The 168,952-nt window shown below is 34.7% G+C and carries 145 protein-coding genes, 1 tRNA gene and 4 pseudogenes (1 of these 150 running past the window's edge); 50 read left to right on the top strand and 100 right to left on the bottom strand.

The features are described from left to right. The 34 genes and pseudogenes from IPN31_16475 to IPN31_16310 form a co-directional block, all read right to left on the bottom strand. Positions 1-263 (bottom strand): annotated as a pseudogene (locus tag IPN31_16475) (sugar transferase). 1,204 nt (positions 264-1,467) lie between these two features. Next, on the bottom strand, positions 1,468-1,659 hold the full coding sequence (locus IPN31_16470) for a hypothetical protein (protein MBK8683468.1): 192 nt from the start codon (positions 1,657-1,659) through the stop codon (positions 1,468-1,470). 237 nt (positions 1,660-1,896) lie between these two features. Then, positions 1,897-2,034: a hypothetical protein gene (locus tag IPN31_16465; protein MBK8683467.1), complete on the bottom strand. Its 138-nt coding sequence runs from the start codon at positions 2,032-2,034 to the stop codon at positions 1,897-1,899. A gap of 5 nt (positions 2,035-2,039) precedes the next feature. After that, entirely contained in the window at positions 2,040-2,285 is a 246-nt protein-coding gene (locus IPN31_16460; protein ID MBK8683466.1) for a hypothetical protein, read from the bottom strand. A gap of 260 nt (positions 2,286-2,545) precedes the next feature. Next, positions 2,546-3,190 carry a hypothetical protein gene (locus IPN31_16455; GenBank protein MBK8683465.1) on the bottom strand — a complete coding sequence of 215 codons (645 nt, stop codon included), beginning with the start codon at positions 3,188-3,190 and terminating at the stop codon, positions 2,546-2,548. Continuing rightward, positions 3,180-3,896: a glycosyltransferase family 4 protein gene (locus tag IPN31_16450; protein ID MBK8683464.1), complete on the bottom strand. Its 717-nt coding sequence runs from the start codon at positions 3,894-3,896 to the stop codon at positions 3,180-3,182. The genes IPN31_16455 and IPN31_16450 overlap by 11 nt, the downstream gene beginning before the upstream one ends. Before the next feature lie 83 nt (positions 3,897-3,979). Continuing rightward, positions 3,980-4,309 carry a hypothetical protein gene (locus IPN31_16445; GenBank protein ID MBK8683463.1) on the bottom strand — a complete coding sequence of 110 codons (330 nt, stop codon included), beginning with the start codon at positions 4,307-4,309 and terminating at the stop codon, positions 3,980-3,982. Between the two features lie 5 nt (positions 4,310-4,314). Then, a pseudogene (locus IPN31_16440) lies at positions 4,315-4,599 on the bottom strand (glycosyltransferase). A gap of 79 nt (positions 4,600-4,678) precedes the next feature. Continuing rightward, the gene (locus IPN31_16435) at positions 4,679-5,380 is read right to left on the bottom strand and encodes a hypothetical protein (GenBank protein ID MBK8683462.1); all 702 of its coding nucleotides are present in this window, start codon (positions 5,378-5,380) and stop codon (positions 4,679-4,681) included. Positions 5,381-5,393: 13 nt separating this feature from the next. Then, positions 5,394-6,512, bottom strand: coding sequence for a hypothetical protein (locus IPN31_16430; GenBank protein MBK8683461.1), 1,119 nt, complete (start codon positions 6,510-6,512; stop codon positions 5,394-5,396). An 864-nt stretch (positions 6,513-7,376) separates the two neighbouring features. Beyond that, on the bottom strand, positions 7,377-8,396 hold the full coding sequence (locus IPN31_16425) for a hypothetical protein (protein ID MBK8683460.1): 1,020 nt from the start codon (positions 8,394-8,396) through the stop codon (positions 7,377-7,379). Between the two features lie 410 nt (positions 8,397-8,806). Next, the gene (locus IPN31_16420) at positions 8,807-9,400 is read right to left on the bottom strand and encodes a hypothetical protein (GenBank protein ID MBK8683459.1); all 594 of its coding nucleotides are present in this window, start codon (positions 9,398-9,400) and stop codon (positions 8,807-8,809) included. Between the two features lie 117 nt (positions 9,401-9,517). After that, complete coding sequence (locus IPN31_16415; GenBank protein MBK8683458.1) at positions 9,518-10,291, bottom strand: glycosyltransferase; 774 nt, start codon at positions 10,289-10,291, stop codon at positions 9,518-9,520. Between the two features lie 533 nt (positions 10,292-10,824). Next, positions 10,825-11,187, bottom strand: a complete 363-nt coding sequence (locus IPN31_16410) for an acyltransferase (protein ID MBK8683457.1) — start codon at positions 11,185-11,187, stop codon at positions 10,825-10,827. A 255-nt stretch (positions 11,188-11,442) separates the two neighbouring features. Beyond that, positions 11,443-12,666 carry a glycosyltransferase gene (locus tag IPN31_16405; GenBank protein MBK8683456.1) on the bottom strand — a complete coding sequence of 408 codons (1,224 nt, stop codon included), beginning with the start codon at positions 12,664-12,666 and terminating at the stop codon, positions 11,443-11,445. 223 nt (positions 12,667-12,889) lie between these two features. Continuing rightward, positions 12,890-13,240, bottom strand: a complete 351-nt coding sequence (locus IPN31_16400; GenBank protein ID MBK8683455.1) for a hypothetical protein — start codon at positions 13,238-13,240, stop codon at positions 12,890-12,892. Between the two features lie 1,049 nt (positions 13,241-14,289). Next, positions 14,290-14,859 carry a glycosyltransferase gene (locus IPN31_16395; protein ID MBK8683454.1) on the bottom strand — a complete coding sequence of 190 codons (570 nt, stop codon included), beginning with the start codon at positions 14,857-14,859 and terminating at the stop codon, positions 14,290-14,292. 31 nt (positions 14,860-14,890) lie between these two features. Continuing rightward, a complete protein-coding gene (locus IPN31_16390) occupies positions 14,891-15,520 on the bottom strand; it encodes a class I SAM-dependent methyltransferase (protein ID MBK8683453.1) in 630 nt (209 codons plus the stop codon). Between the two features lie 99 nt (positions 15,521-15,619). Beyond that, the gene (locus tag IPN31_16385; protein ID MBK8683452.1) at positions 15,620-16,321 is read right to left on the bottom strand and encodes a sulfotransferase; all 702 of its coding nucleotides are present in this window, start codon (positions 16,319-16,321) and stop codon (positions 15,620-15,622) included. After that, on the bottom strand, positions 16,287-16,463 hold the full coding sequence (locus tag IPN31_16380) for a sulfotransferase (protein ID MBK8683451.1): 177 nt from the start codon (positions 16,461-16,463) through the stop codon (positions 16,287-16,289). The genes IPN31_16385 and IPN31_16380 overlap by 35 nt, the downstream gene beginning before the upstream one ends. Next, positions 16,456-17,541, bottom strand: coding sequence for a DegT/DnrJ/EryC1/StrS family aminotransferase (locus IPN31_16375; protein MBK8683450.1), 1,086 nt, complete (start codon positions 17,539-17,541; stop codon positions 16,456-16,458). Before IPN31_16375 ends, IPN31_16380 begins: the two co-directional genes overlap by 8 nt. 12 nt (positions 17,542-17,553) lie before the next feature. Next, positions 17,554-19,349: pseudogene (locus IPN31_16370) on the bottom strand (ABC transporter ATP-binding protein). After that, complete coding sequence (gene gmd / locus IPN31_16365) at positions 19,330-20,445, bottom strand: GDP-mannose 4,6-dehydratase (GenBank protein MBK8683449.1); 1,116 nt, start codon at positions 20,443-20,445, stop codon at positions 19,330-19,332. The pseudogene IPN31_16370 and the gene gmd overlap by 20 nt, the downstream one beginning before the upstream one ends. A 51-nt stretch (positions 20,446-20,496) precedes the next feature. Next, positions 20,497-21,450, bottom strand: a complete 954-nt coding sequence (locus tag IPN31_16360) for a GDP-L-fucose synthase (protein ID MBK8683448.1) — start codon at positions 21,448-21,450, stop codon at positions 20,497-20,499. Beyond that, positions 21,440-22,492 carry an NAD-dependent epimerase gene (locus tag IPN31_16355; protein MBK8683447.1) on the bottom strand — a complete coding sequence of 351 codons (1,053 nt, stop codon included), beginning with the start codon at positions 22,490-22,492 and terminating at the stop codon, positions 21,440-21,442. The genes IPN31_16360 and IPN31_16355 overlap by 11 nt, the downstream gene beginning before the upstream one ends. Before the next feature lie 240 nt (positions 22,493-22,732). Then, positions 22,733-23,092 carry a four helix bundle protein gene (locus IPN31_16350; GenBank protein ID MBK8683446.1) on the bottom strand — a complete coding sequence of 120 codons (360 nt, stop codon included), beginning with the start codon at positions 23,090-23,092 and terminating at the stop codon, positions 22,733-22,735. Positions 23,093-23,230: 138 nt separating this feature from the next. Next, on the bottom strand, positions 23,231-24,274 hold the full coding sequence (locus IPN31_16345) for a Gfo/Idh/MocA family oxidoreductase (protein ID MBK8683445.1): 1,044 nt from the start codon (positions 24,272-24,274) through the stop codon (positions 23,231-23,233). 118 nt (positions 24,275-24,392) lie between these two features. Then, the gene (locus IPN31_16340) at positions 24,393-24,746 is read right to left on the bottom strand and encodes a four helix bundle protein (protein MBK8683444.1); all 354 of its coding nucleotides are present in this window, start codon (positions 24,744-24,746) and stop codon (positions 24,393-24,395) included. A gap of 166 nt (positions 24,747-24,912) precedes the next feature. Continuing rightward, positions 24,913-26,184, bottom strand: a complete 1,272-nt coding sequence (gene tviB / locus IPN31_16335; protein ID MBK8683443.1) for a Vi polysaccharide biosynthesis UDP-N-acetylglucosamine C-6 dehydrogenase TviB — start codon at positions 26,182-26,184, stop codon at positions 24,913-24,915. Between the two features lie 278 nt (positions 26,185-26,462). Next, complete coding sequence (locus tag IPN31_16330; GenBank protein MBK8683442.1) at positions 26,463-26,822, bottom strand: four helix bundle protein; 360 nt, start codon at positions 26,820-26,822, stop codon at positions 26,463-26,465. A 144-nt stretch (positions 26,823-26,966) separates the two neighbouring features. Further along, complete coding sequence (locus IPN31_16325) at positions 26,967-27,509, bottom strand: ArsR family transcriptional regulator (protein MBK8683441.1); 543 nt, start codon at positions 27,507-27,509, stop codon at positions 26,967-26,969. Positions 27,510-29,014: 1,505 nt separating this feature from the next. Then, positions 29,015-29,497 carry an HAD hydrolase family protein gene (locus IPN31_16320; protein MBK8683440.1) on the bottom strand — a complete coding sequence of 161 codons (483 nt, stop codon included), beginning with the start codon at positions 29,495-29,497 and terminating at the stop codon, positions 29,015-29,017. Then, the gene (kdsA, locus tag IPN31_16315; GenBank protein MBK8683439.1) at positions 29,490-30,326 is read right to left on the bottom strand and encodes a 3-deoxy-8-phosphooctulonate synthase; all 837 of its coding nucleotides are present in this window, start codon (positions 30,324-30,326) and stop codon (positions 29,490-29,492) included. Before kdsA ends, IPN31_16320 begins: the two co-directional genes overlap by 8 nt. After that, positions 30,323-30,742, bottom strand: a complete 420-nt coding sequence (locus tag IPN31_16310; GenBank protein ID MBK8683438.1) for a RidA family protein — start codon at positions 30,740-30,742, stop codon at positions 30,323-30,325. The genes kdsA and IPN31_16310 overlap by 4 nt, the downstream gene beginning before the upstream one ends. Before the next feature lie 170 nt (positions 30,743-30,912). Here IPN31_16310 and IPN31_16305 point away from each other — a divergent pair, with 170 nt between their 5' ends. After that, positions 30,913-31,809, top strand: coding sequence for a mechanosensitive ion channel (locus IPN31_16305; protein MBK8683437.1), 897 nt, complete (start codon positions 30,913-30,915; stop codon positions 31,807-31,809). A 342-nt stretch (positions 31,810-32,151) separates the two neighbouring features. Here the strand turns inward: IPN31_16305 and IPN31_16300 are convergent, their stop codons facing one another. The 6 genes from IPN31_16300 to IPN31_16275 form a co-directional block, all read right to left on the bottom strand. Beyond that, entirely contained in the window at positions 32,152-33,216 is a 1,065-nt protein-coding gene (locus IPN31_16300) for a peptidoglycan DD-metalloendopeptidase family protein (protein ID MBK8683436.1), read from the bottom strand. Between the two features lie 17 nt (positions 33,217-33,233). Continuing rightward, a complete protein-coding gene (locus IPN31_16295) occupies positions 33,234-34,676 on the bottom strand; it encodes an aldehyde dehydrogenase (protein MBK8683435.1) in 1,443 nt (480 codons plus the stop codon). A gap of 69 nt (positions 34,677-34,745) precedes the next feature. Further along, positions 34,746-37,064, bottom strand: coding sequence for a gliding motility-associated C-terminal domain-containing protein (locus IPN31_16290; GenBank protein ID MBK8683434.1), 2,319 nt, complete (start codon positions 37,062-37,064; stop codon positions 34,746-34,748). Then, on the bottom strand, positions 37,049-37,831 hold the full coding sequence (locus IPN31_16285; protein MBK8683433.1) for a hypothetical protein: 783 nt from the start codon (positions 37,829-37,831) through the stop codon (positions 37,049-37,051). Before IPN31_16285 ends, IPN31_16290 begins: the two co-directional genes overlap by 16 nt. 32 nt (positions 37,832-37,863) lie before the next feature. After that, complete coding sequence (locus tag IPN31_16280; protein MBK8683432.1) at positions 37,864-38,160, bottom strand: hypothetical protein; 297 nt, start codon at positions 38,158-38,160, stop codon at positions 37,864-37,866. Positions 38,161-38,195: 35 nt separating this feature from the next. Further along, positions 38,196-38,555, bottom strand: a complete 360-nt coding sequence (locus IPN31_16275; GenBank protein ID MBK8683431.1) for an RNA pseudouridine synthase — start codon at positions 38,553-38,555, stop codon at positions 38,196-38,198. A gap of 179 nt (positions 38,556-38,734) precedes the next feature. Here IPN31_16275 and IPN31_16270 point away from each other — a divergent pair, with 179 nt between their 5' ends. The 3 genes from IPN31_16270 (at position 38,735) to IPN31_16260 (ending at position 40,660) form a co-directional block, all read left to right on the top strand. Beyond that, positions 38,735-39,076: a hypothetical protein gene (locus IPN31_16270; GenBank protein ID MBK8683430.1), complete on the top strand. Its 342-nt coding sequence runs from the start codon at positions 38,735-38,737 to the stop codon at positions 39,074-39,076. Positions 39,077-39,200: 124 nt separating this feature from the next. Then, positions 39,201-39,443: a T9SS type A sorting domain-containing protein gene (locus IPN31_16265; GenBank protein MBK8683429.1), complete on the top strand. Its 243-nt coding sequence runs from the start codon at positions 39,201-39,203 to the stop codon at positions 39,441-39,443. A 311-nt stretch (positions 39,444-39,754) separates the two neighbouring features. After that, positions 39,755-40,660 carry a YihY/virulence factor BrkB family protein gene (locus IPN31_16260; protein ID MBK8683428.1) on the top strand — a complete coding sequence of 302 codons (906 nt, stop codon included), beginning with the start codon at positions 39,755-39,757 and terminating at the stop codon, positions 40,658-40,660. Positions 40,661-40,681: 21 nt separating this feature from the next. On the opposite strand, the gene IPN31_16255 is transcribed toward IPN31_16260, so the two are convergent. From IPN31_16255 to IPN31_16230, 6 genes are all read right to left on the bottom strand, one after another. Beyond that, positions 40,682-40,891 (bottom strand): GIY-YIG nuclease family protein, encoded by a 210-nt coding sequence (locus IPN31_16255; protein MBK8683427.1) that lies wholly within the window; start codon positions 40,889-40,891, stop codon positions 40,682-40,684. A gap of 73 nt (positions 40,892-40,964) precedes the next feature. Then, the gene (locus IPN31_16250; protein MBK8683426.1) at positions 40,965-41,270 is read right to left on the bottom strand and encodes a GIY-YIG nuclease family protein; all 306 of its coding nucleotides are present in this window, start codon (positions 41,268-41,270) and stop codon (positions 40,965-40,967) included. A gap of 73 nt (positions 41,271-41,343) precedes the next feature. Next, a complete protein-coding gene (locus tag IPN31_16245) occupies positions 41,344-41,649 on the bottom strand; it encodes a GIY-YIG nuclease family protein (protein ID MBK8683425.1) in 306 nt (101 codons plus the stop codon). A 73-nt stretch (positions 41,650-41,722) separates the two neighbouring features. Next, positions 41,723-42,028 (bottom strand): GIY-YIG nuclease family protein, encoded by a 306-nt coding sequence (locus IPN31_16240; protein ID MBK8683424.1) that lies wholly within the window; start codon positions 42,026-42,028, stop codon positions 41,723-41,725. A 49-nt stretch (positions 42,029-42,077) separates the two neighbouring features. Continuing rightward, positions 42,078-42,299 carry a GIY-YIG nuclease family protein gene (locus IPN31_16235; GenBank protein ID MBK8683423.1) on the bottom strand — a complete coding sequence of 74 codons (222 nt, stop codon included), beginning with the start codon at positions 42,297-42,299 and terminating at the stop codon, positions 42,078-42,080. Positions 42,300-42,417: 118 nt separating this feature from the next. After that, positions 42,418-42,491: transfer RNA gene (locus tag IPN31_16230), tRNA-Asn, on the bottom strand. 77 nt (positions 42,492-42,568) lie between these two features. On the opposite strand from IPN31_16230, the pseudogene IPN31_16225 reads away from it, so the two are divergent. After that, positions 42,569-43,486, top strand: a pseudogene (locus IPN31_16225) (sugar kinase). Here IPN31_16225 and IPN31_16220 read toward each other — a convergent pair. The 9 genes from IPN31_16220 to IPN31_16180 all read right to left on the bottom strand — a co-directional run bounded on the left by IPN31_16220 (position 43,479) and on the right by IPN31_16180 (position 57,883). Further along, entirely contained in the window at positions 43,479-43,715 is a 237-nt protein-coding gene (locus IPN31_16220) for a cytochrome b5 (protein MBK8683422.1), read from the bottom strand. The pseudogene IPN31_16225 and the gene IPN31_16220 sit on opposite strands and share 8 nt — an antisense overlap. Positions 43,716-43,765: 50 nt before the next feature. Then, complete coding sequence (locus tag IPN31_16215; protein MBK8683421.1) at positions 43,766-44,071, bottom strand: DUF4286 family protein; 306 nt, start codon at positions 44,069-44,071, stop codon at positions 43,766-43,768. A gap of 29 nt (positions 44,072-44,100) precedes the next feature. Then, complete coding sequence (locus tag IPN31_16210; protein MBK8683420.1) at positions 44,101-45,960, bottom strand: tetratricopeptide repeat protein; 1,860 nt, start codon at positions 45,958-45,960, stop codon at positions 44,101-44,103. Between the two features lie 78 nt (positions 45,961-46,038). Continuing rightward, positions 46,039-46,725 (bottom strand): TonB family protein, encoded by a 687-nt coding sequence (locus IPN31_16205; protein ID MBK8683419.1) that lies wholly within the window; start codon positions 46,723-46,725, stop codon positions 46,039-46,041. 144 nt (positions 46,726-46,869) lie between these two features. Further along, positions 46,870-47,244, bottom strand: coding sequence for a VanZ family protein (gene vanZ, locus IPN31_16200; GenBank protein MBK8683418.1), 375 nt, complete (start codon positions 47,242-47,244; stop codon positions 46,870-46,872). A 10-nt stretch (positions 47,245-47,254) separates the two neighbouring features. After that, positions 47,255-47,635, bottom strand: a complete 381-nt coding sequence (gene gcvH, locus IPN31_16195; GenBank protein ID MBK8683417.1) for a glycine cleavage system protein GcvH — start codon at positions 47,633-47,635, stop codon at positions 47,255-47,257. Between the two features lie 52 nt (positions 47,636-47,687). Then, the gene (sprA, locus tag IPN31_16190; GenBank protein MBK8683416.1) at positions 47,688-54,992 is read right to left on the bottom strand and encodes a cell surface protein SprA; all 7,305 of its coding nucleotides are present in this window, start codon (positions 54,990-54,992) and stop codon (positions 47,688-47,690) included. Between the two features lie 12 nt (positions 54,993-55,004). Next, entirely contained in the window at positions 55,005-55,604 is a 600-nt protein-coding gene (gene ruvA / locus IPN31_16185; protein MBK8683415.1) for a Holliday junction branch migration protein RuvA, read from the bottom strand. Continuing rightward, positions 55,601-57,883 carry an NADP-dependent malic enzyme gene (locus IPN31_16180; GenBank protein MBK8683414.1) on the bottom strand — a complete coding sequence of 761 codons (2,283 nt, stop codon included), beginning with the start codon at positions 57,881-57,883 and terminating at the stop codon, positions 55,601-55,603. The genes ruvA and IPN31_16180 overlap by 4 nt, the downstream gene beginning before the upstream one ends. A gap of 563 nt (positions 57,884-58,446) precedes the next feature. On the opposite strand from IPN31_16180, the gene IPN31_16175 reads away from it, so the two are divergent. The 3 genes from IPN31_16175 to IPN31_16165 all read left to right on the top strand — a co-directional run bounded on the left by IPN31_16175 (position 58,447) and on the right by IPN31_16165 (position 60,535). Then, positions 58,447-59,331, top strand: a complete 885-nt coding sequence (locus tag IPN31_16175) for a mechanosensitive ion channel (GenBank protein ID MBK8683413.1) — start codon at positions 58,447-58,449, stop codon at positions 59,329-59,331. Positions 59,332-59,342: 11 nt separating this feature from the next. Then, the gene (locus tag IPN31_16170) at positions 59,343-59,609 is read left to right on the top strand and encodes a hypothetical protein (protein ID MBK8683412.1); all 267 of its coding nucleotides are present in this window, start codon (positions 59,343-59,345) and stop codon (positions 59,607-59,609) included. Between the two features lie 107 nt (positions 59,610-59,716). Next, positions 59,717-60,535, top strand: a complete 819-nt coding sequence (locus IPN31_16165; GenBank protein MBK8683411.1) for a mechanosensitive ion channel — start codon at positions 59,717-59,719, stop codon at positions 60,533-60,535. A gap of 150 nt (positions 60,536-60,685) precedes the next feature. Here IPN31_16165 and IPN31_16160 read toward each other — a convergent pair whose 3' ends face one another. The 11 genes from IPN31_16160 to IPN31_16110 form a co-directional block, all read right to left on the bottom strand. Then, complete coding sequence (locus IPN31_16160; GenBank protein MBK8683410.1) at positions 60,686-62,152, bottom strand: TPM domain-containing protein; 1,467 nt, start codon at positions 62,150-62,152, stop codon at positions 60,686-60,688. A 461-nt stretch (positions 62,153-62,613) separates the two neighbouring features. Further along, positions 62,614-65,739: a PKD domain-containing protein gene (locus IPN31_16155; protein ID MBK8683409.1), complete on the bottom strand. Its 3,126-nt coding sequence runs from the start codon at positions 65,737-65,739 to the stop codon at positions 62,614-62,616. Positions 65,740-65,742: 3 nt separating this feature from the next. Beyond that, positions 65,743-66,138, bottom strand: coding sequence for a hypothetical protein (locus tag IPN31_16150; protein ID MBK8683408.1), 396 nt, complete (start codon positions 66,136-66,138; stop codon positions 65,743-65,745). A gap of 185 nt (positions 66,139-66,323) precedes the next feature. Next, positions 66,324-66,719, bottom strand: a complete 396-nt coding sequence (locus IPN31_16145) for a lipocalin family protein (GenBank protein MBK8683407.1) — start codon at positions 66,717-66,719, stop codon at positions 66,324-66,326. 166 nt (positions 66,720-66,885) lie between these two features. After that, positions 66,886-67,539, bottom strand: coding sequence for a hypothetical protein (locus IPN31_16140; GenBank protein ID MBK8683406.1), 654 nt, complete (start codon positions 67,537-67,539; stop codon positions 66,886-66,888). Positions 67,540-67,545: 6 nt separating this feature from the next. Next, the gene (locus tag IPN31_16135; protein MBK8683405.1) at positions 67,546-70,443 is read right to left on the bottom strand and encodes a T9SS type A sorting domain-containing protein; all 2,898 of its coding nucleotides are present in this window, start codon (positions 70,441-70,443) and stop codon (positions 67,546-67,548) included. A 322-nt stretch (positions 70,444-70,765) separates the two neighbouring features. Continuing rightward, positions 70,766-72,334, bottom strand: coding sequence for a M28 family peptidase (locus IPN31_16130; GenBank protein ID MBK8683404.1), 1,569 nt, complete (start codon positions 72,332-72,334; stop codon positions 70,766-70,768). Between the two features lie 9 nt (positions 72,335-72,343). Continuing rightward, on the bottom strand, positions 72,344-72,790 hold the full coding sequence (gene rpiB, locus IPN31_16125) for a ribose 5-phosphate isomerase B (protein ID MBK8683403.1): 447 nt from the start codon (positions 72,788-72,790) through the stop codon (positions 72,344-72,346). A 78-nt stretch (positions 72,791-72,868) separates the two neighbouring features. Then, on the bottom strand, positions 72,869-73,687 hold the full coding sequence (gene tatC, locus IPN31_16120; GenBank protein MBK8683402.1) for a twin-arginine translocase subunit TatC: 819 nt from the start codon (positions 73,685-73,687) through the stop codon (positions 72,869-72,871). A gap of 18 nt (positions 73,688-73,705) precedes the next feature. After that, positions 73,706-74,716 (bottom strand): OmpA family protein, encoded by a 1,011-nt coding sequence (locus IPN31_16115; GenBank protein ID MBK8683401.1) that lies wholly within the window; start codon positions 74,714-74,716, stop codon positions 73,706-73,708. 55 nt (positions 74,717-74,771) lie between these two features. Beyond that, positions 74,772-76,313 (bottom strand): DUF853 family protein, encoded by a 1,542-nt coding sequence (locus IPN31_16110; protein MBK8683400.1) that lies wholly within the window; start codon positions 76,311-76,313, stop codon positions 74,772-74,774. A gap of 60 nt (positions 76,314-76,373) precedes the next feature. Here IPN31_16110 and radA point away from each other — a divergent pair, with 60 nt between their 5' ends. Beyond that, positions 76,374-77,747, top strand: a complete 1,374-nt coding sequence (gene radA, locus IPN31_16105) for a DNA repair protein RadA (GenBank protein MBK8683399.1) — start codon at positions 76,374-76,376, stop codon at positions 77,745-77,747. Positions 77,748-78,044: 297 nt separating this feature from the next. Here radA and IPN31_16100 read toward each other — a convergent pair whose 3' ends face one another. Continuing rightward, a complete protein-coding gene (locus tag IPN31_16100; GenBank protein ID MBK8683398.1) occupies positions 78,045-80,696 on the bottom strand; it encodes a M1 family metallopeptidase in 2,652 nt (883 codons plus the stop codon). Positions 80,697-80,801: 105 nt separating this feature from the next. Here IPN31_16100 and IPN31_16095 point away from each other — a divergent pair, with 105 nt between their 5' ends. Continuing rightward, positions 80,802-81,290 (top strand): acetyl-CoA carboxylase biotin carboxyl carrier protein subunit, encoded by a 489-nt coding sequence (locus tag IPN31_16095; protein ID MBK8683397.1) that lies wholly within the window; start codon positions 80,802-80,804, stop codon positions 81,288-81,290. A 159-nt stretch (positions 81,291-81,449) separates the two neighbouring features. Here the strand turns inward: IPN31_16095 and IPN31_16090 are convergent, their stop codons facing one another. Continuing rightward, on the bottom strand, positions 81,450-82,406 hold the full coding sequence (locus IPN31_16090) for a KpsF/GutQ family sugar-phosphate isomerase (protein ID MBK8683396.1): 957 nt from the start codon (positions 82,404-82,406) through the stop codon (positions 81,450-81,452). A 775-nt stretch (positions 82,407-83,181) separates the two neighbouring features. Between IPN31_16090 and IPN31_16085 the strand changes: the two genes are divergently transcribed. The 9 genes from IPN31_16085 to murI all read left to right on the top strand — a co-directional run bounded on the left by IPN31_16085 (position 83,182) and on the right by murI (position 96,733). After that, positions 83,182-84,900 carry a hypothetical protein gene (locus tag IPN31_16085; protein MBK8683395.1) on the top strand — a complete coding sequence of 573 codons (1,719 nt, stop codon included), beginning with the start codon at positions 83,182-83,184 and terminating at the stop codon, positions 84,898-84,900. 7 nt (positions 84,901-84,907) lie between these two features. Beyond that, positions 84,908-85,528 carry a hypothetical protein gene (locus IPN31_16080; GenBank protein ID MBK8683394.1) on the top strand — a complete coding sequence of 207 codons (621 nt, stop codon included), beginning with the start codon at positions 84,908-84,910 and terminating at the stop codon, positions 85,526-85,528. 230 nt (positions 85,529-85,758) lie between these two features. After that, entirely contained in the window at positions 85,759-90,312 is a 4,554-nt protein-coding gene (locus IPN31_16075) for a T9SS type A sorting domain-containing protein (protein MBK8683393.1), read from the top strand. Between the two features lie 138 nt (positions 90,313-90,450). Beyond that, a complete protein-coding gene (locus tag IPN31_16070) occupies positions 90,451-91,317 on the top strand; it encodes an outer membrane beta-barrel protein (GenBank protein MBK8683392.1) in 867 nt (288 codons plus the stop codon). Between the two features lie 28 nt (positions 91,318-91,345). Continuing rightward, positions 91,346-92,092, top strand: coding sequence for an isoprenyl transferase (locus IPN31_16065; GenBank protein MBK8683391.1), 747 nt, complete (start codon positions 91,346-91,348; stop codon positions 92,090-92,092). Then, positions 92,089-94,752 carry a BamA/TamA family outer membrane protein gene (locus IPN31_16060; protein ID MBK8683390.1) on the top strand — a complete coding sequence of 888 codons (2,664 nt, stop codon included), beginning with the start codon at positions 92,089-92,091 and terminating at the stop codon, positions 94,750-94,752. The genes IPN31_16065 and IPN31_16060 overlap by 4 nt, the downstream gene beginning before the upstream one ends. A 10-nt stretch (positions 94,753-94,762) precedes the next feature. Next, a complete protein-coding gene (locus IPN31_16055) occupies positions 94,763-95,293 on the top strand; it encodes an OmpH family outer membrane protein (protein MBK8683389.1) in 531 nt (176 codons plus the stop codon). 21 nt (positions 95,294-95,314) lie between these two features. Next, a complete protein-coding gene (locus IPN31_16050) occupies positions 95,315-95,824 on the top strand; it encodes an OmpH family outer membrane protein (protein ID MBK8683388.1) in 510 nt (169 codons plus the stop codon). 78 nt (positions 95,825-95,902) lie between these two features. Further along, on the top strand, positions 95,903-96,733 hold the full coding sequence (gene murI, locus IPN31_16045) for a glutamate racemase (GenBank protein ID MBK8683387.1): 831 nt from the start codon (positions 95,903-95,905) through the stop codon (positions 96,731-96,733). Here the strand turns inward: murI and IPN31_16040 are convergent. Then, positions 96,730-97,728, bottom strand: coding sequence for a glycosyltransferase (locus IPN31_16040; protein ID MBK8683386.1), 999 nt, complete (start codon positions 97,726-97,728; stop codon positions 96,730-96,732). The genes murI and IPN31_16040 overlap by 4 nt on opposite strands. A 154-nt stretch (positions 97,729-97,882) precedes the next feature. Between IPN31_16040 and IPN31_16035 the strand changes: the two genes are divergently transcribed. The 3 genes from IPN31_16035 (at position 97,883) to IPN31_16025 (ending at position 99,759) form a co-directional block, all read left to right on the top strand. After that, positions 97,883-98,104 (top strand): hypothetical protein, encoded by a 222-nt coding sequence (locus IPN31_16035; protein ID MBK8683385.1) that lies wholly within the window; start codon positions 97,883-97,885, stop codon positions 98,102-98,104. A gap of 15 nt (positions 98,105-98,119) precedes the next feature. After that, entirely contained in the window at positions 98,120-98,635 is a 516-nt protein-coding gene (locus IPN31_16030; GenBank protein ID MBK8683384.1) for a ferritin, read from the top strand. A gap of 113 nt (positions 98,636-98,748) precedes the next feature. Beyond that, complete coding sequence (locus IPN31_16025; GenBank protein ID MBK8683383.1) at positions 98,749-99,759, top strand: hypothetical protein; 1,011 nt, start codon at positions 98,749-98,751, stop codon at positions 99,757-99,759. Between the two features lie 2 nt (positions 99,760-99,761). Here the strand turns inward: IPN31_16025 and IPN31_16020 are convergent, their stop codons facing one another. Both IPN31_16020 and uvrA read right to left on the bottom strand, forming a co-directional pair. Further along, on the bottom strand, positions 99,762-100,289 hold the full coding sequence (locus IPN31_16020; GenBank protein ID MBK8683382.1) for an SRPBCC family protein: 528 nt from the start codon (positions 100,287-100,289) through the stop codon (positions 99,762-99,764). 6 nt (positions 100,290-100,295) lie between these two features. Next, positions 100,296-103,085: an excinuclease ABC subunit UvrA gene (gene uvrA / locus IPN31_16015; GenBank protein ID MBK8683381.1), complete on the bottom strand. Its 2,790-nt coding sequence runs from the start codon at positions 103,083-103,085 to the stop codon at positions 100,296-100,298. Between the two features lie 281 nt (positions 103,086-103,366). Between uvrA and IPN31_16010 the strand changes: the two genes are divergently transcribed. The 4 genes from IPN31_16010 to mqnC all read left to right on the top strand — a co-directional run bounded on the left by IPN31_16010 (position 103,367) and on the right by mqnC (position 106,011). Beyond that, entirely contained in the window at positions 103,367-103,945 is a 579-nt protein-coding gene (locus IPN31_16010) for a sigma-70 family RNA polymerase sigma factor (protein ID MBK8683380.1), read from the top strand. A gap of 86 nt (positions 103,946-104,031) precedes the next feature. Next, positions 104,032-104,271: a hypothetical protein gene (locus tag IPN31_16005; protein ID MBK8683379.1), complete on the top strand. Its 240-nt coding sequence runs from the start codon at positions 104,032-104,034 to the stop codon at positions 104,269-104,271. Positions 104,272-104,328: 57 nt separating this feature from the next. Beyond that, a complete protein-coding gene (locus IPN31_16000) occupies positions 104,329-104,772 on the top strand; it encodes a nucleoside deaminase (GenBank protein ID MBK8683378.1) in 444 nt (147 codons plus the stop codon). A gap of 114 nt (positions 104,773-104,886) precedes the next feature. Continuing rightward, positions 104,887-106,011, top strand: a complete 1,125-nt coding sequence (gene mqnC, locus IPN31_15995) for a dehypoxanthine futalosine cyclase (GenBank protein MBK8683377.1) — start codon at positions 104,887-104,889, stop codon at positions 106,009-106,011. Between the two features lie 74 nt (positions 106,012-106,085). Here the strand turns inward: mqnC and IPN31_15990 are convergent, their stop codons facing one another. From IPN31_15990 to IPN31_15975, 4 genes are all read right to left on the bottom strand, one after another. Next, positions 106,086-106,469: a hypothetical protein gene (locus IPN31_15990; GenBank protein MBK8683376.1), complete on the bottom strand. Its 384-nt coding sequence runs from the start codon at positions 106,467-106,469 to the stop codon at positions 106,086-106,088. Between the two features lie 147 nt (positions 106,470-106,616). Next, entirely contained in the window at positions 106,617-108,626 is a 2,010-nt protein-coding gene (locus IPN31_15985) for a dehydrogenase E1 component subunit alpha/beta (protein MBK8683375.1), read from the bottom strand. Positions 108,627-108,743: 117 nt separating this feature from the next. Then, on the bottom strand, positions 108,744-109,640 hold the full coding sequence (locus IPN31_15980; GenBank protein ID MBK8683374.1) for a class I SAM-dependent methyltransferase: 897 nt from the start codon (positions 109,638-109,640) through the stop codon (positions 108,744-108,746). A gap of 24 nt (positions 109,641-109,664) precedes the next feature. After that, positions 109,665-111,047, bottom strand: a complete 1,383-nt coding sequence (locus IPN31_15975; protein MBK8683373.1) for an iron-sulfur cluster-binding protein — start codon at positions 111,045-111,047, stop codon at positions 109,665-109,667. A gap of 351 nt (positions 111,048-111,398) precedes the next feature. Here IPN31_15975 and IPN31_15970 point away from each other — a divergent pair, with 351 nt between their 5' ends. The 4 genes from IPN31_15970 to IPN31_15955 all read left to right on the top strand — a co-directional run bounded on the left by IPN31_15970 (position 111,399) and on the right by IPN31_15955 (position 115,672). Further along, positions 111,399-112,580, top strand: a complete 1,182-nt coding sequence (locus IPN31_15970; protein ID MBK8683372.1) for a citrate transporter — start codon at positions 111,399-111,401, stop codon at positions 112,578-112,580. A gap of 122 nt (positions 112,581-112,702) precedes the next feature. Beyond that, complete coding sequence (locus IPN31_15965) at positions 112,703-113,956, top strand: citrate transporter (GenBank protein ID MBK8683371.1); 1,254 nt, start codon at positions 112,703-112,705, stop codon at positions 113,954-113,956. Between the two features lie 86 nt (positions 113,957-114,042). Then, positions 114,043-114,642 (top strand): sigma-70 family RNA polymerase sigma factor, encoded by a 600-nt coding sequence (locus IPN31_15960; protein MBK8683370.1) that lies wholly within the window; start codon positions 114,043-114,045, stop codon positions 114,640-114,642. Then, entirely contained in the window at positions 114,632-115,672 is a 1,041-nt protein-coding gene (locus tag IPN31_15955) for a TonB family protein (GenBank protein ID MBK8683369.1), read from the top strand. The genes IPN31_15960 and IPN31_15955 overlap by 11 nt, the downstream gene beginning before the upstream one ends. Here IPN31_15955 and IPN31_15950 read toward each other — a convergent pair whose 3' ends face one another. Both IPN31_15950 and IPN31_15945 read right to left on the bottom strand, forming a co-directional pair. Further along, positions 115,673-115,930: a hypothetical protein gene (locus tag IPN31_15950; GenBank protein ID MBK8683368.1), complete on the bottom strand. Its 258-nt coding sequence runs from the start codon at positions 115,928-115,930 to the stop codon at positions 115,673-115,675. Between the two features lie 2 nt (positions 115,931-115,932). Then, a complete protein-coding gene (locus IPN31_15945; GenBank protein ID MBK8683367.1) occupies positions 115,933-116,445 on the bottom strand; it encodes a sigma-70 family RNA polymerase sigma factor in 513 nt (170 codons plus the stop codon). A gap of 141 nt (positions 116,446-116,586) precedes the next feature. On the opposite strand from IPN31_15945, the gene IPN31_15940 reads away from it, so the two are divergent. Together IPN31_15940 and IPN31_15935 are read left to right on the top strand one after the other, a co-directional pair. Then, positions 116,587-117,828, top strand: a complete 1,242-nt coding sequence (locus IPN31_15940; protein MBK8683366.1) for an O-antigen ligase family protein — start codon at positions 116,587-116,589, stop codon at positions 117,826-117,828. Between the two features lie 3 nt (positions 117,829-117,831). Further along, a complete protein-coding gene (locus IPN31_15935; GenBank protein MBK8683365.1) occupies positions 117,832-118,590 on the top strand; it encodes a glycosyltransferase family 2 protein in 759 nt (252 codons plus the stop codon). 64 nt (positions 118,591-118,654) lie between these two features. Here IPN31_15935 and nadB read toward each other — a convergent pair whose 3' ends face one another. Then, positions 118,655-120,253: an L-aspartate oxidase gene (gene nadB, locus IPN31_15930; protein ID MBK8683364.1), complete on the bottom strand. Its 1,599-nt coding sequence runs from the start codon at positions 120,251-120,253 to the stop codon at positions 118,655-118,657. Positions 120,254-120,330: 77 nt separating this feature from the next. Here nadB and IPN31_15925 point away from each other — a divergent pair, with 77 nt between their 5' ends. After that, on the top strand, positions 120,331-120,603 hold the full coding sequence (locus IPN31_15925) for an acylphosphatase (GenBank protein ID MBK8683363.1): 273 nt from the start codon (positions 120,331-120,333) through the stop codon (positions 120,601-120,603). Here IPN31_15925 and IPN31_15920 read toward each other — a convergent pair. Together IPN31_15920 and IPN31_15915 are read right to left on the bottom strand one after the other, a co-directional pair. Then, on the bottom strand, positions 120,600-121,178 hold the full coding sequence (locus IPN31_15920) for a DUF3109 family protein (protein ID MBK8683362.1): 579 nt from the start codon (positions 121,176-121,178) through the stop codon (positions 120,600-120,602). The two genes, IPN31_15925 and IPN31_15920, sit on opposite strands and share 4 nt — an antisense overlap. A 16-nt stretch (positions 121,179-121,194) precedes the next feature. Further along, on the bottom strand, positions 121,195-121,887 hold the full coding sequence (locus tag IPN31_15915; protein ID MBK8683361.1) for an SAM-dependent methyltransferase: 693 nt from the start codon (positions 121,885-121,887) through the stop codon (positions 121,195-121,197). Positions 121,888-121,923: 36 nt separating this feature from the next. Between IPN31_15915 and IPN31_15910 the strand changes: the two genes are divergently transcribed. After that, positions 121,924-122,517, top strand: a complete 594-nt coding sequence (locus IPN31_15910; protein ID MBK8683360.1) for a DNA-3-methyladenine glycosylase — start codon at positions 121,924-121,926, stop codon at positions 122,515-122,517. Between the two features lie 147 nt (positions 122,518-122,664). Further along, positions 122,665-123,459, top strand: coding sequence for a DnaJ domain-containing protein (locus IPN31_15905; protein MBK8683359.1), 795 nt, complete (start codon positions 122,665-122,667; stop codon positions 123,457-123,459). Positions 123,460-123,505: 46 nt separating this feature from the next. Here the strand turns inward: IPN31_15905 and IPN31_15900 are convergent, their stop codons facing one another. From IPN31_15900 to IPN31_15880, 5 genes are all read right to left on the bottom strand, one after another. Further along, complete coding sequence (locus tag IPN31_15900; protein ID MBK8683358.1) at positions 123,506-124,375, bottom strand: sigma-70 family RNA polymerase sigma factor; 870 nt, start codon at positions 124,373-124,375, stop codon at positions 123,506-123,508. Between the two features lie 272 nt (positions 124,376-124,647). After that, complete coding sequence (locus IPN31_15895; protein ID MBK8683357.1) at positions 124,648-124,863, bottom strand: cation transporter; 216 nt, start codon at positions 124,861-124,863, stop codon at positions 124,648-124,650. 11 nt (positions 124,864-124,874) lie between these two features. After that, a complete protein-coding gene (locus IPN31_15890; GenBank protein MBK8683356.1) occupies positions 124,875-125,225 on the bottom strand; it encodes a heavy-metal-associated domain-containing protein in 351 nt (116 codons plus the stop codon). Positions 125,226-125,253: 28 nt separating this feature from the next. Further along, a complete protein-coding gene (locus IPN31_15885) occupies positions 125,254-127,467 on the bottom strand; it encodes a TonB-dependent receptor (GenBank protein MBK8683355.1) in 2,214 nt (737 codons plus the stop codon). A gap of 72 nt (positions 127,468-127,539) precedes the next feature. Continuing rightward, positions 127,540-127,947: a hypothetical protein gene (locus tag IPN31_15880; protein ID MBK8683354.1), complete on the bottom strand. Its 408-nt coding sequence runs from the start codon at positions 127,945-127,947 to the stop codon at positions 127,540-127,542. 108 nt (positions 127,948-128,055) lie between these two features. On the opposite strand from IPN31_15880, the gene IPN31_15875 reads away from it, so the two are divergent. From IPN31_15875 to IPN31_15855, 5 genes are all read left to right on the top strand, one after another. Then, positions 128,056-128,844 (top strand): hypothetical protein, encoded by a 789-nt coding sequence (locus IPN31_15875; GenBank protein MBK8683353.1) that lies wholly within the window; start codon positions 128,056-128,058, stop codon positions 128,842-128,844. Further along, entirely contained in the window at positions 128,844-129,872 is a 1,029-nt protein-coding gene (locus tag IPN31_15870; GenBank protein MBK8683352.1) for a cytochrome-c peroxidase, read from the top strand. Before IPN31_15875 ends, IPN31_15870 begins: the two co-directional genes overlap by 1 nt. Positions 129,873-129,951: 79 nt before the next feature. After that, positions 129,952-131,043 (top strand): c-type cytochrome, encoded by a 1,092-nt coding sequence (locus tag IPN31_15865; GenBank protein ID MBK8683351.1) that lies wholly within the window; start codon positions 129,952-129,954, stop codon positions 131,041-131,043. 51 nt (positions 131,044-131,094) lie between these two features. Next, positions 131,095-131,421, top strand: a complete 327-nt coding sequence (locus tag IPN31_15860; GenBank protein ID MBK8683350.1) for a hypothetical protein — start codon at positions 131,095-131,097, stop codon at positions 131,419-131,421. Between the two features lie 17 nt (positions 131,422-131,438). Beyond that, on the top strand, positions 131,439-132,182 hold the full coding sequence (locus IPN31_15855; protein MBK8683349.1) for a peptidylprolyl isomerase: 744 nt from the start codon (positions 131,439-131,441) through the stop codon (positions 132,180-132,182). Between the two features lie 47 nt (positions 132,183-132,229). Here IPN31_15855 and IPN31_15850 read toward each other — a convergent pair whose 3' ends face one another. The 7 genes from IPN31_15850 to IPN31_15820 form a co-directional block, all read right to left on the bottom strand. Beyond that, the gene (locus tag IPN31_15850) at positions 132,230-133,120 is read right to left on the bottom strand and encodes a hypothetical protein (GenBank protein MBK8683348.1); all 891 of its coding nucleotides are present in this window, start codon (positions 133,118-133,120) and stop codon (positions 132,230-132,232) included. Between the two features lie 63 nt (positions 133,121-133,183). After that, positions 133,184-135,175 (bottom strand): TraB/GumN family protein, encoded by a 1,992-nt coding sequence (locus IPN31_15845; protein MBK8683347.1) that lies wholly within the window; start codon positions 135,173-135,175, stop codon positions 133,184-133,186. Between the two features lie 83 nt (positions 135,176-135,258). Further along, positions 135,259-136,209, bottom strand: coding sequence for a DUF3137 domain-containing protein (locus IPN31_15840; GenBank protein MBK8683346.1), 951 nt, complete (start codon positions 136,207-136,209; stop codon positions 135,259-135,261). Between the two features lie 53 nt (positions 136,210-136,262). Next, positions 136,263-136,901, bottom strand: coding sequence for a lipoprotein signal peptidase (locus IPN31_15835; GenBank protein MBK8683345.1), 639 nt, complete (start codon positions 136,899-136,901; stop codon positions 136,263-136,265). A gap of 10 nt (positions 136,902-136,911) precedes the next feature. Continuing rightward, a complete protein-coding gene (locus tag IPN31_15830) occupies positions 136,912-138,078 on the bottom strand; it encodes a TraR/DksA C4-type zinc finger protein (protein ID MBK8683344.1) in 1,167 nt (388 codons plus the stop codon). A 5-nt stretch (positions 138,079-138,083) separates the two neighbouring features. Next, positions 138,084-141,410, bottom strand: coding sequence for an isoleucine--tRNA ligase (locus IPN31_15825; protein MBK8683343.1), 3,327 nt, complete (start codon positions 141,408-141,410; stop codon positions 138,084-138,086). A 5-nt stretch (positions 141,411-141,415) separates the two neighbouring features. After that, positions 141,416-143,836, bottom strand: a complete 2,421-nt coding sequence (locus IPN31_15820) for an MMPL family transporter (GenBank protein MBK8683342.1) — start codon at positions 143,834-143,836, stop codon at positions 141,416-141,418. Positions 143,837-144,051: 215 nt separating this feature from the next. Here IPN31_15820 and IPN31_15815 point away from each other — a divergent pair, with 215 nt between their 5' ends. Then, entirely contained in the window at positions 144,052-146,409 is a 2,358-nt protein-coding gene (locus tag IPN31_15815) for a hypothetical protein (protein ID MBK8683341.1), read from the top strand. Between the two features lie 14 nt (positions 146,410-146,423). After that, entirely contained in the window at positions 146,424-147,143 is a 720-nt protein-coding gene (gene recO, locus IPN31_15810; protein MBK8683340.1) for a DNA repair protein RecO, read from the top strand. A gap of 165 nt (positions 147,144-147,308) precedes the next feature. Here the strand turns inward: recO and IPN31_15805 are convergent, their stop codons facing one another. Together IPN31_15805 and IPN31_15800 are read right to left on the bottom strand one after the other, a co-directional pair. Next, on the bottom strand, positions 147,309-149,195 hold the full coding sequence (locus IPN31_15805) for a glycosyltransferase family 39 protein (protein ID MBK8683339.1): 1,887 nt from the start codon (positions 149,193-149,195) through the stop codon (positions 147,309-147,311). A gap of 18 nt (positions 149,196-149,213) precedes the next feature. Beyond that, on the bottom strand, positions 149,214-149,945 hold the full coding sequence (locus IPN31_15800; GenBank protein MBK8683338.1) for an oxidoreductase: 732 nt from the start codon (positions 149,943-149,945) through the stop codon (positions 149,214-149,216). Between the two features lie 107 nt (positions 149,946-150,052). Between IPN31_15800 and mfd the strand changes: the two genes are divergently transcribed. The 3 genes from mfd (at position 150,053) to IPN31_15785 (ending at position 155,299) form a co-directional block, all read left to right on the top strand. Continuing rightward, positions 150,053-153,433, top strand: a complete 3,381-nt coding sequence (gene mfd, locus IPN31_15795) for a transcription-repair coupling factor (protein MBK8683337.1) — start codon at positions 150,053-150,055, stop codon at positions 153,431-153,433. A 498-nt stretch (positions 153,434-153,931) separates the two neighbouring features. After that, positions 153,932-154,591 carry a hypothetical protein gene (locus IPN31_15790; GenBank protein ID MBK8683336.1) on the top strand — a complete coding sequence of 220 codons (660 nt, stop codon included), beginning with the start codon at positions 153,932-153,934 and terminating at the stop codon, positions 154,589-154,591. 12 nt (positions 154,592-154,603) lie between these two features. Beyond that, positions 154,604-155,299 carry a hypothetical protein gene (locus IPN31_15785; GenBank protein MBK8683335.1) on the top strand — a complete coding sequence of 232 codons (696 nt, stop codon included), beginning with the start codon at positions 154,604-154,606 and terminating at the stop codon, positions 155,297-155,299. Positions 155,300-155,539: 240 nt separating this feature from the next. Here the strand turns inward: IPN31_15785 and IPN31_15780 are convergent, their stop codons facing one another. Beyond that, on the bottom strand, positions 155,540-155,962 hold the full coding sequence (locus IPN31_15780; protein MBK8683334.1) for a CBS domain-containing protein: 423 nt from the start codon (positions 155,960-155,962) through the stop codon (positions 155,540-155,542). Positions 155,963-156,198: 236 nt separating this feature from the next. On the opposite strand from IPN31_15780, the gene IPN31_15775 reads away from it, so the two are divergent. Next, a complete protein-coding gene (locus tag IPN31_15775) occupies positions 156,199-158,586 on the top strand; it encodes a T9SS type A sorting domain-containing protein (protein MBK8683333.1) in 2,388 nt (795 codons plus the stop codon). 439 nt (positions 158,587-159,025) lie between these two features. Here IPN31_15775 and IPN31_15770 read toward each other — a convergent pair whose 3' ends face one another. The 5 genes from IPN31_15770 to IPN31_15750 form a co-directional block, all read right to left on the bottom strand. Beyond that, a complete protein-coding gene (locus IPN31_15770) occupies positions 159,026-160,213 on the bottom strand; it encodes a DUF1624 domain-containing protein (protein ID MBK8683332.1) in 1,188 nt (395 codons plus the stop codon). Between the two features lie 255 nt (positions 160,214-160,468). After that, a complete protein-coding gene (locus tag IPN31_15765) occupies positions 160,469-160,894 on the bottom strand; it encodes a hotdog fold thioesterase (protein ID MBK8683331.1) in 426 nt (141 codons plus the stop codon). Positions 160,895-160,938: 44 nt separating this feature from the next. Further along, positions 160,939-162,741, bottom strand: coding sequence for a gliding motility-associated C-terminal domain-containing protein (locus tag IPN31_15760; GenBank protein MBK8683330.1), 1,803 nt, complete (start codon positions 162,739-162,741; stop codon positions 160,939-160,941). A gap of 11 nt (positions 162,742-162,752) precedes the next feature. After that, complete coding sequence (locus tag IPN31_15755) at positions 162,753-164,039, bottom strand: insulinase family protein (GenBank protein ID MBK8683329.1); 1,287 nt, start codon at positions 164,037-164,039, stop codon at positions 162,753-162,755. Positions 164,040-164,045: 6 nt separating this feature from the next. Then, positions 164,046-165,290: an insulinase family protein gene (locus IPN31_15750; GenBank protein ID MBK8683328.1), complete on the bottom strand. Its 1,245-nt coding sequence runs from the start codon at positions 165,288-165,290 to the stop codon at positions 164,046-164,048. 206 nt (positions 165,291-165,496) lie between these two features. Between IPN31_15750 and IPN31_15745 the strand changes: the two genes are divergently transcribed. From IPN31_15745 to IPN31_15730, 4 genes are all read left to right on the top strand, one after another. Further along, on the top strand, positions 165,497-166,108 hold the full coding sequence (locus IPN31_15745) for a superoxide dismutase (GenBank protein MBK8683327.1): 612 nt from the start codon (positions 165,497-165,499) through the stop codon (positions 166,106-166,108). 682 nt (positions 166,109-166,790) lie between these two features. Beyond that, the gene (locus tag IPN31_15740; GenBank protein ID MBK8683326.1) at positions 166,791-167,402 is read left to right on the top strand and encodes a TetR/AcrR family transcriptional regulator; all 612 of its coding nucleotides are present in this window, start codon (positions 166,791-166,793) and stop codon (positions 167,400-167,402) included. Beyond that, complete coding sequence (locus IPN31_15735; protein ID MBK8683325.1) at positions 167,399-168,733, top strand: TolC family protein; 1,335 nt, start codon at positions 167,399-167,401, stop codon at positions 168,731-168,733. The genes IPN31_15740 and IPN31_15735 overlap by 4 nt, the downstream gene beginning before the upstream one ends. Positions 168,734-168,743: 10 nt before the next feature. Continuing rightward, on the top strand, positions 168,744-168,952 hold the 5' portion of the coding sequence (locus IPN31_15730) for an efflux RND transporter periplasmic adaptor subunit (protein ID MBK8683324.1). It continues 913 nt past the right edge of the window; the window shows 209 of its 1,122 coding nt (coding positions 1-209); its start codon is at positions 168,744-168,746; the stop codon falls past the right edge of the window.

The following is a 168,952-nucleotide window of genomic DNA, read 5'->3' as shown; positions in this document are numbered from 1 at the left end:
ATTCCAACTAAGCCTGTTTCTGCCATTCTTGTGCCCAACCAGTAATGCCCGGTCTTACAAAGATGTCGTCTGCGTTGTTCATCGGAATACAATAGAATGTATTTATATAACGGTGGTCGTGGACCAATTAAACTCATATCACCAGTTAATACATTCCACAACTGCGGCAATTCATCAATAGATGTTTTGCGAATAAATTTAAATCACAGTAAGTCGTTTATTATCGGGTAATAAATCTCATTGGAATCTCTGTTGTCATTCATAAATTTGAATTTTACAATACAAATTTTCTTTTCCCTATAACCGGGACGATCCTGACGAAGAATACGCTTTTATTTATTTGTGAAGTAGAGAATTATAGAAATAATTAAAAGCAAAGGCGAAAGCAAAAGCAAAAAGAAATACTGCTGCTAAAATCAATTGCATATTTAATGGAAGTGTTTGATACATTATGATTTATACTGAGAGATATAGTAGATGGCTTTTCATTTTTAAACCGTTTTCTTTTTGCCTTGATGCAAAGAAACAAAAATCAAAGACTGTATAAAAACCTGCCTACCGGACGGGCAGGCAAACGCCAAAATTTATAAGGTCATTTCGCTTGGATCAGAATTTCTGGATACCATAACATTTTCCCAAAGAACTGGATGATTCATCGGCCACACAGGATTTCTTTAGAATTCAAGCAAGGGGGTGTGTAAGCCTTTGTATTAAGCAATACAGAAATAAAGCAGCGCAACGCAACTGTATTTGACGCAAAAATTCATGTTGTGTAAGGGGTCAAAAGTACTGTACAGCCTTAATTCTTTGGTTCTTTCTTCTTTCAGGAACAAAGAAAAGATCACACAAATTTTAACATTTGTTGACATTGAATTCAAAAATGTATTTTTCAATTATTATAGATTTCTCCGATTAGTGATCTACAGGTTCTGCTGAAACAAGATTCTACATCCGGCCAACGCTTTACAATTTGTTGTAATAATGACTTTAATGCGGCTATTTCATCCTGTTTCCGATTTTTGAATCTATATGACACAAAAAATTTACTCAGTGCGGACTGGTATTCGCGGGTTTATTCCATCTGACATCTGCCGCTATTTGTCGCATGAAAATCTGCTCAATCAATATTTCTATTATCAGTTGGTTCAAAGACGTCTTGCGCACCTAAAGGTGATTTTATTATTTCTTTTAATGCCAGTTTGTATTCCATTGCCGTTTGTATTTTCGTTTTCTCTTTGCATTGCAGGTGTGGTTTTATCCATTGCCTGAATTCCATTTTCCCATAATAAGCTGTTCAAATGAGGGGATGGGGAAATTGTTGTGTGCAGGTGGACGGTTTAGGTAAATACAGTAGCACTTTGACCATATATACTTTTCAAATGCATCTAATCTGACTTAATAATTTCAGGATAGGTTTTTAAATCTTCAACATCCTGAAATGCAAATGCTTAGGTATAACTTTCAATGTTACTTTAGCCTTTTGTATTTATTCAAGTGTAGAATTGTTTTTAATGCGGCAAGAATATCTGCGTCTTTGTTTTTAATTTTAGATGAAACACTTAAATTTAAATGTTCTCTGCCGTGAAATTGTGGAGCCATTAATCCTGTTGCAATGCCTTGCTGCCATAATTCCGATGCACCTGAATATGCATCAAGCATTGTTTTGTTAGTTTTTTATAAGTCACCGGTAACAATTCACAAAGCATATTCCGAAAAAGTTGTTCTGCCATTTTTTCAAATGCAATATTGCGGGACTAATACATAAGGTGTAAATACTGCTGACTTATTATTCTTTGTCTTTTATGGAGATAATGTTGCATTGAGTAATGGCAAATCTTTCTTGTCTCCAAAGTATCATGAGCATCAAAGCGGGAAGGGTTGATAATCCTGTTGTATCTAGTTTTCTCTTGCTTCTTTAGAATCTAAACGCACATTACCGTAATCATCTACAGAAAATAAAATGAGTTTTTTGTTGGTTTTCCAACCGAGGAGATTTTTAAGATTGTTCTGAAGATTTGTTTTAACTGTGCTCAAAATTTTTAAAGTGTTTGCTCTGATAAATACAACTCTACAATTTTATCTGCATTAGGCCTTCTAAAATCCTGAGCAGCTTTTAATGCATTTGCTGAATACAGAGATTGCAATTCAGAGTCTTTCGATAATTGCACTATGAATTCTGCTGCCTGATTTAATTCATTGCTGTCAAAACTTTTTCCATTATTAAAATGCAAACTGTAATCGTGTAATTCAGAATCTTTGCTGTAATAAATAATGCAGGGATACAATAACTCATCAGGTTATAAGTTTTGCTCGGCACACTTCCTTTCGAAGTGGTTTCATCTAAGATTACTACACCAAGATCAGCAGCCGAAAGTGAATAAGGAAACATAGCATCGGTTTGAAATGGAAGGAATACGCAATTGTGTAAATCCTTTTCTTCTACCAATTTTTGCAAGTGAGGAACACGAGAGCCACGACCAATAATTTGGAAAAGAATTTCATTATTGTCCTTTAATATTTCAAAAGCTGTACCATTACTTCCACTTTATGCGTAAAGCCCGATATTACCTGAATACTGCACAATAAATTTATCTTGCAATTTATGTTCTATAATAAATGGATTTGTATTTTTTTCTACTTTCGAATTTGTTTGAAAGATGGACCAAATAGGTGTAATTAAAATTTTACTTCTATCAATATAAACCGATAATAAATCAGCCATTCTATTTCCAATTGTAAAAAGCCGGTAGGCTTTTTTAAAAACTATTCTGTTGCATTTTGCCCATAGACTATAGAACCAATGCGACTCTTTCATTCCGGTAATTTTAAATACATCCGGATACACATCCCAAATCAACATACTAAAACGATGGGGCAAAAATAATTTTAGCAAATAACCCATTGGTGGCAGCGAAATAAAAAACACTTCATGCTTTCTGAATCTTGTAATGAGCAACCAATAAATTTGTATTGCACCCATTACGTAACCATACAATTTTTTTGAAGCAGGACGCTCCTTCCATTTAATAATGTTATGTACTTTAATTACAGAATTTAATTCCTCTCCCTGTACATGGATACTTCCTGTTATGAGATCAACCTTTTCAAACTTTTCTGCAAATGCATTGCATAAACCAATGGTAAGATAATTTACAGCTTGATTAACAACAACAATTTTTCTAGTTACCATGTATTGCTGCTTTGCAAATATCAAGATATTGCTCTGCCCGTTGCTTTGCTGTACCAAAATAATTTAAGCGGCGAATACCTTTTTCAATCAAAGTATTTTGCAATTCATCATTATCCACTAACAAAGTAATTGCATCAATAACACTTTGCGGATTCATCGGATCAAAATACAATGCAGCATCATCACACACTGTATGTGCAAAGCCAAGATCACTTGTAAGTATTGGTTTTTTCATTGCCATTGCTTCTGCATAAGAAGCAGAAAAACATTCCAATAATGTCGGTAAAAACATTGCATCGCATTCTGCATATAAAGAAGGACCGTCAGCAGGAAGCACAGTACCAACATTTATTATAAAGTCATGATATGCCTTAGGAAAATGCATTTCAAAATCAGATGGTGCCAATGTAACAACAAAACGAATTCGATTTAATAATGCCGGTGGCATTGCATCAATGATCTTATTAATAATTGACAAGTTCTTATGCTTGTACCATGCACTTAAAGTAAGCAAGCGAAACTCACCCTTTTTTTTTGCAGGTAGTTTTTGTAATCCATTTCTTGGAACAACATATAAGGAGCTATAAGTATTGGAAACTACCCTCACTTTTTTATCAGGCCATTTTTTAGTTAGTCTGCTTTGTATATCCTCCGTTTGTACAACAAGTACATCTGCATCTCTTTTAAAAAATAATTTATAAGCCATCCTTTTTAAATCTCCATTTCAGTTTTTCAGATGCGCTTATTATTTTAAAAAATGGAGAATCAAAATATATGTAATGAGGTAAATTATATCCAATGATATGTGGATTCTTTTGATTTCCAATATGCAGGACCACTTGTTGTAATTATCACATCAGGATTTATTTTCTGCTCTAACGCATTCAAATACTTTTGTGCTTTTCGAAAAGTGGTTATACTGCTTGCCGGTCTATAACCAATATTATAAAAATGAAAATTTTCACCGAAGGATTTATTTTCAATTATTTCACTTAACATTACTCCTAACACAATATGATAATCATTCTCTGTAAAATTTTTAAATTCTTCTATCAATGATTTGGCAACCTGTACGCCACCGCCTTTAAAAGTTGTTGCTGTATTAATTAGAATAATCAACTACTTCAAGTTAAAATAAAATCAAGATATTGTTGTGCAATTTTATCAGTGCTGAACTGCTTCATTTTTTCACGGTCTGCAAGGCCAAACTGCTTTCTTAAATCAGCATCCTCCATTAGCAATCGCAATTTCTCGATATATAATTTCTCATTGCCAAGTGGTATAAGAAAACCATTCACATTGTCATCAATCAAATCTGCCGGACCTGTAATACAATCATAACTAATACATGCACAACCCGCAGCCATTGCTTCTGCAAGCGCATTTGGAAACCCCTCAGAGTATGAAGTAAATGCAAAATTGAAGCCTTAAGATTTAACTCCTTAATATCCCTTCTATATCCTAAAATACTTATTGAACTATTTAGATTTAACTCTTTGATTTTTTTTTCAACTCTTCACATTTCGGACCATCACCAATAAAGTGTAATTGCCAGTCCCTTTTAACTACATTGTCTATTGCATCATAATAATCAACTAATAAATTTTGATTTTTCATTCCTCCAATTGATCCGACATTAATAATTATATTATTCCTTTCAGTTTTAATTGCCGTATTCACAGTATCAATAGGATTATTAATTACAACCAAATTAGATCCTCGATAAGAAGCAGCTAATAATTCTTTTGATTTAGCTGTTTGTAATATAACTGTATCTGCCCACTTATAAAAAATTGGATTCACAATCCCACGATATCCTTCTAAACTCGATAAAGGTGAGGCACGATTTGAAACATGCACCTTCGATTTTAGAAATAAGGAAGCTAATATTATGAGTGCATTGTATCGTTCATGAAATCCTATAATATGATCGGGCTTAATTCTTTTTAAGTTTCTCCTTAAATAAATCAAAACCATTAATGCATTAATAATTTTGATGTTACTGAATCTTATTTTTTTAGGCTGTACTATCTGAATTGCATTGTTGATGTCGTACATTATCGGTTGACGGCTAAATAAGAGAATGCCTATTTCCACACCATGAATAAGTTGAAGTTGATTTGTTATAATAGATATCACTCGTTGTAATCCACCTGCTTTCATAGAATCTGCAACAAATACGACTTTCATTTATTTTCGTAATCTAACTATAGTCCTTAATAATAAATCTTGTTTTCCCCCTTTCATCAGCTATATTTTCAACTAATGCATAAGTGATATTCACTTTACCATTCGTTAATTTAATTAGTTGGTCTATAATTAATTCAACAACATGAACTGCATCCTCCTTGTTGTTTTTTGGAACTAATGAAATCTTAATTGACATATCCTTACTTTGAATAAACTGGAACTGCTTTACAATCAAATAATAAGGATCAAATACTGTTGTAAGAAATTCACCATTTAATACCCCATATCCGGGTACTTCCAAATAATCACTTATTCTTCCTTTAACAGGAGAAATCAAGGGAAGAACACAACCGCAGGTACAACTTGAATTTTCCCATTTAGCTCTATCTCCCACCCTATACTTTATAAGTGGAAATATTTCATTTTGAAGATCTGTCAAAAGAATATCGCCATATTCATAATTGGAGCATACTCTTTGAGTTTCTGAATTAATAATATCAATATGGCGGTAATCTATATTTACATGTAGATTATTTTCACCAGGACAATTAGCGGCAACAAAATGAATTTCACTACAAGCATATTGATCCAATATGTTTGATGTAAACGCTTCGCTAAATAAAGTTTTTTGCAAAGTTGAAATTGGAGCTGCCGTTCCCCAAACCAATTTAACAGAGGGTAATTTCAATTTATGTTTTAATACAAAATTTGTAAACTGTTCTAAGCCTCCTACATATCCTTGTAGAATCTCTATAGAATACTTTTTAGAATCGTTATAAAATGCCCACAACTTTTCTTCTGTTATAAAAGAGGCATCTAACTTCACCCTTTTAGTCGGCCACCATATAACATTATTTATGGTTCGATATTTAAAGGTCTTATTTGAATTAGGGATTCTCCATATCATACCCATATTAACTCCCGGGTTTAACTCCCAATGCTTCAGCATTCGCCATTTTAAAATCTCTTCCGGAAAGTGCCTATCTCTATATACCACCAAAGGCTCCCCTGTAGATCCGCCTGTGGTTGATTTAAGTAATCTTGTTCTTGGAAGCAAAGTCACAATGATTTGCTCAGAATTATTTCGAATATGTTCTTTTTCAATAATTGGTACTTTATTCCAATCATCCATATTCTTCAAGTCTGAAGGATGAAATCCGGATTCATCATAAAAGCTTTTATAAAATGAGCTATTGGAATATGCATGTTGAATAATTTTTTTCTTTTATTCCAATTGAGAAACATAATTTCATCTAAACTTAATTTCTAATTTGTTAATGCCTCTGTATATAGCACATATTGCTGAGAGCGCAAATGTTTTTGTTTGTACCAAAAAATATTTTGTTTAAACATTCTATACTCCTATAGTAGTAATTACTTAATAAAAGGATAAAACCTAATTCCCAAAAACTCTATTGTTTTTCTATCGTAACTGTAGAAGGCACCAAAAAATAATAAAAAATAAAATTTTTAACATCAATATTGATTATAACTTTAATATTACCATAGAGTAAATTAAAACTATTCATTCCCTATATGTTTCAATAATTTTTTTATATCAATAGGACAAATCTTTTTAGCTGGTACTCCCCCATAAAGCATGTTAGATTCCAGACAATTATCATTTACTGCAGCATTTGCTGCAAATGCAATATTATCAGCTACTGTTATTCCTCCATAAATTTTTACACCCGGAGCTATATAAACATTATTTCCAATTGTGGAGCCGCTAAACCACGGAAGAACTGCAAACGACCGGCAAATAAGAATTATAAATGGAAAGAATAAAGAGAACGTAAATTGAAATAATACTCTGTTTTTCTTAAGGCTTTTTGAAATTGATAAATATAATCGGGAATAAAAAAATCTTTCAAGATATAATTGAGGCTTCTTTTTTTTCTTTTCAAAGCAATTCTATCCATCTTCAAATAATACTTTAAGTCTGTTCGATTTCTAATCATAATACTAAAATCGTTTAATATTTTCAAAAAAAAAATCATGGAGCAGACATATTTGTAATTAAATTTTCAATCATCCATCCATAAGGATTAAACTTCCCTTCATGCCATTTCAAATCATTTGTCCAGTAACCGGGACAAGCATCGTATCCCGCTTTTGAGAAACCATAACTAATTTCAACTAGTAAAGGTTTAACATTATCAAAAACAAAATCCATTGCTATGCATTGACTTTTTATTTTATTATTAATTTCAAAAGCTAATTTTATCAATGCATCATCAAACAATTCCTTTGCATATAAAATATCTCCGGCACCTGAGGCTCTGAAATCATTTTTCCTCACTAATCGCTTTATCGCAAATGCTTTATTTCCAATTACTACAACTCTTATATCATGATCATTGCCGGGAATAAATTCCTGGAAATAGATATATCCAATCTCCTTACCACTAACTTTAACATAATCAAGTGGTTTTACTAAACGCACCACACCTTTCAATACATCTTTTAAATTTGTTTTTCCTTTTCTATATTTTCTGAATCTTTCCTTTAAATAATCCATTGCCTGGTATTGCGAGAAGCCACTACCAAAAGCTTTATTTACTAATCTAATAGCAGAAGATTTATCTTTTGCCAATTTAACATTAGAAGATCCTGCACCGGATCTCAATTTAAATACTTTAGGAAATGTTGTTTTTGCTATCCAATCCAATGCACCATTTTTTGTATAAAATACAAATGTCTCCGGTGATTTTATTCCCAATTTTTCAAATAAATATTTTTGCCCCAACTTATCATCAAAATGCCAGTTGGTATTAAAATCAGGGAACACTTTTATTCCTGAATGTTCCAATGCAAACAACAATTGTTTTGCAAAAAGGATATCCTTTGGACCGGCATGATTATGATGCCACATCAATCCATCACAATCATTAATTTCCTCCACAATATTATTGCTATAACAATCTACAATCTTATAAGATTTATTATTTAATACACAGTATTCAATCCATCGAGTATGAAAACCGTTTGGACTATTATGTATTGCTATCATCATTAATTTCTAATTATTGTTTCTCCTAGCTCATCACTGCTCATAAATCTGACATCTGGCCAGCGCTTATTTATTTCAAGTAAAAGATTACTTAACTTATGAAAAGACATGTTGCTATTTTCCACAGACATATTACTTGCATAATTAATGCGATGAGTACAAATAATCGCTGGTTTCTTCCAAAGAAAAGCAGTCGAAATTTGTTTAAGTGTAAAATTCACCCAATCCTTATTTTGATTTAAATATGGTTCGAATAAAACATTCCTTACTAAATAAACTTGGCCAAAATTATTTCTTTGACCTAAAAGTGTCTTGCTATTCGTAAACTATTCTTTGTGATACTAGGCGATAAATGCGCATATTGTGTTTGAATAAAATCTACATCAAGAGATTTTAAAAACAGTTCTAATTCCTTAGGTAAAATATAATTGGCAGCAAACAAAAGACCTAGGTTTCATTTTCCAAAAATCCTGGAACATTTTAATTCCATCCTCAAGTGTAATTTTAATATTTTCAAGCTGGTCAAATGATTCAGCGTAATAAGCAGCCAAATAATTATTTTGAAATCTGGAAGAAGTAATAGTCTTTAAACCATAAAAACCATTATTGAAAGCAAACCGTGTATCGTGTAAATTATTTTTAAGATCTTTCATCCAAAGAGATATATTTAAATGTTCCCGAGCATGAAATTGAGGTTTTAAAATTTTTTTTTCAATAGCATAATCCCATATATGACGTAAATCCTCATTGTAATAATAAGTATAGGAATCAAATAAATTTCTATGAAAGAATTTTTCAAAATTGTTATTTTCAATAGCTTCGTAATTAGGATTACCCATTACCATATTACATGTGAAAATAGGAACCTCTCCTCTATTACTTTTATTACGAATCAAAACTTCTACAAGTCTCTCAAGATCTACTTTTTTCTCTAAACTATCGAGTGTATCATAAAAGCGATTTATCAACTCTAATCCCATACTGAAGCAACTTTTGATATGTTTCATAATTCGGCATCCTCATACTTCCCCAGTCATCACTCTCGAAAACAATAATCTTTTTGATCAGTCTTCCAGCCAAAAGAATTAATTATATGATCCGTAATAAGTTTCTTATGCTTGATTTCATAAATTTTGAAAGAAACTGGATAATTTATCACTATGAAGACTATAATTAAAACTATCTTGCGCTGTAGAAAAGGCATTTATTCCAAGCAGTTCTGATTGCTTTGGGTTATCCATAATCTTACGTATATGATTTGCGACTTCATTTGAAGAATAGCTATCCTCGATTATCAAAACATTATGGTTATTCTTTAAATAGATTGAAGAATCACCTACATCTGTTGCAATAATTGGAATAGCAAAATTCATACACTCCCCGAGCTTTGTTGAAAAATTATACTTATTTCGAAAATTATCCGGTTTATTTATTATTACCATTGAACACTTTCTATAATACTCAAAAAGATCTATCTGATTTAAATGAGAGTGAAATTTTACTTTCTCTCTTACCCCATAGTGTTCGATAATCCTTTGTATATTTTCCTTAACTTTTGGCAGTGTAGTGTAATTAGAAAGAATTAATCTCAAATTCGGATGTGTTGTAGTTGTCACTATAGAAAAGGCTTCAAAAACTATAAGTATCCCATCTTTTTCTTCTGTTAATGTTCCTGCGTGGAAAATAAAAGGTGATTCAAAACGATCATAAATTTGCACATTCTTTAAACATTCATCATCAATTAAAATTGGTATTTTGACAAATTGAGCATTTCGGGTTTTGAACTCTTTAACAATATTTACTAGATTTTCTGAAATAACAATAAACCCACTGATTAATGGGAAAATAAGTTGAAAAAGAATTTTTCTATGAATTTTGTTAGTGAATCTGGTTTGCATCCGACTCGCTATTACACTGTGAGGAAGTTCATTTAATTCAAGTACAATTTTTTTTCCTAACAGTCGAGAAATGAATAAAAAGTATTAATTGAGGCCATTTATACCCACATGAAAATAGTTTATCATAATTTTTCCTTTCTTTAAATAAAATATAATATAATTTAATACGCATTACCGGACTCAATAAATCTCGTATAAAATATATATTGTCAAATAAATAATTTTTTCTCCAATAAATAACTCTTTGATTAATTAAATCTTCTTTCATAATGGTATCTGCCTTTCCTTTTTCAGGAGCTGTTATAAATTGATGCCCTAATTGAGTGAGTCCTTTGGCATACAACCTTAATCTATTCGTCATTGCCATACCCCCCATGAGGATAGGCTCCTTTATAAACACAAAAAATCCTAACCTTTGATTCCATTACCTTTTATTACTTCAGATTTAAATTGACTTCTATATGAAGATAATTCCATATACTCTAACTAATTATACGATAATCTGTTTTTTTACTTTCATAAAAAATAATTCATCATGCATTATCGAAATGTGTTATTTTTTTAATTACTCTACATGGATTACCAGCAGCAATAACATTAGATGGAATATTTTTAGTAACAACACTGCCCGCCCCTATAACCGAGTTGCGTCCAATTCTCACCCCTTTTAAAACTATTACATTCACACCAATCCAAACATTTTCTTCAATGTAAATCGGCCGGGGGGGACTACTTCTTACATCATTAAAATGCCAATCACCATCCGTAATTAGTGTATTTGCACCACACTTTACATTTGATTCTATGATTATTTCGGAAAAACATCCAATGACAGTTCCACTAAAACCACAATTACTTCCAATTATCAGTTTAGCATTGTTATGAGTTGAAATCATACATCTTCTGTTAATTCCAATCAAATTAGATTTATAATAGGATCTAAATGTGCAATTGTTGCCTAATTTAACTTTTGATTGACTGGAACAAACTAAATCTGGAAGTCCATAAAAAAGAACACCTTTCCCAATTTGAATTTCTAAAAACCACGTTTTTATATAGGTTAATTTGGAAGATATTAAACAAACTAAATATAAATCTAAGCCCCTGAGAAATAATACTGCTCTATGTAAAATCTTGCGAAACAAAATATATTATTCCTGAGCTTTTAATATGTCATTATATATTTCCAATTGTATATCAGCTAAATAATCCACTCTATGACGTTCTAAGGATTTTTTACGAGCTGTCGCACCAAGTTTAATTGCCCATTCATAATTATTAATATATTTTACAATAGCACCGGCAATTGCAAATTGGTCTCCGTCCGGGACCATTATACCAGTTACATCTTCTTCAATATAACTAGACACACCTCCTACATTCGTAGATATACACGGGATGCCCATTAATAATGCCTCAGATAAATTGTTAGGACTATTCTCTATCCTTGAGGTCATAACGTATATATCTGTGTTCATCAAACAATTTATTAATTCATTCACTCCTAACTTACCTTTCAATTCTATACATCTATGAATCTCTTTGTACTTACTTTTATAACTAAAATATTTTAATAATTTAGATTCAGAATCTATACCTATAATCTGCCAGCGGATTTTAATTGATAGATCTTTCAACAACATTAGAGTTTTAAAAATAATATCTAACCCTTTAATAACTGATTCACCCAATACAGTAGTTATAACCCATTCTCCTAAGTGTGCTTTTTTAGGTTGCCATATATTCAAATAAAATTCCTTTTTCAAAATATTATTTTGATGAAATAATGTAGCATCCATATTTAATGAATTTATCACTAAATCACTCCAATTCGACTTTGAAATAATATATTTTGCGTTTCGTATTGTATTCATTTCAAGCATCGATAAGTATTTATACCTTCTTATTTTGACAGCCAAATCTTTTGAATATTTCCAATTATTATAAAGCAAACTTTTAGCAACGACCGCACTTACAAAACCTTGAATTGTTAATACTACAGGTATTTTGGTTACATTAAAAACAAACCCAAATGTATTCTCAGTCCCATGAATATGAATGATATCCGGATTAATATCTTTTATCAAATCACTATACTTTTTTTCAAGAGAACTTATATTTTGTTTTATATTGAGACCAAAATAGTTATTAAATAGTAGTCTTATCCTATCATTTTTAAGAGTCAAAGGATAATACATTGTTCTTCCTTTTTTAATAACATTAATACGTTTAGGAAAGTGAAATGCTACATGTAATTCCACTCTATCTTGAAGTGCCGTATCTAACGCACTTAACCAACCTCCACTAAATACTTTTATACCCAATTCACTTGCTGCCAATGATGGTGTATTTATAAACCATAGGACTTTAATCATGTAATGTTAATTTGCTTTTCTCTTACTACAGAATAATAATAAACAATCCCTGCCAATGCAAAAAAAGTAAAACTAAATCCGGGGAATAAAGTAAACTGTCCGAAAAAGGCCCCAAAAAAGCCCACGGAAATAATGGATACAGAAAATACATTCAAGTATTTCCCCATCAACCTTTCAGGAGTATATAAATATCTACTTATCTGGAATCTACTTGACAATAGTATTATAAAAATATATTGAAAAAAATAATCAATCCAATAATAAACCCATTAACCCTAACAAGTTCTAATAGCAAATTATGAGAGCCATAATCAGCAAAGTGCTCAACTTGCGTATAATATAATAACCTAATAGTGCCTACTTCAATAGGTGGCAAAATATTAAAATCATTAAATATTTGGGCGCTTGCGGATGACCATAAAGGAATTCTATCGGAAAATACCTTGCCTATAATTCGTTGGCTTAAACTACCAGTTGTATTGCTTGAGTCAACATTAAATATAGCCAAACCGTTATTTGTAAAGTTGCTAAGTAAAAAAATAAGCCCTGTAAATCCAACTAAAAAGAAAAACATGATTTTAATCAACCTGCCTTTAATATTTACACTATTGTTGCCGTAACTATTAATTTATAATAAGGTTGCCAAAGCAACACTAAGTAATATTGTAAAAGAAGCGATAGTAATATTGATGATAAAAACAAATACTACTATTAAACTCAACAACAGTATAAATCTTAAATGCAAAGACTTCTTTCGATTAATGAAGTAATCCACAAATATGCTTATTACCACAGGATACACAAAAAAACAATACGAAATGTAGTATCAAGTGATTTAATGTTGTTTAAAATGAATGCAACTATCAGCGCAATTAAAACATATTTTAGAATTTCCTTATTCATACCTTTTGAGATAATAACCCCATAATAAAAGGGTAACAAACCAAGTGTGTAATTTAATGGAGTTAATGATTCAATGAAATTATATCTCAGAAATACAGTTTTATATAAATATAAATAAATTGCACTTAAACCAATAAACAATGAGATTTTGTATGCAATACTTAATTTAAGCCGGACCAAATGATGTTGATTTAACAAAATAGTTACAATGCATAGCACCAATATAAAATAAGATATGGTACTGCCACCAACTGAATGAATAATTAAGGCTGGTAAGAATCTCGCATCCATACTTAATACCATATAGGCTACATATGGTATAACCAAAAATTAAAATATTCTCCTAGAAATATATAACCAAATAAACAAGGAATGGAAAGTAGAAAATTAAAAATTAATACTGGCATTTACATAAATTCAAATTCATCAAAATAGCCTTTTACGATAATATCCAGGATATCGGTACAATGAAAAAAAAAAAAGTATAATGATTTAAAAATATTAGATGAAAAATATTTACGGCATAAAGCTCGTTCATAGCCTGCAATTCGTTCTTTCACTAAGGACCTATAATTTGGCGGGGTAAATTTTAAGATATATTTCCAAACTAAATACATACCAAATATCTGTTTAGATTTTCGTCCTTTTGTTGAGTTATGCTAAATTTTATTTCTCCGCTTTACACCCATCGCTTCGTTTATGTAAAACCATCTCCTTTGGTTAATAAGAATAATTCCAATGGTATATCTCCAACAAATTATTCTCGAAGGCAGGCGGCAAGCCGTACAGTTCACTTCTCCTAAAAGAACACTTAGTAGAAATAAAATGATGATTAAATTCATCAATAAATCCAAATTCCTGTTTATCAAATATTGTTTGAAATGGATATACTTCTTCAACTCCATCATAAAGCAATCCTACATCATGTGCTACTATTGAATATCTTTTATTATTTTCTAATAAATCTACTTGCTTTTGCAATTTGTACGGATCTATCCAATAGTCATCTCCGTCTAATAAGGCAATATATTTTCCTTTACAATTATTTAATATATCAATAAAGTTAATGAGATGATTCCCTTTAACCCTCCTTTGATAGTATTCATCACCAATATTTCGCTCAAGTACTTTTATTAAATGAGGATATTTTAATTCATACTGCTTTATTATTTCAAAAGTACCATCATCTGAAAAATCATCACCAATTACAATTTCGTAAGATCCATTCAATATTTGCATTAAAATTCCATCTAATGCTTGCTTTATATATAATACATTATTATAGACCATTAGCCTAATGCTGACGACTGGATTATCAATCTTAAGCATGACTAATTATATAAAGCAACTGACCTTCAAAAAATGTATCCTTGACCTCACCACTATTGTAATCAATATAAATTACTTGGCTCACTTTAAGTCCAACTTTATTACACATGGCATCTATCTCCAATGGTGCATGTATATAAACATTAGTGCTATCATTTCCAATATTAAGAGTAAACCAGCCGCTGTTAAGGTCATTCAATATATCTCTTGATAGATTATGCATTACATTTACATAACCATAATTTGAAATATTATATCTATTATTTACATCAATAACCAAACTTCCATGCTTTGAAAGGACTTTCTTGAATTTCAAGAAAGTCCTTTCTCTTTCATCAATATCATTTAAATGACCTAACACATTCCATAAGCATGTTATTAAGTCATATTTTTTAGTAATTTGAATTTCACAAATCGAAGACTTAATTAGGTTTAAACTTATATTAATATCTGAAGTTAAATTTCTACAACTATGTAAAATCTCACTATTGTCTACCAATGTTATTTTTTTACATGCTATCTTTTTAGCGATTGAAATTGCTCTTATACCGTCTCCGGAGCCTACATCCAAATAGTCTAAAACTTGCTTATTTCTAAATTTATTCACAATTATTTCATCCACAGCATTAATATATAAACTTCTTTTTTCGCAATATCTTGATAGTTAGATGAAATTGCATTATAATATTCTTTTGAAGTCTTCATTAGTAACCATACTTTTTTAAAACACACCCGCTATTCTATTAAAATTACGTTGATCATCTTCTGTTAATATTCTTTTATACTTTGAAATATTATTAATATCTGGTGCTTCTAATAATTTATATTTCCAGGCTTTGAATTCAGATGGTTCTATATCTTCGAATTTCTTATTAAGATAATAACCTTCTGATAAAATTGAGTAATCCAACTCTAAATAATCAAATATTTTACTTAGAATATACTTTGTATCAGAAACTAGCATTTCATACTTTATCACTAATTTATTTTCATTACTAATTTTTGACAAGTAATTTTCAATAAATGTAATATTGTTTCTCCATCGTTCAGAAATTTCCTCTATTTGATATGGCAGTTTCGGGAAATATTTTGAATGGGAATTTTTATCCTTTAATTCAAGATATGAACACGCTACATCTCTACCATCAAGTATAATATGGATATACTTAGCTTTAGGAAAATAGAAAAATACTTTATCGAGTTTTTCCTTCCATAACTTATTTTTATCTCCCCAATAAGTGATATTTTTTTTATTATTAACTATTGCAAAAAAATAATACACATGAGCAATTAAACTCGAGTAGCTTTCAGGATTCTCTTTAAATAAATAATTTTGTAAACTGATTTCATCTATATCCCACGTCTCAAATTTGCGACTAATTGTTAAATCAATTAAAAGTCTGATAAATAAGATATATCCCAATTAGAGTATTTTTCTTCAAGCCAAAGAAAAATGTGATTCCGGGAGGTATAGATATCAAAGGATGTGAATGTAGCATTAACCTAAGAAGCGATGTGCCTGACCTCGGATTTCCTATGATAAAAATGGGTGTATCATTAACCATAATTAATTGCTCGGTTTATTATTCTAAAAATCATATCTTGCTCTTCAAAGGTTAATGAATCATATAATGGTAAACACAGAATCCTACTACTTATAGAATCTGAAAACTTCGTTACAACCTTGTTAACATATAGCAGACCAGATAAAGAAGGAAAGAAATACCTTCTTGGAAAAATCTCGTTTCTCTCTAATGCTTTCTTAATAGCAATCAAAACAGATTCTGATTCAAAAATCACAGCATAATATGCATAATTATAATCTGCCCCGGCCTGCAGTAATGGTCTTCTTATGTTTTTTAAATTTTTTATAAGACTGTCATAGTGCAGGGATAGTTCATATCTTTTTACCAATAAATCCTCTATATCATCAAGAACACACAATCCCATCGCAGCATGAAACTCAGAATTCTTACCATTTATACCAACGCCATTAAATTTTTCAGGTCCATCATGTCCGAAGTTGCGCATATAAGCCATACGTTTCAATAAATCAGGATTAGATGTAAATACTGCACCACCTTCAATTGAATGCATCAGTTTAGTTGCATGAAAACTAGTTGTACTTATATCTCCGTAATGAAACACGCTTTTACCTTTATATAATGTTCCAAAGCAATGTGCTGCATCATAAATTACTTTAAGTTTATGCTTATCAGCAATTATTTGAATTGCATCAATATCACATGGGTTACCGAAACAATGTGTAGCTAAAATAGCACTTGTATTTTCAGTAATCGCCGCTTCAATTTTTGATGGATCAATATTTAAAGTATGTTCATCAATATCAACAAAAACAGGTTTGCATCCCTCCCAAACAATACTGCTTGTTGTTGCCACATAGGAAAAAGGTGTAGTAATTACTTCCTCCTTTAAGCCTAAAGCTTTAATGGCAATTTGGAGTGCTAAAGTTCCATTACCGACAAAAAGTAGATGCCTTATATTTAAATAACTTTTGAGTTGCAATTCAAACTTATTAACCAATGGGCCATTATTTGTTAGCCATTGACGTTGCCAAACTCCATCAAGATATTTATCATATACTTCTCTTTTTGGCAAGTAAGGTTTAGTAACCGGTATCATGTATTCATTGTTTTAAATTTCCTGCAGCTCAACCATTCTCTTAAATTTAGGCTCATCAATAATGAGTTGATTAAATGCATTCACATTTAATATTTCTCCTTTATCCATTAAAACGATCCTATCTGCTTTTTTTACTGTAGATAATCTATGTGCCACAATAAGAATTGTGTATTGACCTTTTAATAAGTTAATACTATTCTGTACATCCTTTTCAGTTTCACTGTCTAATGCAGAAGTAGCTTCATCCAGAATTAATATTTCAATATCCTTATATAACTCTCTGGCAATGGATATGCGTTGACGTTGTCCTCCGCTTAAATTAATTCCATTATTTCCAAGCAAACTTTGTTCTTTAAGAGGTAGGGCATTTACAAATTCATAAATTGATGCTTGTTCTATCGCCTTATTAAATCGTTTCAGACTTTCTTCCGTTTTCTCATCCCAGAAAGTAATATTATTAAATAAAGTATCATTAAAAATTACCGCTTCCTGAGTAATATATCCCAATTTCTTTTGGAAGTGAGATAAATTCAAATCTTTTATTTCTATTCCATCAATAGAATAATCTCCTTTATCTGGAGGAGCAAGCCTGCAATTAAACTTATAAGTGTTGTTTTCCACTTCCACTTTCACCAACAAATGCAACAGTTTCCTTTTTATGAATTTTCAGATTAATATTTTTAAGAATAGCTACGTTCCCATAAGAAAAACATACATTTTTTAATGATATTGCTGTTTTAAATTTTGTTATTGAGATATCTCCATCAACAACTTTAGATTTCCGTAATTCTTCCTGAAATTGGATAATATTTTCCAATGAACCGGACAAAAATGAATGAATTCCAAGATGTTTGCATAAGCATTAGGGATGTAAGTGCTCTATAAAAAAATAATAAGCTGATAATAATTGGCCCTAGTGGAGAATGTAAAACAGATGTTTGTAATATTATAACAAATGCAATAATCATTATTAATAAGGGCTCCCGTATTGATTCAAGAGCTGTACCATATAATCCAATTTTACGATTAATTGATTCAATTTTTATTACACTTCTTTGCAACATATTGCTATATGCTTTCAGTAATCCTGTTGCTTTAAGATATTTATAGTTTGATATAAGTTGAATTACTAGTCCCTGAAACCCATGCATATTTGATGTAAGCTGAGTAGAAACTTTTTTGCTAAGTTTATAAAAGAAATTAAAAATAAAATTTGTCAATATTCCACCTACAGTTACGAGTAATGCAAATCTTGCATCCACAAAAAAAGCTAATGCCATATATACACCTACCATTATTATCTGCTCAAGTGTTTTCATAAAAAATACACTTGCTCGCATTACACGATCTGCTTCTCCTGTCATCGTATTCTGAATTCGCCCCGCATCAGATAGTACAAAATACTTATAGGAAATACTATTAAAATCATTTAATAATGTAAGTCGTACCTTTTTTATGAAAAATTGTCGTATTAAAACACTATAATAACCACTTATGAATTTTGCTACTCCTTTTAAAATGAAGAATGAGCAAAGAAATAAGAGCACTGTATTCAGATTTAATGGTAAACCCGTTGCTTTAATTCCATTTGTAATAAAGCTCATATTACCTAAACTCTGAGAACTCATTGTTTCATCGCCGCTTACAATTTGCAACAAGGGGACAAACATTACTAGGCCAAAACCATCGAGTATGCTTACAAGCAAACTAAGACCGATAGCAATAAAAATCCTATATCCAATTCTACGATAGAAAAATAAGAAAAAAGCAAAATATTTTTCGAGTATATTACGTAATACAGCTTTCATTTTTTTCAAATATAAAATCGGCAATTACCATTTCCTTACACAGCATTTTCAAATCATACTTCGGCACCCAGCCCAATTTTGTTTTTGCTTTTGTGGCATCACCAATTAATAATTCCACTTCAGTAGGTCGGAAATAACGTGGGTCAATTTTAATTAATTGCTTCCCTAATTTTTTGCGTAAGTGGTTTGTATTTTCTTCTCCGATAAGTGCAATTGTTTTTTCTGTTTGTATGCTTTCTAAAATACCTTTTTCATCAACACCTTCACCTTCAAATTTCAATTGCATACCTGCTTCGGCAAATGCCATACGGATAAACTCACGTACAGATGTAGTTACTCCTGTTGCAATAACATAATCATCAGGAACATCTTGTTGTAATATCCGCCACATGGCATCCACATAATCTTTTGCATGCCCCCAGTCACGTTGTGCATCTATATTTCCCATATACAAACAATCCTGTTTGCCATACGCAATTGCAGCTACTGCTCTTGTAATTTTTCGGGTAACAAATGTTTCCCCTCGCAATGGGCTTTCATGATTAAATAAAATCCCATTGCATGCAAACATATTATATGCTTCACGATAATTTACTGTTATCCAATACGCATACATTTTAGCAACTGCATAGGGAGAGCGTGGATAGAAAGGTGTAGTTTCTGTTTGCGGTGTTTGCTGTACTAATCCATATAATTCGGAAGTGGAAGCCTGATACATTTTTGTCTTTTTTTCCATGCCTAATAAACGTACTGCTTCCAATAAACGGAGTGTACCGATACCATCTGCATTGGCTGTGTATTCCGGTGTATCAAAACTTACCTGCACATGGCTCATTGCTGCAAGATTATAAATTTCATCGGGTTGTGTTTCCTGAATAATGCGGGTGAGATTCATGGAGTCCGTCATGTCGCCATAATGCAATTGAAATTTTAAATCACGTTCATGCGGATCCTGATAGAGATGATCAATGCGTTGTGTATTAATTAATGATGCCCTTCTTTTTATACCATGCACGATATAATTCTTAGATAATAATAATTCAGCAAGGTAAGCACCATCCTGTCCGGTAACACCTGTAATAAGTGCAGTTTTCATGATAGTGGAAATTTAAAAGTGCAATGCATGAAGACAATAAATTTTTGCATATTATATTTTTACTTCTTTCAAATGATTGTGGTTTTCAAGAAACCAATTATAGGTTTGTTGCAATCCATTTTCTAAATGTATTTCGGCAGACCAACCCGCATTTTTTAATTTATTTACTGCTAATAATTTCCGGGGAGTGCCATCGGGTTTTGTATCATCCCAAATAATTTCTCCGGTATGTCCTGTAATTTTTTGAATGAGAAGCGCCAAAGCTTTAATGGTTAAATCTGTTCCGGTTCCGGCATTATATAAATGATCGGGCAACTTATTTTCCAATGCAAAAATTACCGCAGAAGCAAGATCATCCACATGCATGAATTCACGCATAGGTGTGCCTGTTCCCCAAAGCGTAACAGGAGTATTGCCATTTACTTTTGCATCATGAAATTTGCGCAACATAGCAGGAAGTACATGCGAAGTTTGTAAATCGAAATTATCGTAAGGTCCATATAAATTTGTCGGCATTAAACTCACAAAATATTTATCATATTGTTTGCGAATTGCTTCACATGTTTTTACACCGGAAATTTTTGCAATAGCATACCATTCATTGGTCGGTTCCAATGGACCGGTAAGGAGACTATCTTCAGTAATAGGTTGTGCTGCATGTTTGGGATAGATACAACTGCTGCCGAGAAAAATAAAAGAGGAAACATTATTTTGAAAAGCAGCATCCAACAAATTATTTTGAATCTGCATATTCTCCATCAGGAATTGATAAGGATAATTATTGTTTGCTAAAATTCCACCCACTCTTGCAGCAGCATCAATTACAATTTCGGGTTTTTCATTTTCAAAAAATGTATTTACCTCAGATTGATTTCGCAAATCCAATTCTTTACTTGTTCTGCCAATAAGATTTGTATAGCTTTTACTTTGCAATGCCCGCCACACCGCCGAACCAACCATACCCTTATGTCCGGCGATATATATTTTATTTGTTTTAGATACCATAGTATGTATTATACCAATCAATAAAATTTTTCACACCATCTTCCACACTTGTTGCCGGTTTATAATTTACATGTTGTATTAATTCATTTACATCTGCATTTGTTTCGGGCACATCACCAAGTTGCATTGGCAATAGATTTTGAATTGCTTTTTTATCTAATGCTTTTTCTACTGCTTCAATATATGTATTGAGTTTTACGGGAGTAGAATTACCGATATTAAAAATGCGGTAAGGTGCAGAAGAGGATGATGGATCAGGAGTATTGCTATCCCAATTTTCATTTGCAATTGCAGGTTTAAAAATGCAGCGTTTTACACTTTCTACAATATCGGCAACGTAAGTAAAATCACGCACCATATTGCCGTAATTAAATACGTTGATCGGTTTATCATTGAGGATGGCATCTGTAAATAAAAAGAGCGCCATATCAGGTCGTCCCCAGGGGCCATATACTGTAAAAAAACGCAAGCCTGTTGTGGGCAATTGAAATAAATGACTGTAAGAATGCGCCATCATTTCATTTGCTTTTTTAGTTGCTGCATATAATGTCATCGGATGATCGGCAGCCATATGTTCTGATAAAGGCATAGCAGTATTTAAACCATACACACTGGATGTACTTGCGTAAACTAAATGCTGAATATTATTATGTCGGCAACATTCGAGGAGATGCATGAAGCCGGTAACATTACTTGAAATATAGGCATCGGGATTTTCAAGAGAATACCGCACACCTGCCTGCGCAGCAAGATTGCAAACGTGCGTAAATTTTTCTTCGGCAAATAATTTTTCTAAGGCTGCTTTATCTTCTAATTGTAATTGAATAAATCTATAATTGTTATAGGTAGTGCTTTGAATAATTTTTCCGTACGTAATTTCTTCTTGTTGAATACCACATTCTTTTAATCGTCCGTATTTTAAATTGATATCGTAGTATGCATTGATAGAATCTAATCCGACAACTTCATAATTTTCTTTGATTAATAATTGTGCAAGATGGAAACCGATGAATCCTGCGGAGCCGGTGAGGAGGATTTTTATTTTAGGCATGGGAGTTTGAAGGTGAGGCATTAATAAATGGTTGGCGCAGGGCTGAGGGCGAAGGGTGAATGGCGGAGAGCAAAGGGCGCAGGGCTGAGGGCGAAGGGTGAATGGCGGAGAGCAAAGGGCGCAGGGCGGAGGGGAAAGGGCGCAGGGCTGAGGGCGCAGGGTGAATGGCGCAGGTGAAAGGGCGCAGGGTTTTGATAGAGGTCGTAATGAAATTTATAGTCATTTGATTATTCAGGTTAATAAGGATTTTCGAAAGTTTGTTATTTGCTTGCTTAAAATCAGAAGTCGTGAATAGAGAATTGCTCTTTCTTCTTTGGTTATAATATTTCTTAATTCGAATATGAAAAGTATATTGGCACATTCGAATATTGAGCGTCTTGCGAAATTTAAAAACAATGCAAAATCTTTTTTAGAAAATGAACCTGAACCTTCCGCAATGTTATTGCTAATGCTTAAAGCAGCACCTCGTAATTGTTCGGCAAATCTGTAATACTTTATCTTCTCTGCAATTTCTGCTTTATCAAATAATATATTTGAAATCAAAATTGATTCTTTCCAGATTTCTAAATTCTCAAATCTAAAATCGCTCATTATTTATTATTGGAGGAAAATGTTTTTTTAATAATGGTTAGCGGTAGGGGGTTGGGGGTGGCGGGTGGCAAAAAAAAAAATTAACCATTGACTTAGAACATTGACAAAAAACAACTGGTGATTCATTTTCATACAAAACTATACCCTGCGCCCAAAGCCCTCTGCCCTCACCCCTGCGCCATAAATCCTCTCAATAATATCCACCACTTTTAATCCTTCTAATGCATTTGTAGTTATTCTTCCTTTATTCTGAATTACATGCACTACGTTTTCAATTACAAAATTATGATTGGCTGCAGATCCTTTATACGCACCATAATCATTACCGGGATTTGTGGGTTCTAAGATGGGCATTTCATAATCTTTAATATGGCAATACTCTACTTCATTCATGTATTGTCCGCCAATTTTTATACTGCCATTTTCTGCGATGATGGTTAAGCTGGATTCGAGGTTTTTATTCCATACGGAAGTAGAATAATTAATACATCCCATACCACCTTTTATAAAATCAAAACTGATGAAACCACTGTCTTCAAAATCTGTGAGTTCAGCATGATTATGATCTGCAAATTTTGCTTGAATATTTTTTATATCACCAAACAACCAATACATAATATCTATAAAATGTGAGAACTGTGTAAACAATGTTCCGCCATCCAAATCTTTTGTTCCGTGCCAGTTGCCTTTTTTATAATAACGGTCATCACGATTCCAATAACAGTTTACCTGAACCATATAAATTTTTCCAAGGATGCCATTGCTCACTATATCTTTTATCCAACGTGATGGAGGAGAATATCTGTTCTGCATTACAGCAAACACATAGCGATTCATCTCTAATGCTTTATGCATCACTTCTTCTGCTTCGTGTTTTGTGAGGGCCATTGGTTTCTCGATGACAATATGTTTTCCTGCTTCGAGACACTGCAAAGCCATTTGTGCATGTAGTCCATTGGGGGTGGCAATATTTATTACATCAATGGGAATTCCGGATTGCAACATCGCATCTAAAGAATTAAAAAAGGGAACATCAAATTCATCTAAACTTAAAGCAGATTTATCTTTTATATCAGCGATAGCAACGAGCTCAGCATTGTCTTGTCGGACGATCATTTCAGCATGTCGTTTACCGATGTGGCCGAGGCCGATGAGGGCGAAGGTGGTAGGGGGATTATTCATAGTAGGTTTATTTGAAGAAGCGATGGCGATGGCTGATGGCGATGGCTAAAATGCGATGGCGATGGCTGATGGCGATGGCTAAAATGCGATGGCGATGGCTGATGGCGAGTAATTCATTTTAGTGGCGCAATTTCATTATCAAATGTGTTATCTGTTTTTCTAGTGGAATTAAAACTTGTGAGATAGCATTAAATGCTTCATCACTTATAAATTTTCTTCTTTGTGCAATTACCAAATGACTTTCTGTTTCATAAGCTGAGCCGAGAGCTATTTCTAAAAATCTTGCAAAATCTTTTTCTGAAATTCTTGATGCACCCTCAGCAATATTTGCGGAAATAGAAACAACAGATCTTTGTAATTGATTAGTGAGCCCAAACTTTTGATCACTCGGAAACTTATCTGTGATACTATAAATTATATCGGCCAATTCAATTGCATTTTTCCAAATTTCATACTCACGAAAATTACGCATTACAAGTATTCAAATAATTCTCAGCTTTCAATATTTCTTTTTCAATTTATTATTAGTTACCCAAAATTTCCACTTACTAAGCCATCGCCTTCGCTTTCGCCATCGCCATCGCCATCAGCCATCGCTTTAGCTTTTCCCTTCGCCTTCGCCATCAGCCTTCGCCCTCTCAAAGTCTCCCATCCACCACTTCCTTCTCCAAAACCCCTTTAATATCAAACACCACCACTTCGCCATTTTTAATTTTTGAAAAATCAATCTTCTTAAAATCATCATGCGCAACAGCCAACACAATTACATCATACTTATCGCCATTTAACTGGGATAAAATATCAATGCCGTATTCGTGTTGCACTTCTTCTTTCGCTGCCCAGGGATCATACACATCTACCGATAAACCAAAACTATCCAGCTCATGATAAATATCAATCACTCTTGTATTTCGTATGTCAGGACAATTTTCTTTGAATGTTATTCCGAGTATTAATGCCTTGGATCCTTTTATCTGAATATCTTTTCTGATCATCAGCTTCACCACTTCATTTGCTACATATCCGCCCATGCTGTCGTTTAATCTGCGACCTGCTAAAATTATTTCGGGATGATAGCCGACACTGGATGCTTTTTGTGCAAGATAATAGGGGTCAACACCAATGCAATGTCCGCCGACAAGTCCGGGTTTGAATTTTAAGAAATTCCATTTTGTTCCTGCTGCTTCCAGAACATCATGAGTATCTATGCCCATGCGGTTGAAAATTTTCGCCAACTCATTGACGAATGCAATATTGATATCACGCTGTGAATTTTCAATCACCTTTGCTGCTTCCGCCACTTTAATACTCGGTGCTTTATGTGTGCCGGCGATGATGATAGAGGCATATATATTGTCAACGACATCTGCAATTTCGGGAGTGGATCCGCTGGTTACTTTTTTAATTTTTGTAACGGTATGTTCTTTATCACCGGGATTAATTCTTTCGGGTGAATAGCCGCAATAAAAATCTGTATTGAATTTTAATCCGGATTCTTTTTCTAACACGGGCACACATTCTTCCTCAGTACATCCGGGATAGACTGTTGATTCATACACGACGATATCTCCTTTCTTCAACAACTTGCCAATCATTCTGCTGGCACTTAATACAGGTGTGAGGTCGGGATTATTATTTTTATCAATAGGTGTTGGAACGGTTACAACAAAAAAGTTGCATTCACCAACAGGACTTAAATCGTTAGTGAGGGTAAGATGTGTTGATGCACTTAAATGTTCCTTGGTAATTTCCATCGTGCGGTCATTCCCTTCATTGAGTTCTTCAATACGCTTGCGATTAATATCGTAGCCGATGGTTTTATATTTTTTTCCAAACTCAACAGCAAGCGGCAGACCTACGTAGCCGAGTCCGATGATGGCGATTGTGGTTTTATCGTTTATGGTGGGCATTTTTTTTAATTGATGATTATTAAAATGGGGAGAAATAATTTAATGGCTATTGGCCGTTGGCTTTTGGCTTTTTGGCTGTTAGCCGTTAGCAATTGGCGGTTGGCTTTTTAGCTGTTGGCTGTTAGCTATTGGCTATTCATTTATTCCACTCTGAATATTCTTGAAAATTTCTCAAATTAAATTTGCTATTCAATACTTCAAACTGAGTAATCAAAATTATAATTTACAATCAACCGACCACCTTACAGAGCCAACGGCTAACGGCCAATAGCTATTAATCAATGTTTGCTTGTTAATTTAGAGTGTAACGCATTTAATTGTTTCTGGATAATATTTAATGCTGTAATTAACTCATTATATTTTTCTTCAGTTAAGTAATTTCTCATTCGTAATATTTCTAACAATGTTTCTACTTCAAATGAAGATCCGATACTCATCTCTATAAATCTATTAAAATCTTTTTCAGAGGTTCTGGATGTTCCTTCTGCAATATTGCTTGCAATAGAAATAGAAGCACGAGTGATTTGTGAAATGATTGCATATTTTTCAGATTCAGGAAATGAATGTATTTCATTATATATTGAATTCACAAATTGAATACTATTTTTCCAGACAGAGTAGTCTCTAAAATTCCTCAAAATAAACTTGTCTTTTTATACTTCACAAAGCCAACCGCCAAAAGCCAATCGCCAACCGCCAACAGCCAATAGCCATTTTAAACAGCTTCGCCTCCTCAGTCCCATTACAAGGTCTAAGAAAGCTGGGGGTAATTAAGAAAAAAACTACATCACTGAATCGTCAGACCATATTAAGAGTGTCTGCGATTTGTTGAGTGATGGTTTTGTTTTATTGTACTGATCTAAATTCATCACCTCAGTTTTTACTTTGCGATGGATTACGGATTCAGTTTTGCCGACAAGATAATTGAGCATAGTGATGTCTACATTACCCACTATTAACAGGTCTATAGTGCCACTGTCTTTTCCTTGCGCATAATCGCCGACAATAAAGGCATAGCGCACATCTCCTAACCGGCGGACAAGCTGCTCTACAAGTTTATCGAGTCCTAAATATTTTCTTACCAGGCTTTTTAATTCCGGGAAGAGGGGATGTTTATCGTTGGCGGCGTATTGAATTGTCTTGCCTTCATTATGTGAAATCAATAAACCGGCTTCCGACATTTTATTGAGTTCTAATCTTACGGAGTTGGTACTTTCATTCATCTCTTTCGCCAATGACCGCAAATGGGCTGAGGAATCGCTATTGATAAAAAACTTCAACAGTAATTTGATACGAGTTTTGGATGTGATGAGTGCCTCGAGCATGAATGAGTAACAAAGTTACTCGACTGTTTTTTGACTTGGGTATTATCTGCTAACTATTTTTTCAATTATGGGCCAACAAAATTTATATTATAGTATATGAAATTAATTGAGATGTTAGATTGAAGCGTTGCAGGGCAATGGTTATTTATATTTAAACAGAAGAAACTGCGGATGTTTGTCAGGTTACAAATTGAAAAAAATATTAATTGGGATAATGGATATTTAGAAAAGAAATAGAGGAAGGAAATAAATTAGTTACTCGGTGAGAAGTTAATCCCGCAGATGGCGCAGATTTTCGCAGAGGGGGAAAAAAGCAATGGCGAAGGCAAATGGCGATGGCTTTTTTTGAATAACTATGAAAATCATCAATGAATCAGTGATGAGTAATGAGTAATGAGTTTTTTTGTCAATGGTCAATAGTCATGGTCAATAGTAAATGGTAAATGCTAAATGCTAAATGGTAAATGGTAAATGGTAAATTAAAAATCAGTGATGAGTAATCAATAATGAGTATGCTCTTTCTTTCTCGCAGGGTTTCACAGCAACCGCACAAGGCCACGGTGAGAACCCTGCGGTAACATCAAACCTATGCCTCCTCTGCGAATCTATGTGGTTATATGATTTTTTTATCCCGCAGATGGCGCAGATTTTCGCAGAGGGGAAATTAGAGTTTCGGGTTTGATGGTGAGAAATAATCCCGCAGATAGCGCAGATTTTCGCAGAGGAATAATTTAATGGTAAATGGTGAATGGTGAATTAAAAATCAGTGATGAGTAATCAATAATGAGTATGCTCTTTCCAAGGACTATTGATTTTCAATTTTAATCCAAATAAGCTTTCGCCTTCGCCTTTTTTCATTTGTGCATTTTCACATTCGCACATTCGCACATTCGCACATTCGCTCGGGGACGCCAACCTTGGAGAAATATCACATCTGCGTTAATCAGTGAAATCAACGGGAGAAAAGTTAATCCCGCAGATAGCGCAGATTTTCGCAGAGGAATAATTTAATGGTAAATGGTGAATGGTGAATGGTGAATTATAAATGGTAAATGGTAAATGGTAAATGCTAAATGGTAAGTCAGTGATGAGTAATCAATAATGAGTATGCTCTTTCCAAGGATTATTGATTTTCAATTTTAATCCAAATAAGCTTTCGCCTTCGCCTTTTTTCATTTGTGCATTTTCACATTCGCACATTCGCACATTCGCTCGGGGACGCCAACCTTGGAGAAATATCACATCTGCGTTAATCAGTGAAATCAACGGGAGAAAAGTTAATCCCGCAGATAGCGCAGATTTTCGCAGAGGAATAATTTAATGGTGAATGGTGAATGGTGAATGGTGAATTATAAATGGTAAATGGTAAATGGTAAATGCTAAATGGTAAATCAGTGATGAGTAATCAATAATGAGTATGCTCTTTCCAAGGACTATTGATTTTCAATTTTAATCCAAATAAGCTTTCGCCTTCGCCATTAGCCTTCGCTTTTTTCATTTACACATTAAATCGCATTAAGTATCAAATCTGCAAACTCACGCACAGCGCCCTCACCGCCACTTCGTTTTAGTCGGAGAATTCCGGGGAGGTTATGTATGGCATCTACTGCATTGGCTGGGCAGGCGGGAAATCCCACTACTTTTAACAGATTCATACAATTGATATCGTCGCCGATGTAGGCAACCTGACTGAGAGAGATGTTTTCTGTTTTACAAATTTCTTTTGCCACTTTTAATTTATCTGCAAAGCCAACACCCATGTGGATGTAGTCTGGTTGAAATCTTTTGGCTCGCATTTCCACCAGCTTTAGATTTTCGGAAGTAATTATTCCTGTTTTTATTCCTGCTTCTTTCAGCAACACGAAGGCCATTCCATCATGTACATGAAAGCGTTTGAACTGATCGCCGGATTCGGTGAAATACAGTCCACCATCAGTCATGACACCATCCACATCGGATAAAAATAATTTGATGTCAATGCTATTCATCCTTGGCAGCCTCCATAATTCTTTTCAGTTGAGAAAGTAATTTTTCCATTTCGTTTAGCGGAATCATATTAGGTCCGTCGCTCAATGCTTTTTCAGGATTCGGGTGGGTTTCAATAAAAAATCCATCTACTCCTGCTGCTGCTGCTGCCTTTGCAAGATAGGGAGCGAATTCTCTTCTTCCACTGCTGGAACCACCTGCGCCACCGGGCATTTGCACCGAATGGGTAACATCAAAAATAATGGGGGCATATTGCCGCATAACAGGAAGAGAGCGCATATCAACTACTAAATTATGATAGCCAAAAGAAGAACCCCTTTCGGTGAGCATCACATTTAAGTTTCCGGCAGTGCGCACTTTTTCGGCAGCATATTGCATATCCTCCGGCGCCATAAACTGACCTTTTTTAATATTTACTGCTTTACCCGTTTCACCGGCAGCCAACAATAAATCTGTTTGGCGACAAAGAAAAGCGGGAATCTGTAATACATCCACTACTGTTGCAACTATCGCCGCCTGATCTGGTAAATGAATATCTGTTAATACGGGTACGCCAACAGTATCTTTAATTTTTTGCAACACTTCTAAACCTTTTGCAATACCATCACCTCTGAAAGAATTTGCAGAAGTGCGGTTTGCTTTATCGAAAGAAGCTTTAAAAACATATTGAAATCCGGTGCTTGCTGCAATTTCTTTCATCGCCTTGGCAACAGTTAAACAAAGCATTTCATTTTCAATTACACAAGGGCCGGCAATGAGTAATGGATTACCACTACCTACAATAAAATTCTGTGCAATTGATACCTGGTGTTGAGACGTTTTAAATATCATTCAATGATGGCTATACATTTTAATTCGATGGCGATGGGAGTTGGTAAAGTTGAAATTCCTACAGTGGTACGACAAGGTTGATTGTCTTTAAAATACTCTGCATAAATCCGATTATAAGTATCGAAATCTCGCTGCATATTGGTAAGAAAAACGGTTACATCAATTAATTTATCCCATGAAGAACCGGAGGCTTCCAATACTGCTTTCACATTTTGGAAAACGCTATGACATTGTGCTTCAAAATCGAAGCTTATAAAATTTCCATTCTTATCTAATTTCAAACCGGGAATATTTCCCGATTGCGCTTCTCTGGGCCCGATGCCGCTTAGAAAAAGCAAATTACCCACTTTGCGAGCATGCGGATACAGGCCTACCGGTGCAGGTGCTTTATCAGTTCGGATTGGATCGTTATTCATAATTGTAAAGGTAGCAATTGATGAGGGAGTGCAGAGTAAGAAAAGATTTTAAAAATATATTTGTCGAAAAAATAAAGTCTGACTTACATTATTTCTATTCTGCTCGATATATTAAATACATTTTATTTAAATTACATCCCATCTGCAATTAAAATACTTAAATCATTTCTATGTTATTACAAATACCGGAAAATTTTGAAGAACAGGTTTCAAAATTTCAATTATGGACGGATAATATTCTTAACCTGTTGCCCAACCTTGCACTTGCACTTGCCTTTTTAGTTTTCATAATAGCTATATCCAGATATGTGCGCCGACTTACACAACGGATGATGCAAAAGCAATCAGAAAATCCAGCAATATCAAGAATAATGGGTGGCGTTGTTGCTACTACTTTTATAATAATAGGAATATTTGTTTCACTCGGGATTTTAGGCCTTGATAAAACTGTAACCTCTCTACTTGCGGGTGCCGGTATTTTAGGTTTGGCATTAGGACTTGCATTACAGGATACATTAACGAGTGCTATTTCTGGAATTATTATGACTACCCGAAAAGCATATCGCATTGGAGATTATGTAGAAACAAATGGCTTTAATGGATTTATAGATGAAATAAATTTACGCAATACAACAATCACTCAAACCAATGGAATACAAGCAAAGATTCCAAATAAAATGGTGTTGAATAATCCATTAGAAAACTATACGCTTTCCGGTGAAAGAAGAATTGAAATAAGTGTAGGGGTTGATTATAATTCTGATTTAATTCAAGTAGAACAAGTGGTGCGCAATGCAATTCTTAATAATGTAATTTTCAATCATTCAAGAGAAGTAGAATTTTACTGGACGGATTTTGCAGATAATACAATTCGGTTTATTGTGCGATTATGGATACCTAAATTCAGACAGGCAGATTATTATCAGACACAGCATGAAACCTTAGTTGCAATTTGGGCAGCATGTAAAAAGAATAATATTTTATTGCCAAATCCTGTACGTGTATTACGCTTTGAAGATGAAACAAAGCTTACAATTACAAAACCTACGATAAATGATTTGCGATAGAATTAACGGATACGATTAGATTGACAGTTGACAGTTGACAGTTGACAATTGACAGTTGACAGTTGACAGTTGACAATTGACAGTTGACAGTTGACAATGAAAAAAAAATCATCATAGTGATTAACTCTGATCTCATAATTAATTTATTTTTTCTCATCATGATTGGAACAAGGCATTTGAATGTACCAATGCATAAACGTTTTACCTTTTCCCCTCCCTTAAAAGGGGAGGGAAATAAATGATTTTTCTTCTTTACAAGAACAATATCTATCTAAATAAATCTGCTTTTGATAGAACAACTTGTCAAAACAATTGACAATTGACAAAGAAAAAAAAACTCAATTAACGAATCCGAAGGCGCATTCCGGGCTTAATAATTTTGGTGGATGATATGCTATTCATTTTACAAATCTTACTTACGGAAGTTCCATTTTTCACTGCAATTTTAGAAAGTGTATCTCCTTTTCGCACGGTATAATAGGCTGTGGAAGATTTTTCATTAATTACTTTAAAAGAAGATTTATCTAACACCAAATCTGTTGTCCGCAATTGCTTTGCATCAAAGTCAACAAGATAAGCGGGATCAAAAGCAGCACCTCTATATCGGATTTCGAAATGTAAATGCGGCCCTGTAGAACGACCTGTGTTGCCACCTAAACCGAGTATATCACCCGACTCTAATTGTTGTCCGGGCTCTACTTTTATTTTTGATAAATGGGCGTAATAGGTTTCCAATCCATTCTCATGTTGAAGAACAACAAGATTACCATAACCGCCGGTGTATTGTGCTTTGGTAACAAGACCATCTATCACAGCCACTACAGCATCACCAGTTTCCAAATCGAGATCAATTCCTGAATGCACACGGCCACGTCGCCATCCAAATTTTGAATTTGTTTTACCCAAGACGGGCATTGTAAAACAACTCACATCATCCATGGTAACATCCACCAATAATTTGCCTTCTAATTTCAAAGGATCAAATTTGTCGGCGTATGAACTTCCCAGATCAAATAATTCTTTTGAAATAATTGCATCACCCCCTGCATCAAAACCAATTCCGCTAACGGAGTCTGCATTTAATTCTTCCCCACCAATATCACTGATACCTGCTAATTCATCATCGGTAAAAATGTAGGTATTGCGTGTTTGCGCATAGCATACATTATCGTCTTCGGTAATGCGTAATTCTGCCCTTGTTTTCAACTTATTATGCCGAGTAGCTGTAATAGCATCATCCGGATAAAAGTCTTCAATAAAAACAGGCTGTTCGGCAATATGCGGGTCTGTATAAGATTTAGTAAATAATGATTGATTAACCATCTGGCATGATGACAACAGCAGAATTGTTGCTGAAAAAATAATGGATGATCTGTAGTTTTTTTGAATGATTGTTTTTACCTGCACCAGTAATTTTTTTAAGATTATAGTTGAATGGTTATATTTTTTTGTTCTGTAAAAAATCTCAATGCTTCCCAGCCTCCTTCTCTTCCTACGCCGCTTTGTTTCATGCCTCCGAATGGTGTTCTCAAATCCCTTTCCAGCCAGCAATTAATCCAAACAATACCACTTTCAATTGCATCCGCCATGCGGTGTGCTCTTGTCAGATCCTGTGTCCAAATCACCGATGCTAAGCCATACACACTATTGTTGGCAAGCATCAATGCTTCTTCATCTGTGTTAAAAGGGGTTATTGTTACCACCGGGCCGAATATTTCTTCCTGATTTGTGCGGCAATGTATATCTAATCCTTCAATGATGGTGGGTTGTATGAACATCCCATTTGCACATCGTCCACTTAACTTTACCACTTCGCCGCCACACAATATTTTTCCTCCTTCTTCCCGAGCCAGGCGAAGATAGGAAAGTATTTTTTTAAAATGCAGATCACTTACAATCGCACCGACCTTAGTGTCTGGCTCAAGTGGATCACCAATCACTAACTGAAGTGAACGGGCAACAAAGTCTTTTTTAAATTTTTCGTAAATACTTTGTTCAATATAAATACGTGAGCCGCATAAACAGATTTGTCCTTGATTTTGAAAAGCACTTCGTACTGTTGTTTCCAACATCTTCTCATAATTGCAGTCAGCGAAAATCAATACCGGATTTTTACCACCTAATTCCAATGATAATTTTTTAAACATGGGTGCAGCGATAGAAGCTATTTCTTTACCCGCTCTTGTACTTCCAGTAAATGATATTGCTTTCACATCCGGATGTTTTACTAATGCTGCGCCCGCATCAGGACCGGTACCGTGAATAATATTAAACACTCCGGGAGGCATACCTGCTTCCATACAAATTTCAGAAAGTAAATAAGCGGTGAGTGGAGTAACCTCTGATGGTTTTGCTACCACACAATTTCCCGCAGCTAAGGCAGGAGCTACTTTCCAGGAGAACAGATACAATGGCAAATTCCAGGGCGAAATACAAGCAACAACTCCAATAGGATTTTTAATAGTATAGTTGATATTTTGACCTTTATTAATGTGTGCTTCACTTGCGAAATGACGAATTGCGGTGGCAAAGAATTCGAAATTAGAACTGGCTCTGGGAATTTCTACTTCATAAGCTAATAGATAAGGTTTACCATTATCATTGCTCTCTGCAAGTGCAAGTATATCTTTTTTCTCTTCAATTAATTCTGCAATGCGATATAATATTTTTGATCGCTTAGTAATTGATAAATGCGACCATGCGGGGAATGCATTTTTTGCAGCTTGAACAGCATCATTTACATCATCGCTATTTGATTCCGGAATTTGTGCAATTACTTCGTCAGTAGCCGGATTAAAATCAGGCATATACTTTCCATTTTGTGGCGCTACAAATTTTCCCCCGATATAATTTTGAATGATTTGCAAATCTCTGGATTCGATAAGTTGAAGTGTTGCGAAGTTAAAAAAACAAGGAAGAAAATTTCAGATTAAAAATTACCTGAGTATTGTGCTATTTCCTTTCACCACTTTAGAGCCACCAAAAGTGAATCTCACTTCTATAATAAATGCATATACACCGGCTTGTGCAGCAGAGCCATTGATGGTTCCATCCCAACCCATATTTACAGCATCTGGAGAAAGATTTGTTGCTTGATAAACTAAACTACCCCAACGATCATACACTGAAAAACTTTCAATTTCTGCAATATCAGATCCGTAGGCAAATAGGTAATCATTTAGACCATCATTATTAGGAGTAAATGCATTTGGTACAAATACGGACAAGTCATCAAACAACAATACTGTTACATTAATAATATCCGTTGCAACACAACCATATTCATCATAAGAAGTAACAGTATATTCAGTGGTAATATAGGGTTGTGCTGCCGGGTTTTGGCAACCGGTGCAACTCAATCCATAAGGAGGTTTCCATTCAAAAATAACTCCTCCCTCCGCATTCAATTGGATAATATTATTTTCTATAATGGTAATATCATCGCCTGCAAATACAGAATTTTTCACCACTTGAATTATGTCTGTTATATCGTTGACACAGCCATTTGCATCAGTATAGAAATAGTGAATTACATAAGTGCCTTGTTCAGAAATATCTTCGGGATTAAAATAATTGCCCGAAACTCCACTGCCTGAAAATACACCGCCTGTTGGAGTCCCCAATAATAAAACAGGCTCTCCTTCAATACAAATAATATCATCAAAACTTAATGTCAATACCGGATCAGGATAAACGGTAATTAAGAAAGTATCCTGCTCTGTACATCCGGGTGAATTATAAAAAACAGAATACGGTCCACCGGGAGTGGATGCAAGTAAATTGATTGTGCCACTAGTTGCATTAATACTTATGCCTGTACTAGCAACAAAATTTCCTCCGGGATTCATGATGTAAGGAGTTATATTTCCATAATTACAATATGCGGCACTGTCGTAATAAAAGTAGGCATCAATAAATTGATCTATAGTAATGGTATGTGAGGAGGAACTGCTGCAAAATCCTGAAGGTGTTGTATAAGTAACCGTGTAAGTTCCAGGAGTTGAGCCTCCTAATGTCAATGCGCCTGTTGTGCTATTGATGGACAAACCCGAAGGTGAAATACTAAATGCACCACCGGAAGTTGTAATGCTTGAAGGCATAGCTGAACCAACGGCGCAATAAATATAATCCAGATATGCAAAAGTGGAATCATCATTTGCATTAATAGAAATTGTAATAGTGGAACTGTTTTGACAAGGGCCATCGGGAGTGGTGTAGGTAATATTATAAAAAGCACCTACAGTTCCTGTTGTCAAATCAATAGCACCTGTGGATGAATTCACTGATAAGGTAGCAGGTGAAACAGAAAAATCACCCCCGGAAGTAGTAATAAAAGTTGGATTCACAGTACCGCCTGCACAAAAAGAAGTAGCGCCATAACCGAAAGTAGCTACATCCAACGGATCAATAAGAACTGTTACTGTTTCTGAATTACTGCATGAACCGCCGTCGGTGGTATAGGTAATAAAGTACGTGGTTCCTGAAGTGCCTAATGATAAATCAATTTCTCCTGTAACCGCATCAATATCAAGAGTTGCAGGTGTTGAAGTAAATGTGCCTCCATCTAAAGCGATACTCACAGGTATTGCAGTTCCGTAAGGACAATAAGAATCATCGTCATACTCAAATGTTGCATCATCAAATGGTCTTATCGAAAAAGAAAAAGTGGATGTTGATTGACAAAGCCCGGAAGTGGTGTATGAAACCGTATAAGTTGTACCAATAATAGCCGTACTCAAACCTACGCTACCAGTACTAGAATTAATGGTTGCACTACCGGTTGGAGAAATACTGAATGTTCCGCCTATAGTAGTTATCAATGTTGGCAGTACAGAACCAAAAGCACAAACAACTGTGTCCGCATAAGCAATTGTTGCATCAGGATAAGCAACAATGTTTATTGATTCCCCATGTGTAAAAGAACAGGGGTCGGCAGGGGTTGTATATGCTATATAATAAGAACCTGAAGCAGCATCTTCAATATCCAATTCTCCTGTTGCTGAATTAATAGGAATAGTTGTTGGCTCAATAGTAAATATACCACCGGGAGTTTCTATAAAAGATGGAGATATAGAACCATCAGGGCAGAAATCCGTAGTCGAAAAAGAAAAATCTGCATTGTTCTCCATTACATTCACCACCATTGTATCTAATAAATTTAATCCACCACAAACATTAATAGAGGCGACATAGGAGGTAGTTATTATTGGATTCACTGTAATATTATCACCTGTGCCAATTAGAGTTCCTGCCAAGGTTGTCCATGTAACTTCCGGATCATATATGGTATCAATTGGTAAATATCTGCTGGATTCATCCGTAGCTTCCCAAACTGAAGAGTTTCTGCCCGGAAAACATAGGCAAAAGTTCCAGCAAGATTATGGAGACCTTGAGTGGCTGTTCCATCTGCCCAAGCACAATACTCTTTATTGGTAATATGATTATCAATTATGTTAGAAGTTTCGTTTAACACAATTTGAAATTTTCCATAGGTTGTAGTACAAGAATACATGGGAACATTATTCCAGCTAACAACTAATTTTCGATTAGGAGCAGCTCCAATTGTATGATATTTAATATATGGGCCACCGGCAATACCCGGATGCCAATCCTGCCAGGGACCCATGATACAGTTTTTTGGAACTGATCCTCCGGTGCTAGGAATAGAAGCAGAGGTATATGTTGTAGCCAGAGCACCCGCACCACCAAAACTTACCCATCCATTTGAGCCAATATAAAAATGCGTATATGAATTACCCATAAAACAAAATGTAAAGCCTATACTATAAGGGCCGCCGTAAGAATCGTCAGATAAGCCAACATTAGTACCGGTATAATCTTCAGGTGCATAATCCAAATATTCTAATAGATAATCTTCTGTTCCCACTGTTTTTGCAGAAACTACATACAAATTAGCAGGTGTGCCTGAACATATTAATGTATCCTCACTTATCACAATTGATTGCGCACCTAAGCGAGAAAAAATTAGCGAAATGATAATTGGTAAGAAAACTCTCTTCAACTTTAGATATTATATTAATCGAAGTTACAATTTTAAAATAATTCGTCAATAATATGCTCTTGATTTATTTCTCGCCAAATATCATTATCGGGTAATCCCGCTGTAAATATTAATAATTGATTTGAAACCGGATGATGAATAGAATAAGACAAAGCATGTAATGCAATAGAGGATTCATTGGAAATTTTATTTCCTCCATATAAAGAATCATTTACTACCGGATTTTTTATTTCTGAAAACTGACATCGTATCTGATGATATCTTCCTGTTTCTAATTTAATAATTACAACAGAGGTGTTTTCATTTTCGTGAATTACTTCATAATGCAAAATGGATTCTTTCGAATTTTTTGTTTGCGGATTTACTACAATACTTTTTTCTGCAAATTATCTTTCAATAACCAATGTTTTAATATGTCTTCTTTTTTATTTAATATTCCTTCTACAATTGCAATATATTTTTTAGTGATTTTTCTATTTAGAATTTGTGTATTCACATTTTGCAAAGCAGTGTAAGTTTTAGCAAAAATTACCACTCCACTTGCTGCTCTGTCCAAGCGATGAACCGGACGTAAATAATAATTTTTTCTCCTGGGAAATTTCTCTTGTAAGTATTGCAAGCATAGTTGTTCAATACTTGGATAATTATGATTTTGTATTTCAGTACTCAATCCTGGTGGTTTATTGCAAACCAATAAATAGTAATCTTCAAACAGAATTATCATAATTATTTACACGATTATCTCTTAAAAGTAATGTGAATATTTTTTTTATATGATTATTAAGCATATCTTGCTTTCAATTCCTTCAATGTCGGAGGAAGTAAAATAAAATAATTATGAAGACAACATTAAAATTAATGACACTCGCCCTGGGGTTATTCTTTTACACAAATTCACAAGGGATGACTATTTGCTTTACTGATGCCAGTGGATTCACTTATCAAGTAACAGCTACTTATATGAGTCCAAAGTATTATGAAATTTCCGGAGAAATTGACCTAGGTACTGGTACTAATTGGCCTGTTTCCGGTTATTTTGATATGCACGCAGGAGTATTCTATATGCTTTGGTCTAATCCATTTCCTGATGGTTGTACTGTTAATGTAGATGAACTTGAATTTAATGCTACTACTGGATATTCCGGATACATGGAATGGTATTACCAACAAAACTGTGGAGGTGAAATTTTTCAGGTCCTTTTTATTATCCCGTTACTTATGCTACCGGACATTGTGGTGCTTTAAGATTGGCATCAGGTGCTGATGAAAATACAATTGCAAATATTGGTTTCACTCCAAAAGCATTTGATTTAAATAGTTTAGTATTAACTGAGACTCGCAGCTTAGAAGAATTATTAAGCGAAACCAATTGGTAGTTAATCCAATGGGTGATGGCTTTGTTTTCTCAAGTGAATTAATGTCAGAAGGTAATTCAGAAATCACTATTTACAATCATGCAGGTCAGCAAGTTGCTTCTTTAAACAGCAATAGCGGAACAAACATGATGATATGGAATGGTAAAACTGCTAGAGGCGAAAATGCTATGAGCGGAATGTACATTGCTGTGATGCGCAATGGTGAAGAAACAATTACTACTAAGTTGATTAAATAACTTTAAAACGTTTTTGAAAAAAGCAGGATGAAAATCCTGCTTTTTTTATTTATATGATAGAGTAGTAAAATGAATTTATAAAAAGTAAACGTTCTAATTATTTTAAATAAGTATCAATAAATTCGATGTTAGATTTTACAGGGAAAAAACAAAATCACTCTACAATTGTTTTAGCTCAAAAATTCCTCAATGCATATAATTTAAAAAAGCAAAATTTGAATTGTAAAAATTCAATAATTAAAAAACGGAATTTAATAATTAGATATAGTATAAAATCAAGAAGACAATAACATGAATATTTACAAAAAAATATGAAATCAAAAATTAAAAACTTTGCACTATTGTCCAAAACTGCTTTTAAAAACTGGTGGGCAAAAGAACCATTTAAAGAAAGTGCGGTGATTGCATATTACTCTATATTTTCTTTACCCGGATTGCTTGTGGTAATAATTACAGTTGCAGGATATTTTTTCGGCAATGAAGCCGTGAGTGAACATCTTAATTCCCAAATAAAATCCACGATGGGTGATGAAACGTCACAACAAATTCAGCAAATAATTTCGACAGCAAGTGAAACTAAAAAATCTGTTATTGCCAGTATTCTTGGTATTATCACAATTTTAGTTGGTGCCACAGGTGTATTTGCTCAATTCCAGAAAATATTAAATACAATTTGGGAAGTAAAAGCAGATAAATCCAAATCTGGAATTCTAACAATGTTGCGTGTGCGTTTATTTTCGTTTGGACTTATTCTTTCTATTGCATTTATACTTATTGCATCATTGGTTATTTCGGCAGTACTTGCTTCACTAGGGAAATGGGTTACAGGCAATTTTCCGGATTCATTAATTATACTTATACAAATTCTTAATATTATTATATCCATAGGCATTCTTACATTTTTATTTGCATTGATGTTTAAATTTTTTCCGGATGCAAAAATTCAATGGAATCAAGTATGGTTGGGATCTCTTGTTACTGCAATTCTATTTGAGCTGGGGAAATATGGATTATCACTCTATTTTGGCAAAGCAGATCCCGGTGGTGGATATGGTCCGGCTGGTTCAATAATTCTTATTCTTCTTTGGGTTTCTTATTCATCAATGATTGTATTTTATGGTGCTGAATTTACACATGCAGATGCAGAAAGGCGAGTTGGATTTATACAACCAAATAAATATGCTGTGAAAGTAAAGGGCGATAGGGCTAAGAAATAATAAACTATTTGCCTGCAATATCTAAAATATTCTTCGGGCTTGCAATCTGCAATCACATTGAAAGGTTTTAATGAGTGCCCATGGCTGATCTCGTTTTGTGTATTCAACATTATCAATAGAATTATGCTGCATTAATCGCTTTTCTATATCATCCGTTTGGCCAATATAATAACCGCCAGTTTTTTCTGATTGTAATATGTAAACGTATTCTGCCATAAAAAAACCACCCATTGTTTTGATGGATGGTTTTGCTCCCCGACCTGGACTTGAACCACCCCGATAATTATCGGGGTTTGATTAACAGTCAAATGCAGGGATACTTTATTTTCAGCTTCTCAAATATCTCTGAATGCTTTAGTATGTCTTCAATATATTTTCTGTTCTTCATGTTTTTTATATGGCGCTCAATTCTTCGGGCTTGCAATCTGCAAGCACATTGAAAGGTTTTAATGAGTGCCCATGGCTGATCTCGTTTTGTGTATTCAACATTATCAATAGAATTATGCTGCATTAATCGCTTTTCTATATCATCCGTTTGGCCAATATAATAACCGCCAGTTTTTTTTGATTGTAATATGTAAACGTATTCTGCCATAAAAAAACCACCCATTGTTTTGATGGATGGTTTTGCTCCCCGACCTGGACTTGAACCACCCCGATAATTATCGGGGTTTGATTAACAGTCAAATGCAGGGATACTTTATTTTCAGCTTCTCAAATATCTCTGAATGCTTTATTATGTCTTGAATATATTTTCTGTTCTTCATGTTTTTTATATGGCGCTCAATTGTTCGGGCTTGCAATCTGCAATCACATTGAAAGGTTTTAATGAGTGCCCATGGCTGATCTCGTTTTGTGTATTCAACATTATCAATAGAATTATGCTGCATTAATCGCTTTTCTATATCATCCGTTTGGCCAATATAATAACCGCCAGTTTTTTCTGATTGTAATATGTAAACGTATTCTGCCATAAAAAAACCACCCATTGTTTTGATGGATGGTTTTGCTCCCCGACCTGGACTTGAACCACCCCGATAATTATCGGGGTTTGATTAACAGTCAAATGCAGGGATACTTTATTTTCAGCTTCTCAAATATCTCTGAATGCTTTAGTATGTCTTCAATATATTTTCTGTTCTTCATGTTTTTTATATGGCGCTCAATTCTTCGGGCTTGCAATCTGCAAGCACATTGAAAGGTTTTAATGAGTGCCCATGGCTGATCTCGTTTTGTGTATTCAACATTATCAATAGAATTATGCTGCATTAATCGCTTTTCTATATCATCCGTTTGGCCAATATAATAACCGCCAGTTTTTTCTGATTGTAATATGTAAACGTATTCTGCCATAAAAAAACCACCCATTGTTTTGATGGATGGTTTTGCTCCCCGACCTGGACTTGAACCACCCCGATTATTTTTGGGGTTTACAAATGCAGGGATACTTTATTTTCAGCTTCTCAAATATCTCTGAATGCTTTATTATGTCTTGAATATATTTTCTGTTCTTCATGTTTTTTATATGGCGCTCAATTGTTCGGGCTTGCAATCTGCAATCACATTGAAAGGTTTTAATGAGTGCCCATGGCTGATCTCGTTTTGTGTATTCAACATTATCAATAGAATTATGCTGCATTAATCGCTTTTCTATATCATCCGTTTGGCCAATATAATAACCGCCAGTTTTTCTGATTGTAATATGTAAACGTATTCTGCCATAAAAAAACCACCCATTGTTTTGATGGATGGTTTTGCTCCCCGACCTGGACTTGAACCAGGGACCCTTTGATTAACAGTCAAATGCTCTAACCAACTGAGCTATCGAGGAATGATTACTTAAAAATTGGATTGCAAAGGTACTTGGAGCGGTTATAATTTCCAATATTTGCACAAAATTTTATTATAATGAGTTTATTAGTAGCTGGAACAGTAGCATTTGATGCAATAGAAACCCCATTCGGGAAGACTGACAAAGTGGTTGGTGGATCAGGTTTATATATCAGCCTGTCAAGTTCTTTTTTCCATGAACCTGTAAATCTGGTATCTATAGTTGGAGATGATTTCCCTGAGATTATGTTTAAAAATTTGCGTAAGCGAGGAGTGAATACTGAAGGAGTAGAAATTAAAGCCGGAAAAAATCATTTTTCTGGTCAGGCAAATATCATATGGATATGAATTCCAGAGATACACTTGCTACAGATCTGAATGTGTTGACGGAATTTAATCCCAAATTATCTAAAGCATATAGTAATAGTGATTTTGTAATGCTTGGAAATATTGACCCGGCTATTCAAATAAGTATTATCAAGCAATTGAAAAAACCAACCCAAATTAATTGCAATGGATACCATGAATTTTTGGATGGAAAACACTCAAAAGGATTTGAAGAAAGCAATAAAGCTTGCCGACATGCTTATAATAAATGATGAAGAAGCTCGTGCTCTTTCCGGTGAATATTCAATTGCAAAAGCCGCTCGTAAAATATTAAAAATGGGTCCACGATTTTTAGTAATCAAAAAAGGAGAACATGGAGCTTTATTATTTTCTGGAAATGAAATATTCTTTGCACCTGCCTTGCCAATGGAAGATGTATTTGATCCCACCGGTGCCGGTGATGTTTTTGCCGGAGGATTTATGGGATACTTAGCTAAAACAAAAAATCTCTCATTCACCAATATGAAACGTGCAATTATTTATGGTTCTGCGATGGCATCTTTTTGTGTAGAAAAATTTGGTCCACAAAGACTGTTGGAAATACAGCAACGACAAATTCAAAAGCGTGTGGGAGAATTTGTGGATTTGGTAAAATTCAGAATTAAGTAATTAATTTACCTACCACTTTTAATCGTTTAAATACAATTTCCGTATGCGGTGCATCAGGTAATTCATCTGTAAGGTCATGACCCGCAAAATGATCATAATGTTTTCCGCTTCGCCACAAAGTACTATCGGTTACATCGTAAATTATTCCCTTATATGCAATCCACACTTCTTCCTTTTCAAATCCATTGCGGAGTGCCAATTGGAATTTTGAGTATTCTTTTAGTTGCATTTATAAATTGATAAATAAATTGAAAAGAGGAAATAGTTGATTTAAATAAATCAGGAAATCACTTCCATTAAAGTGCGGAAAGCAAAAACATCATCTCCGAATTTTTCTATGTGTTTGCGTTGTAATTCAGGTGCGAATTTTTGTTTATAAGAAAGAAAATCATCAAGGTTTGCTAAATCATATTGCACAACGAAAGTGATTCCTTCCAAATCTCCATCATCTAATAATCTATTAAGTTTATATCCCGTAAAAGATCCAGTTGCAATTACATCAGGAATATGCTCGGTGCGCATCCATTGCAGCCATTCATCAGCACGATCAATCGCCACTTTTAACGTTACGTTATAGATATACATAGATAAGTTTTTCACAGCAAATTTACTCACTAATTAAGCTTATCCCCTCGCAATATTCTGAATCGTTTGCGGGCTTCATTCACAAATAAAGAATCTTTGTATTGAATAATTAATTCTTCATAACAAGCCATTGCTTTTGCGGTATCCTTATAATAATTTTGATATAAATCGCCTAGATAAAATAATGCATCATCGGATAATAAATCGAATGCATAATTACTGCGGATATATTCCAGATATTGCACTGCCGAATCCATTTCCCTGTTCTTAATTGCAATTTGATATTTCATAAAATATACATCATCCGTTAATTTATGATCGGGATAAGATTTTAATAATGTATCCAGAGTGGATATGCAATCTGATATTTTATTTTGGAATAAATACAAATCAGCAGCAGCAAATAATTTCATTGGTTCCAATATAGAATCCAATCCTAAATTGTCGGTAATAAACACAGAAAGTTTTAATGCATCATTCGCTACTAATTCTGAAGTAGAAGCTTTCAACACATCTAACTGTCCTTGAGCAAGATTGAAATCACCACGGTAATAAGCGAGTTTAGCATTTTTAAATCTTGCCATTTCACCGATGGGTTCATCCTTCATTGCTTTATCAACTTGAGAGTACAATAACGTTGCTTCCCAAATATCACCACTAATCAAATAGAGATCGCCAAGCGTGATTTTAAATTCAGACTTTTGCGCCACATTTAATGCTGCCCAACTCAACACATTTTCTAATAAAGCAATAGCGCCACTGACGTCATAATTATAAAATGCTTCTAGGGTTGCCAATGATTGGGTAACTAAAGCCGCACGATAATCATAGCGATTATATTCATTCAAAAAGTTTTGATAATTAGTTTTTAAATCATCAATATCTGCCTGCGTATAATAATTTGTTTCTTTAATTTTTGCCCAACGACAATCTAAAATACCATTGCGAGCCAAAAAATAATAAGGTGATTGTGCGCCTAATTGAACTATATAATTATAACATTGAATTGCTGCATCATATTCTTTTTCATTGGTTGCAGTAAGTGCAAGTTCATATACTCTACTGCCATTTTCCTTTAATCTTTTGTCGAGTGCCTTCATTTGAATAAAAGCACTTTCAAAATCTTTTATCTGGACAAAATCCCAGACTAATAATTCAATTAAAACAGGTGCATCTTTTTGTTGAATGCGATTATATAACTTTTCCTGAAACAGCATGTGATCAGATTCCTCATCTAATATTCTTTGCAGTGATGTTGTAACATTATTCAAATTATTTATATCCTCCATTGCATAATCAATATAAAAATCCATTGCCCGTGAAATATCACCACTGCGATAATAAAGTATTGCAAGTTCATTATTAAAACTGTAATCCTTTACATTCTTTTTGCCAACCGAATACACATCAATTGCTCTTTGCAAATCGTTTATTGACATAAATGCATTTGCCAATTGAATAACCTGTGCTCTTTCATTACCAATTTTTGAGATGGCGAGATTATAATTTTTATCACGGTCGGTTATATTATTTTGTTTTTCATAACTATAACCCAAATCAACATAATAAGTAAGATTTTCAGGACTCTTTTTAATTTGCTTATTAATAATTTTTTCAATCTCTTTATAATCTTCAAGTATCAGCAAACAATTATAGTAGATCTTATAATATGCATTGGAAGTTGGATTGTCGTTGTAAATAACTTTATATAAATCAGCAGCTTTATCATACTCTCCATTTTTCATATACTCCTGACCCAATTTTATTTGTTCAGAAATATTTTGTGCTTGGACAGTTTGAAAAACAATACAGGTAATTAATAGAAAAACAATTTTTCGCAACATAAGTAAATCAGATAACGATGAATTGTACAAAGTGTTTCGGCTCATAATAAATTGCGATAAACTTAAAAAAAAATGAGCCCACAGATGTTGCAGGCTCATAATAATAATATTGAAATGATTTTATTACTGTAATTTAAAATAAACAGGAAGAGTGTACCAAACTTTTACATTCTTTCCACGCTGTTTTCCAGGTTTCCATTTTGGCATATCTTTCACAACACGCATCGCTTCTTCATCACATCCTCCACCGATACCACGTGCAAGTTGTACTTGTGAAACTGACCCGTCTTCATTTACAACGAACTTGATATACACTTTACCTTCTATACCATTATCTTTTGCAACTGCAGGATATTTGATATTTTTTGCAAGGAATTCATATAGTGCTTTATCACCTCCGGGAAAAGTGGGCATTTCTTCAACCACTACAAATATCTCCGGTTCTTTTGGTTCTTCTTTTTTCATAACGGGTTCATCCACCGGAACATATTGTGTTTCAATTACTGTTTCCACATCCATCTCCTGATTGAAAAGCTCAGGAGTTTTTTCCACTTCAATATCATCTTCCACTTCTATAACTTCTGGCGGTGGAGGTGGAGGTGGTGGTGGTGGTTTATACTGGCTTGTCTGTGGAATTTCTTCAATATCTTCCTCACTAAAATTATCTGTTACCAAACTGGAAACAGCCTCTTCTTTTGGATGATAATTGAAGGCTAGTAAAACGATACCTAATGCCACAGCCAAACCAACTTGCATAAAAGTATTTCGATGTTTGTAAACATCTGCTTTGTCGTATTTTTTTACGAACACGGATTTGTCTTCTTCTGTACCGGCATATTCTTTTAGCAAATCTTCAGGTTTATTTCTTGAAAAAATAAACATGAAAAAAGCAATAGGAATTACCAGCAATGCTAAAACAACCCAAATTGTTAAAGTTCCCATAATGTGTTGGTTTTATGACCGTTTAAAAATAACTAATATTCCAATTACGCCAAGTACGCAACCAATAAAGTTTGCCACGAGATCGTAAAGATCAAAGGACCTGCTCTCGAGAAACGCCCCTTGTACTATCTCGATGCACAAACCATATAAAATGCATAAGCCCACTCCATAAATTATTGCATTAAAACGCAAAGGCACTTGTGGGTATTGCTGCTTAATGGCAATTATGGAAGTAAAGCTGAGTACAAAATAAAAAATGGTATGTACTATTTTATCAATTTCCCAAATAGTAATGCTTGGTAAGTCTTTACCCGGAATTACTGAAAGCAATAATATAAGTGAAGCCCAGCTAAGGGCTACCCATTTCCAATTAATCTTTTTTGACATTTATTAATTATCAGGCAGAAACCATATCTTGATATGCTCCTGCATCCATTAAAGAATCTAATTCAGATGGATTTGTGAGCTCAATTTTCACCATCCAACCTTTGCCGTAAGGATCCAGATTAACTGCCTCGGGATTAGTATCCAACTCTTTATTCAATTCAATTATTTTACCTGAAACAGGCATTAGTAAATCAGAAACCGTTTTCACTGCTTCAACAGTACCAAATACAGATTCAATATCTAATGTATCGCCGGCCGTGCCTATATCCACATAGACTATATCACCTAATTCACGTTGTGCAAAATCGGTTATTCCAATAGTGCCGACATTACCTGATATACTTACCCATTCATGGTCTTTTGTATATTTTAAATTTTCCGGAAAATTCATATCAATATTTTTGCGGCTAAAATAAAGGATTTCAGTGAATGCAGGATAATGATTATTCTGCCAGACTAAATCTTATTTTGATACCAGCATCTGTTGTTGTAATAGGAAATGCCGTTGATATTTTAGGAATGGTTTGTTGTCTGTTAAAATACAACTGCACATTAAACCTATCATTAATCACATAATCCAGAGTTGGAGATATTGTTATTGCAGTGATACCGCCCGTTGGCTCATTTAGATCCTGATCAAGACGGAAATTTGTAGTGATATCATCTCTATAGGAAACATCTAATTTAAACGTGAGATCATTTTCCAATGTGGGGTTTTTCCCTCCAAATTTTATAGGTAAAGTAAATCCTGAAAATCTATATCCAATTCCTAAAGTAACTTCCTGCGATCGAATTTCCGTTAGGCGATAATCCACAAAACTCATACTTAATGTCCGTGTCTTTTTGAAGCTGAATTTGGTGGTAAGGCTATTTACCCATGATGCATCAATGCCAATTAATGGCGATAACTGCTCGCTCAATACCAAACTCGGAATATTGTAGAGTGTAATGAAGTTACCGGAAAGTGTATCTATATTATTTGCATAGATATAATAATTGCCATCAAAATTCAGGTTAGTAGCGTAGCTGCCAACAGCTAATGTAGAAGTATATGCACTGGTAATAGTGAATGAAGTAAATGTGCGTTTAATTGCTGGAATTTTTGCAAGACCGGTATAGGTAATACGCCAGTTGGGTTTTGGAGTTTGTTCAAACACATTCAGCTTTACTGTGGATGGATCGTCGCCACGATATGCAGCTATAAATGCAGGAATTAAAACATCCTGAGAATAAGGTCCATATCCTTCGGCGTACTCGCCGTTAGTTGTGCTGTCCAATGGATTATAAAAGATGCCATCAGAATATAAATTTTGTTCCTGATAACGCTGTGTAATTACTGTTCTGTTATCTTCAAATTGCTGGAATGTTTTTGTAACATCCGTTGTATTTAGTTTATCGAAGATGGTACCCATAATACTATAACTCATCAATAAATTACCAGATCCCAATGGGTTTAAATGTTCAAAATAAGGATCATCAATTGTGTTAGTATTTTTATAATACTCTGAAGTACTTTCTGAATAAGTTTTGGTGAGATTCATATCAATACGCAGGTCAGGAAGCGGCTCAATATTCGCACGAATGTCCAGACTTTGCGAAAAGCTTTGCAAGTACAAACTGTTTAAAGAAGTAGCCGTACTTATCCAACCGGAGGAAGATGCATATTCCAGATCTTTATCATTAAATTGTTGACCAAAAACAAATCCGAGCCCCGGCGCATTAGCGTCTAAATTCATCCCGAACAATTGAGGTTTTGGAAAATAACCCGGTAAGGTGGTTCCATAGTTTTCAGAATAATTTATGGTTATCCGTTTTAAACTTATTAATAATCGTGTTAGAATTTCTCCTCCCAGCCCAACACTTGCTGCACTTTTTTCCGGATTGGTTTTATCTTCTCCTTCCACCATTTCATCGTCTTCGGGTATCTCTTCTGTTTTTTTATTTCGCTCTTTTGATTTGGTAACAATTGTTGCAGAATTATATTTTTTCAAAAATTTCGATTTGTTATATAGATTCCTGAAATTCAATTCTCCATTTATTGTTTTCGATTGTGAATTGCTAATAGTATTACCTAATGTATCGGCAATTCCTAATGAACCTGCCACCCATGCATAAGTTGCATTATAGGATGATCGCAGAGTAATCCAATTTAATGCGGGTATTTTATTTATAGGCACATTATAACTGATATTCAAATTTTGACGATAGGTAATTGTACGCCCAAAGGATTCTATATTTCTCCAAAGCGTATCCTTTTTTTCGGGTGTATTTATTTTGCCATAAGGTTCATCAATTCTGCTGTTATTAGAAGCGGAAAAATCAATTTTTAAATTACGGGCAGGTTCAAATTTTATCCCATAGAATCTATCCCAGTTAAAGTATTTATTGTAGGTAGGATCTATCATTCCATCACCATAAATATCACGCATCAAGGTTTCACCAAATTGCCTGTTCATTTCCGTTCGGAAGCTATATCCGGTTGGTATCAGATTAAAATTAAAATCACGCACTAAAGCCAGATTCGCTTTATCTTTTGCAATTGCTTTTTCAAATGGTGTATAAAAATTTCCTTTCGTACTATATGTATATCCTAAAGCCGCTTTATATCTTTTTATTTTATCATATTCCAGAATCGGATTACTTACATAATCTTCACTGTATGCAATTGTGAGATCCAGATTTTCTACATCCCATGGTTGTGGAGTTACTCTGCCACGATCACGCTGAATTCGAATATTGGTAAGATTAATAGATTTTATAGATGCATATTCAACTGCCTGCCTTCGATAAATAGATGCTGAATCCTGACCGTAGATTTCAGTTATATCATCCACCTTGTCGTCTAAGGTTACATCAAATGCATAAGGGTCATATTCCGGATTACTAAATGATTGAGAAATACTGATATAAAAAGGCAATTGCAATCCAAGTTTGGGATTAAAGAATTTGCCTAATTGTAAACTTAAACTTGCAGCGTATTGATAGAAATCATCTTTATATCTATCATTAATTTGTTGTTCTAATTGACCAAATCCGATAGTATGCATATTGCCCGATACAGTCAGATTTCCAAGGTCGGCAAGTTTTGCATCCATGCGGGCAAGTGCAGCAAAACCACCATCTTCAATAATATTTGTTAATCGAAATTCATTCACCCAGACTTCAGCACAAAAAGCCTGACCACTACCATCCAATGTTTTAGGATTTCGTACACCAATCATCACCTCTTCTACAAAACCTAAATCCGGATTTCCAATAATGGTATAAGTAGGCTGGCCTTCTCCTCCCACACTAAATGGCACCAATGGAGTTGACTCCAATTTATCTCTGAGTTTCTTCACTTCTACTAATGAGTCCAGCGGGAAGTCAATTAAAGTTGCCCAAATTGCTTCTCTCACAAATTCATCATCCGTTGTTCCAACAGGTAAAGGAAACTTGGTGACAATAAGTGGAACTTCAAACTCATAATAATTATTTGTGAAATCCGATCCTAACCGAATAAATACAGTAAGATCTCCATCTTGTAAATTGGTGTATGCAGGATCTGCATCAAATAAGGGTTCTCCGTGAATATTTAAAATTAAGCGACCATATCTTCTTAAATCCAGATCCAAAGATTTATAAATAGCCCTTGCATCTCCATCATTAAGCGGGCAAATCTCCATACTCAACGCTTGTTCATTTTGTTGGTAGGTAGAAACAGAGCCTCCACTTCCAATAGTTTGTTCACGGCTAATACCCGGTGGCAATACATAAGGAACAGGTTGCTTGCCCGAGTTTTCTTCGATACTTACACTGGATACATTAAAAGTGGTTTCACCTGCATTATCGTTAGGGATATATTCACCCGGACTCTGTAATGAAAAATTATAACTTCTCCATTGATTACGCACTAACTCCAGTTTAGCAAAACGGAACACAATAGGCTCGTCAAATCCGGTTAAATACATACGCATGAAACGAACGGAACGGAAGTCGCTGATAGTTCCAATCTTGGCATCATACTCACTAATAGGCACTTTAAACTGATACCATTTTATACTATCTACTGTACCATTTTCGAACTGATGTGCAGCCAATACCACATCGGTGATATATGGGTTTGAGAGTTCCATATTAGGCTGCATTTTTATTCTATATTGATAGTATGATTCTGTCTCACTTAAGGAAAAATCTTGATTTAAGTCTTCGGTTTCGGGTAGGTTAGTAGCCGCTGTAGGATAGGCTTCATCAGAATTTTCTGTAGTAGGTGAGTTGCCTTGAGGATTATTGTATTTTTTGTAGCGATCTAACACACTTAATTGTTGATTGTCATAATCGGTACCTCTGAAAAAATGATAATTATCGGATGAAGGATCGCCCGAAGCTGTGGCATAAGCAGTTCCTGTAACGATAGCCTGCAGATCATTTAAATATTGCGCATAAAATGAGGCCTCTTGAGGATCATCCATTCCATCAAAACCTTTATCCTGATTTTCTCTGGTGGCAGGGTCATTGTCAAAAGCCTGATTAATAGGGATTGTTCTTGGCATCAAACCCCAGATGGTTTCATCTAAAGTAAGGGTAGTTCCATCCTTAGGCAATCCATTTTCAAAGAACATTCGTGAGTCTTTCAATACATCTTCCGAAACATTACCAAGGTTGATATATAAATCACCCGGTGAAGTTACCGGAGTGCCAAACGGACCCAAATTATCATACGGATCCATTACCCAAAATTCAATATACTCAATATTGGCAGCTTCAAAATCTGTAGTTTGCAAACTTCGCATGATACCGCCCCAGCGGGATTCAGGATCATTTAATTCGTTATTGGTATTAATCCCTGCTGAATTGGTGGTGGCAGATGTTTCAAAATTGTACTGTCCTCTCTCCGAAGGATAATAAGACATATCAAAAGTGGAAATTGTACTTAATCCGGTAATTTGAACATCAGAGGCTGGGAATATTTCCTGCTGCTGTATCTCTACTAAATAGTGATTGGAAACATCATCCGCAGTCAAATATGCTGGTCTTGCCGAATTATCTTCCCTTACAAATAAAGGATCTAATGTGTACCAAGCAAGTTTTGCCCGGTTATAACCATAGGCAAGTGTATCAAATAATAAAGATTCGGGAAATAATATCTGCCCATTTTCATCCAGTCCATTTTGCGGAGTACTCCCTAAAACCCAACTGGAGAAGGGGAATTTCAAATCATAAGAACTGCGGCTTCCTTCAAAGTCATCAATATAAATTGTTCCTTCATCACCCTTTCCAATTGCATCACTATGGCCGGGAATAAATTTGGCAATTTCTCCGGCGAAAGTAATTGTGGAAGTTTCTTTAGTGGTATAAAAAGGAAGTTTATCTAAACCACGAGTTAACCAAGGCGCATCTTGGGTGAGGTTCATATCAAATCCCAACATAGTATTTGAAATGGGGTCATCACCAATATTTACTTTTTGAGTATAAGGTCTTTCAGACAAGCGCAACCATGTGGCACCAAGGGTAAAGTTGTCGTTAATCCAATAGTCAAATCTGTTACCTAATAAAGACTTCACCTGAAATCCATAAAATGCATTATTTTCAAATGCAACATTAATAGGCAAGCCGGAATTGAGAATGGATTCATTGATAATTTTCAATCGTCCCAGTGAATAATCAATGGTGTAGTCATAGTTTTCAGTAAGTAATTGCCCACCTGCTGTAACCGTCACAGAACCTTGGGGTAAGTTAAATGCACCGAGATATATTTCTGAACTCACACTGCTTTTATAACTTCCTTTTATGAAATACCGGTTGTATTGCGGGTATTGTTCTGCAATGGTTTTTGTTTCAGTATATAATTCATCGTAAGCATATTTTTCTGCTTCAATATCACTGCCGAACACCTCCTCCGATCGCATGTGTGCGCCAAACGGTTCCAGTACAGGGAAGTAAACTCTACCGTTTGTGGTGTTGATTGTTACGCCGTTCACAAAGTCAAAAATACCATCCGGTGTGGGATCATTATTCGTATTAAGCTGATCCAGATTCATCAGTTTTATCAAGGGTGTTCCATTCACATTAGTGTTTTGTGCAGGAATATATCTTTTAAATCCACCACCCGGGTCTTGATATAAAACATCCAATTGAAATTCGGCACTGCTCACCTGAAAAGCTCCCAGTGAGTAAACGTTTTTCATCATCAAATCCCAAATTGGCAGAGCAGTTTGAGCAGATGTACTCTTCAGCATTTTCAGGAACATCACATTGGTGGAGTCCACTCCCGGTGGCAGGTTATTGGCAAATTCACCCACTTGAAAAACTTCACCTTGATAAGTATATTCAATAGCAACAGCCAGAACATCGTCTGGCTGGAGAGTGGAGTTAACAGAAATATAACCTAGTTGATTGTTCACAGTATAGTCAGACGGCAATAATTTCCGCATTCTAATTTTTTCAAAATCTCTCACAGCCTGCATCCGGAATTGCCCACCCGGGTCAGAAAGTATTGCTACTACATCGTTCAGATTACGGTTACTGGAATTAGAATTTAGTTTCTGATATAAATCATTCCCATAGTTAGATGGCACACCTCCCGGCGTAAGAATATTTATGGTACCACCTCGTGAGGGATTCCAATAGGTGGAGTCGGATTCACCTAAGTCTGCTAAGGCAACAATATCACGGGTATCTTGAGTGGCACCTGTTCTGTTGGTTACCCAAACTTCAACACGGGTAATATTAATGGGTGAATTAATAAAAGGCAGAGTAGAAAGCCATGGCTCATAATTATTTCTGAAATAATGGCCCATAAAGAAGTGCCTGTTCTCATCATATTGATCCGCTTTCAATTCAAACTCCCGGCGTTGGGCACCTCCTTCAATTTGAATACTTTGGGTTTGAGATCGCTGTTGTGATAATAAACTTGTCCATGTAAGCCGGCCAAATTGCAATTGCGTTTTTATACCCCATAAACTTTGTGTTCCGGGAATTAATTGAGTGGTAAGTGGCAGACTCACATTACCGGCTTCAATCTTTTTAATAATCTCATCTTCAAAACCGGTGTATTCTAATTTCACCTGATTTTCAAAATCAAAGGTGGCAGAAGTATTATAGTTAAAAGTGAGTTTTAATTTCTCACCTATCTGACCCAATACATTGGCATTAATGTCCATATCAAAATCAAAACCTCCTTGTTTCTGCTGATCTTCAGTAAGAATAGGGTTTTGTACATTTTGAAAACTCGCACCAAAGGTCAATTCAATATTTCCCTGCGGCCGAATGTCCACATTACTGCCACCAAACATTCTATCAAATAATTCGCTGCCAGTATAAAGTGTTGGAATGCTACCATCACCATCCAGCAAGCCCGCACCTTGCGACCTCTCAATCCAATAGTCTGTTAAAGACTTATTTAATTGCGCATCCAAAAAATCTTCGAAAGAAATATATTGCGGATCACGATAATAGGTATCGCCTATCTTTTCAATGTATATATATTCACCCGTTTCAGGGTCATATTCCACATTAGATTCAATACCTGTAGGTGACGATAAATCAAATGCATTGGGATTATTAAAAAAGAAATCACTTGTAGATTGATCTGTGATCGGATATTGCAAAGAATCTTCAGTAGAGTCCACTGCCATTACTGAAAGCAATCCCTGCGAATTTGAGGTATTAAAATTTAGTGTTGGCGATTGCTTCAAAAATGAAGCGAATACTGCAACACTCATAGTACCTGCGAGAATAAAATGAGGGAAAAGTCTCTCTCCTGACAAAACCTATAATATTTATAAATTTTTTAATGCTGTTTTCACCAATTCCTCGGAGGAACCAATACTACTATTACTTTGGAGCGCCAAAGCTATAGCTTTTTCGGCAGCCTGGCGATTAAAGCCGAGCATGGCCAGTGCACTTAACGCCTCATCTCTATGTGTATTGTGAGATGCTGAAAATGTTCCGGAAATAGGTATTGATGACTTTCCAATTTTGTCTTTTAATTCAATCACTATCTTCTTTGCTGTTTTTGGACCCACGCCTTTTATACTTTGAATTAACTTATCATTTTCTATCAGGATTGCCTGTTCCAGTTCACTCACACTCATACTGGACAACATCATGCGAGCTGTGTTAGCACCCACACCATTCACCGATAATAGATGAGTGAACATGTTGCGCTCTGCTTCTTCCGAAAATCCATACAATACCGGAATTCTACTTTGACCATCTTCTTTAAGATAATGATAGCAATACAGCAAACATGATTTTTTTTCTGCAATTGCTGTATATGTATGCAAGCTGATATTTATAAAATAGCCTACATCATTTACTTCCAATATCACCGACGCCGGATTTTTAGAAATTATCTTTCCTTTTAAATAAGCAATCATTTTATTTGGGATTTTACTTGTGCATCAGTTACGGCAATAGCAACCATATTCACTATTTCTCGCACCGAACTTCCTAATTGTAATACATGAACAGGTTTACGCATTCCTAACAGGATTGGTCCGATAGCTTCTGCGTTGCCTAATATCTGAACTAATTTATAAGAAATATTTGCTGCATCTAAACTGGGGAATATTAAAGTATTTACACCTTTATCTACCAACTCGCTAAAAGGATAATTTTCTTTAAGTAAATCATTGTCGAAAGGAAGGTTTGCTTGCATCTCACCGTCCACCACCATTCCCGGATATTGCTCTTTCAAAATTTCAACTGCTTTTCGAATGCGCAAGGTCTCTTCATTTTTTACCGAGCCATAATTTGAATAGGATAAAAATGCAATACGTGGAGGAATATTTAATTGTCGGACAGCATTCGCTGTAAGTAAAGCAATAGCTACTAACTCTTCCGTAGTCGGATGAAAATTAACTGTAGCGTCTGCAAAAAATATCGGGCCTCGCTTTGTAAGCATGATGTACATACCAGCTACAGTGCTAACTCCAGGCTCTGCTCCAATAATTTGAAGAGCAGGTCGAATAGCTTCCGGATATTGTCTTGTCAATCCAGAGATAAAGGCATCTGCTTCACCATTTTCCACCATCATTGCCCCAAAGTAATTGCGTTCCCGCATTTTCTTTTTAGCCTCATAATAATTCAGGCCTTTGCGTTTTCTTTTTTCAAAGAGTATTGCACCGTATTGAGATCGCTTTTCGTCCTGCTCCGGAAGATGTGAATCTATAATAGGAATACCTTCCAGATCCAATTGATTTTCAATACAAATTTGTTGAATGCGTTCACGATTGCCGAGTAAAATTGGCTTTGCAATTCCTTCATCTTTTACAATCTGTGCTGCTTTTAATATTTTAAAATTATCGGCATCTGCAAATACAACTCGTTTAGGATTTTGCTTTGCTTTATTTGTAATGGCCCGAATTAACTGGTCTTCCAAACCCAGTCTTAATGTCAACTCATTTTCATAAGCTGTCCAGTCTGTAATTATTTTTCTTGCAACACCTGTTTCAATAGCTGCCTTTGCAACTGCGGGTGCCACAGTAGATAATAAGCGTGGATCCACCGGTTTTGGAATTATATAATTTCGACCAAAATGAATATTCTTTTCATTGTAAGCCATATTCACAAACTCAGGAACATTTTCTTTTGTCAATGCAGCAAGTGCTTTTACTGCGGCAATTTTCATTTCATCATTAATTCCCGTTGCCTGCACATCTAATGCTCCTCGAAAAATATAAGGAAACCCCAATACATTATTTACCTGATTAGGATGATCACTTCTGCCAGTTGCCATTATCACATCGCTTCTTGTTTGAATGGCAAGTTCATATTCAATTTCAGGATCCGGATTTGCCAATGCAAACACAATAGGATCTTTTGCCATACTCAGCAACATTTCTGGCGTAAAAATATCTCCTTTAGATAATCCGATAAACACATCTGCATCTTGAATTGCGTCTGTAAGTGTATGCACATTTTTATCAGAAATAAATTGCATTTTATATTTATCAAATTCTTGTTCTCGATTGCGATGCAATACTCCATGACTATCAATCATCACAATATTTTTTCGCTGTGCACCAAGTTTAATAAACAAATTTGCACAACTCATTGCTGATGCCCCGGCACCGGAAACAACTATTTGTACATCCGCAATTTTTTTCTTTACAATTTCCAATGCATTTAATAAGGCTGCAGAAGAAATTACCGCAGTGCCATGTTGATCATCATGCATCACCGGAATATTCATTTCTTCTTTCAGGCGACGTTCTATTTCAAAACATTCAGGTGCTTTAATGTCTTCCAAATTTATTCCTCCAAAGGTAGGCTCTAATGCTTTAACCACTTTTACAAATTCATCAATATCAGTGCAATTTAATTCCAGATCAAATACATCAATATCTGCATAAATTTTAAAGAGTAATCCTTTCCCTTCCATTACTGGTTTTGAAGCTTCCGGACCAATATCACCCAAACCCAACACCGCAGTTCCATTTGTAATTACTGCAACAAGATTTCCTTTGGCGGTGTATCTGAATACTTTGCTTTTATCCTCTGCAATTTCCAAACAAGGAACAGCCACTCCGGGTGAGTATGCTAATGATAAATCACGCTGTGTTTTGGTTGATTTTGTGGGCACTACTTCTATCTTACCCGGCCGCCCTAACTCATGATATTCTAATGCGTCTTTTTTCCGAAGTTTTTCTCCCATAATAAATTATTACTAAACGGCGAAAATACGGAAAGGAATAGTAGTGAGTAGTGAATAGTAAATGGTGAATAGTGAATAAGCAATAGGCTAGATATGCAATTAAAAAATCTGTAATCAATAATAAGCTGTGAATTTTTGAAACTAGAACCCCGAAATATTTTTGTCAATGATTAAAAGTCAGAAGTTAAAGGTGAATGGTGAATAAGCAATAAGCAATAGGCAAAAAATGCAATTAGCAAAATGCAATTGTAAATTATAAATGGTAAATGGTAATAAAATCAATGATGACTACTCAATAAGAAGTTTATTTGACTCGGAACATAAAACTTGAAACCCGAAACCCGAAACTTTTTCAATAGTCAACAGCCAATAGTCTAAGTTTTTTAGTCAACGTTCAAAATCAATGGTCTCAGTTTTTTTTCATTATCAACTGTCAATTGTCAACTGCCAAAGTCAACCATTGAAGAAACTTTTTGTTTAGCTTTTTAATGTCATCACTATCACATCAAAAAGGGTAAGATGATTTTATAAATTAATTTTTAAATATTCAACCTGTTTAACCTATGAATGACTTTATTATAAAAGTAAAAAATCAATTGTTTGAATATTACAATACACTTGCAGCGGTGTTTCCGCAAATAGTGTTGGGAATAGTAATACTTATACTCACTTTTTTTATTGCCCATCAATTAAAAAGATTAACCAACCGGCGGGTAAAGAAAAAAGCTAAAGATCCATTACTTGCAAGTTTCATAGGACAGTTCATTCGTTTTATTGTAATCACTTTCGGATTGGTGATTGTACTTGGTATTATTGGTTTGGGTGATGCCGCTTCTAAAATTTTAGCAGGTGCAGGTATTACTGCATTTATTATAGGTTTTGCTTTTAAAGATATTGGTGAGAATTTTTTAGCGGGTATTTTAATGGCATTCAAAAGACCATTTTCTATTGGTGATATAATTGAAACAAATTCTGTGAAAGGAAAAATTATCGGCTTAAATCTCAGAGAAACAATTGTAAAAACATTTGATGGCAAGGATGTGTATATACCCAATGGAATAATTATTAAAAATCCATTGTTCAATTTAACTATTGATGGTTTTCTACGTCAAGAATTTATTATAGGAATTGAATTTGACAATCGTATATCAGAAGCATTTAAACTATTGGAAGAAACAGTAAGCAAAATTGATGGTGTGTTGATAGATGAAAAAAAACCTTTGGTGTTATTAGATGATTTGGGAACAAGTTCTATTAACCTCATAGTACAATTCTGGATTGATACATTTAATACTACTAATTCGGCAGCAAAAATCAAATCTGAGGTAATGCATGCATGTATAACTGCACTCGCAAAAAATAATTTCTATATGCCGGGTAACGTAATGGAATTAAAAAATTATAAAGAAACAAACCTAACCACATCAGCTAAATCAATTGAAAAATAAAATTAAATATTATGAAAAAGCAAACAAGTAAATCAACAAAACCAAAATCCTCACAAGAAAATTACGAAGAAGTAACTGAGTCTGTAAAGAAGAAAAAAATAGAAGAAGCTAAGAACAAAGGAAAAAAGGAAGACGACTCAATTAATAAAATTAAAGAAGATAAAACTATGGATAACGGCAAGGATAACATTCCTGAAAAGCGTGATCCTCAAATAAAAAAAGACAGAGTATTGAAGGATAAAAAGTATAAAGATATTTCCGATAGCAATTCTAAGTAATACTCGGATTCCTTCTTTTGTTCACTTACCTTTATATAATTGAAAGCCATAAATTGAGATGGCTTTCAATTATTTTTTATTTACCTCTCAAATAAAATACTGTACTTATGAATGATATTAATGAATTAAAAACCTGGATTATTGCGGCATTAGTAGAATATACTCCAAAGTTTATTCTAGCAATTGTTACTCTCATCGTTGGATTATGGCTTATCAGATTTTTAGTAAAAAGTATTGATAAAATAATGCAAGCAAGAGATGTGGATGCGTCATTACGACCATTCCTCAGAACCTTGATGAGCGCATTATTAAAAGTGATGTTAATCATTAGTGTAATATCAATGATTGGTGTAGAGACTACTTCATTCATTGCTATAATTGGTGCTGCAGGTTTAGCAATTGGATTAGCATTACAGGGTAGTCTTGCAAATTTTGCCGGTGGTGTTTTGATATTATTATTAAAACCATTTAAGGTGGATGATTTTATTGAAGTGAATAATTTCAGCGGAACTGTAAAAGAAATAAAAATATTTTACACCACTATTTTAACACCCGAGAATCAGGTGGTAGTAATTCCAAATGCACAAGTCTCCAATAACTCAATAAAAAATTATTCCGTAGAACCCACCCGTCGTCTTGACCTTGCTTTCAGAATTGGTTACAACGTAGATATTGATCATGCAAAAAATATTTTGCAGAGAGTAGTGAATGCAGATGAAAGAATTTTAAAAGATCCTGCACCTGCAATTCTGGTGGAAGAATTAGCAGACAGCTCTGTAAATTTAAAATTAAGAGTATGGGCAGTTAATGAAAATTACTGGGATTTAAATTTTGCAATGATAGAACAGGTAAAAAAAGAATTTGATAAAGAAAATATCACTAATCCTATTCCGCAAAGAAATGTGCAGGTATTTAATAATAAGTAGTGAATGGTGAATGGTGAAAAAATAATACGCAATTTGCAATAGGCAAAATACAATGGTAAATTATAAATGGTAAATGGTAAATGAAAAAAAAATCTGTGATCAGTTTTTTTTCATTGTCCATTGTCAACTATCCATTGTCAATTGTTTTTTCTACCAACTACTTCCTGCGCCGCCGCCACCGGAACTTCCGCCACCAAAACTTCCACCGCCACCACCTCCACTTCCTCCGGATGATGAACTGCTGGATTGTACTTTCATTGGTATCGTATAGGTTTTTTCTTCTGTGTGATTGCAATTCTTACAACCATATGTTTTCCTTCCTAAACCTGAACTTGAATACGTTGCACTTTGCAGTGTTTCATTTTTTTCCATACTAAATGTTTTACCATTGCAATTAGAACAAGTAGTGTATTTACTTCTAAAATTTTCGTAGCGAATAATTTTTACATTATCATTTTTACTGCTTTGCCACACATCATAATCCACTGATTTTAGTTTCTCTTCTGTCAACTGAAAATTTTCCAGGAATGCATTATCTGCTTTTTCTGAAAGTTTTTGCATAGGTAATCCGCTTGCTGCATCCACCGGCGCAATGTTGCGCAAATAACGTAATTGCCAGCGATGCCATATCCAATACAATAAAAATGGTATTGGAAAAAAGACAACCGCAGCAAACCATCCTTTGCTATGCGAATGTGCTAAATAATTATAGCTCTTATAAGGTTCGTCTTCTTGTTTATCCGTTTCATGAATAATATAACTATTTAAGCGAAATCTTCTTTCGACTAATAAAAAAATTATAAACAAATACATAAAAATCCAGAACTCAGCTATACGCAAATTACCCGTTGACATTTGTGATGCTATAAATGCTACAGGCAAACCAATTCCAATCAAAATGTTTTTAGTGTTATTGTAATTGCTATTGAAATAATGCTGTACATAAATGGGTTTCTTTTTTAAATTTTTGGTAGATGATTTCCAATTAATAATTAAAGTAAGTCCATACACAATAAAGAAAATTATTACAACAGGCACTGCAATATTTTGTCTGCTTAATGAATTTGCATAATTACCATTGCTGTCAGTTCCTGCATATACTTCTTCACGATATTTTGGATTGCCCAACATTTTTGAAACTTCAAAAACTCCTTGTAAAGTAGCCTGATTGTAATCACCTTCTTTTGCATAAGGCACCATGTGTTCCATTTGAATACGCTTGCTGATTCCATCAGTTAAAATTCCTTCCAAACCATAACCCACTTCGAACTCCATTCGCCGCTGATTAATTACAAGCAGAATTAATAATCCATTATTATTTTCTGCCTGACCTATTCCCCAATGCCGAAAAAGTTCTGTCGCAAATTCTCTTGGTACTAAATCACCAATTGAATTCACCACTACCACTGCAATTTGAATAGTTGTTGAATCTTCCAAATTGCGGATATAAGAATTAATGAGTCCGAAAGTATTATCATCTAACACGCCATCGGGATTACTTACATATCCGTATGGCGGAGAATCTTTCGGGTTGGGTATGGATTCAACTGTATAATCTTTTTGTGCGAAAACAAAATTGCCAATGAAAAGAAAAAGGTAAAGCAGGATTTTTTTCATACGCAAGTTTACGGCAAATTACTAAGTGAATGGTGAATGGTGAAAAATAATTTGCAAAAGGCAATAAGCAATATGCAAAAGGCAATTGTAAATAATAAATTGTAAATGATGAATAAAACAGGGTGGTTTTTAAACACCACCCGCATAAAAAAGAAGCAATAAGCAAAAGGCAATTGTAAATTATAAATTATAAATGGTGAATGAAAAATCAGTGGTGGTTTTTTAAACTTGAAACCCGAAACAACATTTTATTTCATTGTCAATTGTCCATTGTCAACTGTCAATTTAAAAAGTGAATGGTGAAAAATAATTTGCAATAAGCAATAAGCAAAAGGCAATTGTAAATTATAAATTATAAATGGTGAATGAAAAATCAGTGGTGGTTTTTTTTAAACCTGAAACCCGAAACACGAAACTTTTTTTTCATTGTCAATTCTCCACTTTCAATTGTCAATTTTTTTCTATTCAATTACCAAACCTTTTCCAAAAACAGAATCTGTGGTTTTTATTTCTAATAGATAAATTCCTTTAGTCAATGCTAGCAAATTTATTTCTGTATTTGCTGTATTGATTTTTTGAGAATACACAAGTTGACCTACACTGTTTTTTATTTGCAATTGAAATGCATTAAATACTTGATTTATTTGCAATGTAAAAATGCCATTGTTTGGATTTGGATAAATAAGTATTTCTGAAATTCCTAAAATATTTTCTATAGCAGTATTCTCTTTTACTTCTACCGTTAATGATGCTTCACTGCTGCAATCAAAATCATTTGTAACGGTTACTGTGTATTCTGTTGTTTCAGTTGGATTTGCAATTGGATTTGCAATAGTTGGATCACTTAATCCTGTTGTTGGAACCCAGCTAAAAATAATTCCTCCGCTTGCTGAAAGTGTTGTTGACTCACCTGAAATAATTGTTACATCTCCACTTGTAATTACCTCAGGACTTGGATTTACAATTGCACTAACTACAACTCTTTCACTCACACATTCAGGCTCACGCACTTTCCAATCGAAAAAGAAATAATAAAAATCCAACTCCTCTCCTTCCACATTAGAACCGGTTAAAGAAATAACATCCGCTATTGAATACGGATAATCCGGTGAGCCATCATTGATGCGAAATAAATCCACTAAATCACCCGTAACTTTTATATAATAATTATCATTCGGTTCTAAATTAAATCCGAGTTCAACTATGGATTCACCTGAGGGAATATTAATGGTTGTTGATTGAATTACCGGACCGCCCTCGCCATCTAATACTTCTATTGTTCTTTCACCTGATGAAACTGCATATACTTTTACACTTTCAATTATGATTGGAATTTCAACATTAAAAAATATACCTCTGGAATCATTGCTATCAAAATAACCACCACTGCCAAAACTATTATCAACCGGCCCAACAGATAGCAATGGAGCTTCAATTAATTCTTCTGCAAAATAATTTGTTGTGATATCCGGTGCAATTGAAAAAGTATCTCCACTATAAATAATTGTTTCGCTTTCCAATGCATCATACCAATTAATTATTCCTCCGGATAATGTGGTTGCAGATAATGCAGCAGATTCACCGGCACAAATAGTATCATTAAAAACAATTGGTGCTTCGGGCTTATTCACTTCAATAAATGCGGTATATGAAATCATATCCTCACCCACAGGATTTGCAACAGAAAGTGTTACAGTATAAATTCCGTTAGCAGTATATAAATGCAATGGATTTTTTTCAGTAGATGTTATTCCATCACCAAAATCCCAAAACCATTCTTCAGGGTAATTATCAGATTGATCAGTGAATTGAATTTCGCCTGTACAGGTACTTGTTATGTTTGCAGTAAAAGCAGCAGTTGGAGAAAAATAAACGAAGTCATGTGAGCTTAATAACAAATCAGAAATAAGAATTGCACCTAAAGTAGTTTCATCAAAATCAAAACGCACATTTGTAATTGCACTTAAATCAACTCCTGTAAAATCAGCTAACGGAATTTTAATTGTGTTATGCATAATGCGGGGTAAAGTAGAACCAAAATCTCCCGGTGGAAAAAATAATGCATTGCTGTAATCACTAACAGATACTACACTTGAATTTCCATCTGCATCAATCAACTCCACATTAAAATCTAATGCAGTACTTGCATCCACAAAATTTACACTTGCACGAAATTGTATTGCATCAAACTGGGTGAAATCTTGCATGTCGTCGGGTAATGCATTATCATAATAATCGTCATCTGAATTCCATGCAATTCCCAATTGTGATAATCCATTATAACTACTACAATGTGGCTCCTGCGAATAACCTAAATCCAAACAATAACTTTCATAATAATCATCGCCACAAATATCAAAACTTGTTAATCCATTTGTAGTAACATCAGCCGAAAGATTATTCATTGATTCTGCATCTTCAGTTGCTTGTGTATTTAAATTTATTTTTTTTCTATTACTTGGTTGAAAAGAAATAAATACCTGACTTGAATCTAAAGTGGAAGATACTGGTGGAATAACATCATCCACTTCCATGTAGGGAGCAAATGCATTTTCACCACCAATATAATATCGGAAAAAAGCACTGGCATAAGCAAGTAAAGAATTGCGTTGAGTATCATTATCCAAGCGATCATTATCAGGATTACTTGTGCCGCAGTGTTCATCATTTTGAAACCAATCCACATAGTCCCAATCATCGGAAGTACCCGCAGGAAATAATCCCGGTGTCCATGTTGTATTAAAATAATTGTGATTGGCACCTAGCAATAACATTCCATGTTTTGGCGCTTCATCATCCATATCAAGATATCTTGCATCATCATAAAAATGTACGCCTTGCAAATCAGAAACATCACCATCGCAATACGGTGCAAGATTTAATAATGGTGTGCCCGTTAATACATGCCGATTAAAATCAACCGGTGCTAAAGTCAACACTGCATTTATACCATAAGGACTTCCCAATTCTTTATTATAAAGCGCATTAAAAATTACACCTTCACCACCACGGGAATGACCCATTGTGCCGATATTATTCATATCTAATTTCCCGACGAAAGTAGTACCGAACGGATCACCACCAACTGTATTCCAGGTGTTCCATAAATCGAGATGATATTGTATTAATTCACCTCGAGCCTGCATGCCGTAATCTGCAACAAAATTATCTGTGGAGCTAATACTATTTGCAGAAATAGAAATAACTATATATCCTAAACTTGCAAAATGTTCTGCCAGATAATCATAACCGGTATAACTCGGAATAGCGGTATAACTTCCGGTGCAAGGCCATGCAATATTTGTGTTGCCGGTGGCAGGATTAAAACAAGTGGAATGCCTGCCATGTAAAAACAACAACACTGGAAATGGTCCGTCGGATAAATCTTCGGGATAATGCACGGAGCCTGTAACTTCTACAGCATCAGGAAAAGATGGAGGCGTATATGCTTCATCCCCAAAATCATATTCTTGAGATGCTACAGTGTATGCACCATCAATTCCGGGGTCGGGTGTTTGTGCAATTAGGTAAGATATATTTATACAAAAAAATATTACGAATACAGATGAATAGAATTTGAATTGCATAATTTATTTTTTCAATTTACCGAGATGAAAAACTTGCTGATCAGTTTGTTTTGCGTTAGCAGGATTATAATTGCCATAAGCTAAAACTACTTCATCATCCGCATGCAGTAATTGATAATCATTCAGCAGAATAAAAAATACAATTTTAGTTTCATCGCCATCGGGATGTAGGTTGCGCAAAAAATATTTTTCTCCGATGTACAACACATAGCGATTATCACCAACAATAAAATGCTGATCGGATTGTATTAATATTTCTATGTTTTCTGCATTTTCGGTAATGGAAACTATCTGCACATTCGGAGCAGTTGCTTGTGCATATATTGAATTTCCAGAAAAAATTGTAGTGATTATAAAAATTAAAAATGCCATTGAAAGGCGAAGAGAAGAATTTTGCATGCACGAAAATAAATAAAATAGATACAGTGTATTAGATTTTTACAAAGTGATGGCTAATTGAATTCGTGGCTAATCCTTTTAGATGTTTGCACTAGGTTTACGGACTAATTATTTTTAAGCCCTCAAGAACTCTACTGAAACGAAGATAGTTTTTCATTTTGCTGATGCGGGAACAAAAGAGATTTCTATTTAATCCGCACTAATTCTAAAATATCATCCGGATAAGGAAGTAAGTTCCATTTCATATAATCATCTTCCCATTCAAGAATAGTATAGTGCACATCCGAATTATCAGATAAGGTTGTCGTCAGCATATTATTGTTAAGCTCCCAGGTAAATGTTCTTGTAAAAGATGTGTCGGAATATGCTGAATGCAATTCATAGAAATAGGAGCCATTACAAGTTTCTTTTTTTCCGCATTCTTCAAAAGTAAATTGCCATTGATTATCTACATATACAGAGTCTATATTAATAACATCCCAAGTGCCTGTTAAATTTTTTTCTAATTTATTTTCCTTGCTGCATGAGATAGTAAATAGTATTACTACACTCATTAGGATAATTCCGAAATAATATTTCATATATTTTAATTTTTAGAGTTTAAATAATAAGATTTATAAATTATGGTATTTGTATTTTGATTAAAAATTGTGTTTTCTGTTTAGTGAAATTGTTTTATGATTTTCATTTTCTAATTAGAATACTTCTTCCTTCATTTTCACAGTATAATCTTTGTCTATAATTCACTCATTCAATAGTTGCAGTTACAAATATGGTATCGTTACAATACTTATTAATAGTAAATTCTTGTTTATCATATACACTATTGTATTCATTAATCCACCATATCATTTCCCAATTGTAACCTTCATAAATCATACCTATTAATGGCACGTTTGTGTAGGTATATAAAATTCCGGATGTTAGCGGACAGGGAACTCTTAAACCATCGGGTGATCCACCTGCTGCAGAAATATCTGATATAGTTAAAGTATCTCCCATGATGTAAGAATTTATTACGTTCAAACTTAATTGTATACTGTAAGTAGGATGTCGAAATACATTAACTTCTGCTATTTCCAAATTCCATGGTATAAAATCCATTAAATTATTTGTTCCTTCACGGAAATGAATGGCACCTATACCATCATGATTAAATTCAAGTCTGAAATATCCAGTGGAATCAGTATAACCAGTAGCTAGAGATCCACCAGTATCATCAATCAATCCTATTTCATAATCCTGAAACAGGTTTACTTCATGATTTATTTTAGGTTCCATATTACAATCTTCATATAGGTATCCGCTAAAAATCTGAGTATTCCCAATAGGTGGCTTTGCTATATCACAAGTAATAAAGATTAGAGAAAATAATATTAAATAAATGCAATGCTTTTTCATAAGTGGCTATTTAATTATTAATATTTGAGTATTTGCTTGTTTATAGTTATTACTTATATTTATTACATACATACCTTGTGGTAAAAATGAAAGATTTAGAATGGATTGATTTAAATCTTCCAGAGCAAATTCTTTTTTATAATAAACAATTTTTCCTAATGTATTTAATACATTAATTATTACCTCCCCCTTACTATGTAGCGTATAATTAAGAATTAATTCCTTACCATTATTAGGATTTGGAAAAGCGAGAAGAATATTTTTAAACTCTTCTGTAAATGTGAATTCATTTTCCAAATCAGCTAATCGTTCAATTGGAGTTTTATAATTCGTGCAGCAGATATACAATGGTTCATTTACTCGTGTGGTATCTGAACTTAGAGGCGAACCATATTGGAATGCAGGAATAACAGGAGTTCCGGTTTTATCATATTGAAATATAGCATGTCCCGGACTTTGAATAATGAATGCTGCTTTTTTTGAATAAACTCCTAAAACTCTTATATCAGGATTTGGATTTATATATCCCACATATTCATAATGCGGATTTCTCTTGTTCACTCGTATATTAAATTCTGTTTGGTATTTACCTGTCCATGGTAGAATGTTATTTTCTAAATAGAGTTCTTCATCGCCTATTTCTAAATTAATAAATCCTCGCTTAACCGAATCATCTACTCCTATGCAAGTATAATAGGTAAAAGGATCATTCGGAGCTGCCGTCTGTGTAATATTATAGATGTAATCATTCCTAAAATAAGAATGAGCATTATTTGGATAAAGAGAAGGATATCCACTCGGAATCCCAATAATTACATCCGCCTTCACCCTATTCAGATTTGTATTGACACTTAGCGTTTCAATATTGAGGTTAAGCGGGTAAGTAGTACCCAATGTACCATAATCAAGTGCACTCTGCAAAGGTACATGGCAGAAATAGGAGCCGTCAGAGCAGACAGATAAATCAAAATTTACACTTGCAAACCCCTCCCACCCAATATGTGAATCTATTGTAAAACAGCCATCTCCATCATTAGACGTATGCCATGATGCAACATTAAAGAGCCACCACTGTGAAAGTTGATTCGGGTTATCAAATTCATGGGTTCCCACTAACTTTAAATCCGGAGGGAAATAACCTCCTGCATTTATACTATATGGTTTTGTTGTAGCATATTCATCAACATCAAAAAGAGAATTGTATCCGGTTTCTATTTTAACGCCAAACCAATAAAGCTTAAGCGCTATTGTATATCTACCCGCATTTGCAGCATAGATATGTCCGTATCCATCAAAGTCTGTATTACATTCTAAATCAGCTCCAAAAAGTGGCACTTTAATCCAGAGTGCTCTGGCAAAAAGTTCCGTACTGAAATCAACAAGCCTATCTCCAGCTACTCTATCATCACCTGTATAAATATTAGTTTGAGGCTCACCGGCAAGCGAACCATTGCTCATGGCAACCACTTTTGCGTACTTGGGATAATTCCCCAAACTGTTAAGTTGTGTGAAAAATTTATTCTTTTCGGAACGAGCCGTATAAGTGGATCCGCTTTTTGTATCCACATGATAAATAAATGTCTGTTGCGCTGCCTGAGCATTAATACCGAAATTGAAGATAGTTGCAGAAATGGTTAGAAAAGGTCCAATATAATGAGAAATTAATGCAAAGAATCCATTATAAGCATGCTGTATTGATAAAGGAAGTATTGCACCCTGATGGGGAGAATCATCAGTAATTAATAAACGGGTATTATGCATTTTTTCTTTATGGTTAACAGTTGTAGGCAGGTCATCTAAATAAGGATGTAATAGAAGATATACTATATTATTTTCATCATATTCATCTTGAAAAAAAGCATCATAATTTTCACTTTGATATTGTTGATGCTCCATAAAAGTGGGGGTGTATCTGGCAATAACTCCTCCTATACTTCTGCCCACAATAACAAACTGCTCATCGTCTGTACTTATACCTTTTAAATATTCAAGAAAATTGAGAAGGTATAAGGCATTAAACCGTATATCAATGCCACTGCGTTTCCAATCAACTACCAAAAAATTATAACCATCATTTTGTAATTGAATAATAGGATCGGGCGCAATTTGCTTGCTGTATATATCTGCCGCAGTGCGATTGGAAAATGGAAATATATCTCCAATATCAAACCCTTCTAAATAAATAATGAGCCTACCTGAATTTTCAATATGATTATATCCTTCATAAACTCCTACTGTCATTCCTGGTATAAATGTCCATGTTTCATCAGGTGGTATTAACGGGTCATCACCTAATATAAGCAAACGAGATTGAGAAAAATCTACCAGTGTGCCAACAACATTAAAGATGGCTGCTTTAATTAATTTTTTTCCTCCATCAGCATATATTACTTGATGATTGGTGATTGTATTTATATTGAAATTTATCCAACCTAAACCATCGCCAAAATCTATTTTTAATGTCCAGTTATTTTGTATTAAAAAAGCATAATAAGCCGCATCTAAAAAAATAAATTGTGGATCAATGCGAAATACAGGATTCGTATAATCGGAGGAACCAATTAATGGTGCAGCAACAAAAAGCGCATTGCTTAAATATGGCCATGAACCTGAAGGATAATGCTCGGTAAGAATCGTATTAATTGTATCAAAGTCGAAGTAGGTACCCGTGTGAAGTGCTTCATCTTTAAATTTATAATAAGAGTAACGCATTACACCCATAGGTATAGTATCGGAATAATAACCATGGGCATGCATAAATACCGTGTCGGGAATTGTATAAGTTGTAGTATCATAAGCTGCATGAAACATTTCACTATAGATGGAATGCCACATATCTGCACTTAATGTATCCGCAGTATTATTTGTCGCATAAAAAACACTATCACTTATTTTGGCAGACATGTCATACAGAAATTTTAGTGAAGGTGTAGGTTTATCAAGATCAACAAATAAGGCTCTTAACTGGGCATTCAAACTGTTGAGGGGGGGGGGCTTTGTGCGTAAACATTTTGAGAAAATGAAAATACGAAAGCCAATAAACAAGGGTAGATTAACTTTTTCATATCAGGGTATTTTAATGAAAGGTAGATAGTAATTTTTTAAAATACAACGATTATGCAAAATAATTTTTGTTCTATCGATTAAGATCCCTACCATCCGAAACCCTCTATATTTTTTATGTTCCCACAAGTTACCCGCAGGGAACTCTGCGGATTCAAAAAAATCATTCCTTCACATCCACCTTTATTCTTCTTTCCATATTGGCAATAGACCACAGATCGTGATAAACTAATAGCACTCGTTCTTCAAGCAATGGGAAGTGAATATTTTCTATATCATCGGTAGGTTTATGATAATCAGCATGTGTGCCATTAAAGAAAAATATAATGGGAATATTATTTTTTGCAAAGTTGTAATGATCGCTGCGGTAATAATATTTATTCGGATCATCGGTGGTGTTGTATGTATAATCCAGATTCAGATTAGTATATGTTTTTGCATTGTACGCATTTATTTCATGCAATTCTTTACTTAAAAAATCAGAACCGATGATATAGATATAATTGGTGTCCGCAATGTGTGCATCATCCACTCTGCCTATCATATCAATATTTAAATTCGCTACTGTATTTGCTAATGGAAACACCGGATTATCGGTGTAATATTCTGAACCATATAATCCGAGTTCTTCTCCGGTAAAAGATAAAAACAATACACTGCGTTTTAAAGGATACCCCGCATTTTTTGCCTGCATAATTGCATTCGCCATTTCTAATAATCCTACCGTTCCCGAACCATCATCATCTGCTCCATTATATACAACTCCGTCTTCAATTCCTAAATGATCGTAGTGCGCAGATACAATTACCAACTCCTCTTTTAATTCACCACCTTCAATATATCCCAACACATTTTCTGTTTCTGTTACATTCACATTCTTCTCCACTATAAAATGCAATTTATTCTTTGTTGTATAAGAAACAGTTGTCAATGTATTTTGCATTTCTGTTTTTGCTTTACTCAATTTTTTTCCGTCGAGTAATTCATCGCCAACATGAGGTGCAATAAAAGCATACGCACAAAACGGAGACGGTGTATAATCTTTTTTTAATTTCAATGAAGAAGATGTCAAATAATTTACAAAGTATTTACTGCTTGCTACTCGTTCAATTTCTTCATCAATAATAAATATACATTTCACCTGATGTTGTGTGGCAGTTTCAATCTTCTTATCCCATTCCGTACTCCATTCAGATAATTCATCCGAACCTGTAATTAATGATTTTTCATTTTGCTTTGGTTCACCTTGCAACACCACAATTACTTTCCCCGCAACATCTATATTCTTATAATCACTATAAGCGCTATCGTCAATGCCGTAACCAAGAAATATAATTTCAGTGGATTGTATATCTGCACTATTACTTGAATTTGGAAATGCATAAAAATCACGAATGAATTGATATTTTTCTTTTCCAATATTCAATTGCATATCACCCAAACCAATTTCCATAAGTTCAAATTTTTGATAGTAAGAATCTGTTCCGGGCAAAGGTGGAATTCCAATGCTCTTATAATAATTGCTGATATATTCCGCTGCCATTTGTTGTCCTTTTGTGGCAGTACCTCTTCCTTCATATTCGTCGGAGGCAATTATGCTGAGATGTGTTTTTAATTCAGCAGCAGTAATTGTGTTTGCAAATTGCAGCCGTGGATCCGCTAAACGTTCTTGCGCAGATACAGAAAATAATGCGATGTAAAAACCGCAAATCAGAAATAATAATTTTTTCATAATCACAAATTAATAACAGCCCTTAGTCATTTTATTTACACGATTCTGATGGCGACCACCTTCAAAATCTGTGGTTAAAAATGTTTTGGTAAACTGCATAGCATCATCTAAAGAAATAAATCGTGCAGGCAAACAAATCACATTTGCATTATTATGTGATCTTGCCAAAGAAGAGAGTTCATTCTGCCAAACAATTGCAGCACGAATATCTTTATGTTTATTTGCAGTGATAGCAACACCATTTGCGCTACCACAAATAAGAATTCCTAATTTCGATTCCCCGCTTTCAATACTATTTGCAACAGGATGTACAAAATCAGGATAGTCCACCGACTCTTCGGAATATGTTCCGAAATCTTTTACTTCATATCCCAAATCTTTTAGGAATGGAATAAGCGTTTCACGCACTTGATATCCTGCATGGTCGCAACCAATAGCTATTGTTTTTGTATTCATATAGCAAAGGTAAAATTATTAGACACTGAAAAAAAATCCTATGTAACTATGTGGTGAAAAAAACATTGTAGAATTATATTATTCAGCCGCTTCCCGTTTGCGATTATTTTTTTCTACCCGCATTACTACAATAATACTTACCTCATAAAGTACCCATAATGGAGTGGCTACTAAAAACAAACTGAATGCATCACCCGATGGTGTAATGATAGCTGCTAATACCAAAGAAAATACAAAAGCAAATTTGCGTTGCGCTGCCATAAATTCTCTTGTAAGCAATCCGATTTTTGCAAGGAAATATGCAATCATCGGTATTTCAAAAATTACTCCTGTCCACAACACCATACCTGTTAATATGCCGAGATAAGAATCGAAAGTAAATTGATTTTGAATAGACTCACTTAATTGAAAATTTGCGAGAAAATTTATTGAGAATGGTGCCAATAAAAAATATCCGAAGAAAGCACCGATATAAAAAAGCAGCGTAGCAATAAAAATTATTCCACCCAGATTTTTCATTTCATTTTCATACAAAGCCGGTTTTACAAATCGCCATATTTCCCAAAGGATATATGGAAATGCAAGTATTGCTCCGCCCATAATTGCAATGCGGATATATAATAAAAATGGTGAGGATAAATTCAGATAAAATAATTCGTAATCAAATTCGGTGAAACACAATCCATCAATATGTAAATAATTGCCGAGATAACAGAATAATCTATACGTCGGAAAATCCGGATTTTTTGGTGCAAGAATTACATAGTCAAAAATGTATTGCGGATAGAGCAAGAAGAAAATAGCAAAGAATATTATCACCAATAAAATGCGGATAATATGCCAGCGCAAATCTTCCAGATGTTCAATAAACGACATCTCATTACGAGCCTTTCGCATTGGCGACATATAGCTAAATTATTGGTCGGCCATTTTATTCAATATATCTGCAATGACAGTTAGATCAGGCATGATAACTATTTCTGTTCTGCGATTTAATGAACGCCCCGATGCATCACTATTAGAGGCTACAGGTTGAAATTCACCGGAGCCGGCTGCTTGCAACATTTTTGCATCCACACCATATTCAGTTGTAAGAATTTTTACAATTGTAGTAGCACGCAACACACTCAAATCCCAGTTGTCTTTCGGATAATTTGCACTCTTCAAAGGCACATTATCGGTATGTCCTTCCACCATAATGCGCACATCTTTTTGTTCACGCAATGCATCAGCCACTTGCTTTAATGCCTTCTTACCATTTGCATCAATGGTTGTACTTCCGGAGGCAAATAATAATTTCTCAGAGATATTAATATAAATTCTGCCACCTCTTTGTTCAATCGTTAAATCACTTGAATTAAAACCAGCTAATGCTTTTTCTAACGAACCCATTACGCTGGAAAGTTTTTCATTTAATGAATTAATAGCAGTTTCCAATTCTTGAATACGATTTTCTTTTGTAACAATACTTGCTTGCAAAGAATCAATACTTCTTCTCTCGGCTTCTAATTGAAATTCCTTTTGCTGCAACGCCATTTCCTTATCACTTAATAATTTTTCTTTCGCAGTAATATCTTCACTCAATTTCACATTTTCTGATGCCGAAATCGCAAGCAACTGATTGATACGATTATTTAATAAATCTTCCGTTTCACGCAATTGACTGTTAGTGCGCACCATATTATCATAACGATTTTGTAAATCCTCCAGATCATTCGTTCTTCTGCGGATAGTGTCGGATTGTTCTTTTACATAATCCTTTAAACTTTTAACCTCTGCATCCAGATCATCAATTCTGGTATTTAATGATTTCACTTCTGTTTCTGCTTTATCTTTTGCAGTGAGTGTATCCTGATATTGCCTTGCGGGAACACAAGAAATTAAAATTGCTGCGATTGCCGCCGTAAAAAATATTTGCTTATTCATAGTTATAAAATTCGATTCAAAGTTCTACAAAAATATTCAACATCTTTTTTTATTATCAACGTTTCTTCTTCACTAACATATTAAATACTCCACGCAAAACTGTATTAAAAGCAGAACTGGTAACTACTCGTTCTACTGCAGATTTTTGATTTCGTCTTCCACCTTTATGCGGAGCAGGTTCTTTTCTGTCGTTTTCTTTTCTCTGTTCTTCTCGTTCTGTATCTTCTTTTGCCAATTGCTGACTGCGATTTATTTTATCATTTAAAATTTCATAAGCACTTTCCCTGTCAATCTCTTCATTGTATTTGCGGATTAACATTGAAGAGTTATTGAGTGTTTGAATTTCAGTTTCGGATAATACATCCATTCGTGATTGTGGTGCTACTAATAATGTATGTGCTAATGGTGTTGGAATTCCCTTTTCATTTAATGCAGAAATAATTGCTTCACCGATACCGAGATTAGTAAGTAGTTCATCCGTTTTATAATATTCAGTTATTGGATAATTTTCTGAAGTGAGTTTAATTGCCTTGCGATCATTTGCAGTAAACGCTCGCAACGCATGTTGCACTTTTAATCCTAACTGACTAAGCACTTCCGGCGGTACATCTGTAGGCAGTTGAGTACAGAAAAAAATTCCCACTCCTTTTGAGCGAATCAATTTAATAATAGTTTCAATCTGACTTAACAATGCACGGGATGCTTCTTTAAAAATTAAATGTGCTTCATCAATTACAATTACCAATTTAGGTGCAGCTTTATCACCAAGTTCAGGAAAAGTAGAATATACTTCCGCAAGCAAACTCAACATGAACGTAGAAAACATTTTTGGTTTGCTTTGAATATCCGTTAAGCGCAAAATATTGATATAACCTTGTCCTTTATCATTTGTGCGGACCAAATCATTCACATCGAAAGAGCGTTCACCAAAAAATGTTGCAGCACCTTGCTCTTCTATTTCAACTACTTTGCGCAGAATTGTTCCGGCAGTGGAAACACCTATTTTGCCATACTCTTCTGCAATTTCATTTTTACCATCGTTGGTGAGATAGTGTAATGTTTTACGAAAATCTTTTAAATCCAATAAGGGATAATGATTATCATCACAATATTTAAATACTAAAGAAACAGCGCCTTGCTGCGTATCATTTAATTCTAAAATTTTAGAAAATAATACCGGACCAAATTCACTTACAGTTGCACGCAACATTACACCGTGTTCATTTGAAATACTCATCAACTCAACAGGATATGCAGTGGGATTCCATTCTTTTCCAATTTTTTGCATACGCTCAGAGATCTTCGGATTAGAAACTCCCGGTTGTGCAATTCCACTTACATCACCTTTAATATCCATAATCAGCACACTAACTCCTTTATCACTCAATTGCTCGCATAACACCTGTAACGTTTTTGTTTTTCCGGAACCTGTTGCACCCGCTACCAAACCATGTCGGTTAATTGTTGCCAATGGAATATTTATTAAAGTTTGTGGAATTGCAGCGCCATCCAACATAGCAGTTCCCAATGTTATGAAGTCTCCTTTAAATGTGTAACCTGCTGTAATCTCCTGAATAAATTTTTCGGTATTGCTCATCTTATAATGTTATTGGATTTGAATTTAGTTATTTCGCAGTAAAGATAAAAGTCAAAATTGTTGAAAACAGGAAAAACGAAAACAGCCTTCTTTTGTCAGAACTGCGGATTTGAATCTCCAAAGTGGATGGGTAAATGTTCGAGTTGTAACGAATGGAACACATTTGTGGAAGAAGTATTAGTGCGTGGGGAAGAAAAAGAAGAATGGAAAGAAGAACCAAAAAAGAAAGGGAATTCACCGCAATTATTAGAAAGTATAAGTGCAATAGAAGGCGATAGAATTATTACAAGCGATAATGAATTGAACAGAGTGTTGGGTGGTGGAGTTGTGCCGGGTTCTATAGTTTTAATTGGTGGCGAACCCGGAATAGGAAAATCCACTTTGCTATTACAACTTGCATTAGTGTTGTCAGGAATAAAAGTATTGTATGTAAGCGGCGAAGAAAGTGAACAACAAATTAAAATGCGTGCCGATAGAATTGATGGCAACAATCCGGATTTATATATCAGCACAGAAATTTCATTATCGGTTTTATTTAAACAGATAAAACAATTGAAACCGGAATTACTGATAGTGGATTCCATTCAAACATTAAGCAGTGATTTTGTGGATGCAACTGCGGGAAGTATTTCGCAGATAAAAGAATGTGCTGCACAGTTACAACGCTATGCAAAAGAAAGTAACACGCCTGTTTTTATTATCGGGCATATCAATAAAGAAGGATATATAGCCGGGCCAAAAATTTTAGAACACATGGTAGATACCGTGTTGCAATTTGAAGGCGATCATCATTACACGCATCGTATTTTGCGTACCATAAAAAATCGTTTCGGTCCTGCCAGTGAAATAGGTATTTATAAAATGGAAGGTGATGGATTAAAGCAAGTAAGCAATCCGAGTGAATTATTAATTACGCAAAAAGATGAACCGATGAGTGGTGTTGCAATTGGTGCAACGATGGAGGGATTGCGGACAATTTTAATTGAAGTTCAGGCATTGGTTACACCCGCTGTGTATGGTAATCCGCAACGGACTGTAACAGGATTTGATTTGCGCAGATTACACATGTTGCTGGCCGTATTAGAAAAAAGAGGTGGATTGCAATTCGGAAATAAAGATGTGTTTTTAAATATCGCTGGAGGATTCAGAGTGGATGATCCTGCAATGGATTTAGCAATAGCATGTTCGCTGATTTCATCGTTTGAAGATGTTGCTATTCCACAACAATATTGTTTTGCTGCGGAGGTAGGATTGAGTGGAGAATTGCGTGCAGTAAATCGCATTGAACAACGGATAATGGAAGCAGAAAAACTCGGTATGGAAACGATTGTTATTTCCAAACATAACATGCGTAGTTTGCAAGTAAAGAAATTTAATATAGAAGTGCGGGCTCTCGGAAAAATGGAAGAAGTATATCAGGGATTGTTTCAATAAATGAAAATGTTTTTTGGGGAAAAAATTAACCACATAGTCTTTCATTAAAATATTGAGATATCCTGAAAAAAAAATTACACGGAGGTCATGGAGGAAGACACGGAGATGCACGGAGAATAAAATAAAGAACGTAACCACATAGACACATAGGTTAAATCAATTTTTTTACTTTTTTTCTATGTGCCTATGTGGTTAAAAAAAATTACACTTAGCATAACTGAGAAAAACAAAGAGAGTGTTTGGAGTAAAAAAAAAAGGGAGCAAATCACTCCCTTTTTATCAAAAAATAATTTTTATTTAATACTCAGAACTATCATTAATCTTAGTTAATAATCCATCAATATAAGCGATGGCTTCTGTCCATACAGTTTGTGTAGTTTCATCCTGTGCATCCATATTTTCACTATAAAAACCACTGATACCGGATAGATAACTGGTTGAAAAAAATGCAAGCCAACCTGCAGATTCATCAAGTGAAATACTTGCATAAAAATCAGCACCTTTCTTTATCACTTCCAGATCATCCATTCTTTCTAAATAATCACTGTAATAAGTCATGATATAATATCTTTCCCAACCCGGAAATGTTTCCACTGAAGATTCAAATATATGACTGTCTTTTGCCTCGCCCTTTTCAGAAATAATTTGCCATACCACAAACTGAATATTCAAGTTTTTTTCATTGCTGAAATTTCTTGCTTCTGCCAATCCGCTTTCAGGATTTAACACAAACAATTGCATCAATGCAGACCCAACCACACTGTATGCACTATCATTTAAAGCAGAGCGAATTAATTCTTCTGTATTGTTAAGATTCAGTTCCGGCAAACGTGCAATTGCGGATGAACGCACAATACTTTTTTTATCAGACTTTGCCATCATTACAATCTTATCTTTTAATGCTTGCGAAGTCTCAGTATTAATTGTAATTGTATCCAAAGCAAATACTCGAATATTAGCAGCAGGATCGTTTAATGCTTCAGTAAGAACTGCAATTGCATCCGTATTATAATACTGCTGATAAGCGAGTTGTTGCAATGCAGTATATCTGTCTAAATACAATGGACTCATACGATATTGCATTGCTAATTCGGCATCACTTAAATCGCCGGTTATTTCTGCAACCAACATATTCTCTGCATCAAAATTTATAAAATCAGGTTTTGCATCCACATTAAAATAAAATGTTTGCGATGGTCTGTCAATAATAATTCTATGGCGAGTTGCTTTTCCATTTACGTACACATCCACATCCACAGGTAATGTATATATAGGAGCTGGATCTGATTGTAATTGGTCAACAGTTAAACTTGCTTTTCCTGTATATTCATCATAGCCATGACTGTAATATAAATTCGCATGACCGGCATTGAAAAACCATTCATTGAAAAACCAATTTAAATCTTCGCCGGTAACAGCTTCAAAAGCAAGTCGCAGGTTATGAATTTCTACACTGTTATAGGCATTATCTGTTAAGTAATTATTTAGTGATGCGAAGAAGGCATCATCACCCACATATTTGCGCAACATGTGTAAAATTGCACCCCCTTTTGCATAACTATGAGAATCAAACATGTCCTCTTTGTTTTCATAATTAAAGCGAATCATATCCACCATTTTAGATTGTGATTCACTGATATAATTGTTTAAATCTTCCTGCAAATGTTCATCGGCAAAATCTCTTCCGTATTTATGTTCTCTCCATAAATATTCTCCGTATGTTGCAAAGGCTTCATTCAACGGAATATTACTCCATGATTCTATTGTAACTAAGTCGCCAAACCATTGGTGAAATACTTCATGAGAAATTACATCTTCATAATTTTCATCTAATAATTCCCGATCTGTTTGTTGCATAAATTCGCCGTGTAAAGTAGCACTTGTATTTTCCATTGCACCAGAAACATAATCACGAACTATCACCTGAGAATATTTCGGCCAGGGATATTTATAGTTTAATACCTTGCTGTAGAAGGACAACATTTCAGGTGTGTTTCCAAATATATCTTTAGCATATTTTGCATACTCCGGCTCCACATAATAATCTACCGGCATTCCTTCCCAGGTATCTTTTACAATTGCAAATTCACCAATAGCCATCATAAATAAATAAGGTGCATGTGGCTTATCCATTTTCCAATAATCCGTTCTGGTACCATCTGCATTTTTCTTAGAAGAAACCATCACACCATTGGATAAGGTTTTGTATTTATCTTCTATAGTAATATAAATTTCATCGGTTGTTCTTTCATTGGGTTTATCAATTGTTGGAAACCATGCTGAGCTTGCTTCTGTTTCACCTTGTGTCCAAATTTGCATAGGCTTATTCGGATCGCTTCCATCATTATTTATAAAGTATAATCCTTTATCAGATGTAATTGCAAAACTGCCGCCTTCAGGTAAATTATTTGGTTTGGATGTGTATTCAATTAAAATAGTGTAGGATTCTTCCTTTTTAAATTCTCTTCCTAAATCAATAGTGATTTGCAAACTATCATAAGTAAATTGCAAAGGTGTATTTCCATTTGCGTTTACCATTGCTATTGAATTTAAATCCATTCCTTTTGCATCCAATACTAATTGTGATGTTGCATAAAAATAGGGTTTGAAAGTAAGTGTTGCCTTACCATATAAATAGGCTTTTGCCCAATCAAAACTCACTTCAAGTTTGGTGTGTAATAAATCATTAGTGCGTGTATGACTTGCACGATATACTACACTGCTGAATGGACTGATTGTATCTACACCTTCAGATGCATAATCTGAATCATCGTAGTTATAATCATATTCATCATCGTAATTATAATCATCGCCATAATCATAATTATCTGTGTAGCTGGTATCAATATCGCCTTGATAAGCTTCACTTTTGTAAAGCTTTTTTGTTGGGTCGCATTGAGTAAGGATGGGGAGAATTAAAATTAGAATAGCAATACTTCTGAATTTCATTATGAATCTTTTAGTTTTGAATTTTATAACCAGACCGGCAAAGATACCGATTTGATGCATTGAAGAAACTGAATTACCATAACCTAAAGATTAAAAATTGTTAAGATGGCAAAAGTGATAGTGAATGGTTCCACACATTTTGAAATAGAAAATGGAACAATAGATGGAAATGCAGTTTCGGCTGAAATAATAAAAACCGGAGAAAGATTTTTTCATGTTTTGGATAATGGAAAATCCTATACTGTTGAAGTGGTTCGTATTGATGCGGCTACAAAAACAATGATACTTCGAATTAATAATAATGAATATGAAGTCCAGGTGAAAGAGAAGTTAGATCTGTTGTTGGAGAAGATGGGTTTTGATGGAGCAAGCAGTGCTAAAATAAAAGATTTAAAAGCACCAATGCCCGGAGCTGTTTTAGATATTCGTGTAGAGGCCGGACAAACAATTCAGAAAGGGGATGCATTAATTGTGTTGGAAGCAATGAAAATGGAAAATGTTTTGAAAGCACCCGGCGATGCAATTGTAAAAAGTATAGAAGTACAGAAAGGACAGAATGTAGAAAAAAATCATGTGCTGATAATTTTTGAATGATTGTAGAATTGTAGAATCGGGGAATCGTAGAATCGGGGAATTGTTTAACTGTTAAATAGTGGAAGTGTGGAATCTGTGATGAGTAATGAATAATCAGTGATGTTTTTCATTGTCAATTGTCAACTGTCAATTGTCAATTCAAAAACCGATATACTAATACTATCGCTGATATACATCGTGAATACGAATCAATCCTTTTAATTTCCCTAAATCAATAACAGGTAAAACCGATAATTGCGACTTGCGATTTTCCATTAAATCAACTGCAATTTTTAATGTAGCATCTGACGCAACAGAAACAGGATTTGCAGTCATAATTTTTTGCATCGGAATAGAATTAATATCCGTTGTATCAATTAAAATTCTGCGCACATCTCCATCCGTAATTAATCCTACAAAATTTTCATCATCATCAATTACACATGCTGCACCTAAATTATGTTTCGTCATTGCAATTATCAATTCACGAAAATTAGTTGTTGTATTTACAATTGCAATTTTATCTGTGGCATGCATTATATCTGCAACTTTCAATAATAAATTTTTACCCAACTGACCACCCGGATGCAGTCGTGCAAAATCTGTTTCACCAAATCCTTTTGCATGCATCAGCGCAACTGCCATTGCATCACCTAATGCGAGTGCAACTGTAGATGAAGCTGTTGGTGCAAGATTCAAAGTATCTGCTTCTCTTTCCACCGATGCATTAATTACAAAGTCCGATTGCTTTGCAACAGGTGAATCAATATTGCCGATTATTGAAATTATCTTTGAATTGCGTTCTTTAAAAAATGGAATCAGTTGCAACATCTCTGATGATGTTCCACTTTTCGTAAAAAAAATTACCACATCCTCACGATGATAAATTCCGAGGTCACCATGAATAGCTTCTGCCGCATGTAAAAAAACTGCTTCTGTTCCGGTGCTGCATAAAGTAGCCGTAACTTTTTGTGCAATACTTCCGGACTTGCCAATTCCACATACCACCACTTTGCCTTTGCATTGCAAGATAGATTCCACTGCATTATCAAACTGATTATCCAACAACGAAATAGCTCGTTGTATTTGTGTGGATTCAAATCCTAATACTTGTTTTGCTGTATCGCTATGTTGCATTCTGCAAATTTAGGGTAATTGCAGTTTGGAGAACAGTAGAATTGTAGAATTGTAGAATCGTAGAACTGGAGAACTGGAGAACTGTGTAATCGAAAAAAAGCGATGGCGAAGGCTAAGGGCAATGGCTGTTTTGTAGAATTGTAGAATCGTAGAATTGTAGAACTGTGTAACTGTGTAATCGTGTAATCGTGTAATTGTGTAATCGTGTAATTGTGTAATTGTGTAATCGAAAAAAAGCGATGGCGAAGGCTAAGGGCAATGGCTGTTTTGTAGAATTGTAGAATCGTAGAATTGTAGAACTGTGTAATTGTGTAATCGAAAAGAAGAGCATTGTCTGGATCACCGATTTAAATGTTTGCAACGATTTCACAGACATCATAATTTGTAAATTGGTGATGTTTTTTTTCATTGTCAACTGTCAATTGTCAATTTTAAATGGCAATGGCTGTTTTGTAGAATTGTAGAATCGTAGAATTGTAGAACTGTGTAATTGTGTAATCGAAAAGAAGAGCATTGTCTGAATCACCGATTTAAATGTTTGCAAAGATTTCACAGACATCATAATTTATAAATTGGTGATGTTTTTTTTCATTGTCAACTGTCAATTGTCAATTTTAAAGTCAATAGTCAATTTACAAAGTCAATTCTCAATTTCAAAAACCTACTAGATTAAGTAGGTATTCTTACTTGGGTTACATTAACTGTTCAATTATTTTTGGACAAATTGAAATTTGAATAATTTAAAATTCAAAAATGATTAAAAATTAAACACACTATGAAGAAACTATTACCTGTTGTACTTATTGTTGCCGGGCTTTTTCTAGTTGCCTCCGCACTTTTCTTTCCCATTTCACTTGGTGGTGGCAGAGGTGATTTAGATGTAGATATTGTAAAAACAAGTTTTATAATGCCCGCCGCACATAATGTATATTCCAATCCGGATGCATTAAATGGTAAATACTATTTATTTAAAGTGAAGATTACTAATGTTTCCAACGTAAAAATGGAAGATGTGATGGTGAGATACCGTGTTCCCGGATATATTGAATGGACCGAATTAGGTGTGATAGGCGAAATGTTTCCCGATCAATCTGCTGTAGTGGTTTGCTATCCTAAATTCAATGACGACATCACCACAAAAACAAATGAAACAACGGAAAAAGCAGAAATAGAAATTGACTGGAAAGGAGCTTCTGATGATGATATAATTGAAGAAGAATTTGCTTTTAAAATTACTGACAGAAATAAATATGTATTTACCAATGTACCTGCCGAAGAAATTTTAGGTTGGGGAGATGTATTTAGCAATGATGATTTACTGGCTTGTTATGTTACTCCCAACGATCCCATTGTTTCTTATTACACCCAAATACTTCAGGAAAAAGTATTAAAAGGAGAAACAGCATCGGTTACCAAACAATCAAAAGAAGCCGTGCGTTTTCTCGCCGGTATTTATCAGGCTACACTGATGACACACATGGTTTACAGCGGTACAAAAGGCGTCCCCAGTTCACTCGATGATGTACAATCTTTTTCACAACAAAACCGATTGCCGAGAGAAGTGATTACAGGCAATACCGGTTTATGTCTTGAACTCAGTATCCTTTACGCAAGTATTTTATCCCATGCAGGTATAGATCCGCTTATTTTCTTAATACCCGGCCATGCATATCCCGGTTTCAAAATGAATGGCGAATACTATGCAATTGAAGCAACGGGTATTGGTGGTGAAGGTATTGGTCAAATTGCCGATGTAGAATCTGCATTTAATACAGGCATGAAAGAACTACAAGAGTTTTTTCAAAAAGCATCAACAGGCGATCCAAGATATACGATAGTAGATATTCATGCACTCAATCAGCAAGGCGCTGTTCCGATGTCTTTAAAAGACGATCAATTCCTACGGGAAAAAGTAGATCAGCTCGCAATGAATTTTGGTGTAATGAATGCAAATCTCAATCAAGCACCTGCCAAAAATACACAAGGTGGTGGCGGAGGTGGTGGTGGAAACAATAACGGCGGTAATGATGGTGGAGGTAATGATGGCGGCGGCGGTGGAAACAACCAGCAAACGGATAATAATAATAACCAAACATCATCTCAGCAGCGTACACCAGGACCGCTTTCTGCAATGATTCCTTCAGGCTGGCAATATGTAAACAGACCAAATCCGGACATGCCAATTTTTACGGGAACGGCCGTTGCTCCAGACCAGAGTTCAAACATTGGCATTTACGATTTACCTGCCTCCAATATGCAGGATGGCCTGGCTGTTATTGAGCAATATTTCAGTTATTGGGGAAGCACAATGCGCTATAATTTTAATGGCAACACCGCTTCAGGTCAAACCTATTCAGACTACGGCACTTTTACCTGGAAAGCAAAAGGCACAACTACCAGCAATGGTTACCGGATAGTTGCTATTGGCTGTAATCAAAATGTGTATAATCAAATGTCATCAACAATTGATGCTATTTATCAATCAATAAAATAAAGAAATTATGAAACTCACAATAGTTTGTATTTTACTTTGTTCCACTACGCTTTTGTTTGGACAACAAGTAATGAAGCAAAAAATAGAAATGGATCTGGATGCCCAAGGCAGTGCTAGCATCACGGTTTCAATGACAATGGATGCATCTTCCTGGCAGGGATGGTTAGCCACTTATGGCAATAACCCGGCAGTATTTAAAAGAGAAATGGAAAGAGACATGCCTGCATTTTTCTTAGATGATTTCACTTTGGAAAAAGATGAAATGGAACGCAGTTGGACTTTAAAAGTAAAGGCTTACGGCGTTTGTAAAGTAGATAAAAGAGGCAACTGGATTTTGGAAACGGATGATAAAAACATTGACCTTACAGAATTAAATGAAAAGGAATATATGTATGTAACCAGCCCATTAGAATTTGGTGGACAAGTGCAACAATCAAATTTCATTCGCTTTCCAAAAGAATCCAGCAATATTAAAATAGATAAGGATGCATTGGGCAAAACTATTTTTAAGTTTGAAATGAAAAAACAGGAAGCTGGATTTGGTATTCCTGGTTGGGTTGGCGTTGGGCTTATACTTATCGGCTCAGTATTATTTTTTCTTGCACGAAAAAAAACAGGAACAGTATAGAATATTACTTTATTAAAAAATAGTTTGAAAAAAATAATGGTGTAGTAGAAATAAAATCTATTTCTACTACACATTTTTTTTATAGCTATTATGCATTTTAAATTTATCATCTCCATTTAACCTGGCCTAAAAGGAAGTTTCTACATACCTACTATAATTAGTAGGTCAATGTTTGTATGGATTCAGTTTAATTTTGTTAGGAACCTTATTGATCACCAAAAATTTTATTTATGAAACAAAAATCTTTACTTATGATTGTAGTGCTGCTTATTGGTATGCACTTCCAGGCAACAGCCGACGTCGAACCTACAAATGACGTTTATTCTGGCGCTGAAACAATGGCTGAAAACGGCTCTGTATCCGGAACCATTGGAATACCCTCCACCGATCAAAATGACTGGTATATTTTTACTACTACCGATGATGGTAGTGTAAATTTATACTTAGACCACGAACCGGGAATGTATCATAGAATATATTTATATGATTCCGATGGAACAACTTCATTGGGTTCTGCAGAAGGATTTGACAATGCGAGCCAAACAGTAAATAATCTTGCTGCCGGCACTTACTACGCCAGAGTATATTATTACAGTTCCTCGTATATGAGTAACTATACCCTTACAAACACGGTAACACCCGCAACACTTGCTAACGATTCTGAACCCAACGATAGCCCAGGAACTGCTTTGACTATGGCAGAAAACGGATCTGTTATTGGTCATATAGGTTTCAGGTATAATGGTGGAAGCTATGATACCGATGATTGGTACATTTTCAATACAACCAACGATGGAGTTATAACTCTTGAATTAGTGCATGATCCCGGCATGTATCACCGAATTTATTTATATGATTCAGATGGTACTACATCTCTAGGATCAGCTGAAGGTACTGGCAGTGCAACATTTACAAAGAATAACCTTGCAGCTGGTACTTATTATGCAAGAGTTTATTATTTTAGTTCCACCTATTATAGTGGCTATACTCTAACCAACACAGCTACTCCGGCTACTCCGGCAAATGATTCAGAACCCAATGATTTATACACTGAAGCAAATACTTCTATTGCTGAAGATGGCTTTACAACTGGTCACATCGGGTTTAGAGAAAATGGAGGTGGCTTTGATACGGAAGACTGGTACACCGTTTCAATGGCCGATGCAGGAACTATTACTCTTGAATTAACCAATCAGACAGGCCAATATTTTGGTGTTTATCTGTATGATAATAATGGTACTACTTCTTTAGGTAGCAATTTTGAATACGACACTGCTAAAGTGATTGTTAAAAACCTGGAAGCTGGTGATTATTATATTAAAGTAGATAGTTATTCCTCAACCTACTATTCAGGATATAAATTACAATATACAACTACATCAGCAACATACACTGCCGATTCAGAACTCAATGATGATTATACTTTGGCTTCTGTATCTGTTCCTGAAAACGGAATGGTTGAAGGTCGAATAAGTTACAGAAGAAATGGAGGAACTTACGATACTAATGACTGGTACCATTTAGTTTCAACTTCTGATGGTGCAATTACTTTAAACATCTCAATGGATCCAGGCATGTACCATGGTATTTATTTATATGATGAAAATGGAACCACCTCCTTAGGAAACAATTTTAATTATGGAAGCGCTAGCATAACTGTTTTCAACTTACAAGCGGGAAATTATTATGCTAAAGTTGATAATTATTCTTCTACGTATTATTCAGGATATGAGCTTGAATTTGTTGTTACACCAACTCCTTATACCAATGACCCTGAGCCAAATGGAACCATTGGAACAGCTTCGCCGATGCTCACAAATTCTACTGTGGAAGGGCATATTGGATTTCGAGGCAACGGGACTGTTTATGATACAGAAGATTATTGGGAATTTACACTTTCAGAAATGGGAGAGGTTACCCTTTCAACACTAACATCAGATCTCAGTCAATACCACGGTATCTATTTATACAATTCAGGAGGCTTCAGCTTGGGCAATAATTTTGGATATGGCACAACAAGCCTTACAATAGTTGATCTTGTTCCTGGAATTTATTATGCAAAAGTTGATAATTATTCTGCAACCTATTACTCAAGCTACCAATTAACCAACACCTACTGCCCAGACGCAATCACAATTGTTGCCGAAGGAGAAACTACCTTATGTGAAGGTGAGTCTGTTATCCTAACCACACCCGATCATCATTGGAGTTACTTATGGAACGACGGTTCAACCACCGAAACAAACGCAGTAACCTTAGCAGGTGATTTCTCATTGACAATTGATAATGGAGATGGATGTGTGCGCACATCAAATACTTTAGCAGTAGATGTAACACCAAATCCTGTTGCAGTACTTGAAGCGGATGGCCCAACCACATTCTGTGAAGGTGGTTCAGTTACTATTACTGCAAATGTTCCCGGTTCACCGGATTCCTATTTATGGAGCAACGGTGAAACCACTTCTTCAATAACAGTATCAGAAAGCGGTGACTATTCAGTTACCATTTATAAAAATGATTGTTCTGCTATCTCCGATCCAATTGCAATTACAGTAAATCCAAATCCAACAGCAACAGTAACTGCTGATGGATCCACCACATTATGCGAAGGTGAAGATGTAATGCTTACAGCAAATACAGCATCTTCTTACTTGTGGAGCAACGGAGAAACCACACAATCAATTACAGTATCTGAAAGTGGAAATTATTCAGTAACAATTACAAATGAAAATAGCTGTACCGATGAATCTGATGCAGTAGCAGTAACCGTAAATCCAATTCCGGTAGCAACAATTTCAGCCGGTGGCGACACAGAATTTTGTGAAGGCGGCAGCGTAATGCTAACTGCATCAAGTGGTGATTCTTACTTATGGAGCACTGGCCAAACAAGTGCATCTATCTCTGCAACATCAGAAGGAAGTTACAGTGTAACAGTTACAGAAAACGGATGCAGTGCTACTTCATCTAATACAGATGTAACAGTAAATGCAAATCCAACCCCTTCTATTTCTGCTGATGGTCTAACTACTTTCTGCGAAGGTGGAAGTGTAAACTTGAGTGTAGATTCTTACTTCGATATTGTATGGAGTACAGGAGAAAACACAGAATCAATTAATGTAAATGAAGCAGGAGTTTATAATGTTACTGTAACAAATGACAACGGCTGTATGGGAACATCATCGGATGTAACCGTAACCACAGAAGTTTGTACTGAGCTTGTGATTTTTGCTGATGGTCCAACTACATTCTGTGAAGGCGGATCAGTAATACTTTCATCAAGTGAAGAAGCAGGAAATGTTTGGAACACAGGAGCAACCACCCAATCAATTACAGTTACTGAAAGTGGAGATTACTCATGTGTAAACGGAGATAACACATCCAATACAATTACAGTAACCGTAAATGCAAATCCGGAAGCCACAATATCAGCCGATGGCGATACTCAATTTTGTGAAGGTGGCAGCGTAATGCTAACTGCATCCGCAGGTGATTCTTACTTGTGGAGCACAGGCGAAACAAGTGCATCAATCGTTGCATCTTCCGAAGGTCTTTATAGTGTAACAGTAACACAAGACGGATGTAGTGCAACATCAGAAAATACAGATGTAACAATAAATGCAAATCCAACTCCTGAGATTTCTGCTGATGGTCCGACTACATTCTGTGATGGCGGTAGTGTGAACCTAAGTGTAGATTCTTACTTCGATATTTTATGGAGTACAGGAGCAAATACCGAATCCATTAATGTAACTGAAAGCGGAAGTTATAGTGTTACAGTAACCGATGCAAAAGGATGTAGCGGAGAAGCAGAAGCAGTTGAAGTAACAGTAGAATCTTGCGGAACAGAAGTTACTATAATTGCAGAAGGAGAAACCACATTCTGTGCAGGTGGATCAGTAATACTTACATCAAGTGAAGCAACCGGAAATATCTGGAGCACAGGCGAAACAACACAATCAATTACAGCTACAGAAAGTGGAGATTATTCAGTATCAAATGGAGCATTCGTTTCCAATACAATTACAGTAACCGTAGTTGAAGAAGCAAGTGTAAGTGTATCACCAATAGGTCCGGATAAGATTTGTTATGAAGGCAGTGTATTATTATCTGCAACAGCTTCATCCGGAGATTTGCAATGGCAAAGAAATGGAATGGATATCAGTGGTGAAACTGGTTCTTCACTTACAGTAACAGAATCAGGACACTACACATGTACTGTTGACAATGGAGTTTGCGATGCGGCAACTTCAAACTCAGTAAAGGTTACTTACTATAAAAATCTGCCAATAACACCCGCAGGAACTTCCTATATCTGTGATGGTTCTTCAGTTGTTCTTTCAGTAGATTATTATGCTACAGTAACTTATCAATGGTATAGGAATGGCGTTGAAATAATCGGAGCAACCGCTAATATTTATGAAGCAACCACTACCGGAAAATACAGAGTTGTATCCACATTAGATGGCTGCGGAAGAGTATCCAATATTGTACAGGTAATAGTAGATTGTCGTTTTGCATCTGAGTCAGAAATTGAATCTCAATTATGGCCAAATCCAACAAGTGAATCATTTAATATTTCTACTACAGCCGAAGAAAATGCGAAGCTGATAATTCAAATTTATGATATCAGCGGCAGCGAAGTATTTGCAATGACACATACACAATCATATTCAGGAGAGATATTAAATATCAATTTACCTGACCTTGCAAGTGGCATGTATTCAGTTGTAATACACTTTCCAAACGGAACAATGAATCAACATCCTTTGGTAATCAATAAGTAAGTGAAAACACTTAATAAAAAGAGCGGCTAAGGCCGCTCTTTTTTTTGCTTGATGTTTTTGCTTGATAATAAACATAACAATACTTTATGTTTTAAAACTACGTTCAGGTTGCAGTTTTGTAGTTTTGCCGGCCCAACTATGCAGTTGTATTACAATCTTAAACATATCGTATTACTTGTTCTTTTATTAAGCACTGTTTCTTTAATGGCGCAAGAGCGAGAGTATGGAATATGGGGTGGTTTATCACACTCCTTTGGAGATATAAATTATAATCTCAATAGTGTCCAATTTTCAAAGCCTGCCGCAGGATTATTTTACCGGTATAATAAAAATCCACGTATTGCTTATTATTTTGGTGTTGCCTATGGCAGCACTGCGGGAGATGATGCAATGGCTTCTGATACTTTTAGATTAGCACGCAATCTCAGTTTTAAAAGCAATCTGTTTGAGGCGACAACAAGGATAGAATTTAATTTTTTTGAACTGAACCGCTTGCGACAAGAAGATTGGTTCTCGCCTTTTATGTTTATTGGAATAGGGGCACTTTATTTTAATCCTAAAGCAAACTATAATGGTGATTGGATTGAGTTGCAACCGTTGGGAACAGAAGGACAACAATTTTCAGAACTCACCGGAATTGATCCTTACCACCGGCTTCAGGTAATTGTTCCTATTGGTGGCGGATTTAAATTTGCGATTGGTAAAAATGTTACTGTAGGTTTGGAAGCTAGTTGGAATAAATTATTTACAGATTACCTGGATGATGTGAGCAGTAAATATGTGGATCCAACTATTTTGGCATCGGGGCCAAATGGTGAAACAGTGGTTGCACTGGCAGACAGATCTGGTGAGTTATTGGATACACAGCCTATTGGAATCAACGGTAAACAACGTGGCGATCCCAATCATGATGATTCGTATATGCATGCCGGTTTATTTATTTCATACACTTTTGTAAAGCTGAAATGTCCTTCGCCCGGTGGCAATAAAAAGCGTTATAATTAAACCATCACCTATTTGGTAACTTTGCACGATGTCAGAAAATACCCTACTTGATCTTAACCGCATTCCGCAACATATCGCCATTATTATGGATGGCAATGGCAGGTGGGCAAAACGGCATGATAAACCTCGTATTTATGGGCATCAACAGGGAGTGGAGAGCGTTCGTACAATTGTGGAAGCTTGTAGAGAATTTGGTGTAAAATATCTAACTATATATGCCTTTTCTACAGAAAATTGGAACAGACCGCAGCAAGAAGTAAATGCTTTAATGGAATTATTAATTCGAAGCATTAGTAAAGAAACTCCTGAGCTTAATAATAAACATGTGCGCATTCGTATGATCGGTGATATGACATCTCTTCCTCAAGACTGCCGCATTCAATTAGATGATGCGATTAATCTTACTTCTCAAAATATGGAATTGCAATTGGTGTTGGCTTTAAGTTATAGTGGCCGTTGGGAAATTAAACATGCAATGCAATTAATTGCTAATAAAGTGCAGGAGGGAATTATTGAACCAGGTGATATAGATGAACAACTTATTAAAGAACATTTAACCACTTCAGATATACCAGATCCGGAACTTATAATTCGCACAAGTGGTGAATACCGTATCAGCAATTATTTATTATGGCAATCGGCATATTCTGAATTCTATTTTACCGAAACATTATGGCCTGATTTTAATCGGGATGCATTTGTAAAAGCATTGCATGATTATCAAGGCCGTGAACGCCGATTTGGAAAAATAAGTGAGCAAATACAAGTGAAATGATGCGGGGTTTACAAGGTATTTTATTATTTATAAGTTTTTTTATTTGCGCAAATAGTTTTGCGCAGAATTATGGTATTGATCCCAATCAGATTGACTTTGGAAAACAAAAACAATATGATATTGCCGGTATTAGAATCGAAGGAATTAAATCATTAGATGAACCGAGTCTAATTGCACGCAGTGGATTATTTATTGGATCTACAATTAATATCCCAGGTGATGAAATTAGCAATGCTATTGAAAATCTTTGGAAGCTGCGATTATTCAGCAATGTACAAATAGAAGTAGAAAAATTTAGTGGTAATGATGCTTTTCTGATTATAAGATTAGATGAGTTACCTCGTATCAGCAGATATTCACCGGGCGGATTAACAAAAGGTGAAGAAGAAGATATAGTAGAAAAAATTGATATCGTTAGAGGTACTCCATATACTGAATTTGTGAAGCGTGATATTGAATCTAAAGTCAAAGATTATTTTGCCGATAAAGGATTTCTGGCAGTGACAATAGATATATTTGAAAAACCGGATACTTTACAAAAAGGTTGGGTAATACTTTTTCTAGATATTGATAAAGGGCCTAAAACGAAAATTGGCAATATTACTTTTTATAACAATACGGTTTACAGCGATAGGCAATTGAAGGGTGCAATGAAAGATACCAAAACCAAAACTTATGTTGATCTTTTTTATAAAGATCCGGAAGATAGTTTGAATGCACAACGCTCACCATTGGGAATATTTTATTATGCCCTTACCAATATTACAATAAATAATTTGCGTGATTTTGCGGGTAACCGTATTCAATTTCGTTTATTCAGTTCATCAAAATTTAAAGAGGATGATTTGTATAAAGACAAAAATTCAATCATTGCGCTTTACAATGCCAAAGGCTATAGAGATGCCAAAATTTTACGTGATTCTGTTTACTATATAACCAATAGTGATATTCGAATTGACATTTATGTTGAAGAGGGTACTCAATATTATTTCCGCAATATTACATGGCGTGGAAATGCAAAATATAATAATTCAAGATTAGATTCCATGTTGGGGATTCATAAAGGTGATATCTATAATCAAAGTTTGTTAGAACGTAAACTGCGATTTGATCCGGTGAGTGGTGATATTACTTCATTATATATGGACGACGGTTATTTATTTTTTCAACTTACTCCTGTAGAAGTTGCTGTTATCGGTGATTCCATTGATTTGGAAATACGTATTCAGGAAGGACCACAAGCAACAATTGATCAAGTTACCATTAAGGGAAATACAAAAACAAATGAGCATGTAATCCGACGAGAGCTGCGCACATTACCAGGTCAAAAATTTAGCAGAACAAATTTAATTCGATCTCAAAGTGAGATTGCAAGATTAGGATATTTTGATCCCGAACAAATTGGTATCAATCCAATTCCCGATCCTACAACCGGTACCGTGGATATTGAATATACTGTAGTGGAAAGACCATCCGATCAATTGGAATTATCTGCCGGATATGCAGGTGGAGCTTATGGTGGCGTGGTGTTGCAGGCGGGTATCGTTTTTAATAACTGGAGCTTGAGTCAAATGTTTAAAAAGGGCGCTTGGAAACCAGTTCCTTCCGGTGATGGTCAAACTTTTTCACTGCGTATTAATACCAATGGCAGAAGATATCAATCCTACAATATTGCATTTGTTGAACCGTGGTTTGGCGGTAAAAAACCGAACTCACTTTCCACGAGTTTTTACAGAAGTTATTATGCGGATGATGATGATGGAAATTTTGCAACCGTTGAAGGAAGTTTTGTTACTACCGGTATTTCATTAGGCTATGGAATACGATTAAAATGGCCTGATGATTATTTTACTTTATTAAGTACAGTGAGTTATCAAATTTATTCGTTGGATGATTATGAAGGCTTTATTATTGAAGATGGCGTTTCTAATAATATCAGTTTAAAAGAAACCATATCAAGAAATTCTACGGATAATCCACAGTTCCCAAGATCAGGGTCTAATATCAGTTTCTCCGTTCAGCTTACCCCACCTTATTCATTATTTAATGATAAGGATTATACGGACATGCCCAATGATGAAAAATATAAATGGATAGAATATCATAAATGGAAATTTAATGCGGACTGGTTTACTCCAACCTTTGGAAAATTCATTTTGCGTACAGGAATTAAATTTGGGTTGTTAGGATATTATAATGAAAGCATTGGTGTTTCACCGTTTGAAAGATTCCAATTAGGTGGCGACGGACTTTCCAACTTTAATTTTTATGGAACAGATATCATTGCATTACGTGGTTATGAAGTATTTACGATCACCCCTTATACAACAACACCGAGACAAGAACCGGTATTCACAAAATATTCAATTGAAATGCGATATCCTATTTCATTAAATCCATCCGCAACAATTTATGGTATGGCCTTTTTGGAAGCAGGTAATTTATACCCCAATTTTGCATCCTTTGATCCTTTTAATGTGAAACGTGCAGCGGGTATTGGAATGAGAGCTTGGTTGCCCATGTTTGGTTTATTAGGTATTGATTACGGTGTTCGCTTTGATGAAGTATGGCCCGGAGAATTACAACCTGCAAGTGGCTTTTTTGATTACATTGGAAAAAATGGAAAGTTTAGCATAATTCTTGGCTTTGAGCCTGAATAAAAAATTTATTATGAAAAAGATACTCCTAACCACCATCGTTTTATTTACAGTGTTTACTGCGTTCAGTCAGCGTTTTGCATATGTGAATACAGAATATATTCTAAGCAATATGGCTGAATTCAGCGACGCTCAAAAGAAAGTAGATACATTCTCTGAAGACTGGAGAGCAGAAATTGCCAGACAACAAAAAGATATTGATGATACTTATCGGGCTTTTCAAAACGAACAATACTTGCTGACAGAAGAAGTAAAGAAATCCCGCATTCAGGAAATTGAAAATAAAGAACGGGCACTTAAAGAATATCAAAAAGTAAAGTTTGGCTATGAAGGTGAATTATTTCAAAAAAGAGAAGAACTTATTAAACCGATTCAGGATAAAGTGTATACAGCTATAGAAAAATTAGCAAAAGAACGGGGATATGATTTTATTTTTGATAAAGCAAATAGTACTACAATTTTATTTGCCGATACTAAAAATGACAGGAGTGATGATGTGCTACGCAGTATGGGCATTACACCCGGACAGAATACAAACAAATAATTAATTAAAACAAATACATCAATGAAATCTAGAGTAATTACAACAGTTGCAATTTTACTGTTATGTGTTGGCCTGACACAGGCACAAACAAAAATTGGTTATGTGAATTCACTTGAATTACTTGGCCAGATGCCTGAAATAAAAAAGGCGGATTCGGTATTACAGTCCCTTGCAAATGATTTGCAAAAGCAATACAGTTTGTATGTAATGGAATACCAACAAAAATTAGATGATTATAATAAAAATGTCGCTACCTGGACAGATGTAAAACGTGAAGCTACAGAGCAAGATCTAGTGGGTTTGCAACAACGCATTGGCGATTTTGAAAAATCATCTCAAGATAAAGTGGACAAGAAAAAACAAGAATTGTATGAGCCCGTACTTAAGAAAGCCAATGATGCCATACAGGATGTAGGTAAAGAAAATAAATTTAGTTATATCCTCGATAGCAGTGTGGGTGCATTGGTATATGTGGGTGAGGACCTGATAGATATTACACCATTGGTAAGAACCAAACTTAATTTGCAATAATTAATTTTTTAAATAATAAAAAGGCGTACTTAGGTGCGCCTTTTTTAGTTGTACAATGTTGTTATATTTATTCAATCTATGAGTGATCGCAAATCAGGACCAATCGGCGTATTTGATTCAGGCTATGGCGGATTAACCATACTGAAAGAAATTGTAAAAACTTTGCCCCAATATGATTATATCTATTTAGGTGATAATGCAAGAGCACCTTATGGAAATCGTTCTTTTGAAACGGTGTATGAATTTACATGGCAGCATGTGAAAAATTTATTCGGAATGGGATGTCAGTTGGTGTTGCTTGCATGCAATACGGCATCGGCAAAAGCATTGCGTAATATCCAGCAAAAAAATTTACCGGCAACAGATTCTAAACGTCGGGTGCTTGGTGTAATCCGACCAACAGCAGAAATTGTTGGTGAATATTCCACCTCTGGAAATGTGGGTGTTTTTGCTACCGAAGGCACAGTGAGATCTGGTACTTATATTATAGAAATACAACATTTTTTTCCTGAGTTACAAGTGTTTCAACAGGCCTGCCCTATGTGGGTTCCTATTGTTGAAAATAATGAAATAGAAAGTGAAGGAGCTACATTTTTTATTAAAGAATACATTAAAGAATTATTAGCACAATCAAATAATATTGACACTATTGTTTTGGGTTGTACGCATTATCCTTTATTGCAGAAGCAGATAAAGAAATACCTGCCATCGCATATTCAATTGATTAGTCAGGATAGTATTGTTGCAAAAAGTCTTGCGGATTATTTAATACGACATCCCGAAATAGAAACGGTTTGCAGTAAAGAAGGCACACGCACATTTTACACCACAGATGATGCAGAAAATTTTGATAAACATGCAAAATTATTTTTCGGAAGTGAAATAAAAAGTAAGGTCTTGCATATTTAATCTATTGAAGAAATTGCATCATTCACAACTTGCTTAAAAAATTGTGTATCCGCAGGAATATAAAATCTGATATCTGATTGATTGATTTTTTCTATCAATTCACCAATATTGCAATCTTCTTGTTTGCCATATAATACCTGATTATTTTTTGAGAGTTGTTGCACCAGATATTCCTGTTCTGTTTGTCCGGGTGTTGGAATAAAAATGCATTTCTTATTCAATTGAGAAAGATCCATTAAAGTACTGTAACCACCACGGGAAATAATTATTTCAGCTTCTTCTGCTAAAGCAAATAGCGCATCACTATTGCAATGCGATATTATTTGAATGTGTGAGTCTAACATTTTCATCTCTTGCTTTTCTGATTTTCCCTGCACAATTATAAACGGATAAGTAAGTATTGCCGCTTGTTTTAAAATCATTTCTTCAAACAACGTACGTTGTGGTTCCGGACCGGAAATAATAACAAGAATTTTTCCTGTTGAAGGAGGTGTTTCTTTTAATTTCTTAAATCGGGTTAATACTCCAAGATATTTTATGTTACGAGGTTTAATACCTGCATGACTAAGATCTCCGGCAATGTTTGGTTCTTTCTCCATATCCGGAACCCATACTGCATCAAATTTCTTATGGCGATAATACAACCATCGTTTAACAATTGATTGCATAAATTTTATCCCCGGAATTTTCACCATTAACTGATGCGTGATAATGATACTATGAACATTCGGATGATACATTCCATATCTGTTATCTGCAATTATTAAATCAGGCTTTTCTGTTATTACAATTTTATTTAATTCTAAATGTTCTGTGCGAATTCCATTAAATACTTTAAATAATTGCATCCCAATTTTTAAAATAAAATTTCCCGAACGTTGATATTCTATATTATAGGCAGATACATCATACATCGTAAAATGAGGAAATTCATTTTTTAACAACACCAGTGAACGACCGGAGGAAATAATAATAACCTCGCAATTACTCTGCATTAAATGTTGAATAATAGGGATACAGCGAGTAGCGTGCCCCAAGCCCCAATCGAGTGGTGCAACAATTATTTTTTTTCTATTATTTTTTTTTGAATTGCCGCTTTCCAAAATACTATTTGTGTACCTTCGTTTTACTAAAAATGCGTGCTAAGCTATGAAAATAAGAGTGTTATTATTTTATGCAATTGTGGGTTCGGTATTATTTTTTAGTGCCGGCTGCAATATTTTTAGAGGTGGTGAAAAATGTGATTGTCCGAAATTTGGTCAAACCGCTTCGATAGAAATAAATCATGCAGAAACAAATTTATCAGATTGGATTCCTCAGGAAAATTGCTTATATTCATCGAACAAACAAAACGTTGAAAATTTATATTAAAAACAATAAGGTATTATGATAAATAAAAAAATTGAAACTGCTTTAAATAAGCAAATTGAAGTGGAGGCTTATGCTTCTAATTATTATCTTGCTGCTGCATCCTGGTGTGATACCAAAGGATTGCAGGGATGTGCAAGTTTTATGAATCGTCATGCGGATGAAGAGCGCATGCACATGATGAAAATTTTTAATTACATCAATGATACTGGTGGACATGCTGTAGCTCCGGCTATTCAGCAACCGCCGTCAGAATTTAAAACATTGCTTGATTTATTTCAAGATGTATTAGCGCATGAAATAACTGTTACTGATTCCATTAATAAACTTGTGGATTTATGTTTAAGCGAAAAGGATCATTCCACTAATCAATTTTTGCAATGGTATGTTGCTGAACAACATGAAGAAGAAACTTTATTCCGCAATATTTTAGATAAGATAAATTTAATAGGTGATGATCCGAGAGGGTCTTACTGGATTGATAAAGAAATAGAATCCGTGAATGCAGCGATTAATGCAAAAGCGAAATATTAAATAAAAAAACCACCACTTCATCACAGTGGTGGTTTTTTATTTATATGCCATTTTGTTTTTTCTAATTTTACAGGATGAATACTTCGCAAGTCAATTTCTTGAACATTGCACTTATGTTGATTTCATGTGTAATTGCATTCATTCTTCCGTTCGAATTGTTTTTGTTCTCTTATGCAATTCTCGGCCCTTTGCATTATCTCACAGAAATTTCGTGGTTGCATAAACGCAATTATTTTGCACCACGAAAAAATGATTATATACTTCTTATTTTACTTACTCTTCTGATTGTTTTTCCGGGAGTATTTGGTTATGTATATACTACTTATGGTCCGAAAGATACAAGTGGAAATTTGATTGTTACAGAAGACATTGCCGCTATGATGCGCTTTTTTAGTGATATAAATCCCGGGATAATATTTTTTGCTTTTGCTGCTTCATTAATAATGATTATGGTAAAAAATAATGCCTACCGGTGGTTGAGTTTTGGATTGTTATTGCTGATTGGATTATTGATAAGAAAGTTTGAATTTTCCCGTGTTGTCTTTTCTATGTTTTTACCTACACTTATTCATGTATTTCTTTTTACCGGCGCATTTATTTTGGTGGGTGCATTAAAAAGTAAAAGCACTTCCGGTTATTTATCCATACTTGTATTTATAGGCTGCGCAATAAGTTTCTTTTTTATTTTCCCCAATGGCGCTGGGTATCAAATTTCAGAATATGCTAAGCGCAGTTATGATGTTTCTTTGTACTCTTTAAATCAGCAAATTTTTCATTCTTTTCTGAATGTACCTGATGCCGATGGACAGACTGTATATTACAGCAGCGCTGGCATTTTAATTACCCGTTTTATTGCGTATGCATACACTTATCACTATCTCAATTGGTTTAGTAAAACATCAGTTATTCAGTGGCATAAAATTCCCAAGCAGCAACTTTTTGTAATAATTTCACTTTGGATAATTAGCATTGTATTATATGCGTCTAATTATTACACAGGATTAATGGCTTTATATTTCTTAAGCTTCTTGCATGTGGTGTTGGAGTTTCCACTTAATTTCCAAAGCTTTAAACAAATCGGCGAACAATTGCGATTGCGTTTTTCTTTTAGAAGTTCCGGGTAATATTATTTTTTCTCGGCAGTTTGTTTTAAAATTTTTAATCCGATTTCCATATCACGTCCCATCCATTTTGGTAACATCAATGCTATAATTTTTGCGATACCAATGCGACGCATTTTTCCGATTGCTTCCCATTGCACATGAGTGCTTCCTCCAATATCTTTCAATGTAAAAAAATAGTAAATGCGAAAGCCACTATTATTAAACATGAGTTGCATTTCCAATTGTTGATTCGGATTGGATTTTAGAATTTCCATTCTGCCTGCTCCCAATTTTTTTCCTTTCCATTGCATGATTGCACCGGTGCCGGAATATTTTTTGGGAAATGTAAAAATAATGGATGCATCATTTTGTGTGCTCCATGCGCTCCAAGTTTCCCATTGTTTCAGATTTTCTAAATAAGAAAATATTATTTTTTTATCTGCATTTATACTGAGATTTCTTTCAAAAGAAATTTTTGAGGGTAAAAAAATTCCGACAATTATTAGCAGGGCAAATGCACCTGAAAGAATGATAAGTATTGTTGATAGCATTAAATATTATAATTTTTCTTTCAGATATTTTCCGGTATAACTTTCGGGTATAGATATTAATCCTTCAGGCTTTCCTTCATATAGAAGATAGCCACCCTTTTCACCACCTTCCGGACCTAAATCAATTATCCAATCCGCACATTTAATTACTTCCATATTATGTTCAATCACTAATATGCTATGGCCACTTTCTATCAATGCATTAAATGCATCCAACAACTTGCGTATATCATGAAAATGCAAACCTGTTGTCGGTTCATCAAAGATGAAAAGTATATGATCTTTTGTGCGGCCCTTTCCTAAAAAAGAAGCAAGTTTTACACGCTGTGCCTCACCGCCACTCAATGTATTACTGCTTTGTCCTAATTGCACATATCCTAATCCTACATCTGCCAGTGGTTGCATTTTTGTTGCCACTTCCTGATGATCTTTAAAAAAAGTAATTGCTTCTTCAATACTCATTTCCAAAACATCTGCAATGGATTTATCTTTGTATTTCACTTCAAGTATTTCAGGTTTAAATCGCTTGCCTTTACAATCTTCACATTGCAAATGCACATCAGCTAAAAATTGCATTTCCACAATTATTTCTCCTTCACCTTTGCAATGTTCGCAGCGGCCACCATCCACATTAAAAGAAAAAAAACTGGGTTTAAATCCACGAGCTTTTGAGCCCGGGAGTGATGCATATAATTCACGAATAGAATCGTATGCTTTTACATAAGTTACTGGATTTGATCGGCTCGATTTTCCAATTGGATTTTGATCAATCATTTCTACTTGCGATATTTTTCTCCAATCACCGGTCAGCATCATGGATAGCACTGTGCTCTCCGAATCGTTATCCATTAACTTCATTAACTCCGGATAGAATACATGTTTAATTAATGTAGTTTTTCCTGAGCCACTCACGCCGGTTACCACTGTTAATCCATGCAGAGGAATTGTTACTGAAATATTTTTTAGATTATGCATGGATGCATTTTTCAAATGCAATAAATTCACAAGCTTGCGACGTTTTTTTGGAGTTTCAATTTGCATATTGCCATGTAAATATGCCGCAGTTAATCCTTTTGATTCTGCATTCATCTCTGCATAATTTCCCGCAAAAACAACATTGCCTCCATGCACTCCTGCTTCTGGTCCGATATCAATCAAATGATCAGCACTGCGAATCACTTCTTCTTCATGTTCCACTACTACAACTGTATTTCCAAGATCACGCAATTGTTTTAAAACACGCACCAATCTTCCGGTATCTCTTGGATGTAATCCAACACTAGGTTCATCTAAAATATATAATGAAGAAGTAAGATTACTTCCCAATGTTCTAGTAAGATTTATACGCTGTGTTTCTCCACCTGATAATGTATTGCTGCGCCTGTTTAGATTTAAATATCCCAAACCTAAATCAAGCATATATTGCAAACGATTTTTTATTTCAATTAGTAATCTGTTTGCTAATTTTTGTTCGTATTCTGTGAATTGTATTGTATCAAAAAATTGTGTGAGATCTTCTATCGGCATTACTAATAAATCACCAATTGATTTACTATTTATTTTCACATAATTGGCGTCTTGACGAATACGTGTTCCATTACATTCCGGACAAACAGTGCGTCCACGATATCTTGCAAGCAACACACGATATTGAATTTTATATGCATTCTCTTCCAGCATTTTAAAAAATTCATTCAAGCCCCAAAAATATGCATTGCCTTCCCATAATAAATCTCTTTGCTTCTGACTTAATTGATTAATGGGTTTATGAATTGGGAAATCAAATTTTGTAGCAGAGCGAATTAATTTTTCATTCCAGCTACTCATTTTTTCACTGCGCCAGCATGCAATTGCTCCCTGGTAAATACTCATTGATTTATCGGGAATAACTAAATCCGAATCCACACCGATTATGGTACCAAATCCTTCACATCGTTTGCATGCACCAAAGGGATTATTCTGATTAAAAAAATTGGGGGATGGTTCTTCAAATAAAATTCCATCTGCCTGAAAGCGATTTGAAAATTTTCTGCTTTCACCATCTTCCAGAAATAAAATCAATTCCCCATTTCCTTCATAAAAAGCAGTTGCTGCAGAATCTGCTATCCGTTGTTGATTTTCTTCATCACCCGGTTTAATAATTATTCTATCAATGAGTAATGACGCATTCAGCTTTTTTTGTTTTGCAAAATCTTTATCCTCAATAATATCTTCAATTTTTACAATCTCATCTCCTATAAGAAATCTTGTAAATCCTTTTTGTAAATAAATATTTGCAACATCGGCAATAGATTTCTTAGCATCATTTTTTAAAGAAACCAAAATATATAATCTGCTTCCTTCAGGTAATGCATCACAATAATCCACAACATCACTCACCTGATGTTTTTGTACTTCTTCACCCGACACCGGAGAAAATGTTTTTCCAACACGAGCATACAGCAAACGGAGATAATCATAAATTTCTGTAAGTGTACCTACGGTGCTGCGTGTTGTTCTTGTAGTTATTTTTTGATCTAATGCAATAGCGGGGCAAATTCCTTTTATATAATCTACATCCGGTTTATTTAATCGGTTAAGAAATTGACGGGCATAACTTGAAAGACTTTCAACATACCGTCTTTGACCTTCTGCATATAGTGTATCAATAGTAAGAGATGATTTACCCGAACCACTGACGCCGGTAACCACTACTAACTTATTGCGTGGAATAAAAACATTAATATTTTTAAGATTATGCTCACGGGCACCTTTTATAAATATTCCATTTTGTGAATTCTCTTCAGCCTCTGCTATCACAGGTTCTTTCGCTCTGCGCTTTACTTTTATTTTTTCCAATTCTCGCCTCCCTCTCTAAATTATAATTTGACAATTTTAGGTTTTTATGTCAAATCTTTGAAACATTAAGAAAATTTAATCGTATCCGTTGACTAATTGTTTTGAAAATGCCAAAACAATTATATATTTGTTCAGTCAATTATTACTCAACTTCAAAAAACAAAAAAAGCTTATAAGGTTCACTTCTACTCTAAACATTTAAGAAGTATTATTTAATGATCTCTCAACCTTATAAAGTTATGCAAATTCAAACCATGCTTGACAAGAAGCTAGTGAAGCTTTACATGTCAGGAAACGAAGCAGCTCTTGAAGTTTTAATCAACCGCCACAAAGATAAGATTTACACATCCATCCATTTTATGGTGAAGGATAGTTTTCTTGCAGAAGATATTTTTCAGGATACGTTTGTCAAGGTGATAGATACCTTGCGCAGCGGCCGTTATCGGGAGCAAGACAAATTCCTTCCTTGGGTGATGCGTATTAGTTATAACCTGTGTATTGATCATTTCCGCAGAGGAAAACGTATGCCTGTGGTAAACACGGGAGAGGACTTCGATATATTTGATGTGCTGGGATTAGAAGATAAAAATATTGAAGACAGCTTGGTGAATGACCAGACAGTTGATAAAGTGCGTGCACTTGTAAGCAATCTACCTGAAGAGCAACGCCAAGTGTTGATACTAAGACATTACAGCGATTTAAGTTTTAAAGAAATTGCAGATATGACTGGTGTTAGTATAAATACTGCATTAGGTCGAATGCGTTATGCCTTGATAAATATGAGGAAGATGATAGTAGAAAAAAATATCAGCATCTGATACAATACTTGCATTTTATAATGCGTTTAGATTGCGGCTTTCACATTGAGATGCCGCAATTTTTTTTTCACCTTAAAATGCAATGCATGATAAAAGATTTTACTCAAGATGATGTAATCAGATACTCGTACGATGAAATGGAAACAACAGAACGTATGTCGTTTGAAGTAGCATTAGCAATTAATTCCGATTTAAATTTTTTGCTAGAATCAATTGAAGAAAGCAAAGCAGATTTAGATTCAATAATGCAATCTCCCCGACATGTTATTGTTGATCAAGTACTGAGGTACAGCAGCCACACGGCTCCAATGGAGCATACGCTGTAAACGAATTAAAGCCCTGCAAAAGCAGGGTTTTTTATTTCCCACACTTATCTTCGCCGGATGGGAATATTACTAAACCCGGATCAATATTTTATGCAGAAGGCAATTGCATTAGCAGAAAAAGCATTGCAGGAAGATGAAGTACCCGTGGGTGCATTGATTGTTTCGGATACAAAAATTATTGCGCAATCATATAATCTCGTTGAACGATTACATGATCCTACTGCACATGCAGAAATGCAAACTATTACGGCTGCTTGCAATTATTTCGGCAGTAAATATTTACCCGACTGCACTATTTATGTAACTCTTGAACCATGTACTATGTGTGCCACCGCAATATTCTGGGCACAAATAGGAAGATTAGTTTACGGAGCCTCTGATATGAAATTGGGTTATTCAAGATTCAATAATATTTTACATCCGAAAACAGAAGTTACTTCGGGAATTGAAACAGAAAAATGTGCTGCCTTGCTGAAAGATTTTTTTAAAGGAAAACGTTGAGCATTTTTATTTAATGATTGATACACTTTTGCGCATTCAATTCAAATAGAGTTTTCTTAAAACCAATTACAGATGTATCATGTTGTAGATTTGCAAACAGGCATTTTAATCAATATGCAATTACAAACATTATATAAAAAAGCATTAGCGTCCGAATTTCTTACCGTAGAAGAAGGCGTGTATTTATTTGAAAATGCACCTACTGCTGTGCTAATGGATATTGCGCATACATTGCGACAAGAAAAAGTACCGGGTAATAAAGTAACCTGGATTATTGATCGCAATTTGAATACAACAAATATTTGTGTTGCCAATTGTAAGTTCTGCAATTTTTATCGTGTGCCCGGACATGCTGAAGGATATATTACGGATAAAGAAACATACCGAGTAAAAATTGAAGAGACCATTCGATATGGTGGTGAGCAATTATTATTACAAGGCGGACATCATCCGGATTTAGGATTGGATTTTTATGTAAAAACTTTCAGCGATATAAAAGAAATGTTTCCGCAGATAAAATTGCATTCATTAGGGCCACCTGAAATTCATCATATCGCCTCTCTTGGAAATTATTCTTATGAATATGTATTAACTGAATTAATGAAAGCCGGTTTAGATTCTTTGCCGGGTGCCGGTGCAGAAATATTAGTGGATCGTGTGCGTAAAATAATTTCAACAGGAAAGTGCAATAGTGATGAATGGCTGAACGTAATGCGCACTGCTCATAAACTTGGATTGACTACAAGTGCTACGATGATGTTCGGACATATAGAAACTATTGAAGAGCGCTTTTTACATTTAGAAAAATTGCGACAAGTGCAAAGTGAAAAACCTGAAAATGCAAAAGGATTTTTAGCTTTTATTCCATGGACATTTCAGGATGAAGGAACTACATTGAAAAAAATTCGTCGTGCAAAAAATGATACTACAGCGGATGAATATATTCGCATGATTGCAATGTGTAGAATTTTTCTACCGAACATTAAAAATATTCAGGCAAGCTGGTTAACCGTTGGCAAACAAGTGGCGCAAGTTTGTTTACATGCCGGCGCAAATGATTTCGGCAGTATTATGATTGAAGAAAATGTGGTGAGTGCCGCAGGTGCGCCACATCGGTTTACATCTCGAACAATTCAGGAATCAATTCGCAACGCAGGATTTATTCCACAACTACGTACTCAACAATATGAAAACAGAGAAATCCCGGAGATGATTGAAGAGCAGGTTATTAACTATTGAGAGATAAATATTCTTATCTCGTTAATTTTTTATTTTTTTAAGAATAAATAAATACAATATTCATTGCACTCATTTTAAAATACTATTTCAAAAATTATAAGCTGTTTTCCCGTCTCTGCTGCAAATTTTAAAACAAGATATCGCAACATGTGGGGAGGCATAAAACTGAGTGATTCTTTTATTTTTTCAAATCCTTCTTTATCATCTGATTGAATTTGTGCGCCTTCATTTTTTATATGATAAAGTACAGTAGCTTCATGTACACAAATATCATTTTCGTCGCTGCAAAAACATTCCATACTGATTATATCTGTGCCTTTCATTTTTATAGATACTACATATTCATCATACGCATCCACCACCGCATGCCATTCGTAACCATTGATATTAAATATATGTTTGATACGACCTTCGGTAAAATATTTAAATGCTTTTTGTTGGGTTTCGGTATCAAGCATTGTTTCGAAATTATTCAGGTGGATCATTGTCTGTTTTTAATTCTTTAAAATTGTCTGAATCACAGATTAATTGGATTAAAAGATTACACGGATTTATTTCATTTTCACATTTGCAAATTATCTCATTTGCTCATCAGCTAATCACCCTCACCATTCCAAAAGCTTCCTCACCATTTCTTCAAAACGTTTTTCAGGTAGAAAGTTTTTTTCTAAAGGAATTGCAAAAGGTACTGGTGTATCGAGTGATGCGCAACGCATAACAGGTGCATCCAAATGTTGAAACATGTGTTCGGAAATATAGGCTGCTATCTCTGCACCTATGCCACCAGTTAAAGTATCTTCATGCAACACAATAACTTTTCCTGTTTTATTTACAGTAGTATTTATTGCAGGTTTATCCAATGGAATTAATGTGCGCAGATCTAACACATCGGCACTGATATCCGGATTTTTTTCTAAGAATTTTAATGCCCATTGCACACCCATACCATAAGTAATTATAGAAATATCATTGCCTTCTTTCACCCAATTTGCATGACCAATTGGTATGGTATAATAATCATCAGGTACATCTTCGGTATTACTGCGATACAATGCTTTATGTTCAAAAAACATTACCGGATTCGGATCTTCAAATGCGGCGAGCAATAATCCTTTTGCATCTGTCGCATTGGAAGGATACACAATTTTTAAACCGGGTGTATGAAAAAACCAGGCTTCATTACTTTGACTGTGAAATGGTCCGGCACCTACACCTGCACCTGTAGGCATGCGAATAACCGTATCTACATTTTGTCCCCAGCGATAATGCATTTTTGCAATATTATTTACTACCTGATTAAATCCGCTGGTAACGAAATCTGCAAATTGCATTTCCACCATACTCTTCATGCCTTTAATACTTAAGCCAACTGCAGCACCGAGAATTGCAGATTCACAAATAGGTGTATTGCGCACACGAGATTTTCCAAACTCTTCCACAAAGCGTTCAGTAATTTTAAATACACCACCATACTCCGCAATATCCTGTCCCATCAAAACAAGTGAATCATGTTTTTTCATCGCCATCCACAATGCATCACTAATTGCATCTACCATTCTTTTTTGTGTGGTTGCTTGCACTTTTGGTTCGGTAATAATTTGTGTGTAAGGAGCATACACATCATGCAATTCATCTTCAGTATTTGCTGTGGGTTCCGGTTCCGCAAATCCGGCTTGAATACCTGATTCAATTTCTTTTACTATAGCTGATTTATATTCTTGTTTTAATGCATCATTTAATAAACCGATGCTGAATAAATAATTTTCATAATTTACAACAGGATCTTTTTTACCCCACATTTCCAATAATTCTTTCGGCACATATTTTACACCACTTGCTTCTTCATGTCCACGCATACGAAACGTATTGCATTCCAATAACACAGGTTTAGAATCAATCAACATTTGCGCACGAATATCTTGTATCACTTTCACCATTTCAAGAATATTATTTCCGTCAACAGTAAATGCTTTCATGCCATAACCGATTCCACGATCCGCTAATTTTTCACAACGATATTGTTCGTTGGTTGGAGTGGACAATCCATATCCATTATTTTCAATAATAAAAATTACAGGTAAATCCCAAACAGAAGCTACGTTTAAAGCTTCATGAAAATCGCCTTCGCTGGTGCCGCCTTCGCCGGTAAAAACAGCAGTAACTTTTCCATCATTATTTAATTTAGATGCTAAGCCAATTCCATCAGCAAGTGTTAATTGCGGACCGAGATGCGAAATCATTCCAACGATGTGATATTCGTTTGTACCGAAATGAAAACTGCGTTCACGAGCTTTAGAAAATCCATGGTATTTACCTTGCCATTGCATAAACATTTTATCGAAAGGCACCTTGCGGGTTGTCCAAACACCGAGGTTGCGATGCATGGGTAAAATATATTCGTCTTTATCCAACACCCATGCAGTAGCAACGGAAATTGCTTCTTGTCCGATACCGCTAAACCATTTACTAATTTTCCCCTGACGCAGCAGGTTCAGCATTTTTTCTTCAATCATGCGTGGCTTTAATAAGCTCTTGTACAAATCCAGTAATTGATCGTCGCTGAATTTATGTCGCTTATATTCTATTATATGCGAATGTTCTTTAATGCTTTCCATTTGTTGTGAATTATGGCAAAGGTAAGAGAGAAGAATGGAACGCTGATACTAAGAAGGTAGAGATATTAAAATGATTATTTAAGGAAGCATTATTGAATTAATCTTTTAATCGTTTTATTACTCTTTAATACCAATTAAGGTAACTCTATCCCCTCTTCTTCCGGTTATTTTTGTGTACGGATAATTAAAAAGATGGATAACATATTTTATCTTGTACAAAAGATTACCAGATTTTAAATTTACTTCAGAAGGCTTTTTAATATTATTAATAATTTTTATTTTTTTAAATTTTGTTTTCAGCATTTTGGATGCAGTCTTAGAAGTATATTCAAATAAATGGTAGGGATTGTCGGCCATTTTTTGCTGCTTACCAGAAAGTTTTAGAAAAGTATTTGCGATAGAACTTGAAAATAAATTGAATGTAGATGGAATTACCAAATAGGCAATTCCGCCGGGCTTCAACATGTTATAAATTTTATCTAATACAATGGATGGATTACTGAAATGTTCAAAAACATCACCACCATACACTACATCCCATTTCCCATATTCATTTGTTAAATCCATTTCTTCATAATCTCCGCTGTATAAATCCAGATTAAATTTTTCTTTTGCTCTTTTATTCGCAGAAGAAGATATTTCCAAACCAGAAACTTGCATACCTAATTCTTTTGCGGCGTTTAAGAAATAACCCATGGCAGCACCAATTTCAAACAAAGATTTTGCATCAGGTTTTTCTTTTAAGATAGTTTCCCGCACTTTTTCTTTCCATGTTTCCACAGGAATTTCATCTCTGATTTCTTCGTAAGTTTTTTGATAAGCATCTAAGCCATGAGCTCCATGATCAAAATAATCTTCTGCATAAAGCAATTCTAATTCTTGCGATGTTGGCTTTGGATCTAAAGTGATTAATTTACAATTATTGCATTGTACAAGTTGAAATTTCTTGTTGTTCCATAAATAAAAAAAAGGTAAGTCATGAAATTTTTCTTGGTTACAAATTTCACATTGCATACTTAAGATTAAATTTTTTAAAAATTATTCCTTGCCATGTTTTTCTTTCCATTGCTCACTAAAAGATTTAGGAGCAAACTTCAACATCTCCCTACGTTTACCCCATGAGCCTTTAAAGAAAATTCCGAGAGCAGCATTTTTTATTGCACTATTTCCACGATCCATTTTATTTCTGCTCAGCATTGCACTGCGCCATACTTTCCACATACTGCGTTCGCTGAAAGTAGTAAAGCCTTCTTCTGCTGCTTCATGGCGATTGTATAATAATAATTTATGCAGATTAATTTTTACAGGACATACTTCTGTGCATGCACCACATAATGTAGATGCTTCGCTGAGATGTTTAAATTCCTCCATGCCTTTATAATGCGGAGTAATTATGGAACCTATCGGGCCGCTGTAAGTAGTGCCGTAAGTATGTCCGCCAATAGTTTTATAAACGGGACAAACATTTAAACAAGCACCGCAACGAATACAATATAATGCTTCACGTTTATCTGCATGCGCTAATAATTTACTGCGACCATTATCTAAGAGTACCACATACATTTCTTCCGGACCATCAGTTTCAATTTCTTTTTTCGGACCGGTGAAAATGGTATTATAAACCGTTACTTTTTGGCCTGTTCCATAAGTGGCAAGCAGTGGCCAAATCCAATGTAAATCATTTACACTATTCAGCATTTTTTCAATGCCTACAACTACAATATGTGTTTTTGGAAAACTTGTACTGAGTCTTGCATTACCTTCATTTTCTGTAACCGCAATTCCACCAATATCAGGCAGAATAAAATTGCCACCGGAAATACCTACTTCTGCTTTCAAATATTTTTCACGCAATTTTTCTCTTGCAACTAATGTCAATTCCTCTGCAGTAAGATTTATATCTGTTCCTAATTTTTCTGCAAATAATTCAGCAACATCCTGTTTGCTTTTATGCATGGCAGGTGTAACAATATGATAGGGAGGTTCACCATCTAATTGTTGAATAAACTCACCCAAATCTGTTTCAATACTTTCTATACCATGCTCAGCTAAAAATTCATTGAAATGAATTTCTTCTGTGGACATACTTTTTGCTTTAACAACAGTTTTCGCATTTTTCTTTTTCAGAATTTTTAGTATCTCATTCAGAGCTTCTTTATCATCGTTAGCCCAAATTACTTTGCCACCGTTTGCCATAAAATTGGCTTCAAACTCAAGCAGTAATTTATCTAAGTTTTCAATTGCTTTCCACTTAATGTTTTTAGCCTTGCGTTTCACTAACTCTAAATCCTGATATTGCAATTTGCCTTTTACAACAGTTTGATCATACTTATTAATATTAAAAAGTAATTTGCTTTTATGCGTTTTATCAAACGCTTTGCGTTCGCTGTCGTGAAGAAATTTATTTGATGTTGCTGTCATGATATAAAATATCGGGTTTTGCAAAAGTACCATTTATAATAGCAAAGGAGATTCACTTATTCTGTAACAAATAGTGCAGAAATATTTTTTCATTTAGTCTTTGATTTACACAATTGAATAATACTTTTGTGCCGCCTTTCAGCTACCCAGGACCGGTTACTGAAATACAAGAGTAAATCTTACTGCATGTAAGTTTTCCCTTCCTTCGAATTTTGTAAAGGCATATTATAAAAAACATATTGGTATTGTATGAAGAAAATGTATTCTTTGCTTCTTCTGTTAGCCGTGCCTGCATTATTATTTGCAGCGGGAACAGAAACTGCCGGCGTTGATGGTATATCCTTTTTTGGAATACGGCTGGAGTTTATTTTGTTTGCGCTTACTCTTGTTGGTGTTGCACTTTTTCATAATCATACATTGTATGTTGCGATAACAGGATTGATTTCTGTTTTGATAGTTAGATTTTTATTCACAGACTTTAATGCCATAGAACATGTGGAACATGAATGGCGGATTCTTTTAAACCTATTCGGATTGTTGATTGGATTTGCAGTGCTTGCAAAACATTTTGAAGAGTCCGGTGTGCCAGATCATTTACCAAAATTTTTACCCGATAATTGGACCGGGCCATTCTTTCTGTTAATTATGATATTCATTTTATCATCTTTTCTTGACAACATTGCTGCTGCATTAATTGGGGGTTCTGTTGCCTTAATTATTTTCAAAGGTGAAGTGCATATTGGATATCTCGCAGCTATTGTTGCAGCAAGTAATGCAGGAGGATGTGGTTCTGTAGTTGGTGATACTACTACCACTATGATGTGGATTGACGGAATAAATCCCGGTCAGGTAGTACATGCTTATATAGCAGCAGTGCCGGCACTATTAATTTTTGGTTTTTTTGCTGCTCGGCAACAACATGCATTTCAACCTATAATTAAACAAAGCACTACATCGGTACATTCTGTTAAGCCAAAAAAAATAGTAGTGGTTGCATTAATTCTTGCAGGTGCAATTATTACAAATATTTTATTGGACTTCCCTGCGGCAGGAGTTTGGGGTGCTATATTGTTAGGCAGTTTATTTGTTTCCACTCCATGGAAAGAAGTGAAAAGTGCCTTGCCCGGATCTGCTTTTTTAATGTGTCTTGTATTATGCGCTTCCTTAATGCCGGTAGATACATTGCCTCCTGCAAGTTGGGTTTCGGCTTTAATACTCGGATTCATTTCTGCAGTATTCGATAATATTCCGTTGACAAAACTTGCATTAGAACAAAGTAATTATGATTGGGGATTATTAGCCTACGCAGTTGGTTTTGGTGGTTCCATGATTTGGTTTGGTTCTTCTGCCGGCGTTGCTATTACTAATTTATTTCCCAGAGGCAGGTCTGTCGGCAAGTGGGTAAAAAATGGATGGCATATAATTCTGGCTTATGTAATCGGCTTTTTTATTTTATATGGTATAAATGGATGGCATCCCTATGATCATTTAAGCGACAATACACAAACGGAAGTGACTGAAAATCATCAATAATATATTAAAGCTGTTTTATTACTGGAGTTCTACTTAACTTCGCCGCCGTTTACTAACCAAGAACTTTAATAATGAATTTCAAAAAGCTCCTCGCTAGTCTCGGAATATTTGTGTTTCTACCTTTGGTTTCATTTGCCTCTTCCGGTGAACCTGTTTCTGATGGAATCGCCATATATGGTGTAAGATTAGAGTTTATACTTTTTGCACTCACCTTAGTAGGCGTTGCACTTTTTCATCATCGCACTTTGCAGGTAGCCTTAATAGGTTTAACAAGTATTTTGCTTCTCAGAATCTTCAGTACAGATTTTAGTGTTGTTCATCTAATTGAACATGAGTGGGAAATATTAGTAAACCTTCTTGGCTTATTATTAGGCTTTGCAGTATTAGCCAAACATTTTGAAGAATCCGGTGTACCGGATAACCTTCCAAAAATATTACCCGGTGGTTGGCAAGGCTGTTTTGTATTGCTGGTATTTGTATTCGTTATGTCAGCCTTCTTAGATAATATCGCCGCTGCATTAATTGGCGGTTCTATAGGTCTTGTAATATTTAGAGGCAATGTACATATTGGTTATCTGGCGGCAATTGTTGCAGCAAGTAATGCCGGTGGTGCAGGCTCAGTAGTTGGAGATACAACTACAACTATGATGTGGATTGACGGAGTTGATTTAACTTGGGTAATACCAGCTTACATTGGTTCAGTACCTGCTCTTTTGTTTTTTGGATATTTCGCATCAAAACAACAATTCAAATTACAGCCAATTATTAAGGATGGAATGGCTGAAAATAAACCGATTGATTACAAAAAATTACTTGTTTGCCTATTGATTTTAATTGGTGCTATTTCTACCAATATTTTACTTGATTTTCCTGCTGCCGGTGTTTGGGGAGCTATAATATTAGGAGCATTAATTACAAAAACCCCATGGAAAGAAATTCCAACAGCCGTACCCGGAACAGTATTTCTTCTTTCGCTTGTACTAAGTGCCAGCATGATGCCTGTAGATACCTTACCAGCAGCATCATGGCAAACAGCTTTTGCAATGGGCTTTATATCTTCAGTATTTGATAATATTCCACTTACAAAACTTGCGTTGGTCCAAGGTGGATACGATTGGGCAGTGTTGGCGTATGCAGTCGGTTACGGTGGTAGTATGATTTGGTTTGGATCTTCAGCGGGAGTTGCTATTTCAAATTTATATGCTCGGGCAAAATCAGTTCCGAATTGGGTGAAAGGAGGCTGGCATGTAATTGTTGCTTATATCATTGGATTTACTTTTCTGATGCTAATAGAAGGATGGCAACCGCATGAGCCTCATAAGGACTATGATAATAAAGCCAAGACCGAACAAGCGATAGAAAAAGATGTGTATTGAGGATATTTCTCTCTTTATTTCAAAGTCTTATCTTTATAAAGTATAAACCCGGCAGTTAATGCCGTTTATTAGCCAAATTTTCAGGTTTGAAATTTCTACGTTCAAAAAATACAATCCAGGTTGATGACGAAATACTGGTGGCGGAGTACCGCCAATCCGGTGATAATAAGATATTGGGCGAATTGTTTAAGCGCTATGTCCATTTAGTGTTTGGTGTGAGCATGCAATATTTGAAGAATGAAGCAGAAGCCCAGGACATGACCATGTTTGTGTTTGAGAAACTCATGTCTGATTTAAAAAATCATCAGGTAAATAATTTTAAATCCTGGTTATACATGGTTACTAAAAATCAATGTCTTATGCATTTACGCAAAGGCAAGAATATAAATTTTATTGAGTTTGATCCGGGAAGAAATTCAGATGATGAAGATAATGATATGGATTTTGCAGCCGAGGAGCATCTAGATGAAGCACAAGTAAAAGAAATACATTTAGACTTGTTGGAAGAAGGATTAAAAGAGTTGAATGCAGAACAGAAAATTTGTGTAGAGTTATTTTATCTTCAAAACAAAAGTTACGTGGAAATTGCAGAAATAACCGGATTTGAATTATCGAAAGTGAAAAGTTATATACAAAATGGTAAGCGCAACTTAAAAATATTTATGGATAAGAACAATGCTGGATAAATACTACCATACTAAAGATATTTACTACACCAAAGAGAAAATGCTCGCTTATATGCGGAATCAACTTCCGGATTTTGAAAAAAGAGCGTTTGAAAAATTGATGGAAGAAGATCCATTTCTGCGAGATTCCTATGAAGGATTAAAAATGCAATCCATGAAAGAGAATCAAAGGGTATTTCAAAAAATAGAAGCTGATATTGATATTATTACCGGGTCTAAAAAACCACGTATAATTTCATTGAATACTCGCACTCTTGCTGTAGCTGCAATGCTGATAGTTTTTATTGCAGTTTCATTTTTAATTATTACGCAATTGAATAAAACTCAACAAGAAAAAATTGCAATTATTCAGGCAGAAGAATATACCAATCCTGTTATCTCAGAAAATAAGGCGGACTCTGTTTTGCAAAAAAATATTACAGAATTATCCCCTCCTGAACAAACCGCACAGGAAATTATTCAACCTGTTGTGCCTGTGGAAAATAAATTAGAAATCCAACAAGATAACAGACAAGAAACGAATTCAGGTGCTGTAGCTTTTGAACCAAGACCGACCGATATAGAAGATGGAAATCTAATTGTAATTGAAAGCAATGATGATAAAGAATCAGACACAATGGTTTTTGATGAAATCACACTCAATGAAAAAAGTGTTGCAGAAACCACATCTAAAAAAAGCAGCGACGCAGTACCAACTGCACCGACTGTGGATGCAAATATTTTTGTAACCGTAGAACAGATGCCTGAATTTCCAGGAGGTGATGAAGCGATGTATAAATTTCTCGCAGAAAATATAAAGTATCCGGCTCTAGCTAAAGACAATATGATTCAAGGAACTGTGTATATAAAATTTGTTGTGAGTGGCAAAGGAAAAATAAGTGATGCAGTAGTAGTGAGAGGAATAGGATCAGGATGCGATGAAGAAGCTTTGCGTGTGGTAAAGAAAATGCCAAATTGGAATCCAGGTATGCAGCAAGGTAAGCCGGTAGATGTTTTCTATACACTACCTATTAAATTTCAACTGCAATAATTATTCTGCTTGTTCAATATTTTTAATTTGAGATATTATGGAAAGTCGTAATGTTTCTGAACAACATTTTCTCAATACACCTTTAGACACAAAAGCTTTAAATTCTTTTTCAATGTGATAATGTTGCAGGCAAGCCTGACATCTTTCGATATCCATAATAAAATTCTGTTGTTCATCAGAATTGAGTTCTCCGTCGAGAACCAGAAAAACTTTTCTTACAAAGTTTTTGCAATCATGTTCGGGTAAGGATTGCTCCATATTTAGCGATTTTCTTTATAACCTTCTTTCATAGCGTATTCTCTTAATTTTTCTTTCAGCAGATTGCGTGCTCTGTGCAATCTGGACCTAACGGTACCAATTGGTATATCAATAATTTTTGCTATTTCCTCATAAGAGAACTCTTCAATATCGCACAGAAGAATCACTGTTCTGAAATCCACCGGCAAATCATTCAACGCTCTTGTAACTTCATCGCCCACTAAGCCTTGAAACATTTCCTGCCGTAAATCAACTATCTGTACACTCGAATCATCATCCGTTTCACTATAATTTACCATCGGGTCAAACTCAACCTGCATAGGTCGCTTTGATTTCCTGCGGTAATCGTTGATAAAGCCATTCTTTAAAATTTTAAAAAGCCAGGCTTTAGCATTGGTCCCCTGCTGGTACGAATCTATAAAGCGATAGGATTTTAAAAAAGTTTCCTGTACTAAATCATTTGCATCATCTTCATTGTAGGTGAGATGGAATGCAAAATTGTAAAGTGCATCCATTTGAGGCAAAAATTCTTTTTCAAAAATTTCGTCACGCAGTTTTTTTATCGGATCATTTGTACCCACGAGCTAAAAATAATATTTTTCGGTGTGACTGTAAATTATCCCCTTTTTTTTTCTGTTAATTTGCGCTGTATTAATATGCATATTGTAAATAAAATCTTATCCTACTTCCCGCATCGGCATTTATTTATTGTCGGTGTATTGGGCTTAATTGTAGGTCTGGTAAGTTCAAAAGCCCTTTTAAGTATTGCTATGATGGTGATTGTGGGCAATGCATTATTAAATAATAACGTGTTGGCAAATTTTAAAACATGGTTGTCTGAACCGGCTTCTGTTTTATTTCTTTTATTTTTTCTTTCCTATATAATCAGTGGAATTTATTCGGAGGATAAAATTTATTGGATGGAGCGTTGTAGAATTAAATTACCATTTATTGCTCTTCCCTTAGGATTTGCAGCAGTAAAACCTTTGAGTAAAAAATTATTAAATCGATTTCTTCTTGTTTTTGTATTGGTAATTGGAATAGCTTCTTTGTGGATGATGATAAATTATCTTTCTGATTTTACACATCTCAATGAATTAATAAAGCAAGGGAAGCCTATTCCTGCTCCCATGAATGAACATATTCGTTTTAGTTTGGAAATGGCTTTTGCAATTATTTGCGGGGGATATTTAATTGCAGATTCTACAAACCAAATTGCAAAGTGGTTAAAATATATTCTTGTATTTATAACCCTTTTCTTGCTGATTGCTATTCATGTATTTGCAGTGAGAAGTGGAATAGTTGCCTTGTACTCTTCTTTATTTTGTATAGTACTTGTTTACATTTTTGCACAGAAAAAAATTGTAATTGGAATCAGCATTCTTGTTTTGTTATTTACAATGGCATGGGCATCGTTACAATTTATTCCATCACTTGAAAATAAATTTGGTTACTTCAAATACGAATTGCAGATGATTCGCAACAATGAAATTAAAGCAGAACATAGTGATGCTCAGCGATTGGTTAGTATGCAATTGGGAACAGAAATTATTCGGCAACATTGGCTTGCAGGTGTTGGAGCCGGAGACATAAAAACCGCAATGAAAGCACAATACGATTTAAAATATCCTAATAAAGATTTTGCAATAATGACTCCGCACAATCAATTTATTTATGTGTGGGTATGCACCGGAATTTTCGGCTTGCTGATTTTTATCACCGCATTTTTTTATCCTGTTTTTCTCATCGGTATAAAGAATAATATTTTGATGATTGCTTTTTTGGTAACTACATTAGTTTCTATTATGACTGAACATCCTTTTGAGATTCAACTTGGAACTGCATTTTATATGTTATTTATTGCATTGTTTCTACAACATAAAAAATTGAAAGTGTAACGTATGCAAAAAGTCACTGCTATAATAACTTGTTTTAATGAGGAGCAACATATAGAAGCTGTGTTGAAATCTGTGCAATGGTGTGATGAAATAATTGTAGTGGATTCGTTTAGCACAGATTCTACTTTGGAAAAAGCAGCACTTTTCAATACAAGAATTTTACACCATGAATATGAAAATCCCGCAAAGCAAAAAAACTGGGTTATACCACAAGCTGCAAATGAATGGATTTTATTATTGGATGCGGATGAAAGAGTAACGGATGAATTAAGATATGAAATTGAAAAAGTATTAGCTCAAGATGAAATACACTTTAATGCATTTTGGATTTACCGGCGCAATCATTTTATGGGTAAAGAAATTAAATTCAGCGGCTGGCAGAGAGATAAAGTGATCCGATTATTTTATCGTGATGTTTGCAGATATAAAGATGTGGAAGTGCATGAAGAAATAGAAACCACAGGTAAAGTGGGTAAATTGAAAAATAAATTATTGCATTATACCTATACAGACTTAGAACAATATCTTGTAAAATGGAATCGCTACTCAAGTATGTCGGCAGTGGATTATTCTAAAAAAACTACAAAACCCAATGCATTTCATTTTGTAATTAAACCGGCATTCCGATTTTTTAAACATTACATTATTGATCTTGGATTTTTGGATGGTTATCCCGGATTTATAATTAGTAAACTTGCTGCAGAAGGAGTTTTTTTCCGTTACATGAAATTGTATGAATTAATGCGGAAGAAAAAAAAATAAATTTTTAATCAAAGAAAAATTCCAAACTTTTTTATTTTGTTTTGATATTTCCAACACTACCGAATTAGAATAAAATATTTTCAGCCCATTTACTTTTTTCAGGATAGTCGGTAGTAAAATGTAATCCTCTGCTTTCATGTCTTGCTTTCGCACCTCTTGTAATTACAAAACCTAAAGTAATTAAATTTCTAAGCTCGCATAATTGAGGAGATATAGTGGTGGATTCATATAATTTTTCTGCTTCGCTATATAACAAATGCAATCGTTTTAATGCACGCTCTAATCTTTCATTACTTCTAACAATTCCAACATAGTTTGTCATTATCTCTTTTAATTCACGAATGCTTTGTGTAATTAATACCATTTCTTTTGGATCGTTTGTTCCTTCTGCATTCCAATCAGGAATACCTTCTGTGAGAACAACATTATCAATATGTAATGCAGCATGTTCGTATATGCGATGTGCAAATACTAATGCTTCTAACAACGAATTAGAAGCAAGCCGATTAGCGCCGTGCAAACCTGTGCAAGTACATTCACCACATGCATATAAATTTAGTATACTGGTTTGTCCAAAGGCATCCGTTAGAATACCTCCACACATATAATGCGCAGCAGGAACAACAGGAATTAAATCTTTAGTAATATCAATTCCTATTTGTAAACAGTGCGCATAAATATTTGGAAAATGCGAATGAATTTCTTCCTGCGGAATTTTTGTGCAATCTAAAAACACATGATCCTCACCTCTTGTTTTCATTTCATTATCAATTGCTCTGGCAACTATATCACGAGGTGCCAATGATTTCATTGGATGATAATGTTGCATAAATTCTTCACCATTTAATGTGCGCAGAATTGCACCCGATCCACGAATCGCTTCAGTAATTAAAAAGGATGGAGTTACGCCCGGTTGATATAAACTTGTTGGATGAAACTGCACAAATTCCATGTTAGATAATCTTCCTTTTGCTCGATACACCATTGCCATTCCATCGCCTGTTGCAATAATTGGGTTGGTAGTATTTTTATACACTTGTCCTGCACCGCCACTTGCCATCACCGTTAATTTGCTCAGTATTTTTTCTATACTTCTTGTTTTTTTATTCAGCACATATACACCATAACAAGTAATGTCCGGAGTGTGTCGTGTAACAATATGTCCGAGGTGATGCTGAGTAATGATATCAATCACAAAATGATGAATAAGGACCTGAATATTTGGATGCGTTGCCAGCTCTTCAATTAAAGTATGTTCTATTTCTTTTCCGGTAATATCTTTATGATGCAATACTCTATGCTCGCTGTGTCCGCCTTCACGACCAAGTAAATAATCGCCGCTTGCACTCTTATCAAAATCAGCTCCCCAATTAATTATTTCACGCACACGTTCCGGACCTTCCTTCACCACAATTTCTACTATTTCTTTATTACATAATCCATCACCTGCAATCAGTGTATCCTGAATATGTTTTTCATAACTATCTAACTCTAAATTCCAAACTGCTGCAATACCACCTTGCGCATATTTTGTGTTGGTTTCTTCTTCTTCTGCTTTAGTAATGATTGTAATTTTTTTATCCGGAAACTTGCGGGCAGTTTTAAGTGCAAAGGTGAGTCCGGCAATTCCGGAGCCTATTACGAGATAATCAGTTTGTATCATAATGTGCGAAGGTAGTAATTGATTTATGAGCAGATTATTCAAATACCTTCATGAAAAAATTACTATTTTTATTTGTAATGGTATATGCAATAAAACTTCATATTGAAGGAAAAGTTCAAGGGGTAAATTACAGATATTCTGCAATGCAACAAGCAATAAGTTTGCAATTGTGCGGATGGGTAAAAAATAATGCGGATGGCACAGTGAGTGCACATGTAGAAGGACCAAAAGAAATAGTAGAATTATTTATTACTTGGTGCAAACAAGGTCCGTCTGATGCGCAGGTTTTGCATGTTGAAATAGAAAATGCAGAGCCGGAAAATTTTTCTGAATTTAAAATAATCCGTTAATCTTTATTATCCTCTTTGCGAAAAGTATAGGTGGCTTCCATAGCCTCATAAAATGATTCACCATATTTTCTGATGATAGCATCTTTCACAAAACGAAATATCGGAACGTTCAATTTTTTCCCTTGTTTGCAAGCAGGATTACAAATATTCCAACGCTCATAATTTAATGCATCATGTTCACCTACTTTTTCGATACGTATTGGATATAGATGACAGGATACAGGTTTTTGCCAATCAATTTTGCCTACACGAAATGCTTTTTCAATTCCACAAAGTGCAATTCCATTATCGTAATAAATATATGCACAAGGACCATTATTAATTAATGGAGTTTTGTATTCACCTTCTTTATTTTGTATATAATATCCTTGCTTTTCAATCGCATCTCTTCCTTCAGGTGTAATATATTCCTGCACTTGCGGATATATTTTTTTTAAGATAGATAATTCCGAATTTTCAAGTATGGCACCTTCATCACCTTCCACACAACAAGCGCCTTTACATGCATCCAGATTACAAACAAATTCTTTATCGAATATATCATCGCTAATCAGTACTTCTTCAATAATTATCATAGTGTAAAATTAAAATTCAATTACCTAATAAAAAGATTACGGGTATTTTTTCGAGATGCAATTTCTGTTGTTTCCATTCTGCAATGCTTTTTGTTTTCACATATTCATCCGGCCCGGTGAGATTTGCAGCAATACAAAATAATGTACTGTTGTTGCAAACTTCAATCACATCTTCTATCAATGCATTATTCCGATAAGGAGTTTCAATAAAAATTTGTGTTTCTCCTGTCTGAAGTAATTTTTGTTCCAATTGTTTTATAGCTGCTTTGCGTTCTGCAGATTTTATTGGAAGATATCCTTTAAATGAAAACTGCTGACCATTAAATCCCGATGCCATTAATGCTAATAAAACAGAGGATGGTCCGATGAGTGGAATTACACGTATATCCGTTTGATGTGCAAGTTTAACAATATCGGCGCCGGGATCTGCAACAGTGGGTACACCTGCTTCTGAAAGTATTGCTACATCTTTTCCCTGAAGCAAATAATGTATACATTCTGAAATATTTTGTTCGTCAATACGCAACATAATGATTTCATCGAACGATTTTTTATATCCGGATTTGCGGAGATATCTTCGGGCAGTGCGTTCGTCTTCCACAAAAAAAATTTCAATTGCTTCTGTAATTTCATGCACATAATTGGGAATAGTATGCAAAGCTTCTTCATGCAGAACTGTTGGTACAAGATAGATGTTGCCTTTGGGCATGAAGTAAAAATTTTATCTAATGAAGAGTTGTAAAAAGTGAAATTACCAAAAGAATTTTATAGAGGTTCTGATACAATTGCAATTGCAAAAAAGTTGCTGGGGAAATTATTGGTGACAAATTTCGAGGGCCAATACACTTCAGGAATTATTACTGAAACGGAAGCATATTGTGGAGTGGAAGACAGAGGTAGCCATGCGCATAACGGTCGTTGTACAAAACGTACTGCAATAATGTATGAATCAGGTGGTGTGAGTTATGTGTATTTATGCTATGGTATTCATTGTTTATTTAATGTAGTAACACATATAAAGAATGAACCGCATGCAATTTTGATAAGAGCAATTCAACCTGTGGATGGTATTGAAATTATGTTAGAAAGAACGGGTAAGAATAAGTTTACTCCACAGTTAGCAAGTGGCCCGGGTTTGGTTGCGCAATGTTTGGGGATTCAACTTCAACATAATGGAATTGATTTGACATCAGATAAAATATGTATTGAAGAATACAAAACAAATTCTTTCAAAATAATAGAGAGTGCAAGAGTAGGAATGAATTTCGATGGACTTTATAAAACAATTCCATGGCGTTTCAGAATTGCAGGATCAAAATATACGAGTAAGGCAAAATGATGTTTGCGATATTACAAACTAATCAAATGCAAAATATTCTTATTCTAAAAAATTTATGTTTTGCTATTACTGTGTTTGGTAAATTTGAATGAGAGAAATACTATTGCAAACTTATTTTTCTTGAGAAAAAAATTCTAATTCCGGCTATTGAATAAAAATACAGTTATAGTTTTATTAAGAACTAACGATGGCAAGTTCGTATTGAAACCATTTGCCATGAATAAATTCTTGTTACCCATTTTTGGTGTAATCATGTATAGCTTTTCAGGATTATTTATTGGTTTATTAATCGGATTAATATTGGATATACGATTTATTTCAAAACCGGAAAACAAGAAAAATAAACAAACACTTGAAAATGAAATCCGCTTGCAATCACTCATGCTTGCGGTATATATTATGCAAGTGTGCGAAACATTTCGCTTTATTTCACTGGATGAAATATTAAAGCGTTTGGGGAAGTTATTAGGAACAGATTTTATCCAACCCCGCCGATTATTTATTCAGGAATTAAGTCGTCAAAAAATTCAGGTTACTCCAATTTGTTTGCATCTTGTACAAATTCTATCATTGGAAAAGCGGACAAAATTATTAGCGGATATTTCAGGAATAGCAGTGTATAAAAATATTTCTCCGCAAAAATTAAGTCATGCGATGCACACCATAGGTTTGCGATTAGAATTATCTACAGCGGCTATTAATGCGATGATATCAGAAGTGTTTGTAGAAGAAGATGGATTGAAAATTTATTTTGATGTATTGGGGATTTCACCATTATCCAATTTTAGGGATACTAAAAAAGCATATTTAACTCTCGTTAAAAAATATCATCCGGACATGGCAATTCATCATTCATTTACTGATCAGAAAATATTGAGTGACAAATTCCGAAAAACGAAAGAAGCTTATGTTATAATAAGCAAGGCAAAAGGATGGAAATAAAAAAGGCACGAAATGATCGTGCCTTTTAATTTTATATATTGAAATTTTATTGTGCTAAATATGCTTTCAATGATTTGTTACGTGCAGAAGAACGTAACTTATTAATCGCATTATCTTTTATTTGACGCACTCGTTCTCTTGTTAAACCGAATTCTTCACCAATGTCTTCTAAAGTCATTGCATAAGGAACGCCGATTCCGAAAAACAATTTAATTACATCTCTTTCTCTTTCAGTAAGTGTAGCTAATGTACGGTCAGTTTCTACTTTTAAAGAAAACGTATAATCTAACTTTTCATCAGTTCTTTCAATCTCTCTGTTTTCCAAAACATCTAATAAAGAACTGTTCTCACCATCATCGAAAGGAGCATCTACAGATACGTGTCTTGAAGATACACTCATGGTGTTTTTAATTTCTTCCACACCAATATCCAAACATTCTGCTAATTCATCTGCGGTAGGCTCACGTTCAAAATGCTGTTCTAATTCAGAGAAAGCCTTATTGATTTTACTCAATGATCCCACTTTGTTCAAAGGCAAACGCACTAATCTTGATTGTTCTGCCAATGCCTGCATAATACTTTGACGAATCCACCAAACAGCGTAGGAAATAAATTTAAACCCTTTGGTTTCATCAAATTTTTGTGCAGCTTTTACAAGCCCCACATTTCCTTCATTGATCAAATCATTCAGCGTTAATCCATTGTGCTGATACTGTTTTGCTACTGATACCACAAACCTGAGGTTTGCTTTCACTAATTTTTCAAGAGCCATTTGATCTCCCTGCTTGATTTTCTGAGCCAGAGTTACTTCCTCTTCGGCTGTTACCAGATCTACCTTACCAATTTCTTGCAGGTATTTCTCAAGGGATTCGCTTTCCCGATTAGTGATAGATTTTGTGATTTTTAGCTGACGCATGTAGTTTTTCTTTTAAAAAAGTCTGATAATGTTAACGCTTAACGGTAAAAAGAGTTCTTTAGGTATTGATTTGCAAAGGGGTATTTTTCGAATGTATAAATTTGAATCAATAGCCATAAACGTTTTGCAAAGGTATGATTATACACAATACAAGTCAATAGCCTTTCACAAAAACTTTCATTATACATTTTATTATTCCACATATCAAAGGCAATCTCTTTAAATATTATCTTTTATAAAATATATCCTGACTAGGGTTTGACATATCTTTTCTAAGACTGCTCTTTGATCAAGTCAATAGAAAACCCTGCTGTTTTAACGGCCTCAATAATTGAGTTTGCAGGTACATTACCTTCCACCGTTAAAACTTTTTTAGGGTTATCAGTATCCACTTCCCATTTATCAATACCGGGAACTTCGTAAATAAAAGCACTCACTGCCTTGACACATCCACTGCAATTAATACTTGTACTGAATTGATATTTCATATAATACTCAATTAATGAACTGCATCTTTTTTACAGCAGCTATGTAAATTTTCGTATGCTGTTGGGTCTGCTTTTACATCATCTGCATCATAACCAGCCAAGCTAATTGCTTTGCGAATTTTATCTGTATCTGCTTGTTTTGAATCGTACTTCACAGTTAATACTGCATTATCTACATTCAATGAAACAGATTTAATACCATCTACTTTGCTTAATGCAGTTTTTAAAGTGGATTCACATGAACCGCATACTGCTGAAGTTTGGATTTTTACTGTTTCGGTTTTATAATTTGTAAATGCTGTGAAAGCAAGAAATGTTACTATGGCAATTGCCATTGTTGCTGATTTTTTTACTGATCTCATTTTGTTGTTGTTTTTGTTTGTTAAAAAATTATTTTTCTTTAATTGTTAATCGAATGCCGCCATATATCTTTCGAGCCATTGTCGGCGCATAAACTACGCTTGCATCAAAATTATTGCTGAATGGATCGTTATATCCAATCACAGGATTTTCTTGTGTATAGTTTGTAAGATTTTCTGTTCCTATATATACATCAATCAATTTGAATTTTTTTGTTACCTGAGCGAGTACTAAAACATAATCAGGTGAATAGGGTTCCAAAAAACTTGCTTCCGGATTTGCACTCATATCAGGCAACCGTGATGCACCATAATATTGCATAGTAGCATCAAACTCCCATCTACTTTTTTCAAGAAGGTAATTCACATTTATTAATCCTCTGTTTTTATATACATACGGTACTTCTAACATTCCTTCCTGATAAGTTGTTTGCACATCACTGTATCTGTAGGCTAAACGCAGATTAAAATTTTTGAATACTTCGTAGTTAGCTTCCGCTTGTAAAATATTGGAATAAGAATTTCCATACAGATTACTTACATAAATATTATTTGGATCACGATCTACATCAACAATTATCTGATTTACAAAATCTGTATGATATCCATCCACAGTCAAAGTAAGGGTTCTATTTTGAATATAAAAATTTTGAACAACAGTAGCGCCGTAATTCCATGCTTGTTCCGGCAATAAATTTTCTTCCAAAATAAATTGACGGGCGCTTGTAAGTATTGAAGTGTTTTCTGCAAGTACATTTGCAACTCTATATGCTTTGCCTGCGGATAACCGGAAAGTGGTGTTTGAATTCAAGGTATATTTTGCATGCATTCTTGGCGAAATGAAAGTGCCGTACAGGTTATGAAAATCTGTTCTAATTCCACCCAACACACTAAGTTTTTCATCATATGTATAACTGTATTCTGCAAATACACCCGGTACAGATTCATTTCTGGTGTAGTTTACTGATTGATACGTTTCATCCACATTATTTAATATATAACTACCACCTCCTTTTATTAAATGATTTGTATTGAAAATATAGGTTTGACCAATCAGATTTGCATTAAAATATTCTTCATTGGCATTGTAATCATTAAGTCCGAAAAAAGAATTTTGTTCATGTAAACTTCCATTTAATATTATTCCAATGGATGTATTTGGTCTAGTAAATAAAAACCCGTTTTTTAAATAAGCTTCCATTCTGCGAATATCTATACCTACTCCATATCCATTATCAATTGTGCGTGGCATGTTTGAATCAAAAGTATTTTGACCACCTGTTATATCGGAGTACACTAATTTAATTCCCGCTTGTGCTTCATGTTTTTTACCAAAATAATTCCAGCGGTTCATCAGCAAATAATTTTCTGTTAATGGTACATCTAAAAAACTATCTTCATTATGATCTAATTTGGTGTGAGCTTGTGCTGTACTGAATAATAACATCGTACTAAATTTCTCATTCAGATTTTGCGCATAATTAATATTGGCTTCGTATCTGCCGGAATTACTGCCATATAAATTCAGAAAGAATTTTTCCTCCTTAGTTTCATAAGGTTTTTTTAATTCTGTATTGATAGATCCAGTAATACCTTCATAACCGTTTATAACGCTTCCCGGACCTTTCGAAATTTGAATACTTTCAATCCATGAACCGGGGATGTATGTTAATCCATAGGATGAAGAAAGACCTCTTACAACTTGAATATTTTCAGTCATTATTTGAGAATAAACTCCATCCAAACCAAGTAATCGAATTGTGCGTGCACCTGTAATTGCATCTTTGTATTCGGCATCCACTACCATACTTGTTTCAAAACTTTCACTCAAATTACAACATGCTGCTTTTAGAAATTCTTCTTTACTAAAATCAATAGAATTTACCGCATCCGATGTATTAATTTTTGAAGCGGATTGTTTTCCTTTAATAAATACTTCATCTAATGTATTGGATTGTGTAAGCATCACATGCAAGTCTGTTTGATAACCTACTTCAATTGTATCCGTTGTAAAGCCAATATAGCTGACTATTAAAATATCGGATTTAGGTATTTTTTTTAAACTGAAGTATCCGTCCGGATCACTTACTGTTCCTTCCGCAGTGCCTAGCCATGAGATATTTGCACCGGGTAAAGATTCCATATCGCCATCTTCTGTGGATGTCATTACATGACCTTGAATATTCTGACTGTTGACTGCGTTTAAAAACGCCATTATAAAGACTAGGATAAATATGTTGCGCATTTCAATTTTATTTTGGATTAAAAAAACAAAATCATACAACTTCATTGGAAGTGCATGAAAAAATTGAAATGACTAAATGCGGAAAATCTGATTGGCGAGTAAAATATCACGTCCTATTTTAGGAGGTGGCAAATCTTTAGAAGAATGAGTAAGATTTACATTTGTTTGCAGTGGTGATATATCTTGTAATAAAAATATTGCTACAGGTAATACATCAGGTACAAAATTTTGTACCTTTTGACTTGTAGTTGTTATTTCTAGTTTTATAAGTTTATTGTCCAACTCACAACAAGATTCTTTTTCAATAACTGTACTTGAAGATTCATTATTCTGTGCACAGCAAGATTCAATTTTATTAATAGATACATCTTTAAATCCGCTGGAAGTACACAAATGACTATATAAATTGAAGCCAGTGGTTGCAAAAAACAACACCACCAATAGCAATAGAGAAGTAATATTTAATGCATTGCGCTTCATACCCACAAAAATATAATCTTTTTTGTAAACTTTGATACCAATATTTTGCTTCTTAGCAATAATTAACGGTTTAACTGTTTTAGTTGGACTTAATATATAAAAGGAAAAATGAAAAGGAATAGTTTACTTATCACATTAATTTTCACATTTGCCATTTTAAGCTCATGTAAGAAAAAGGAAGGATGTATGGATGCCAATGCATTAAATTATGATCCTACTGCAGAAGTGGATTGCTGTTGCGAATATGACGAGGAGTTTAATCTTAGTCTACATCTCCACAATAATTTTAGTACAGAAGAAATTTCAGAAGGCGATACTGTGGTAATAAATGGAATTACTTCCAGATTAGATATTACTCGTTTTTATATTTCTAATATCCGTATGGTGGATGCTGATGGAAATGAAACACCGAATTCCGGAAAATATATTTTGGTAAAACCAGAAGAAGAAGAATACCCTGCGGGAATTTTACCATCTGGCAACTATACTAAAATTCGTTTTGATATTGGTCTTGATTCAGTAGCCAATCATGCCGATCCTTCTACTTATCCTTTAGATGATCCTTTAGGTCCGCAGTTTCCTAACATGCACTGGGGCTGGGATTTCGGATATATCTTTTTACGTATTGACGGATATGCGGATAAGGATATGAATGGAAGTCTTGAATCAATTATACAAATGCACTTGGGTGGTGATGAATATTTATATACTGTAGAAATAGATTATCCTTTTGATGCAGAGGCGCAAGGAAGTTATGCCGCACATTTGGTATTTGATTGGCAGAAATTGTTTGTGGGCGTAGATATGACGGACAATACAATTACACATACTTCTGATAATTGGGATCTTGCTAATTTATTATTTGGTAATCTGGGAAATGTTTTTTCTAAAGAATAATGAAACTGTCGGTTAATAAGGCCACTCCAACAGCAAGTATTTTATGTTGTTTACTTCTATTGTTTGCCTGTTCTCCGGATGTTCCGGAAACAGATGAACAATCCTATATTTTAGAAATACCCAGAGGATTTCCTCCATTGCCTATTCCTACAGATAATCCATTTACAGAATCTAAGATTGCATTAGGTAAGAAATTATTTTTTGATCCTATTTTATCTGTTGATAGTACAATTTCATGTAGCTCTTGTCACGCCACTGAATTGGCTTTTGCAGATAATGTAGTAATCAGTCCGGGTGTGGAAGGTCGTTTGGGTTTTCGTAATTCCCCCACCCTTGCAAACATTGCCTATGCACCTTATATGCTGATGGATGGAGGAGTTCCTGCAATTGAACAACAAATTTATGTGCCATTAGAAGATTATCATGAAATGGATTTTAATATGGTATTGCTTATAAAAAGATTACAGGCAAATTCGGAATACAGTAATTTATTTTATCAAGTGTTTCAAAAAGTACCGGATGCCTTTGGAATTACCCGTGCATTGTCTGCTTATGAGCGGACTTTAATTAGCGGTAATTCATTATTTGATAAATATTTTTATCAAAATAATTCATCTGCATTAGATGATTCCCAAATTCGTGGAATGCAATTATTTTTTAGTGATGATCTAAACTGTAGCAAATGCCACAGCGAATTTAATTTTACAAATTACAGTTTTGAAAATAATGGATTGTATGAAGACTATGGCGCAGACAGCGGACGTGCAAGAATTACACATAACGCTATTGATGCAGATAAATTTAAGGTGCCGACATTGCGCAATGTTGAGTTAACAGCACCCTTCATGCATGATGGAAGTATTGCAACTTTGCAAGATGTGATTGAACATTATAATAGTGGTGGTGCAAATCATCCGAATAAAAATCCTTTAATAAAACCTTTGGAATTAAGTAGTGAACAAAAGTCTGATTTATTACATTTTTTAATGAGTTTGACTGATAATGATTTTACTCACCAAAATGAATAAAGAACTTCCATAAGTTTACAAGTAAATATTTATTTTGAACATTAAATACAACCAAAAATATTTTCTGCTTGCAATTGGCTTGAGTCTGTTTTCAATCGTATTGATACAGTGTAAACCTGATATACCACCAGCTTCTGATGATAAGTGGGTGTATGACCCATCACCTTATAGCATTCCGAGATTAACGGGATTGCCGGCATTACCAAATGATCCTGCAGATAATCCTACTACAATTAAAGGTGTAGAGTTAGGAAGAAAATTATTTTATGATCCCTTATTATCAGGTGATGGCACACTGTCTTGTGCGGGTTGTCATAGTTCACACTATGCTTTTTCAGATAGTGTAAAATTTAGTATAGGTATAGATGGGTTAGATGGTAAACGCAATGCTATGCCTATATATAATCTGACATATTCACAACTTAATCCAGAGTTTGAAGGGTTTTTCTGGGATGGCAGAGCTGCCACATTAGAAGATCAGGCTTTGTTACCAATACAAGATCCGTTAGAAATGCATGAAATTTTACCAAATGTTGTAGCTAAACTAAGTGCCGATACTTTATATCAGCGTGCATTTTTTGAAGCATTTAATTCCATGGAAATTACTGCAGAGTTGGTGGGGAAAGCAATTGCACAATTCGATCGCACAATTGTTTCGGGCAATACAAAATTTGATCAGGCTTTTAATGCAGAACCCGGTGTTTTTTTAACCGAACAGGAATTATTGGGTTGGGAATTATTCAACGATAATTTCGGTGGTGATTGTTTTCACTGTCATGGAATTAATGGAGGATTATTTACTGATTTTATTTTCCGCAATAATGGTTTAGATGATGCCGTGTTTTATACAGATTTTCCGGATGCAGGATTGGGTATGATTACAGGTGATACCTCCGACTATGGAAAATTCAAAACACCTTCACTTCGAAATATTGCACTTACAGCACCCTATATGCATGATGGAAGATTCGCCACTTTAGAAGAAGTGTTGGATCATTATAGCACCGGTGTACAAGATTCACCATTTACAGATCAGTTTATGCAATTCTCAAGTGAAGGGGGAGTAAGTTTAACTGAAGATGAAAAGGCGGCCTTAATTGCTTTTTTACATACACTCACCGATACTTCTTTAGCTACAAATCCGGCCTATCAAGATCCGTTTATTAAGTAAGGTTTAGTTTTGCAATGATTTATGACGGAAGGAAATAAAACACATGAGTATTTGCCAATTGATTTTGATCCTGAATGGTTGGCAGTGTTGCAAAAATTAAAAGAGCAGTTTGGTAAAAAACCCAATCTTGAGGCAATCTTATTTTTAATTGGTATCAACGAATTAAATTCAACTCGCAAAGATTTTAATAAGGAAGAAAAAGAATATCTAATGCATATAGCCGTGTGCAAATTATTAAGCATGAATGGATATTACCGTTTAGTGGGAAAAGATCCGGAAGGTTGGCCACTATGGGAGCAAAATTCCACACTACCTGCTTTAGGTATTATTGATCAGGAAGAATTATTAAAAAGAAATATTATTAAATACTTTAAATAATCTTGAAAAAAATGAATATGAGAAAAACCATAATGCCATTAATGTTATGTGTTGTTTTTGCGGCATGTTCCAATGCGGATAAAACAACTACAGTTGAACCAGCAAAAAAAGATACCATAGCAATTACGCAGGAAGAAAAAAAAGACACTGAAATGCCTTTGGAAAATCAAAAAGAAGTGATTGTAAAAATCAGTACTTCCTACGGAGATATGTTAGTGAAACTATATAATGAAACTCCGAAGCATCGGGATAATTTTATCAAACTGACCAAGGAAGGATTTTATAATGATTTATTATTTCATCGTGTAATGAATGACTTCATGATTCAGGGTGGAGATCCGGATAGCCGCAATGCAAAAGCAGGTGCAACACTTGGTTCCGGTGGCCCGGGCTATACTGTACCTGCGGAATTCCGACCAAACTTATTTCATAAAAAAGGTGCATTAGCAGCAGCTCGTCAACCCGACCAGGTGAATCCAACAAAAGCATCTTCCGGTTCACAGTTTTATATTGTGGATGGTAAACCAACTTCGGAAGGTGAATTAAATTCTATTGGACAACAAATGGGAATAACATTTTCTCCTGAGCAAATTAAAACTTATACCACTATCGGCGGAACTCCATTTTTAGATCAGAATTATACCGTATTCGGTGAAGTGATTTCAGGCATGGAAGTAATTGATAAAATTGCAGTGGTACAAACAGATGAACGTGACCGTCCTAAAAAAGATATTAAAATGCAAGTGAGTATTCAGGAATAAATTTCTAGTACATAATTTTTATAAAGCAGATTTTAATCTGCTTTTTTTTATTCCGCAATTTCAATTGTTTCCAATTCAAAAGGAGTTCCTACCATGCGCACATTTGGTGGAACATTTCCAGCATTGCCACTGAAATATACTTTCAGATTATGCTGTTTAAAATCTTCGGGAATTATTGCAGGTAAATAACGGCGAGTACCATTTTCTGCTTCTATAATATATACATCCGGATCTTCGCCGAATTTTTTAATAATGCCTTCCTGACGGTAAACAACAGATGTAATTTCAAATGGATAAAAATCACGCATAGGTTCTTGTATATCTTCCGGATTAATAGTTTGTTCTTCTACTGCCTGCATTGCAGTAATACTAAATGGATCACCTAATGCTTTTACATTGGGAGGATTTGTTCCTGCATTTCCACTAAAAATAATTTGCAAACCATCTACTTTAAAATCCTCCGGTAAATAATCTGGAACAAATCTTTTTCCTCCATCCATTTCAATTATCCAGGTGCCGCCCACATACATAATTTTTCCTTCTCTATCTTCTAAATAAATAGGAGCTTCCTGCTGTGCTTCTTTATTTACTACTTCCATTTCGCTGCCATCTTCATTGGGTTTAGTGCGATATAATCTACGACATTGATGTAGTTGAATTGGTGTTGCTGTCATTTTTACATTTGGTGGTATTTTTCCTAATGCACCTTCAAAAGCAACTTCCTGTCCATCGCTTTTCAGCCGTTCTTCTAAATTAATTGGATAATAATCATGTATATATTTTCCCTCACCTTCCCGGATTACCCATATATCATCTTTCATTATAACTGCACCTATGGACATATGCTTATATCCCACTGAATCGAAAGTATAAGTTTGTGCATGTGCTACAAAAGAAATAGCAGATAATAGAAATATTAGTGTAGTAGATATTTTCATACTAAAGAATTTTATGTGGAAGAGGCGAAAATTATGCCACCGTGATATGAAGTGTAAGTTACTTTATTTTTCTTCAGCAAAAAATACAAAGTGATCGAAAAAATATTGCGGATTAAGCGATTGCATTGCTGTGGGAGTACCGCCAGCAAGATATTGATATACGATATTATGATTGAAGAAAATATACATCTTGTAAATTTTCTGATTCGTTAATTGCAATTCTACATACCTGCCTTTAATACCATTCTTTTTAATGGTTTCTGTTTTAATTGCTCTTCCCACATATTGTCTTTCCGCATTTGCAATCAGATCTTCATAAAAATCTTTAGTGTTTTTAAAATTATACCCGGGTGGATATGCATTCACAGAAATAAAATAAGCGATGTCATCTCCATAATCCTGTGAATTAAATGTCTGCACTTCTAAGGGACCGTATTGTGTGTTATAAGTCTGTTTTTGAATCAACGGCTGAGCGGGAAGTTCACAAGAGAAAAAATTATTATTCACCACTATCCAATTACCTATTTTGCCACCTTCAATGGAGATAGAATTAAAAAATGCGGTGGAGTAAGCGGAATAAATATTATCATTTGGTCCGCCGGTTAAAAACTGGTATAGCACATTTCCTTTCAATACAATTTTACTGCGCACAAAAAATGAATCGCTGATGATTAAAGTAATTTCTCTACCGATATAATCTGGTGTAGAAATTAATCGTTGCGCTAATAAATCACCTTTTAATTTGCGTACCGAACGATATACAATATCATCAAAAAAAATTGCTTTATCACCCGGATCAAAATTGGGAGGATAAATAGTATAGCCTGCGGAATAATATAAATCACTACGTGCATGATTCATCGCAACGGTGGAAGATTTTACTTGTCCGTTTAATGTTTCTGTAATCGTTTCTTCCCAGGGATTAGTTGCCGGTGCACGGAATTTTAAATTTGCTTCAGTGGATTGTAATTTATACCAACCATTTAAAAAAGATGTATCCTGCGCAAGAAAATCAAGCATATCGCCAAATGGATCTTCTTCTGCTTTATATTTTGCACTGTATTGATTTACGATATCTTCTTTTCGAATAACTATTGTTTTACCTTCTAATTTATTTGCAGTATCTATATCTAAAATAATTTCTGGAAACATATCTGTTGAAATTGCACCCATACTTTCATCACTTGAATCATTTTGCATTTTCATCAATGCAACAGGTACATCTTCTATGGTATAATTCATATTGCGTAACGATTGCAAAATACCATTTACACCTCCTAAATATTTTGAATCAATAAAATACAAAGTGGCTTGTTGTGGACTAATTACAGAAATTTTATTACTTAAGTCTGTTGCTTGTTTATTTATTACCTGGTTTATATAATCCGCAGTTTCAATTGTTTGCATTGTGATTGCAAATCCTTCTAAATTTTGCTTTTCATAAAAACGCCATTTCTCTTCATCAGAGGTTTCAAACTCCGCTTCTTTATTTACATAATCACTCAGTATTGCTGCTTGCTTATCAAAATCTACTTGTTGCATTTGATCACGGATAATTTGCAAATTCCATAGGGAAATAATAGGTTTGATTTGATCTATCGCTGCTTGTTGTAATAGTTGTTGTTGATAGTGTAATCCAACACCACAATCGTAATTGCGCATAACCTGCATGATATACAAAGGTTGCAAGTCCCAATATTTTTCTACATCTTCCTGTAGCTTATTAATAATTACTAATTCATAGCGAATATTATCATCACGTTTGTAATATTTGCGCAGCGTTTCATCTCCTGTATTTTTCATAACGGAGAGCATATTTTCTAATTCATAATTTTCAGGTAGCCATTCAAATGCTACTGCATTCACTTGTTGTAAAGCAATATTGAAAATAGGAGCAAAATTGTATTCAGCAACATGCGCATTATTATATGCTGCAAAAATATAAGAAGCCTTATCGGACTCCGGAGGTGTAATTTTTAATAGTACGGATTGCTGTGCATGTAATTGCTGCGTTACGCTTAATAATAGGATTAATACTGTTTTTTTTAGCTGCATTATACTCATAACTGGATTAACGCAAAAGTAGCCTAATTATCATAGCTGCTTTTGTATTTACATGATTCAATATCAACGGGAGTTTATGCATTTGTCCTGATGGCGGCATTCTTTTGAAATTCTTTGGCCACTGCTATGCAAAAACACAATTCATTATAGTGCTGTTCAATGTTATTAAATTTCAATAAGGTTTTATACATGGAAGCTTTAAACAAATCTTTGCGTTCGGGGATTGCGAGATATAAATAATTTTCTATAAAAGCGAATTGAATATTTGCACCTGTATTAATTTTAAATTCTTGTATTATTTTTTTAAATGCAGTAGTAAGAAATTTTTCAGCAGCATAATTATCTGTAGAATATACTGCAAAGGATTTATCAAAGGCATCATCTCCTGTGATTATTAATTCTGGTCGCAAAATATTTATATCATGATAATGCGAATTAAAACCAGCTATAAATTCCGTTGATGTATTTCCAAAAATATAAGTGCTATTTTCTAATTTGCGTTGTAATTCTGCTATAAAAAAAAGGCCTTTAAATTGAGTGACGAAAAATACTTTATTATCAGAATCCACCTTGCGCTCCATTGTTTCTATTTCTGATAATTGAAAGTTAATACCATCGGCATTTCCTTTAATTAAATCCTCTCCATTATAAATATCCGGTTTGGGAATAAACAATTTACATAGATCATAATATTTCTTTGGAATAAATTGGAAGGGAGTGTATTCAGCATCGGGAAAAGAGAACGTACTTATTTTTTTCAGTACAGATTCTTTGTAGGAGTTTTTATAATCAAAACGTTTTCTCTTAAAACCAAAGATTAAAAAATAAACAACAAGAAATACAGCCATAAAAACCAACAGCATGGTTGGCAAGGTCAAAATAGTGGCAAGTAAAATGGAGAAGGCAAGTGTAACAAATATATATGCCTGTCTGATAACTTGGGCTTTGCGGATATTTTCCAGTTTTTTCAAATCCGGCAATAACTCAATTTCGTAAAACTCTTTTAATTCTGTTATTGATTTCATGCTTTGCAAATAAGTGCAGCGATTATGAAAATATATTTTTCACTGCAAAATGGTTAATCAACCACCTGATGTTGCTCCATGTTTTCCACTTCATCTTTATGCGTAAACACGGCTCTTTGAAATAGTAATATGGATAATACACCGATGGTAATGGAGCTGTCGGCCACATTAAAAACAGGTCGGAAAAAGGTATAAAAATTACCACCGACTACAGGCATCCATTCAGGATAATATCCTTTAAACATCGGGAAATAAAACATATCGACCACACGGCCATGGAGTAAACTAGCATATCCTCCGCCCGGAGGAAATAATTCTGCAACCTGATACATACTTTCATTAAAAATAACACCATAAAAAACGCTGTCGAGAATATTTCCCATTGCACCGGCAAAAATTAAAGCAATGCTGATAATTAGTCCCCAGGCTGCTTTGTGTTTAATAAGTGTATGGAGATAATATCCGATAAAGGAAACAGCGACAATACGAAATAAAGTAAGAAACAATTTCCCATTTTCGCCACCTAACTCCATCCCGAAAGCCATGCCTTCATTTTCTGTGAAATGAATTCGAGCCCAGTTTAATCCGAGAATACCATATTCATCTCCCAATGCCATATGTGTCTTAATATAAATCTTCACTAACTGATCTATAATCAAAACCAGAAAGATAATGGCAAGGGATAAATGTATTCGTTTCAACTTATTGACCTTTCGCTGTCTTTGCTTCTATACTTAAGGTTGCATGTGGAACAGCTTTCAATCTTTCTTTAGAAATAAGTCTTCCTGTTTCACGACAGATGCCATAGGTTTTATTTTCGATACGCATCAGTGCTTTGTCTAAATGCGAAATAAAGTTGAGCTGTCTGGATGCCATCTGACTGAGGTATTCACGTTCAGCTGTATTCGTACCATCTTCAAGGCCTTTGAATCCCATATCAGAATCATCAGAACCAATATCAGATTTTCTACTGATTTGATCTTGCAGATATTTTAATTCATCTTTTGCCTTCTTCATTTTATTTGTTATCAAGTCCTTGAACTCCTGGAGTTCTGCGTCTGAATATCTTGTTTTTGCCACTTTTCCTGCTAGTTTTAGTTCTGCACTATTTGCCTCTTCCTCGGCTTGAATTATTTCATGTCGTTTTGGTAATACTAATTTGTTTACTACCTGCACTTCACCCGAATCGGTGTGCTCTAATTTTGATTTTTTTAATTTTTTAGTTTTCTCTGCTTTAGTTTCAGAAGTTGAATGTATTGCTTCGTTAACTACAGGTACTTCTTTTTTCTTTTCAGAAGTAATTACTTTCTTTTCGTTTTTCTTATCTAAAACAGGTGCCTTCTTTTCAATTATGGATTTTTTAGCGTTCTGCTTAACATTACTTGCTGCACTTAGGGCTACTTTTTTTTCTTCCAGCTTTTTTGGAGCCGCTTTTTTAATAGTGGATTTAACGGGTTTTACAACTTCTGCTTTTTTGGGAACTGCTTTTTTAGAAACAGGCTTTTTTACTGCCACTTTGGGTGCTGCTTTTGTAACGGGTTTCACCGTTCTTTTTGCAATAGCCTTTTTTGCAACTACTGGTTTCTTAGGGGCCGCTTTTTTAATGACCTTTTTTACCACGGGTTTTTTTGCTACTGGTTTTTTGGCAATAGCTTTTTTAACAACGGGTTTTGCTGTTTTTGCTTTAGAAACAGGTTTGCTGGTTCTCTTGGAGACAATACTTTTCTTTGCCGGCTTTACCGGGGTTTTTGTTTTCGACGTAGTTTTCTTCACGGCTTTTTTTACCGGGGATGTTTTCTTTGCTACGTTTTTTTTAGCAGGGGCTTTTTTTACCGCTGCTTTTTTGGGTGCTTTTTTACTCTTAGCCATCTCATTTATGTTTTAATAAGGTTTACCTTAACGGCTATATTATTTACTTCAATCTCTGTAAACTCCGACAGGTCAACTGTTTCCAATAATTCATCTGCCAAAATTTCGCTGCAAATATAGTCGTTATAATTCACTAAAGCCGAGTGCAGTAGGGGTTCTGGTGATATTTGCACTTTAATTTTATCTGTTATCTCAAGGTCCATATCCTTTCTCAACTTTTGAAGTTTACTCACTAATTCACGGGCATGGCCTTCTTCAATTAATGAATCAGTCAAGTTAACGTCCAACGCCACTGTTAATTTTCCGGCAGGTGCTACTAACCATCCCGGAATATCTTCCGAAATTATTTCGGCATCTATTCTCTCCAATTCTATATGTCGTCCATTTAAATTCAAAATTGCCTTACCGGAATTTTCAAAGTTTACAATATCTTGCTGCGAAAAGTTTCCAATTGCTTCAACAGCAAGTTTCATATCTGCTCCTAGCTTAGGGCCTAATGTTTTAAAATTGGGTTTTATCTTTTTTGTAATAATGCCGGAAGTATCATCAATAAATTCTAAAGCACGCACATTTACTTCCGCCTGAATTAAAGGAGCAACATGTTGTAATTGTGTTTTTACTGATGATTGTAGCACAGGAATCATAGCACGTTGTAATGGTTGACGCACTTTTATATTTTCTTTTTTCCGCAGCGATAAAATGGTGCTTGAAATATCCTGAGCCATTTCCATTTGTTCTTCAAGGTTAGTGTCAATTAATGACGTATCCGCTTTCGGAAATATGCTGAGATGTACAGATTCAACCGGGTTTTTTCCGGTAGTTGTATTCAGATTGCGATATAGGAACTCGGCAAAAAATGGCGCTATGGGCGCAATTAAATGGGCTGTTGTTTCCAGACAAGTATATAATGTTTGATAAGCGGATGTTTTGTCCTTGCTGGGTTCACCTTTCCAAAAACGGCGGCGGCTCAATCGCACATACCAATTGCTGAGATGATCAGAAACAAATTCCTGTATTAATCTTCCGGCACGGGTAGGTTCATAATTATTATAACTCTCGGTTACATTTTGAATTAGTGTATTCAAGCTGGAAATAATCCATCTGTCTAATTCAGGTCTTTCAGAAACCGGAATTTCTTTTTCAGAATTATCAAATCCATCCACATTAGCATACAACACAAAAAAGCTATAGGTATTAAATAGAGTTCCGAAAAATTTGCGCTGTGCTTCTACCAATCGTTCTTCATCAAATTTCAAATTATCCCAAGGCTGCGCATTGGTTATCATATACCAGCGGTTGGCATCCGCACCATATTTATAAATAGAGTCGAATGGATTTACAGTATTGCCTAATCGCTTCGACATTTTATTACCTTTTTTATCCAATACTAATCCATTAGAAATCACATTTTTAAAAGCAACAGAATCAAACAACATTGTGGCAATTACATGTAAAGTAAAAAACCAACCTCTTGTTTGATCCACACCTTCTGCAATAAAATCTGCGGGGAAATTTTTTTCAAACTGTTCTTTATTTTCAAATGGATAGTGCCATTGTGCGTAAGGCATTGCACCGGAGTCAAACCAAACATCTATTAAATCCGATTCACGATACATTGCTTTTCCGGTAGCACTTAATAATACTATTTCATCAGTAAAAGGTTTGTGTAAATCAATATCTAATGCACCATCTATTATTTCGAAATTCAGATCTTTATTTAAACCTGCGGCTTGTGCTTTTAAATATTCTTCTGTCAATTCTTTTATAGAGCCGATACAAATTTCTTCTTCACCATCTTCTGTTCTCCAAATAGGAAGTGGAGTTCCCCAATATCGGGAGCGACTTAAATTCCAGTCAACTAAATTTTCTAACCATTGCGCAAATCTTCCTTCACCGGTGCTTTTCGGCTTCCAATTAATAGTAGCATTTAATTCCAGCAATCGTTTTTTTACTGCGGTAGTTTTTATAAACCAGGAATCCAATGGATAATAAATAACAGGTTTATCTGTGCGCCAGCAATGCGGATAATTATGCTCGTACTTCTCCACTTTAAAAGCACGATTTTCTTCTTTCAGTTTAATCGCAATTAATACATCGGGATTTTCCCAATTCAATTCATCTTTATAATCCTTCACATATTTGCCGGCAAGAAATCCTGCATCCGAAGTAAACTTGCCTTGCTTATCTACAAGTGTTAAACTGCCAATTCCTTTTTGCTGTGCAGTACGAAAATCATCTGCTCCAAAACTCGGAGCTAAGTGCACGATACCGGTTCCATCTTCTGTACTCACAAAATCTGCAGTAACTACTTTAAATGCATCTCCATCTTCTGGTTGAGCAAGTGGTATTAATTGTTCGTAGCGCAATCCTTCTAAAGCAATTCCTTTAAAAGATTGTAATTGTTTCCAAGCAATTTCTTTTGCACCCGGCTCATAATTTTCTGAATTCTCATTTTCAGATTTTAAATAAGATGCAATACGGTCTGCGGCTATCAATACTCTTATCGGCTTAAATGTATAAGGATTGAAAGTTTCAATCAGCTTGTATTCTATATTTTTTCCAACGGCAAGTGCCGTATTGGAAGGTAAGGTCCAGGGCGTTGTTGTCCATGCTAATAAAAATGATTCTGCATCATCGGAAAACAAATTATTTTCAAGCGCATGACCAGATTTTTTTATTTTAAACTGTGCAACAATTGAGGTGTCTTTCACCGCACGATAGCTGCCCGGCATATTTAATTCATGACTGCTTAATCCTGTTCCTGCTGCCGGCGAATACGGTTGAATAGAATATCCTTTATACAATAATTTTTTCTTGTATAATTCTTTCAACAAATACCAAAGTGTTTCAATATATTTTTTTTCGAAGGTGATATAAGGATCATCTAAGTTTACCCAATAGCCCATGATGTTTGTCAACTCATCCCACTCATCTTTAAACTTCATCACTTCACGGCGGCAGATTGCATTGTATTCTTCCACCGATATTTTTTTACCGATATCATCTTTGGTGATACCTAATAATTTTTCTACTCCTAACTCTACAGGTAAACCATGTGTATCCCAACCCCCTTTGCGCTCAACCAAAAATTGCTGCATGGTTTTATAGCGACAAAAAATATCCTTAATAGTTCGGCTCAGCACATGATGAATTCCCGGTGTTCCATTTGCCGACGGCGGACCTTCATAAAAAATAAATGGATTATTATCTTTTCTGTCGCTGATACTTTTAGCGAAAATATTTTCTTGTTTCCAAAAATCAAGAATCTCTTTATCAATTTTTGGGAGATCAAGATTTTTATACTCCGGATATTTTTTTCTTTCCTGCTTCATCATTTCTAATTCTTACTTTCCTTATTGTTTTCGTTAATCAAATCGGCGTAATTGCCTTTTCCTTTTTGATATTTTTTCCGGTGGGTTGCTTCCAGATTTTTATCAAAATACATTATTATAGAGGGCAATAATAGCAGGTTGGTTAATAGTGCAATAGTTAATGTGATTGATGTGAGAATACCTAAATTTTTTGTTCCTTCAAATTCGCTGAAAGCAAATATGATGAAACCAAAAAATAAAATAATATAAGTGTATAACATACTCACTCCCGTTTCTCGCAATGCGACCAATACAGTTTCTTTTACATTAAAACTATGGCGCACTAATTCAATGCGGTACTTCGCCATAAAGTGAATTGAAAAATCAACTGCAATTCCAAATGCCACACTGAATATTAAAACTGTAGAAGGTTTTAATTCAATATTAAAATATCCCATAATGGCGGCGGTAAACATCAGTGGAATCAGGTTCGGCAATAAGGTGAGCACTAATACTTTTCCGCTGCGGAATTGTAGCCCCATTATAATTGCTATCAGAATTAATGCAAGCACTACACTGCCAATTAAACTTTTAATCAGATAATTATATCCTGCAAGTGAAACAATACCTGTTCCTGTAAGTGAAACATCATAGGCTTCCGGATTAAATATGGAATCAATTTTTGGTCGCAACTCTGCAATTAATTCCGGCATGGAATCCGAACCAATATCTTCCATTTGAACAGTGATGCGAGTGATACTTCCAGTGGGATCAATAAACCGGTTTTCAGATAATGATTTTTGCTGACTGTTTTTTAAGAAAGCTGCTGCTCGTGAATCATTGGAAGTAAGATTGCTTTGCGTGGGCAATTCATAAAATCTTGGGCTGCCATTATAATACGCCTGCCTTGCAAATTTCATAGCATCAATAATAGAAAGTGAATGTGAAAATTGCGGATAGCTTGCTAAAGTATCCTGCAATGCATTGAGTTTTTCTAACGTAGAAATTGATGTAATACTTATACCCGAAGATTCACGGCGATTCACAATTAATGTATCGTATGTTATAATGCTATCTTCTTCCGAAAGAGGAATCTTCTCACTAATAATTGTATCATATATTGTTTCATGAATCTGCTTTTTAGCAACCATAATTTCCAAAGGAATTATGCCATTGAAATTATTTTCATAGAATACTAAATCTTTATACACTTTAGATTTTTCTGAAACATCCTGCAAGAAAAATCCTTCTGCTTTTATTTTGAATAAACCAATTATGGATGCAATTACAATTACTGTTGCACTGATAAAAATGGCTCGCCTGTTATGCATAGTCCATGTAATCAATTTATCAATAATATACCTAAAAATTTTATCATCCAGATGGTTAGTATCCCTTTCTTTTGGTTTAGGTAAATAACTAAAAATAACAGGCAGGCCTATTAATGATATCAAGTAAGTTGCCGAAATGGAAATGAAGGTGATGATTCCAAATTCTTTCAGCATTTCCACACCTGTAAAAGTGAAAACTCCAAACCCGATAGCAGTGGTAAGATTTGTAAAAAATGTAGCATACCCGATGCGTTCAATTATACTGGTAAGTGCTTTTATTTTATTGCCATGTCTTTTAAAATCCACATGATATTTATTCAGCATATACACACTGTTGGGAATGCCAATTACAATTAATAAGCTTGGAATTAAGCCGGTTAGCAAACTGACTTTATATCCCATCAGCGACATTAATCCCATAGAAATCACCACACCTGAACCGATAATTAATAATGGAAATACCACCGCTATCCACGATCTGAATAAAATAAATAAAACAAGAATTGTAACAATTACAGCCAATATCAAAAACATCTTTATTTCCGCTGAAATAGTAGTAAGTTGAAAATAGCGGATATAGGGTAAGCCGGAATAATGTAATTCCAGATTATATTTTTTTTCGAACTGAGTAGTTTGTTGTAAAATTTCATCCACCACCGTGATGCGTCGTATCGAAGAGAGTACATCTCTGTCTAAAGAAATCAGCATGAGATAAACAGAAGAATCGGGCTGATAAAGTCTGTACTCATAAAATGGCAAGCGCATAAATACTTGCTTCAATGAGTCCAGTTCCTGTTGATTTTTTGGAGGTGGATCAAATATATTTACCATATCAAATCGCTCTAATCCTGAATTTTTTACAAGGTTAACAGAGGAGGAAGGTGAAAGTACATTGGTAACATTTTTAATATTGCGCACATCATTATTCAACTTTACCCAATCGCTGAAAAAATTAAAGTCCCAGAATTGATCGGACTTTACCGCAACCAACATCATGTTGCCTTCATCACCAAACACGCTTTTGAATTTCTCGTAATCAATATATTCTTCGGCACTGGTGGGCACAGACTTTTGCAGATCGTAACTCAGTTTTACCCGTGTAGTCTGATAAGTCATAAATGCCGTGATAAGTCCCCATATTATAAGAAATAAGAGCCTGTTGCGTAAAATGATCCGGGAAATGGCTTGCCACATATTAAAAAAATGAGGTGCAAAGATAGTAAAATAGATACCCTGAACCTTAGTCAGGCTAAAGTCTGAACTCCATTGCAATTGAAAATAACTGCAAGCCGAAGTCGTTACTCAAACGATATTTTACCAATTTTGCCGAAATGAAAACAGTTACAGGTTTTGTCGTGATGATTATGAGTATGGTGCAGATAGTGTTTGCACAACCCGAAGAGTCAGTGCCCATTGGTCAATGGAAAGCTTATTTACCTTATACCGGAACAATTTCCGTGGCCGATGCCGGTGAAAAAATTTATGCTGCAAACGGACAAGCAGTATTCTCCTATAATAAAAGTGATAATTCATACGAGCGACTTAATAAAGCAAACGGGATGAGCGATGTTGATGCAACAGGTGTATTCTATGGGATGGAACAACAAGCTTTGGTAATTCCTTATCTCAATTCCAATATAGATATCATTGTGAAAGGTGTAGTTCAAAATTTCCCTTACATAAAATCGGCGAATGTTTCCGGAAATAAAAGTGTGAACCATGCGAGTTTTTACGGTGATAGTATTTATCTGAGCACCGGTTTCGGAATAGTGGTTTATGATTTTAAAAAGAAAGAAAGTCCGGCTTCATATTTTTTTATTGATGAATTAACAGATTCTTATTTTAAAGTAAACAGCACAATAGTTTTTAAGGATACTATTTATGCTGCCACAGATAAAGGAATTTATCGTGCAAACCTCGACAACACTTTGCTGGAAAATTTTAGTTACTGGGAAAGCCTCAGCGGTGAACTTGGATTAGGTGATGGCAGTGCGCAATATCTCGCCATTTTTAATAACCGTTTATATGCGGTTGTAGATAATACTTCTATCTATGAATATGATGGGGTTGCGTGGTTGCTGTATTATTATGATCCTGAATGGAAGATTCAAAATTTATCTGCTTCGCCCACCCGCTTAATTGTTACACAGATTTCTCCAGGTATCGTTCCTCCTGAAAACAGAAGAATAATGACGGTGGATATAAACGACAGCTATTCTTTTTTTGGAAACGACTTCGACTTGCAATATCCCTATGCAGCAATTATGGATGGCAATAAAGATTATTGGATTGCAGATTTATATTCCGGACTCCTGCGATATAGTGGTGAAACATTCACTCATTTTCTACCGAATGGACCGGGTTCCTATAAAGCCTTCGACATGGAATATTTTAATAATGATTTGTGGGTAGCACCGGGAGAAATAAATAATTCATGGAATTATGAATTTAATAGGGATGGATTTTTTGTGATGGACTATGGCTTTTGGAATAACATTAATGTATTTACTTTCCCTGCATTGGATACGGTATTGGATTTTATTACTATGACTTTGGATGCAACTACCGGCAAAGCATATTTCGGATCGTATGGAGGAGGTGTTGCAGAATATGATAGACCTAACAACACATTAAAAATATTTGATGAAACTAATACCGGTGCCGATGGCTTGAAAGATATTGGCGCATCTGATCCGGGTTCGTGCAGAGTAAGCGGATTGCAGTTTGATGTGAATGGTAATTTATGGGTGTCAAACTACGGTGTGGAAACACCTTTGGTTGTGCGCAAAGCCGATGGTACATGGAAAAATTTTCAATGCTTTTTACCCTCAAGTGCAGGCAATCAAACCGGACAAATTGTAATAGATGATTTTGATCAGAAATGGGTGCAGATACCAAGAGGAACCGGAATTTTAGTTTACAATCATGGAAGCGGAATTGATGATGTGAGTGATGACCAAACCCGAGTATTAAGTATCGGTGCAGGCAGCGGAAATTTGCCTGTGGGTTTTGTAAATTGTTTGGCAAAAGATCAGGATGGTGAAATTTGGGTGGGCACCAATGAAGGTGTTGCTGTTTTTTATAATCCGGGTGCGGTAATGGATGGTGGCCCTGCCTCAGATGCAGCTCAGCCTTTAGTAAATCTGGGCGGTTATTATGAGCAATTATTGAAAAGTGAAATCGTAAATACAATTGCGGTGGATGGTGCAAACAGAAAATGGATTGGTACCAACAGCGGCGTATTTTTGGTTTCTGAAGATGGTACCGAACAAATATTATCCTTTACAGAAGACAATAGCCCGCTGCTCTCCAACATACTTTTAAATATTACTATTAATGGTGAAAATGGCGATGTGTATTTCGGTACTTCAAAAGGTATTTGTTCTTATAGAGGAACTGCAACTGCAGGAACAGTAGTTCAGGAATCTAATGTAAAAGTATTTCCCAATCCGGTGCGAGAAGATTACACTGGATTAATTGCAATCAGCGGTCTTACCGAAGATGCAGAAGTAAAAATTACCGATGCAAGTGGAAGATTAATTTATAAAACGGTGGCCTTAGGTGGTCAGGCAATTTGGGATGGAAAAGGCTATGAAGGTAATCGAGCTTCCACAGGGGTATATATGGTTTTTTCTTCCAACGCAGATGGCTCTGAATCCATTGTTACAAAATTTCTGATAGTGAATTAATTTTCCAGATTCACATGCTACATAAAACAACAGGCATTGTATTAAAAACAAATAAGTATTCTGAAACAAGTGTAATTACGAAAGTATATACTGAAAAATTCGGATTGCAAACCTATATCATTAATGGTGTGCGTACTACTAAATCAAAAGGTAAATATGCTTTGTACCAGCATGGAAATATTTTGGATATGGTGGTGTATCACAAAGAAACCGGCAACATGTTTCATATCAGTGAAGTGCGCATGGAAACCGTGTATAATCAAATTCCATTTGATACAGTAAAAGGTACATTGCTATTGTTTTGTATTGAACTATTGTTGAAGACAATTAAAGAAGAAGAATCCAATGCAAACCTGTTTCAATTTCTGCATCATGCATTTATTTATTTAGATGAAACAACAAATTCTGTTGCTAATTTTCATATTATTTTTCTATTACAATTAAGTAAGTATATCGGATTTTATCCGGATAATACCAAAGGCAAATTTTTTAATCTGGATGAAGGTGTATTTACCGATTTACAAATCTCACAATACAATTATATGCATGCCGAATGTGCAAATGCATTGCGTAATTTGCTGGATATAAATTTTCAAAAAGCATCTTCGATTCATCTTTCTACTACCTTGCGCAAAGAGTTACTGCATGCCTTGCTTTTATATTACAGTTTGCACATTGAATATTTTGGTGAAATGCATTCACCCGCAATTTTAGAAGAAGTATTTCGCAAATAATTAAGAAAGAATTTAGCCAAGAATGCACGAATATTTATATTTCACGAATGCACGAATAAAAAATATCTATTCGTGCATTCGTCTATTTATTCGTGCATTCGTGGCTAAATTTTTATCCCGCAGGGATATCATTTTTACACTTATAAAAACTCGCATTTTAAATAATTAATCCCCCACTTTTTGCATAAACATCCAGGGATCATTTTCATACACAACCTGATATATGGTATTGTGATAATAAATTCTGCCAAGCGAATCGGGCTCTATCATTTTATTAATTATACCATCGGGAATAAAGGAAGCATCTTCAAATTTCTGTGTTGCATTTTTCACTAAGATATGTTCCATGCGTAAATGCGTTTCATCATTTAATAATACCCACATCGGATACTCCCAACTATCACCGCTAATTATCCAACCGATATTTTTTAAATTATTTCTTTGCATAATTGCACTTATATCAAAAAAGGGTTTTTGATTTGTTGGTTGATTAAAAAAATATTGATCGTATTTGCTGTTTGTGAAAATAGAATCTTTGCCAAGTATCGGTCTGCTATAATTATAAAAAATGGATGGCAGTGCAAAAAGTATGAATACAAAAATTGAAACTATGCGAACACTTTTCCTACAAGTATTTAAATAAAAAGCTATCAATGGAGTGGACGCCAACAGCATGGGTAAGTGTAATCTGCAATGCCACACCTGCCATTTTAATAATAAACTAAATGTTAACCACATACTAATTATAACAAGCGCATAGATGGAAATTTTCCAACTATGTTTGCGCATATTAAAAAGTAAATAAGCACATGCAATTAAAAAGAATAAAATATAAAATGGCGCAGTTGCATAATCTTCATGCGGATATAATTGAGATGCGCTAAACGGCGGTGAAAATTCCCAGCTAAATCGTGGATCATTAATATCTGTGTGAATGAATTGATGATATTTTATCACTATGGAAGTTACCACATTATTTATCGCCGGCCATGGAGATAAAAAATGCATTGCTAAATTTTTTACTGTATTCGTAGCAATGGGTTGTATTCCAATAAATGTATTTTGTAATGTAGTATCAGGAGCCAGAGGATGTTGAAACGCAGAATAATTGCGCAGAAAAAAAGTACCGTTCAATGCAATGAAAATAATGATGCCGATAAGCAAAGCTCTCCAAACTTGTAATCGCAATTTTATTATTGCCTGTATTCCATACATTACAATTATTGGCAATAAAAAAATGTATGCAGTGCCTTTTGTAAGACATGCAAGTGAAACTGAAATACTGAATAATAAAATCTCCTGTAATTTGAAATTTTTATTTGCCGCTTTTATTGCAAATAACAATGCAGCTACAATAAAAAAACTCACAGCCATATCATTTTGTGTACTGCTACTTTGTAATATTCCCATAGGAATTAATACTGCGAGTAACATAGATAATCTTGCAACTGTTTTATTGCCGGTAAGGTGTAATCCAATCCGGCCTGCTGCTACAACAGCTCCTGTCATAAACATCCATTGTACCAGATTTGCAAATTTGTCGCTGCCACTCAACAGCATAAAATGCATTTGAAAATATTCTGATAATGGTGGTTGAGAAACCTGACGCACTATATGCGTTGCATACGGATTTACATTTCCGTTTTGTATCCAATGCATTACCCTTCCCAAATGATAGGTCATGCTGTCCCAGTTGTTTGGAAAAGCAAACATGCAGATAAGAAAAGTAATTGAAGTAACTCCGAAAATTATTATAAAAGGAAATTGCAAAAGTGATTTCCATTGCAATGCAAAGAATAATTTTCTATTTGAAATTTTCCACCAAAAAATACCGGAAGTTATTGCTAAAACAATCCAGATAATTTGAATAGTAATTGCAGAAATCCAATTTCCTGCACTGCAAATTTCAGTGGTAAGTAAAACGAACAGAGAAAGAATCAGTAATACATAAATGTAATTTTCTGCGGCTGCACTTTCTTTTGTTTTGCTGCTGTAGAATTGCAAAACATGGTAAATAAAAAATCCCGTAAGGATAAAAAACACGAAGCCCATTACAAGGATTTGAAATGATTAACCGTATAACTCCAAATGAATATTTTCTTTAGTGTATCCCATTTCTGTGATACGTGCCCGTGCATCATCCACCATTGCCTTCCAACCACATAAATAAAAGTCAATTGGCTTATTTCCGCTCTCGCAAATAGATTCATAAACTTGATGTACATATCCCTTATTGCCTTTCCATTCCGGTGAATCTTCACGACTTAATGTTACATGAAAATGAAATTTTTCCATTTGCTCTTCCAATGATTTCAATTCATTATAATACACCAGATCTTTTATATGGCGGGTACCAAATATTAAATGAATATTACTGCTGGGCAATTTATTTTCGAATAAATAATTTACTTGCGAGCGGAAAGGTGCAATACCTGTTCCTGTGCAAATCAAACATAAATCACGATCCATATTTTCAGGTAAAATAAAATGACCCAGCGGACCACGGAATGGAATTTCTAATCCTGGTTTTCCTTCATTAAATAAATACGTAGTGCCGGCGCCACCTTCTAACAATACAATCAGCAATTCAAATGTATTATTTCCTCTTGGCCATGATGCTACAGAATAACTGCGCATGCGTTTGCTTTGCTTTTCATGAATAGGTAAATCGAAAGTGATAAATTGACCGGGAATAAAATCAAAACGCTCGCAATCTTTTATCTCGAAATAAAAGCGACGAGTATTATAAGTTTCCTGTTCCACATGTGTAATGACTGCCGTTTGCCAAGGTAGTAATGCCATAGAATGGTTTTTTCGGTTTAATGTTAAGCAATGATAAAGTAAAATAGAATAACAAACTATAGATATTGTATAATTTAGATTGAGTGTAATTAATTTTGTGTCTTCGAATGGATTTGGAGAATTTGATTTCCCGGTACACGGGAAATGATGTACGAGTTAATACGATTACTGAACAGATAGAAAATACACCCGGTGTAAATATTCATCTGAAGGGCATTGCAGGCTCTGCTGCGAGCATGATTCTTACAGCGGTTTTTAAGAAAACAAGTTTTAATCATATTGTAATTCTCAATACAAAAGAGGATGCTGCGTATTTTTTAAATGATATGGAAAGTTTGTTGCAGAAGAAAGATATTTTATTTTTTCCCGACTCATTTAAAAAACCCGGTGCATTTGATGAAGTGGATCCAAATAATATTTTACAACGCACTGAGGTAATAAATAAACTCACACACTCTACAACAAAAGGTGAATTAATAATTACGTATCCCGAAGCATTACCTGAGAAAGCAGTGTTGCCCGCAGTTTTAAAAAGTAATACACTGCATGTGAAAAAAGATGAATCCTTAGATATTCATTTTATATTAGATGTGCTTGCTGAACATGGATTTGAATACAGTGAATTTGTATTTGAACCGGGTCAATATTCTTTGCGTGGAGGTATTTTAGATATTTTTTCTTTCGGCAATGATTTACCTTATCGCATCGAATTGGAAGATGATAAAGTGGAGAGCATTCGTGTGTTTGAACCGGGCTCACAATTGTCAGTAAAAAATATTGCGCAGATAACTATTGTGCCCAATATGCAAACACAATTTGATGAAAATGAAAAAGCATCTCTGTTTAAAACATTACCATCCAATACAATTATTTGGTTTAAAGATGTGCGCTATATCATTGAAACTGCCAACAAATATTTTGAAGATGCAGCTGATTGGTTTAATCTGATGGAGTCAGCAAAACATCTGCCTGCACACCATCCATTTCGTGATCAGCCACCTGCCGTGTTGTTGGAAAATGCAACACAAATCAGCGAACAAATAATGCCGTTTGCACATATTGAATTTGGTTTACAAACTGCTTTGGATAATGTGGTGGAAATAATTTGTAATACACAACCACAACCTTTATTCAGCCGCAATTTTAATATGTTGATTGAACAGTTGGAACAGTATCATGAAAAAAAATATAGCAACTATTTATTTGTAAGCAATGCAAAACAAGCAGAACGTTTTCATCAAATATTTACCGATCTGAAAGCAAATATGCAATACACAGCAATTGTGAAATCTATCAGTGCAGGCTTTGTAGATCATGAACAAAAAGTGTTATGTTTTACCGATCATGAAATATTTGAACGTTATCATAAATACAGTTTAAAAAGTGGATACAGTCGTGAGGATGCACTTACTATGCGCACCTTGCGGGAATTACAACCCGGAGATTTTGTAACTCATATTGATCATGGTGTAGGCATTTATTCCGGATTAGAAAAATTAGATATTAATGGTCAGGTACAGGAAGCTGTGCGATTGCGATACAGAGATAATGATTTGCTGTATGTGAATATAAATTCTTTACATAAAATTTCCCGCTATGCAGGTAAGGATGCAACAGAACCGAAGTTAAATAAATTAGGAAGTGATGCATGGGAAAATCTGAAGCGAAAAACAAAAACTAAAGTAAAAGATATTGCCAAAGAATTAATTGCATTATACGCTAAAAGAAAAGCATCAAAAGGATTTGCTTTTTCTCCCGACGGATATATGCAAAATGAATTAGAAGCTTCTTTTATTTATGAAGATACTCCCGATCAGGAAAAGGCAACAGTGGATGTGAAGAAGGATATGGAACGCAAATATCCGATGGATAGATTGGTGTGTGGTGATGTGGGTTTTGGTAAAACAGAAATTGCAATTCGTGCTGCATTTAAATCTGTTACTGATGGAAAGCAAGTTGCGATTTTAGTACCCACAACAATTCTTGCTTTGCAACATTATAAAACATTTGCGGAGCGATTAAAAGATTTTCCGGTAACAGTGGATTATATCAATCGCTTTAAATCTGCAAAAGAAAAAAAAGAAACATTGCTTTCTGTTACAGAAGGTAAAACAGATATTTTAATAGGTACACATTCTATCATCGGGAAAAATGTAAAATTCAAAGATCTTGGTTTATTAATTATTGATGAAGAACAAAAATTTGGTGTAGCGGCAAAGGAAAAATTACGTGCGTTACGTGCGCAGGTGGATACGCTTACATTAACTGCTACACCTATTCCACGCACACTGCAATTCAGTATGATGGGTGCCCGAGATCTTTCCATTATTAATACACCGCCGCCAAACAGACAACCAATAACTACTGAATTAAAACCATTTGATGCGGCATTTATTCGAGATGCAATTTACTTTGAAGTGTATCGCAATGGCCAGGTGTTTTTTGTTCATAATCGTGTGCGAGATATTGAAGAAATAGCCACATTAATTAGACAAGTATGTCCGGATATTTCTATCGGTGTTGCACATGGGCAATTGAGTGGAGATGATTTGGAAGATCGCATGTTGAAATTTATTAATCATGAATTTGATGTGTTGGTATGTACCAATATTGTAGAAAGCGGATTGGATATTCCCAATGCAAATACTATTATAATTAATAATGCGCATTGGTTTGGATTAAGTGATTTACATCAGTTGCGTGGCAGGGTAGGACGCAGTAATAAAAAAGCATATTGTTATTTATTGTCACCACCCTTATTCGGATTGCCGGATGATGCGAAAAAACGTTTGCGCACCATTGAGCAATATTCAGATTTGGGTAGTGGCTTTCAAATCAGTATGCGTGATATGGATATTCGTGGTGCAGGAAATTTATTAGGGGCAGAACAAAGTGGATTTATTGCCGACATCGGTTTCGATGCGTATCATAAAATTTTGGATGAAGCAATCCGTGAATTAAAACATACGGAGTATAAAAAATTATTTGCCGAGCAGATAGAAGAGAAACAAGATTTTGTAACTGATGTAACTATTGAAACCGATCAGGAAATGCTGATACCGGATGAATATATTAATAGTGTAAGTGAACGCATGAGTATCTATACACGATTGGATAATGTGAAAGATGAAAATGGAATTAAAATATTTCGAGAAGAATTGCAGGACCGTTTTGGACCAATTCCCACTCAGATAAATGAATTATTCAGCGGCATTCAATTGCGATGGGTTGCCAAAGAATTAGGCTTTGAGAAGATTATTTTCAAGCACAGAAAATTGCGTTGTTATTTTCCGGAAAATCAACAGAGTTATTTTTATGAAAGTCCGCATTTTCATAAATTACTTGCATACTTTGCACAACAAAAAGGCACGTATTCATTAAAGCAAACTAATACTCATCTTATTTTAATAATGGAGCATGTCCAACATTTGGCGCATGCAAAACAATTGCTGGAAAAAATTCAAAAAGATTTGGTGGGGGTGAATTAATGAGAAGTCATCAACACGAAAAATTACACAGATAACACAGAGGAAAAAGTGAATGGTGATTAGTGAAAAATTTAGCAATTAGCAATATGCAATTGGCAAAATGCAAATAGTGAATGGTGAGTAGTGAATTAGCAATATGCAATATGCAATAAGCGATTGGCAAATAGTGAATAGTGAATAAATGAGTGATGAATAATCAGTATCACATCTTTCACAAAGTTCCCTTCGAAAAGTATTATTATAATTAGGTTTAGAGAATCGGGTAACTCCTGTGATAACACGAATCACCCCTCTCTTCCAAAGAGAGGGGCAGGGGTGAGTTGGAAGAGTTACAGTAATCAATGATGAGTAATCAATAATATTTTGACGATCGATAATTTCTTAACTCGAAACCCAAAACTATTTTGTCAATGTCAATGGTCTAAGTTTTTCATTGTCAACTGTCAATTCTCAACTGTCCATTCTCAATGTGTTATATTTGTTTATAAAACATTTTATATGAAGAAATTTATTATCGCAACATTTATTATTCTGAGTTGCATTATTGTAAATGCACAAACCTGCAGTTGGCTTTCCGGCTTACAAGAAGGCAGCACTTGGGAAAATACATTAACCAATGCTAAAAGTGAAAAAGAACGTACTACATCTTATATCGTTGAAAATATTGATAAGCAAGCGGAAAAAACTGTGATACTCACAAAGTATTCTTCCATTAATAAAAAAGGAAAGGAAGATGATAACGGATTTATTGCTTACACAATTGCAAAGGATAAATACTTAATAGATTTAGAAACTTCTGTTCCCGGATATAAAAGTGATGATCCGCAACTGATGACATATAATTGTAATGCAAAAGCAAATGATCAGATTGCTGCGGTGCGTTTTGTTTCTACTTACACTACAGAAAGTATGGGACAGAAAAGTATTATCAGCAATAAGATGGAAATTACAGATGGTAAATATTTGGGTATGGAAGAAGTAACAACGGCATTAGGTACTATGCAATGTATGAAGCTTACTTATAATTTGCGTTACGACTTACAGGATTTTACATATACCGAATGGGTGAATGATGAAAAGGGATTTGTAAAAAGAGAGATATTGGATAAGAAAGGGAAACCTGCTTATACATTAGAGCTAACAACATTTAAAAATTAAAGAATAGGAATTATGAAGAGGACGATTTTATTATTCGGATGTCTGGTAATTATTTTAAGCAGTTTCCGCTCAGATAAATTTGATTGCGAAAGTTATTACCCAACTGTAGTAGGTGCTAAATTAGAGTATGCGTATTATGATGATAAGAATAAACCAACTGGATATTCAAAACAAGAAGTGAAAGAAGTGAAAGAGTTAGATAACGGTATTGAGGTTACTATGGCAATAGAATCTACCGATAAGAAAAACGAAAATCCTTACATTTCTGAATTTGTTTTTCGATGCGAAGACAATAAATTTTATGTGGACATGAGTAATATGATGCCGCCCGAAACAATGGAAGCATATAAGGATATGCAAGTGGAAATGGATGCGGATTTTTTAGAGTTTCCTTCAAAACCCACAGCAGGCCAAACACTACCTGATGGCCACATGACTATGTTAGTGAAAAGCAGCGACATCACTATTATGACAATGACGATGGATATTACAAATCGTAAAGTAGATGGCTTTGAAACGATTACTACACCGGCGGGTACATTTGATTGCGTGAAATTTTCGCAGACGGTGAATACAAAATCTATTTTTAAAATGACTTCTAATTCCACTTCATGGTATTGCATGAATGTGGGTATGATACGCAGTGAAGATTATAATGAAAAAGGAAAGTTGCGCAGTGTTTCACTTTTAACTGGTTATACTAAATAGAATATTGCAGGATCACTTTTAAAAAATTGTAATGCAATTGCTGATTCTATTAAAGAGGATTATCTGACTTTAGTAAAAAAAAATTTGATTTAAAAAAAAAGAAGGATGTCACTACATACAACGTAGTGACATCCTATAAGACTTATTGTTTTTATATAGAAAGGCTTTAATAATTACATAAATACTTTTTTTTGAATGCACTAAAAAATTAAAGTATTTAGGATAACGCAATAGCAGAAATCAACCATGTGTTTTTTCCCAGTTGTAAGCTCTCACTAAATCCTTATTCGTAATAATCCCTTTGATAATACCATCCTTCACCACAGGCACAGATTGAAATTTTCCTTCACCTAATATTTTTAAAATGTTCTCAATAGTTTCTTCAGGAGTAACAGAAATAGGATCAGGAGTCATTACATTTTTAATTTGAAAAGTCATATTCAACTTTGCATAATCCAATGCATCCGTTTTTAATTGACGAGCAATAAAGCTGAGCATATCTGTATCACTGATAATTCCTATCAATGTATCTCCCTCGGCAACAGGTAAATGTTGAATGCGGTGTTTAGTAAAAAATTCCAATACCTGACTGAATGTATTATTTACGTTTGCAACAATCACTTTATCAGTCATAATTCCCGATGCTAAAATTTTAGTTGACATATTTATCTTTTTGTGCTAAGATAATTTATATCATTTTGATTTAGTATGACTAGTATCATTGTATCACAGATATATTTTAATCTCATCTTAATGTCACACATAATCTGTATGTAAACCACCCATGTATTTTGACCTAGACTTTTAACTAATCGCCCTCATCTATTACAGTACTTTTAAAATCTCAAAACCAAACGCATCAAAAAATTGAAGCCGTATTTTTTGATTAAACCTTACTTATGAAATTATTTTTTACTCTGTTTTTTATTGGAGTTTCTGTTGTAGTATTTGGACAGTTGGGATCTTTAGCTTGCGCAAACGCATATGTGCTTGGGGTAAATGCCACTTGTGTTAATTCTAGTTTTGAAAATAATCAAGATGGAACATTAGCAATTGGCTCAGTTGCTTCTTGTGCAGTTGGCAGTAGTTATCAAGATATATGGTTTTGCTTTTTTGGGACAGGAAATAATGTTACCATAGAAATAAGTCCACCTGCTAATATTAATAGAAGGAAAGATGCCACATTAGCCGTTTGGGGAGATTGTTCATTTACATCTCAATTAGCATGTACGAATGTAGCTAATAATACTACAGGAAATGTAACTATTTCTACCACTTTAGGAGCTGAGTATTATATACAAATACAACGAAGGAGTGGCAATGCATCAGGTTCAGCCAATAATACTGATCAACATGGATTTATTTGCTTATATGGAACTGTAATTCGTCCTTTAAATGATGATCCTTGTAATGCAGAAGACCTTACTGTTTATAACAAATGTGATTTTCAAATATCTAATAATTTAAATGCAAGTGTAACTATTGTTGCATCGCCTGGCTGCGGTGGAATACAATTTTATGATACTTGGTATAAATTTACAGTTCCTGTTTCAGGGAGGGTGGAAATTAATACCTATGCAGGAACACTTACTGATGGTGCAATGGCTATTTATTCAGGAACATTGTGTTCTGCCTTAACGCTCTTGCAATGTAACGACGATTACTCTGCAACTGAATATATGCCCTACATCTACAGAACTGGTCTTACCCCCGGAGCAACTATTTGGGTGCGTGTTTGGGGATATGGTGGAGCACAGGGCTCATTTGAAATTTGTGTTACAGAAGTAAATATCCCGGGAGATAATCCATGTACTGCTTCATCATTACCGGTAAATACGGATGGTTGTGATTATACAACATGGAATAATATAAGTGCCACAAATACAACTGGCAGTATTATTCCGGCAACACCATCTTGTGCAGGCATATATTCAGGAAAAGATGTATGGTATAGCCTTACTGTTCCTGCAAGTGGAAATATCGGAATAAATACTCTTGAAGGAACATTATATGATGGTGCCATTTCTGTATATAAAAGTTCAGGCACCTGTTCAGGAACATTAACTGAAATACTTTGTGAAGAGGATGAAGATGAGCTATCTGGATATTATATGCCCAATATTTTTATAGATAGTACAGATCATTTACTAAGTCCAGGTTCTACGCTATGGGTTCGTTTTTGGGGTTATGGAGGGGCTTTGGGAACGTATAGTATTTGTGCTGCAGAAGTTGCAAATCCGAGTACTAATCAGGATTGTGATAATACAAAACAATTATGCGCATCCACTACTTTAGCAGATAATAATTTTGGCTCCGGTTCTGCTGATTTAACTTTAAGTAACAGAGGTTGCCTGTTAGGTAATGAACATCAATCTGCATGGTATGGAATTCAATTTGAAACTGCCGGTACATTTACTTTTTCAATAGATCCAATTGTGGCAAGTGATTTTGATTTTGCTGTTTGGAAAGTAGATCCAATAATTGTTGGTGATACCGGATTATTGCCTTGTCCTCCGGATACAGAACCCATCCGTTGTTCATGGGCATCAGGTGAGGGTGCAACAGGATTAAATTCTATAGCCACAGATATTAGTGAAACAGATGTATGTTCTACATGCGATGGTTGGGTTTCTGCAATTGATGTAGAAGTAGGTCCGGTATATTATATTATGGTAGATAATTATACTGCGAATTACGGTGGGTTTAATATTATGTTTAGCGGTACATCAGAAATAAATTGCTTTACACTTCCTATCACCTTACTTTCATTTACGGGTTATGCAATGGGTTATGAAAATTTATTGAACTGGAGTACAGCATCTGAATTAAATAATGATTATTTCGAAATTCAGAAATCAACCAATGGGAAAGATTTTACAGCATTTGGAATTGTAAATGGTGCTGGTAATTCATCGGAAACAATTGAGTATTCTTTTATTGATAGAACACCATTTCCAGATATCACTTATTATCGTTTAAGGCAAAATGATTTTAATGGACGTCATGATTATTCAAATATTATTGCAATAGCAAATGATGCATCTGATTATTTTAATGTTTTTCCTAATCCTTCTATTGATGGCAATATCAATGTTTCTTTTTCAAGTTATAGTCAAGCAGAAATTAATGTAGGAATTTATACAATCAGCGGTCAGGAAATATTAATTGATAAAATAAAAGATCCGCAAGATTTTAATCAACGCAATTATCAATTACCTGCAAAAGGAATTTATACCGTAGTTGTTTCCGCAGGTTCGTTTTATGAAGTGAAGAAAGTGGTTTATTAGAATGGACAATTGACAGTGGACAATTGACAATGAAAAAAGTTTCAAGTTTTGGGTTTCAGGTTTTGAGTTTCGTGTTTCAAGTTATAATCCTCATCACTGATTATTCATCACTCATTTATTCATCATTGTCTGAATCTCTGATTAATCAGATTACTCTGATTTCACAGATTCTTAAATTTCTTTATAATCGATAAAATATTCAGTGTAATCTTTTAATCCATGTAAATCTGTGATTCAGAAAAAAATCTCATCACTGATTATTCATCACTCCTTAATTCACTATTCACCATTCACTATTCACTAATTGGCTATTAGCAAAATAACTTTGACTATTGACTTTAAAAATTGACAATTGACAGTGGACAATTGACAATGAAAAAATTCATCACTGATTATTCATCACTCATTTATTCACTATTCATCATTCACCATTCACCATTCACAAATAAGACAGCCACCATTTTTCTCGGTGATTTGATTTATAGTTATTATACCATTTGCAAATAGGAAATGTAACCAACACTACAAATATCCAAACGAGATAAGTAATTCCTAAACTAAAACCATAACCCGCTAATGCAGGATCCTTAGTTGGGAACCTTTCTAATAAAAACGTTTGCCATCCGTATCCTGTTAGTTGTGCAGCTAACATGGCAAAGAGATGAATTAGGTACACATGCAATATGTAAAAAAACATAGGTACTCTTCCAAAAATTATCAAGTTATCGGTGATTTTATTTTTTAAATTTTCTGTATATGCAAGAAATAATAATGCTGGCCCAAGGGTCATAAATAAATACAACATGGAAGGTGGATATTTACTTACATTTAAAAACGAAAGGAATTGAATCAGTCCACTTCCTTCAGTAACTCTTGGATCAGGGTCACCATAAAAATTAATGAAGCGGACTAGAATAAATAATGCTATTGCAACTAATCCGGTGAGTCGCAAAATTCTTTTTCTGATATCGGCATCAAAATCACTTGCGTATAATGCACCGAGACAATATCCTAAACTCATTACACCTACCCAAGGAATAAGCGGATACACAAGTATGATTGTACTATTTCCAATTGCATTTGGGAATATTTCGAACTGATGTAATACTGCCCATACTGCTTTCCATCCGGGTTGTGTAACAGTAATTCCATCTAACAAATTATGACCGACAATCAGTACTAATCCAAACCAAAGAATGCCACGAAAGGGTAAATGAATAATTGCAGCCATACATACCATACATAATCCAATTGCCCAGATAACTTGTAAGGTGATAATTGAAAAATGAATATTAAAAAACCATGCAAAATTCATTACGGTAAACTCTAAAAACATTAACCAGAATCCTCGCTTCAACAGAAAGGAAGATACTTCTGCTTTACCTTTTCGTTTGCCAACAATGTATATTGAAGTACCGGCAAGAAAAATAAAAATAGGTGCGCAGTAATGTGTAATCCAGCGAGTGAAAAATATGGCGGCATTTGTTTGTGCTAAATCTAATGGGTCAAACAAAAATGAATCAGCATGAAAATAATCACGCACATGATCCAATGCCATTAAAACAATTACGATGCCTCGCAACAAATCAATAGATTCGAAACGCTTGGCCGTTACAAGAGTATGCATTCTTGATTTGGGTTTAAAGTGAAATCAAATTTAAACGAATAATTTAAATAGGAAACTGAATACTCTAATACTTAATGCTGAAGAAACCAATTGCCAATTTCATATTATTCACTTCTATTTGTTAACAATTTTTAAGCAATGGTTAAATTTATATTTAATATTGCCGTCGGTGATAATTCCGCTGCCGGGGAGAAATTTAAAAAATTTCATTACGGGGGTAAGATCTTGGCAGCGGGTTTTTATTTTACAAAGAAATTAACGCAGTTTTATCATCACTGTTAATCTTGAAATACAAGTTAGCTTTTTGCGCTCGCTATAAATTTTTATCTCCCACACATGTAGTGTTTTCCCTAATTGAATTGGCTTGCAAATACCGGTAACTAATCCTTTATTTACAGGGCGAAGATGATTGCAATTTATTTCAATACCTAAGGTTAAATATTTACTGTGATCCACCACCATTGCACTTGCCATACTTCCTAAAGTTTCTGCCAGAACTGCATTTGCACCACCGTGTAAAATATGATAAGGTTGCCATGTGCGATGATCTACAGGTAACGTGGCTTTAATAAAATCCTCACCTACTTCAGTAAATTCCAATCCAATATGGGCTCCCATAGTATTTGCATTTAATAGTTGCAATGGCTGCAACGAAAGATTTTTATCAAACCAAATAGACATGAATAATTATATAATTTGAATGTGAAATTATTTAATGATGGCTATTATTTCACCACAGTTACATTACCTTTTTTTATTACCGCTTGTCCGTTGGTGGCGGTGAAAGTAATTACATAAGCATAAGTACCTACCTGCATTGTTTTACCATTAAATTTTCCATCCCAACCAATATCTATATCCGTGGTTTCAAATAATATCTTGCCATATCTGTCGAAAATTTGCATAGAATAAGTGTCTTCCATACCATTTAAAATCACAGGCTTAAAAAAATTATTTACGCCATCAGGGGCAATCGCATTAGGTACATAAATACGTGGACTTAATTCTAAGCAAAGTGTATTTGAAAAACTACTGAGTTGTTCGCTGATATTAATGTCGGGTAAATCCAATTGATATACTGCCTCCATCTGATAACAAATTTGTTCTGCTTCATTTAAAAAATCAACAACATTATCTGTATAACTAATTTGATCCGGAGTGAATGTAGAAATCAAATTCATTCCCGCTCCATCATCCCGATATAAATTATAATGCAATACAATGCCGTTTGAAATTTCAAATAAATTCCAATCTATATCATTAGTGAAATCCGGTTGATTATTTCCTCTTAATAAAATGGTGCGGGCATACCCGGAATAGACTTGATTATTACAAGCATCATTCACAAAAGACTGATAGTAATAACTGTTCGCCGATGGATCCGGACTGAAGTCAGTGTAGTTATAAGTAAACGGAACACCACCCGGGAAAGTAGCAACACTTATAGTAAGATAACTGAGATTATCAGTACTGCGCTGCACACTCAGGTTTTCAATATTGCCATCCGTATCCGGATAAAATTGTGTAAAAATGTCGTTGTTTTCATTCACCGTTGCATTGCGAATATGATAGTAAGAAACCGGCTGATAATTTTCAATAATAAATCCTCTTGTATTCGATTCTGAAATTGCAGTACCATCAGCACGCAATGCACGAATAATAAATGCATATATATATCCGTCGTCAAATTCCGGTCCGCTATAAATATAACTTGTGGTAATTGGAGGAAGTGTTGCCACTGTAACTGCACCACTGCCATCATCATCCAACAACACTTCATAGGCACTTACGCCGGGTGTCCATGTATCGTATAAATTCCAATAGAGATAAATGGAATCGGTACATACTTCCCATTCATTGGTTAATAAAATTGTGTGATGCGAGTTATTATTAAATGGTCCGACATTGCCACAACTATCTCGTGCAGCAATTGTATATGTTTCTACTTGTGCAGCAGGCAATGCTAAATAATCTGTATAGGTAGTTGTAAATCTTCCATACACAGTATCTATTGGAGTGAAGCCACCAATATCCCGATAGATAATATAAGATGTGGTTTCGGGTGATGGACTTGGGAACCAATTAATTTGCACATTGACTCCCGTAACTACTGTTACATAATCTATTTCAGGAGCTATGGGATCAAGGTTATCTAAAGTATCTGAAAGTGTAATTGTATATCCCGGACAATCATATACTGCTTCTATATAATAATACCATGTTGTAATAGTGCCGTCTGCTCCTACATGCGTATAGAAAAAAGAAGAATAAGTAGGAATAGTTGTAAGTAAAGTATAAGGTCCGGTAAGTGTATTACTAGCGTAAATATTATATTCAACAAAGCTTCCGCAAGCTTCTATTGTGGGGCTCCATACAATAACCACATCGCCATCTATTTCATTATAGGCACATAATAAATCTACCGGAGTTGTAGATTGTGCGGAAACATGTAATGCATTTAAAAGGAATACAATAATAATTGCAATCCCGTTTTTGCTTTGCTTATATATTTTTGAAATATTTTGCATGGTATGCAAAGTTACGTTTTAGGTAAATTGCCACATATCACTTCTTTCATTTCTTCCTTCACCAGATATTTGTTTGCCATCACTTGTATCTGTTCGGGTGTAATTGTTTTCAATGTATTTACGAATGCATCGTAATAAGAAGTATCCATGTTATTTAATACAAGATTCTTAATAATGTTAATCCGGTTAAACGGCCCATCCGTTGCCCGCAGTATGCTTCCCATCATATAATTGCGCACAATTGACAATTCTTCGCTACTCACTTTTTCGTTGCGCAGCAAATCCATTTCTTTATAAATTTCTTCTATCGCATCTTCACAAACTTCATTACCTACTTCGGTATTTATTTCCATATAACTTGCATGGCGGTTATGTGAAGTTGTAGCATGAATTCCATACGTATATCCTTTTTCCTCACGAATATTACTCATCAGTCTGGAACCGAAATAGCCACCAAAAATTACCATCATAATATTATAGGATAAGAAATCCGGATGCGTTCTTGGAATTGCTATTTTACCAATGCGAATGGATGATTGTACTGATTCAGATAATTGTTTATAAACCTTTTTTTCGGAGGATGTTTCTATTGCAATAGTATTTTCTAATGCATCTTTTTTATGCAATTGTATTTTACCATAATGTGTATTCAGAGTATCAATGATATCATCACTTACATTTCCAGAAATAAAAATTGCGGTAGGTGCATTTTTATAATGTTGTTGATGATATTGTTTTAAAACATCTGTATTTAAATTATCTAATATACTATCATCCACTGCATAACCATACGGATGTGTTTCGCCGAATAATACTCTGTGAAAAGCACGATTTGCATAGAAGTCTGTATTCTTTTCACTGATGCGCAGTTTTTGTTTTTGTCGCTGAATCATCATTTCCAATTCTGGTTCCGGGAAAGATGCTTCTTGTAATATTTCTATCACTATCGGTAGAATAGTATCTAAATGTTTCTTCAAACAAAACACTACAATTCCGGTGGAGTCTTGACCATTTATAAAATCCAAATCACCACCATAAAATTCGATAGCATCTGCAATTTGTTCAGCAGTTTTTTGGAGTGTGCCTTTGCGCATCATTTGCAATACAGTTCTCGCAGTTGCAGGTTGTGTTTCATACCAACGACCTGCATTAAAACGCCATTCTATTTTTATTACTTCTTCTTCCACACCATCCACAATATATACAGGTGTGTTATTAGAAAGTACGGTTGTTTTAAAATTATTTATTTCCAACCTGTCTATCAGTTCTAATGCAGGTGGGTCTTTGCGATTCAGCATATGTAATTATTTTTTAGATTGTGTTCCGTAATATAAAGTGCTGCATCGTTGTGGTTGAAATAAATATTCAGCAGCATTGCGCACATCTTGTTGAGTTACATTTTCAAACCTTTCCAATTCCTGATTTATTAATGCAGCATCTTCCAACATCTCGGCAGTAGCGAGTCCTTGTGCTTTACTTAATACAGAAGTATAACCACCTGCAATATCAGTTTCAATCATATTTTTTGTGCGTTGCAACTCTATGTCTGTAATATTTGCAGAAATAATTTTTTCAATTTCTTCTGCAATACCTTTTTCTGCAGCGTCATAAGAAATACCATCTGCTAATTTTCCGCTGATGATAAACATGCCTGTATCAATGCTGCCACTTACATACGCACTTACGTCTGTAAATAATTTCTTTTCCATTTTTAATGATTGATAAAAGCGAGAAGATTCTCCTGTGCCTAAAACATCACTTAATAAATTCTGCGGATAATATTCTTTATCTGTTCTGCCAGCCATTTTATATACTTTATAAATCAGATCTACAGGAACATCTTTTCTGATATCTGAAAAGCGGGATTCTGTTTGCTCGGGTTCTTGCGCAATCATTTTTTCACTTAATTTTTCTGCAGGGATTTCACCAAACCATTTTTCTGCTAATGCAAAAGCAACCTGAGATTTTATTGCACCGGCAATTACAAGTATGGCATTATTTGGTCGGTACCATTTATAAAAAAAATCTTTTACGTCCTGCAATTTTGCATTTTGAATATGTGCTAAATCCAATCCGATTGTTGGCCATTGATAAGGATGAGAATGATATACTAATTTTCTTACCTGATGCCATAAATCACCGTAAGGACGATTGATATAATGTTCTTTAAATTCTTCGCACACCACATTGCGTTGCACATCAAGAGAACGTTTGCTGAAATCCAATTGCAACATACGATCACTCTCTAACCACAATGCAGTTTCAATATTAGATACAGGTAATATATCGTAATAGTTAGTAAGATCATTTGTAGTAAATGCATTATTTGTTCCGCCTGCTAATTGCAATGGAGTATCGTATTCGGGAATATTTGCAGAACCACCAAACATTAAATGTTCGAATAAATGTGCAAAGCCCGTATGCGTTTTTTCTTCATTGCGTGCCCCCACTTTATACAACACATTCACCGCAGCAAGTTGTGTTGTAAAATCTTCATGTGCAATTACCGTGAGGCCATTGCCCAGAATAGTTTTTTGAAAATGAATCATGCTGTATTTAAAATTGAGTTGCTGATAAACGGAAATTACTTTCACTTGTAATTAACAGAAGTAAAATTAATGGTTTAGAAATTGGTGGCTTCGCAATGCATTTATTTTGTATTCTATAATTCGTTCTGTTGATTTTGAACATATACCTTTATACCGTGTTGAGTAATTATAACTGAAAATTTTTTCACAATTTAAAAAATAAATATATGGCCTTTACATTACCGGCGCTTCCTTATGCATTCGATGCTTTGGAGCCCAATATTGATGCAAAAACAATGGAAATTCATCATGATAAACATCATGCAGGATACACCAACAATCTGAACAAAGCAATTGAAGGAACAGAGTGGGATAAGAAAAGCATTGAAGAAATATTAGCCAACGTTTCTAAAATAAGTACAGCAGTGCGCAACAATGGTGGTGGCTTTTATAATCACAGTATGTTTTGGGAAATTATGGCACCGAATGCCGGTGGAAAACCAACAGGAGATTTAGCTGCGGCAATTGATCGTGACCTTGGTGGCTTCGATAAATTTAAAGAAACATTTTCCGCTGCCGCAGGCACTCGTTTCGGAAGTGGTTGGGCTTGGTTATTAGTGGATCACAATAAAAAATTAGTGGTAACATCTACACCAAATCAGGATAATCCATTGATGGATATTGCAGAAGTAAAAGGTACACCAATTTTAGGAATTGATGTTTGGGAACACGCCTACTATTTGCATTATCAAAATCGCAGACCGGATTATGTTGGCGCATTTTACAATGTAATTAACTGGAATAAAGTAGCTGAGAATTATGCGAAGGCATTGAAATAATTATACCTTCAATTTAATAAAAAGTCCCTGCGATGATTTCATGGCGGGGGCTTTTTTTTTCAATGGACAGTTGACAATTGACAATTGACAGTTGACAATTGACAGTGGACAATGCAAAAAACTTAGACTATTGACTTTGACTAATAAGTTTCGGGTTTCAGGTTTCAAATTATAAATTATCGTTCGTCTACTCATAATGTTTTCTTCTCAGATTGTTCCTTCATTCTACTTTCTACCTTCCACATTCTTAATTCACTTCGCCCTCGCTTTGCGTCCTTTGCGTATTTTTCCTTTGCGGTCTTTGCGGTAATTTTTTCCCTATTCACCATTCACCATTCACCATTCACCATTCACTATTTTTTACCGCAAAGACCGCAAAGTTTTTTTGAGATATAAAAAAATGCAGCCACGAATGCACAAATAAAAAAGGAAACCTATTCATGCATTCGTGGCTTTTTTAGATCCATATTTACTACACACTATAAAAAACTCATTACTGATTACTCATCTCAGATTGTTCCTTCATTCTATATTCCTAATTCCTCATTCCTAATTCTTAATTCCTCATTCTTAATTCCTAATTCCCCTCCTCTTCCAAACGTTAAAGTTTCTAAAAACTCCGGAAACTTTTAAACCATTTATCGTTTCCTGTGTTTTTCTGTTCTAATTTCGCACCCGCAAAATGACTATTGAAGAACAAAAAATATTAGAGCGATGTGAACGTCTGTTCTTGCGCTATGGTGCAAAAAGTGTTACAATGGATGATGTGGCAAGAGATCTGGTTATTTCAAAAAAAACACTGTATCAGTATTTTACAAGTAAAGACGAATTAGTGCATAAGGTAACGGCATTTCATTTTCAACATCACAACGAAGTAGTAAATACAATATATGCCACTTCTCAGGATGCTATTTCTGAAATGTTACAGATAACAGAATGGGTAACTCAACATTTAAAAGACATCAATCCTTCGCTGATATATGACCTCAGAAAATACTATCCCAAAAGCTGGCAATTATTTTTAGAGCATCGCAACACCCATGTATATAATTGTATGATCGAAAATATTCGCAAAGGGCGTGAGCAGGAATTGTACAGAGATGATTTTGATGAGAATATCATTGCATCCATTTATATCAGTCGCATGGAAATGTTGATTGATCCGCAAATATTTAAACCCGATACCTACACACTTGATCAAGTAATGCCGCAATATATTCAATATCATATTCGTGGCATTGCAACACCTAAAGGCATAAAAAAATTAGAAAAAATTAAAACAACCATTCTATGAATTATTGGAAAAAATGGAGTGCCATAATTCTGATTCCTGTTCTTATTCAAGTAAATGCATTTGCGCAGACGCAGAGTTTTACTATGGCGCAGGCGCAAGAATATGGCGTTCAAAATAACACCGATGCAAAGCGGGCTCTTCTGGATATCGAAGCAGGGGAATCCACAAAAAAATCAACAACATCTATGGGTTTGCCGCAAGTAGATTTCGGCCTGGACTACACACATTATTTAACCTTGCCAACCCAATTAATTCCGGCGGAATTTTTTGGTGGTGAACCGGGTCAGTTTGAAGAATTGCAATTTGGTACACCTGAAAATATGAATATGAATTTTTCGGCTTCACAGTTATTATTCAGCGGCCCTTATATCTATGGATTGCAGGCGGCAAAAGTGTATATAGAATTATTGCAGTACCAATCGAAAGTTACGGAAACAGATATTCGCAAAAATGTAGAGCTCGCATATTTTAATGTGTTGATATTAGATGAGCAAGCAAGATTGTTAGAAAAGGATATTGCTATCATTGAAAAAACATTATTTGAAATGGGTGAAATGTACAAGCAGGGTTTTGTGGAAGAGGTGGATGTGGACAGATTGCGTATTACAAATTCCAATTTACAAACAATGGAAAAGAATTTAGTACGCCAAAAAGAAGTGGCAAAGAACTTATTAAAATTTCAAATGGGAATGGATTTGAGTGAGGATATTATTCTCACGGATTCATTAACTACCATTCAGGATAATTTTATTTTGATGGAGAATGATCAGAACTATCTTACTCGTCCGGAATTTAATGTAGCGCAAACAAATGTGGATTTAAATGCACTGAATATTAAAGTAAATAAAGCAGCATATTTTCCCACACTTGCTTTATATGGTTCCTATTCACAAGTGGCACAACGCAATCAATTTAATTTTTTAGAGTGGGATAATCCATGGTTCGAAACATCATTGGTGGGAGTGAAATTAAGTCTGCCGATTTTCGATGGTTTACATCGCTCGGCAGCAGTGCAGGAAGCTACCATTGGTTTTAATCGTGCACAGCTTACTCAAATAGATGTAACCAGAGGAATACAATTAGAAATTTCACAATACACTTCGGAGTATTTAAATGCGCAGGAAGAATTAGAAAATCAATTATCCAATATGGAATTGGCAAATAAAATTTATAGCAGAGCATTAACAAAATATAAAGAAGGTGTGGGTTCCAGTTTGGAATTAACAGACGGAGAAACCACTGTATTTAATGCACAGAGATCATACATTAATGCACTGTATAATTTATTATCATCAAGAACTAATCTTAAAAAATCTTTAGGCTACTTATAAAAACAATCGAATGAAAAAGATACTGATATACTCAATTACGCTTATCATCCTGGCTTCTTGCGGAAGCAAAAAAACAGAAGGAGATAAGGATGCACAATTAAGTGCATTACTAAAAGAACGTGCGGCAATAGATGAACAAATAAAAACTCTGGAAGATGAAATTGCAGCGGAGGGTGGTAATGCAGTGCAGGGAAAACAAAAACTCGTGACCATTGCTGA

This window comes from Bacteroidota bacterium (genome assembly GCA_016715425.1).
In the GTDB taxonomy this organism is placed as follows: Bacteria; Bacteroidota; Bacteroidia; order Chitinophagales; family BACL12; genus JADKAC01.
The sequence above is the reverse complement of the archived record's forward strand: the minus strand, read 5'-3'. Positions and strand labels throughout refer to the sequence as shown.

What these genes read in the sequence shown, in the direction of transcription:
- IPN31_15770 (MBK8683332.1), bottom strand. Translation starts at nt 160,213, where the DNA reads ATGCATACTCTTGTAACGGCCAAGCGTTTCGAATCTATTGATTTGTTG.
- IPN31_16075 (MBK8683393.1), top strand. Translation starts at nt 85,759, where the DNA reads ATGAAACAAAAATCTTTACTTATGATTGTAGTGCTGCTTATTGGTATG.
- IPN31_15945 (MBK8683367.1), bottom strand. Translation starts at nt 116,445, where the DNA reads ATGGATGCACTTTACAATTTTGCATTCCATCTCACCTACAATGAAGAT.
- IPN31_15940 (MBK8683366.1), top strand. Translation starts at nt 116,587, where the DNA reads ATGCATATTGTAAATAAAATCTTATCCTACTTCCCGCATCGGCATTTA.
- IPN31_15880 (MBK8683354.1), bottom strand. Translation starts at nt 127,947, where the DNA reads ATGAAGCGCAATGCATTAAATATTACTTCTCTATTGCTATTGGTGGTG.
- IPN31_15890 (MBK8683356.1), bottom strand. Translation starts at nt 125,225, where the DNA reads ATGAGATCAGTAAAAAAATCAGCAACAATGGCAATTGCCATAGTAACA.
- IPN31_16455 (MBK8683465.1), bottom strand. Translation starts at nt 3,190, where the DNA reads ATGGTAACTAGAAAAATTGTTGTTGTTAATCAAGCTGTAAATTATCTT.
- IPN31_16040 (MBK8683386.1), bottom strand. Translation starts at nt 97,728, where the DNA reads ATGCAGAGTAATTGCGAGGTTATTATTATTTCCTCCGGTCGTTCACTG.
- IPN31_15735 (MBK8683325.1), top strand. Translation starts at nt 167,399, where the DNA reads ATGAATTATTGGAAAAAATGGAGTGCCATAATTCTGATTCCTGTTCTT.
- IPN31_16255 (MBK8683427.1), bottom strand. Translation starts at nt 40,891, where the DNA reads ATGGGTGGTTTTTTTATGGCAGAATACGTTTACATATTACAATCAGAA.
- IPN31_16245 (MBK8683425.1), bottom strand. Translation starts at nt 41,649, where the DNA reads ATGGGTGGTTTTTTTATGGCAGAATACGTTTACATATTACAATCAGAA.
- ruvA (MBK8683415.1), bottom strand. Translation starts at nt 55,604, where the DNA reads ATGATTGCTTATTTAAAAGGAAAGATAATTTCTAAAAATCCGGCGTCG.
- IPN31_16115 (MBK8683401.1), bottom strand. Translation starts at nt 74,716, where the DNA reads ATGAATAAGCAAATATTTTTTACGGCGGCAATCGCAGCAATTTTAATT.
- IPN31_15750 (MBK8683328.1), bottom strand. Translation starts at nt 165,290, where the DNA reads ATGATTCATTTTCAAAAAACTATTCTGGGCAATGGCCTCACGGTAATT.
- IPN31_16320 (MBK8683440.1), bottom strand. Translation starts at nt 29,497, where the DNA reads ATGAATAGCATTGACATCAAATTATTTTTATCCGATGTGGATGGTGTC.
- IPN31_15990 (MBK8683376.1), bottom strand. Translation starts at nt 106,469, where the DNA reads ATGCTTGATACCGAAACCCAACAAAAAGCATTTAAATATTTTACCGAA.
- IPN31_15885 (MBK8683355.1), bottom strand. Translation starts at nt 127,467, where the DNA reads ATGCGCAACATATTTATCCTAGTCTTTATAATGGCGTTTTTAAACGCA.
- IPN31_15870 (MBK8683352.1), top strand. Translation starts at nt 128,844, where the DNA reads ATGAAACTGTCGGTTAATAAGGCCACTCCAACAGCAAGTATTTTATGT.
- IPN31_15955 (MBK8683369.1), top strand. Translation starts at nt 114,632, where the DNA reads ATGCTGGATAAATACTACCATACTAAAGATATTTACTACACCAAAGAG.
- IPN31_16090 (MBK8683396.1), bottom strand. Translation starts at nt 82,406, where the DNA reads ATGCAACATAGCGATACAGCAAAACAAGTATTAGGATTTGAATCCACA.
- IPN31_15855 (MBK8683349.1), top strand. Translation starts at nt 131,439, where the DNA reads ATGAGAAAAACCATAATGCCATTAATGTTATGTGTTGTTTTTGCGGCA.
- IPN31_16360 (MBK8683448.1), bottom strand. Translation starts at nt 21,450, where the DNA reads ATGGTATCTAAAACAAATAAAATATATATCGCCGGACATAAGGGTATG.
- murI (MBK8683387.1), top strand. Translation starts at nt 95,903, where the DNA reads ATGAGTGATCGCAAATCAGGACCAATCGGCGTATTTGATTCAGGCTAT.
- IPN31_16345 (MBK8683445.1), bottom strand. Translation starts at nt 24,274, where the DNA reads ATGAATAATCCCCCTACCACCTTCGCCCTCATCGGCCTCGGCCACATC.
- IPN31_16275 (MBK8683431.1), bottom strand. Translation starts at nt 38,555, where the DNA reads ATGATAATTCTGTTTGAAGATTACTATTTATTGGTTTGCAATAAACCA.
- IPN31_15805 (MBK8683339.1), bottom strand. Translation starts at nt 149,195, where the DNA reads ATGGGCTTCGTGTTTTTTATCCTTACGGGATTTTTTATTTACCATGTT.
- tatC (MBK8683402.1), bottom strand. Translation starts at nt 73,687, where the DNA reads ATGCGAAAGGCTCGTAATGAGATGTCGTTTATTGAACATCTGGAAGAT.
- IPN31_16350 (MBK8683446.1), bottom strand. Translation starts at nt 23,092, where the DNA reads ATGAGCGATTTTAGATTTGAGAATTTAGAAATCTGGAAAGAATCAATT.
- tviB (MBK8683443.1), bottom strand. Translation starts at nt 26,184, where the DNA reads ATGCCCACCATAAACGATAAAACCACAATCGCCATCATCGGACTCGGC.
- IPN31_16130 (MBK8683404.1), bottom strand. Translation starts at nt 72,334, where the DNA reads ATGAAAAAATTATTATTTCTGATTTGCGGTTTTTACATCGCATTATTT.
- mfd (MBK8683337.1), top strand. Translation starts at nt 150,053, where the DNA reads ATGGATTTGGAGAATTTGATTTCCCGGTACACGGGAAATGATGTACGA.
- IPN31_15775 (MBK8683333.1), top strand. Translation starts at nt 156,199, where the DNA reads ATGAAATTATTTTTTACTCTGTTTTTTATTGGAGTTTCTGTTGTAGTA.
- gmd (MBK8683449.1), bottom strand. Translation starts at nt 20,445, where the DNA reads ATGAAAACTGCACTTATTACAGGTGTTACCGGACAGGATGGTGCTTAC.
- IPN31_15790 (MBK8683336.1), top strand. Translation starts at nt 153,932, where the DNA reads ATGAAGAAATTTATTATCGCAACATTTATTATTCTGAGTTGCATTATT.
- IPN31_16035 (MBK8683385.1), top strand. Translation starts at nt 97,883, where the DNA reads ATGAAAATAAGAGTGTTATTATTTTATGCAATTGTGGGTTCGGTATTA.
- IPN31_15760 (MBK8683330.1), bottom strand. Translation starts at nt 162,741, where the DNA reads ATGCAAAATATTTCAAAAATATATAAGCAAAGCAAAAACGGGATTGCA.
- IPN31_15825 (MBK8683343.1), bottom strand. Translation starts at nt 141,410, where the DNA reads ATGAAGCAGGAAAGAAAAAAATATCCGGAGTATAAAAATCTTGATCTC.
- IPN31_15840 (MBK8683346.1), bottom strand. Translation starts at nt 136,209, where the DNA reads ATGAAATCAATAACAGAATTAAAAGAGTTTTACGAAATTGAGTTATTG.
- IPN31_15950 (MBK8683368.1), bottom strand. Translation starts at nt 115,930, where the DNA reads ATGGAGCAATCCTTACCCGAACATGATTGCAAAAACTTTGTAAGAAAA.
- IPN31_15765 (MBK8683331.1), bottom strand. Translation starts at nt 160,894, where the DNA reads ATGTCTATTTGGTTTGATAAAAATCTTTCGTTGCAGCCATTGCAACTA.
- IPN31_15875 (MBK8683353.1), top strand. Translation starts at nt 128,056, where the DNA reads ATGAAAAGGAATAGTTTACTTATCACATTAATTTTCACATTTGCCATT.
- IPN31_15785 (MBK8683335.1), top strand. Translation starts at nt 154,604, where the DNA reads ATGAAGAGGACGATTTTATTATTCGGATGTCTGGTAATTATTTTAAGC.
- IPN31_16150 (MBK8683408.1), bottom strand. Translation starts at nt 66,138, where the DNA reads ATGCAAAATTCTTCTCTTCGCCTTTCAATGGCATTTTTAATTTTTATA.
- IPN31_16340 (MBK8683444.1), bottom strand. Translation starts at nt 24,746, where the DNA reads ATGCGTAATTTTCGTGAGTATGAAATTTGGAAAAATGCAATTGAATTG.
- mqnC (MBK8683377.1), top strand. Translation starts at nt 104,887, where the DNA reads ATGCAATTACAAACATTATATAAAAAAGCATTAGCGTCCGAATTTCTT.
- IPN31_16160 (MBK8683410.1), bottom strand. Translation starts at nt 62,152, where the DNA reads ATGAAAAAAATCCTGCTTTACCTTTTTCTTTTCATTGGCAATTTTGTT.
- IPN31_16170 (MBK8683412.1), top strand. Translation starts at nt 59,343, where the DNA reads ATGAAAAAGCAAACAAGTAAATCAACAAAACCAAAATCCTCACAAGAA.
- IPN31_16240 (MBK8683424.1), bottom strand. Translation starts at nt 42,028, where the DNA reads ATGGGTGGTTTTTTTATGGCAGAATACGTTTACATATTACAATCAGAA.
- IPN31_16260 (MBK8683428.1), top strand. Translation starts at nt 39,755, where the DNA reads ATGAAATCAAAAATTAAAAACTTTGCACTATTGTCCAAAACTGCTTTT.
- IPN31_15745 (MBK8683327.1), top strand. Translation starts at nt 165,497, where the DNA reads ATGGCCTTTACATTACCGGCGCTTCCTTATGCATTCGATGCTTTGGAG.
- gcvH (MBK8683417.1), bottom strand. Translation starts at nt 47,635, where the DNA reads ATGAATTTTCCGGAAAATTTAAAATATACAAAAGACCATGAATGGGTA.
- IPN31_16400 (MBK8683455.1), bottom strand. Translation starts at nt 13,240, where the DNA reads ATGTTTTTCTTTTTAGTTGGATTTACAGGGCTTATTTTTTTACTTAGC.
- IPN31_16070 (MBK8683392.1), top strand. Translation starts at nt 90,451, where the DNA reads ATGCAGTTGTATTACAATCTTAAACATATCGTATTACTTGTTCTTTTA.
- IPN31_16395 (MBK8683454.1), bottom strand. Translation starts at nt 14,859, where the DNA reads ATGGTCTATAATAATGTATTATATATAAAGCAAGCATTAGATGGAATT.
- IPN31_15920 (MBK8683362.1), bottom strand. Translation starts at nt 121,178, where the DNA reads ATGATAATTATTGAAGAAGTACTGATTAGCGATGATATATTCGATAAA.
- IPN31_16110 (MBK8683400.1), bottom strand. Translation starts at nt 76,313, where the DNA reads ATGAGCAATACCGAAAAATTTATTCAGGAGATTACAGCAGGTTACACA.
- IPN31_16155 (MBK8683409.1), bottom strand. Translation starts at nt 65,739, where the DNA reads ATGCAATTCAAATTCTATTCATCTGTATTCGTAATATTTTTTTGTATA.
- IPN31_16005 (MBK8683379.1), top strand. Translation starts at nt 104,032, where the DNA reads ATGATAAAAGATTTTACTCAAGATGATGTAATCAGATACTCGTACGAT.
- IPN31_15915 (MBK8683361.1), bottom strand. Translation starts at nt 121,887, where the DNA reads ATGCCCAAAGGCAACATCTATCTTGTACCAACAGTTCTGCATGAAGAA.
- IPN31_16060 (MBK8683390.1), top strand. Translation starts at nt 92,089, where the DNA reads ATGATGCGGGGTTTACAAGGTATTTTATTATTTATAAGTTTTTTTATT.
- IPN31_15850 (MBK8683348.1), bottom strand. Translation starts at nt 133,120, where the DNA reads ATGAAAATATCTACTACACTAATATTTCTATTATCTGCTATTTCTTTT.
- nadB (MBK8683364.1), bottom strand. Translation starts at nt 120,253, where the DNA reads ATGATACAAACTGATTATCTCGTAATAGGCTCCGGAATTGCCGGACTC.
- IPN31_16165 (MBK8683411.1), top strand. Translation starts at nt 59,717, where the DNA reads ATGAATGATATTAATGAATTAAAAACCTGGATTATTGCGGCATTAGTA.
- IPN31_16220 (MBK8683422.1), bottom strand. Translation starts at nt 43,715, where the DNA reads ATGCAACTAAAAGAATACTCAAAATTCCAATTGGCACTCCGCAATGGA.
- IPN31_16020 (MBK8683382.1), bottom strand. Translation starts at nt 100,289, where the DNA reads ATGCTATCAACAATACTTATCATTCTTTCAGGTGCATTTGCCCTGCTA.
- IPN31_16080 (MBK8683394.1), top strand. Translation starts at nt 84,908, where the DNA reads ATGAAACTCACAATAGTTTGTATTTTACTTTGTTCCACTACGCTTTTG.
- IPN31_15925 (MBK8683363.1), top strand. Translation starts at nt 120,331, where the DNA reads ATGGTATATGCAATAAAACTTCATATTGAAGGAAAAGTTCAAGGGGTA.
- IPN31_16375 (MBK8683450.1), bottom strand. Translation starts at nt 17,541, where the DNA reads ATGATACCGGTTACTAAACCTTACTTGCCAAAAAGAGAAGTATATGAT.
- IPN31_16270 (MBK8683430.1), top strand. Translation starts at nt 38,735, where the DNA reads ATGACTATTTGCTTTACTGATGCCAGTGGATTCACTTATCAAGTAACA.
- IPN31_16180 (MBK8683414.1), bottom strand. Translation starts at nt 57,883, where the DNA reads ATGGGAGAAAAACTTCGGAAAAAAGACGCATTAGAATATCATGAGTTA.
- vanZ (MBK8683418.1), bottom strand. Translation starts at nt 47,244, where the DNA reads ATGTCAAAAAAGATTAATTGGAAATGGGTAGCCCTTAGCTGGGCTTCA.
- IPN31_16010 (MBK8683380.1), top strand. Translation starts at nt 103,367, where the DNA reads ATGCAAATTCAAACCATGCTTGACAAGAAGCTAGTGAAGCTTTACATG.
- IPN31_15830 (MBK8683344.1), bottom strand. Translation starts at nt 138,078, where the DNA reads ATGGCTAAGAGTAAAAAAGCACCCAAAAAAGCAGCGGTAAAAAAAGCC.
- IPN31_16215 (MBK8683421.1), bottom strand. Translation starts at nt 44,071, where the DNA reads ATGTATATCTATAACGTAACGTTAAAAGTGGCGATTGATCGTGCTGAT.
- IPN31_16325 (MBK8683441.1), bottom strand. Translation starts at nt 27,509, where the DNA reads ATGCTCGAGGCACTCATCACATCCAAAACTCGTATCAAATTACTGTTG.
- IPN31_16450 (MBK8683464.1), bottom strand. Translation starts at nt 3,896, where the DNA reads ATGGCTTATAAATTATTTTTTAAAAGAGATGCAGATGTACTTGTTGTA.
- IPN31_16000 (MBK8683378.1), top strand. Translation starts at nt 104,329, where the DNA reads ATGGGAATATTACTAAACCCGGATCAATATTTTATGCAGAAGGCAATT.
- IPN31_16175 (MBK8683413.1), top strand. Translation starts at nt 58,447, where the DNA reads ATGAATGACTTTATTATAAAAGTAAAAAATCAATTGTTTGAATATTAC.
- IPN31_16145 (MBK8683407.1), bottom strand. Translation starts at nt 66,719, where the DNA reads ATGAAATATTATTTCGGAATTATCCTAATGAGTGTAGTAATACTATTT.
- IPN31_16235 (MBK8683423.1), bottom strand. Translation starts at nt 42,299, where the DNA reads ATGCAGCATAATTCTATTGATAATGTTGAATACACAAAACGAGATCAG.
- IPN31_15980 (MBK8683374.1), bottom strand. Translation starts at nt 109,640, where the DNA reads ATGCAATGTGAAATTTGTAACCAAGAAAAATTTCATGACTTACCTTTT.
- IPN31_16410 (MBK8683457.1), bottom strand. Translation starts at nt 11,187, where the DNA reads ATGATTTCAACTCATAACAATGCTAAACTGATAATTGGAAGTAATTGT.
- IPN31_16420 (MBK8683459.1), bottom strand. Translation starts at nt 9,400, where the DNA reads ATGAAACATATCAAAAGTTGCTTCAGTATGGGATTAGAGTTGATAAAT.
- IPN31_16100 (MBK8683398.1), bottom strand. Translation starts at nt 80,696, where the DNA reads ATGAAATTCAGAAGTATTGCTATTCTAATTTTAATTCTCCCCATCCTT.
- rpiB (MBK8683403.1), bottom strand. Translation starts at nt 72,790, where the DNA reads ATGAATACAAAAACAATAGCTATTGGTTGCGACCATGCAGGATATCAA.
- IPN31_15975 (MBK8683373.1), bottom strand. Translation starts at nt 111,047, where the DNA reads ATGACAGCAACATCAAATAAATTTCTTCACGACAGCGAACGCAAAGCG.
- IPN31_16055 (MBK8683389.1), top strand. Translation starts at nt 94,763, where the DNA reads ATGAAAAAGATACTCCTAACCACCATCGTTTTATTTACAGTGTTTACT.
- IPN31_16140 (MBK8683406.1), bottom strand. Translation starts at nt 67,539, where the DNA reads ATGAAAAAGCATTGCATTTATTTAATATTATTTTCTCTAATCTTTATT.
- IPN31_16305 (MBK8683437.1), top strand. Translation starts at nt 30,913, where the DNA reads ATGTTATTACAAATACCGGAAAATTTTGAAGAACAGGTTTCAAAATTT.
- IPN31_15935 (MBK8683365.1), top strand. Translation starts at nt 117,832, where the DNA reads ATGCAAAAAGTCACTGCTATAATAACTTGTTTTAATGAGGAGCAACAT.
- IPN31_16430 (MBK8683461.1), bottom strand. Translation starts at nt 6,512, where the DNA reads ATGGATGATTGGAATAAAGTACCAATTATTGAAAAAGAACATATTCGA.
- IPN31_16425 (MBK8683460.1), bottom strand. Translation starts at nt 8,396, where the DNA reads ATGATGATAGCAATACATAATAGTCCAAACGGTTTTCATACTCGATGG.
- IPN31_16210 (MBK8683420.1), bottom strand. Translation starts at nt 45,960, where the DNA reads ATGAGCCGAAACACTTTGTACAATTCATCGTTATCTGATTTACTTATG.
- kdsA (MBK8683439.1), bottom strand. Translation starts at nt 30,326, where the DNA reads ATGATATTTAAAACGTCTCAACACCAGGTATCAATTGCACAGAATTTT.
- IPN31_16050 (MBK8683388.1), top strand. Translation starts at nt 95,315, where the DNA reads ATGAAATCTAGAGTAATTACAACAGTTGCAATTTTACTGTTATGTGTT.
- recO (MBK8683340.1), top strand. Translation starts at nt 146,424, where the DNA reads ATGCTACATAAAACAACAGGCATTGTATTAAAAACAAATAAGTATTCT.
- IPN31_16415 (MBK8683458.1), bottom strand. Translation starts at nt 10,291, where the DNA reads ATGCAAACCAGATTCACTAACAAAATTCATAGAAAAATTCTTTTTCAA.
- IPN31_15755 (MBK8683329.1), bottom strand. Translation starts at nt 164,039, where the DNA reads ATGCTGAATCGCAAAGACCCACCTGCATTAGAACTGATAGACAGGTTG.
- IPN31_16380 (MBK8683451.1), bottom strand. Translation starts at nt 16,463, where the DNA reads ATGGTTAATGATACACCCATTTTTATCATAGGAAATCCGAGGTCAGGC.
- IPN31_16025 (MBK8683383.1), top strand. Translation starts at nt 98,749, where the DNA reads ATGTTGATTTCATGTGTAATTGCATTCATTCTTCCGTTCGAATTGTTT.
- IPN31_15845 (MBK8683347.1), bottom strand. Translation starts at nt 135,175, where the DNA reads ATGCAGCTAAAAAAAACAGTATTAATCCTATTATTAAGCGTAACGCAG.
- IPN31_15800 (MBK8683338.1), bottom strand. Translation starts at nt 149,945, where the DNA reads ATGGCATTACTACCTTGGCAAACGGCAGTCATTACACATGTGGAACAG.
- IPN31_15820 (MBK8683342.1), bottom strand. Translation starts at nt 143,836, where the DNA reads ATGACTTATCAGACTACACGGGTAAAACTGAGTTACGATCTGCAAAAG.
- IPN31_15900 (MBK8683358.1), bottom strand. Translation starts at nt 124,375, where the DNA reads ATGCGTCAGCTAAAAATCACAAAATCTATCACTAATCGGGAAAGCGAA.
- IPN31_15985 (MBK8683375.1), bottom strand. Translation starts at nt 108,626, where the DNA reads ATGGAAAGCATTAAAGAACATTCGCATATAATAGAATATAAGCGACAT.
- IPN31_16250 (MBK8683426.1), bottom strand. Translation starts at nt 41,270, where the DNA reads ATGGGTGGTTTTTTTATGGCAGAATACGTTTACATATTACAATCAAAA.
- IPN31_16310 (MBK8683438.1), bottom strand. Translation starts at nt 30,742, where the DNA reads ATGAATAACGATCCAATCCGAACTGATAAAGCACCTGCACCGGTAGGC.
- IPN31_16135 (MBK8683405.1), bottom strand. Translation starts at nt 70,443, where the DNA reads ATGTCTGCCAAAATAAGTGATAGTGTTTTTTATGCGACAAATAATACT.
- IPN31_15895 (MBK8683357.1), bottom strand. Translation starts at nt 124,863, where the DNA reads ATGAAATATCAATTCAGTACAAGTATTAATTGCAGTGGATGTGTCAAG.
- IPN31_16065 (MBK8683391.1), top strand. Translation starts at nt 91,346, where the DNA reads ATGTCAGAAAATACCCTACTTGATCTTAACCGCATTCCGCAACATATC.
- IPN31_16085 (MBK8683395.1), top strand. Translation starts at nt 83,182, where the DNA reads ATGAAGAAACTATTACCTGTTGTACTTATTGTTGCCGGGCTTTTTCTA.
- IPN31_15815 (MBK8683341.1), top strand. Translation starts at nt 144,052, where the DNA reads ATGAAAACAGTTACAGGTTTTGTCGTGATGATTATGAGTATGGTGCAG.
- IPN31_16470 (MBK8683468.1), bottom strand. Translation starts at nt 1,659, where the DNA reads ATGCTTGATGCATATTCAGGTGCATCGGAATTATGGCAGCAAGGCATT.
- IPN31_16435 (MBK8683462.1), bottom strand. Translation starts at nt 5,380, where the DNA reads ATGAAAGTCGTATTTGTTGCAGATTCTATGAAAGCAGGTGGATTACAA.
- IPN31_15780 (MBK8683334.1), bottom strand. Translation starts at nt 155,962, where the DNA reads ATGTCAACTAAAATTTTAGCATCGGGAATTATGACTGATAAAGTGATT.
- IPN31_15740 (MBK8683326.1), top strand. Translation starts at nt 166,791, where the DNA reads ATGACTATTGAAGAACAAAAAATATTAGAGCGATGTGAACGTCTGTTC.
- IPN31_16405 (MBK8683456.1), bottom strand. Translation starts at nt 12,666, where the DNA reads ATGATTAAAGTCCTATGGTTTATAAATACACCATCATTGGCAGCAAGT.
- IPN31_16095 (MBK8683397.1), top strand. Translation starts at nt 80,802, where the DNA reads ATGGCAAAAGTGATAGTGAATGGTTCCACACATTTTGAAATAGAAAAT.
- IPN31_16030 (MBK8683384.1), top strand. Translation starts at nt 98,120, where the DNA reads ATGATAAATAAAAAAATTGAAACTGCTTTAAATAAGCAAATTGAAGTG.